The 203,859-nt window shown below is 59.0% G+C and carries 183 protein-coding genes, 1 tRNA gene and 2 pseudogenes (1 of these 186 only partly in view); 65 read left to right on the top strand and 121 right to left on the bottom strand.

Annotation, left to right across the window (positions count from 1 at the left end):
* Window positions 1-1,168, bottom strand: partial view of a DUF1302 domain-containing protein gene (locus FZE95_RS02065; protein ID WP_150299140.1) — the 5' portion only. Its footprint begins 695 nt before the window's first position; only the first 1,168 of its 1,863 coding nucleotides appear in the window; it begins with the start codon at window positions 1,166-1,168; the stop codon falls past the left edge of the window.
* A 471-nt stretch (window positions 1,169-1,639) separates the two neighbouring features.
* Here FZE95_RS02065 and FZE95_RS02070 point away from each other — a divergent pair, with 471 nt between their 5' ends.
* The gene (locus FZE95_RS02070) at window positions 1,640-2,650 is read left to right on the top strand and encodes an AraC family transcriptional regulator (RefSeq protein ID WP_190324460.1); all 1,011 of its coding nucleotides are present in this window, start codon (window positions 1,640-1,642) and stop codon (window positions 2,648-2,650) included.
* A gap of 889 nt (window positions 2,651-3,539) precedes the next feature.
* Here FZE95_RS02070 and FZE95_RS02075 read toward each other — a convergent pair.
* Window positions 3,540-4,394, bottom strand: a complete 855-nt coding sequence (locus FZE95_RS02075) for a class I SAM-dependent methyltransferase (RefSeq protein ID WP_223824929.1) — start codon at window positions 4,392-4,394, stop codon at window positions 3,540-3,542.
* Window positions 4,395-4,939: 545 nt separating this feature from the next.
* On the opposite strand from FZE95_RS02075, the gene FZE95_RS02080 reads away from it, so the two are divergent.
* From FZE95_RS02080 to alkB, 7 genes are all read left to right on the top strand, one after another.
* Window positions 4,940-6,136 (top strand): acyl-CoA dehydrogenase family protein, encoded by a 1,197-nt coding sequence (locus FZE95_RS02080; protein ID WP_150299142.1) that lies wholly within the window; start codon window positions 4,940-4,942, stop codon window positions 6,134-6,136.
* Window positions 6,137-6,213: 77 nt separating this feature from the next.
* On the top strand, window positions 6,214-6,981 hold the full coding sequence (locus FZE95_RS02085; RefSeq protein WP_150299143.1) for an SDR family NAD(P)-dependent oxidoreductase: 768 nt from the start codon (window positions 6,214-6,216) through the stop codon (window positions 6,979-6,981).
* 124 nt (window positions 6,982-7,105) lie between these two features.
* The gene (locus FZE95_RS02090; protein WP_150299144.1) at window positions 7,106-8,155 is read left to right on the top strand and encodes a phosphotransferase; all 1,050 of its coding nucleotides are present in this window, start codon (window positions 7,106-7,108) and stop codon (window positions 8,153-8,155) included.
* Between the two features lie 71 nt (window positions 8,156-8,226).
* Complete coding sequence (gene surE, locus FZE95_RS02095; protein WP_150299145.1) at window positions 8,227-9,057, top strand: 5'/3'-nucleotidase SurE; 831 nt, start codon at window positions 8,227-8,229, stop codon at window positions 9,055-9,057.
* A 47-nt stretch (window positions 9,058-9,104) separates the two neighbouring features.
* Window positions 9,105-9,893, top strand: a complete 789-nt coding sequence (locus tag FZE95_RS02100; RefSeq protein ID WP_150299146.1) for an SDR family NAD(P)-dependent oxidoreductase — start codon at window positions 9,105-9,107, stop codon at window positions 9,891-9,893.
* 411 nt (window positions 9,894-10,304) lie between these two features.
* The gene (locus tag FZE95_RS02105; protein WP_190324464.1) at window positions 10,305-10,838 is read left to right on the top strand and encodes a methylated-DNA--[protein]-cysteine S-methyltransferase; all 534 of its coding nucleotides are present in this window, start codon (window positions 10,305-10,307) and stop codon (window positions 10,836-10,838) included.
* 1 nt (window position 10,839) lies between these two features.
* A complete protein-coding gene (gene alkB / locus FZE95_RS02110; RefSeq protein WP_150299148.1) occupies window positions 10,840-11,493 on the top strand; it encodes a DNA oxidative demethylase AlkB in 654 nt (217 codons plus the stop codon).
* 100 nt (window positions 11,494-11,593) lie between these two features.
* Here the strand turns inward: alkB and FZE95_RS02115 are convergent, their stop codons facing one another.
* The 3 genes from FZE95_RS02115 to FZE95_RS02125 form a co-directional block, all read right to left on the bottom strand.
* Window positions 11,594-13,393: an acyl-CoA dehydrogenase gene (locus FZE95_RS02115; protein WP_150299149.1), complete on the bottom strand. Its 1,800-nt coding sequence runs from the start codon at window positions 13,391-13,393 to the stop codon at window positions 11,594-11,596.
* A gap of 100 nt (window positions 13,394-13,493) precedes the next feature.
* Entirely contained in the window at window positions 13,494-14,678 is a 1,185-nt protein-coding gene (locus FZE95_RS02120; protein WP_150299150.1) for an acetyl-CoA C-acyltransferase, read from the bottom strand.
* Between the two features lie 53 nt (window positions 14,679-14,731).
* Window positions 14,732-16,069 (bottom strand): spinster family MFS transporter, encoded by a 1,338-nt coding sequence (locus tag FZE95_RS02125; RefSeq protein ID WP_150299151.1) that lies wholly within the window; start codon window positions 16,067-16,069, stop codon window positions 14,732-14,734.
* Between the two features lie 272 nt (window positions 16,070-16,341).
* Between FZE95_RS02125 and FZE95_RS02130 the strand changes: the two genes are divergently transcribed.
* Window positions 16,342-16,587: a DUF465 domain-containing protein gene (locus FZE95_RS02130; protein ID WP_150299152.1), complete on the top strand. Its 246-nt coding sequence runs from the start codon at window positions 16,342-16,344 to the stop codon at window positions 16,585-16,587.
* Here the strand turns inward: FZE95_RS02130 and FZE95_RS02135 are convergent.
* The 4 genes from FZE95_RS02135 to smc form a co-directional block, all read right to left on the bottom strand.
* Entirely contained in the window at window positions 16,544-17,509 is a 966-nt protein-coding gene (locus FZE95_RS02135; protein ID WP_190324480.1) for a tRNA dihydrouridine synthase, read from the bottom strand. The two genes, FZE95_RS02130 and FZE95_RS02135, sit on opposite strands and share 44 nt — an antisense overlap.
* Before the next feature lie 5 nt (window positions 17,510-17,514).
* Entirely contained in the window at window positions 17,515-19,881 is a 2,367-nt protein-coding gene (gene ligA, locus FZE95_RS02140) for an NAD-dependent DNA ligase LigA (protein ID WP_150299153.1), read from the bottom strand.
* Between the two features lie 328 nt (window positions 19,882-20,209).
* The gene (zipA, locus tag FZE95_RS02145; protein WP_150299154.1) at window positions 20,210-21,139 is read right to left on the bottom strand and encodes a cell division protein ZipA; all 930 of its coding nucleotides are present in this window, start codon (window positions 21,137-21,139) and stop codon (window positions 20,210-20,212) included.
* A 328-nt stretch (window positions 21,140-21,467) separates the two neighbouring features.
* Window positions 21,468-24,971, bottom strand: a complete 3,504-nt coding sequence (smc, locus tag FZE95_RS02150; protein ID WP_150299155.1) for a chromosome segregation protein SMC — start codon at window positions 24,969-24,971, stop codon at window positions 21,468-21,470.
* Between the two features lie 248 nt (window positions 24,972-25,219).
* Between smc and FZE95_RS02155 the strand changes: the two genes are divergently transcribed.
* The 3 genes from FZE95_RS02155 to FZE95_RS02165 all read left to right on the top strand — a co-directional run bounded on the left by FZE95_RS02155 (window position 25,220) and on the right by FZE95_RS02165 (window position 28,822).
* The gene (locus tag FZE95_RS02155; protein WP_223824930.1) at window positions 25,220-26,539 is read left to right on the top strand and encodes an MFS transporter; all 1,320 of its coding nucleotides are present in this window, start codon (window positions 25,220-25,222) and stop codon (window positions 26,537-26,539) included.
* A gap of 24 nt (window positions 26,540-26,563) precedes the next feature.
* Window positions 26,564-28,027 (top strand): SLC13 family permease, encoded by a 1,464-nt coding sequence (locus FZE95_RS02160; RefSeq protein ID WP_150299156.1) that lies wholly within the window; start codon window positions 26,564-26,566, stop codon window positions 28,025-28,027.
* 351 nt (window positions 28,028-28,378) lie between these two features.
* Window positions 28,379-28,822 (top strand): REP-associated tyrosine transposase, encoded by a 444-nt coding sequence (locus FZE95_RS02165; protein ID WP_150299157.1) that lies wholly within the window; start codon window positions 28,379-28,381, stop codon window positions 28,820-28,822.
* Window positions 28,823-29,041: 219 nt separating this feature from the next.
* Here the strand turns inward: FZE95_RS02165 and ccmI are convergent, their stop codons facing one another.
* Genes ccmI through ccmA form a run of 9 tightly spaced genes read right to left on the bottom strand, consistent with a single transcriptional unit; the run spans window position 29,042 to window position 35,982 of the window.
* Complete coding sequence (ccmI, locus tag FZE95_RS02170) at window positions 29,042-30,256, bottom strand: c-type cytochrome biogenesis protein CcmI (RefSeq protein WP_150299158.1); 1,215 nt, start codon at window positions 30,254-30,256, stop codon at window positions 29,042-29,044.
* Window positions 30,249-30,728 carry a cytochrome c-type biogenesis protein gene (locus tag FZE95_RS02175; RefSeq protein WP_150299159.1) on the bottom strand — a complete coding sequence of 160 codons (480 nt, stop codon included), beginning with the start codon at window positions 30,726-30,728 and terminating at the stop codon, window positions 30,249-30,251. Before FZE95_RS02175 ends, ccmI begins: the two co-directional genes overlap by 8 nt.
* On the bottom strand, window positions 30,725-31,312 hold the full coding sequence (locus tag FZE95_RS02180) for a DsbE family thiol:disulfide interchange protein (protein WP_150299160.1): 588 nt from the start codon (window positions 31,310-31,312) through the stop codon (window positions 30,725-30,727). Before FZE95_RS02180 ends, FZE95_RS02175 begins: the two co-directional genes overlap by 4 nt.
* Window positions 31,312-33,285: a heme lyase CcmF/NrfE family subunit gene (locus FZE95_RS02185; RefSeq protein WP_150299161.1), complete on the bottom strand. Its 1,974-nt coding sequence runs from the start codon at window positions 33,283-33,285 to the stop codon at window positions 31,312-31,314. The genes FZE95_RS02180 and FZE95_RS02185 overlap by 1 nt, the downstream gene beginning before the upstream one ends.
* The gene (gene ccmE, locus FZE95_RS02190; protein WP_150299162.1) at window positions 33,282-33,752 is read right to left on the bottom strand and encodes a cytochrome c maturation protein CcmE; all 471 of its coding nucleotides are present in this window, start codon (window positions 33,750-33,752) and stop codon (window positions 33,282-33,284) included. The genes FZE95_RS02185 and ccmE overlap by 4 nt, the downstream gene beginning before the upstream one ends.
* The gene (gene ccmD / locus FZE95_RS02195; RefSeq protein WP_371923476.1) at window positions 33,752-33,919 is read right to left on the bottom strand and encodes a heme exporter protein CcmD; all 168 of its coding nucleotides are present in this window, start codon (window positions 33,917-33,919) and stop codon (window positions 33,752-33,754) included. The genes ccmE and ccmD overlap by 1 nt, the downstream gene beginning before the upstream one ends.
* Entirely contained in the window at window positions 33,916-34,659 is a 744-nt protein-coding gene (locus tag FZE95_RS02200) for a heme ABC transporter permease (RefSeq protein WP_150299163.1), read from the bottom strand. The genes ccmD and FZE95_RS02200 overlap by 4 nt, the downstream gene beginning before the upstream one ends.
* Before the next feature lie 16 nt (window positions 34,660-34,675).
* Window positions 34,676-35,347, bottom strand: coding sequence for a heme exporter protein CcmB (ccmB, locus tag FZE95_RS02205; RefSeq protein WP_150299164.1), 672 nt, complete (start codon window positions 35,345-35,347; stop codon window positions 34,676-34,678).
* Window positions 35,347-35,982 carry a cytochrome c biogenesis heme-transporting ATPase CcmA gene (ccmA, locus tag FZE95_RS02210; RefSeq protein WP_150299165.1) on the bottom strand — a complete coding sequence of 212 codons (636 nt, stop codon included), beginning with the start codon at window positions 35,980-35,982 and terminating at the stop codon, window positions 35,347-35,349. The genes ccmB and ccmA overlap by 1 nt, the downstream gene beginning before the upstream one ends.
* 173 nt (window positions 35,983-36,155) lie before the next feature.
* Between ccmA and fliK the strand changes: the two genes are divergently transcribed.
* Both fliK and FZE95_RS02220 read left to right on the top strand, forming a co-directional pair.
* The gene (gene fliK / locus FZE95_RS02215; RefSeq protein ID WP_150299166.1) at window positions 36,156-37,790 is read left to right on the top strand and encodes a flagellar hook-length control protein FliK; all 1,635 of its coding nucleotides are present in this window, start codon (window positions 36,156-36,158) and stop codon (window positions 37,788-37,790) included.
* Complete coding sequence (locus tag FZE95_RS02220; protein ID WP_150299167.1) at window positions 37,790-38,080, top strand: EscU/YscU/HrcU family type III secretion system export apparatus switch protein; 291 nt, start codon at window positions 37,790-37,792, stop codon at window positions 38,078-38,080. Before fliK ends, FZE95_RS02220 begins: the two co-directional genes overlap by 1 nt.
* A gap of 21 nt (window positions 38,081-38,101) precedes the next feature.
* On the opposite strand, the gene FZE95_RS02225 is transcribed toward FZE95_RS02220, so the two are convergent.
* The 14 genes from FZE95_RS02225 to flhA all read right to left on the bottom strand — a co-directional run bounded on the left by FZE95_RS02225 (window position 38,102) and on the right by flhA (window position 52,953).
* Entirely contained in the window at window positions 38,102-38,539 is a 438-nt protein-coding gene (locus FZE95_RS02225) for a DUF2802 domain-containing protein (RefSeq protein WP_223824931.1), read from the bottom strand.
* The gene (locus FZE95_RS02230) at window positions 38,515-38,994 is read right to left on the bottom strand and encodes a chemotaxis protein CheW (protein ID WP_150299169.1); all 480 of its coding nucleotides are present in this window, start codon (window positions 38,992-38,994) and stop codon (window positions 38,515-38,517) included. The genes FZE95_RS02225 and FZE95_RS02230 overlap by 25 nt, the downstream gene beginning before the upstream one ends.
* A 77-nt stretch (window positions 38,995-39,071) precedes the next feature.
* Complete coding sequence (locus FZE95_RS02235) at window positions 39,072-39,860, bottom strand: chemotaxis protein CheW (protein ID WP_190324465.1); 789 nt, start codon at window positions 39,858-39,860, stop codon at window positions 39,072-39,074.
* 260 nt (window positions 39,861-40,120) lie between these two features.
* Window positions 40,121-40,915: a ParA family protein gene (locus FZE95_RS02240; protein ID WP_150299171.1), complete on the bottom strand. Its 795-nt coding sequence runs from the start codon at window positions 40,913-40,915 to the stop codon at window positions 40,121-40,123.
* 92 nt (window positions 40,916-41,007) lie between these two features.
* Window positions 41,008-41,865 (bottom strand): flagellar motor protein MotD, encoded by an 858-nt coding sequence (motD, locus tag FZE95_RS02245; RefSeq protein ID WP_150299172.1) that lies wholly within the window; start codon window positions 41,863-41,865, stop codon window positions 41,008-41,010.
* Window position 41,866: 1 nt separating this feature from the next.
* A complete protein-coding gene (locus FZE95_RS02250; RefSeq protein ID WP_150299173.1) occupies window positions 41,867-42,607 on the bottom strand; it encodes a flagellar motor protein in 741 nt (246 codons plus the stop codon).
* The gene (locus FZE95_RS02255) at window positions 42,607-43,707 is read right to left on the bottom strand and encodes a protein-glutamate methylesterase/protein-glutamine glutaminase (protein ID WP_150299174.1); all 1,101 of its coding nucleotides are present in this window, start codon (window positions 43,705-43,707) and stop codon (window positions 42,607-42,609) included. The genes FZE95_RS02250 and FZE95_RS02255 overlap by 1 nt, the downstream gene beginning before the upstream one ends.
* A gap of 35 nt (window positions 43,708-43,742) precedes the next feature.
* Window positions 43,743-46,001: a chemotaxis protein CheA gene (locus tag FZE95_RS02260; RefSeq protein ID WP_150299175.1), complete on the bottom strand. Its 2,259-nt coding sequence runs from the start codon at window positions 45,999-46,001 to the stop codon at window positions 43,743-43,745.
* Between the two features lie 12 nt (window positions 46,002-46,013).
* Window positions 46,014-46,805 (bottom strand): protein phosphatase CheZ, encoded by a 792-nt coding sequence (locus FZE95_RS02265; RefSeq protein ID WP_150299176.1) that lies wholly within the window; start codon window positions 46,803-46,805, stop codon window positions 46,014-46,016.
* A gap of 19 nt (window positions 46,806-46,824) precedes the next feature.
* A complete protein-coding gene (locus FZE95_RS02270) occupies window positions 46,825-47,202 on the bottom strand; it encodes a chemotaxis response regulator CheY (protein ID WP_178101012.1) in 378 nt (125 codons plus the stop codon).
* A 179-nt stretch (window positions 47,203-47,381) separates the two neighbouring features.
* A complete protein-coding gene (locus tag FZE95_RS02275; protein WP_150299350.1) occupies window positions 47,382-48,119 on the bottom strand; it encodes an RNA polymerase sigma factor FliA in 738 nt (245 codons plus the stop codon).
* A complete protein-coding gene (fleN, locus tag FZE95_RS02280) occupies window positions 48,119-48,946 on the bottom strand; it encodes a flagellar synthesis regulator FleN (RefSeq protein ID WP_150299178.1) in 828 nt (275 codons plus the stop codon). The genes FZE95_RS02275 and fleN overlap by 1 nt, the downstream gene beginning before the upstream one ends.
* Before the next feature lie 511 nt (window positions 48,947-49,457).
* A complete protein-coding gene (flhF, locus tag FZE95_RS02285; RefSeq protein ID WP_150299179.1) occupies window positions 49,458-50,801 on the bottom strand; it encodes a flagellar biosynthesis protein FlhF in 1,344 nt (447 codons plus the stop codon).
* A 31-nt stretch (window positions 50,802-50,832) separates the two neighbouring features.
* On the bottom strand, window positions 50,833-52,953 hold the full coding sequence (gene flhA, locus FZE95_RS02290) for a flagellar biosynthesis protein FlhA (RefSeq protein ID WP_150299351.1): 2,121 nt from the start codon (window positions 52,951-52,953) through the stop codon (window positions 50,833-50,835).
* A gap of 227 nt (window positions 52,954-53,180) precedes the next feature.
* Here flhA and FZE95_RS02295 point away from each other — a divergent pair, with 227 nt between their 5' ends.
* The 10 genes from FZE95_RS02295 (at window position 53,181) to FZE95_RS02340 (ending at window position 67,634) form a co-directional block, all read left to right on the top strand.
* Window positions 53,181-54,812: a tetratricopeptide repeat protein gene (locus FZE95_RS02295; RefSeq protein WP_150299180.1), complete on the top strand. Its 1,632-nt coding sequence runs from the start codon at window positions 53,181-53,183 to the stop codon at window positions 54,810-54,812.
* A 35-nt stretch (window positions 54,813-54,847) separates the two neighbouring features.
* Window positions 54,848-57,151: an EAL domain-containing protein gene (locus tag FZE95_RS02300; protein WP_190324466.1), complete on the top strand. Its 2,304-nt coding sequence runs from the start codon at window positions 54,848-54,850 to the stop codon at window positions 57,149-57,151.
* An 82-nt stretch (window positions 57,152-57,233) separates the two neighbouring features.
* Window positions 57,234-58,232, top strand: a complete 999-nt coding sequence (locus tag FZE95_RS02305) for an LLM class flavin-dependent oxidoreductase (protein ID WP_150299182.1) — start codon at window positions 57,234-57,236, stop codon at window positions 58,230-58,232.
* Window positions 58,233-58,303: 71 nt separating this feature from the next.
* Window positions 58,304-59,554 (top strand): cytochrome P450, encoded by a 1,251-nt coding sequence (locus FZE95_RS02310; protein ID WP_150299183.1) that lies wholly within the window; start codon window positions 58,304-58,306, stop codon window positions 59,552-59,554.
* An 876-nt stretch (window positions 59,555-60,430) separates the two neighbouring features.
* Window positions 60,431-60,504, top strand: a tRNA-Gly gene (locus FZE95_RS02315).
* A 23-nt stretch (window positions 60,505-60,527) separates the two neighbouring features.
* Window positions 60,528-62,171 carry a group II intron reverse transcriptase/maturase gene (ltrA, locus tag FZE95_RS02320; protein ID WP_150299184.1) on the top strand — a complete coding sequence of 548 codons (1,644 nt, stop codon included), beginning with the start codon at window positions 60,528-60,530 and terminating at the stop codon, window positions 62,169-62,171.
* A 480-nt stretch (window positions 62,172-62,651) separates the two neighbouring features.
* Window positions 62,652-63,467, top strand: a complete 816-nt coding sequence (locus FZE95_RS02325) for an SAM-dependent methyltransferase (RefSeq protein ID WP_150299185.1) — start codon at window positions 62,652-62,654, stop codon at window positions 63,465-63,467.
* Complete coding sequence (locus FZE95_RS02330) at window positions 63,451-64,824, top strand: APC family permease (protein WP_150299186.1); 1,374 nt, start codon at window positions 63,451-63,453, stop codon at window positions 64,822-64,824. Before FZE95_RS02325 ends, FZE95_RS02330 begins: the two co-directional genes overlap by 17 nt.
* Window positions 64,825-64,970: 146 nt before the next feature.
* A complete protein-coding gene (locus FZE95_RS02335; RefSeq protein ID WP_150299187.1) occupies window positions 64,971-66,983 on the top strand; it encodes an acyltransferase family protein in 2,013 nt (670 codons plus the stop codon).
* Window positions 66,984-67,256: 273 nt separating this feature from the next.
* Complete coding sequence (locus FZE95_RS02340) at window positions 67,257-67,634, top strand: GreA/GreB family elongation factor (RefSeq protein WP_150299188.1); 378 nt, start codon at window positions 67,257-67,259, stop codon at window positions 67,632-67,634.
* A 79-nt stretch (window positions 67,635-67,713) separates the two neighbouring features.
* Here FZE95_RS02340 and hmpA read toward each other — a convergent pair whose 3' ends face one another.
* Entirely contained in the window at window positions 67,714-68,892 is a 1,179-nt protein-coding gene (gene hmpA / locus FZE95_RS02345; RefSeq protein ID WP_150299189.1) for an NO-inducible flavohemoprotein, read from the bottom strand.
* A gap of 233 nt (window positions 68,893-69,125) precedes the next feature.
* Between hmpA and norR the strand changes: the two genes are divergently transcribed.
* Complete coding sequence (gene norR / locus FZE95_RS02350) at window positions 69,126-70,676, top strand: nitric oxide reductase transcriptional regulator NorR (RefSeq protein ID WP_150299190.1); 1,551 nt, start codon at window positions 69,126-69,128, stop codon at window positions 70,674-70,676.
* Window positions 70,677-70,964: 288 nt separating this feature from the next.
* Here the strand turns inward: norR and FZE95_RS02355 are convergent, their stop codons facing one another.
* The 15 genes from FZE95_RS02355 to FZE95_RS02425 all read right to left on the bottom strand — a co-directional run bounded on the left by FZE95_RS02355 (window position 70,965) and on the right by FZE95_RS02425 (window position 86,862).
* Window positions 70,965-72,212, bottom strand: coding sequence for an OprD family porin (locus FZE95_RS02355; RefSeq protein ID WP_150299191.1), 1,248 nt, complete (start codon window positions 72,210-72,212; stop codon window positions 70,965-70,967).
* Between the two features lie 296 nt (window positions 72,213-72,508).
* The gene (locus FZE95_RS02360) at window positions 72,509-73,237 is read right to left on the bottom strand and encodes a nitroreductase (RefSeq protein ID WP_150299192.1); all 729 of its coding nucleotides are present in this window, start codon (window positions 73,235-73,237) and stop codon (window positions 72,509-72,511) included.
* A gap of 37 nt (window positions 73,238-73,274) precedes the next feature.
* Window positions 73,275-74,039 (bottom strand): FAS1-like dehydratase domain-containing protein, encoded by a 765-nt coding sequence (locus tag FZE95_RS02365; protein ID WP_150299193.1) that lies wholly within the window; start codon window positions 74,037-74,039, stop codon window positions 73,275-73,277.
* Window positions 74,040-74,041: 2 nt separating this feature from the next.
* The gene (locus FZE95_RS02370) at window positions 74,042-74,800 is read right to left on the bottom strand and encodes a 3-hydroxybutyrate dehydrogenase (RefSeq protein ID WP_150299194.1); all 759 of its coding nucleotides are present in this window, start codon (window positions 74,798-74,800) and stop codon (window positions 74,042-74,044) included.
* Window positions 74,801-74,811: 11 nt separating this feature from the next.
* Window positions 74,812-76,761, bottom strand: coding sequence for an AMP-binding protein (locus tag FZE95_RS02375; protein ID WP_150299195.1), 1,950 nt, complete (start codon window positions 76,759-76,761; stop codon window positions 74,812-74,814).
* Between the two features lie 32 nt (window positions 76,762-76,793).
* The gene (locus tag FZE95_RS02380; RefSeq protein ID WP_150299196.1) at window positions 76,794-77,780 is read right to left on the bottom strand and encodes a branched-chain amino acid ABC transporter permease; all 987 of its coding nucleotides are present in this window, start codon (window positions 77,778-77,780) and stop codon (window positions 76,794-76,796) included.
* Between the two features lie 3 nt (window positions 77,781-77,783).
* Window positions 77,784-78,671: a branched-chain amino acid ABC transporter permease gene (locus tag FZE95_RS02385; RefSeq protein ID WP_150299197.1), complete on the bottom strand. Its 888-nt coding sequence runs from the start codon at window positions 78,669-78,671 to the stop codon at window positions 77,784-77,786.
* A gap of 50 nt (window positions 78,672-78,721) precedes the next feature.
* Complete coding sequence (locus tag FZE95_RS02390) at window positions 78,722-79,957, bottom strand: ABC transporter substrate-binding protein (protein WP_150299198.1); 1,236 nt, start codon at window positions 79,955-79,957, stop codon at window positions 78,722-78,724.
* Between the two features lie 58 nt (window positions 79,958-80,015).
* Window positions 80,016-80,726, bottom strand: a complete 711-nt coding sequence (locus FZE95_RS02395; protein WP_150299199.1) for an ABC transporter ATP-binding protein — start codon at window positions 80,724-80,726, stop codon at window positions 80,016-80,018.
* The gene (locus FZE95_RS02400; protein WP_150299200.1) at window positions 80,723-81,487 is read right to left on the bottom strand and encodes an ABC transporter ATP-binding protein; all 765 of its coding nucleotides are present in this window, start codon (window positions 81,485-81,487) and stop codon (window positions 80,723-80,725) included. The genes FZE95_RS02395 and FZE95_RS02400 overlap by 4 nt, the downstream gene beginning before the upstream one ends.
* A 311-nt stretch (window positions 81,488-81,798) precedes the next feature.
* On the bottom strand, window positions 81,799-82,287 hold the full coding sequence (locus tag FZE95_RS02405; protein WP_150299201.1) for a MarR family winged helix-turn-helix transcriptional regulator: 489 nt from the start codon (window positions 82,285-82,287) through the stop codon (window positions 81,799-81,801).
* Window positions 82,288-82,349: 62 nt separating this feature from the next.
* On the bottom strand, window positions 82,350-83,489 hold the full coding sequence (aliB, locus tag FZE95_RS02410) for a cyclohexanecarboxyl-CoA dehydrogenase (protein WP_150299202.1): 1,140 nt from the start codon (window positions 83,487-83,489) through the stop codon (window positions 82,350-82,352).
* 111 nt (window positions 83,490-83,600) lie between these two features.
* The gene (locus FZE95_RS02415) at window positions 83,601-84,383 is read right to left on the bottom strand and encodes an enoyl-CoA hydratase-related protein (RefSeq protein ID WP_150299203.1); all 783 of its coding nucleotides are present in this window, start codon (window positions 84,381-84,383) and stop codon (window positions 83,601-83,603) included.
* A gap of 15 nt (window positions 84,384-84,398) precedes the next feature.
* Window positions 84,399-85,166: an SDR family NAD(P)-dependent oxidoreductase gene (locus FZE95_RS02420; protein ID WP_150299204.1), complete on the bottom strand. Its 768-nt coding sequence runs from the start codon at window positions 85,164-85,166 to the stop codon at window positions 84,399-84,401.
* 31 nt (window positions 85,167-85,197) lie between these two features.
* Window positions 85,198-86,862, bottom strand: a complete 1,665-nt coding sequence (locus FZE95_RS02425; protein ID WP_150299205.1) for an AMP-binding protein — start codon at window positions 86,860-86,862, stop codon at window positions 85,198-85,200.
* A gap of 204 nt (window positions 86,863-87,066) precedes the next feature.
* Here FZE95_RS02425 and FZE95_RS02430 point away from each other — a divergent pair, with 204 nt between their 5' ends.
* On the top strand, window positions 87,067-87,843 hold the full coding sequence (locus FZE95_RS02430) for an enoyl-CoA hydratase (RefSeq protein ID WP_150299206.1): 777 nt from the start codon (window positions 87,067-87,069) through the stop codon (window positions 87,841-87,843).
* Window positions 87,844-87,885: 42 nt separating this feature from the next.
* Here FZE95_RS02430 and hemN read toward each other — a convergent pair whose 3' ends face one another.
* Both hemN and FZE95_RS02440 read right to left on the bottom strand, forming a co-directional pair.
* On the bottom strand, window positions 87,886-89,268 hold the full coding sequence (gene hemN / locus FZE95_RS02435) for an oxygen-independent coproporphyrinogen III oxidase (protein WP_150299207.1): 1,383 nt from the start codon (window positions 89,266-89,268) through the stop codon (window positions 87,886-87,888).
* A gap of 103 nt (window positions 89,269-89,371) precedes the next feature.
* Window positions 89,372-89,806, bottom strand: a complete 435-nt coding sequence (locus FZE95_RS02440) for a hypothetical protein (protein ID WP_150299352.1) — start codon at window positions 89,804-89,806, stop codon at window positions 89,372-89,374.
* 247 nt (window positions 89,807-90,053) lie between these two features.
* Here FZE95_RS02440 and modA point away from each other — a divergent pair, with 247 nt between their 5' ends.
* The 4 genes from modA to FZE95_RS02460 all read left to right on the top strand — a co-directional run bounded on the left by modA (window position 90,054) and on the right by FZE95_RS02460 (window position 93,889).
* The gene (modA, locus tag FZE95_RS02445; protein ID WP_150299208.1) at window positions 90,054-90,845 is read left to right on the top strand and encodes a molybdate ABC transporter substrate-binding protein; all 792 of its coding nucleotides are present in this window, start codon (window positions 90,054-90,056) and stop codon (window positions 90,843-90,845) included.
* 50 nt (window positions 90,846-90,895) lie between these two features.
* Window positions 90,896-91,582, top strand: coding sequence for a molybdate ABC transporter permease subunit (gene modB / locus FZE95_RS02450; RefSeq protein ID WP_218573704.1), 687 nt, complete (start codon window positions 90,896-90,898; stop codon window positions 91,580-91,582).
* Window positions 91,579-92,643, top strand: coding sequence for a molybdenum ABC transporter ATP-binding protein (modC, locus tag FZE95_RS02455; protein WP_150299210.1), 1,065 nt, complete (start codon window positions 91,579-91,581; stop codon window positions 92,641-92,643). The genes modB and modC overlap by 4 nt, the downstream gene beginning before the upstream one ends.
* A 376-nt stretch (window positions 92,644-93,019) precedes the next feature.
* Window positions 93,020-93,889, top strand: a complete 870-nt coding sequence (locus tag FZE95_RS02460; protein WP_150299211.1) for a poly(ethylene terephthalate) hydrolase family protein — start codon at window positions 93,020-93,022, stop codon at window positions 93,887-93,889.
* A gap of 106 nt (window positions 93,890-93,995) precedes the next feature.
* Here FZE95_RS02460 and moaA read toward each other — a convergent pair whose 3' ends face one another.
* From moaA to moaC, 4 genes are all read right to left on the bottom strand, one after another.
* Window positions 93,996-94,988, bottom strand: coding sequence for a GTP 3',8-cyclase MoaA (gene moaA / locus FZE95_RS02465; RefSeq protein ID WP_223824932.1), 993 nt, complete (start codon window positions 94,986-94,988; stop codon window positions 93,996-93,998).
* A 105-nt stretch (window positions 94,989-95,093) separates the two neighbouring features.
* On the bottom strand, window positions 95,094-95,552 hold the full coding sequence (gene moaE, locus FZE95_RS02470; RefSeq protein ID WP_150299212.1) for a molybdopterin synthase catalytic subunit MoaE: 459 nt from the start codon (window positions 95,550-95,552) through the stop codon (window positions 95,094-95,096).
* Window position 95,553: 1 nt separating this feature from the next.
* A complete protein-coding gene (moaD, locus tag FZE95_RS02475) occupies window positions 95,554-95,802 on the bottom strand; it encodes a molybdopterin converting factor subunit 1 (protein WP_150299213.1) in 249 nt (82 codons plus the stop codon).
* 2 nt (window positions 95,803-95,804) lie between these two features.
* Entirely contained in the window at window positions 95,805-96,275 is a 471-nt protein-coding gene (gene moaC / locus FZE95_RS02480; RefSeq protein ID WP_150299214.1) for a cyclic pyranopterin monophosphate synthase MoaC, read from the bottom strand.
* 349 nt (window positions 96,276-96,624) lie between these two features.
* On the opposite strand from moaC, the gene ahpC reads away from it, so the two are divergent.
* Both ahpC and ahpF read left to right on the top strand, forming a co-directional pair.
* Window positions 96,625-97,188 (top strand): alkyl hydroperoxide reductase subunit C, encoded by a 564-nt coding sequence (gene ahpC, locus FZE95_RS02485; protein WP_150299215.1) that lies wholly within the window; start codon window positions 96,625-96,627, stop codon window positions 97,186-97,188.
* Between the two features lie 100 nt (window positions 97,189-97,288).
* Entirely contained in the window at window positions 97,289-98,884 is a 1,596-nt protein-coding gene (gene ahpF, locus FZE95_RS02490) for an alkyl hydroperoxide reductase subunit F (protein ID WP_150299216.1), read from the top strand.
* Window positions 98,885-98,945: 61 nt separating this feature from the next.
* On the opposite strand, the gene FZE95_RS02495 is transcribed toward ahpF, so the two are convergent.
* The 7 genes from FZE95_RS02495 to purU form a co-directional block, all read right to left on the bottom strand.
* Window positions 98,946-100,397, bottom strand: coding sequence for an efflux transporter outer membrane subunit (locus tag FZE95_RS02495; protein WP_150299217.1), 1,452 nt, complete (start codon window positions 100,395-100,397; stop codon window positions 98,946-98,948).
* Window positions 100,394-103,465, bottom strand: a complete 3,072-nt coding sequence (locus tag FZE95_RS02500) for an efflux RND transporter permease subunit (RefSeq protein WP_150299218.1) — start codon at window positions 103,463-103,465, stop codon at window positions 100,394-100,396. Before FZE95_RS02500 ends, FZE95_RS02495 begins: the two co-directional genes overlap by 4 nt.
* Window positions 103,466-103,469: 4 nt before the next feature.
* On the bottom strand, window positions 103,470-104,552 hold the full coding sequence (locus tag FZE95_RS02505) for an efflux RND transporter periplasmic adaptor subunit (protein ID WP_150299219.1): 1,083 nt from the start codon (window positions 104,550-104,552) through the stop codon (window positions 103,470-103,472).
* A gap of 140 nt (window positions 104,553-104,692) precedes the next feature.
* Window positions 104,693-106,318 carry a methyl-accepting chemotaxis protein gene (locus FZE95_RS02510; protein ID WP_150299220.1) on the bottom strand — a complete coding sequence of 542 codons (1,626 nt, stop codon included), beginning with the start codon at window positions 106,316-106,318 and terminating at the stop codon, window positions 104,693-104,695.
* 220 nt (window positions 106,319-106,538) lie between these two features.
* On the bottom strand, window positions 106,539-106,739 hold the full coding sequence (locus tag FZE95_RS02515) for a hypothetical protein (protein ID WP_150299221.1): 201 nt from the start codon (window positions 106,737-106,739) through the stop codon (window positions 106,539-106,541).
* A complete protein-coding gene (locus tag FZE95_RS02520) occupies window positions 106,736-107,161 on the bottom strand; it encodes a CBS domain-containing protein (protein ID WP_317845768.1) in 426 nt (141 codons plus the stop codon). The genes FZE95_RS02515 and FZE95_RS02520 overlap by 4 nt, the downstream gene beginning before the upstream one ends.
* A 32-nt stretch (window positions 107,162-107,193) precedes the next feature.
* Window positions 107,194-108,045 (bottom strand): formyltetrahydrofolate deformylase, encoded by an 852-nt coding sequence (gene purU, locus FZE95_RS02525; protein ID WP_150299222.1) that lies wholly within the window; start codon window positions 108,043-108,045, stop codon window positions 107,194-107,196.
* A 209-nt stretch (window positions 108,046-108,254) separates the two neighbouring features.
* Here purU and mvaT point away from each other — a divergent pair, with 209 nt between their 5' ends.
* The gene (gene mvaT / locus FZE95_RS02530; RefSeq protein ID WP_150299223.1) at window positions 108,255-108,632 is read left to right on the top strand and encodes a histone-like nucleoid-structuring protein MvaT; all 378 of its coding nucleotides are present in this window, start codon (window positions 108,255-108,257) and stop codon (window positions 108,630-108,632) included.
* Between the two features lie 81 nt (window positions 108,633-108,713).
* Here mvaT and sbcB read toward each other — a convergent pair whose 3' ends face one another.
* The 3 genes from sbcB to FZE95_RS02545 all read right to left on the bottom strand — a co-directional run bounded on the left by sbcB (window position 108,714) and on the right by FZE95_RS02545 (window position 111,036).
* Complete coding sequence (gene sbcB, locus FZE95_RS02535) at window positions 108,714-110,165, bottom strand: exodeoxyribonuclease I (RefSeq protein WP_150299224.1); 1,452 nt, start codon at window positions 110,163-110,165, stop codon at window positions 108,714-108,716.
* A 65-nt stretch (window positions 110,166-110,230) separates the two neighbouring features.
* Window positions 110,231-110,611, bottom strand: a complete 381-nt coding sequence (locus FZE95_RS02540; RefSeq protein WP_150299225.1) for a PilZ domain-containing protein — start codon at window positions 110,609-110,611, stop codon at window positions 110,231-110,233.
* On the bottom strand, window positions 110,611-111,036 hold the full coding sequence (locus FZE95_RS02545; protein ID WP_150299226.1) for a DUF4124 domain-containing protein: 426 nt from the start codon (window positions 111,034-111,036) through the stop codon (window positions 110,611-110,613). The genes FZE95_RS02540 and FZE95_RS02545 overlap by 1 nt, the downstream gene beginning before the upstream one ends.
* A gap of 208 nt (window positions 111,037-111,244) precedes the next feature.
* Here FZE95_RS02545 and FZE95_RS02550 point away from each other — a divergent pair, with 208 nt between their 5' ends.
* Complete coding sequence (locus FZE95_RS02550; protein ID WP_150299227.1) at window positions 111,245-112,183, top strand: universal stress protein; 939 nt, start codon at window positions 111,245-111,247, stop codon at window positions 112,181-112,183.
* 45 nt (window positions 112,184-112,228) lie between these two features.
* On the opposite strand, the gene FZE95_RS02555 is transcribed toward FZE95_RS02550, so the two are convergent.
* From FZE95_RS02555 to edd, 3 genes are read right to left on the bottom strand one after another with little or no spacing between them, the layout of a single operon-like run.
* Window positions 112,229-112,867 (bottom strand): bifunctional 4-hydroxy-2-oxoglutarate aldolase/2-dehydro-3-deoxy-phosphogluconate aldolase, encoded by a 639-nt coding sequence (locus FZE95_RS02555; protein WP_150299228.1) that lies wholly within the window; start codon window positions 112,865-112,867, stop codon window positions 112,229-112,231.
* A gap of 10 nt (window positions 112,868-112,877) precedes the next feature.
* Complete coding sequence (gene pgl / locus FZE95_RS02560; protein ID WP_150299229.1) at window positions 112,878-113,588, bottom strand: 6-phosphogluconolactonase; 711 nt, start codon at window positions 113,586-113,588, stop codon at window positions 112,878-112,880.
* Entirely contained in the window at window positions 113,585-115,420 is a 1,836-nt protein-coding gene (edd, locus tag FZE95_RS02565) for a phosphogluconate dehydratase (protein WP_150299230.1), read from the bottom strand. The genes pgl and edd overlap by 4 nt, the downstream gene beginning before the upstream one ends.
* Window positions 115,421-115,684: 264 nt before the next feature.
* Here edd and pyk point away from each other — a divergent pair, with 264 nt between their 5' ends.
* On the top strand, window positions 115,685-117,136 hold the full coding sequence (gene pyk / locus FZE95_RS02570) for a pyruvate kinase (protein WP_150299231.1): 1,452 nt from the start codon (window positions 115,685-115,687) through the stop codon (window positions 117,134-117,136).
* 909 nt (window positions 117,137-118,045) lie between these two features.
* On the opposite strand, the gene FZE95_RS02575 is transcribed toward pyk, so the two are convergent.
* Window positions 118,046-119,566 (bottom strand): fumarate hydratase, encoded by a 1,521-nt coding sequence (locus tag FZE95_RS02575; protein WP_150299232.1) that lies wholly within the window; start codon window positions 119,564-119,566, stop codon window positions 118,046-118,048.
* Window positions 119,567-119,825: 259 nt separating this feature from the next.
* On the opposite strand from FZE95_RS02575, the gene FZE95_RS02580 reads away from it, so the two are divergent.
* From FZE95_RS02580 to FZE95_RS02590, 3 genes are read left to right on the top strand one after another with little or no spacing between them, the layout of a single operon-like run.
* The gene (locus FZE95_RS02580; protein WP_150299233.1) at window positions 119,826-120,956 is read left to right on the top strand and encodes a GGDEF domain-containing protein; all 1,131 of its coding nucleotides are present in this window, start codon (window positions 119,826-119,828) and stop codon (window positions 120,954-120,956) included.
* On the top strand, window positions 120,949-121,875 hold the full coding sequence (locus FZE95_RS02585; protein ID WP_150299234.1) for a 2Fe-2S iron-sulfur cluster-binding protein: 927 nt from the start codon (window positions 120,949-120,951) through the stop codon (window positions 121,873-121,875). Before FZE95_RS02580 ends, FZE95_RS02585 begins: the two co-directional genes overlap by 8 nt.
* Window positions 121,876-121,892: 17 nt before the next feature.
* Entirely contained in the window at window positions 121,893-122,663 is a 771-nt protein-coding gene (locus tag FZE95_RS02590) for an enoyl-CoA hydratase (protein ID WP_150299235.1), read from the top strand.
* A gap of 40 nt (window positions 122,664-122,703) precedes the next feature.
* Here the strand turns inward: FZE95_RS02590 and FZE95_RS02595 are convergent, their stop codons facing one another.
* The 4 genes from FZE95_RS02595 to FZE95_RS02610 form a co-directional block, all read right to left on the bottom strand.
* Window positions 122,704-123,861: a phospholipase D-like domain-containing protein gene (locus tag FZE95_RS02595; RefSeq protein ID WP_150299236.1), complete on the bottom strand. Its 1,158-nt coding sequence runs from the start codon at window positions 123,859-123,861 to the stop codon at window positions 122,704-122,706.
* A gap of 16 nt (window positions 123,862-123,877) precedes the next feature.
* The gene (locus tag FZE95_RS02600; protein ID WP_150299237.1) at window positions 123,878-124,651 is read right to left on the bottom strand and encodes an oxygen-binding di-iron domain-containing protein; all 774 of its coding nucleotides are present in this window, start codon (window positions 124,649-124,651) and stop codon (window positions 123,878-123,880) included.
* A gap of 111 nt (window positions 124,652-124,762) precedes the next feature.
* A complete protein-coding gene (locus tag FZE95_RS02605) occupies window positions 124,763-125,362 on the bottom strand; it encodes an acyl carrier protein phosphodiesterase (RefSeq protein WP_150299238.1) in 600 nt (199 codons plus the stop codon).
* Window positions 125,362-126,255, bottom strand: a complete 894-nt coding sequence (locus tag FZE95_RS02610) for a hypothetical protein (protein ID WP_150299239.1) — start codon at window positions 126,253-126,255, stop codon at window positions 125,362-125,364. The genes FZE95_RS02605 and FZE95_RS02610 overlap by 1 nt, the downstream gene beginning before the upstream one ends.
* Before the next feature lie 235 nt (window positions 126,256-126,490).
* Between FZE95_RS02610 and FZE95_RS02615 the strand changes: the two genes are divergently transcribed.
* Entirely contained in the window at window positions 126,491-127,546 is a 1,056-nt protein-coding gene (locus FZE95_RS02615; protein WP_223824933.1) for a saccharopine dehydrogenase family protein, read from the top strand.
* Here the strand turns inward: FZE95_RS02615 and FZE95_RS02620 are convergent.
* The gene (locus FZE95_RS02620; RefSeq protein ID WP_150299240.1) at window positions 127,539-128,438 is read right to left on the bottom strand and encodes a LysR family transcriptional regulator ArgP; all 900 of its coding nucleotides are present in this window, start codon (window positions 128,436-128,438) and stop codon (window positions 127,539-127,541) included. The two genes, FZE95_RS02615 and FZE95_RS02620, sit on opposite strands and share 8 nt — an antisense overlap.
* A 94-nt stretch (window positions 128,439-128,532) precedes the next feature.
* Between FZE95_RS02620 and FZE95_RS02625 the strand changes: the two genes are divergently transcribed.
* The 4 genes from FZE95_RS02625 (at window position 128,533) to FZE95_RS02640 (ending at window position 133,908) form a co-directional block, all read left to right on the top strand.
* Window positions 128,533-129,141: a LysE/ArgO family amino acid transporter gene (locus tag FZE95_RS02625; protein ID WP_150299241.1), complete on the top strand. Its 609-nt coding sequence runs from the start codon at window positions 128,533-128,535 to the stop codon at window positions 129,139-129,141.
* A 191-nt stretch (window positions 129,142-129,332) separates the two neighbouring features.
* On the top strand, window positions 129,333-129,914 hold the full coding sequence (gene sodB, locus FZE95_RS02630; RefSeq protein WP_150299242.1) for a superoxide dismutase [Fe]: 582 nt from the start codon (window positions 129,333-129,335) through the stop codon (window positions 129,912-129,914).
* A 182-nt stretch (window positions 129,915-130,096) separates the two neighbouring features.
* Complete coding sequence (locus FZE95_RS02635) at window positions 130,097-132,163, top strand: putative bifunctional diguanylate cyclase/phosphodiesterase (protein WP_150299243.1); 2,067 nt, start codon at window positions 130,097-130,099, stop codon at window positions 132,161-132,163.
* A 266-nt stretch (window positions 132,164-132,429) separates the two neighbouring features.
* The gene (locus FZE95_RS02640; RefSeq protein WP_150299244.1) at window positions 132,430-133,908 is read left to right on the top strand and encodes an FAD-dependent oxidoreductase; all 1,479 of its coding nucleotides are present in this window, start codon (window positions 132,430-132,432) and stop codon (window positions 133,906-133,908) included.
* Between the two features lie 439 nt (window positions 133,909-134,347).
* Here the strand turns inward: FZE95_RS02640 and rpoS are convergent, their stop codons facing one another.
* The 12 genes from rpoS to FZE95_RS02700 all read right to left on the bottom strand — a co-directional run bounded on the left by rpoS (window position 134,348) and on the right by FZE95_RS02700 (window position 145,529).
* The gene (rpoS, locus tag FZE95_RS02645; protein WP_150299245.1) at window positions 134,348-135,361 is read right to left on the bottom strand and encodes an RNA polymerase sigma factor RpoS; all 1,014 of its coding nucleotides are present in this window, start codon (window positions 135,359-135,361) and stop codon (window positions 134,348-134,350) included.
* A gap of 174 nt (window positions 135,362-135,535) precedes the next feature.
* Window positions 135,536-136,354: a peptidoglycan DD-metalloendopeptidase family protein gene (locus FZE95_RS02650; RefSeq protein ID WP_449619076.1), complete on the bottom strand. Its 819-nt coding sequence runs from the start codon at window positions 136,352-136,354 to the stop codon at window positions 135,536-135,538.
* A gap of 146 nt (window positions 136,355-136,500) precedes the next feature.
* Window positions 136,501-137,385, bottom strand: a complete 885-nt coding sequence (locus FZE95_RS02655; RefSeq protein WP_150299356.1) for a DUF368 domain-containing protein — start codon at window positions 137,383-137,385, stop codon at window positions 136,501-136,503.
* Between the two features lie 50 nt (window positions 137,386-137,435).
* Window positions 137,436-138,071: a protein-L-isoaspartate(D-aspartate) O-methyltransferase gene (locus tag FZE95_RS02660; protein WP_371923482.1), complete on the bottom strand. Its 636-nt coding sequence runs from the start codon at window positions 138,069-138,071 to the stop codon at window positions 137,436-137,438.
* A 38-nt stretch (window positions 138,072-138,109) separates the two neighbouring features.
* On the bottom strand, window positions 138,110-138,859 hold the full coding sequence (surE, locus tag FZE95_RS02665; RefSeq protein WP_150299248.1) for a 5'/3'-nucleotidase SurE: 750 nt from the start codon (window positions 138,857-138,859) through the stop codon (window positions 138,110-138,112).
* Window positions 138,859-139,923 carry a tRNA pseudouridine(13) synthase TruD gene (gene truD, locus FZE95_RS02670; RefSeq protein ID WP_150299249.1) on the bottom strand — a complete coding sequence of 355 codons (1,065 nt, stop codon included), beginning with the start codon at window positions 139,921-139,923 and terminating at the stop codon, window positions 138,859-138,861. Before truD ends, surE (FZE95_RS02665) begins: the two co-directional genes overlap by 1 nt.
* Window positions 139,920-140,393 (bottom strand): 2-C-methyl-D-erythritol 2,4-cyclodiphosphate synthase, encoded by a 474-nt coding sequence (ispF, locus tag FZE95_RS02675; RefSeq protein WP_150299250.1) that lies wholly within the window; start codon window positions 140,391-140,393, stop codon window positions 139,920-139,922. Before ispF ends, truD begins: the two co-directional genes overlap by 4 nt.
* Window positions 140,394-140,488: 95 nt before the next feature.
* Entirely contained in the window at window positions 140,489-141,340 is an 852-nt protein-coding gene (fghA, locus tag FZE95_RS02680) for an S-formylglutathione hydrolase (RefSeq protein ID WP_150299251.1), read from the bottom strand.
* A 91-nt stretch (window positions 141,341-141,431) separates the two neighbouring features.
* Window positions 141,432-142,544 carry an S-(hydroxymethyl)glutathione dehydrogenase/class III alcohol dehydrogenase gene (locus tag FZE95_RS02685; protein WP_150299252.1) on the bottom strand — a complete coding sequence of 371 codons (1,113 nt, stop codon included), beginning with the start codon at window positions 142,542-142,544 and terminating at the stop codon, window positions 141,432-141,434.
* A gap of 203 nt (window positions 142,545-142,747) precedes the next feature.
* A complete protein-coding gene (locus FZE95_RS02690) occupies window positions 142,748-143,170 on the bottom strand; it encodes a DUF4168 domain-containing protein (protein ID WP_150299253.1) in 423 nt (140 codons plus the stop codon).
* A gap of 1,079 nt (window positions 143,171-144,249) precedes the next feature.
* A complete protein-coding gene (locus FZE95_RS02695) occupies window positions 144,250-144,786 on the bottom strand; it encodes a hypothetical protein (RefSeq protein ID WP_150299254.1) in 537 nt (178 codons plus the stop codon).
* Window positions 144,787-145,013: 227 nt separating this feature from the next.
* Complete coding sequence (locus tag FZE95_RS02700; RefSeq protein ID WP_150299255.1) at window positions 145,014-145,529, bottom strand: hypothetical protein; 516 nt, start codon at window positions 145,527-145,529, stop codon at window positions 145,014-145,016.
* 156 nt (window positions 145,530-145,685) lie between these two features.
* On the opposite strand from FZE95_RS02700, the gene FZE95_RS02705 reads away from it, so the two are divergent.
* The 10 genes and pseudogenes from FZE95_RS02705 to ligB all read left to right on the top strand — a co-directional run.
* Complete coding sequence (locus tag FZE95_RS02705) at window positions 145,686-147,212, top strand: sensor histidine kinase (RefSeq protein ID WP_150299256.1); 1,527 nt, start codon at window positions 145,686-145,688, stop codon at window positions 147,210-147,212.
* Window positions 147,202-148,581: a sigma-54-dependent transcriptional regulator gene (locus FZE95_RS02710; RefSeq protein WP_150299257.1), complete on the top strand. Its 1,380-nt coding sequence runs from the start codon at window positions 147,202-147,204 to the stop codon at window positions 148,579-148,581. The genes FZE95_RS02705 and FZE95_RS02710 overlap by 11 nt, the downstream gene beginning before the upstream one ends.
* A 105-nt stretch (window positions 148,582-148,686) precedes the next feature.
* Window positions 148,687-149,871 (top strand): efflux RND transporter periplasmic adaptor subunit, encoded by a 1,185-nt coding sequence (locus tag FZE95_RS02715; protein ID WP_150299258.1) that lies wholly within the window; start codon window positions 148,687-148,689, stop codon window positions 149,869-149,871.
* The gene (locus tag FZE95_RS02720; RefSeq protein ID WP_150299259.1) at window positions 149,871-151,835 is read left to right on the top strand and encodes a MacB family efflux pump subunit; all 1,965 of its coding nucleotides are present in this window, start codon (window positions 149,871-149,873) and stop codon (window positions 151,833-151,835) included. The genes FZE95_RS02715 and FZE95_RS02720 overlap by 1 nt, the downstream gene beginning before the upstream one ends.
* Complete coding sequence (locus FZE95_RS02725) at window positions 151,825-153,222, top strand: efflux transporter outer membrane subunit (RefSeq protein ID WP_190324468.1); 1,398 nt, start codon at window positions 151,825-151,827, stop codon at window positions 153,220-153,222. The genes FZE95_RS02720 and FZE95_RS02725 overlap by 11 nt, the downstream gene beginning before the upstream one ends.
* Window positions 153,223-153,239: 17 nt before the next feature.
* Window positions 153,240-153,680, top strand: a complete 441-nt coding sequence (locus FZE95_RS02730) for a hypothetical protein (protein WP_150299261.1) — start codon at window positions 153,240-153,242, stop codon at window positions 153,678-153,680.
* Window positions 153,681-153,781: 101 nt separating this feature from the next.
* Window positions 153,782-154,447 carry a BLUF domain-containing protein gene (locus tag FZE95_RS02735; RefSeq protein ID WP_150299262.1) on the top strand — a complete coding sequence of 222 codons (666 nt, stop codon included), beginning with the start codon at window positions 153,782-153,784 and terminating at the stop codon, window positions 154,445-154,447.
* Window positions 154,448-154,560: 113 nt separating this feature from the next.
* Window positions 154,561-155,535, top strand: a complete 975-nt coding sequence (locus tag FZE95_RS02740) for an alpha/beta fold hydrolase (RefSeq protein ID WP_150299263.1) — start codon at window positions 154,561-154,563, stop codon at window positions 155,533-155,535.
* 119 nt (window positions 155,536-155,654) lie between these two features.
* Window positions 155,655-156,308: a 7-cyano-7-deazaguanine/7-aminomethyl-7-deazaguanine transporter gene (locus FZE95_RS02745; RefSeq protein ID WP_150299264.1), complete on the top strand. Its 654-nt coding sequence runs from the start codon at window positions 155,655-155,657 to the stop codon at window positions 156,306-156,308.
* A gap of 78 nt (window positions 156,309-156,386) precedes the next feature.
* A pseudogene (ligB, locus tag FZE95_RS02750) lies at window positions 156,387-158,033 on the top strand (NAD-dependent DNA ligase LigB); the annotation flags it as partial.
* 7 nt (window positions 158,034-158,040) lie between these two features.
* Here the strand turns inward: ligB and speA are convergent.
* A complete protein-coding gene (gene speA, locus FZE95_RS02755; RefSeq protein WP_150299266.1) occupies window positions 158,041-159,960 on the bottom strand; it encodes an arginine decarboxylase in 1,920 nt (639 codons plus the stop codon).
* A 354-nt stretch (window positions 159,961-160,314) separates the two neighbouring features.
* On the opposite strand from speA, the gene ectA reads away from it, so the two are divergent.
* From ectA to FZE95_RS02780, 5 genes are all read left to right on the top strand, one after another.
* Entirely contained in the window at window positions 160,315-160,821 is a 507-nt protein-coding gene (gene ectA / locus FZE95_RS02760) for a diaminobutyrate acetyltransferase (protein WP_150299267.1), read from the top strand.
* Window positions 160,822-160,839: 18 nt separating this feature from the next.
* On the top strand, window positions 160,840-162,126 hold the full coding sequence (ectB, locus tag FZE95_RS02765) for a diaminobutyrate--2-oxoglutarate transaminase (RefSeq protein ID WP_150299268.1): 1,287 nt from the start codon (window positions 160,840-160,842) through the stop codon (window positions 162,124-162,126).
* Between the two features lie 11 nt (window positions 162,127-162,137).
* The gene (locus FZE95_RS02770; protein WP_150299269.1) at window positions 162,138-162,539 is read left to right on the top strand and encodes an ectoine synthase; all 402 of its coding nucleotides are present in this window, start codon (window positions 162,138-162,140) and stop codon (window positions 162,537-162,539) included.
* Window positions 162,540-162,558: 19 nt separating this feature from the next.
* Window positions 162,559-163,467, top strand: a complete 909-nt coding sequence (gene thpD / locus FZE95_RS02775) for an ectoine hydroxylase (protein ID WP_150299270.1) — start codon at window positions 162,559-162,561, stop codon at window positions 163,465-163,467.
* A 66-nt stretch (window positions 163,468-163,533) separates the two neighbouring features.
* Window positions 163,534-164,964, top strand: coding sequence for an aspartate kinase (locus tag FZE95_RS02780; RefSeq protein WP_150299271.1), 1,431 nt, complete (start codon window positions 163,534-163,536; stop codon window positions 164,962-164,964).
* Window positions 164,965-165,650: 686 nt separating this feature from the next.
* On the opposite strand, the gene FZE95_RS02785 is transcribed toward FZE95_RS02780, so the two are convergent.
* The 3 genes and pseudogenes from FZE95_RS02785 to FZE95_RS02795 all read right to left on the bottom strand — a co-directional run.
* The gene (locus FZE95_RS02785) at window positions 165,651-166,529 is read right to left on the bottom strand and encodes an alpha/beta fold hydrolase (protein ID WP_150299272.1); all 879 of its coding nucleotides are present in this window, start codon (window positions 166,527-166,529) and stop codon (window positions 165,651-165,653) included.
* Between the two features lie 53 nt (window positions 166,530-166,582).
* The gene (locus FZE95_RS02790) at window positions 166,583-167,299 is read right to left on the bottom strand and encodes an SIMPL domain-containing protein (RefSeq protein ID WP_150299273.1); all 717 of its coding nucleotides are present in this window, start codon (window positions 167,297-167,299) and stop codon (window positions 166,583-166,585) included.
* A gap of 84 nt (window positions 167,300-167,383) precedes the next feature.
* Window positions 167,384-168,394 (bottom strand): annotated as a pseudogene (locus FZE95_RS02795) (tryptophan--tRNA ligase); the annotation flags it as partial.
* Window positions 168,395-168,601: 207 nt separating this feature from the next.
* On the opposite strand from FZE95_RS02795, the gene FZE95_RS02800 reads away from it, so the two are divergent.
* Window positions 168,602-169,555 (top strand): NAD(P)H-dependent flavin oxidoreductase, encoded by a 954-nt coding sequence (locus FZE95_RS02800; protein ID WP_150299275.1) that lies wholly within the window; start codon window positions 168,602-168,604, stop codon window positions 169,553-169,555.
* 620 nt (window positions 169,556-170,175) lie between these two features.
* Here the strand turns inward: FZE95_RS02800 and flhB are convergent.
* The 18 genes from flhB to fliE form a co-directional block, all read right to left on the bottom strand.
* Window positions 170,176-171,315 carry a flagellar biosynthesis protein FlhB gene (gene flhB / locus FZE95_RS02805; protein WP_150299276.1) on the bottom strand — a complete coding sequence of 380 codons (1,140 nt, stop codon included), beginning with the start codon at window positions 171,313-171,315 and terminating at the stop codon, window positions 170,176-170,178.
* On the bottom strand, window positions 171,315-172,091 hold the full coding sequence (fliR, locus tag FZE95_RS02810) for a flagellar biosynthetic protein FliR (RefSeq protein WP_150299277.1): 777 nt from the start codon (window positions 172,089-172,091) through the stop codon (window positions 171,315-171,317). Before fliR ends, flhB begins: the two co-directional genes overlap by 1 nt.
* The gene (gene fliQ / locus FZE95_RS02815; RefSeq protein WP_150299278.1) at window positions 172,092-172,361 is read right to left on the bottom strand and encodes a flagellar biosynthesis protein FliQ; all 270 of its coding nucleotides are present in this window, start codon (window positions 172,359-172,361) and stop codon (window positions 172,092-172,094) included.
* Between the two features lie 374 nt (window positions 172,362-172,735).
* A complete protein-coding gene (gene fliP, locus FZE95_RS02825; protein WP_150299357.1) occupies window positions 172,736-173,485 on the bottom strand; it encodes a flagellar type III secretion system pore protein FliP in 750 nt (249 codons plus the stop codon).
* On the bottom strand, window positions 173,485-173,913 hold the full coding sequence (fliO, locus tag FZE95_RS02830) for a flagellar biosynthetic protein FliO (protein ID WP_150299280.1): 429 nt from the start codon (window positions 173,911-173,913) through the stop codon (window positions 173,485-173,487). Before fliO ends, fliP begins: the two co-directional genes overlap by 1 nt.
* A 1-nt stretch (window position 173,914) precedes the next feature.
* Window positions 173,915-174,382, bottom strand: a complete 468-nt coding sequence (gene fliN / locus FZE95_RS02835) for a flagellar motor switch protein FliN (RefSeq protein WP_150299281.1) — start codon at window positions 174,380-174,382, stop codon at window positions 173,915-173,917.
* A 39-nt stretch (window positions 174,383-174,421) separates the two neighbouring features.
* Window positions 174,422-175,393: a flagellar motor switch protein FliM gene (fliM, locus tag FZE95_RS02840; RefSeq protein WP_150299282.1), complete on the bottom strand. Its 972-nt coding sequence runs from the start codon at window positions 175,391-175,393 to the stop codon at window positions 174,422-174,424.
* Window positions 175,394-175,401: 8 nt separating this feature from the next.
* Window positions 175,402-175,914, bottom strand: a complete 513-nt coding sequence (locus FZE95_RS02845; protein ID WP_150299283.1) for a flagellar basal body-associated FliL family protein — start codon at window positions 175,912-175,914, stop codon at window positions 175,402-175,404.
* A gap of 498 nt (window positions 175,915-176,412) precedes the next feature.
* Window positions 176,413-177,585, bottom strand: coding sequence for a flagellar hook-length control protein FliK (locus FZE95_RS02850; protein WP_150299284.1), 1,173 nt, complete (start codon window positions 177,583-177,585; stop codon window positions 176,413-176,415).
* 81 nt (window positions 177,586-177,666) lie between these two features.
* Window positions 177,667-178,017, bottom strand: a complete 351-nt coding sequence (locus tag FZE95_RS02855) for an Hpt domain-containing protein (RefSeq protein WP_163983999.1) — start codon at window positions 178,015-178,017, stop codon at window positions 177,667-177,669.
* A gap of 43 nt (window positions 178,018-178,060) precedes the next feature.
* Window positions 178,061-179,770, bottom strand: a complete 1,710-nt coding sequence (locus tag FZE95_RS02860) for an ATP-binding SpoIIE family protein phosphatase (protein WP_223824934.1) — start codon at window positions 179,768-179,770, stop codon at window positions 178,061-178,063.
* Window positions 179,771-179,773: 3 nt separating this feature from the next.
* Entirely contained in the window at window positions 179,774-180,079 is a 306-nt protein-coding gene (locus FZE95_RS02865) for an STAS domain-containing protein (RefSeq protein ID WP_150299286.1), read from the bottom strand.
* 54 nt (window positions 180,080-180,133) lie between these two features.
* Window positions 180,134-180,589 carry a flagellar export protein FliJ gene (gene fliJ, locus FZE95_RS02870; protein WP_150299287.1) on the bottom strand — a complete coding sequence of 152 codons (456 nt, stop codon included), beginning with the start codon at window positions 180,587-180,589 and terminating at the stop codon, window positions 180,134-180,136.
* Window positions 180,582-181,928 carry a flagellar protein export ATPase FliI gene (fliI, locus tag FZE95_RS02875; RefSeq protein WP_150299288.1) on the bottom strand — a complete coding sequence of 449 codons (1,347 nt, stop codon included), beginning with the start codon at window positions 181,926-181,928 and terminating at the stop codon, window positions 180,582-180,584. The genes fliJ and fliI overlap by 8 nt, the downstream gene beginning before the upstream one ends.
* Window positions 181,921-182,712 (bottom strand): flagellar assembly protein FliH, encoded by a 792-nt coding sequence (gene fliH, locus FZE95_RS02880; protein ID WP_150299289.1) that lies wholly within the window; start codon window positions 182,710-182,712, stop codon window positions 181,921-181,923. Before fliH ends, fliI begins: the two co-directional genes overlap by 8 nt.
* A gap of 64 nt (window positions 182,713-182,776) precedes the next feature.
* Window positions 182,777-183,796: a flagellar motor switch protein FliG gene (fliG, locus tag FZE95_RS02885; RefSeq protein ID WP_150299290.1), complete on the bottom strand. Its 1,020-nt coding sequence runs from the start codon at window positions 183,794-183,796 to the stop codon at window positions 182,777-182,779.
* Window positions 183,789-185,516, bottom strand: a complete 1,728-nt coding sequence (fliF, locus tag FZE95_RS02890) for a flagellar basal-body MS-ring/collar protein FliF (RefSeq protein ID WP_150299291.1) — start codon at window positions 185,514-185,516, stop codon at window positions 183,789-183,791. Before fliF ends, fliG begins: the two co-directional genes overlap by 8 nt.
* Before the next feature lie 46 nt (window positions 185,517-185,562).
* Complete coding sequence (fliE, locus tag FZE95_RS02895; RefSeq protein ID WP_150299292.1) at window positions 185,563-185,895, bottom strand: flagellar hook-basal body complex protein FliE; 333 nt, start codon at window positions 185,893-185,895, stop codon at window positions 185,563-185,565.
* A 334-nt stretch (window positions 185,896-186,229) separates the two neighbouring features.
* Between fliE and FZE95_RS02900 the strand changes: the two genes are divergently transcribed.
* Window positions 186,230-186,670, top strand: a complete 441-nt coding sequence (locus tag FZE95_RS02900; protein ID WP_150299293.1) for an REP-associated tyrosine transposase — start codon at window positions 186,230-186,232, stop codon at window positions 186,668-186,670.
* A 244-nt stretch (window positions 186,671-186,914) separates the two neighbouring features.
* On the opposite strand, the gene FZE95_RS02905 is transcribed toward FZE95_RS02900, so the two are convergent.
* The 9 genes from FZE95_RS02905 to FZE95_RS02945 form a co-directional block, all read right to left on the bottom strand.
* Window positions 186,915-188,306, bottom strand: a complete 1,392-nt coding sequence (locus FZE95_RS02905; protein ID WP_150299294.1) for a sigma-54-dependent transcriptional regulator — start codon at window positions 188,304-188,306, stop codon at window positions 186,915-186,917.
* On the bottom strand, window positions 188,306-189,547 hold the full coding sequence (locus FZE95_RS02910; RefSeq protein WP_150299295.1) for a sensor histidine kinase: 1,242 nt from the start codon (window positions 189,545-189,547) through the stop codon (window positions 188,306-188,308). Before FZE95_RS02910 ends, FZE95_RS02905 begins: the two co-directional genes overlap by 1 nt.
* 122 nt (window positions 189,548-189,669) lie before the next feature.
* A complete protein-coding gene (locus FZE95_RS02915; RefSeq protein ID WP_150299296.1) occupies window positions 189,670-191,145 on the bottom strand; it encodes a sigma-54 dependent transcriptional regulator in 1,476 nt (491 codons plus the stop codon).
* Window positions 191,146-191,317: 172 nt separating this feature from the next.
* Window positions 191,318-191,614 carry a flagellar protein FliT gene (locus FZE95_RS02920; RefSeq protein ID WP_190324470.1) on the bottom strand — a complete coding sequence of 99 codons (297 nt, stop codon included), beginning with the start codon at window positions 191,612-191,614 and terminating at the stop codon, window positions 191,318-191,320.
* A gap of 10 nt (window positions 191,615-191,624) precedes the next feature.
* On the bottom strand, window positions 191,625-192,005 hold the full coding sequence (gene fliS / locus FZE95_RS02925; RefSeq protein WP_150299359.1) for a flagellar export chaperone FliS: 381 nt from the start codon (window positions 192,003-192,005) through the stop codon (window positions 191,625-191,627).
* Between the two features lie 447 nt (window positions 192,006-192,452).
* Complete coding sequence (gene fliS, locus FZE95_RS02930) at window positions 192,453-192,821, bottom strand: flagellar export chaperone FliS (protein WP_150299298.1); 369 nt, start codon at window positions 192,819-192,821, stop codon at window positions 192,453-192,455.
* Complete coding sequence (gene fliD, locus FZE95_RS02935; RefSeq protein ID WP_150299299.1) at window positions 192,822-194,270, bottom strand: flagellar filament capping protein FliD; 1,449 nt, start codon at window positions 194,268-194,270, stop codon at window positions 192,822-192,824.
* A 97-nt stretch (window positions 194,271-194,367) separates the two neighbouring features.
* Window positions 194,368-194,772, bottom strand: a complete 405-nt coding sequence (locus FZE95_RS02940; protein WP_150299300.1) for a flagellar protein FlaG — start codon at window positions 194,770-194,772, stop codon at window positions 194,368-194,370.
* A gap of 71 nt (window positions 194,773-194,843) precedes the next feature.
* The gene (locus tag FZE95_RS02945; RefSeq protein WP_150299301.1) at window positions 194,844-196,316 is read right to left on the bottom strand and encodes a flagellin; all 1,473 of its coding nucleotides are present in this window, start codon (window positions 196,314-196,316) and stop codon (window positions 194,844-194,846) included.
* 78 nt (window positions 196,317-196,394) lie between these two features.
* Here FZE95_RS02945 and FZE95_RS19575 point away from each other — a divergent pair, with 78 nt between their 5' ends.
* Window positions 196,395-196,562: a hypothetical protein gene (locus FZE95_RS19575; RefSeq protein WP_190324471.1), complete on the top strand. Its 168-nt coding sequence runs from the start codon at window positions 196,395-196,397 to the stop codon at window positions 196,560-196,562.
* A gap of 264 nt (window positions 196,563-196,826) precedes the next feature.
* Here the strand turns inward: FZE95_RS19575 and FZE95_RS02950 are convergent, their stop codons facing one another.
* From FZE95_RS02950 to FZE95_RS02965, 4 genes are all read right to left on the bottom strand, one after another.
* Entirely contained in the window at window positions 196,827-197,246 is a 420-nt protein-coding gene (locus tag FZE95_RS02950; protein ID WP_150299302.1) for a type II toxin-antitoxin system VapC family toxin, read from the bottom strand.
* Window positions 197,246-197,503: a type II toxin-antitoxin system Phd/YefM family antitoxin gene (locus tag FZE95_RS02955; RefSeq protein ID WP_150299303.1), complete on the bottom strand. Its 258-nt coding sequence runs from the start codon at window positions 197,501-197,503 to the stop codon at window positions 197,246-197,248. The genes FZE95_RS02950 and FZE95_RS02955 overlap by 1 nt, the downstream gene beginning before the upstream one ends.
* A gap of 209 nt (window positions 197,504-197,712) precedes the next feature.
* Window positions 197,713-198,018 carry a type II toxin-antitoxin system RelE/ParE family toxin gene (locus FZE95_RS02960; RefSeq protein WP_223824935.1) on the bottom strand — a complete coding sequence of 102 codons (306 nt, stop codon included), beginning with the start codon at window positions 198,016-198,018 and terminating at the stop codon, window positions 197,713-197,715.
* Window positions 197,996-198,217, bottom strand: a complete 222-nt coding sequence (locus FZE95_RS02965) for a TA system antitoxin ParD family protein (RefSeq protein WP_150299305.1) — start codon at window positions 198,215-198,217, stop codon at window positions 197,996-197,998. The genes FZE95_RS02960 and FZE95_RS02965 overlap by 23 nt, the downstream gene beginning before the upstream one ends.
* Window positions 198,218-199,299: 1,082 nt before the next feature.
* Here FZE95_RS02965 and FZE95_RS02970 point away from each other — a divergent pair.
* The 3 genes from FZE95_RS02970 to FZE95_RS02980 all read left to right on the top strand — a co-directional run bounded on the left by FZE95_RS02970 (window position 199,300) and on the right by FZE95_RS02980 (window position 202,107).
* On the top strand, window positions 199,300-200,382 hold the full coding sequence (locus FZE95_RS02970; RefSeq protein ID WP_150299306.1) for a catalase family protein: 1,083 nt from the start codon (window positions 199,300-199,302) through the stop codon (window positions 200,380-200,382).
* A gap of 168 nt (window positions 200,383-200,550) precedes the next feature.
* Window positions 200,551-200,973, top strand: a complete 423-nt coding sequence (locus FZE95_RS02975) for an Sbal_3080 family lipoprotein (RefSeq protein ID WP_150299307.1) — start codon at window positions 200,551-200,553, stop codon at window positions 200,971-200,973.
* Window positions 200,974-201,195: 222 nt separating this feature from the next.
* The gene (locus FZE95_RS02980; RefSeq protein ID WP_150299308.1) at window positions 201,196-202,107 is read left to right on the top strand and encodes an alpha/beta fold hydrolase; all 912 of its coding nucleotides are present in this window, start codon (window positions 201,196-201,198) and stop codon (window positions 202,105-202,107) included.
* Window positions 202,108-202,157: 50 nt separating this feature from the next.
* Here the strand turns inward: FZE95_RS02980 and FZE95_RS02985 are convergent, their stop codons facing one another.
* Entirely contained in the window at window positions 202,158-203,009 is an 852-nt protein-coding gene (locus tag FZE95_RS02985) for an SDR family NAD(P)-dependent oxidoreductase (protein ID WP_190324472.1), read from the bottom strand.
* Between the two features lie 232 nt (window positions 203,010-203,241).
* Between FZE95_RS02985 and FZE95_RS02990 the strand changes: the two genes are divergently transcribed.
* A complete protein-coding gene (locus FZE95_RS02990) occupies window positions 203,242-203,667 on the top strand; it encodes a PA0061/PA0062 family lipoprotein (RefSeq protein ID WP_150299310.1) in 426 nt (141 codons plus the stop codon).
* Window positions 203,668-203,859: the final 192 nt, after the last annotated feature.

Here is a 203,859-nt window from a genome sequence, read left to right on the forward strand (position 1 = left end):
TGTAGCTAAGCTCACCGGCTACAGACATTCCACCGATGCTAGTACCGAAACTTACTCCATACAACCGAATATCTTCAGGATACTCTAAGAAGTAACCAGCCTGACCGAGATCCCCTTGGTATCCTGGGATCGGGATACTCAATGCTGCTGCCTCCTCGGGCGTAACCGCGCCCGCGGCAGCTAACCCACCGGGACCAGCAACGCGACCCGCAATATTCGACACTACCGGAGCGCGGCTATGATAGTTCATAGCATAGAAACCAAATTCCGTGTCGTTCAGTGCGGGGGCAAACCAGCGGAACGCCACGCCAAACTGACCGCTATCGCTAGCGTCCTGGTCCTTCCTCGCCCGAGCTATGTAAGTCAGTTCGGGCTGCTCCCCTTGGGGCATATCAACCCCCGATACTACCAACCGGTCTGTACAACCTTTTGCCGCCACGTCACTTCCGAAAAATGTTCCGCAGTTATCGACAACGGTCGGAGCCCACTTAAGCTGATAGAACGCCTCCATACTCAGATTGTCGGTCAAACCCTGAGAGAAATAGAGCATTTCAACTGGCAAGAGGCCTTCTTTGAGCTCAGCCCCCGGGCGCCGGAAAGCGGACACATCCATTGGGTTAATCGAATTGATACCGTTCTGAATGAAGAGGCCTTCACCCCAGCTCACAACCTGCCGGCCCAAACGAACATTACCGGGGTTATTGCCTATGAAATAATTGTGGTAGACGAAGGCATCAAGAAGCTGCACACCCGAGCCTTTTTGAAGCGGGTCGCGGCCAGAATCGCTTATATCATAGAAACGCTGTCCACCATCCTTGGTTTCGAAGTCGTACCAATAGTTGCCACGGATAAACGCACCGGAATCGCCGTAACGCAGCTCTAAATCATGTGAACCTTTGAAAATCTTGGAGAAAAAGTCACCGCTCTTGTAGTTCAGGCGGCCATCATCTGAAGTACGTGCTGCAGCCTCGCCACCGCTGAGCGTGTGGACAAACCGCTTATCGGCGTCAGTAGTCGACACGCTCGCCCCAATCGACATCTGCGAGTCAAATTGTGCATCCACCGGACCGATATTGAAGCTGACTGCGTTGGCAGAACCTGCGAAACTGGCCAGACCGATCGCCAGTGGCAAGGCCGCAAGGGGCCATGCTTTGATTTTTTTTGTCATTGTGCTGCTCCGTTTGGGTGACATGAACCTGTGTATCCTTTGACACGTTCAGGACAGTGGCAGTCTGTCATGAGCCCGACGAAAAAGACTTGCCCGTAAAGGCCAATTTAGTTGACCGAAGCGGTCATTCATGCAATGAATTCGTCTCATCAGCGTGATATTGAGACTTGCGCCGCACCGTCGCTCTGGAGTAGATACAAGCGCGGCGTTAACGAAACGGTGAACTGAGCGCCGGATAGTACGGTCGCTAAAAGTACGCGTCATGAAGCTGCCTGGAACGGGCATTTCCTGACTGAGCAGTTCCGAGAGCCCAGGCTCTGTGGAGCCTTGCAGGTATACAGGAGCAGCATTAGTCGAGTAGCGCATCGCCTATATTTGACGGTAAACCGCGCCGGCTATAGGCTAAACCGATGATACAGAAATGAATTCTGTTATTTTGAACGACAAGGATGACAAATGCCGGAAGCGCTAATGAACTATAACGCTCGGGTGCGCGAACGCCCGTTGTGGGCGTCAGTTGTAGCTCAGGCCTTGCATCACTACGGCATATCGCTGCAGCAGCCCAGCCCAGCCTACACGCTCATGGAAGAAAACCGTGATGCGTCCAGACTCATGGAGCAGCATGCCTGCTCCCTTATATGGGACGAAGCGACCCGACTGACCGAGGATGATCTGTTCGGCATGCGTTTGTATCGCATGTTCTGCCCAACCTCGTTCAATGCTATCGCGCTGATTGCCCAGGCAAGCCCCACCGTCGGCACCGCCCTTAAGAATATCTCGCGCTTCCTACCTGTCGTGACTACCCAGGTAACGGTCGAATTGTGTCATAGCGAGGACGATACCGAGGTTGTGCTGCATCCTTTGGGCAAGCCCCATACCCAACATATGGAAAGCTTGATGGGTTTTCTGGCCCGGCTGTTCAGGATGCTGGATCTGAATAATGAAGAGCTGGTGCGATCAATCCAGCTTGGCCGCATGCCGGGAGAATTGTCCGGTTGCGCCAGGTTGCTGGGCTGCTCTGAATTGACCGTGGGCGACGATTATCGCTTCAGACTGGCCGGGCATTTGTTCACCAGTCCTCTGGCAAGCGCCGATGCATTCCTGCTGTCGAGGTTTACCGATGCCATGCAAGATCTGCTGGCAAGCCTGCCGAGCGACGACCTGGTCGAACAGGTCAAACGGCGAATTCAGCAGCTGCTCGGCTCGGGCGATGTATCGGCTGAACGCATCGCTGCGCCGATGAATATCAGTTCACGACATCTGCGGCGCAAACTGAGCCAGGCGGGGACATCCTACGAGCAACTGGTTGACGAAGTCAGGCGGGATGCAGCGGTACGGATGATTACTGGCGGTGAGTTATCCCTGACCAGCATCGCCTATGAGCTGGGCTTTCTCGACCCGAGCAGTTTTACCCGCGCGTTCCGCCGCTGGACCGACATGAGCCCAACCGCCTTCCGGCGCCAGGTTGTCGCGTCCGAATAGTGGGTTCATTGCTAACTGCGCGGCGCAGGAGCTCACGGGCGTAAACCTGGGGGTGTAGCGCGCCTGCGCTACGCCAATGTCGCGCAGGAACACCAACCTCTGTCGGCGCGTCCGATCGCGGCCCGAGACGCACGCCAACCCCAGGGAAAACCCCGCATGTCTGATCGTGGCGCGAGAACAGCAATCCGTGCCTGGCCCCTGGGGGTGTAGTGCGCCTGCGCTACGCCAATGTCGTGCAGGGACATCAACCTCTGTCGGCGCGTCCGATCGCGGCCCGAGACGCTCACCAACCCCAGGGAAAACCGCCGCGCATCCGATCGTGACCCGACGCGCGCATTCCGAGCCCGCCTCCGTGGGGGTGTAGCGCGCCTGCGCTACGCCAATGTCGTGCAGGAACACCAACCTCTGTCGGCGCGTCCGATCGCGGCCCGAGACGCTCACCAACCCCAGGGAAAACCGCCGCGCATCCGATCGTGACCCGACGCGCGCATTCCGAGCCCGCCTCCGTGGGGGTGTAGCGCGCCTGCGCTACGCCAATGTCGTGCAGGAACACCAACCTCTGTCGGCGCGTCCGATCGCGGCCCGAGACGCTCACCAACCCCAGGGAAAACCGCCGCGCATCCGATCGTGACCCGACGCGCGCATTCCGAGCCCGCCTCCGTGGGGGTGTAGCGCGCCTGCGCTACGCCAATGTCGTGCAGGAACACCAACCTCTGTCGGCGCGTCCGATCGCGGCCCGAGACGCACGCCAACCCCAGGGAAAACCCCGCATGTCTGATCGTGGCGCGAGAACAGCATTCCGAGCCCGCCCCTGGGGTGTAGCGCGCCTGCGCTACGCCAAAGCCGAGCAAGAACACCAAGCCTCGCGAGCGCTACGCCAAATCCGTTATCACTCGGCCCTTTTGATAAACAACAGCGTCATACGATCACTCTCACCGATCGCCATATAGTGCGCTCGGTCGTCATAGCCCAGGCGCAGCGTGGGTGGCAGGGTCCATACGCCCTTGGGGTGATCCTTGGTGTCTTGTGGATTCTGATTGACCGGGCTGCGCGAGGCCAACTCGAAGCCGGCCTCGGTCGCCAGCTCGATAACCAGCGCTTCGCTGACATAGCCGGTCTCGATCATCTGTTCCAGGGAGGTCCCAGGCCGCGCGCTGTGCTCCACCAGGCCAAGATAGCCACCTGGCTTCAGGACCTCATACATCTTGTTGAATACAACCTGAGTCTCCTCCTTACCCGCCGCTAACCAGTTGTGCACGTTGCGAAAGGTCAGTACCCGGTCGGCTATCCCCGGCTCGGCAATGGGGTTTTCCGGATCATAATCCAGCACCGCCAGTTCAACCTTGTCGAACTTGCCGCGGCCCTGCTCCAGTCTTTTCTCGAACTCTGCGCGGCTTTCCCGAAAATAGTCGACAGGACTCTCCGGATCGAAATGTGCAGCGATCAGCCGACCTTCTTCGTGCAACATGGGAGCGAGTATTTCGGTATACCAGCCCTCCCCCGGCCAGATCTCCACCACGGTGTGGTCTGGCATCACCGAAAAGAAGCCCAGCGTCGCCTCCGGGTTGCGGTAGGCGTCACGCATGACATTGGATATCCGCCGTGTCGGATTACCGACTGCCTGGCGGATGGCGTCGCGTTGCTCGAACGACAACTCCGGTGGTGGGGGCGCCATTGCCTTGTCCTGGGCAAAACCCAGGCTCGAGAAGAGTATGGCCGCAGCAGCGATTAACATTTTTGACATGGGTGCATTCCAGCTGGGTGCTTATCAGAAGATCCTAGCCTAACAGGTAGGCGGCGACGATTCCTATGCCAGCCACGGGTTTGGTGGGGTTGTCGAGCCTCGGCATGATTGAGCAGACAGGAAGCCGAGAACTTGGTTCGGACTGGTTTTCGTAGGGGGGGCGCCCTCGCCGCGACGGCGTCCGCAGGATGCCCAGGATTTTGGTGCACTCTGTAATGGCTGGCCTGGCGGCCAGCGTCGTGCCGAGGGCGACACTCCCACGGGTTTGTGCAGCGCGCCACTAAGGGGCATAACTAGAACTCGGTGCCACCGGTCGAAGCTGGCTCTCTGTAGGAGCGGCGCCCTCGCCGCGACGGCGTCCGCAGGATGCCCAGGTTTTTTGAAGCTGTACTCGCTCGAATAATAGAAGGCCTTCATCATCAAAGCTGCTTATGCAGCTCCATTCCATCCGTAGCACATAGTTCACGCCCGGTTTAACTGACTATAAGGTCACTCCACACGCCGTCTGGTACAGCGACCTCCCCTACTTCTAGCAAGGATCAACCATGTTCGAACTCAGCCCCCGCGTTAAGGATCTCAAGCAACAGCTCGAAGCCTTCATGGACGAGCACATCTACCCCAACGAAGCCCTTTTCTACAAGCAAGTCGAAGAAAACCGCTGGGGCGCGCCGGCCATTCAGGAAGAGCTCAAGGCCAAAGCCAAGAGCCAGGGCCTGTGGAACCTGTTCTTGCCTGAAAGCGAGCGCGGCGCGGGTCTAACCAACGAAGAGTATGGCCACCTGTGCGAAATCATGGGCCGCTCTTCCATCGCCCCGGAAGTCTTCAACTGTAACGCGCCGGACACCGGCAACATGGAAACCATCGAGCGTTACGGTAACGAAGAACAGAAAGAAAAGTGGCTCAAGCCGCTGCTGGCAGGCGAAATCCGCTCCTGCTTCTCCATGACCGAGCCTGATGTCGCCTCGTCCGACGCAACCAACATCGAGTGCGAAATCCGCCGCGAAGGCGACGAGTACGTCATCAATGGCACCAAGTGGTGGTCGTCCGGAGCCATGGCCGAGCACTGCAAGATTGCCATCGTCATGGGCAAGACTGACTTCAACGCGCCTAAGCACCTGCAACAGAGCATGATTCTGGTACCGCTTGACACCCCCGGCGTGACCATCGTGCGCGACCTGCACGTATTCGGCTATGACCACGCCCCGCACGGCCACGCGGAAATTCGTTACGAGAACGTACGCGTACCGGCTTCCAACATTTTGCTGGGTGAAGGTCGCGGCTTTGAAATCGCCCAGGGTCGCCTCGGGCCAGGCCGTATCCACCATTGCATGCGCAGCATCGGCGTTGCCGAGCGTGCGCTGGAAGCCATGTGCCGCCGCGCCAATGAGCGTGTTGCCTTCGGCAAGCCGCTGGCACAACACGGCAGCACCGCTGAAAACATCGCCCGCTCGCGTTGCGAAATTGACCAGGCCCGCCTGCTGACCTTGATGGCCGCACGCAGCATGGACCAGTTCGGCAACAAGGTTGCCCGTCAGCAGATTGCCATGATCAAGGCTGTCGCACCGACCATGGCCTGCAACGTCATCGACCGCGCCATTCAGGTATTCGGTGCCAAGGGCGTTTGTCAGGATACCTTCCTGGCGTCCGCTTACGCCAAGGCCCGCACGCTGCGCCTGGCTGACGGTCCGGACGAAGTTCACCTGGGCACTATCGCCAAGCTGGAACTGAAGCGTTACCAGTAAGTGCTACTGCGAGCAGCGCCGGTTGTTTCCATCCCGGCGCTGCCATCCTTACTGATGCACCGTTTTATCGAGGAAGAATCATGAGCAAATTATTTGACCTGACCGGCAAAGTCGCGGTCATCACCGGTTCAACCAAGGGCATCGGTCGCGCTATTGCCGAAGAATATGCCAAGGCCGGTGCCAAGGTGGTCATTTCCAGCCGCAAGGCAGACGCCTGTGACAAGGTGGCCAACGAACTTAAAGAGCAAGGCTTCGATGCGCTGCCGATTGCTTGCCACGTGGGCGACAAGGCCCAGCTGCAGAATCTGGTTGATACCACGATTGCTACCTGGGGCAAGATCGACATCCTGGTGTGTAACGCGGCGACCAACCCGGTGTACGGCCCAACCTCGCAAGTCAGCGACGAAGCCTTCGACAAGATCATGGGCACCAACGTCAAGGGCACGTTCTGGCTGTGCAACATGGTTATCCCGCAGATGGTCGAGCTGGGTGGCGGGTCCATCGTGCTGCTGTCGAGCATCGCCGGCATCCGTGCCAGCGCCAATATTGGCGTATACGGGATGTCCAAGGCAGCCGAAGCCGGCCTAGCGCGCAACCTGTCGCTGGAGTGGGGTCCGAAGAACATTCGCGTCAACTCCATCGCACCCGGCCTGATCCGCACCGATTTCGCCCAGGCTCTGCTGGACGATCCGGACCGCCTCAAGCGTGTGGAAGAAAAACTCCCGCTGCGCCGTGTTGGTGAGCCAGTCGATATCGCCGGTGTTGCACTATTCCTTGGCTCCGCAGCCGGCGCTTACGTAACCGGGCAAACCATTGTGGCGGACGGTGGCGACACTATTACCTGATCCTCCCCATATAGCACCTACATGCCAGGCCCCGACCTGGCATGTTACGTTTAGGCCTGTTCACTTCATTTTGCCTCGGCATGGAAAGTGACCTTATAACCGAAAATATTACAGGACCTGCTAGATGAGCGAAGCAACCCTGATCGACGTGTTACCGGCGCATCGCCTGGACGAAGCAAAACTCGCAGCCTATTTGCAAGGACGCCTGCCTGACGTAGAGCACGGCATCAAGCTTCAGCAATTTCAGGGTGGCCAGTCCAACCCGACCTATCTGATGGAAATCGGCGAGAAGCGCTACGTTCTGCGCAAGAAGCCGCCGGGCAAACTGCTGCCCTCGGCGCACATGGTCGAGCGTGAATTTCAGGTGATCAATGCCCTGGGCCAGACCGACGTTCCGGTCCCCGCTGCCCGTCTGCTTTGCGAAGATCCCGAGGTTATCGGCACCGCGTTCTACGTCATGGACCATGTGGACGGCCGGGTTTACTCGCAGCCGCTGCTGCAGGATGTCGCCATCGAGCAGCGCATGCCGATCCACAGGTCAATGATCCAGACCATGGCCCAGCTGCACAACGTGGATTGGAAAGCGGTGGGGCTGGAATCCTACGGCAAGGCCGAAGGGTATGTGCCGCGCCAGATCAAGCGCTGGAGTGGCCAGTTTGAAGCCAGCCGCACCGGCGATATGCCGTCCATGGACGCGCTGATGGCCTGGCTGCCGGAAAACGCGCCCAAGGATGACCACACCACCATCGCCCATGGCGATTTCCGCATGGGCAACCTGATTCTGCACCCGAGCGAGCCGAAGGTTGTGGCCATTCTGGACTGGGAGCTGGCGACGCTGGGTCATCCGCTGTCCGATCTCGCCTATTGCTGTCTGCCCTACCATCAGCCCGCCAGCGCCGAAGGTATGCGTGGCATGCAGGGGCTGGATCTGAAAGCGCGCAACATTCCCGAAGAGCAGCAGGTGCTGGACTGGTACTGCGAGTTCACTGGCCGCACTGAAGTGCCGGACTGGAACTTCTTCCTGGCATTCTCCCTGTTCCGTTTGGCTGCCATCGTCCAGGGCGTGTACCACCGCGCGCTGCAGGGTAATGCGAGTAACGCCGATGCGCTGGAAGTTGGCAAGCGCGCCGGGTTACTGGCTGACATTGGCTGGGAAATCGCCCAGCGCAAGTAAACCGTACTAATTAGGGCGTAGCGCACCTGCACTACGCCAGATGTCGATTAGAACAATGAGCGAACACAGCCATGAGCAAACCAATCAAGCGCGTCCTGCTGACCAACGATGACGGTTGGCGCGGACCCGGCATGTCCATCATGGAAGAAATCGCCAGAGAAATTGCCGAGGAAGTGTGGATCATCGCCCCGGACCTGGACCAGAGCGGCGTCTCCATGTCGATCACTCTGCATTCGCCGCTGCGCGTGCACCACATGGGCGACAATCGCCTGAGCATCAGCGGCACCCCCAGTGACTGCGTGCTGCTGGCAGTGGGCGAGCTTATGCCCGAGATGCCGGACCTGGTGCTTTCCGGCGTGAATGCCGGCGCCAATATCAGTGATTCGGTGGCCTATTCAGGCACCATTGGCGGCGCGATGACTGCGACACTGATGGGCATCCCGTCCATCGCCCTGTCGCAGGCTTACCACAAGGGCAGTGACATTCACTGGGATACGGCACGCAAGTTCGGCCCCGGCATCGTGCGTGCGCTTCTGGAGAAGGGCTGGCCGACCGATTGCGCCATGAATATCAACTTCCCTGCCTGCACGCCCGAACAGGTCACCGGTGTAGCCACCTGCCGTGCGCGCGCGGGCAGCATCGGCGGAATCAATATCGAATGTCGGCGCGACACCCGCGATGTGCCCTATTTCTGGCTCGGCTTTCAGCGCCAGACCGAGCGCATTATCGGCCTGGATACTGATGTCGGTGCGCTTCGCGCCGGTCGCATCGCCATTTCGCCGCTGCGTTTCGAGCGGGATATCGCCAGTTGGCAGATTGATAACGATGCCGTCGCCCGTGGCCTCGGGATCGAGCCGCAGGCGGAGCGCGACATCGGAAGCGATCCAAGCATCGACCACTGAAGCGTTATCCCCCTTCTGAAAGCTTGCCCTTACTACAGGAGTCAACAATGCAACGTTACAACAACAAGATTGCCCTGATCACCGGTGCCGGTAGCGGGATCGGCCGTGCAACTGCGGTGCGACTGGCAAGTGAAGGTGCCCGGATCATGCTCGTGGACCGCAATAACGAAGGCTTGCAACAGACCCTGTCCGAGCTGCCTGAAGGTGCCGAGGCCATATCGAAAGAAGTCGACGTCTCGGTCGAGGCTGAGGTTGAACAGTGCGTCGCCGACGCCCTCGCCCACTTCGGCAAAATCGACGTGCTGTGCAATAACGCCGGCATCGCTGGCGGGGATTACAGCACCGCACCCGATCAGAGCCTGGAAACCTGGCAAAAAATCATTGCTGTGAATCTGTACGGGGTCATGCTGTTCACCAAGTACGTCAGCCGTCACATGCTTGAGCAGGGCCAGGGCGCGATTGTTAATACCGCGTCAGTGGCCGGCATTCGTTCCGGCGCGGGTGGCAATGCCTACAGCGCCTCCAAGGCTGGCGTAATCAACTTCACCATGACGACTGCCTGCGATCTGGGTGGCTCGAATATTCGCGTCAATGCGGTGTGTCCGGGTCTGGTGGAAACCGGCATGACCAAACCAGTGTTCGATTACGCCCGCGCCAATGACAAAGAAGCCAAACTCGGCGCCCGCTGCGAACTGCGCCGCTACGGCCGCCCGGATGAAATCGCCTCGGTTATAGCCTTTCTGGCCAGCGATGATGCCAGCTACATGACCGGGCAGGCGTTGGCAGTGGATGGTGGGAATACCGCATCGCTGAATTTGCCGGGGATGAAGGTTTGAGTTTTTGCGAGTAGCGAGGAGTGCTTTCTCGGAGGCTGAGCTGGCCGGAGACCTGGCGTAGCGCAGGCGCACTACACCCCCAGGAAGGCGTCGGCTGAGCGCATTATTTCACCGAAGACCTCGGGAGTAGCTCGGTGCGGGCTTACCCCGCTGGCGGCATGCCTCGGGCCGCGTTCGGACGCGCCGACGAGGTTGGTGAGCGCTATGTGGCTGCGTTCAGGCTCCCCTACGAGTCCAGCGTGCGCTGCAAAACCTGGCGTAGCGCAGGCGCGCTACACCCCCAGGGAGGCGCACGGCAGGCGGGACCTGTGACGCAGGAACATGTCTGCCGCCGTATACCCGACCGGGTACCTTGAATTGACCGCCATTAAGGTCGAATATCAATTCAGCACTCCATTTCAGGATCTGGTCATGGTTACTCCCCCTTTATCCATCGAATACACAACCGGCCGCTGCAAATTCAGCGCTTTGCTTTATGGCATTTGCGAGAGCGGTATTTGCGCGATCCTGTTGGGCGATGAGCCGCAGACACTCGTTGAGGATCTCCAGCGACGCTTTCCAACAAGCGAGATACGACAGCAGGATGCCGCCCTCGAATCAGAACTGGCTGTGCTTCTCGCTTACATCGATACCCCCGGATCGACACTTACCGCTTTGCCGCGTCCGTTAGCGCCCTTCGGAACGCAGTTCCAGCAGCAGGTATGGCAGACGCTCAGCCAGGTCGGCACTGGCGAGACGATCACATACAGCGAGCTCGCGCGGCGTTGCGGTCGGCCGACGGCCATGCGCGCCGTGGCCGGCGCCTGCGCAGCTAACCCGCTGGCCATCGTTGTACCCTGCCACCGCGTGCTGCGTAGCGACGGCGGAATATCGGGTTATCGATGGGGCGTTGAGCGCAAGCGTAGTCTGATCGAACTCGAGAAACGCCTCGCCGCCGGGATCTGACATGGCCGGGACGCTTGATCTGTTCGAACATCAACCCGAACCGCCCCAACCACTGGCCGAGGGTGCCTGGCTCCTGCGCGGCTTCGTGCTTGACGATGCGGAACAGCTGTTAACCGACCTGCAACAGGTTGCCGCCAGGGCGCCCTTCCGCCACCAGGTAACGCCCGGCGGATATAGCATGTCGGCAGCCATGACCAGTTGTGGCGATCTGGGCTGGGTAACCGACCGGCACGGCTATCGCTACAGCCCGACTGACCCACTGGACGATCAACCCTGGCCGGCACTGCCTGATTCATTCAAGCAGTTAGCAGCGCGTGCAGCCGAGCGCGCAGGATATCCCGGTTTTGCTCCCCAGAGCTGCCTGATTAACCGCTATGAAACCGGCGCACGTATGGCGCTACATCAGGACAAGGACGAGCAGGATCTTTTCGCACCGATCGTCTCGGTGTCGCTAGGTGCGCCCATCAGCTTTATGTTTGGCGGCCCGACCCGCTCACATCAGCCGGTACGGTGGAAGATCGAACATGGTGACGTGCTGGTGTGGGGAGGCCCAAGTCGTTTGTTCTTCCACGGCGTTGCGCCGCTGGGCAAGCGTGCCGACCATCCACTCACGGGTTCGGTACGCTACAACCTGACGTTCAGAAAGGTGCGCTGAGGCAAACGCAGAACGCGTCTGGCTTGAGTAAAACGCGTATGAATCCGGGAACAGACCAGCGCTGCGAATGCTCTCGCAACGCCGGCAGTCCAGCCAACCGTTAGAAACACTCTCCCGGCATATCCAGCGTAGTGCGGTCTGCACTGCGCAATACTTCTGCCAGTGCCAGGGTCTTGGGCAGTTCATAGCGCAGGAAGTATTCGCAGGTGTTCAGCTTACCCTGATAGAACGCCTGTGGACGCTCGCCGCCCTGCTTGAGGCCGCGCAGTGCCGCCTGGGCCTGACGCAACCACATCCAGCCCACCACGACATGACCGAAAGCTTCCAGGTACAGGTACGCATTGGCCAGCGCGCGGTCGGGATCGTCCTTGCGCAGCGCCCGCAGTGCGGTGGTGATCTCTTCCAGCGTAGACAGCGCGTCACCAAGCAAGGCGCAAGAGGACTGCAACTCGACTTCTGCCTGACATTCACTGATGGTGGCGCGCATGCGCGAGACCAGTGCCAGATAGTACTCACCATCCTTCATGTTGACCTTACGGCCAAGCAGATCCTGTCCCTGAATGCCGTGAGCGCCCTCATGAATCGGGTTCAGACGGTTGTCACGGTAGAACTGCTCAACCGGATATTCGCGTGTATAGCCATAGCCACCGTGAACCTGAATCGCCAGGCTGTTAGCTTCCAGACAGAACTGCGATGGCCAGGATTTGACGATAGGCGTGAGCAGGTCCAGCAGGCCGGCGGCCTCTTCGCGCTTGGCTGCGTCTTCAGCATGTTTCTTCTCGTCGACCAGGGTCGAGGCGAACAGGCACAGCGACAGCCCGCCTTCAACAAAGGCTTTTTGCGCGAGCAGCATGCGACGCACATCGGCATGTTCGATCAGCGGAATCATCGGGCTTTCCGGATCGCGCTCCTTGAGCGGACGGCCCTGGCGGCGTTCGCGGGCGTATTCCAGTGCATGCAGGTAGCCGGTGTAGCCCAGCATGACCGAGCCCAGGCCCACGCCGATTCGCGCCTCGTTCATCATATGGAACATCTGCGCCAGGCCCTGGTGCGGCTCGCCCACCAGATACCCTACTGCCCCGCCCTGCTCGCCAAAGTTGAGCATGGTCGAGGTAGTGCCGCGATAACCCATCTTGTGGATCAGGCCCGCCAGCTGCACGTCGTTACGCTCACCCAGGCTGCCATCTTCATTGACTAGGATCTTGGGCACGATAAACAGGGAAATGCCTTTCACGCCGGGCGGCGCATCGGGCAGTTTGGCCAGTACCAGGTGCACGATGTTTTCGCTCAGCTCGTGGTCGCCAGCTGAAATGAAGATCTTGTTGCCGGTGATCCGGTAGCTGCCATCATCAGCGGGCACGGCGCGGGTCTTGATATCCGCCAGAGACGAGCCGGCCTGCGGCTCGGTCAGACACATGGTGCCAAAGAAGCGGCCCTCCATCATCGGCTCGGCAAAGCGTTTCTTATATTCCTCGCTGCCATGGGCCATGATCAGGTTGCCGGCTGCAATGGTCAGGCCGGCATAGGCCTGGGTGCTGACGTTCGCGCCCTTGATCAAACCGATACAGATCTGGGCGACCGCTGCCGGCAATTGCATACCGCCGCGCTCGTAATCCTGGGAGGCGGCCATCAGCCCGGTCTCACGCAGCACTGCCAGGGCTTCGGAAACCTCGGGGCGGATGACGACTTTACCGTTTTCAAAGCGCGGCTCATCGGCGTCACACAGGTGGTTGTGCGGGGCGAAGGTTTCAGCGCCAACTTTCAGGGCCAACTCAATAGCGGCCTCAAAGGTGTCACGGCTGTGGTCGGTATAACGGGGAAACTGGGTCAGACGTTCAATATCCAGCAGCTCGTAGAGCAGGAAGGATAGATCGTCAGTATTGATGATTTTCTGGGACATGAATGAATCCTCTATATTCACCGCAAGCGACGGGCTTCGCAGCCCTACAAAACAAAACCCGAGCACAGGCCCGGGTTTCGCTTGTAGCGTGCCGCTGCCTTTAGATAACTTCGAACAGGCCCGCTGCGCCCTGACCGCCACCGATACACATGGTGACTACCACAAACTTGGCGCCGCGACGCTTGCCTTCGATCAGTGCGTGGCCCGTCAGACGCGAACCGGTTACGCCGTAAGGGTGGCCGATGGCGATGGAGCCGCCGTTGACGTTCAGGTTTTCCATCGGGATGCCCAGCTTGTCGCGGCAGTAAACAACCTGCGAAGCAAAGGCTTCGTTCAGCTCCCACAGACCGATGTCGTCCATGGTCAGGCCATTGCGCTTGAGCAGCTGGGGAATGGCATAAACCGGACCAATGCCCATTTCGTCAGGCTCGCAACCGGCAACACTGAAGCCACGGAAGATACCCATCGGCTCGATGTTCTGCTGTTCAGCGACCGTACCGTTCATGACCACACACACGGACGCGCCATCAGACAGCTGGCTGGCGTTGCCGGCTGTTACAAAGTGCTCAGGACCGCGTACTGGCTGCAGGCCGGCAAGGCCTTCCAGCGTGGTGTTCGGACGGTTGCACTCGTCCTGGGTCAGGTTGACCTGCTTCTCGCTGACTTCACCGGTTTCCTTGTCCTTGACCAGCATGGTGGTCTGGTAAGGCACGATTTCGTCTGCGAACTTGCCACTTTCCTGGCCGGCTGCAGTGCGCTGCTGGCTGATCACCGAGTACTCGTCCTGGGATTCGCGGCTGACGTTGTAGCGGGCAGCAACGATGTCGGCGGTCTCGATCATGGACAGATACAGCTCAGGCTTGTTCTGCTTGATCCACTCGTTAACGCCTTTGTACATGTTCAGCTTGTCGTTCTGGCACAGGCTGATCGACTCCACACCACCGGCGACGATCGCCGGAATTTTCTCGCTGACGACACGCTGGGCGGCGATAGCGATGGACTGCAGACCGGAGCTGCAGAAACGGTTGATCGACATACCGGCAGTGGTCACCGGCAGGCCGCCGCGGATAGCCGCCAGACGCGCCATGTTCTTGCCCTGCGCGCCTTCGTGGAAGGTCGCACCGAGGATAACGTCTTCAACGATGGACGGATCGATACCGGCGCGCTTGACTGCGTGCTCGATGACGTAACCGGCCATGTCGACACTGTGGGTGTTGTTCAGGGCACCGCGGTAGGATTTGCCCAGCGCGGTACGGGCCGTGGATACGATAACTGCGTCAGTCATGATGTAGCTCCTGTTTAGATAATGTAAGCCGGGCGTACTGACCCCGGCAGGGATCAAGCCGACTGCCCCTGTCTCTCGCCCCAGCGGGCCAGTGTTTCCCGGGCTTCTCGGTAGGGTTTCAAACCCATCCAGAGCAGCGCCACCGAACCCAGGGTGATAACTGTTGCAACAATAAAGATTGAATAACGGACGGCCGCGTCGTCATTGAAAACGAAATCGGTAAACATGGCGACAGCGGTCGGACCAATGCCCAGGCCGATCAGGGTGATAGTGAACAGATAGATGGCAGACGCCTGGCCACGCATCGCGTTGGGCATGACTTCCTGAATCGCTGCAGGCGCGACACCAAAAGGCATAGCCACGGTGAAGACGTTGAAGAACATCAGGAACCAGACCAGATTCAGATCAGCGACCAGGTACACGACGTTAAATGGAATCGTCAGGATTGCCGCCAGCAGACCGACCCGCATGTTCGAGTCAGTGTAGCCCCGACGTGCCAGATAGTCAGCCAGCCGCCCACCGAAGACGATACCCAGAGAGCCGGCGACCATCACGATGGAGCCGTAATACATCCCCACTTCGCCAGCCGTCAGGCCGTGGTTGCGAATGAAGAAGGTCGGAATCCAGGCTGAAGCGCCATATGACGCGAAGGACAAGCAGGCAAAGCCAATGTTATGACACAGCACGGCTTTGCGGATGCTGACCAGGTAGGCGCCAACCTCTTTCAACGGCACAGCCACACCAGCGCCGATGCCTTTGCGGGTCGGCTCCTTGATTGCGAACAGCACCAGGCAGAAAGCGACGCCAACGCCACCGAGCATCAGGAATATAAGCTGCCAGGGTCGCACCAGGCCGATGATCGGCAGCACGACGTCGCCCTGAGCATTGGCAAAGGTGATCACCATGCCGCCAAGCAAGAACGCCATGCCGGCACCAAGATAGATACCCATCGAATAGACGCTGATGGCCGTAGCACGCTTTTCCGGCGGGAAGCTGTCAGCCATCAGCGAGTAGGCCGCAGGCGACAGGGCGGCTTCGCCAGCCCCCACGCCGATACGGCAGAGGATGAAATGCCAATACTGCTGAGCCAGGCCGCAGGCGGCTGTCATCAAACTCCAGACCAGTACACCCACGCCAATCAGACCCCGACGGCTTTTGCTGTCGGCAACGCGCCCCAGGGGAATACCGGCGATGGTATAAAAAATCGCAAAGGACAGGCCCATCAGCAGACTCATCTGCGTGTCACTGATCGCCAGATCACGGCGAATCGGCTCAACCAGCAAGTTCAGAATCTGCCGGTCGACAAAGGACAGAACGTATGCCATCAGCAGTATAGAGACGGTAAACCAGGCACGGCCACTTGAAGGATACAAGCTGTTGTTATGAGGCACGTCGCGCTCCCGCACAGGGGTAAAAAGACCAATCAGGAGACTATCAGGTTCGCAGTGCGGAAGTCGATTCCGAAATATTTGCATTAACAGAGGCGATGCGTACCCATTAGCGACGGCTATGGGAGCTGCCCGCCCGTCTCGATTAATAGAAGTATTGGAATTTTTTCTGCAGTGATGCCTCCAACGACAGAGAGCTCAATATGCGGCGAACGTGCGATCCGTATGGTCACTGCGCGTTCGTTGAATCCACCCGAGAGCGAACGGAGATATCCATGGTTGCGTCCCACGACCTCTATGAAGATTTGCAGATCAGCAGAGAAGACATTCAAAAACGGCGGGAACAGGATAGCAAGCTAGACAAGCTACTGGACGAATACAACGACCTTGATAACCAGGTACTTGCTGGGGAATCCATCTCCGCAGGCAACGCTGAGGATGATGCGGTACAGGAACTCAAGGAGAAGCGGCGCGCAGTCAAGGACCGTATTGCCCATCACCTGCAAGGCGGCCAAGGGTAGCCGAAACCACATCCGCGCTGGTCTCGCGACGCAATTGATCGAACAGCCCCCGAGCTTCCGGAAACTGTTGCGTCAACATGGCCAGCCATTGCTTAAAGCGTCCCGGCGCATGCCGTGGCGCCACGCGTTCCTGGGTCTGGCGGAAGAAATCCGCGAACCATGGCTGTAAAGAGTGCCAGCTCATGCGGGCGATGTCCTTTCCAGCTAATTGTTGGCGAATTTGGGCCGCCAGATCCGGGCACACCACCAGGCCGCGACCGATCATCACGGCATCACAGCCGCTGACGTCGCGGATCCGCTGGTAATCTTCATGGGTCCAGACATCACCGTTAGCGACCACCGGCACATTCACCGCTTCGCGTATACGCGCCAACCACTCCCAGTGCGCGGGTGGCTTGTAACCGTCGACCTTGGTGCGTGCATGCACAGCGATTTCCGCGGCGCCTGAATCGGCCAGAGCCTGAGCACAGTCCAGCGCCAGACTGGTGTCGCTGTAACCCAGGCGCATCTTGGCGGTGACAGGTATCCCTGCAGGCACAGCAGCACGTACCGCAGTCACGATTCTGGCAAGTACTTCGGGATCGCGCAGCAAGCCCGCCCCGCCACCGTGTCGATTGACGGTCTTGGCCGGGCAGCCAAAATTCAGATCCACCGCCGGCGCCCCCATCTCCGCCAACATCCCTGCATTGAATCCCAGCCACTGCGGATCGGACCCAAGCAGTTGCGGATGCACCGGTACGCCGGCCCGCGTGGTCCAACCGCTCAGGGCTTCTGGCACGATCCGCAGGATGGTGCCCTTGTTCAACGGCCCTTCCGTCACCCGAATAAATTCGCTGACGCACCGATCGATGCCGCCAATCCGCGTCAGAATATCGCGCATGGGTGCATCCACCAGCCCCTCCATGGGTGCCAGGATGATCATATCGTTCAAGCGTGAATGCCCCGCTCCGCCAGTACATCCAGCAGACCCTGTTCGTCCAGGACCTTGACGCCCAGCTGCTGGGCTTTGGCCAGCTTGCTACCCGCGCCCGGACCCGCCACGACGCAATGGGTCTTGGCTGAAACGCTGCCCGCCACCTTGGCACCGAGGCTTTCCAGATGATCCTTGGCCACATCACGGGAGAAGGTCTCCAGGGTTCCGGTCAATACCCAGGTCTGCCCGGCCAATGGCAAGTTATCGACGCTGGCCTTGGGGCTTTCCCAATGCATACCGAAATCGCGAAGTTGCTGTTCGATCTCGAGCACTCTTGCGCGATTAGATTCAACTTTGAAATAACCCATCAAACTATTGATTGCCTTGTCATTTAGCCGATCAACACGCTTTAGCTCAAGCCAATCAGCCCGGGCAATTTCCTCGATATTATTGAAGGTCGCCGCCAGCCGCTCGGATCCTGTGCGTGCTATATAGGGGATTTCCAGACGCGCGATAAACTCGGCGAGACTGACATGGGCCGCGTACTCAGGGGAAATATCCCCTTCATCCTGCAGCTCCACGCCGCGCTCGCGGAGCTGCTCAAGTACCTTGAGGTTATGCTCGTCGGTGAAGAACGCATGGATCTCGTGGGCGACTTCATTGCCGATATCCGGGAGATATACCAGCACCTCTGGCAGGGCACGACGAATCCGGTCGAGACTGCCCAGCGCGCGCGCCAGGAGTTTGGCAGTCTCTTCACCTACATCGGGAATGCCCAGTGCATAAACAAACCGAGCCAGACCCGGGCGCTTGCTGTCGTTGATCGCAGTCAGCAGGTTTTTGGTGGATATCTCAGCGAACCCCTCCAGCTCGATCACCTGCTCGTAGGTCAGTGCATAGAGGTCCGCCGGAGATGCCACATGACCGGCGTCCACCAGTTGCTCGATGATCTTCTCGCCCAGCCCGTCGATATCCATTGCCCGGCGCGACACAAAGTGGATGATTGCCTGCTTCAACTGCGCCTGACAGATCATGCGCCCCACGCAGCGATACACCGAGCCCTCGGTATAGGTCTCACGGCCGCGACTACGCTTGACCAGTTGGGTGCGCTCCACAGCCGAACCGCACACCGGGCAGCTTTCCGGCACGGCAATCGGTTGAGCGTCCGCGGGGCGGCGGTCACTGACCACCTGCATGACCTGCGGAATCACATCGCCCGCGCGGCGAATGATCACCGTATCGCCGATCATCACGCCCAGCCGGGCCACCTCGTCCATGTTATGCAGGGTGGCGTTGGACACGGTAACGCCTGCCACCTGCACCGGCTTGAGCCGCGCGACAGGTGTAATCGCGCCGGTACGGCCCACCTGAAATTCCACCGCCAGTACCTCGGTCAGCTCCTCACTGGCAGGAAATTTATGCGCTATCGCCCAGCGCGGCTGGCGTGCACGAAAGCCCAACTCGCGCTGATAGCCCAGATCATTGACCTTGAATACCACGCCGTCGATCTCGTAACTCAGGTCGTTTCGGCGAGCGCCGATGTCGTAGTAATAATCGAGGCAGGCCTGAATGCCGCTGGCCAGCTTCAGTTCCGGGCTGATCGCCAGCCCCCAGGATTTCACAGCTTCAAGAATGCCAGTCTGGGTGCGCGGCAGCTCGCCCTCAAACCGGCCAATGCCGTAACAGCAGAACTCCAGCGGCCGCCGAGCGGTAATACTCGAGTCGAGCTGGCGTAGCGAACCCGCGGCGGCATTGCGTGGGTTGGCGAAGGTCTTCGAGCCTTCGATGCGGGCGCGCTCATTCAAGGCTTCAAAACCCGCTTTGCTCATATAGACCTCCCCACGCACCTCCAGCACCCTGGGCCACTCATCGCCGCGAAGCTTGAGCGGAATATTGCGGATGGTCCGCACATTGGTCGTGATGTCCTCTCCCTTGCTACCGTCGCCCCGGGTGGCTCCACGGACCAGATAACCGTCCTCATACAACAGACTGACCGCCAGGCCATCGAGCTTGGGCTCGCAGCAGTACTCGATCTGCGCACCGAACAGATCGTCCGATGGCATATCCAGACCGCGCCGTACGCTGCGGTCGAAATCCAGCATATCGCCTTCCTCGAAGGCGTTACCCAGGCTGAGCATGGGGACTTCATGCTGGACGGTGCCAAACGCTGCAGACGGTGCCCCACCGACGCGCTGGGTGGGCGAGTCCGGCAGAATCAGCTCCGGATTCGCCTCTTCCAGCGCTCTTAGCTCGTTGAACAGGCGATCGTATTCCGCATCGGGGATGGCGGGCTCGTCGAGCACGTAATAACGGTGGTTGTGCTCATTGATCTGCTCACGCAGTTGCTGCGCGCGCAGCGCCGGATCAGGAGTAACGGTCATGGTCGGTCAAATCATCGGAGGCGGAACAAGCGGAGATTGTAGCAAGGAACCCGGTGGGGACGGCAGTGTTGGGGCGCGGGTCGGGGTGTTGGTAATCAGTCGCTATTCCCGGCGACGTCACCCTTCCACAAATAGAACGTCGACCGGAGGTGATACTCAGTTCAGCTATGCATCGAGTATCGCCGACAAAGAACCGTAGGAGTGTCGACCTCGGCACGACCTGGCTGCCAAGCCAGCCCTTACCGCACTGCCACAAACCCCGGGCGCCCTGCGGTCGCCATTCGCGGCGAGGGCGCCCCTCCTACGAAAACCGGAGCCAGCTAATGGATCAATACGACCGGCGCTGACTGAATCGCTTGCGCTCGTATTCAGCAATGCGCTGGCGGTAGTGTTCGATGGTTTGTGCGGTCAGTACGCTGCGCTGTTCGTCCTTGAGATCACCGCCCAGCTCGTGGGAAAGCTTGCGTGCCGCAGCGATCATCAGATCAAGCGCCTGCTTGGGATGACGAGGACCCGGCAGCCCCATGAAGAAGCTGACGGCACGCACATAGGTGCTATCCATCTCATCGAGATCAAAGACGCCAGGCTTCAGCGCATTGGCCATGGAAAACAGCACATCGCCGTTACCGCTCATGCTCTCGTGGCGGTGGAAGATATTCATTTCACCGTGGCGCAGACCACTTTCAAGAATATTCTGCAGCAGCGCCGAGCCAGGAAAGCCTAGTTCATCGCGTGCGACGACATTAATCACGAACACCTCTTCGACCGGAGGAAGCTCTTCCCTCGCAGTGGCGGGCTCGGCGCTGAGTTCCGGCTCTGTACGCGTAGGTTGCTCGTCTTTTTCAGCCATGCGCGGTTCACGCCGCGGCATATCCGGCGCGCGAGGCGTGACCTTGCGCGGACGTGAGGTGCCGCGCGTGTCCTGCACGCTGGGCGGCTCTGGTATGTCGTCGAGGTTCAAACCACCCAGGTCCAGCCCGGTCTGCTCTGGCGAGTGCACTGATGCATTGTCGCCAAGATCGTCCAGCTCCGACAGGTCGCGGCCAACAGAAGGCTCCGACCGATCTTTACGGCCGATGACGCGCGGCGGCCCGAGCAGGTCATCTGCCGGGGGAGCGTCTGCGTCGTCAGTCAGATTGCGTTCCAGCTTGATACGTATACGCGAGCGGCCGCCCATGCGCCGCCATCCGTCAAACAAGATACCGGCAATGACCAGCACGCCGATTATGATAAGCCACTCACGTAAACCGAAATCCATGAATTCCTGTTCCTGTTATGCCAATTCTTTCATGTAGGCCGACCAAAAAATGTCGTGCCGAATATAAGCGAAGCCCGGATGCCTGTTAAGCATTCATTGCAGGCCACATGGTTTAAGCCATCCTGCCGACCACACATCGAGGGAATCTGAGTAGATACCTGCGCTCAGCGCTCCGACGTGCTGGTGCCACAGCGTGGGATACGTATAAAAAAACTTCCCTGCGGGACCGACCGGCAACTCACCGACAATCGTCATGTGCCTGCAACGGAAGAGTCAAAATTCAGACTCACAAAATTATCGACAAACCCTAACATGAGCCCGCAAAACTTTACACCGCCGCGAGCGCAGCAGCCTCTTCGACATCCACTGTGACCAGCCTTGAGCAGCCAGGTTCATGCATCGTTACACCCAGCAACTGATCAGCCATTTCCATGGCAATCTTGTTGTGGGTGATATAGATGAACTGCACGCGCGCAGACATCTCTTTTACGATCCGGGCATAGCGGCCAACGTTGGCATCATCAAGCGGCGCGTCCACCTCATCCAGCATACAGAACGGCGCGGGATTGAGCTGGAAGATTGAGAATACCAGGGCAATCGCCGTCAGGGCTTTTTCGCCACCGGACAGCAAATGGATGGTGCTGTTCTTCTTGCCGGGCGGCCGCGCCATGATCGCCACCCCGGTATCGAGTAGATCATCACCGGTGAGCTCAAGGTAGGCGTTCCCGCCGCCGAAAACCTTGGGAAACAACGCCTGCAACCCGTTGTTCACCTTGTCGAAGGTTTCCTTGAAACGGCTGCGCGTTTCCCGGTCGATCTTGCGAATGACCTGCTCCAGCGTATCGAGCGCTTCTTCCAGATCAGCATTCTGCGCATCAAGATAGCGTTTACGCTCGGATTGTTGCTCATATTCGTCGATCGCCGCTAGGTTGATTGGACCCAGCCTCTGAATACGTGCATCGAGCTGAGCAAGCTGCTGCTCCCAGTCGGATTCAGTTGCATCCTCGGGTAAGGTCGCGATCACGCCATTGAGGTCATAGCCTGCCTCGAGCAACTGCTCCTGCAACCCTTGCCGGCGTGTCTGCAGATCGCGCGCAGCCAGACGTTGCTCATCCAGCTGACCGCGTATCACCTGGGCTTGCTGTTCGGCCTGACTACGACGGCGATCCTGATCGCGAATCTGCTGATCGACCTCCTCCAGTGCCTGACGCGCCGTGCCCAGGTCCTGTTCCGCCTGGAGGCGCTGCTCGAGCAGTGACTCCAGCTCGATGCGCTGATCATCCTCCGGCGCCTGGTTTTCCTCATAGGTCAGTCGCAGTTCTTCCCTGCGTTCAGCCAAACGTTCGACTTGAATACTCAGCCGCTCGAGCCCCTGCGAGGTGGACTCGCGCTGGGCACGCAATGATTGCACCCGCAGCTCCAGCTGGTGCGAGCGGTCCTTGTGCTGACGCGTTTGCTGACGCGCCTGGTCCAGCGCTTCGCGCACCTGATCACGGCGTTGTAACAGCGTTTCGCGCTGATCTGCGTCGTTGGCCATGCGCTCGAGCGCCGCTTCGAGGGTCATGCGTGCTTCGCCGATCTGCTCCAGCTCATCGCTGCGTTGCATGCGGATATCTTCCAGATCCTCATCGATACGCTGACGCCGCGCAGTCACCTGCTCAAGACGTACCTGCCGTGCGGAACATTGCGCCTTGATTTCGCCCTGCTCGCGGGAGGTGCGAGCCAGGCCCTGCTGCAGGTTTTCGCGCTGCTGCTCCAGTTGGCGAACATGCTCCTGGAGCGAGGCAATGCGTTCTTCGCCATCGATCAACAGCGCCTGCTGCTCTTCGACGGTAGCTTGCAGGTGTTCCAGTTCCTGTTGACGGGCAAGCACACCCGTTTCGCTGGCACTGCCTCGCTTGAGGCGCAGCCAGTTCGGTCCGACCCACTCCCCGCCGGGAGTGATCAAGGACTCGTGGCTGGCCAGTTTTGACCGCTGCCCCAGCGCCTGATCAAGTGAGTCACAGACTTTAACGCCAGCGAGCCAGGGCGCGAGATTCACTGACGAACTGACCTTCGCCAGCAATGAATCTGTCTCTGATGCGGACCGGCTATCGGAGCGACTGGCATCGAGCAAGCGCAAGCTACCCTGTTCAAATTCGGCGCATAGGTCAGCTACCATACCGAGGTCATCCAGGCTGAGAGCCTGTAAGTCCTCACCCAGCACGGTCTCGACGGCGCCCTCCCAGCCAGCCTCCACCTGCAGCTGCGCTGCCAGTTGCGGCAACTCCCCAAGGCCCTGCTGCTGCAGCCAATCGCGCACGCCGGAGCCATGCTCCAGTGCCGCTTGTTGTAACGCTTCGAGGGAGGCCATACGGCCATTCTGGCGCTGGATTTCGCCACGGCGGATGTCGGCTTCCTGGGTCAGCGCCGTCAGTGCATCGCGCTCCTGGCCCAGCTTCTCTCCAAGCTCTTCCAGTTGCTGCTGGTCGGTTTCGCTGCGCAGTTCCAGTTCGGCCAACTGCTCGTTCAGAGCGGACAACTCCTCGTCGAGCGGCCCCGCAATCAACGTGGATCGTTCCTCTTCAAGGCGTTGAATTCGTTCGGCAAGTCGCTCCGTAGCCTGTTCAAAATGACGAATACGCGACTGCTCTACCTCAGCTTGCTGGCGTGGCGAGGCTGACTGCTGATTGAATTGATCCCAGGCGGCCTGCCATTCCTGCATGGCATGCTCGGCACGTTGCAACTGCTCGGCCGTTTCCTCATCTGCCGCCGCGGACATTTCCAGCTCCGGCTCGATCTCGGCCAGCTCACTCTCGAGATCAGCCAGTAACGCCTGATCCTGCGTGAGGTGGCTCTGCGCTTCCTGCCAGGCCTGCTCGGTACGGTCGATATCCGCCTGCAACTGGCTCTGCCGGTCACGATTGAATTGCAGCGTCTGTTCAATGCGACTGATGTCCGCGCCCACGCTGTAGTAGCGCGCCTGGACACGGTTGAAGGATTCGGTAAGATCCAGATGCTGGTCGCGCTGTTTCTCCATCTGGCTATCGGCATTGCGCTGCTCGGCGATCAGCGCCTCCAGCGCGATTTCCAGCTCGCGTACGCGGTGCTCGCGCTCTGTAACCAGTCCGTCGAGCGTCTGCCAGCGCAAGGCCTGCAGTTGCGCCTTTAGCTGGCGCTCGCTGGCCTTGTACTCCTTGTATTTCACCGCCGACTGCGCCTGGCGCTGGAGGTGTCCCAGCTGGCGCTCCAGCTCTTCGCGCAGGTCGGTCAGGCGTGCAAGATTGTCATGCGTGCGGCGGATGCGGTTTTCGGTCTCGCGGCGGCGTTCCTTGTATTTGGAAATGCCGGCAGCCTCTTCGATGAACAGGCGCAGCTCATCGGGCTTGGCCTCGATCAACTTGGAGATCATCCCCTGTTCGATGATTGAATAACTGCGCGGGCCCAGCCCGGTGCCCAGAAAGATGTCGGTAATATCGCGGCGGCGGCACTTGGTGCCGTTCAGGTAGTACTGATTCTGTGCTTCGCGAGTGACCTTGCGGCGGATGGAGATCTCGTTGTACGCCGCGTATTCACCCTTGAGCGTGCCGGCACTGTTGTCGAATACCAGCTCGATGGACGCCTGACCCACCGGCTTGCGACTGTTGGAGCCGTTGAAGATGACATCGGTCATGGACTCGCCACGCAGGTTCTTGGCCGAACTTTCGCCCATTACCCAGCGCACCGCGTCGATGATGTTTGACTTGCCACAGCCGTTCGGACCGACGACAGCGCCCATGTTGGTCGGAAAGTAAACGGTGGTGGGATCGACAAAGGATTTGAAGCCCGCCAGCCTGATGCATTTCAATCGCATTGAGTTGCTTGTCCTTGCGCAGCAGTTGCGATGCGTTGTCGCCTGCATCGCCTCCAACAAAGGTGCATTTTCACCACTAAGCCCGCGAAAGAGAAGCCCCAGCGCCCAGCGCCCGCCAAAAACCGAACGCTACGGCGTCAAACAGGCGATATCCAGACTCAATAGATGAGCATCTTGCTAATTCGGCGTCGATCACCCTAGCCTTAAAATGCCCACTCCGGCACAATTCGCGGCCCTTGAATTGTGTTATGGACACTGACATGGCCGTTCAGCCGGATCTGGACAGTATCTACAGCAAGCTGATGAATGAGGACGATGTCCGGGTTTGCAAGGATATACCGGACAGCGCCTGCAACGGTGTGCCGCAGAATTTCTTCCTTCAGGTGGCAGCCAATACCCTGACCAGCCTGGGCGACACACTGATCAACCCGAAGACGACACTCGCCTGGCTGATGGGCGTGGTGGGCGCGCCGGTCGCCATGGTTGCCTGGCTGGTGCCCATCCGGGAATCCGGATCCATGCTGCCGCAGCTATTCATCGCTGCGCGTATCCGCCGCCACGCCATGCGTCGTGGCATCTGGATTCTGGGCAGCCTGCTGCAGGCGGGCATACTGCTGGCACTGGGTTCGGTGGCCTGGTTGTTTGAAGGAGCGCTGGCCGGCGCTCTGATCATCGTCTGCCTGGTGTTGTTCAGCCTGGCCCGTGGGCTCTGCTCCGTCGCCGGCAAGGACGTAATCGGCAAGACTGTTCCCAAAACCCGACGCGGTCAGCTCAATGGCCTGGCTGGCAGCCTGTCCGGCTGGGCAGCCCTGGCATTTGGCGTGTACTGCATGCTTTGGCCGCCAACCGAAGATGATGTGCTCTTTTATGCCGGCTTATTAAGTGCTTCCGCCTTGTTGTGGATCATCGCAGCGTGGGTCTATCGGTATATAGACGAACAGCCAGGCGCAACCGAAGGAGGCGAAAACGCCATCCGCGAAGCCTTCGTTCGCATGAGTCTGCTGCGCACCGATACAACTTTTCGGCGCTTCGTTGTCACACGTGCGTTGCTACTCTGCTCCGCCCTGTCTGCGCCCTACTACATTCTGCTCGGGCAGGACATCAAATCCGGAATCGGCATGCTCGGCGCCTTTCTGGTCGCCAACGGCCTGGCTAACAGCCTGAGCGCCATGGTCTGGGGCCGCATGGCTGACCGATCAAGCAGACGCGTGCTCATTCTTTCGGCCTGTATCGCAAGCTTGCTGGGGCCCGTGGTCCTGGCCGTGCATTTCTGGGCGGGGTTGTCCGCGACTTTGCACGCCTGGTTGTTCCCGGTGGCGTTCTTCGTGCTCGGCATAGCGCACAGCGGCGTACGCGTCGGGCGCAAGACCTATGTGCTGGACATGGCCGAAGGCAATCGCCGCACGGATTACGTCGCCGTAGGCAATACGGTCATCGGTGCCATATTGCTGGCAACCGGCGCGTTTGGCCTGCTCAGCGCGCTGGTCGGCGCGGCAGGTATGTTGCTGCTACTTTCAATGGTAGGTCTGGTCGGCGCGATGCTGGCCGGCTCGCTGCCTGAAGTCTGATTACTTACCCGATGGGATCGTTATATGTCTGAAATTCATCAAGGAACCCCAAGTCAGGGCCTTCCGCTGTCGCGCATCATCGGTCTGTTTCTCGGACCGCTGCTGCTGGTCATGACACTGGTGCTGCCAGCACCGGCCGGGATGAGTATTGAAGCCTGGCATGCGCTGGGGCTCATGTTGCTTCTGGCAACATGGTGGTCGACCGAGGCGATCGCGATCCCCGCTACGTCGTTACTGCCTATCTGTCTGATCCCCGCGCTCGGCCTGGGCAGCGTCAGCCAGGCGACAGCGCCCTACGCCAACCCGATCATCTTTCTATTCATGGGCGGCTTCGTGCTGGGGCTCGCCATGCAGCGCTGGAATTTGCACAAGCGCATCGCGCTGGTCACGCTTATCGCAGTGGGCAGCCAGCCCAAGCGCCAGGTAGCGGGTTTCATGATTGCCACCGCCTTCCTCAGCATGTGGGTGAGCAACACCGCCACGACCATCATGATGTTGCCGATCGGCCTGTCCGTGGTCAGCATGATGGGCGACGAAAGCTCCGAGCCAATTCGCCGGTACGCATCGAACCTGTTGCTGGCGATCGCCTACGCAGCAAGTGTCGGCGGGATCGCCACCTTGATCGGCACGCCGCCTAACGCGCTGCTCGCAGCGTATCTGGCGGAAACCCATGACATCCAGGTCGGGTTTGCGCAGTGGATGCTGATCGGTGTGCCGGTTTCGTTCAGCATGCTGCTGGTGGTGTGGTGGATGCTGACCCGCAAGGATTTCGGCCTGGATAGCGAGTCCGCCAACAGCTCGACGTTACTCAGGGAGCATCTGGCAGAGCTCGGGCCGATGAGCAAGGGAGAAAAGCTGGTTGCAGTGGTATTCCTGCTGACCGCCCTGTCATGGATATTCCAGCCAGTATTGTCAGAAACCCTGATCCCCTGGCTGAATGACACTGTTATCGCCATCGCTGCGGCCCTGGTAATGTTTCTGATTCCGGTCGATACCAAAAAACGCGTGTTTTTGATGGACTGGGACAGCGCCCAGAAAATGCCCTGGGGCGTATTACTGCTGTTTGGCGGCGGCCTTGCCCTGGCATCGGTCATCACCTCATCGGGCCTGGCAGTCTGGATTGCCGAAAGCATGTCGATCATGAGCGTATTGCCGATCATCGCCATGGTCATACTGATCACTGCGGTAATCATCTTCCTCACCGAAGTGACCAGCAATACCGCCACCGCAGCGGCCTTCCTGCCGCTGCTTGGCGCGCTTGCCGTCGGCCAGGGCGTGTCGCCGATCCTGTTCGCCGTTCCCGCCGCCATCGCCGCCAGCTGCGCCTTCATGATGCCGGTCGCCACCCCGCCCAACGCGATCGTGTTTGGTAGCGGCCACATCAAGATCGGCGAAATGATCCGTGCCGGGTTTTCCCTCAACCTGGCGGGCGTGGTAATTGTTACTGTGATTGGCTATTTGCTGATGGGCTGGGTGTTTGGGGTTTGATGGCTAATCTCTAGCACGCCCTGACCGCCGTCCTTGTGACGGCGGTTTTGGTTTTGGGGTGGGGCTGAACTCACTGGTCGGCTCCTACGGGAAAATGGCTGGCCTATCGGCCAGCGTCGTGCCGGGGTCGACACTCCTACGGGGGCGTGCCGCTGGCGGAACTGGTTGTAATGGCTGGCCGCCGGAGCTGGCCGCTTACCACAATCTAGCCGAGCCGGTGTTTGTAGGAGTGTCGACCTCGGCACGACGGCGTCCGCAGGACGCCCATCAACTTCACCGAATCGGACGCCGATCACAGGCTAATCGCGCTTCGAGATGTTTAATGTCCATTGTCAACACTCAGGACGAGACATGAACAACCTGAAACGCCATGCCAGTGATCTGCGCAAGGGCCGGACCTCAGAGCCCGGACGCTTTTATCTGGTTACCGCCGTCACTTTGAACAGAGAACCCGTCTTCGCAAACTTGGCGAGTGCGCGCACGTTGATCAATACATTGCGCTCAGAGCTCAGTCGCAATCAGATTCAAACCTGGGCCTATGTAGTCATGCCTGATCATTTTCACTGGCTCATGCAGCTGAATCATGAAGCCCTATCGGAGGTTGTGGGCAGGGTAAAGGGGCTCACAGCCAAACAGCTTGGCCGGAGTATCTGGCAAAGTGGCTTTCATGATCGAGCGGTGCGAAAGGAGGATGATCTGAAGGCCATGGCGCGATATATCATCGCCAACCCGCTACGAGCTGGCCTGGTTGAATCGGTGGCAGATTATTCGCATTGGGATGCGGTTTGGTTGTGAGGCGGCTGTGGGCGAGACGGTGCGCAATCCAACGGACACCGGGCGTTCTTCGAACGCCGTCGCGCCGGGGCGACGCTCCTACGGGCGCGAGCCGTTGGAAAGTCTTTTGTCGACGCAGCGACCGAAGGAGGACGGTTCACCTAAATCGCAAACGACCCTGGTTTTGGTAGGAGTGTCGACCCCGGCACGACGGCGTCCGCAGGACGCCTTATTGAAGACTTACTGAACGGCTGTATCCACCCGCAGTAACACCTGATCATCCGCTCCGACTTTCACGCCACCAAGGGTCTCCTGATGCGTACCCTGCATGGCGTCGCCTTCTGGTGAGACGCGGGCGATGAGCTCAAGGGTCTGACCTTCGCTCAGTGTGACGTCGGGCAACATGGCGTCAGACGAGCTCAGGATGACGTCGGCAGGCAACTCGTCGAGCGTGAAACGGCGTGCAACCAGGGGCATCGGCGGGCCTTCCGGGTCGCGGGCGAAGAGGAAGATCACGGCGCTTTCGTCCAGCTCGGCGGTTACTTCATCGCTGAGCTCGAGCCGCACGCGTATGACTGCGGACTCGTCCGCGACGGCTTGCTCGGGGTTCGCCTCGTTCGGCCCTAAACCCAGACGCTCACGTGCGCGATCAATTCCGCCCTGAATCGCTTGCGCGCCCGGCCCGCCGGCTGGCATCCCGGCCAGCAGTCGTTCCCAGTATTCGATGGCGCCGGTGTATTCGCCGGCTTCGAAGGCGGCGATTCCCAGCAAACCGAGTGCGGTTGGCTCGTCAGGGTTCAGCTCCAGCGCCTTGTCCAGCGCTGCTGCGGCTTCTGTATCCAACTGGTTGCCGGCGGCAAAAAACCGCGCCTGCGCCAGTTGTGCGAGCACTTCGGGCCGCTCGCCGATGCGCTTGAGACTCTTCTCGAATGCACCGATAGCCCGATCAGGCTGTTGGGCAGACATATAACCACGACCGAGCATGAACCAGGCCTCGCCGTTTTCCGGCTGAACCTCGGTGACACGCTCCATCCGGTCGATCATCTGCTCAAGACTTGACGGATCCGGGCTCTCCTGCAGTTCGCGGTAAAGCGCCAGACCAGCCGGGTTGCCCCAGCTCATGTACAGGCCGGTGACGATCAACGGCAACAAGCCGGCGGCGACAATCAGCAATACAGGACTGCCCCGCCGTTTCTCGCCCTGGCGACCATCGGCGCGTGCGGTGTCTTCCAGAAGCAGCCGACTGGCCTCCTCCGCCGTGGCTTCGCGCTGTTCAGGCGTTATCTCACCCGCAGCTACCTGAGCGTCCAGCTCAGCCAGACGTTCCTCATACAAGGCTACGTTCAGCGTGGTGCGATCAACTGTTGAGCTGCGGCGATGCCGCCAGACGGGCCAAAGTACCGATACAACGCCCAGAGCCAACAACAGAGCGCCGAAAATCCATAAATCAGTCATCAGAATTCTTTTTCTCCAGCAGGGCGTGCAGACGTTGCTGTTCTTCAGCAGTCAGGTGTCCCGTTTGCGATTCACGCATAGCGCGCTGTCGCCGGCGCAGCATGATTATCAGGGTGGCGAGACCGATCAGCAGAAACAGGGCTGGACCGAACCAGAGCACGATGGTTTGAGCAGTCAGGGCGGGCTTGTAGCGCACGAAATCGCCGTAACGGGCGACCATGAAACCGATGATCTCTTCGTTGCTCTGCCCTTCATCGAGCAGGCGATAGAGTTCCCGGCGCAGGTCCGTGGCTACCGGCGCGTCGGAATCAGCGATGTTCTGGTTCTGGCATTTCGGGCAACGCAGCTCACCGCTCAGCTCATAAAAACGCTGACGCTGCTCCTCGCTGTCGAACTCGAAGGTATCCACTGCCGCCTGGCTGACCCCCACCATCAATACCCACAACAACGTGACCCACAAACCGCGAATCATGGCTGGCCTCCATCAACCAGAGCCTGATAACGCGGTTGCAATTCCCGCTCCCAGACGCGCTCGTCAACCACGCCGATGAATTTGTAACGGATCACGCCGTCGGCATCGATAAGGAAGGTTTCCGGGGCGCCATACACGCCCAGATCAAGACCCAGGCGACCCTCCGTATCACTGATATTCAGCTGATAGGGATCGTGGAAGTCCTTCAGCCATTTCTGCGCGGAGGCAGTGTCGTCCTTGTAATTGATGCCGTGGATCACCACGCCCTGCGCAGACAGCTTGTTGAGTACCGGGTGCTCAACGCGACACGCCACGCACCAGGTAGCCCACACATTGACCAATGCCGGCTTGCCGATCAGATCCTCTGTTGAAAGGGTGTCAGCGGGATCTTCGACACTCGGCAGACTGAAGGCAGGGAACGGCTTGCCAATCAACGCTGACGGCAATTCCAGCGAATTCGAAGGCTGCAAGCCTGAGGCGGCCAGCTCTTCGTTCTCGCGTTGCTTGTCCATCAGCGTTTTCAGGAAGAAGCCAGCCAACCCGAGAAACAGCACTAACGGGATGATCAGATAGATTCTGCGCATCAGACTGTCTCCGGCGTGAGCGTTTGCGCGGCGGTTTCCCGGCGCTTGACGCGCAGTCGATAACGCTTGTCCGCTGCGGCGAGCAGACCACCAAAGCACATCATAAGCCCGCCGAGCCAGATCCAGCGCACAAAGGGCTTGATATGCACGCGCATGGCCCAGGCCCCTCCGTCAAGCGGCTCCCCCATGGCCACAAACAGATCGCGGGTAAAACCGGCGTGAATCGCCGCTTCGGTCATCATCTGATTCTGTACTGTGTACAGCCGCTTCTCGGGGTGCAGGACGGTTACCTGACGGTCTCCCCGGTACACCTCGATAGTGGCTCTGTCGGATTCCCAGTTGGGTCCCTGCAGATGCGATGCCCCCTGATAAACAAACTGATAGCCGCCCAGTTCGAGGGAGTCGCCCGTGGCCATGCGCAGGTCACGCTGGCTGTCGAACAGGCTTGCACCGACAATACCCACCGCACAAACAGCCATGCCGATGTGCGCTGCGGTCATACCCCAGAAGCTGCGCGGCAATGCCCGCATGCCCTTGACCAGGCCCTTGTTGCGGGTCTTGTGCAACACATCGCGGATACTCACACCCACCACCCAGAACACCAGAAACAGCATGCTGCCGACTGCCAGGTGATGGTCGCCGATCCATACCGCCAAACCGATCGCGCCCATCGCCGACAGCAGCAGCACCCACTTCAACTGTCCGAACAGCCACTTGACCGGCGTATCCTTCCAGCGGCTGAGCATGCCGACGCCCATCGCGAGCATCAGCAGCCCCATCAATGGCAGGAACAATGCGTTGAAATACGGAGGCCCCACCGATACCAGTGTGCCGGTCAAGCCATCCAGGACCAGTGGATACAGGGTGCCGAGTAGTACCATCAGCGCGGTGACCACAAGAATGACGTTATTGACCAGCAGGAAGGTTTCCCGCGACCAGAGCGCAAAACCGATCTGACTCTTGACCGACGGAGCGCGCAGTGCGTAAAGCCCCAGCGAGCCGCCAACCACCACCATCAGGAAGCCGAGGACAAAGACGCCGCGCTCGGGATCGTTGGCGAAGGCATGCACCGATGTCAGCACCCCGGAGCGAACCAGGAAGGTACCCAGCAGACTCAGCGAGAAGGCCGCGATTGCCAACAAGACAGTCCAGCTCTTGAACACGCCGCGCTTTTCCGTGACCGCCAGGGAATGAATCAGCGCCGTGCCGACCAGCCAGGGCATGAAGGAGGCGTTTTCGACCGGGTCCCAGAACCACCAGCCACCCCAGCCGAGTTCGTAATAGGCCCACCAGGAGCCGAGAATGATGCCGAGACCCAGGAAGGACCAGGCGACAATCGTCCAGGGGCGCGACCAGCGGGCCCAGGCCGCATCGAGCCGACCGCCAAGTAATGCGGCGATGGCGAAGGCAAAGGCCACGGAAAAGCCCACATAGCCCATATACAGCATGGGCGGATGCACGATCAGACCAAAATCCTGCAGCAGCGGGTTCAGGTCGTTGCCGTCCGCCGGATGGAACGGCAATTGCCGGTCGAAGGGGTTGGATGTCATCAGCATGAACAGCATGAAGCCGACGCTGATCATACCCATCACCGCCAGCACACGGCTGAGCATTTCTTCGGGCAGGTCGCGGGAGAAAATCGCTACAGCAAAGGTCCAGCCGGACAGTATCAGTGCCCATAACAATAACGAACCTTCATGTCCGCCCCAGACCGCGCTCACCTGGTAGTACCAGGGCAACGCCGAGTTGGAATTGAGCGCGACGTAGGACACGCTGAAGTCGTTGGCCAGGAACGATTGCACCAGGCACAGGAAGGCAAACAGCACAAACAACCCCTGCGCCATGGCCGCCGGCTGCGCAAAACTCATCGCCAGACTGTCGCCGCGCCAGGCACCGTATAGCGGCACCGTGGCCTGCAGCAACGACAGGAACAGCGCAATAATCAGCGCAATCTGACCAAGCTCGGGAATCATTTGGCCTCCGAAGTATCAGCGGAACTGGCGTCGAGTTTCATCTGGTTCACCTTGTCCATCGCCTGAGCCACCTCTGGCGGCATGTATTCCTCGTCATGCTTGGCCAGTACTTCATCGGCGACCAGCATGCGGTTCTCGTCGAGTTTACCCAGCGCGACGATACCCTGCCCCTCCCGGAACAGGTCCGGAAGGATGCCGCTATAGGCAACCAGCACTACTTCAGCACCATCGCCAACCTTGAAGCGTACGTCGAGACTGTCCCGCGAGCGTTCCAGGCTGCCGTCGACCACCATGCCACCGGCGCGAATCCGCGTATCGATCGGCGCGTGGCCAGAGGCAATTTCAGACGGGGTATAGAACAGGTTGATGTTCTGCTGCAGGGCGTTGAGCGCCAGGGCCGCTGCAATCCCGATGCCGACCAGGGCCAGCAGGATGAGGCTCAGACGTTTCTTGCGTTGCGGGTGCATCAGGTCATCTCCCGGCGCCGACGACGCGCCTCTTCATTTACCAAACGCCGACGCGCCAGCCAGGGCTGCAACACGTTCAGCGACAAGACCGCCAGGGTGATGGCATAGGAAGACCAGACATAGGCTCCATGCCCGCCCATGGCGAGAAATTCGGTTACGGCATTCACAACATCTTCTCCAGTGCTTCGCGGGCCCAGCGCGTACGGTTTTCGCGGCGCAGGATCTCGACGCGCATGCGCATCAGCAGGCTGACCGTAAACAGGGCATAAAAGCCCAGCACCATCAGCAGCAGCGGCAACCACATTTCCACCGGCATCGCCGGCTTCTCGGTGATCTTGAAGGTGGCTGGCTGGTGTAGTGTGTTCCACCAATCGACCGAATATTTGATGATCGGAATGTTCACCACGCCAACAATCGCCAGTACCGCAGTGGCCTTGGCCGAGGTCTCACGGTTACTGATGGCCTGCCCCAGTGCGATGATGCCGAAATACAGAAACAGCAGGATCAGCATGGACGTCAGACGCGCGTCCCAGACCCAATAGGTGCCCCAGGTCGGCTTGCCCCAGATAGCCCCGGTGACCAGCGCAACGAAAGTCATCCAGGCGCCAATCGGCGCAGCGCATTTGAGTGCTACATGCGCCAGCTTCATGCGCCAGACAAGTCCGACGATGCCGGCCACGGCGAGCATGATGTAACACGACTGCGCAACGAAAGCCGCCGGCACATGTATATAAATGATACGAAAGCTGTTGCCCTGCTGGTAATCCTGCGGAGCGAAGAACAATCCCCATACGCTCCCCGCCAGCAGCAGTAACACGCCTGCACCGGTAAACCAGGGCAACCAGCGTCCGCTGATATCGAAGAACCACTTGGGCGAACCCAGCTTATGGAAGAAACTCCAGTTCATGCTTGACCTATTTCAATCATTCGCTCACCCCGATGCGCAAACCGGCGGCAATCGCCACCGGTGCCAGACTCAGAGACAACACCGCCAGACAACCCAGCCACAACGCGTAACCCGCGACCGGCATTCCCTGTAGCGACGCCTCGATCGCCCCGGTACCCAGAATAAGCACCGGAATGTACAGCGGCAGGATCAAAAGCGCGAGCAATACCCCGCCGCCCTTCAGGCCGACCGTTAATGCGGCACCAACAGCACCGAGCAGGCTCAATACCGGCGTGCCCAGCAACAGGCTCAGGCATAGCACCGGCAATACCGACACCGGCAGCGCCAGCATCAAACCAAACAGCGGCGCCAGGATCACCATGGCCAGCCCGCAGACCAGCCAGTGATGCAATACCTTGACCAGCACCATCAGCGACAAGGGATGCGGCGAGAGCACCCACTGTTCAAGCGATCCGTCTTCATGATCGCTGCGAAACATTCCGTCCAGCGACAACAGAGTGGCCAGCAGAGCAGCGACCCAAATCACCCCCGGCGCCATGGTACGCAGCATGCCCGGTTCAGGTCCGACGGCCAGCGGGAACAGGCTGACGACAATCGCGAAAAACACCAGAGGATTGAGCAGATCACCGGGACGGCGCCAGGCCAGCCGCCATTCGCGGCAGAACAACAGCCAGACGATCTGGCGCATCAGGCCACCTGCCCGAGATCAAGACGACGCAGACCGTCAATATGGTCGAGGCTATGATGCGTGGTCAGGATCACCGTGCCGCCCTGCTCTGCATGATCCAGCACATGTTTCTCCAACGCCGCAACGCCGGCCTTGTCGACTGCCGTGAAGGGTTCGTCGAGTATCCACACCGGGTGCGCTTCGAGATACAACCTGGCAAGCGCCACCCGCCGCTGCTGACCGGCTGACAGGGTATGACAGGGAACGTCCTCGAAACCACGCAATCCGACCTGGCCCAGAGCATCGCTGATACGCTGCCGATCAACCGGCTCACTGAGCGCGCATAGCCAACTGAGATTTTCTTCGGCGGTGAGGTTCGCCTTCACCGCCGGCGCGTGACCGATAAAGAGCCGAGAATGCCGCCATTGCTCGCGTCCGCCTCCAGCGAAAACGGAGGCGTCGCCATAGCGCACATCGCCGCCGACAGCCGGCAGCAATCCTGCGAGAATGCGCAACAGGCTGGTTTTGCCTGAGCCATTAGGACCGGCCACCTGCAGCACCTGGCCACCTTGCAGCGAAAAGGAAAGGTCGGAAAACAACTCCCGCTGGTCGCGCTCACAGGTCAACTTGTGTATTTCAATAGGCAGTGATTTCACTGTCTCTCCAGGTTGGCGCAGCCGGGAATCGCAGCCAGATTCATGTTCGCAGGCGTTCAGCCGCTATACTGACAGGGCGCCTGAATGGCGCATTCTGGCCGGTTCTTTACGGGGGGCCATTATACATACAGCCTTTCGGTGAAGGGCCCTGATTTATATCAAGTTGTGGCGCCATGACATCCGATTTCCGCCTGCCTTCCATCGCCAGCCCGCCTGCTTCCGGGCCTGCCAGCCGCTCCAATACCAGCGCGAGCATTGCGCTGCAGTTACTGCGGCCTATTGACGCACAGATGCTCGATGCCCGCGGAACAGCCAAAGCCGAGGTTATCAGCAGTACAGCGCGCGCCGGTCAGTTCGAACTGCTACTGCGTATCGCCCGGTCCGATGGATTTCCACAAGCCGAGGTCAAAGTCACCAGCCGCGAACAGATCCCCAGCGGCACCCAGCTGCTGGTACAGGCTGTCAATCAGACGCGGATGCTGGCCTCGGTTCAGGCGGCGGCCGCATCCAGTGCGCCGCTGAATGCTCCCCTTACTCGCCTGGATCCGACCCAGTTCCCTGCGGACGCCAGTCTGCAGGCCCGGGTATTGACACAGCAGGTCATTGAGAACGGCGCTCAGCAGCGATTCGCTCTGCTCGCGCGCATCGTACAGGGCGCGGGGGTCGGGTCAACCCTGTCACTGGTGAGCAGCAAGCCGGTGGAACCCGGCACGCTGTTACAGGCTACGGTTGGCGCCTCGGGCGAGTTGCGCGTCGCCGCGCCCAGCGAGCAACTGCGCCAATTAGCTGTCTCGTTGGGCCTGCGCGATAGCCTGCAGCGCCAGGCTTCGGCAGAACCCCTGATGGCTCAGCTCGAACGCATCACAGGCGCTGCCCCGGAGAGAATACAGCCGGCGATGCGCCAGGTGCTCATGCATGTTTCGACCGTCGCCCAACTCAGTACCGAAGCGGGCGTGGCGCAGGCGGTGAAGCAGAGCGGCCTGTTTCTGGAGAACAATCTGGCCATGCTGGCCAACGCATTGAAGACCCGCCCGGGCGGCACCGAAATGCCTGCCGGGCAAGCGGCAGCCGTGCAACTGCCTCCATTGAACAAGGTACTTGCACTGCTGGCCGGACTGGCCACGCCACCGGGTGTCGAACCCTTGCCCGGTGCAGATCTCAAGGCTTCGCTGACTAATCTGTTACTGAATCTGCAACAACAATTGCCAGCCGAAAGCCGCGCGTTGCTCGCATTGCCCCCCGGCCCCTGGCAGAAAATCCCCGGCATCCGGCCCGGCGCCTTCCCGCTGCCTTCGCGCGTGTTGCAGAACATGAGCGAAACGCCGGATCTAGGTAGCTTGCTGCGCCTCACTGCGGCGCTGCTCTCGCGCATCCAGCACCATCAATTGCAGAGCCTTGGCCAGAGCCAGAGCTTTGCCGATGGCAGCAGCCAGACCGTATGGCAACTGGAGATTCCCCTACGGGACGGCCAGCAGTTCAATCACGTACAGGTGCGGGTACAACGCGACGACGCGGCCCCATCGAAAAAGACGCTTGAGCCAATACCCCGCTGGGAAGTCCGTCTGGCGTTTGATCTTGAACCGTTAGGCCCGATGCAGGCGATTGCCCGGCTCTACAAGGGCAAGGTCAGCAGTGAATTCTGGGCAGAGCGGCCGGCTACACTGAACCTGCTTGATAGCGAGCTGGGCCGGTTGCGTGATCGACTACTGGCCAAAGGACTCTCGGTCGGTGAGTTAAGCTGGCACCAGGGCACGCCGCCGCCACCGAGGCAGGCAGTACAGCAGAACTGGGTAGACGAGATAACCTGATGACCGACCCCAAACAGGCCATTGCGCTGGTGTACGACGGCGAGCAGGCCCCAACACTGACCGCTAAGGGAGAAGGCGATCTGGCCGAGCAGATTGTGCAGCTGGCCATGGAATATGAAGTGCCGATATATGAAAACGCCGACCTGGCAAAGATGCTCGCGCGCATGGAGCTTGGTGATGAAATTCCCGAGGAGCTCTACCGTACCATTGCGGAGATCATTGCCTTCGCCTGGTACCTGAAAGGCAAGGCGCCGGTGGGATTTGTCCCGCCAGAAGATGATTTTTCCTGAATTCAAACAGACAGAATGGCCTCAGGATTTGTCCTGGCGCGCCGCATGCAGCCGGGCCACCAGTTCGGCCTCAGCCTTTGACAGGCCACAGGACTGGGTAACATCCTCGATGCTTGCGCCCAAGCCCACCAGCCGCGCAGCCTGGTTATAAGGCATGGACTGCGGGTCCTGCTGCTCGAAGCGTTGCTGCTTGTCTTCGATGCGCTTGAGCTGATCGCGTAACGCAAACAGCTCTTCGCCCATGCCGATCGTACCCTGCTGATAACCGCTGATATCCTTGAGCAGCTGCTCAACTCGCTGCTGCTGCGCAGCGTCCTGCTCATCCAGGCGCCGGGCCAGGCGTCGATACGCAAGGGTCAGCGCAGCCAGGGCCGCAATAAGCAGCCCCAGCCCCAACCCCAGCAATAACACCCACCCTGACTCGGCCATGTAGATCAAAAGCCCTGCAGCTCGGCCCACTCATCCTCGGTCATCATCTTTTCCAGATCGACCAGGATCAGCAGCTCGTTATTCTTGTTGCATACGCCCTGAATGAACTTGGCAGACTCGTCGGTACCGACATTTGGCGCGGTCTCGATCTCGGACTGCTTCAGGTAAACCACTTCGGCGACGCTGTCGACCAGAATGCCGATAACCTGCTTGTCCGCCTCGATGATCACCACACGGGTGGCATCAGTGATCGGCGCCGGGCTCAGACCGAAGCGCTGGCGGGTATCGATCACCGTCACCACGTTACCGCGCAGGTTGATGATGCCCAGCACATATGAAGGTGCGCCTGGCACCGGAGCAATTTCGGTATAACGCAGCACTTCCTGTACCTGCATGACATTGATCCCATAGGTCTCGCTGTCCAGGTGGAAGGTCACCCACTGCAGGATCGGATCTTCGGCGCTTTGTGCGGTGTGGTTGTTCATCTGTCAATTCCCGATCTATAAAAGGGCCCTGCGCGTTGTCCCTGCGCAGGGCGAATGAATCATTCTAGGTTAACGCTTCATCGCAAGCTGCGTAACTGGCCCGTTTTGGCCTCAGCTTTGCTGGCCGGCGCATGACTGATCAACAGCGAGGCCAGCGCCGACAGATCCAGCAATGCACACATATGTTCGATGACTGTTCCCGCCAGCCAGGGTCGCTTGCCCTGTTGCGAGCGCCATTTGATCTGATCCGGACTCAACTTGATCGACCGGCTGACCCCATGCACCGCCATGCCCCAGTCATACCCCTGAACAGATATCACGAAACGCAGGTCGTTCTGCAGCGCCGGCGAGTATCGCTCCGGCATGACCCAGCGCGCCGTGTCCAGCACCTTCAGGTTGCCTGCTGGTGTGGGCAATATGCCGAGGAACCAGTCAGGCTGACCAAACAAGGGGGTGATTTCACTCTCCAGAGAATGGATGGTCCCAAGCGATACCAGAGGCACAGCAAGGGTAAGACCACCCACATCGAACAACAGGGCTTCGAAGGGACGTTCCCGCCACTCCGCTTGCTGGACCGGAGCAGACTCCTGCGGCGCAAGCTCCTGTTCGACTGTCTGCCATTCGGCCGACAGCCCGGTGTCGACGCTCTGGGAAGCGATGTACTGAACAGGCTCTGCGACCTGCGTCTGGACCGGAACGACTTCTGACTCGACCACAACCACCTGCACCTCGGCCTGCGCGGGTGTCCCAATCTCCGGCTGATCGGCCAGCGCCAACTCGACAGCCGCCTCCTGCAGCAAGGCATCCAGGTAACACTGGATGGTCTGCTGGGGGATATATTCCTGTAAGGGCGTACTTCTATTCATCGACATGACCAGTGTATCGGCGGCGTAACAACCAACATTAATAAACCTTGTAAAAATCGACTGACCTCAGGGCCAGCGAGCCCCTGCGGGTGTAGCGCGCCTGCGCTACGCCAATGCCTTGCAATGACACCAAACCCAGTCGGCGCGTCCGAACGCGGCCCGAGCCGCACGCCAACCCCAGGAAATCCCAACCCCGGCCGCTTGGCCAGTCCTGAGAATTAGCGCGCCTACGCTTGGCAGACGCTCTGTATTGACAGGCTTTAAGCCACCTGCTCACGGCGCGTCACCGACTGTGCCAACAGATACCGCAGCAAGGCGCGATAAGCCAGCACGCCCCGCGAATTGGCATCATGCCGCGACGGCACCACGCCTGCCACGCTCGCGTCGCGCAGTTTGGTATCGATCGGAATGAACGCTTGCCACATGTGATCCTGATAATCCCGGCGCAACAGACGCAGGGTACTCAACGAGGCCTGGGTACGCCGATCAAACAAGGTGGGCACGATGGTATAGGGCAACCCCTGCTTGCGCGATCGATTGACCATGTCCAGCGTATTGACCATGCGCTCCAGCCCCTTGAGAGCGAGGAACTCGGTCTGCACCGGGATGACCAACTGTTCGCAGGCAGCCAACGCATTGATCATCGAAACGCCAAGCAACGGCGGGCTATCGATCAATACGTACTCAAAGTCATTCCACAGTTGTGCCAGTGCCCGCGACAACACCAGTCCGAATCCACCCTGCGCTGCGGACTGACGCTCCAGCGTCGCCAATGCGGTACTGGATGGCAGCAGGCGGATGTTTTCATGCGTGGTATCCAGCAACAAGGCTTCGGCCAGCCCGTCGGGGACCTGTCCCTTGTGCTGGAACAGATTGAATACGCTGCTGGTAAGACGATCGGGATCATGGCCGAAATAGCTGGTCATCGAGCCATGGGGGTCGAGATCGACGACCAGCACGCGCTGCCCCTGATCCGCCAGCAAGCCAGCCAAGGCTACCGCGGTCGTGGTCTTGCCCACCCCGCCCTTCTGATTGGCTACGGCCCAGACTCTCATTCACCCTCCAGGTCCTGACCCGCTCGGGCCCGGCTACGACGACAAATTGACGTCTTTCATGACATCAACACAGAAATTTGTTCAATTACCGGTTAGTTAGCAGAACCCGTGCCAGAACCGCTTGCTGACGCGGAATCAGCCAGGGCGCGACTGCGCGCAGAGCGCATATCATCAACGCCGTGTCGATTCTGCGGCGACGCAGCGTCTGGCTGTTCGGTATACCGGGACACCAGCAAAACCACCCGGCGATTGGCACGTCGTCCCGCTACCGTAGTGTTATCGGCCACCGGGCGGAATTCTCCATAGCCCACTGCTGCCATTCGACCCGGATCTATCCCGCCGTGGGCAAGCATTCTGACCACACTCGCGGCGCGTGCCGCCGACAGCTCCCAGTTGGTCGGATACAGGCGTGAGTTGATCGGCACGTTGTCGGTAAAGCCCTCCACGTGCACCGGATTGTCATAGGGCGCCAGAATCCCGGCAATCTTCTCGGTCAGGTGGAAGGCGTCGTCCAGCGGCAAGGCATCACCACTGGGGAACAACAGACCCGAGCTCAGTTCGATCTCGATCCATAATTCATTACCACGCACCTCGATATCGCCGGCGCTGATCAGATCACCAAAGGCTGCCTGCATCGCCTTGGCGATATCTGCGAGGCTGTCATGCTGCGTGTCATTATCTGTTTCATTGCCGCCATCGTGCTCACCCTGACCATCGATAGGGCTCAGGCTCAGCGGTGTCGTCTCACCAATCTGGATCGGGTTGATGACCTTCTGCGGCTGATTGAAGGCACCGCCGAGCGTGCCAGAGAGCACCTTGTACTTCCCTTCGTTGACCGAAGAGATGGAATACATGACCACGAAGAACGCAAACAGCAGCGTAATGAAGTCCGAATAGGAGACCAGCCAACGCTCGTGGTTTTCGCTTTCATGTTTGTTGCGCCGACGCATATCAGTCCAGGAAGCCTTCGAGCTTCAATTCGATCGAACGTGGATTCTCGCCTTCGGCTATTGAAGAAAGCCCCTCCAGCAGCATCTCCCGGTAACTGGATTCCTGGAGCACGACGGATTTGAGCTTGTTGGCCACCGGCAACAGAAACAGATTGGCCAGCGCCACACCATAGATTGTCGCCACGAAGGCCACCGCTATGCCGCTGCCCAGCAGCGACGGATCGGCCAGATTGCCCATGACGTGGATCAGCCCCATCACTGCGCCAATGATGCCGATGGTGGGTGAATAACCGCCCATGCTTTCGAACACCTTGGCGGCGGCCATGTCGTGGTTTTCGCGGGTGAGCAGATCCACCTCGAGAATCGCGCGCAGCGTTTCCGGTTCACAACCATCGGCCAGCAATTGCAGTCCTTTGCGGGCGAACGCGTCGGGCTCGAGCTCGGCTATCGCTTCGAGCCCGAGCAGCCCTTCCTTGCGCGCCGTAGTGCTCCAGTTGATTACCTGCGCGATGCCCTCCCGATGGCGGCTGCGGGGCGGCACGAATATCCAGCGAAGAATGCCAAGGGAGCGCTTGAATACAGGCAGCGGCGTCTGGATGAATGCGGCAGCCAGGGTGCCGCCGATGACAATCATGGCAGCCGGCCCGTTGAGCAGAGCCTCGACATGGCCACCCTCAAGATGGTTGCCACCCAGAATGGCAACGAAGGCCAGAATAACCCCGATGATGCTGAGAATATCCATCAGCCGATCTCAGCGAGATAACGCCCGATGTCGTCCAGGCTATAAACGCCGTCGGCCAGACCGGCCCTGGCTATTGCCATCGGCATGCCATAGATGACACTGCTCGCTTCGTCCTGGGCCCAGATCGAACTGCCAGCCTGCTTGAGCATGCGGGCACCCTCCCGGCCGTCGGCGCCCATGCCGGTCAGTACGACTGCCAGTACCTTGTCCTGAAAGGCCTTGGCTGCCGAACCAAAGGTGATATCAACACAGGGTTTATAATTGAGGCGCTCGTCGCCGGGCAGGATGCGCACCATGCCCCGACTATCCACCATCATCTGTTTGCCGCCGGGCGCCAGCAGTGCCAGGCCGGGGCGCAGCGCGTCGCCGTCCTGCGCTTCCCTTACGCTGATACGACACAGCTTGTCGAGCCGCTCGGCGAAGGCCTTGGTGAACGCCGCCGGCATATGCTGGACCAGCAACAACGGCGCAGGGAAACTGGCTGGCAACTGAGTGAGCACTTTCTGCAGCGCAACCGGTCCGCCTGTCGAGGTACCGATGGTGACAAGCCGGTAGCTTTTACGGCGCGGTGCCGGGCTGGCAGCTGGCGCAGCCGTGTTACGTGCCGGCGCAACTGGCTGGCGGGGCTCAGCGCGAGGAACGGCGGGGGAATGAACCGGGGCCACGGCGGGCGATGGACTGCTCAGCCCAAGGGAACGGCGATTGGTACGCGCCAGAACATGTACCCGCTCGCAGAGTAGCTGGCGCACCTTGTCCGGATTACGGGAAATATCCTCGAAGTTTTTCGGCAGATAATCCGCGGCACCGGCATCCAGAGCGTCCAGGCTCACCCGCGCCCCTTCATAGGTCAGCGAGGAAAACATCAGGACAGCTGTCGGGCAACGCTGCATGATCTGCTTGACCGCAGTAATGCCGTCCATGACCGGCATTTCATAGTCCATGGTGATCACATCGGGATGCAGCGCGAGGGTCTGGTCGATTGCTTCCTGACCGTTGCAGGCGGTGCCGACTACCTGTATCTGCGGATCGCCGCCGAGAATTTCAGCTACCCGGCGACGGAAGAACCCCGAATCGTCGACCACCAGTACTTTCACCGCCATATTGACTCTCCCTGAGTACCTGCCCCGCGCAGCTATCAACCGCGACGGGCGTAACGCTTGAGCAGGCTGGGTATATCGAGAATGAGCGCAATGCGGCCATCACCGGTAATCGTTGCGCCGGACATGCCGGCGGTCCCCTGCAACATGCGACCAAGTGGCTTGATAACTACTTCTTCCTGGCCTACCAGCTGATCCACAACAAAACCGACACGCTGGGTTCCGACTGAAACAATCACTACGCTGGCAGCTGAGCGCTCGGTGGTGTCTTCAGCGCCAGGCATCAGCCAGCGCTTGAGGTAAAACAGAGGCAGCGCCTTGTCGCGGACGATGATGACTTCCTGACCATCCACCACGTTGGTGCGTGACAGATCCAGATTGAAGATTTCATTCACACTGACCAGCGGCAAAGCGAACGACTGGTTTGCCAACATGACCATCAGCGTCGGCATGATTGCCAGCGTCAACGGCACCTTGATTGCAATGCGGGTGCCCTGCCCCTTGGTCGACTGGATTGTAATGCTGCCGTTGAGCTGCGAAATCTTGGTCTTGACCACATCCATGCCAACGCCGCGCCCCGACACATCAGAGATCTCGGTCTTGGTCGAAAAGCCTGGCGCCAGGATGAGGTCGAAACATTCACTTTCGCTCAACCGCTCGGCGGCTTCGCGTTCCATCATGCCCTTCTCGACCGCCTTGCGCCGCAGTACTTCCGGATCCATACCCCGACCATCGTCAGTAATGGTCAGCAGAATATGATCGCCTTCCTGTTCGGCAGCGAGCACTACTTTGCCCACGCGCGATTTGCCAGCGGCTTCGCGCTCGTCGGGCATCTCTACCCCATGGTCCACCGAGTTGCGTACCAGGTGGACCAGCGGATCGGCCAGCGCCTCGACCAGGTTCTTGTCGAGATCGGTTTCTTCGCCGACCAGTTCGAGCGTAATTTCTTTCTTGAGGGTGCGCGCGAGATCGCGCACCACACGCGGGAAGCGGCCAAACACCTTCTTGATCGGCTGCATGCGGGTCTTCATCACGGATGACTGCAGATCGGCCGTCACCACATCGAGATTACCCACGGCCTTGCTCAGCTCTTCGCCGCCGGTGCTCGCACCCAGACGCACCAGGCGATTGCGCACCAGCACCAGCTCGCCGACCAGATTCATGATCTCGTCGAGTCGTGCGGTATCCACGCGCACGGTGGTTTCCGCAGGGTGCGCATCGGCAGTGGCCGGCGCTTTTGCCGGGGCGGGCTCGGCCTGCTTGCCTGGTGCAGGCGCAGGGGCGGGAGCGGGTGCGGCAGCTGGCCGGGAATCGGGCCTGGCAGCGACCGCAGGTGCGGCATCAGAAACTGTTTCGACTTCGTTCTTGCCCGGCGCCTTACCGGTGCCATGCAGTTGATCCAGCAGGGCTTCGAATTCGTCATCGGTAATATGCTCGGAACCCACCGGGTCCGCAGCGGGTTCGGCTTCGGAGCCAGCTTGCGCCGCGTCTGTCGCGCCCGGCCCTTTGCCGGTGCCGTGCAGTTGATCCAGCAAGGCTTCAAATTCGTCGTCGGTAATGGCGTCGTCAGACGCGCCGGTGTCCGGTGTCGATGCGCTTGCAGCGGCCGCTACGGCCGCAACGGGCGGTTTACCGGCGCCGTGCAGTTGATCAAGCAGCGCTTCAAACTCTTCGTCCGTTATCTCATCGCTATCGCTATCGCTACTGCCTGTATCCGCATTGCCGGCAGACACGGGCAAAGCGGATTCAACGGCCTCAGCAGAGGGCTCTGCCTGTAACGCATCCAGAAGTTTCTCGAACTCGTCGTCGGTGATGTCGCCTTCGCCGCCCGCCGCTTCCGGGACATTCACGGCAGTCGCTTCAACAGCCTGACTCGACGTAACAGGATCAAGGCTCGGGCTCGCCGCAGCGGGTTTCGCCAACAAGGCCAGCGCCTCAAGCAACGCCGGCTCGGCCGGCGTGGGCGCCTCGCCTTCACGCACCTCGGCAAACATGCTGTTGACTGAATCGAGCGCCTGCAGGACGACGTCCATCAATTCGGAGGTAACCGGACGTTCGCCCTTGCGCAGGATATCGAAAACGTTCTCTGCGATATGGCAGCAGCCAACCAGCGCGTCCAGCTGGAGGAAACCCGCCCCGCCTTTTACCGTGTGAAAGCCGCGAAAGATCGCGTTGAGCAAATCGGCGTCGTCCGGACGGTTTTCCAGTTCTACCAACTGCTCGGACAACTGCTCCAGGATCTCTCCGGCTTCCACCAGAAAGTCCTGAAGGATTTCCTCATCCGCGTCGAAACTCATGCATGTACTCCCTTAAAAACCAAGACTGGACAGAAGATCATCAACTTCGTCTTGTCCAGACACTACGTCTTCCCTTATATCGGCATGAATCTGCGGACCTTCACCTTTTTCTGGTGCTTTTTTCGGCTTCACGCCGTCGCCATGCTCGATGCCAGCAAGGCGATCGACCTGCCCTGCCATGCGCACCAGACTCACCAGACTTTCCTCGACATCGTGCACCAGCGTAGTCACACGCTTGATGACCTGGCCAGTCAGGTCCTGATAATCCTGAGCGATCATGATGTCGTTCAGATGCGTCGAAACAGTTGTCGCGGACTGCTCGGTCTTGGTCAGAAATTCTCCAATGCGTCGGGACAGGTCACGGAACTCATCGGCAGCCATTTCCCTGCGCTGCAGACGCGCCCATTCGAGGCGCAGCGCGGCAGCTTCTTCACCGATTTCGGCAACGAAGGGCGTACTGCTTTCCACCAGGTCCATGGTGCGATTGGCGGCCTTGTCGGTGAGCTGCACGACATAATCAAGACGGTCCGAGGCGTCGGAAATCTTCGAGGCTTCGCCGCCATCGCCGAGCGCGTGGGATGTATCGATCTGGAAATTCACGATAGCGTTGTGTAACGCTCGGGTAAGCTGCCCGACCTCATGGTAGAGCCCGCGGTCACGGGCCTGATTGATTGAGTGCACCACCAGTACTGCTTCGCTGAAGTTACCACTCTCAAGGTGATCAACGAGCTGCAGTGCATGCTCCTTGAGGGAATGTTCAAATTGCTGAGCAGTCGCCTGGCCGGGATCCTTGCTTAAAGCCATCTTCTGATACCCCGGTTGATTATTTCGGCTGGACGCGTTCGAAAATCTTTTCGATTTTTTCTTTGAGCGCCTGGGCGGTGAAAGGCTTCACCACGTAGCCACTCACGCCTGCTTGCGCGGCCTCGATAATCTGATCGCGCTTGGCTTCAGCAGTGACCATCAACACCGGAAGATGCTTCAGACGGTCGTCGGCCCGGACAGCTCTGAGCAAATCAATTCCACTCATACCCGGCATATTCCAGTCAGTGACCAGAAAGTCGAAATTACCGCTCTGCAACATCGGCAACGCGGTGTTGCCATCGTCGGCCTCCGCGGTATTGGTGAACCCGAGGTCACGCAGCAGGTTCTTGATGATGCGCCTCATCGTCGAGAAATCGTCGACGATCAGAATTTTCATATTCTTGTCCAAGTAGACCTCCGTACAAACCAGATAAAAGTGCAGGTTCGCACTCTGCTAAATTCATGTCTCCGAGCCAGAATGACTCAGCAAGTAAAACGCGCGCAGTGTACCGAAGCTGCTCAGCCAGCGGGCAACTCAGGCACCGTCGCTATATAGCCGGACCAGAGATCCGACTATCAATATTCGTTCTTCCAGGCAACCAGACGTGCCCGCAGCCGGGCTGCGCACTGCGTGTGCAGCTGGCTCACCCTCGACTCGCTCACACCCAGCACCGCGCCGATCTCCTTGAGATTCAGCTCTTCGTCGTAATACAGGGAAAGCACCAGTCGCTCACGCTCAGGAAGGCCTTCGATGGCCTCGACCAGCGCGCCACGAAACCGCTCATCCAGCAGCTCGCCCTGAGGTTCACCTTCAGCGTGGACATCCGCCGCCGCGCCGGACTCGAGCAGATCCTCGAAGCTGAACAGCTTGCTGCCTGCCGTGTCACCCAGAATCGCGTAGTAATCCTCAAGGCTCATCACTAGTTCGGCCGCAACCTCCTGATCTTTAGCGTCGCGTCCAAGCCTGGCTTCCACCGCGCGGATGGCATCACTGACCATACGCGTGTTGCGGTGGACCGACCGAGGCGCCCAGTCGCCCTTGCGAACTTCATCCAGCATGGCACCACGAATGCGGATACCGGCGTAGGTTTCAAAGCTGGCACCCTTGGAATGATCGAATTTGCGCGAGGCCTCGAGCAGACCGATCATGCCGGCCTGCATCAGATCTTCCACCTGGACGCTGGACGGCAAGCGCCCGAGCAGGTGATAGGCAATGCGCTTGACCAGGGGAGCAAACTGTTCGACCAACAGATCCTGCTGACCCGCTGCAAGTTGGGTACGGTTGTACATATAGGCTCCACTGGCGGACGCGATCATGACTCTGCCCCCGAATGCTGGACCAGGCGCTCAACAAAGAATTCGAGATGGCCCCGAGGATTGACCGGCAGCGGCCAGGAATCAATTTTCTGCGCAATGCCGCGAATGGCCAGCGAGGCCTTGCTACGCGGAAAGGCGTCAAAAACCGCGCGCTGTTTCTGCACCGCTTTGCGCACCGATTCGTCGTAGGGCACCGCGCCGACGTATTGCAGCGCCACATCCAGGAAACGGTCCGTGACCTTGGTCAGTTTGGCAAAAACGGTGCGGCCTTCCTGCGGCGTGTTGACCATGTTAGCCAGCACGCGGAAGCGGGTCATGCCGTGATCGCGATTGAGCAACTTGATCAAGGCGTAGGCGTCGGTGATCGAGGTCGGTTCGTCGCATACCACGACGAGAACTTCCTGGGCAGCACGCACGAAGCTCACGACCGAGTCGCCTATGCCGGCGGCGGTGTCGACTATCAACACATCGATATTGTCGCCAATGTCGCTGAACGCCTGGATAAGGCCGGCGTGCTGCCGCTGGTTCAGGTTGACCATACGCGCTGCACCCGAGGCAGCGGGGACAATGCGGATGCCACCGGGGCCGTCGATCAGCACGTCTCGCAGGTCGCACTTTCCATCAAGCACGTCAGCGAGCGTGGCCTTGGGTTTGATACCCAACAGCACGTCCACGTTGGCGAGACCAAGGTCGGCATCGAGCAGTACGACCCGACGTCCCAACGCCGCCAGCGCCATGCTGAGGTTGACGGATACGTTGGTTTTGCCGATCCCGCCCTTGCCGCCGGTGACCGCGATAACCTGAACCGGATGATTGCTGCCCATCTGTGTGGATTACCTTGTAATAAGAATTCGTTTTAGGGTCTGTTGCCGTTTCATCGCGAGCCGCGTTGCTTGTCAAATGGCGCAAGGCCGGGCGGCGATCCGCAAGGCGCGGGACGCAGGTAATGGTTGTTCCCTTGCCAAGTCCCGCAACGCCGCATGGCGTCATTTGACGCGCAACCCAGGCGGCCCCACCCGAAGGGACGGGACCCGTTTGCCGCAGCACTGCGTTACTCGTCACTCATTTGGAACAACCACAAAAACGCCTGGAGCGCTTTTGCGCGTAAGCCCCGAAGGGGTGAAACACATGGATGTGTTGAACAAACTTCATTCCTCGCGCCTTGTTCTGCACCAAACGGGCCTCCGTCGCGGCCGCGATGAAACGGCAACAGACCCTCGCAAATCTGTAAAAACCGCGCCGCGCCATGCTGCAGTGCATTCGCCGACAGCACGCTCTTGCGGTTCGCTTGCTGGATCCCACCTTTGAGGCGAAATGCAGCTGATCCCCGTCTCATCAACCTGCGTGCAGTATACCTGCAAAGACATTGCCCATTGCCTCATCGGCAGGCGCTTCGCCAGCATTACTGGCCATGCTCACCGCACGACTGACCAGCTTGTGGCCTACCGCCTGGCAAATATCATCCGGAATACGCTGGCCATCTGCCATATAGGCTACCGGCAAAGCTTGTTCCATAGCCAGACCCAGTGACTCGCCCAGCGTGGCTGCCTCGTCGATCTTGGTCAGAATACAACCGGACAGTCCGCAGGATTTGTAATGATGGTAGGCAGACTTCAACACCTGGTACTGACTTGTGGCGGCCAGCACCAACAATGTACGAACCCGTTGCCCCTGCGCCGCCAGCTCACTCAGCTGACTACGCAGCTGCGGATCCTGGCCCTGCATGCCGGCTGTATCGACCAATACCATGCGTTTGCCAGAAAACTCCTTGAGCACATCGCTCAGGCTGTTCTGTTCATCGACCACCCGCACCGGCACATTGAGGATACGTCCAAGCGTGCGCAACTGTTCGTGTGCGCCAATCCGGAAGGTGTCCATGGTGACCAGCGCAACATGCTGGCTACCATGCTTGAGCACGTAGCGTGCTGCCAGTTTGCCGAGGCTGGTGGTCTTGCCGGCTCCGGTTGGGCCAACCAGCGCGATTACGCCGTTCTGTTCGATAAGTTCGTCACGGATAACCGGAATACTGTGTGCCAGGTGCGCCAGCAGCATGCGCCAGGCCTGACGGATATCTGTCACGTCTGCCACCTTGGCCATCAATTGCTTGCTCAGCTCTGCCGGCAGACCCAACTGAGTCAGCCGGCGCCAAAGACTGGCCTGATGCGGTCGCTGTTGGTTGATCTGGCCCCAGGCCATGTTGCCCAGCTGGGTCTCGAGCATTTCACGCAGCCCTGCGAGTTCGGCGCGCATTGCACCGATACCGGTATCCGCAGTATCCGGTTGCGGAGCTGCGGCGCGGGTTTCAGGTCTGGTTTCTGTAGCGTGCTCGTTCTGTAGCCGTGCCAGCAATTGCTGAGCAACGGGCGAGCCCTGCTCGACGGCCTGGCGCATGGTTTCGCCGAACAACTGGCGGTTGACCTGCGGCCCGTCTGCCGGCTGCCCGCCTTCGCCCAGCTGAGCGCGCGCCTTGACGATGCGCTCCTGGGTTTTCTTCAGCTCCTGATCAAGCCCAGGTGTGGGTGGGGTCACGCGAGGCGCTTCATAGTCCAGCGCCGCTGTCAGCTCCACGCCCCCAGCGACCCGGCGGTTGGCGATAATGGAGGCGTCCGCGCCCATTTCGTCGCGGACCAACTTCATCGCCTGACGCATATCAGCGGCAAAGAAACGTTTGACTTTCATGGCTGACCTCACCTGTCCTGGTACTGACTATTCATTGTTGGCCCACCGTCGCAACGATGGTGACCTGCTTGCTGTCCGGTATTTCCTGGTAGGACAGTACATTGGCCGCGGGCGCCGCATAACGGACAAACTTGGCCATCATCCCGCGGATCGGTCCGGCTACCAGTACGATGGCTGGCTTACCCTGGACCTCCTGCCGCTGTACCGCATCTGCCAGTGACCGCTGCAGCTTCTCGGCCATGCCCGGCTCGAGCATGACGCCATCTTCTGCGCCTTGTCCGGCCTTCTGAACACTCTGTAGCAAGATCTGTTCCAACCTGGGCTCCAGCGTGATCACAGGCAGCTCCGAGTCAAGCCCTACAATGCTTTGCACGATGGAGCGGGACAATGCGACGCGCACCGCCCCAATCAAGGCGCCAGTATCTTGACTCCGGCCAGACTGGTTGGCGATGGCTTCGGCAATGGTGCGGATGTCGCGTACCGGCACCTGTTCTTCCAACAAACCCTGCAGCACCTTGAGCAGACCAGACAGCGAGATCATTCCGGGCACCAGCTCTTCCGCCAGCTTTGGTGAAGCCTTGGCCAGCACCTGCAACAGCTGCTGAACTTCTTCATGCCCGATCATCTCGTGGGCATGCTTGTGCAGGATCTGGTTAAGGTGCGTGGCAACCACGGTGCTGGCATCAACCACTGTGTAACCCAGCGACTGGGCCTGATCGCGTTGCATCACTTCGATCCAGACAGCCTCCAGACCAAACGCCGGATCCTTGCCCGCTATCCCTTTGATCTCGCCAAATACCTGACCGGGGTTGATCGCCAACTCCTTGTCCGGATACACCTCGGCTTCCGCCACGCCTACGCCCATCAGCGTCACGCGGTAGGCGTTCGGCGCGAGATCCAGGTTGTCGCGGATGTGTACCGATGGCATGAGAAAACCGAGGTCCTGGGAAAGCTTTTTGCGTACGCCCTTGATGCGTGCGAGCAGCTGTCCGCCCTGGTTACGGTCAACCAACGGGATAAGCCGGTAACCCACTTCCAGACCGACCATATCCACCGGTGTCACGTCTTCCCAGCCGAGTTCGCGGGTCTCTGGCCGCTGTACCGCCGGCACCTGGGATTCCTTGCGTTCTGTCTCGGCAGCCTCTTCAAGCTTGGCTTTCTGTTTCTGTGCAATCCAGTAGGCACCGGCGGCAGCCAGGGCGCCAAGGCCGAGAAAGGACACATGGGGCATGCCCGGGATCAGGCCCATCAGAACCAGGATCGCCGCAGCGATGCCGAGCGCCTTGGGCGAGGCGAACATTTGACGCTGCACCTGGGCGCCCATGTCTTCTGAAGTGGAGACCCGGGTCACCATGATCGCTGCAGCAGTGGACAGCAGCAGCGACGGAATCTGCGCCACCAGACCGTCACCGATAGTCAGCAGCACGTAGATGCGACCAGCGTCACCGAAGGAAAGACCGTGCTGAGCCATGCCGATCGCCAACCCGCCGATCACGTTGATGAACAGGATCATCAAGCCGGCGACCGCATCGCCTCGTACGAACTTGCTGGCACCGTCCATGGAGCCGTAAAAATCAGCCTCCTGGGCCACTTCACTGCGACGCAGCTTGGCCTGCTCCTGATCGATGATCCCGGCGTTCAGGTCGGCATCGATAGCCATCTGCTTGCCTGGCATGGCATCCAGGGTAAAGCGGGCACTTACTTCGGAGATACGCCCGGCGCCTTTGGTGACAACCACGAAGTTGATAATCATCAGGATGGCGAACACCACCAGACCGACTACGTAGTTGCCGCCGATCACTACTTCCCCGAACGCCTGGATTACCTTGCCCGCAGCGTCGCCGCCCTCATGTCCATAAAGCAGCACCACACGGGTGGACGCCACATTCAACGCCAGGCGCAACAGCGTCGACACCAGCAAAATCGTAGGAAACACCGCAAAATCCAGCGGCCGCAGCGCGTAGGCGCACACCAGCAGCACCACCAGGGACAGCGCGATGTTAAAGGTGAAGAACACGTCCAGAAGGAACGGCGGCACGGGCAGCATCATCATGCCGAGCATGACCAGCAACAGAATCGGCACGCCGAGGCTGCCGTGGCGCAGCCCAGCCAGACCGGTTCGCATGTTGCTCATCATTTGGGAACGATCCACTGCCATGCGTTGACGCTTCCTGAACAATTAATTGACGCTGAAAGAGTGTGTGGCAGACCCTTACGCAAGAAGCGTTCCAGTTGAGAACCGCGTCGACATTACGGAATATGAACCAACCGACTAAAACCGCGTCCTAGCAGTGATAATGTTGGCTCATGACATCAAAATCACATTCTCGGCAAGGTAGCGACCAAAACGGCATACGCCGACTGGAACAGAGAAAGTAGATGCGCTTAATACCAAAAACCCTATTGGCCTGCGTAGCGCTGAGCGTTGCAGGCTGTGCAACCACGCCCGGGCAACAGACGCCATTGTCCAAGCCGGCCGAAGTTATTGCAGAACAGAAACAGAACCTGACGGACTTCATTGACGGGATGAACGCCTCGGAAGAGGCTCGTACCCGGGAAGTAGACAAGCTGCTGGCTCAGCCAAGGATCGATCCGCTTACCGATTATCTGGCGGAACGTCCCATCGATCTTCGATACATTCCGCACCGTCAGCGCGTCGCCCGTGAGCGAGACAAGCGTTGTGACGCGGTCGGTGAACGCTATGCCGATATGGCTCCCACAGCCGAAAACCTGGCCCAGCTGAAAGACAACTACAGTCATTCCTGCTACGCCCAGGTCAATGATTTCGAACGGCGCGTCGACAAAGCCCTGGCCAGGTACAGCCCGGCGCAATCCTATAGCCCCTTCCCGCCGTTCATGGTCGGTCTCGTTTCGGCGATATCCAGTGTCACGGATCCACAGCCAGAAACGAAACAGCCTGACGCCAGGGCCGGTTCGGCCACTCGAGCGCCAGCGAAGCCGCCAGTCAAGGAGGCTGGCATTCAGGTCAGCAAAGCCACCCAGCAGGCCGCCGGAACATCCGACAATTCTGCCGCGGAGCCCGCGCCCATTGCCGAAACACGTACTGCCCCGGCAGCCACATCTGAAACCGTAGCGCGTGCCGAGGCGTCGCCACCCGCCACACCAGCAACGGAACGCAAGGCCACAGCTGAACCCACTGCATCCCGGTCACAGGTTGCGGCTGCCGCTCAGCCCAAGCCAGCACCAGCCAGCACCACGGCTTCCGCTTCAGACTCCGCGCCGACACCAGGCCCTGATACCAAAACAAAAACGCTCGACCAGGACAGCCGCAAGCACGCCAACAACTGCTACCTGCTGTTCGCCATCCGCAACTACCAGGAAGCCCACGGCGCTTGCCTGTCCGCAGCGCGTGCCGGCGATGCCAAGTCACAGCATCATATTGCCTCGCTGGCACGGGTCAGCAACGAAGCCGATGCCGCCATCCACTGGTCAAAACTGTCCGCCGAACAGGGCTATGGTCCTGGCCAGCTGCTCCTCGCCGATCTGTATACCAAGGGTGAAGGCACGGTGCGCGACGAGGCACGTGCACTTGAGCTGGTCGAACAGGCCGCCCAGCAGGGCCTGGCCGAGGCACGCTTCCGTGCCGGCCAGGCCTACCTGCAAGGCAAGGGAACGGAGCCTGATCCAGCCAGGGCACTGCAGCACTTGGAGCAGGCCGCGGCACAGGATCATCTGCCAGCCCAGTTGGCCCTGGCAGAACAGTACAGCTCTGGAGCACAACCCAATACCAGCAAATCGAGGGAGTGGCTCAAGCGAGCGGCTGCCCAACAATCTGCAGAGGCACAATACAATCTCGGCTTGAGTTACGCCCAGGGCACGCCTGATAGCCAGGAAGCGCTTGAGGCGTACGTCTGGCTCAGCAAGGCCCTGCTCAACGGCGAAACCCGCGCTCGCTCCCACCTTGAGCGGATCGCCAGCTCCCTGACACCGGAGCAACGCCAGCTAGGACAACAACGAGTCCAATCGGACATGCGAGGCAGACGTTCGTGAGAGTCGAAGGAATGACTCCGGTCAAGCGGTCGATCATGATAGTACTTTCACTACTGGTCGGACTTTTCATCATCGGCATGTGGCTCATGTCCAGTCTCAACCTGGATTTTGCCCAGAAGACCATGTCAGAGCTGCGCCAACGCCAGATCGCCGATACCTTCCATGCCAACCTGGATCGCATCAATGCTCATCATCGGCTGATGGAGCAGAACACCCGTGAGCTGGCACGCATGGGGCAGCTTTTCGAAAGACAGCAGTTACTGACTGGCCGGCATAACAAGCAGGAACTGGAGGAAGCGCTGGGGCAGACGCTGAGCGATGTAGAAGGGGTAAGCGGTGGTGGAATCTGGTTTGATCCTGACGCTTACCAACCGGGACCCTTCGCCGTTTACGGTTTTAAAATCGGAAATCAGCTTGAAGTGGTCAGCGACGACGTCAACTACGCCGAACGCGACTGGTATGCCCGGATTGCACCGCCCAGCGGGCGCATATGGGACTTGGGGACGCGTTTCTACTGGAGCCCTGCCTATTACCATTCCAGCACCGACAAGGTTGTCGTCAGCCTCAGCACGCCCATCCGCAACGAACAGCAACAGGTGATTGGCCTGGCGTCCACGGATTGGAGAGCAGATGAGATCATCCGCATGGTCAGCCGCGTCGAGGTAACCCCGGGCACTTTCTCCTTCCTGATCGACTCTGACAATCGCAACCTGTCCAGCCTGGCCCGCGCTGATGATGTGCGGCGCGCACAACGGTTGATGGATGCGATTTCACGCAGCGAACTGCACAAACAGACCAACAAGATCCAGCCGCCGGATATCCTTTCCAGCCCATTGATCGCCTCCCCTATGCAGCGTATGGCGCTGACGGTAAACGACGAACAGTACGCCCTGTTTTTCTCGGAAACCGTAGCCGGGATGGTGTTCGGTATTGGCGTGCCCAAAGCAGAGATCGATGCCGCCATGACGCCAATGCGCGAGCGCAACCTGCGTATAGCCGCGATCATCGGCATCATTTTCCTGATACTCGCTGGGCTGGTGCTCTATATCATCGCAGGCACGCTGCGCCAGTTGAGCAACCTCTATACCGATTCGCTGACCAGGATGCCGAATCGGGAAAAATTGCTGGAGGACCTGCGCAAGACCGATTCGGCTGCTCTGCTGCTACTCAACCTTGATGCCTTCAAGCAGGTCAACGACTTCTACGGGCATGAATGCGGCGACCATGTGATCATCAAGCTGGCTGAAGCCCTGCGGCGCTTCATGACCAGTCGGGCAGCATGGCGCAATTGCCATCTGTACAGCATGCCAGGCGATGAAATGGCAATCGTGATTCCAGGGCACCATGCCCCGGCCTCTCTGCCGCCACGCCTGGAAGAGGTCGCCAAGTTCATCACCCTGATGGATATTACCTGGCAGGGCCATGATATTCCGCTGAACGCCACTATTGGCGCCGCCAGTACGGTACAGCCTGACAACTCGCGACTGAACGGCGAACAATTGCTACCGTCCGCGAGCATGGCACTCAAACTGGCCCGACTGAGCCGCGTAAGCCACTTCGTTTATGATCCAGCTAACCGGGTACGCGAAGGATATGAACAGAATCTGGTCTGGGCCAACCGCCTCAAGAACGCTCTGGACGAGGGTCGCATCGTCCCGTTCTTCCAGCCGATCCTTGATGTTCGCACCGGGCGTATCGAGAAATTCGAGTGTCTGGCCCGCATGATCGACCTCAACGGGCACCCAGTCAGCCCTGAACAATTCCTGCCGATCGCCAAGAAGATTCGTCTGTACCGATTCATCACACGTGCAATGGTTGAACAATGCTTCCAGCGCTTTGCCAACAGCCGGTACGACTTCTCGGTCAATCTTTGCTGCGAAGATCTGCTCGATGCCGAACTCACCTCCTTCATCCTCGAGCAACTGGATGGCAACGAACTGGCTAACCGGGTCATCTTCGAGATTCTGGAATCCCAGGGCATCGAGAACTACAGCCAGGTACGCGAATTCATCGACAAGGTAAAAGCCATGGGTGCGCGCATCGCGATCGATGATTTTGGCACCGGTTACTCCAACTTCGAGCACCTGCTGCGGCTGAATATCGATCTGATCAAGATCGACGGCAGCCTGATCAGCCGTCTCGACGACAGCGAAGACGCCCTTACCCTCACTCGAGGGATCGTTCAATCGGCCAAGGAAATGGGGGTCCATACTGTGGCGGAATACGTACACAGCCCCGAGGTTCTGGAGCAGGTCCGGGCGCTGGGAATCGACTATGCACAGGGCGCCTATATCGGGATGCCCGCCGGCGTATTGATCACCGAGGTGGAGCTGGTCTAGCTTCGGCCGCACAAGGATCCAAGCATTGATAGCAGCGTCCGGCAGTCCTATGCTGGGCGCCACTGAGTTGCAGGAGTAACCTATGCCTTCCCCTGTCGTGCCGTTGTCGATCCTGGATCTGTGTCCTGTTCCTGAAGGTGCCAGCCCCAGACAGGCTCTTCAAAACAGCCTGGCACTGGCCAGACACGCAGAACAGCAAGGCTACAACCGTTTCTGGGTTGCCGAACACCACAACATGACCGGAATCGCCAGTGCTGCGACATCGGTAGTCATGGGCTATCTGGCAGCAGGCACCGAACGTATACGCATTGGATCCGGCGGCATCATGCTGCCCAATCACGCTCCGCTGCAGATTGCCGAACAGTTTGGCACCCTTGAGTCACTCTACCCCGGCAGGATCGATCTCGGACTGGGACGCGCGCCGGGCAGCGACCAGGTAGCAGCCCAGGCGCTGCGACGCGGTCGTGGTGACGGCAGCGACTTTCCCGAAATGCTGGACCAGCTACGCCATCTGTTCGCCGAACCCGAGCCCGGCCAACGCCTGCGCGCAGTGCCGGGCGCGGGCCTCAAGGTTCCGATCTGGCTACTGGGTTCCAGCACCTTCAGCGCGCAGCTGGCAGCACAGCTGGGATTACCCTTTGCCTTCGCCGGACAATTCTCACCGGATTACATGTACGCCGCGTTCCGCACCTACCGCGAGCACTTCGAGCCGTCAGAAACCCTGGACAAGCCGCACCTGATGCTGGGCATCAATGCCTATGTTGCGTCCAGCAAGGAACAGGCGCATAGACTCTCGACCTCTCATCAGAAGTCCTTTCTGAACCTGATTCGTGGCCGCCCCGGCCCGTTGCCGCCACCGGTAGAGGATATGGAAGCGCTCTGGCAACCGCATGAAAAACACAGCGTGCTCGCTACGCTGGCTGGCACCCTGGTCGGTGACGAAGCCACCGTAGGTCAGCAGCTTGACGAACTGCTGGAGCGCACACAGGCAGACGAGTTCATCGTTTCCAGCGCAATATATGACCAGACGCTGCGACGCGACAGCTACCAGCGCCTGATGAAAATAGCCTCAACCAGGTAAGGTATCGGTGCCGAACTTTCCGGTCGGCGCCCTCTCCATATCCCTATCGACAGCGCTGACAGGGGTATCTGATGCAATCCATTCCACGCGACGACACCTTTGACGTTTCTCTGGCGCTGCTGAAGGACGGTTACCGGTTTATCTCAAGGCGCTGCGCCCACCACAACACCGATGCCTTCCGCACGCGCATCATGCTCCGACCAGTCACCTGCGTCATGGGCGAAGACGCAGCCCGCATGTTCTACGAGCCTGGGCGCTTCACGCGCAAGATGTCCATGCCGCCTATGACGCTGATGTCGCTGCAGGACGTCGGCAGCGTGATGACCTTGGACGGCGCAGCCCATGAGCATCGCAAGAAAATGTTCATGTCATTGATGGGCCCGGATAGCCTCGGTGAAATTGTGTCGATTTTCGAACGGAACTGGCGCGATCGCTTGTCAGTATGGGAGCAGCAACCCGGCATCACGCTGCATCATGAGGTCGAAGAATTGCTCTGCCGGACGGTGTGTGAGTGGGCGGGCATAGCCCTGCAAGATGTTGAGGTTCGCGACCGAACGCGCGAACTCTCAGCAATGATTGCAGGAGCCGGGGCGGTTGGTCCACGCAACTGGAAGGGCCTGGCCCTACGCGCGCGCACCGAACACTGGGCGCGTGATCTGGTCGATCAGGTGCGCGCAGTGCCCTCCTCCACGGGGCCTGAGCGACCCATCGAAATCCTCGCCCGGCATCGGGAGCCCAATGGCGAGTTGCTGAGCACAAAGACTGCCGCCATCGAGTTGCTGAATCTGCTTCGTCCAACATTAGCGGTCGCACGCTTCGTGACGTTTATAGCGCTGGCTTTGCATCGCCATCCTGATTACCGCGATAAGCTGCTGCAGGATGAAGCTCGCTGGCTGGAGCCTTTTGTTCAGGAAGTGCGGCGGTTCTATCCGTTCTTTCCGTTGATCGCTGGCAACGCCACGGAGGCTTTCGACTGGCGCGGCGAGCACTTCAGCAAAGGTAGCTGGGTCGTTCTGGATATTTACGGCACCAATCATGATCCGCGCATCTGGGACCAACCCACCCGTTTCCAGCCTGAACGCTTCGAGCAGTGGGATCAGAGCCCCTACAACTTTCTACCCCAGGGGGGCGGCGAGTTTTTTTCCGGGCATCGCTGCGCCGGGGAATGGATGACAGTGGAACTCATGAAGTCCGCAACCAGACTTCTGACAAAGGGTATGAGCTATGAGGTCGTGCCTCAGGATCTGTCCATCGACATGTCCCGCATGCCTGCAGTTCCCCAGAGCCGATTCATCATCAGTCAGATCAAACGAACCGATTGAGAAACGGCAGCAGCTCGGGGCAAAAATAACTTCCGAAGGTGTTTGCCCACACCCGCACAACTGCTTAGAATGCGCAGCACGCGGGTGTAGCTCAATGGTAGAGCAGAAGCTTCCCAAGCGTGCGACCTGAGTGTCGCGGAGGTAGCTAGCCTCTTCATCACCTTAAGTATGAAGAAAATAGCAAACCAAAGTGTCTGGTTTTCGGGCCAGTCACCTTCCGCGGTGTAAGCCGTGTAAGTAATTGTCCAGCAGACCTCGGTCTGTAGAGGACCGGATGTCCAACCATCCGTAACCTAGGAGCGGTGCGTAGTCGGTAACGACTGGGTGCTGAGCGCTCTGACAATGTAATCACCCTCATGGGTCTACTTTGACCCGTGAGGGTCAATGTAGGATCTCGTTCCACAAACGAGTGAGATGCTAGGTTGAATCGAAGGGTTAGCGTAAGCGAACCATCGTCGAAGTGTCGTCAAGCTTACTGAGCTTACGTGGTAAGTGGCTCAGACCCCTCGGGGTAGTGGTCGGCTGGAGCATTGCTTGGTTGCTCCACGTTGGCAACGTGACCACCGGCATTAAGATGGAACTCTCCCGATTCGTGTTACTGACACGGAACAGGGTAAGACCGACGTCATGTCTCCTCGGAGACTAGTGAGCCGCAAGGCGAAGCGATGCGGCAGCGGTTAAAGGATGATGGAAAAAGCGAATGCCTCACTGTAACGGGGGGGATAGGGGATGCAACGATTGCCCCGAGACGAAAGTCTGCTGACTTCCATCAGGTAGTCTGTCGCTAGACAGGCTTGCAAATCGATACCGACCCAAAGGGCGAGCACTCTCAGCCCTTCGGGCTCGAATAGTGTTCTCCCCATGGGTTACTCATGGGCGGGCGTAGCTCAATGGTAGAGCTTTTGGTTCCCAACCAAATGACGCGGGTTCGATTCCCGTCGCCCGCTCCACTTTCTGGTAAGTGGAGGCAGATATGGACACGCTCAAACGTGATGTCGTCTCCCCCCTATGGCACCAATGGCACTCTATCGAGTGGTCAGTTGTGTCCGGACGGGTCAGGAGATTGCAAGCACGCATAGCGAAGGCAGCCAAGGAGTGCGATTGGCGCAAGGTCAGACAGCTGCAACGTCTGATCACAAAATCTACAAGTGCGAAGGCTCTGGCCATCAAACGAGTAGCTGCAAATCGAGGCCATAAAACCCCAGGAGTAGATGGGCAATTGTGGTCTACGCCAGAAGCGAAGTGGGCAGCGCTGAGAACCCTAGATAGCACGGGGTACAAGGCAAAACCTTTACGCAGAATACACATCCCGAAAGCCAATGGTGGCAAACGACCGCTGGGGATTCCTACGATGCGCGATAGAGCTATGCAGGCGTTATACCTGCTGGCCCTGGAACCTGTCTCGGAAACCACTGCGGATCTGAACTCCTACGGATTCAGACCCCACAGATCCACTCAGGATGCAATGATGCAGTGCTGTAATGCACTGGCTCGCCAGCATTCACCACAGTGGGTCTTGGAGGGGGACATTCGCGGATGTTTCGACAATATCAGCCATGAGTGGTTGCTGAAAAACGTTCCTTTAGACAGGAACGTGATGAAGCAGTGGCTTAAGGCAGGTTACGTCGATATGCGTAAGCTCTTCCCAACGGAGGCGGGCACACCACAGGGAGGCATTATTTCCCCGGTGCTGTCGAACATGGCGCTGGACGGCGTAGAGGGGATGCTGAAAGAGCATTTCCCCCGACGCTGTAAAGTGAATTTCGTACGGTACGCTGATGACTTTATTGTCACCGCAACGAAGGCCGAAGAGCTGGAGACGGCTAAAAGCCTGATCCGGCAGTTCCTCAAGGATCGAGGACTTGAATTATCCGACCAGAAAACACGGCTAACGCATATCAGCGAAGGCTTTGATTTTCTGGGCTGGACATTCAGAAAGTTCAACAGCAAGTGGAGCATGACGCCCTCCAAGGCGAGTCAGAAGCGGATCTATGCAAAGGTCAGAGATATCGTGAGAAAGCACCGCGCATCCTCACAAGGGGTGTTGATTGCGGCGCTGATCCCCGTCTTGCGGGGGTGGGGTTACTATCACAAACACGTGGCCTCCTCTCGGATATTCTCCAAACTGGATCACAAGATCTGGCAACTGCTCTGGCGCTGGGCAAAAAGAAGACACCCAAGCAAAGGCCGACGATGGATCAAGAATCGTTACTGGTCAAAAATCCGAGGTCGCGACTGGGTGTTCAACGATGGGCAGTTCCAACTGTTCCTGCTGTCACGTATCAGGCTCACAAGGCATCTGAAAATACGTGCTGAGGCTAATCCCTACGACCCCGAATCCGAGGAGTATTTCGAAGGACGGGTCAGACGATGGATGGCGGAACACGCCGTAGCCAAAACCAGCAGGCTGTGGATGGCCCAACTCGGTAAATGTCCGATTTGCACCGACAGGATTGATCTCCAAACCAAGTGGGATGTTCACCACAAAGTATGGAAGGTCAATGGCGGCGGTGATGAAGACGCCAATCTAGCCCTCGTTCATGTGAACTGCCACAAGCAGATACATGCGCGGGGTTGCACGAAATGGCCACCGGCCTGGCTTAAAACCCAGGCTTAATGGCTGCTTGAGCCGGATGCAGGGAAACTTGCACGTCCGGTTCTTAGGGGGGGACGCGACCGCGAGGTCGTGTCCCTACCCGACTTACGACGAGGGTTCGATTCCCTTCACCCGCTCCACTCCCTCCCCAGCAGTGTCCCGATACGTTCGCCAACCCATCCAGGCGGTACCTTTCAGGCTGTTTCGCTGTTCGAGCTTGCCCGCGTCAGGCTCAACCGAGAGCTTCTTGTATAGCCTCGTGTATAGCACTCCGCAAGGTAGTTTCACTATACAAAGCACCTGAAACCATCCGGGATATAACCTGGGGGAACTGAGCAAGGCGTGGGGTATCGAAAAGTCAGCGGGGATGCGTAGGCGCCTGTAGAGATGGGCGTGCTTTTCTGCGGCTCACTTCGGCTCATTTCGATACTGCAGCGCGCATGTTCTCGTGTTTGCGGTATCGAACGGATCCTGCCAGCCACCTGACTGTTGGAGATCTTCATGATTCCCTCTGCTCAAACCCCACGCGCCAAGCGCGGCCGTCTCGCCAGCATCACCTTGGTACTTTCCCTGTTGTTTCCTGCCAGTAGCCTGACTGCTGCACCGCGACTGGATGTGCCTTATGTTCCCACGCCGCCTGACGTCGTTCATCGCATGCTGGAAATGGCCGATGTTCAACCCGACGATCATCTGATTGATCTGGGCTCGGGCGATGGTCGTATCGTGATCGCAGCTGTCCGTGATTTTGGAGTGCAAAACGCCCGGGGTATCGATCTGGACCCCGAGAGGGTGGCCGAAGCACGCGCCCACGCTGAGCGAGAGGGCGTTGCCGACCGCACCACCTTTGAGCAAGGCGACCTGTTCGACAAGGATCTATCAGATGCGACGGTGCTGAGCATGTATCTGCTCAGTACCGTGAATGCCCGGCTACGGCCGGTTATCCTCGAGACCATGGCGCCGGGAACCCGGATCGTTTCCCATGCTTTTGACATGGGCCCCTGGGATCCTGATGAGTTCGAAACGGTGAATGGCGCCAGCGTCTACCTGTGGATTGTGCCGGCGCAGGTAGGTGGCCGCTGGCAGCTGACGACGGCTGGCGGTGAGCAGGCAACGCTTATGCTGCAACAGAACTATCAGCAACTGCATGCCAGTGTAGATCCGGACGGGAGTGATATCGCCATTACCGATGCGTCGCTCAAGGGTGATGAGATTCGCTTTTTCATAGATCGTCATGAGTACGTGGGCAAGGTGGAAGGAGACCGCATCGTGCCAGCAGATGGATCCGACGCAGAGACCTGGCATGCCGAGCGCCTCTGAGGACACATCGGATATAGCGTTGGGCGTACCCCGCAGCACCCTTTCCGTTCTGGATGGCGTGGCGGTTCTGGTCGGCGTGGTCATCGGCATCGGCATTTTTGGTTTCCCACCGCTGGTGGCGCAGCAGGCAGCCAGCCCTGCGCTTTACATGGGCATGTGGGTATTCGGTGGCCTGATCATGCTGGTGGGCGCGCTCTGTTATGCGGAACTCGGTTCGGCCTACCCACATGCCGGTGGCGAATACCATTATCTGCAGCGCGCCTGGGGCTCCGGGGTTGGGCTGATGTTCGCGTGGGCGCGTGGCACCGTGATTCAGACCGGTTCCATCGCTGCTGTGGCATTCATATTTGGCGAATATGCCCAGCAGCTCCTTCCACTCGGAAATTGGGGTGCCGCGTGGCATGCAGCCCTCGCAGTCGTAGCCCTCACTGCGCTGAATATGCACGGTACCCGTGAGTCCAAGCGTTTGCAGATCCTTTTCACCAGTCTGACCGTAGCGGTGTTGGCAGCTGTGATCGGTGCCGGACTGCTGATGGTCGAGCCAGCGCTTGGCGAGGCGGGGTTGGTTGAACCCGCTGAGACCGCGGCATCGGGACCCCTGGTTGGCAATCTCGCCGGCGCCTTGGGTATGGGCATGGTATTCGTGCTGCTGACCTACGGTGGTTGGAACGAAGCGGCTTATCTTTCCGGTGAACTGCGCGATCCGCAGCGCAATGTGCGTCGTGTGTTGTTGATCGGCGTGGCGGTGGTGAGCCTGGTCTATGTGTTGGCGAACCTGGCCTATCTGAACATTTTCGGGTTGGAGGAACTGCGTGGCGTCGAGGCGGTAGGCGCAGAACTGATGCGCATCATCGCCGGTCCCATGGCCGCTGCCTTGCTTAGCGTGATGGTCTGCCTGGCGGCCCTGAGTACCATCAACGCCAGTATCATGACGGGTGCGCGCGTCTACTATGCCCTGGGGGGAGACGTACCTGGCCTGTCGGTACTTGGGGCCTGGAATGACAAGGGCTCCACGCCCGTCCGGGCGCTTATGTTGCAGGGCTTGATCACCCTGGGTCTGATCGTTTTTGGCGCGCTGAGCAAGGATGGCATCAGCACCATGGTGGCTTATACCGCCCCGGTGTTCTGGCTGTTTATGCTCATGACGGCGCTGTCCGTGATTAGCCTGCGCCGACGTGATCCAGACCGGGTTCGACCCTTCAAGGTGCCGCTCTATCCGGTGCTGCCCTTGCTGTTTGCTGCGACCTGCCTGGGGCTACTGTGGTCCAGCACGCTGTATGCCGGTCCCGGTGCGCTGGTGGGGTTGCTGGTGTTGCTGGTGGGATTGCCGCTATTGATGCTGCGCCGGCGCTCTTAGGCAGCAAGGTGATATAGCCCAGCAAGCCGCCACGCATTGACGCCCTTCCCACGCGTCCCTTCCAGCGATTTTGCGGAACCAGTTCTCAGTTGCCGAGAAATCCCTCAGGTAGCATCCCTTCCTACATCAGGGAACCGGGGCTACACATGACGCCGACCAAAACATTCAGGGATGACATCAACGGTCTGCGCGCATGGGCGGTCGTCTCGGTCATCCTGTTCCACTTCCACGTACCGGGATTTGCGGGCGGCTTCGTGGGGGTTGATATCTTTTTCGTGATTTCGGGCTTTCTGATGACCGGAATCATCATCCGGGGACTGGAGAAACCGCGCTCAGAGGGCAGTTACGCCTTTTCATTGATCGGTTTTTATCTGGCCAGAGGCGTCAGGATCATCCCGGCTTTGCTGGTTCTCTGTCTGACCCTCCTCGCTATCGGCTGGTTTTTTCTGCCAGCCATTGAATATAGATCCCTCGGGGTCCATTCAACCTCCGCACTGGGGTTTCTATCCAACTTCAAATTCTGGGCAGAAGCGGGGTATTTCGATTCGGCCTCGCATGAAAAATGGCTGCTGCATACCTGGTCACTGTCGGTTGAATGGCAGTTCTACCTGGTATTGCCGCTCATCCTTATGCTGGTCTGGAAGCTTGCTCCGGGCAGGAAGGCAGGCACCCTCTCGGCATTCGCGGTCTTTGTCATTTCGTTGGCACTATCCGTCTTCATTTCGAGATCCAGTCCAGGCGCTGCCTTTTACCTGCTCCACACCCGTGCCTGGGAAATGCTGGCTGGAGGACTGGTATTTCTGCTGGCAGACCGGCTGACGCTCGCCGAACGATCCCGTCAATGGCTATACGGCGCGGGCTTCGCGCTCATCGCGCTGTCGATTGCGGCTTTCGATTCCAATACGGTCTGGCCAGGTTGGAAAGCACTGGTACCTGTACTCGGTACCGCGATGGTGTTGGTCGCAGCAAGACAGAAGGCGTTGTTATCCGGCCACGCATTGATTCAAAGGATAGGAGACTGGTCCTATTCACTGTATCTGTGGCATTGGCCCCTGGCTGTCGCGCTCGTTTATCTCGGCTTGCAGGGCGATACCACCGCTATCATCTGCAGCCTTATCCTCACGCTCCTGTGCGGCTGGCTGTCATTCAGGTTCGTGGAAGGTCCCACCCGGTCAAGGTTGAAGATGCCCATGCCGGTAACCATGAGCGTACTGGCATGCGTGACGGTGCTCGCAGCCGCGCCGGGCGTCGGTATTTATCTGCAGAACGGCGTACCCGGTCGTCTATCCGCCGAGGTCGAGGGCATATTCGCCGAAGCCCAGAACAGGAATCCGCGCATGGAAGAGTGTCATGCCGTAGACGGACGGAACGTCCCCGGCTGCACCTACGGAGGAGAGACGCTGGGAGCAATTGTCATCGGCGATAGCCATGCCGCTTCCGTCGTTCGCTCGGTCGAGAAGGCCCTGCCCTCCGAGCAATTGCACGTACTGGACTGGACGCTCAACACCTGCCAGACGATACGGGGAATAAAGAAGGCTAACGATCCCGACTTTCCCTGCGGGCCGTTTATCGAGCAGGCGCTATTGCTGAACGCCAATATTGAGCCGCACATCCCGCTGATCATCGTAAACAGGCTTTCGGGACTGCTACTGGGCCAGAACGAAGTGGCTGGCACCGCTATACAACCGCCGAATAAATACGTATCAGAACTTCGAGTCGCCCGGGATGAAACCTATAGAGACGAAATGAAAGAGAGCTTCGTCCAGACAGTATGTGAGTTCAGCAAGACCAGGAAGGTGTTTATTCTCGGTCCCACCCCGGAACTGATATTGGACGTGCCAAAAACAATGGGCAGAGCCGCTCAGCTAGGCAAGCCCATGCGAGTAAGCATCACGACACAGGATTATCTGCAAAGGCATCAGTATGCGTTGGATACTCTGGATCTGGCAGTCAAGGAATGTGGCGCCCATGTCCTTGATCCCACACCCTTTCTCTGCGATGAGCTCGCCTGTTATGGCGATGAAGACGGCTTGCCACTTTATTATGACGATGATCATCTGAATGAGCGGGGTGGGAGTCGTCTGATTCCCTTGTTTGAAAGCGTGTTTACAGAACCGGCTGACGGACCCGTACAAGCCAGCGTAGGGCAGGATCAATAGCAACGCACGGCTCGCTGGGTTCGAGAGCTGCAGCGCGCACTCTCCTTTTACACCGTCCGCCGGGCCGTGGTTGCTTTTATTCCGCAATGGCTTATGGTTGCGTCCTGCGCCATCTGCACCATGGAGTTCCAATGCGAAACGGTTATCACGCCATTTTCAAAGCACCCTTCACCTTCCTGGTCTAAGCCGGGGCGGTTCAGCCGTACCCGGCGCTAATCCTCATGTTTGAATGCGGCCTGTTCAGCCGCGATATTGTTGCGTCCAGGAGTCCATATGACGTTGCATAAGTACGCCTCCGAATCATCCCAGGCATCGTTTGACCACAACATTCGCTGGTCGATGATCGGCCCGAGAGAGCTGGCCATGGTCGTCGGCAAGCTCGACCAGCTGGACCATGACGGGCTACGCGGCCTGGCACGCAAAGCGCGGATCGGCAGTGAGCTGAAACTGCTGGATATGGAGAATGACAGCTTTCTGGAGATAAAGCTGACCGGGCATGGCGAAAGCGAGGCACGGGAGAACCGCATATCGATATTTTCGCCGATCGGCTCGGTTCTGCTCTGTGCCGAACCAGGTCAGGTGCTATCCATCCCCAGCTATTGCGGCGGGTATCGGTTGCTGGTGGTGGAAGTCAAGCAACCCACCGAATAATCCTTGAGGTATGTCTGGCCCGGTCATGACAACATGACCGAGTCAGATATCAACCGAGGCCTGCATACAGCCCCGGCCTTCAGGCGGGCAACTCTTCCAGCGGACCGAAGAACTCGTAACGCTGGTTCGCTTCAGGAACGCCCAGTTCGTTCAGCAGCTTGCGGCAGTTCTGCATAAAGGGCTTGGGACCGAGGAAATAAACGTCAACGTCCGGGCCGCCTGGCAACATTTTGCGAAGCTTGTCGCGATCGAAGAAGCCAGTGCCATGCGCCTCGTCCTCGGGCAACGGATCACTGTAGACGTAACGAATGCTGAGGTTATCGTGCTGCTCAGCTAGCGCGTTCACATGCTCGCGAAACGCGTGGTGGCGACTGTTCATCGCGCCATGCAGGAAATGCACGTCCCGACCACTTTCAAGCGCAGGCTGCAGCATGCTGATTGCCGGCGTGATGCCCACCCCACCCGTCAGCAACACCAATGGTCGCTTTTGCTGATTGAGTACAAAGTCGCCGCTCGGCGCAGTCAGCCTGATCTCGTCGCCGACCTGTACCTGCTCATGCAAATACTTCGATACGTGGCCGTCGGCCTCGCGCTTGACGCTGATCCGATAATGGCCGACACCGGGACGGTCTGACAGGGAGTAATTGCGGCGCCTGCTTCGTCCGTCGATGTCCACTACCACGCAGGTGAACTGACCGGGGATAAAGTCCATCAGCGCGCCGCCGTCGGCAGGCACCAGATAGAAGGAGGTGATCACGTCGCTCTCCTTTTCCCTGCGCTCGACTCTGAAGCTTCGCTCGCCACGCCATCCACCTGCTTTCTCTTCGTTCTGCTGGTAGCGCTGCTCTTCGGCACCGATGAAAATGTCCGCCAGTTGGCCATAGGCTTCACCCCATGCGCCCAGCACCTCGTCGGTGGCGGCGTCGCCCAGTACTTCCTTGATAGCCGCCAACAGGCATTCACCGACAATCGGGTAATGTTCCGGCTGGATGTTCAGCGAGACATGCTTTTGCACGATCAACGATACGGCGTCGCCCAGCGCTTCCAGCCGATCGAGGTTGGCTGCATAGGCAATCACGGCGTTGGCTAGAGCCTGGGCCTGAGTGCCCTGACGCTGGTGCGCTTCATTGAAATAATCCTTTACCGACGGGTAGCGCTCGAACATGAGCGGGTAGAAAACCGAGGTAATGGTCGTTGCGTGCTCCTGCACGGCGGGCAAGGTTGCGACGATAATATCTTTGCTTTGTTGTGACAGCATGGTTTCTCTCTTGGCTTGAATATAGGTAGGAACCTGAAGGCTCATGCGCGGGGCGAGATGACGCGGGATCTCGCACGCAAGGCGCCAAGCCGCTCAAGGCTCCCTTTATCAGAGAAAGGCAAGCTGCAGTTAGCGTGCCACACGATTGGGGTGCGGAATTGCACGCCTGGCGGGTGACGCTGTCCAAACGACAACTAAGGGTTGATGTTAAATAAACAACATGTCGAGTTTTTATGACCACAACAGTGTCTGATCCCCTGCTCCGGATTATCGTCGAGCTGGCCCAGGATCACCCGCCCGCGCAGCGGTTTCAGCGATTGCTTCAAGCGATTCGGCAGACGCTGCCCTGCAACGCCGCAGCGTTATTGCAGTTGCGAGGCACCGAGCTTATTCCTCTGGCGGTCGACGGCCTAAGCACAGACACCCTTGGCCGGCATTTTGTAGTGGACTCTCATCCGCGCCTGGCGAGGATCCTACTCAGCCATGAACCGGTCAGATTTCCCTCGGATTCGCCGCTACCCGATCCCTATGACGGATTGCTAAGCGAGGTGACGGGCGATCTTCACGTACACGATTGCCTGGGTGTCTCGCTGTGCTTGAACCATACGCCCTGGGGTGTGCTCACACTGGATGCATTGAGCCCTGACGCCTTTGATCAGGTAGAGCCCGACGAGCTGCGTTTCCTAGCGCGACTGGCCGAAGTCGTGATCCATGTTGCGGAGCTCACCGGTCAGTTGGAGAGTCGCGCCGAGCACCATCAACTGATGACCCAGGCACTGGTTTCCGAGCATGGTCCGCAGGAGCTGATTGGCCGCAGCAAGGCGATGCAGCAGCTGGAGCAGGAAATCGAGATGGTCGCCCAATCGGACCTGGCCGTGCTGATTACCGGCGAAACCGGCGTCGGCAAGGAGCTGGTCGCCCGGCGCTTGCATGCACGTTCTACACGCGCGAACGCGCCACTGATCTACGTAAACTGCGCTGCACTGCCGGATAACCTGGTCGAGAGCGAACTGTTTGGGCACACCAAGGGCGCGTTTTCGGGTGCTGTGCAGAGTCGGGTGGGCAAGTTCGAGCTCGCACATGGCGGCACGCTGTTCCTCGACGAGATCGGCGAATTGCCGCTTACGGTACAACCCAAGCTGCTGCGCGCCCTGCAGAGCGGAGAGATCCAGCGAGTTGGTAGCGACAGCCATTTGCAGGCAGATGTACGGATCATCGCCGCCACCAATCGGGATCTGCATAGAGAAGTTGCTGAGGGACGCTTTCGCGCCGATCTGTATCACCGGCTCAGCGTCTACCCGATCGAGGTGCCGAGCTTGCGCAGCCGACACAAGGACGTACTGCTGCTTGCCGGGCACTTTCTGGAACAGAACAGGCGACGCATCGGGCTGCGGGGTCTCAGGCTAGACCCGTCGGCGCGGGATGCGCTACTCGCCTACACCTGGCCAGGCAACGTACGCGAACTCGAGCATCTGATCAGCCGGGCTGTTCTCAAGGTCCAGGCTGGACAGGACGGCGCCCGGCGCTTGTTGAGCATTACTGCAGATTTGCTGGACCTGAGCGCCCCACGCACCTCTGCAGACGACCAATCACCGCCTGCAATGCCTGGCGCCGCCGCCATCGCAGAGCCAGGCATGACGCTGCGCCAGGCAACCGACCAGTTTCAGACCGAGCTGATCAGAGACGCATTGGAGCGTTACGATAACAATCAGGCGCGGGCTGCGCGGGAGCTGGGAATGGACCGGGGGAATTTCTCACGGTTGCGAAAAAGGCTGGGGATATGACGCCCACCAAGCGAACATTAGTGCCACGGTTATCCTGCTTCGCCGATACCACGGAGAACAGCGTACCGCACATTCCCGTAGGAGTGTCGACCTCGGCACGACGCTGGCCGATAGGCCAGCTGCTCTAGCCCTCATGAACCCTCGGGCGCCCTGCGGACGCCGTCGCGGTGACGGTTCGGCGTCCCGAGTCGCCACTCCTACAAAAACCCTGTACTGAGCCCGCACATACCCGTGGGAGTGTCGACCTCGGCACGACGCTGGCCGCCAGGCCAGCCCGCTAACCTCTACCTACCAGATATTGAAGGTATACCCGAGAATCACCCGGTTTTCGTCGATATCGGTCGTATGGCTGCCGCGATATGCCACATTGCGCCACAGCAGGCTGACACCCTTCAGGCTCCCGCTCTGTACGGTATAGCCAATATCCACGTCGCGTTCCCATTCCTTCGCATCGACCCCGCCGATTTCATAGTTGTCGCCCCGTACATAACGCGCCATGAGCTTGAGGCCGGGAATGCCCGCCTCGGCAAAATCATAGCTGTAGCGCACCTGCCAGGAATCTTCCTCCGCTCGAAGGAAGTGATGATAGGTCAGTGTATTGAGTGCCCAGGGATCGGTGCCGCCGGAAATGAACGGCATACCTGTATCGCCCTCCTGCTCCTGCCAGGCCAACCCGAGCGCGTGCCCACCCTGGATCAGGGTAAACATGCCCGCCAGGTTGCGGTTGTCGACATCGGTGTTGCCCTGGTCGCTGCTATCGAAATACCGGATATCCGAGCGCAACGTGAGCGAGTCGGTCAGTTTCCAGTCGTGCAGGACGTTGGCGTAGTGCTGGCTGTAATTATCCTCCATCCTGGCATAGAACCAGGTGCCGGTAAGCGTCGGGCTCGCTCGCCAGGTCGCCCCGGCATAATTGAAGCGATCGCTCGCAACACCACCGCTCGAGCCATCAGCGAACATCACCATATCGTCGCGGCTGGACGAATCACGCAGACGCGTGCTGCGGAACTGACCACCAAGCAGACTCAGATCATCGATCTCGTTGAACGCCAGCTGTGCACCTTCGAAGGTCTGCGGCAATAGGCGGGTGTCATTGCGGTAGGCAATCGGCAACAGCGGCTCATGGGTGCCCAGCGTAACCAGCGATTGAGAAACGCGTGCCTTGGCGGTCAGGCCCAGTGCGCTGAAATTGTCGGACGGTTGACCAACCGAGTTGCGCTGCAGCGCGCCGGTGCCACTGCTGCCATCGCCTGAATCCAGCTTGAAGCCGGCCAGACCAAGCGCATCGACACCAAAGCCTACCGTGCCGTCGGTAAAGCCGGAATTCAGGCGCAGCATGAATCCCTGCCCCCAATCTTCAGCCTTGCTCTGGCCGCTCGGGTTATCTCTGAAATCACGGTTCATATAAAAATTTCTGAGTTGCAATTTCAGAGTGCTGTCTTCGATGAATTCAGCATGGGCGCCAGTCGAAAGCAGCGCTGATGTAACGGGCACAACGACAAAAGCGGTGCGCTTAAAGCACGACAGTAATGACATGATGCTTACCTCTTATTATTGTAGAAACACATCAAGAAATGACAGAACGACCCAGATTAAGGCGCTGAAAATAAAGCCATAACCTATATTTTTTATCTCTCGCAAAACAGCTAAACGTTAGATCCAGCCCTATTTAATGTCAAGATCATTACATATATACTTAGCAGTTATTGTTGCTCGCTGAGCAGCTTGAGCGTTTGAACCGGCAATAGCCGGCCGACCGACCTCACGCAGCCATTGCACGGAGCGGTCCAGACAAACTCTTCAACGGCGCAGTCGCCCGCGCCTCAGGCAAACTAGCTGGACACAGAAGTTGTCCGGTTGGTGCTAACGTTCGTCGCCTGGCTCTGCGATTCAAAGCCATGAAACGAACTGAAGGATTCCACCGGTGCGCGAAGCGTTTGCAGGGAGTTCTCGGGGGCGGTCTCATCCTCGTAGCCGAGCGATATGCCACAAACGAGGATATGTTCATCAGCAAGCGGCAAATGCTGCCTTACTATTGGGTGATACCAGGCAAACGCAGCCTGCGGACAGGTATGCAGCCCCTCGCCGCGGGCAGCCAACATCAGGTTTTGCACAAACATACCCAGATCCATGTAGCTGCCCGTGTTCAATCGCCTGTCCAGGCTGACAAAGATGCCAACTGGCGCGTCGAAGAATGAATAGTTGCGAAGCTCCTGCTGCTTTCGTGCATCGAAGTCGTGACGATCAATCCCCAGCTTCTCGTACAAGCCGAAACCCGACTCACGCCTCCGGCCCAGATAAGGCTCAAACCATTGGTCCGGGTAATAAGCATACTCCGGGTCCATTCCTGCATCCGGATCCTGAGCGGCGGCCATGATGTCGTTGCTCAGTGCCATCTTTTCCGCCCCGGCAACCGCATGCACCTGCCATGGCTGGATATTGTTGCCGCTGGGTGCGCAGGCAGCCAGCTCCAGAATGCGCTCAACGGTCTCCCTGGCGACCGGCCGCTGGGTAAACCGGCGGACTGACTTGCGGGTTCGTATCGCTGTTTCAATATGCACTGACGACTCCTCACTCTTGTGGTATTTCAGAGACTTCTCAACCTATCTCGGCACGCGCCCTTATCCGGACTTGTCCCTGGCTGCCCAGCAGCCACCATTCGCCGGGACGGCCACGCTGCTCAATCCGCAGCCTGTCACCGAGGGGGATCGGCGACACGAATCGCGCGCTGAACTTTCTGAGCTCGCCAGCTGGTAACTGGCGGCCTATGAGGCCCATGCCCAACATGCCCTGAGCAAATACATCCACATGCCCCGCTCGCCTCGCAACCACCGGATCCAGATGCACTGCGTTATGGTCCCCCGAAGCATCGGCAAACGCCTGAATCTGCTGGCGGCTCACTGTCGTGACTATCGGCGGCAACTCGGCGGCGTCATCGGCAACCACAGCGGCACCCGGAGCAACGGGCTCTTCAATGGCGACATAAATACTGCGCATCTCGCACACCAGCGCACCGTCCGGCTCGTACAGAGCGGTGTACTTATGCAGCAAATCAAAGCGCGGTTTCTCGATTACCTCGCTGAGGGTCGATGTGCTGGTGTAAAGCACTCCCGGCTGGAGCGGTCGGTGATACATAAAATGCTGCTCACCGTGCAGCAGCTGATGGGCCTGCAGTCCTGTCAACGCAAATAGCTGATCAATCAGTCCATGATCCAACTCTGCACTGAAGGCCAGAGTTGGAGGCAAACGGTCACTGGGCGCAGATGCACCAAGGGCCTGCGCCAACTGTTCGGCTCGCTCCACAGAAAAGGACCAGCTCAGCTCAGGAAACCGGTGATCCCTCAGCCGCTTCAGACCCGCCATGACTACCAGCCACCGGAAACGCTGAGCGATTCGCCGGTGATCCCGGCTGCAGCGCTAGAGGCCAGAAACACGGCGCAGTCCGCTATTTCGCTGGGCTCAAGCAGACGCTTCAACGGCTGCCGCGCGAGAATATGCCTTTGCAGCGCGTCCTCTTCGGTGATGCCATCCTGGGCAGCCAGCTGCGGCAGCTGCCGCTCGACCAGAGTGGTACGCACTGCACCGGGCAGGATGGCGTTGACAGTAATACCCTGATTGGCGGTTTCCAGGGTCAGGGTTCGCGTCAGGCCGATCAGGCCATGCTTGGCAGCGATATAGGCGCTTTTATAAGGCGACGCCAACTTGCCATGGACCGAGGAGATATTGATGATGCGACCGCTCTGCTGGGCCAGCATGCTGGGCAGCGCATGCTTGCACATCAGGAACGGGCCGGTAAGCATCACACCCAGCAGCAAATTCCACTTCTCCAGCGGGAAGTCCTGCACGGGCGAGATGTGCTGCAGACCGGCATTGTTGACCAGCACATCCACCGCCGGACGCTCCACCAGCAGTTGCTGATAAAAGGCCGTGGTCTGCTCCTCGCTGGTCACGTCGACGGCAAAGGCTCCAGCGCTAGGCAGTTCGCTGGCGGCCCGCTGCGCCGCTTCGAGATTGATATCACAGAGCGCGACATAGTCGCCCTGCGCGGCAAACGCCCGTGCGATGGCGAGACCGATACCCTGCGCCGCGCCTGTCACCACTACCGTGCGATTAGTCTTGGTCATGGTCGAATTCCTCAGGCCGCCGACTTTTTGCAGGTGCGGATATCCGGCAGTGCGCTGGGATTATCCATCGATGACAGATCGCCGGCCTCAAGCCCCAGGTAAGCCGAACGAATGACCCGGCGCATAACCTTGCCGTTTTTGGTTTTCGGTAATTCACTGACGTAATGCAGACATTTGGGCCGCATGGCCTTGCCCAGCCGGCTGCCGAGCAGCTCGAAGAGCTCAGCTTCCAGATCCGGCGATTGCTGTGTGCCCGGATGCAGCACCACAAAACATACCGGCGCCTCACCTTTAATCTCATCCGGTACACCAATGGCACCGGCCTCCAGCACCTGCGGATGGCTGACCAGAATCGATTCCATTTCCGCCGGACCGATGCGCTTGCCCGCCACGTTGAGGGTATCGTCGGACCGGCCGGTAATGGTCCAGAAGCCCTCCTCATCCCGAATCGCCCAATCGCCGTGTACCCAGGTATCCGGGAAGCGGTCGAAATAGGAATTCTCGTACCGCTCGGGTTCCTGCCAGAAGCTGCGTGTCATGCCGATCCAGGGCTTAGCCAGAGCCAGCTCGCCGAGCACCTGCTCCACCGGCTTCCCTTCGGTGTCGCGGATTTCCGCGGCCATGCCCGGCATGCGACTGTTGAATGTGATCGGGGAGATAGGTTTGAGCAACACGTTGCTGAGGATACCGCCGCCGATTTCTGTGCCGCCGGCATAGTTGATGATCGGATAGCGACCTTGGCCTACCACATCGAACAACCACATCCAGGGCTCGGGGTTCCAGGGCTCGCCGGTCGAAGCGAATGCTTTCAGTGCGCTTAAATCATGATTTTGTGCAACCGCATCGCCGTGCTGCATCAGTGAGCGAACCAGTGTTGGCGACACGCCGATATGCGTGGCCTGATGGCGCGCTCCGATCTGCCAAACGCGGTCCGCCTGCGGGTAATCCGGCGAGCCTTCATACAGTACGGCGCAAGCGCCATTGATCAGGCTGCCGAACACCACCACCGGGCCGGTCAGCCAACCCATATCCGAGATCCAGAACAGCCGGTCGTTCTGTCCGACATCCATGCACAGGCCAACATCCAGCGCTGCCTTGAGCGGGAAACCGGCGTGCGTATGGACCGCGCCCTTGGGTTTGCCGGTGGTGCCGGAGGTGTAGATGATCATCATCGGCGACTGGCTATCGACCACCGCGGTCTGACACTGGCTACCGTCGCATGCCTGCACGCTGGCGAAATCGACATCCCGCGGGTTCCACTGCACCTCACGACCCAGTCGGCGTACCACCACCATTTGTTCCAGTCCCGGACACAGATCCGCCGCCCGGTCGGCTTCCTCCTTCATGCGAATAACCTTGCCACGGCGCAAGAAGCCATCAGCAGTGATAAGCGCCTTGGCGCCGCTGGCATTGATCCGCGCCGCCAGCGCTTCGGCGCCGTAACCGGAGAACGCCGGGGTAAAGATTGCACCCAGCTTGATGATCGCGAGCAGTGCAACGACTGTCTCCACCAGCATCGGCATATATACGGCTACACGGTCGCCGGTCTTCACGCCCAGCTCACTCAACCCCTGGGCAACATTGTTGACCTGTTGAGCCAGCTCGCCGTAGCTGATCTCGCGAACCTCACCGTCTTCGCCCTCCCAGATCAGCGCCTGGCAGCCAGCCTGTTGAGGGTCATCTGCCCAGCGCTCCAGTGCGCTACGCAGAATATTCAGTCGTCCGCCGGCATACCACTCAGGGTGTTTGATACCGCCGGCATCGTTCAACGCTGTGTCGTAGGGCTTATCCCATACGATGCCGAGACGTTGCTCCAGCGCCTGGGCAAACCATTCGGGATCATTGGTGGAGCGCTCGAGAAAGCGTTCGTAATCCGTCTCGCCCTCTGCCTGCATCCACTGGTGCAGCCGGGTTTTCTGGATCATGTCAGCAGTAGGCGTCCAGACAGCAGAAGTCTTCATCTCAATCTCCGGGAATCTTGTTTGAATATTCATTAGCGGAAGTTCCTTGTTACCAACAGCTTCAGCCAGCCCACGACACCTGCACGGAAACTCAGTACGCAGATCACGAAGATCAGTCCGAGAATCGGCCCACCCCAGGCACCCAGTGGCGATTGCGATAGCACGTGCTGCAGCGACACCACGATCCCGGCACCAACGAAGGGACCGAGCAGCGTGCCGACCCCGCCCAATAGGGTCATGAGCACGACCTCACCGGACATATGCCAGTGGGCGTCCGTCAGCGTCGCAAGCTGGAACACAATGGCCTTGGTAGAGCCGGCCAGACCTGCGATGGCTGAGGAGATAACAAAGGCCAACCACTTGTAGCGATTCACGTCGTAACCAAGTGAGGTGGCGCGCGGCTCGTTCTCACGTATCGCCTTGAGGATCTGCCCAAAAGGCGAATGCACGACTCTGAGTACCAGTGCGAAGCCCGCCACTGTGATCGCCAGCACGAAGTAGTACATGGCCAGGTTGTCAGACAGATCAATCACGCCCAACAGCTTGCCGCGGCTGATGCCATGTAAACCGTCCTCACCGCCGGTAAAGGGCGATTTGAGGAACAGGAAGTACAGCATCTGCGACAGCGCCAGGGTAATCATCGCGAAATAGATGCCCTGCCGCCGGATAGCGATAGCGCCGAAGACCGCACCCACTGCCGCCGCCGCCAGTGTTCCTGCCAAGATGGCCAGCTCTGGACCGATTCCTGAATGCTCACTCATTAGATAGCCCGTGCAATACCCGCCCATGGCTAGAAACGCGGCATGACCAAAAGAAAGCAGACCGGTATAGCCGAGCAGCAGGTTGAAGGAGCAAGCAAACAAGCCGAAGCACAGCAGCTTCATCAGAAACACCGGATAGGCGACCCAGGGCGCAACCAGCCCGATCGCGATCAGAGCCAGATAGAGATAGCCGACCCGGCGACGCTGACGCACCTGACGCTGTTCGGTAAGGTTGAGGTCGAGTGTCTTTGCGTTCATGGTTTATGCCTCTTTGCCGAACAAACCGTTGGGACGGACCAGCAGAACCAGAACCATCACGAAAAAGATCACCGTACTGGCAGACTCCGGCCAGAACACCTTGGTCAGCCCCTCAATCACCCCCATCGCCAGACCGGTGAGAATGGCGCCCATGATCGAGCCCATCCCGCCAATGACCACCACGGCAAACACCACGATCAGCAGATTCGAGCCCATGCCCGGAGAGACCGAATAGATAGGCGCCGCGAGCACTCCGGCAAAACCGGCCAGGGCTACGCCGAAGCCATAAGTAAGCGTTGTGAGCAGCGGCATGTTGACGCCGAATGCCTGCATCAACTGTGGCTTCTCCGTGCCGGCGCGCAGATAGGCGCCGAGACGCGTCTTCTCGATCATGAACCAGGTGAACAGACACATGCCCAGACCCGCCACCAACACCCAGGCGCGATAGGTCGGCAGGAACATGAAGTCCAGTTTGAACCCACCCTGCAGGGCAGCGGGAATTGGATAATTGGCGCCGGACACCCCGAAGAAGTTGACGAAGCTGCCCTCGATGATCATCGCCAGCCCGAAGGTCAGCAAGAGTCCGTAGAGGTGATCAAGGTGGGCGATACGGCGTAGCAGAAAGCGCTCGATGAGGATACCGATGGCACCAACCGTCAGCGGCACCAGGGCCAGCGCCACCCAGTAGTCGATGTTCAGGTATTGCAGAAACAGCAGGGCGCCGAACGCACCGAGCATGTACTGAGCGCCGTGCGCAAAATTGATGATGCGTAGCAGGCCAAAGATAACCGCCAGGCCCAGACTCAACAGCGCGTAAAAAGCGCCATTGATCAGGCCTAGCAGCAGCTGGCCAAACAACGCAACCAAAGGCACACCGAGTATTGTTGTCATTATCAGTCGTCTCCCCTCGGGAAGCCGGGCTCAAGGCCCGGCCCGGCAGTTCAGTTATTGACGAGCTTGCATTTGCTCTCGGAGAGCGGCAGGAAGGCTTCGTCGCCTGGAATCACGCTTTTGGTCTCGAACAAATCCCATTCGGACGTCGAATCGCCAGGCGCTTTTACCTGCATCAGATACATGTCGTGCACCATGCGGCCGTCTTCGCGCACACGCCCGTCCTTGGCAAACATGTCGTTGATGGGGGTCTTGATCATGTGCTCACGAACCGCCTTGGGATCATCCGATCCGGTGGCTTCCACTGCCTTGAGGTATTGCGTGGTACTGGAGTACATACCGGCCTGCACCATGGTCGGCATATTTCCGGTGCGTTCGTGGTAGCGCTTTGCCCAGGCACGCGAGTCATCGTTCATGTCCCAGTACCAGCCGGACACAAACTGCGTGCCCTGTGCGGTTTCCAGGCCGATCGACTTGATATCAGTGATGAACACCATAAGGCTGGCCATGGTCTGACCGGCGTCCATCAGACCGAACTGCTGAGCGGTAGAAATGGCATTAACCAGGTCGGAGCCGGCACTGGCCAGACCCACGATCTGCGCGCCCGAGGCCTGAGCCTGGAGTACGTAGGATGAGAAATCGCTGGTGGGGAATGGATGCCGTGCCTTACCCAGAACCTGCCCGCCATTCTCCGCGACGGCCTTGGACACCTGCTCTTCCATGGCATGGCCGAAGGCGTAGTCGGCACTCAACAGGTACCAGGTCTTGCCACCATTGGCGACAATCGCCTTGGCCGCACCGTTCGATACTGAGTAAGTGTCGTATACGTAGTGGATATGGTTGGGTGTGCAGTATTCGTTGGTCAGGCTGGCCGCCGCTGCAGTGGAGACGATGGCGAAACGGTTTTTCTCTTCAACCAACCGGCTTACCGCGATCGCGACGGGGGACGCATTCAGACCGGCAATCAAATCCACCCCGCGCCGATCGATCCATTCCCGGGCCGTGTTGGCACCCAGATCCGCGTTGTTCTTGTGATCGGCCTGAAACAACACGATCTTCTTGTCGCCTACCTTGTTGTCGAAGTCCTCGACCGCCATGCGAATCGCTTCATAGCCGCCCGGGCCGGCGAGATCGCTGTAGGGACCGCTCAGGTCGTCCAGATAACCAATGCGTACTTCGTTATCGCTGACATTGGCCTGGGCAGAGGTCGCAGCCAGTCCAGCAAACAGACCGATGGCGATCGCTTTGGCCAGACGGGAAGCCCGGAGGGATTGAGTTGCTGACATGTGATTCTCCATTGCTCCAACATGGGGAGCTATTGTTTTTATACATGGATGGTGCGGTTTAAACGCCGAGCATGGCGTTCAGTTGATCTCGTTTTCCTGCAAGCTCGGCTGCGCTGAAGTTATCGATTACCTGGCCGTGCTCTATCAGGTAATGTCGATCAGCCAGGGGCGCAGCAAAGCGGAAGTTCTGTTCAACCAGGACGATGGTCATGCCGCGGCGCTTGAGCTCCAGCAGTACCTCGCCTAGACGCTCGACAATCACTGGCGCCAGACCTTCGGTAATCTCGTCCAGCAACAGCAGCTTGGCGCCGGTTCGTAGAATGCGAGCCATGGCCAGCATCTGCTGCTCACCGCCGGACAGGCGCGTACCCTGGCTCTTGCGCCTTTCATACAGGTTGGGGAACATCTCGAAGAGCTCATCCAATGACATACCGCCGCTCGCCACAGTGGGCGGCAACAAGAGATTTTCCTCTACCGACAGACTGGCGAAGATGCCCCGCTCCTCTGGGCAAAATCCGACGCCCAGACGGGCAATCCGATGCGCTGCGACATTCAGGGTTTCGCGTCCATCGATCATGATCGAGCCGGTACGCCGATCGACCATATTCATAATGGCTTTCAGTGTCGTGCTGCGGCCTGATCCGTTGCGCCCGAGCAGTGTTACCAGTTCGCCGCGATTCACCTCCAGATTGATACCGTGCAGGATGTGCGACTCGCCGTAGAAGGCGTGCAGATTGTTGATCAGCAGTTGTGCTTCAGGACGACTCATGCGGGCTCCTCCTCGGTTTCTTTGCCCATATAGGCTTCGCGAACCAGCGGATTAGCCGAAACGGTGTCGTAATCGCCTTCGGCCAACACAGCGCCACGAGCCAGTACGGTCAGGCGGTCACACAGGCGGCTCACGACGCTGAGGTTATGCTCGACCATGAGGATGGTCCGGCCCACCGCCGCACGCCGTATCAGCTCAACCACTGCATCCACGTCCTCGGCGCCCATGCCCTGAGTCGGCTCATCGAGCAGCATCACCGTTGGCTCAAGCGCCAGGGTCGTGGCCAGCTCAAGGGCGCGTTTACGGCCATAGGGCAACTCAACGGCCAGCGTCGTGGCGTAGCTTTTCAACCCCACTTCTTCCAGTAAGGCCATGGCCCGATCGTTCAGCTTGTCCAGACGATTTTCCGGCACCCAGAAGTGAAAGGAATTGCCTTCGACCCGCTGCAACGCAACACGCACATTTTCCAGCACAGTCATATGGCCGAATACAGCCGAGATCTGGAAGGAACGCACCAGACCCTGACGCGCGATCTGATTGGACTTGAGCGAGGTGATCTCGCGACCCTCATACAGAATGGTGCCGGAGGTCGGGACCAGGAACTTGGTCAGCAAGTTGAAGAAGGTGGTCTTGCCGGCACCATTAGGGCCGATCAACGCATGGATGTGGCCCTTCTCCACCTGGAGGTCGACATGGTCCACGGCGGTGAAGCCACTGAATATTTTGGTGAGACCCTTGGTCTCGAGTATGAGGTCGCTCATTTCTGATTAACTCTCTGCTGGGTGATAGTTGTTTTTATTCAACCGAGCACTACGCCCAGGGGATATGGCCGTAGAAAGTCGACTCGCATGCACTGGCAACAAATCTGCCAACGTCATTACCCGAGCCCTGAAATCAGGAACCGAGCGCCGCGATACAAGCTGACCCGGAACGCAAATCCAGATTATGACGGGCATTGATTAATGTCAACATCATTACCTTAATTTAATTAAAGGCAAAAAAAGACCGGCAAGAAAGGCCGGTCAGAAGGGAATTCTTTCAATGCTTTAGTGCAATCACAGCCGCACAGTCACTATTCCTTTATCAGCTGTTCGACCTCTGGCCGGGCGCTTTCAAGGGAGACTTCCGACAGGTCTGTCTGAACCCGATTCAGGTAATGCAAAAGACTCACGGAATCGTCGAAAGGCAGGCTTTTCAGGCCCTGCGCATAAAACTCGTAGATTCGTTCCTGTAGCTGTTCCCAGTACAGACGCCCGTGCTCGGTCATTACTACCAGCCGGGCCCGCCCATCATCCGGATGCGGTATGCGCAATACGTGCTTGTCGCGCTCCATGCGCTTGAGCACCCCGTCCAGGCTCTGCCGGCTGACGACGAGATATTCTGTCAACTTGTTGAATGAAATACCTTCTTCGTATCCCTGCCGTGAGAGCGCTCCGAGCACCGCCCATTGCACGGTACTGATGCCCATTTCATTCTGAACCTGACGCTGCAGCGTGTTCCCCGTCTGGAACAGGCGGAAAAACAGCCTATTCGCTATTCCGTCTCGTTCATCGTGTTGCATAGGTTCCGTTGCTCCGGTATCCGGTCAATTCGGCCAGCTCCGCATACCGCAATAGCGGAGCTTCATTTTTTCAATGTTTCGCGGGCGATGATGTTCTTCATGATCTGTGCCGTGCCATCGCCGATCTGCAAGCCCTGTACGTCGCGCAGTCGCTGACCGAAGGGCAGGTCTTCACCGTAACCGGTATGACCGTGCGCCAGCAGGCACTGATTGATCACGTCAAAGGATAACTTTGGCCCCCACCACTTGTTCATTGCCGCTTCGGTGCTGTGCGGCAGCCCGCTGTCTTTCAGCCACAACGCATTAAAACACTGCAATCGGGCAGCATGCACGAACGTCTGGTATTCGGCCAGCGGATGAGTCAATCCCTGGAAACCTGCCAATGGCTGACCAAAGGCCTGACGCTGGGTCAGCCATTGCCAGGTTTCGTCCAGCGATACCTGGGCCAGGGCCAGACACTGCAGGCCGATCAGGGCGCGGCTGTAATCGAAGCCCTGCATCACCTGCTTGAAGCCTTTGCCTTCATCGCCGAGCATATTCGCCGCCGGCACTTCGACATTATCAAAGAAGATCGAACCGCGGCCAATAGCGCGCTGCCCGGCGTCCTCGAACCGCGTCGTGGTAATACCCGGCAGATTCATCGGCACCAGGAAGGCGCTGATACCATTGGCGCGCTGCTCGACGGTGCCGGTACGGGCAAAGACAACCGCTACGTCAGCCTGATCAGCCATGGAAATGGAGGTCTTTTCACCGTTGAGTACAAAGGCATCACCGCGCCGTTCGGCCTTGAGCCGAAGGTTGGCAGCGTCAGATCCGCCGTGTGGCTCGGTCAGCGCAATGCAGACCACCTTGCGGCCTGCGGTAATCTCAGCCAACCACTCACGCGCCAGCTCCGGCGCAGCGTGGCTGGCGATGATCTGGCCATTAAGTGACGCTAGCAGCGGGATGTAGCCGACGTTGAAATCACCCTTGGAAATCTCTTCGATGATGACACCGCTGGTCATGCAGTCCAGATCGCTGCCGCCGAATTCCGATGACAACTCACCACCCAGAAAACCCATCTCGCCCATCTGCTGGATGGTTTCGCGCTCGATCCGGCCTTCCTTGTCCCGCCGGCGATACCCTGGGGCGAGCACGTCGGCGCTGAAGCGCGCAACACTTTCGCGGATGGCGTTCTGTTCGTCACTGAATGCAAAGTTCATATCGTATCTCCAAACCCGGCTGCCAGACTCTGTTGACCTTTCACAGCGAAACGCGGAGAAAGGTCAACAGACTCTAATGTTTGCCGGCGGCGAACCACCGGCATCACGCTGTTATTTATAGAATTTGCGGAAGTCAGGCTTGCGCTTTTCGAGGAACGCTTTGCCGCCTTCCTTCGACTCGTCAGTGTCGTAGTACAGACTCAGCGCCTGCATACCCAGGGCACCTATACCGGCGATGTTCTCGCTATCGGCATTGAACGAGCGCTTGGCGATGGATAGTGCTGTTGGGCTCTTCTCGAGAATCTCGTCGCACCACTTCTGCACTTCGGCATCGAGCTCGGACTGGGGCACAACCGCGTTGACCAGGCCCCATTCCATTGCCTGCTGCGCGGTGTACTTGCGGCACAGGTACCAGATCTCCCGGGCGCGTTTTTCGCCAATCACGCGGGACAGATAGGCGGTACCGAAGCCCGGATCCACCGAACCGACCTTGGGACCCGCCTGACCGAAGATGGCGTTATCCGAGGCGATGGTCAGATCGCATACCACGTGCAGCACATGGCCGCCGCCGATCGCGAAGCCGTTAACGCGGGCGATGACCGGCTTGGGCACCTGGCGGATCAGTGTCTGCAGCTCTTCCACCGGTAAACCGATGATGCCACGACCGTCGTACTGACCGTCGTGCGCGCCCTGATCACCACCGGTACAGAAAGCCTTGTCACCGGCACCGGTGAGCACGATGACACCGATGCTCTTGTCCCAGCCAGCGCGATTGAAAGCATCCAGCAGCTCCATGCAGGTCTGGCCGCGGAAAGCGTTGTAGCGCTCCGGGCGGTTGAGCGTGATGGTCGCGACGCCGTCTTTTTCTTCGTAGAGGATATCTTCGTAGTTCATGTTGTTTTTCTCCTGTTAGCCGGCCATGGTCAGGCCGCCGGACACACTGATCACCTGGCCTGTAATGAAATTCGCATCGTCGCTGGACAGCAAAGCAATGATGCCGGGGAAGTCTTCTGGCTGACCGAGGCGACGCATCGGCACAGCGTTCTTGAATGCTTCGAGCAGCTTCTCGGGGTTGTTCGCAGTGTCCGCGACGCCCTTGAGTAACGCGGTGTCCGTCGGGCCGGGGCACACCACGTTCACGGTGACGTTCTTGGTGGCCAGCTCGCGCGCCAGGGTCTTGCTCAGACCCACCAGACCCGCCTTGCATGCGGCGTAAACTGCTTCACCGGAGGAGCCGACGCGCGCTGCGTCGGACGCAATATTGACGACCTTGCCGCCGCCCGCCTCGAGCATTTTCGGCAGCACCACGTGGTGCATATTCAGCGCACCGGTCAGGTTGATGGCGATGAGCTGCTCCCACATCTGCGGCTCGGTCTTGAGGAACGGCATGAAGCGATCAAAACCAGCGTTATTGACCAGCACTGTCGGCACGCCGAAGTCCGCTTCGATTGCCGCGACGGTGGTTTCGATCGCTGCGTAATCGGTGATATCCGCTGCGTAGGCCTTGGCCTTGCCACCGTTCTCAATAATCAGATCTACAGTGGCCTGGGCCGCTGCCTGGTCGCGATCAAGCACTGCGACATTGCACCCTTCCTCGCCAAAGCGAGCACAGACTGCGCGACCGATTCCGCCACCGCCGCCGGTGATGATGACCGTTTTCCCATTAAGACCTTTCATAGCAAACCTCTCTGCAGCTTGGATTGAGCGCTCAGGCCCGTTTGGCCGGTGCGATTTGAACGTTCTGCGCCAGCTCGCGCAGCTTGAATTTCTGGATTTTTCCCGATGGCGTGCGGGGCAATTCCTGCAGCACCTCCAGATACTCCGGCAGGTAATTGCGTGATACGCCCTGCTTGGAAAGGAAGGCAGCCACTTCGTCGAGCGTGAGGTCGGTATATCCGTTATGCAGGGTCACGTAGGCGCACATCCGCTCGCCAAGGCGCGAATCCGGACAGCCCACCAGGGCGACCGCGGAAATGCCGGGGTGCTTGTAAAGCAGGTTCTCGATCTCGACCACCGGAATGTTCTCGCCACCGCGGATGATCACGTCCTTGGTGCGGCCGGTGATACGGATGTATCCATCCGCATCGATGGTCGCCAGATCCCCGGTGGCGAACCAACCCTCGTCGTCCACGCTGTACAGCTCTGGCCGCTTGAGGTAACCCACAAACAGGCTTGCGCCGCGGACCAGGAGATTGCCTTCCTGCCCTGCGCCCATCTGCTCGTGCTGGTCGTTTTCAATCTTGACCTCCGTGAAAGGCAACGCCACGCCATCGGTAGTGCTCCAACGCGAGGCGTCATCCTCCGGACGGGTCATAGTCACGGCACCGTTCTCGGTCATGCCCCAGGCGGAAATGATCCTGGCAGGCAGCACGCCAGCGGCACGCTCGACCAGTGCGCCGGGAATGGGCGCTCCGGCGGAAACGAAGATGCGCAGGGAATCGAGATTGCCGGTAGCCGTCGGAGCGGTGTCGATCAGGTCGGCCAGGAACGGCGTGGAGGCCATGGTAAAGGTGGGCTTCTCGGCCGATGCGATGCGGCCAAAAGCTTTCGCATCCCAGATATCCTGCAGCACCACGCGCGCTTTCAAATAGACAGGCATCAGCACGCCATACAGAAAGCCTGTCTGGTGCGCCATTGGCGAGGACATCATGACCACATCATCAGCATTCAGATGCAGGCGCTCGGCATAGGGCCGCACATTGCTGAACAGGGTATTGGAGGTATGCAGAACGCCCTTGGGCTCACCGGTAGTGCCGGAGGTAAACAGAAGCTGGATGACATCGTCTGCCGACGGCTTGCGCTCGGCGAAGAGCGCCGCGGTGTCGGCCTCCTCTTCCCAGGCGCGCTCCAGCAGCACCTTCTCGAAACTGTCTTCACCCTGGCCGTCAATCACCAGAACCTGTTTGAGGTTTGGCAGGTCGGCACGAATATTGGCGGCCATTTCCGCATAGTTAAAGTTACGGAAAGATTGCGGCACGACCAGTACGCGCGTTTCGGCGTGGGCCAGCATGAAGCGCAGCTCGCGTTCGCGGAAAATCGGCATTAGAGGATTGAGCACCGCACCGATGCGCACACAGGCCAGGTTCAAAGCAATCATTTCCCACCAGTTAGGCAACTGACAGGACACCACTTCACCCTTCCCTACACCGAGCGCCGCCAGGCCTGCGGCCATGCGGGTGACAATGCTATCAAGCTGACCGTAGGTGAGCTCCCTGCGCTCATCGCTGGCGACTCGATAGCCGACCACGGCCACTGCGCCAGGTGTCTGGGCGACGATTTCGTCAAGATAGTCAGTAATGATCATGTCATTCCACGCACCACTACGGATCATTCCGGCACGACGTTCAGTAAAGCCATCTGTTGTTATTTTCATCACTATCTCCCGAGAGAGTGGCGGTTCTTTTATGTGCAGGTCCTGGCACTCAATACGTGCTGCCTGTTGTTCAAAACATTAAGACTGGTCGCGCTATATGTCAACATGTTGTCTTTATATTTTTTCGCGCCTAAACTCTGAGCTGTCAAGCCCGTCACCGCTCGGTTAGGGCGTGCCTGTTCACTCAAACAAGAAGGAAAACAGATGAGTTACAGCAACATTCTGGTGGAAACCCACGATGCGATCGGCCTGATTCGGCTGCATCGCCCCGCCGTATACAACGCGCTGAATAACGCCTTGATGGATGAGCTGGGAGACGCTTTACGTGCCTTCGAGCAGAATGCGGACATCCGCGCAATGGTCATCACCGGGAGTGAAAAAGCCTTCGCCGCGGGTGCGGACATATCGGAAATCCGCAGCATGTCGTTTTCCGATGCCTACCTGAGCAACTTCGTAACCGCCAATTGGGAACAGGCTGCCCATTGCCGCAAACCGGTCATCGCTGCCGTTGCAGGGCTGGCACTGGGTGGAGGATGTGAACTGGCGATGATGTGCGATTTCATTATCGCTGCCGACAATGCCCGTTTCGGACAACCTGAGGTCAAGGTCGGCACACTGCCGGGCGCCGGCGGGACGCAGCGACTGGCCCGGGCAGTGGGCAAGGCAAAGGCCATGGACATGTGCCTGACCGGGCGCACCATGGACGCCCAGGAAGCCGAGCGCAGTGGACTGGTCAGCCGCATCGTGCCGACCGACAAGCTACTTGAGGAAGCGTTAAGCGCCGCGTCTGCAATCAGCGCCAGTTCCGGGATGGCGGCCATGCTCAACAAGGAGGCGGTGAATCGGGCCTTCGAGACCACACTGGCCGAAGGCATTCAGTTCGAACGCCGGTTGATCCATGCCAGCTTCGCCAGTGAAGACCAGAAGGAAGGCATGCAGGCGTTCGTCGAAAAGCGGAAACCGAGCTGGCGCCATCGGTAATAACTTACCTTTGCCGTCAGGAACGATCGTTGTGTCTGAGGCTTAAATAACCCGCGAATATCTGGTCGTCTCACCCGACGCCTGATAAGCGTCAAAGACCATGCAGATCGAGCGTACCAGCAGTCTTCCTGCAGGCATCACGGTCAGACTGCCCTCCTCCAGACTCAGCAGTCGATCCCGGTGCATCTGCTCAAGCACCGGCCAGCAATCGGCGAAGTACTCACGAAACACGATCTCGAAACGCTGCTCGATATCGGCGAATTCGAGTTCAAAATGGCAGATAAGCTGGGAAATCACGGCGCGGCGCAGCCGGTCATCTGCATTGCAGACCAGCCCACGATGCGTAGCAAGCTGGCCGTTTTCAAGGCTGTCCTGATAGCCCCGGACGTCGTTGTCGTTCTGGCTATACAGGTCACCGATCTGGCTGATTGCCGACGCGCCCATGCCAATCAGATCACAACGGCCGTGGGTGGTATATCCCTGGAAGTTTCGCTGCAGCAGCCCGGTTTCCTGCGCGTTGGTGAGACTGTCATCCGGCAGGGCGAAGTGATCCATGCCAATGTACCGATAGCCGGCGCTGGTGAGCTGATGCACGCAGCCCTCGAGCATCGCCAGCCGGGCTTCGGCTGACGGCAGGTCTGCTTCATTGATGTGCCGCTGGGGAGCAAAACGATCAGGCAGATGGGCGTAACTGAAAACCGACAACCGATCCGGCCTGAGTTCGATAATGGTCTCGAGGGTTCTGGCGAAGCTGTCCGGGGTCTGTTTTGGCAAGCCGTAGATCAAGTCAATATTGATCGACCGGTAGGCCAGGGTTCGCCCCGCATCCATCACAGCCTGGGTTTGCTCAATACTTTGCAGCCTGTTGACGGCACGCTGTACCTGCGGGTCGAGATCCTGAACGCCCAGGCTGAGCCGGTTGAAACCCAACTCACGCAGCATGCCGATAGTCGACCAGTCCGCTTCACGCGGATCGATTTCGATGCTGTAGTCGCCGATATCGTCTTCATGCAGGGAAAAGTGCGCGCGGAGCTTGGCCATCAGTCCGCGCATTTCAGCATGGCTGAAAAAGGTTGGCGTTCCCCCGCCGAGATGTAGCTGCTCGACCATCTGATGCCGGCCGATAGACTGGCTGACCAATTCAATTTCACGATAGAGCGCCCGCAAGTAGGGCTGGGAACGACTGCGATCCTTGGTGATGACCTTGTTGCAGGCGCAGTAGTAACAGCTGTTCGCACAGAACGGCACGTGCAGGTACAGAGAAAGGTCCCGGCCGGCTGCCTTGCTCGCAGCCAGAGCATACTCCAGCACCAGTGGTGACATGTCTTGGTGAAATTGCAGCGCTGTGGGGTATGAGGTATAGCGCGGGCCTGCCTTGTCATAACGGCGAATGAGCTCCGCGTCCCAGCGAATGGGGTTGAACATGGCGTTCTCCGGCTACGAATACTGATGTCGCGCAGGTTAAACGCTGGCTCGGGGCGTCATGTTGACGCATATCAACACAGCCCAACTTTCCCCGTACCGCTGGTCAGAGCATGAACATCGCCTTGGCACATACGACTATCAGCGCGGCGTGCAACAGCAGGCTGATATTGATCCAGCGCATGCCCACCGGGCCGACCGGCGCACGGCGGCGGGTCGCTGCCAACGCCAGGTAATGCACAATGATCGAGGTGGCGAGAATCAGCTTCAGACTGAGCAGCATCGAGAAATTGCTGGAGAACGGTGTTTGCAAATGCTTCCAGTAATTAGTCAACAGCCCGAACCCTGCCCCGTACAGCACCAGTGCTACCAGATGGATCACCAGCATGAACCGCCGACGCACAGACTGGTCCAGTTCACTGAGGCTTTGCGCAGGAAGTTGTCTACTGGCGGGCCATAGAACGAATATCTGGAAGAACAGGCTACCGATGAATGTGGCGGCAGCGAGCAGATGCAACGTCTTGATCGCGAGGTAGGTCATGGCAGGTCCGTCAACGGGCAAAGCGTCAGGATACCGCAAACCGGTATCGAATTTGAGGTTCAATCGCGCGTTCCGGGGAATGGTCCGGGGCATCGCGCAGGGCCCGGTTCGTCCCGGCCCCCAGGCTCTGGCATTATTTCAGTACACTGCCTTGCCAGAAGGGCTACCGGAAAAGGAATCTGATGCGTTTGAAGCTGGTTTACCTTGCAGAATTATTGTCAGCCCTTCTTGTGCTCGGGCAGGCTGAATGAGGCTCTCACGCTTGCTTGCCTGCATTGCGCTGATCTGGAGCCTGAGCTGCCCACTTGTCGTGACCGCCGGAGGCCCCCTTACCCTCGCAGCCGCTTCGGACCTGCGTTTCGCTCTGGAAGAGATCATCCACGAATGGGACGCGCAGCATCCGCAGGAAAACGTGCGGGTGATTTACGGCTCCTCGGGTCGCTTCGCCACCCAGATCCGCCAGGGCGCCCCTTTTGATCTGTACATGTCAGCCGATGCCGAGTATGCCGTGGCATTGCACCAGGACGGCTTCACTGCAGAGCCGCCGCAACCCTATGCCATTGGCCGGATCGTGTTGTGGAGCCGCGATCGCCAACTGGCCGAAGCAGGCCTTGGGGAGCTGGCAGTTACACGCCCCAAACGTTTGGCGATTGCACGACCCTCGCATGCCCCGTATGGGGCGAGAGCCCAGGAAGCCCTGCTGGCAAGCGGAGTGTGGGCCACGGTGGAACCGACCCTGGTTTACGGTGAGAACATTTCCGGTACCGCGCAAATGGCAGAATCCGGCGCTGCGGACGCAGCGATCATCGCCCTCTCCCTCGCCTTGCATCCGGACATGCAGCGTCAAGGGCATTACCGGCTGATCGACGACAGCCTGCATTCCCTATTGCTACAAGCGATGGTGGTGACGCGTCGCGCGCGCGACAACCGCAGTGCGCATCGGCTGGCACAGTTCATCCTCGCCCCTGAAGCGCAGCTGATCCTGCAGAAATACGGCTTTGCCGCTCCGCCTGAAAGTCTTGATCTACCCGCGCCCTAAGCCGAGCGGCTATCATGAGTCGATGAATATTCCTCACGCTGGCTACCATGCTGACACTCAGCCCTGAAGACTGGACCGCCATAGGCGTGACCCTGCGGCTTTGCCTGTTTACTACGCTGATCCTGCTGGGTATTGGCACGCCGATCGCGTTATGGCTGGCGGCGGGGAACAGCCGCCTACGTTCTGTGGTTCAGGCCCTGGTGGCTTTACCGCTGGTGCTGCCTCCCACGGTGCTGGGCTTCTACCTGCTATTGACGCTTGGGCCGCAGGGATGGGTTGGCGGCACGCTGCAACAACTGGGTTTCGACCATCTGGCATTTACCTTTAGCGGCATACTGATCGGCTCGGTTATCTATTCTCTGCCGTTCACTGTTCAACCATTGCAGCAGGCATTTCGTCAGGCCGGTCGGCGCCCTCTGGAGGTGGCAGCCTCACTGGGGGCAGGTCCAATGGATCGCTTTTTCAGCATAACGCTACCGCTCGCTCGAAGCGGTTTTGTGATCGCCGCGACACTGACATTTGCCCACACCCTGGGTGAGTTCGGCGTCATCCTCATGATTGGCGGCAGTATTCCGGGGGAAACTCACGTGCTGTCGACGACGATTTTCGCCCACGCCGAAGCCATGAATTACGCCGCCGCGCACCGACTATCCCTGTTGCTGATTGGCGCCGCTTTTGCCGTGCTTTTTGTGGTGTATCTGGCGAATGGCCGGCGCTCCCCGGTGGTGCAACCATGACGTTGAAGGTGAGTGCCCGATTGCAGCATCCAGGTTTCGCCCTGGACATAGACACGGCTCTGCCGACCCAGGGGGTAACGGCTGTATTCGGTCGCTCAGGCTGCGGCAAGACCAGCCTGCTGCGGATTATCGCCGGGATTGAGCGCAGTGCCGATGCACAGGTTCGCTTTGGAGATGACGTCTGGCAAAGCGGTCGGAAGTTCGTTCCGCTGGAGCGCCGGCGCATCGGCTTGGTATTTCAGGAAGCGTCATTACTGCCGCATCTCGGCGTACGCGATAATCTGCTTTACGGCTATCAGCGCACGCCACAACACCTGCGCCGGCTGGAACCGGATAAAGCCATTGCGCAACTGGGGCTGGAGCCGCTACTGCAGCGCAACATAGACCAGTTGTCCGGCGGCGAGCGCCAGCGCATTGCGCTTGGACGGGCCTTGCTGAGCAGTCCGCAACTACTGCTGCTGGACGAGCCCTTATCCGCACTCGACGCGCCCAGCAAACGTGACATCCTGCCTTATATCGAGCAATTGGCGGGCAACTTCGATGTACCGGTTGTGTATGTAAGCCATGCGGCCGGTGAGATCGAGCGCCTGGCCGATCATGTGGCGTTCATGCGGGACGGAAAGATCGACGCCGTCGAAACCCTCGAACAGGCGCTCGCCCGGCCTGACTCACCCCTGTTTAATGACGAGGGCCCGGCTACCGTCCTGCATGGTGAACTCCGTTCAACCGACAGTACCGGTTTGGCGTGTTTCCAGAGCGGATCGCTAACGCTGCGATTGCCTGCCACCGGGGGCCCAGCGCCCCTTGCCAGACTGCGCATTCGCGCCCGCGATGTCAGCCTGGCGCTGGACCCACCAACACGCATTAGCATTCTCAACCACCTGCCTATGCGCATTCAGACCATCCGCCCTCCCTGTGACGGCCGGGTTGTTGTCGAAGGTCGTCTCCCTGACGGGCAACTGCTGCTGTCCGAGATAAGCGGCTGGTCCTGTCAGGAGCTCGGGCTGACGCCAGGAACCCTGATCTACGCACTGATAAAGGCTGTTTCGCTACTGGACTGAGCTGCTGCGGCGGCGGCTGGATCGCCTATTTCCGGGGGCCATATCACTTGATCGCGGCACCTCGGTACAGGCGTGCGCCGTGCGACATTGGCGATCGCGCAAGTTCACTCGCAAACGCCCTATTGTGACGCAATCTGCCTCAGTAACGAGCAATATATTGACTCGTTCCACAAATATACAAAATCCACCAATATCCCACTCTGATACACCTATAGTTGCAAAGTCACCTTCTCAGGCTACTGCCAGAAACATTGGTGATATTGGTTCTTCGAGCCGCCGAGAACCCCGCGGATGCCAGGTGACACAGTTCAGGCTACCGCTGCAGCCTTGGAGGCGAGGCCATCCCGATTGCTTTTATCTAATAAGGAGGACATCAATGTCCGTACGAATCACAATGAAGAGAGCCCTGATGATGGGCCTGTGCATTGGTTTGTTGCCTTTGCATGCCGCTGCTTTCAACCCGCCGACCAACCCACCAACTGATCCAACGGATCCGACTGACCCACCACCATCGACCGGCACCCCGCTACCGCCTGTGTCCAGCGTAGAGACTGACGGCCCGTATCGCGTCACCATCGACAAGAATACCGGTCCTTCACGTCAGGGCTGGGTAGCGCGTCCGGCTACGCTTGGCGAGAACGGCGTGCAGCATCCGATCTTCATCTGGGGACCCGGAGCCGGCTCCACGCCAAGCAGCTATGAGGACCACCTGCGCCGTATCGCATCCCACGGTTTTGTTGTGTATTCCGAGGTCTCCAGCAGTTCGGGCGACGAGATGACCGATGCGATGGACTGGTTGATCGAACAGAACGAAAGCTCACGCAGTGATTATTATGAAATGCTCGATACTGGCCGGATTGCTGCCGGTGGCCACTCGCGCGGTTCGGTGGGCACGTTCGCCATCGGTGACGATCCACGTCTGACAACCACCATTCACGTTGCGGGTGGCTCGTTCGACGGCCGTGGTTCAAGCAACCTGCGCAAGCCTGCGGCGTATATCTGTGGTGAGGATGACACGCTTGCTACGCCAAACTGTGAAAGAGATTACCAGGCCACCCGGGTTCCTGTGTGGTTCACCGTAATCGACGATTCCAGCCACACCAGTGCAGCGCGGGACGGCTTGCCGCTGATTGTGGCCTGGCTGCGCTGGCACCTGGCCGGCGAGACCGAGCGCCGCAGCATGTTTGTCGATCCAAGCTGTGAATTCTGTGGCCCAGGCTACGAGACCGAGTACAAGAACTGGTAAGCAAAGAGGATGGCGTAATACAACAACGGGCCGAGGGACCGGCCCACTGTTAACGCGCTATCAAGTCACATGCAGTGCCTGCGCTACTGCCGTACTCGCCGGATTTCTAGCCCCCCGTCGCGTTCATGAAACGCACCAACTGGACTTCATTCACATCAAACTCATGCTTCTCAGGCTTGTGTTTGAGGGCATTGCTGACAGCTCGCAGTACCGGTTCGTCCGCTTCGGGGTAACGACGCACCAGTGCCCGCAGATCAATCGAGTCCTCATGCCCGAGACATAGCAATAACCGGCCTTCAGCGGTCATGCGCACGCGGTTGCAGGTGGCGCAGAAGTTGTTCGAATGCGGCGATATGAAACCTATGCGACTGTCAGGGAAACCTTCGACTCGCGCATAACGCGCCGGTCCGCCGCTGGTTTCCGCACTGTCAATCAAACGGTGACGCTGTTCGATCATTCCCCGAACTTCATCACTGGCGCAAAAGGCTTCGCCACGTGACCGCCCCACATCGCCCAGCGGCATCTCCTCGATGAAGGTGATATCCATACCGCGATCCAATGCGTATTCCACCAGAGCCGGAACCTCGTCGGCGTTGCGGCCCTTCATCACCACCGTGTTCAGCTTCAGACGCTCGAAACCGGCTGCGCGCGCCGCCTCGATGCCGTCCAGCACCCGGTGCAAATGGCCGGTACGGGTGATGGCGTGAAACTTCTCTTCATCCAGGCTATCGAGGCTGATATTCAGCCGCTTGACGCCGGCTCTGGCTAGCGGCTCGGCCATGCTGACCAACTGCGAGCCATTGGTGGTCATCACCAGCTCTTTGAGCCCTGGTAGCGCTGCGATCTCTTCACACAACCAGAGCACACCCTTGCGCACCAGCGGCTCACCGCCAGTAAGACGAATCTTGCGTACGCCCTGACTTACAAACAGACGCGCCAGTCGAAGCTGTTCTTCGAGGGTCAGTATCTGCTGGCGGGGCAGGAAGGTCATGTCTTCGGCCATGCAGTACACACAGCGGAAATCGCAGCGATCAGTGACCGACATCCGTAGGTATTCAATATGCCGGCCCAACCCGTCCTGCATCTGTGTATCAGCCATAGATTGATTCCCCGCTCAAGCAGTCAGCCACTCCCGGACTGCCCGGCTCGTTAAGTGTGATCGGATAACTCTTGGATGCCCCGGCTTCGGGCTTGTTCCACAGCCTCACTGTGCTGCGCTCCACTTGTCCAGAGCCGCGTTGTCACTGTCGCGGGCTTCGACCCAGCGCGGGCCTGCACCGGTGTCCTCTTTCTTCCAGAACGGGGCCCGGGTCTTGAGGTAGTCGATGACATAGTGGCTTGCCTCGAAAGCCGCGTCACGGTGCGCCGAGGTAACCCCGACGAACACGATTGGCTCGCCGGGCTCAAGGCGGCCAACGCGGTGCAAAATATCCAGACGAATCAGGGGCCAGCGACGGGAGGCCTCGTCGGCTATTTTCTGCAGCGCTTTTTCGGTCATGCCGGGATAATGCTCGAGCAGCATACCCGCCACCTCCTCGCCGTCATTGAAATCCCTCACGTAGCCAACGAAAGCGACACTTGCACCTACGCCTGCGTGCCGACCGTGAAGCGCGTTGAGCATCTGGCCCGGGTCGAACGTCCCGGTCTGGACCTGAATCGTCACATCAACCTCCGGTCACGGGAGGAAAAAACGCCACCTCGTCGCCATCACGGAGCGGCTCCTGCAGGTCGCACATGTCCTGATTACGCGCGCACATAAGCCGCCGCTCGGCCAGCACACTCCAGCCCTCCCCGCGCGCCACCAATCGGGTACGCAGTGCTTCAAGGCTATCCAACCCGTCGTCCCAGGGTAGCTGCTCCTGATCAGTGCCCAGCGTTTCTCGATAACGCGCAAAAAACTGTACGGTGATCACTATTAATCTCCAACCTGATAGTGCCCGCTCTTGCCACCAAGCTTTTCCAGCAAGCGGGTGGATTCGATGACCATTCCACGGTCAACCGCCTTGCACATGTCATACAGAGTCAGGGCCGCAATGCTGGCGGCGGTCAGCGCTTCCATTTCCACACCGGTTTGCCCGGCCAGTTTGCAACGGGCGCGGATACGCACTGCATCCGGCTCCTCGGCAATGAGCTCGACCTTGATGCCCGTCAATAACAAGGGGTGACACAAGGGGATAAGCTCGTGGGTACGCTTTGCCGCCTGAATGCCGGCAATCCGCGCTACGGCGAAGACATCGCCCTTCGGGTGTCCCCCCGACTGAATCAACTGCAACGTTTCGGCACGCATGCGAACCAGACTTTCGGCTACCGCCTCCCGGGCGGTAATACTCTTGGCAGTGACGTCAACCATATTGGCCTGCCCTTGGGCATCAAGGTGGGAAAGCATCTGTTGTCCTTTAGCGCAAACGGGAGTCATCACTTTAACCAAATGAGCCCGGGCACACACCCTCCTTGTCCGGATTATCGCGTGGCAACTGGCGGAGCAGGAACCTCCGGCTGCGTCACGCATCTGACACCCATATGCCCTATGCTTCGACCAGGCTCAGCGGGCGCTTTACCGGAAGGGATTGATTTCCTGGCGGCAAAGCGGCCATCATTAGCCGGTTTATCAACATGGCGTTTCACATAGGCAAAAGCTATCCGCTGGTTAGGCGAAATCAATTTCAAGCAACCGGGACTAGCCCCTAAGATTAGCCATGTCTTCTAACCAACCCGACTCATCAAGGAGTTACACGATGTCCGTTATCAATACGCAAATCAAACCGTTCAAGGCCCAGGCATTCAAGCAGGGCGAATTCATCGAAGTAACCGAAGAGAACCTGAAGGGCAAGTGGGCTGTATTCTTCTTCTATCCCGCTGACTTCACCTTCGTTTGCCCGACCGAGCTGGGCGACGTTGCCGACTATTACGACGAGTTCCAGAAGATGGGCGTTGAGATCTACTCTGTTTCGACAGACACCCACTTCACTCACAAGGCATGGCACGACAGCTCCGAAACCATCGGCAAGATCCAGTACACCATGATCGGTGACCCGACCGGCACCATCACCCGTAACTTCGACAACATGCGCGAAGACATGGGTCTGGCTGACCGCGGTACCTTCATCGTCGATCCTGAAGGCATCATTCAGGCCGTTGAAGTCACTGCAGAAGGCATCGGCCGTAACGCTGCTGACCTGCTGCGCAAGGTCAAGGCTGCCCAGTACGTTGCTGCCCACCCGGGCGAAGTCTGCCCTGCCAAGTGGGAAGAAGGCGGCGCTACTCTGGCTCCTTCGCTGGACCTGGTAGGTAAGATCTAAGTACTGCCAAGCACCCGGCCCGCCGCGATGCACCACGCATCCGGTTGGCGGGCCGGGTTTTTTACGCCCCGAATTCCCCAATTTGACAAAGGACACGCATATGTTGGACGCGAATCTGAAGCAGCAATTGGACACGTATCTGCAGAATATCGTTAACCCGATAGAAGTCAGCGTGTCCGTCAATGACAGCCCCAAGGCTAAAGAATTGAAGGAGCTCGCGACTGAAATCGCCGCGCTCTCCAGCAAGATCAGCATGGCTGAAGTCAGCGACAAGCGTTCCCCGAGCATGGCCATTGCCCCGGCTGGACAAGAGCCTCGCGTACGCTTCGCAGGCATCCCGATGGGCCACGAATTCACCTCGCTGGTTCTCGCGCTGCTGCAGGCCGGCGGCCATCCCTCCAAGGCCGATCCTGCTCTGCTTGAGCAGGTACGCAACCTTGAAGGCGAGTTCCACTTCGAGACCTACATCTCGCTGTCATGCCAGAACTGCCCTGACGTGGTACAGGCACTGAACCTGATGGCGACGCTGAACCCGAACATCACCCACGTGATGATCGACGGCGCGTTGTTCCAGGACGAAGTCGAGGAACGTCAGGTCATGGCTGTTCCTTCGGTCTACCTGAACGGTCAACACTTTGGCCAGGGCCGCATGACCCTCGCGGAAATCGTCAACAAGGTTGATAGCGGCGCTGCGCATCGCAAGGCCGCCGAGCTGAATGAAAAAGCGCCCTACGACGTATTGATCGTCGGCGGTGGCCCGGCTGGTGCTGCTGCAGCCATTTATGCAGCACGTAAAGGCATCCGCACCGGTCTGGTGGCAGAACGTTTCGGCGGTCAGGTGATGGACACCGTCGGGATCGAGAACTTTATTTCGGTTCCCTACACCGAAGGTCCCAAGCTGGTTGCCAGCCTTGAGCAGCACGTCAAGGACTATGAGGTCGATGTAATGACCGAGCAGAAAGCTGCCAAACTGAGCAGTGGCGAGCTGGTAGAGCTGACCCTGGAAAGCGGCGCGACACTGTCCAGCCGTTCAGTCATCCTGGCAACGGGTGCACGCTGGAGAGAAATGAACGTACCTGGCGAGCAGGAATACCGTGGCAAGGGCGTAGCGTACTGCCCGCACTGTGACGGCCCGCTGTTCAAAGGCAAGCGCGTCGCGGTCATTGGTGGCGGTAACTCTGGCATCGAGGCAGCCATCGATCTGGCGGGCATCGTCGAGCACGTCACCGTGCTGGAATTCGGCGACACTCTGCGTGCAGACGAGGTATTGCAGCGCAAGGCACGCTCGATGAACAACGTCGACATCATCATGAACGCCCAGACCACGCAAGTACGTGGCGACGACAAGAAAGTGGTCGGCCTGAACTATACCGATCGTGCCACTGGCGAAAGCAAGCAGGTCGATGTAGCCGGCATCTTCGTACAGATCGGTCTGGTACCGAACACTGAATGGCTCAAGGGCAGCGACCTGAAGCTGAGCAAGCACGGCGAGATCGAGATCGATGCCCGCGGCGCTACCTCCATGCCGGGTGTGTTTGCTGCAGGGGACGTCACTACTGTCCCCTTCAAGCAGATCATCATCGCCATGGGTGCAGGCTCCACCGCCGCACTGGGTGCATTCGACCACCTGATCCGCACCCCGGCTCCGGCTGCGGTCCAGGCAGCCAAGGCCCATGCCGAGGCAGAAACTGCCTGATAGAAACAGCTCGTGCAGTAAAAGCCGCGCCCTTCCAGGCGCGGTTTTTTTTGGTTGATGCTCAGTGCTGAGCTATGTCCTCCTCTCCAGACTCCCAGCCGCCACCCAGCGCGACAAACAATGCAACCTGCGCGGTCGCCAGTGCGGTACGCCCGTGCAGATACTGTTGCCTGGCTTGCAGCGCGCCCCGCTGGGCCTCCAGCACCTCAAAGAGATTGGCCTCACCAAGGCGATAGCTGGTGCGTGCCAGCTGATAGGCACGCTCAGAATGATCACGGGCACGTTCCAGCGCGGCGTGCCGGCGCTCTTGGCCCTCAATCGCCGCCAGACTACGTTCTACATCTTCCAGGGCTTGCGTCAGTGCCTGTTCAAAGCCGACATAGGCTGTCTCGCCCTCGATGTCCGCCAGGTCAATAGCCGCGCCACGGCGACCAAAATCCAACAGCGGCAGGCCGAACATTGCGCCGAGGCGGGCAAAATTCGACGCCGATGAAAAATCATTATTCAGCGCCAGACCGGAACGGCCCATCGCGGCCTGCAACGTCAGGGTGGGAAACAGATCACGGCGGGCGGCCAGCGACTGCAGCGCAGCGCTATCCAGTTGCGCCGCGGCAGCCACGATGTCAGGCCGGCGGCGTAACAGGTCCACCGGCTGGCCCGGCGCAATGGCATCGCCGGCCAGCGGAACGGCCGTGACGGCTACGGTATCCAGCTCACGCCCGGTGGAACCGGGCGGCTCAGCCAGCAACGTATCCAGCGCCAGCAATGCTTCGGCCAGGTTGATGTCCAGCTCACCCAGGTCGGCCTGCAAGGCGGCACGTTCGGCGGCGGCGCTTTCCACGTCCAGGCGGTTGACCTCCCCTGCCTCGAACAGCAGTCCAGCGATGCGTTCAAGTTCCTGTGCCACTTCTATACCTTCACGCAGCAGCCCTTGCTGCGCTTGCAGTGCGCGGATCTGGACATAACCCTGCGCAGCGTTCGATGCGACGGCAATGCGCGCTGCGATGGCCTCGGCCTGCGCCGAACGCACCATCTGCCGCGCGCCCTCGGTGCGGGCGCGGGTGGCACCGAACAGATCAACCTCCCAACTGGCCTCCACCGCCAGCTCCCACATATCGAAGCGAATGGTGTCGTCCAGGCCGTACTCCGCCAGCGGGCTGTCCGACTCCTGTTCGTTACCAACCCATTGACGGCTGGCCGATCCAGGCAGATCAATACTGGGGAACAGCTCCGCCCGGGACAACCTCAATTGGCTGCGCGCGCCGTTGACGCGCAACATGGCGAGGCGCACGTCATGGCTCTGCTGCATCGCCCGGTGCACCAGGTCCGTCAACATCGGATCATCGAATGCCTGCCACCACAGCGCCAGTGTCTGGGCATCGGCCGGCTGCGCCTGGGACGTACCGAACCAGCTGTCAGGCACCTGCGGCGCGGGGTGCTCCGGCACGCTGGAACAGCCGCCGAGCATTACCGCGAACAGGGCAAGGGAGCACTTGAACGGAGCGCCGGTCATTGCACCTCCTCCTGCCTGACTCGCATGAACAGCAAGTACAGACACGGCACGGCCAACAGGATAAGCAGGGTCGCAAAGGCGAGCCCACCCATGATGGTCACTGCCATGTTGGTGAAGAAGGGATCGAACAGCAGCGGCACCATGCCCGCGACGGTGGTACCCGCCGCCATGGTGACCGGGCGCAGACGCGAAGCCGATGCCTCGATAATCGCCGTGAGGCGTGGTATCTCTTGCCGCACCTGGCGGTCGATCTCATCGACCAGCACCACAGCATTCTTGATCAGCATACCGGTCAAGCTGAGCAGCCCGAGCAAGGCCATGAAATCGAAGGGTCGGCCAGTAATCAGCAAGCCGAAGGTCACGCCACAGATCGCCATCGGCACCACCAGCCAGATCATCAGCGGCTGACGCACCCTGGCGAACAACACCACCGTTACCAGCATCATTGCCAGGTAGGGCAAGGCCAGTGTACTGGCCAGGGCCTCCTGGGAATCGGAGGACTGTTCATAATCGCCGCCCCACTCCATGGAATAATTCAGCGGCAGCTCCATGGACTCGATGAGCGGTCGGATGCGGCTATGGGCTGCGTTGGTGTTTTCCCCATCGCGGGGCTCGGCACGTATGGCGATGGTGCGCTCTCTGTCGAAGCGGCGGATCACGGTATCCAGACTGTTCACCGTGACGCCGTCGGCAACCTGCGCCAGCGGCACGTAGGTGTTGATCGCCGGACTCCAGATCAAGCGCTGCAACAGGTCGTCAGCACTGACCTGGTCCTCTTCGGTAGCACGCAGCAGGATCGGAATCAGCTCATCCCTTTCGCGGAAAACACCGACCTGAGCACCTTCACTGGCAGCGGCCAGGGACCGCGCAACGGCCTGCTGAGTGAGCCCCGCATCGGCCAGGCGATCCAGCGCCAGTTGCGGCTGCAACACCACCACTGGCGCGCGCCAGTCATCCCGAATATTGAATACATGTCCCTCTTGCTGCAGGCGCCGTTGCCCCTCGGCAGACAATGCTCGCAACACGCTGATGTCCGGGCCGCTGATGCGCGCCTCGAGCTTGGCCTCGGCATTGGGGCCAAACAGAAAGCGCGCCGCATGCACGTCAGCATCCGGATAGCGGGTCGGCAATTCCTGGTTTATCTCCCGAACCAGGCCATCGATCAGCTCCGCATCTTCGGTGCGCACCAGAAAATGCATGAATGACGGATTGGGCTGCTCTGGCATGTAGGTCAGCATGAAGCGCGAGGCGCCAGCGCCGACATAGGTCGACACGTCCGTAACCCCGTCACGCTGCGCAAGATAACCGGAAACATCCTCAGCGTGGCGGCTGGTATCCTGAATATGCGTGCCCTGCGGCAGGAAGATATTGACGTAGAATAACGGTGTACTGGATGCCGGAAAGAAACTCTGCTCCACCCGGCTGAAGCCCAGCACACTGGCCACCGTGAGCACTACCAGCACGCTTACGGTGATCCAGGGGTGCAACAGCACGCGGCCAACAATCTTGCGAAAGCGCTCATAGACCGGGCCCGAATAGGGTTCGTCAGTGTTCTGTTCGCCCTGCTGCTCGTCCTTGCCCGCCCGGGCCGCCTTGCTCTCAAGCAGATAATGACCAAACAGCGGTACCGCCAGCAATGCCAGCAGCCAGCTCAACAGCAACGACACGGCGATGACAAAGAACAGCGAGAACAGAAACTCACCGGTCACGTCCTGCGACAGACCGATGCCGGCAAAGGCCAGAATTCCGATAATGGTGGCCCCGAGCAGCGACCACTGAGTTTGCCGCAGCGTTTTCTGCGCCGCTTCGAGAATGCTCAAGCCACGGCGCTGCTGGATCAGCATTCCGTCACAGACCACCACGGCGTTGTCGACCAGCATACCCATGGCGATGATCAGCGCGCCCAGGGAGATCCGCTCCAGCTCGATACCCGCCAGCCACATCAGCAGCAGCGTACCCAGCACTGTCAAAAACAACACAATGCCGATGATCGCCCCGGCGCGCAGTCCCATCGCGATACACAACACCGCCACGACGATGGCAACGGACATGAACACGTTCAGCGCGAAGCTATTGACCGACTCATTGACTATCTGGTGCTGCTCGTAGAGTGGATGAAGCTCGGCGCCCAGCGGCATCAAATGCCTCACATCCGCTAGTGCGCTTTCGACGGATTCGCCTACCTCGACGATATTGCTCCCCGAAACCCCGCTGACGCCCAGCGTCAGCGCAGGCTGCCCATTGTGACGAATGATCTGTGTGGGGCGATCCTGGTAATCGCGGCGAACCTCGGCGACCGATCCCAGGGGCAGGCTCTGCGTGCCCTGCCCGACCGGTATCGCGCGCAATGTCTCGACGGAATCGAAGGCGCCGGTCGGGCGAATACGCACAAACAGCTCGCCGCTGTGCACGCCACCCGCGTCGACCACCGCATCGGCATCGCTCAGGGCCGCCATGATCTCCTCCGGCGACAGCCGCAGGGCAGCCAGACGCGCCTGATCGACCTCGACCAGTATCCGTTCCTCCTGAACGCCTGATATCTCGACCTTGCCGACACCCTCTGCGCTAACCAACTTTCGCCGCAGCTCCTTGGCCAGCTCGTGAAGCTCCTTCAGCGTCATGCCTTCGCCGGTCAGCGCATAGAAGATTCCATACACATCACCGAAATCATCATTTACCACTGGCGGCTGGGCGTCCGGTGGCAGGTCGCCCTGGGCATCGTTGATCTTGTTGCGCAACTCGTTCCAGACCTGCTGCAGGGCATCACCGGTAAAGCGGTCCTCAATATCGACGCGAATCTCTGCCTGGTTCGCCATCGAGCGCGAGCGAATTTCCTTTATCTGGGTCATCTGCTGGATCGCGCTTTCCAGCGGTTCGGTGACTTCCTGCTCGACTTCCAGCGCCGTGGCGCCGGGATACTGCACATTGACGATGGCCTGCTTGATGGTGAATTCAGGATCTTCCAGGCGACCGATTTCGAAGAAAGCGATGGTCCCACCGACCAGCAAAATCAGTAGCAGCAACCAGGTATTCACAGGTTTGAAAATGGCGTAACGGGCAAAATCCATCAGTTCAATCCCGCTGCTGCGCTTTGATCGTCTGACCTTCGAACAGCTTGCTGCCCCCGGCGACTATTATCTGGCTACCCGCTTCGAAGTCACCGGCCACCAGCGCATGACTGCCATCGATACGCTGCAAGGTCAGATCTTTGCGCACCGTCTGGCCGTCGACCGCCAGCCACACGAAATGCTCGTTTTCAGGCGTCGTCTGCAAGGCGGACAAGGGTATGCGGAAGCCGCTGGAAGTGACATCGGCAATGGGCGCCGGTAACTCTATGGCCACGCGCATGGCCATGCCAGGCAGCAAGTTGAAATCTTCGGGGGGCGCCCCGCGCAGGGTCAGCCGGTAGGTACGGGCCCCCTCGCGTGGCTGGGTGCTGTGTTCCTTGTATTTCAGGGGCAGACTCACGTCAGCGATCACCAGCTGGCCCTGCGCCTGCAGATCAGGCCCCAGGGGAAGGCTGAGCGCCGCCCGCTCGGGCAGATCGACACCCACCTCCACATACTGATTATCCTGAATCTGCAGGATCGGCGTGCCATTACTCACGACCATATCCGGCTCCGCCATGCGTTCGGCGACCACACCGTCAAAGGGCGCGTTGAGTGTGCTGTGGGCGATATTTCGCAGCGCGCTGTCACGTGCAACCTGGGCCGAGATCAGTTCGGCCTCCAGCGGCTCGATCGCCGCAGGGGACAAAATACCTTCGGCGAGCAGGCTGCGCTTGCGCGTCAGGTCCGCCTGTAGTTGCCGGTGTTGCGCTTCGGCCTCGCGCAATTGCAGCTCGTAATCCGTAGCATCCAGCTTCGCCAACGGCTGACCCCGGGTTACCCGGGCGCCCTCGTCAACCAGTATCTGTTCAATTCGGCCAGGCACCTGAAACGCGATCTGAGTCGTGGTAACGCTCTCCACCACACCGGGAAAACGCAGGGCTTCCGGCAAGGGCTCCGCCGCTTGCAGGCGCTCCACCAGTGCAATGCGCGGCGGCTCCGGAGCGGGCTCTTCTTCCCCCGCACAGCCAGAAACGGCTCCAAGTAAAGGTACTGACAGGGTCAGCCAGAACAGACAGGAAAAACATGATCCAGTCGGTGGGGGCATTCGTGCTCCGCTCGAGTTACGGTGAATAAAACGCTCGTTTGAGTACTGAGTGCAATAGAGGGGTAAATAGCTGCGCGAGTTCAAAAAAAAAGCCGTTGCGATCAAAGAAGGCAACGGCTGGGTACGAAACGAGCCCGAAGCTAGATGGTAAAACGCGTTACCAGATCATTCAGCTCCACGGCCAGGCGGGAAAGCTCCCGACTGGAACAGCTGGTCTGTTCGGCACCCGCGGCTGATTGTGTTGAAAGGTCGCGGATATTCTCCAGGTTACGATCCACCTCACGCGCCACTTGCGCCTGCTCCTCCGCTGCGCTGGCAATCACCAGGTTGCGCTCGTTGATTTCGTTGATGGCGGCGGTGATTCGATTAAGCGCCTCGCCAGCTGATTCTGCCTGGCCCAAGGTATTGGTAGCCATGGTATTGCTGATCTGCATCGCTTCAACCGCACGTTCAGTGCCCTGCTGAATAGTGCCTATCATATCTTCGATCTCCGCCGTGGACTGTTGCGTGCGGTGCGCCAGAGCCCGCACCTCATCAGCCACCACGGCAAACCCACGCCCATGTTCACCTGCGCGCGCGGCCTCGATGGCAGCATTCAACGCCAGAAGGTTGGTCTGTTCCGCCACGGCGCGAATCACCTCCAGCACACGGCTGATGTTCTGCGCCTTTTCGGCCAGCTCCTGCACTTCCTTGGAGGTGGTCCGAATGGAACCGGAGAGTTTGTCGATGCTGGTGACAGTGTATATCACCTGCTGCTGCCCTTCCGAGGCGACGGTCGCGGTTGCCTGGGACTGCTCCGAAGTCGAAACAGCATTACCTGCGACCTCATCCACGGCGGCGCTCATCTCATTGACAGCGGTAGCTGCCTGCTGGATCTCATCGTTTTGCCGCTGCAGACCGCGAGTGGAGTCCTCGGTTACGGCATTCAGCTCTTCAGCCGCAGAAGCCAACTGGGTCGACGAGTTGGCAATACCCCGGATGGTATCGCGCAGCTGCGACTGCATCGCAGATAGTGCCATCAGCAATCGTGCCGGCTCGTCCTTGCCTTCAACCTTGAAATTATGGGTCAGGTTACCGGTGGCGATGACTTCGCTGATTTGCACCGCCTGACGAATAGGCGAGACGATACTGCGCGCGGTCAACCATGCCAGCAACAGGGTCAACGCAGCAGCAGCGGCTATGAAGATCATGACCTGACGGAAGCTTTGTTCGTAGGTTTCCAGGGATGCCTCGGCCGCCTTCCCTGCACCCTGGAGAAGCAGTTGCTCCAGATCAATCAGCTCCTTCGTTGCCAAGCTAGCCAGATCGTTGAGGCTGTCGCGAACCATTTGGATTGCCTGATCTTTCTGCCCCTGCGCTATGAGTTTCATCGTCTGTTCGTGCTGGCGCATGTAGACTCGGCGCTGCGCCAGATAATCGTCGAATGCCTGCTGTAACGCTGGCTCGGTGATCAACGCTGCATAGGCCTGCTCAGACTCCCTGAGGCTCGTTCCAAGCTGATCCATCTCGCTGTGCAGCTGCTGAAGCTCCGCCCGGTCCTCAGCCAGCAGTATCCGCAGAGTAAATACCCGGAAGCGCAGAAAATCCTGGCTGAAAGCGCCGAGCTGCTGCAGACCCGGCATCCAGACATGCTCCACCTCCGATGCCTCTTTACGCATATCGTCCATGCTTTTCATGCCGAGCAATCCGAGCAGCAGGACAATCACCGCAATGGCCCCAAACGCGCCGGCGAGCCTGGCAGCGATGGGCAAGTTTCTCAAATTCATGTATGGGTACGCCTGAGTAGTGAACAATTCAACTGCGCTTTGGCAGAAGGCGGGACTGCGCACTATGGGTGGTGCCAGATACTTGGGCTATCGGCAACGAGGAGGAAACATTTGGCGTTCACTGACGAACGGTTGGCGTCAAGAAAGGAGATACGACCGGCTAACCAGGCAAGGGAGACCCTGCCTGCTGAGCTTTTGCCAATAACGCCCGGTTATCGGGTCAGACAGGATCCAGCGGCTCGATTGGTTCGCAGCGCAATGAAACGGCTGCGGAGAAGTCAGTTCCTGACTCCTCGTTCAGACTCTCCGGATCGAAACGCGCCAGACAGCCTTCCCCGATCACGGGCGGCAAGGACGCTGCGCCGCGCGCAAGGGGGCCAGGATCGTCCTCGTTGTCATGCTGCGCTACAGGTTCGCTCATTTTGGCGAGCCGTGGTCATTGAAGTGCTGGACTGCCCGCAAAATATCGCGCCGGCTGATCTGCCCTACCAGAACGCCATCTTCCAATACCGGTAGCCGACGCCTGCCCTGCCTGATGAAGTATTCGGCAGCCTTGACGATGTCTTCGTCGGCGTCGATGGTGTCGGCCTGCGACATCACCGATTCCACAGTCCCGCTCTCTTCTTCAAAATAACTGCCGGTGAAAATTCCTTTCAGGCAATCCGCCTCCGACAACATACCGACCAGGCGCCTTGATCCATCAACTACCGGTGCACCTGAAATCCTGTTCGACAGCAATATATTGATTGCCTTGGCCAGATCTGTATGAGGCGAAAGACAGATCAGGTCGGTGGACATATAGTCGCGGACTTTGACTATTTTGAGCACGGCATCTTCCTTCACTGACGGTGGGCTGGACCATACAAAGACACACCTTAGTTGAAAACGACGGTCTTATTATCATGGACCAGAACCCGGTCCTCCAAGTGATAGCGCAAACCTCGCGAAAGTACCATCTTTTCGACGTCTTTCCCGAGACGAACCATGTCTTCGGCATTCAAGCGATGACTGATTCGCACCACATCCTGCTCGATGATCGGACCCGCATCGAGCTCCTCGGTAACATAATGACATGTCGCCCCGATCAGCTTGACGCCCCGCTGGGCAGCCTGGTGATAGGGCCGGGCACCGACAAATGAAGGCAGAAAACTGTGGTGTATGTTGATGACCTTGTTGGCGTACCGGCTACATAGCTCAGGCGGCAATATCTGCATGTAGCGCGCCAACACAATACAATCAGCCTGCTGCTCGTCGATCAAACGCGTCACTTCGGCAAACGCTTCGGCTTTATGATCCGGTTTTACCGGAACATGATGAAAGGGTATGCCATGCCATTCGACCATACTGCGCAGATCATCGTGATTGGAAATAACGCTGGTTATATCGCAATCGAGTTCGCCACTGTGCCAGCGGTGCAACAGATCGAACAGGCAGTGCGATTGCCTGCTCGCCATCAGCACGACCTTTTTGCGCTGCGCAGAGTCACTCACCCGCCAGTCCATTGAATACTCGGCAGCAATTGGCGCAAACACGGTACGCAGGCCATCGACATCAAAAGGTAGCGAATCGGCCCGTATTTCGTGACGCATGAAGAACCAATTGGAGAGATTATCCGAATGGTGGTTGGCTTCTGTTATCCAGCCATTATAAGTCGCCAGGACATTACTGACTTTGGCGACTATACCCACACGATCAGGACAGGCTATAACCAGACGAAAAGTACGCATTCATTGATCTCCAATACTGCTGGCAGAAGCAGCGGCTAAAGTGGGGCATTCTACCCGCTGCGTTCTCCGATTGCAGCCGGATCAGAGACAGACGGCAAAAAGAAACGTGATTATTTACATATTGCGATCATCAAGTTGTTGTATGGCCAGAGTTCTTAACTTACTATTTCGGGGTCGAATACATCTTCTACCGTTATAAGGTACAACTTATGTCCATGCTTCAAGAATATCGCCAGCTCGAAGAGACCATCCGTGAACTTTCCGAGCGCCTGCAGTCACTGTCCAACGACGACAAACTGAAGAAAGAACTCGAATTCGAAGAAAAACTTCGTGCATTGATGGATCAGCACGGCAAGACGCCCAAGCAAGTAGTCGCCCTTCTCGATCCTGATAACAAGGGCTCAGCTCAAACCAAAAACGCAAGGTCCTCGGCGCCCGTCAAGCGCGCTCGCAAAGTTAAGCAGTACAAAAACCCGCACAACGGTGAAACCATCGAGACAAAGGGCGGCAATCACAAGACGTTGAAAGCCTGGAAAGAACAGTACGGCTCAGACACTGTTGAATCCTGGATGACTATCCTCGGCTAATAGCCAGGCGTCCGCAAAACCCGCCACTCCCGGCGGGTTTTTTATTTCCGCTTGATACTGAACATCGACGTCGAATCGATATTACACCGTACTGACCCGCAGCCGCGCGCCCAAGGCTTTAGCGTACTCTTGCCAGGCCAGTAGCAGAGCCTTTTGTGTTCCCGTCTGGGTAGGGAGCAGCTCATCGATGGTACGCAAAAACTCGGGCAGTGTTATTGAGGCCCCGGGGATAATGCCTTCAAGCCGACCCTTACAGAATCCAGACCAGTCCTTGTGAGCAGCCTCGCTCAGACTTTGCGGAAAATTCCGCGCACGGTAACGCGGCAGCATATCTACCAGCCGTTGATCCCCCAACGGCCATAGCGCAGCGTCAAGTTGTTCTCCACCCGCCTGGCGGATCATGTCCAGCTGAGCCCGGTCGGCGTCACTCATAAAGCCGCCGTATAACTGCAATTCGCAGTCATCATGGCCAGCATTATCGATCCTTCCTTGATCGTTAAACAGGCTGTGTAACTTCTTCTGACCGTCTGCCCGCCACGCTGCCAAAGTCTCTGCGCGATAACGAAACTCTGTCATATTCAGTGACAGGCGTTGGATATCTTCTTCGCGAAGTACTTTGATATCAGCCAATACCGGGCATTTATTGATATGCACCAACTTCAGGCCTGGTCGCTGCTGGCCTTCAGTCAGATCGGCTGTGCGGGTATACATCAATTCACGGAGCGTTTCTGCGTCCAGATCAATCAGCAGATCGGGGTCAGCCGCCAGGTCATACACAATCAACGCATTGCGATTGACCGGGTGCCAGGCAAGGGGCAGGACGACTGCCAACCCGCTACGCTCCCGACCGAAGCGTCCCGATACATGCACGAGCGGGCGCACACGTTGCAAGTCGATTAATTCGCAAACTTTATGTTTGCTACGCAAATCATAGAGGTACTGGTATAAACGTGGCTGGGCTTGCCGGAGCAAGCGCGCCATGGCGATAGTAGCGCGCACGTCCGCCAGTGCATCATGCGCCTGGCCGTGGTCAATGCCGTTGGCTCGGGTCAGCAGTTCGAGTCGCAGACTGGGAAGGCCATCCTGCTCGGGCCATACAATTCCCTCGGGCCGTAGCGCCTGAGCTGTGCGCAGTGCATCAAGCAGGTCCCAGCGACTGTTACCGCCCTGCCATTCCCGCGCATAGGGATCGTAGAAATTGCGATACAGCGTAAAGCGCGTCATCTCGTCATCGAACCGCAGACTGTTGTAACCAGCGGTACAAGTACCCGGCTCGGCCATCTGGCGATGCAATTGCTCGATGAATTCAGCTTCCGCGAGCCCGGCTGTAGCGCGCGCGGGGCCGATACCGGTTACCAGGCAGGCCATCGGATGGGGGAGCGTATCGTCTGACAGCCGACAATCGATACAGAGGGGTTCGCCAATTTCCTCAAGGTTCTCGTCGGTGCGAATACCCGCAACTTGCAATGGCCGATCCCTGCGTGGATCAATACCTGTCGATTCGAAATCGTACCAGAAGATGCTCTTGCCCATGTCACTTCCCGCCGCTCAAATAATGCAGGTTAACCGAAGCGGAGTGGGCAGGCATCAGCGCACTATCAAAAGGTGAAGAATCGCTCCAGAAGATGGGCAAGTTCGCTGATGGAATGCGAGCTCGATACAATACTGAAACCCGTATCGAAATAGCCAGGAGACACATCCGATCGACACCAATGGCTCAACGCCTTGAAGTCGATGATGTCCAGACCACCCTCACCGGCTGGAAGCTTCAAACGCATCTCGTATATCTCGTCGACCATCACCGGCAATACGCTGATCAGCATCAGTCCATTACCTGAAACGTTGCCGATCTGCCCCATCGGCTTGTCCGTGCGGGCGTTGTAGACGCAAAGATACGCTGCCAGCTGATGGCGGGCGATGTGACGCTGCTCAATAAATCCGGGCGTACCCATGCTGCCGGACAGAGGCAGAGACGGCATTAACAGCGCTCCTGTAACAGGGTTTCGAGTTCGTGTTTGCGTGCCTTGATGCGACTCGGGTGGACCTCCACCTTTTTGCCATCAGCATCTTCTTCATACCAGAGTCTTCGACCTTCAAACTTGGCCAGATGGCGACGCATGCCATCACATTGTGCCTTAGCTTGTTTACGCCGCGCCACGGAACGGGCCGTTTCAACTTCACGTTCCTCGGCGCGTACATCGATGATTTTCTGGATATTTTTTTCTCTCTGCAGGACCTGCTCATCTCGCTCGATTACCTGCGGTCGAATATCCAGGAGCTCGGCATTCGCCGCTGGCCGCTCGCCGAACTGTACACGCCCTTCGGCATCAACCCATCGGTATATCTCGGCCATCCCTGGCAGTGGCAGCCAAGCCAGTAAAACCATTATTACCCATCTAAGCATGTGGTCCGTCCTGGTCCGCTAACATCCTGAATGTTCGAGAATAATGCAGCAGTTCGCGCTGGCCAAGCATTAAGGAAGCGATGGTCGGGTGCATTCTATTATTTTTAGTAGCTCAACGACCGACCGCCCATCTTGATGCAGGTCACTTCCAAAAGCCCCATCTTGTCTTACACTCAATCACACTTCCCCGAATCAGGAGGCAATATTGATGGAATTCCGTAATGTGCTGGTGGTGATTGATCCGACCAGCGAATCAGACCAGCCTTCTCTGCGCCGCGCCGAACAGCTGGCGGGTTTTTATCCCGACGCCACCTTTACGCTGTTCCTCTGTGACTACAACTCGGCACTGGACGGCGGCCTGCTGTTTGCCACGCCAGGGCTGGAAAAGGCGCGCGCCTCGTTACTCAAGCAACACGAGGTGTTTCTCGACAAGCTCGCCAAGCCGCTACGTGAAAAAACGTCCCGCGTGGACACCCGCGCAGTATGGGGCAAGCGGCTTGATCGCAACATCCTGCAGGCGGTCCAGCAATCCGATGCGGATCTGGTCATCAAGACCACCCACCACCACAACCCGATCAAGAAGCTCCTGCTGACCAATACCGACTGGCAACTGATCCGCCACTGCGAGGCGCCCTTGTGGCTGGTCAAACAGGCCGACACGTTGATCGGCTCGATTTGCGCCAGCGTCGATCCATTGCATGAAGCAGATAAGCCCGCCGCCCTGGACTACAAGTTGATCGCCAATTCGGACAGTCTGGCCAAAGCGATGCGCGCGCAGATGTATATCGCCCACTGCTTCAATCCTCTGCCCCGCACTCTGGTATTCGATGCGAGCATCATCGGCGACTATGACGCCTATGCCGGCGAGGTCCGGGAACGGCATCAGGCTGCGTTCAGCAAGCTCGCGGATACAGCCAGCATCCCGGCGACACATAGGCAATTGCTGCAAGGGTATCCGGAGGAAGCGATTCCCGAGTTCATCGAAAAGCAGACAATCAATCTGCTGGTGATGGGCGCGGTATCACGCTCGCGTCTGGATGCTGCCTTGATCGGACACACCGCCGAACGCCTGCTCGATGAGGTGCCCTGTGATGTGCTGGTAGTTAAACCTGACGAGTTTGTCGATCCCAGCAAACCTGCGTCCTGATCACCTGCTGATTGTATCGCTGCCGCAAAAAGGCGGCAGGCACGCTTAACCCACGAGCGACTGGCGGCTGAGCTCGCTGATAGTCGACCAGTCGCCCGCCTCGACGGCTTCACGAGGCGCCATCCAGCTGCCGCCCACCGCCATGACATTATCCAGATCGATATAGTCGGCAACTTTTGCCTGAGTGATGCCACCTGTGGGGCAAAACCGCACGCCGGGGAATGGGCCGGAAAACGACCGCAAGGCAGCGCCCCCCCCACACACCTCAGCCGGAAACAGCTTGAAGCGCCGATAGCCAAGCCGATAACCCATCATCAACTCTGACGCAGTGGCTATGCCTGGCAGCAGAGGAACCGGACTGTCGAGCCCCAGTGTCAGTAACTCATCAGTACAGCCCGGTGTAACGATGAACCTCGCGCCAGCATCCAGAGCGGACTGAAACTGCCGGCCATCCAGCACTGTCCCTGCCCCTACACACAATTCAGGCCGCTCACGTTGCAGAATCGCAATGGCAGCTAACCCATGCGCAGTACGCAGGGTGATTTCCAGCGTGGTGATCCCCCCCGCCAGCAAGGCGTCAGCGAGCGGGAGAATGTCAACTTCCCTGCGGATGCTCAATACAGGCAACACTCGCACGGAGGCAAATAGGCGATCCACTTCGCGAGTATTCTCGGCAAGGCTCATAAATGTCCTGTCAGCCCTCGGGGCTGTAATAAATGTCCATAGGCGGTTCTAGAAACGCCGCAATCGGTCGCTCCGCGGGGGATGCGGAAAAGGCTTCGGTCAGTGCTTGACGCTTCTGCGGTCCGTTGATTTGAAGCAGGCGAATCGTTGCCTGGTTCAACGCCTTGCCCGTCATGGTAATCCGCGGCAGACGCTCCTCGTTGCCCGGTATGGCGCGACAGAATACCGGAGCCTCCTCGGACACGCTCGTCTCCAGGCCATCGATGCCGGGAAACAGCGAGGCGGTATGTCCGTCAGTGCCCATACCCAGAACCAATACATCAAGCGGCAACAGTGACTGCAGGAGCGTGTCGAACTCAGCGGCGTCCTGTTCCGGACTTTGCCCGCGATACATCGGCTCCCAGCGCGCCAACTGCATTGCGTCTTTCAGACAGCGGCAAACCATCCCGCCATTGCTGTCCGGGTGGTCTTGCGGAACCCAGCGCTCATCGGCGAGCGTTATGATGACTTTTTGCCAGTCCAGTTCCATCCGGTTGAGGCAAGCCAGCACCGGTTCAGGGCTTCGCCCGCCGGATAATGCCAGCACCGCCCGCCCGTTGCGCTCGATTGCCTCGCTTAAAGCTGTGGCGATACGCGTCGCCAAGCGCTCTGCATGCTCGTCGATCGACTGCGCTTCATCCAGACCCAGGCCACGTTGCGGTGCCAATTGTTGCAGTGTCATAGACTCCTCTCCTCGTCCGCTTCACGCAGGCTTGCGGTGAAACTGCTGCCGCCCTCCTCCGCCGAACTGACAGCATGGCGCATGAATGCAAACATTTCCCGCCCCCAGCCGCGGCGAATCGGCTCGGCCTGACTAACGGGTTGGCGGCCGGCCCAGACAGCCTCATCTACTACAACGTCCAGCGTGCCCGCGCCTGCGTCAAGGGTGACCTGATCTCCGTCGCGCAATAGAGCCAATGGGCCACCGTCGCGCGCTTCGGGACACACATGAATAACCGCGGGGACCTTGCCCGACGCACCAGACATGCGGCCGTCAGTCACCAACGCCACCTTGAAGCCCCGATCCTGCAATACGCCCAGATAGGGCGTGAGCTTGTGCAGCTCGGGCATACCATTCGCCGCCGGACCCTGAAAACGCAACACAGCGACAAGGTCGTGCTCGAGCTCATTGGCCTGAAAAGCGGCGACAAAAGCTTCCTGGCTTTCGAAGATGCGACAGGGCGCACTCACATACCAATGCTCCTCGGCGACCGCAGAGACCTTGATAACACCGCGACCAAGCCTCCCTTGTACCAACCGCAGGCCTCCATCCCTGGAAAACGGCTCGCGCCAGCCACGCAGAATACTCTGGTCCAGACTATCGGCTGGTCCGGCCCGCCAGGTCAGTTTGCCGTCGAGCAGCGCAGGCTCCTGGGTATAACGTTCGAGTCCCGGTCCCGCCACGGTCTGCACATCGGTGTGCAATAGTCCCGCGCCGATCAGCTGGCTGAACAGGAAAGCCGTGCCACCGGCAGCCTGGAAATGGTTGATATCAGCCTGGCCATTCGGGTAGATCTTTGCCAGCCCGGGCACCACTTCGGACAAGCTGGCCATATCGTCCCAATTAAGCTTGAGCCCCGCCGCCTGACCGATCGCAACCAGATGCAAGGTCAGGTTGGTTGATCCGCCTGTGGCCAGCAGCATCACCACAGCATTGATCAACGCACGTTCGTCAACAATGGAAGCCAGCGCCCCTTCCCCGCTGCGCGCCAGGCGCGCGGCCTGTTCTGCTGCATACACAGTGAGCGCGTCGCGCAAAGGCGTGCCCGGATTAACAAAGGAGGCGCCAGGCAATTGCAGCCCCATCGCTTCCAGCAACATCTGATTGGTATTGGCAGTGCCGTAAAAGGTACAGGTGCCCGGCGAATGGTAAGACTGCGTTTCGGCTTCCAGCAGCTCTTCCCGGCCGATCAGCCCTTCGGCGTAGCGCTGACGCACCGCGGCCTTTTCCTTGTTGGGCAGCCCGGAGGGCATAGGGCCGGCCGGAACGAACAGAATCGGCAAATGCCCAAAGCGCAGCGCCCCCATCAATAGACCAGGAACGATCTTGTCGCAGATGCCCAGACACAAGCCGCCGTCGAACATGTTGTGTGACAGCGCGACGGTCGTCGCCATGGCAATCACATCCCGGCTGTGCAGCGACAGCTCCATCCCGGGCTCGCCCTGGGTAACGCCATCACACATCGCCGGCACACCGCCGGCAACCTGACCGGTCGCACCAAAGGCGCGCAATGCCTCACGCAACAATGACGGATAGGTCTCATAGGGCTGGTGCGCCGACAGCATGTCGTTATAGGCGGTAACGATGCCAACATTGACCTCGTCCATCATCCGCAACCGGTCCTTGTCGGAAGAGGAACAGGCAGCCATACCATGGGCCAGATTGCCACACGACAGGTGCCGCCGGCCGCGCGGCAATGCGGCTGCATCAGCCATCTGCTGCAGATAGCCCTGGCGCGATTGCCGGCTGCGTTCGCGCAGGCGCTCGGTCACTTCGATAACACGTGGGTGCATCTGCCCTCCCCTTCGCAGTGCGCTTCTTTAGTATCATAGCGCTCTATAACGCTCTGGACCGCGCACACTGACTAGACTATAGCTTCGATTAGTTCGCCAATTTACCGCCATTGTAAGCCTCCGGGCAGCGGGCCAGTGATAATTCATCCGGGGTGAAACGCATGAATGCCACATCATGATGCTTTACTCCTCAAATCCGATTACAACACTGCCTGTCGGGTAACGGCCCATAAAGCGCCTCCATATCTTCATAGGAAACCAAACATGAGTATTCGCCGTACCAAGATCGTCGCAACCCTGGGTCCTGCCAGTAGCACAGCTGAGTGCATCGCTGCGTTAATTGACGCGGGAATGAATGTCGCACGCATGAACTTCTCCCACGGCACTGCAGATGAGCATCGCCAGCGAGCGCGTCTGGTACGGGAGATGGCTGCCCAGAAAGGCCTGCACGTTGCGCTGATGGGCGACCTGCAGGGCCCGAAAATCCGCATCGCGCGCTTCGTCGATGGCAAGATCCACCTCGCCATAGGCGATAAATTCCGCCTGAGCACCTCGCATCCACTGGACGATGGTACGTCCGAGGTCGTCGGCATTGACTACCCACAGCTGGTTGAAGACTGTCGCACAGGCGATGAGCTACTGCTGGATGATGGTCGCGTGGTATTGCATGTGGACCAGGTAACGACAGACGAGGTCCGCTGTACAGTCACCGCTGGCGGCCCGCTCTCCAACCACAAGGGTATCAATCGACGCGGGGGCGGTTTATCGGCTGCAGCCCTGACCGACAAGGACCGCAACGACATCCTCATCGCGTCCGAACTGGAAATGGAATACGTGGCGGTATCCTTCCCACGCGACGCCGCCGATATGCATCTGGCGCGCCGCCTGCTGAAGGAGGCAGGCTCTTCTGCCTGGCTGATCGCCAAGATCGAGCGCGCCGAAGCGGTAGCCGATGAAGCAGCATTGGATGGCTTGATCGAAGCCAGTGACGGCGTGATGGTTGCACGCGGCGATCTGGGTGTAGAAATCGGCGATGCCGAACTGGTCGGCATTCAGAAAACCATCATCAGTCGCGCCCGCCGCCAGAACAAGGTGGTGATCACTGCGACCCAGATGATGGAATCGATGATCAGCAGCCCGCTGCCGACACGTGCAGAGGTGTCCGACGTAGCCAACGCTGCCCTCGACTACACCGACGCCGTGATGCTCTCCGCCGAGTCCGCTGCCGGCAGCTTTCCGATCGAAGCCGTTCAGGCTATGGCAAGGGTATGCGTCGGCGCCGAAAAGCACCCCACCAGCCAGTCATCCAGTCACCGCCTGCACCAGAGCTTCGAACGCTGTGACGAGACCATTGCGCTGGCTGCGATGTATGCGGGCAACCACTTCCCTGGCGTCACCGCCATCATCAGCCTGACCGAGAGTGGCCACACACCACTGATCATGTCGCGTATCCGCTCGCATCTGCCGATCTTCGCGCTGTCGCCTAACGCCCAAACGCTGGGCAAGGTCGCCATGTTCCGCGGCGTGCAGAGCATCGAATTCAACCCGCTATCCATGGATTCACGCGAAGTGAACCAGGCCGCCGTCGACAAATTACTGTCCCTCGGACACGTCCAACAGGGCGACTGGGTGATTCTCACCAAAGGCGACGTTTATAACTCGGAGGGCGGGACCAATTCGTTGAAGTTGCTGCATGTTGGGGAATCATTGGTGTAACGCAGCGGGTCTGAATTCGCGAGCCAATCCAGCCTGGGAGCGTAGCGCGACTGCGCTACGCGACGATTTGACTGGCTGACCAGCGTTCATTGGGATGCGATTGGGATCAGCTACCGCGAGGCGACAGCGGTTTTAAATCTCTATCTCACGCCGATGCTCATCGAGTCCGCCGACTGTCAGGTTGGCGCAAGTGTCGAAAACAGGGATGTTTTCGTCAAGCCCCCAGGGACGGGTTCACGGCGTCTTGCGCAAGCCTGGCAGCCGGCGGGCGACCGGCTCCGGTCATGTCGACCGTAGCAACCACTCGCTCGCAAAACCATCTCAAGCAGTTCGTTGGGCTGGCTTCCGGAGTCAGCTGTCGCGAGGCGGCAGCGCTGCGCCGACACGCTGCAAATACGTCCCTGTAAGCTCGTCGATGACATCCCTGTCATCGGACGGTCGGCTCAGCCCTGTCGCCTCGCTTCGCATAAATATTGGAGTTGCCTGATAGGATACGCCGGCCCCGGTTTTAATCTCTCCATCACACCGATGCGCGACCAAGCCCGCTGGCTGTCAGGGTGGCGCAAGTGTCGAAAACAGGGATGTTTTCGTCAAGCCCCCAGGGACGGGTTCACGGCGTCTTGCGCAAGCCTGATAGCTGGTGGGCGACCTGCACCGGCAAATCGCCGCCGGGGGAATCATTCCTTGATCCGCTAGTTGGAAACGAAAAACAAATCCCCCCTAGCCCCCCTTTTTCAAAGAGGGGGATGGACTTGTGCTGCGTCTGATCTGTGCGTATTTGAGTACATGGCTGCTGCGAGCCGCGCGCTTCTGATAACCCGGCCGCTAATGCCCTGACAAGCAAGCCAAACAAAAAGCCCCGAGACGCTGGCGCGCTCGGGGCTTTCAGTACAGCAAACAAACCGGAACTTAGATCTCTACCGCCAAGCTATCAGCGATCTTCTTCTGCCAGATCGCCGGACCGGTGATGTGTACTGACTCACCGTTGGTATCGACTGCTACTGTCACCGGCATGTCCTTGACTTCGAACTCGTAGATCGCCTCCATGCCCATTTCCGGAAAGGCCAAGACTTCGGCTTTCTTGATCGCCTGGGCAACCAGATAAGCCGCGCCGCCGACTGCCATCAGATACACCGCCTTGTGATCCTTGATAGCCTCGATCGCAATCGGACCACGCTCGGATTTACCGATCATGCCCAGCAAGCCAGTCTGCTCCAGGATCTGACGGGTGAACTTGTCCATGCGTGTAGCGGTAGTCGGGCCGGCCGGTCCGACGACTTCTTCACGCACAGGGTCCACCGGTCCGACGTAATAGATGAAGCGCCCTTTCAGATCGACCGGCAGCTGTTCACCGTTATTGAGCATCTCGACCATACGCTTGTGAGCAGCGTCGCGGCCGGTAAGCATCTTGCCGGACAGCAGAACAGTCTCGCCGGTTTTCCAGGTCAGCACGTCTTCCGGCGTCAGGGTATCCAGATTGACCCGGCGCACGCCGGTGCCGACTTCCCAGGTGATGTCCGGATACGCATCCATCGGAGGCGGCGTCAGCTCGGCCGCACCGCTGCCATCCAACACAAAGTGTGCGTGACGGGTCGCTGCACAGTTCGGAATCATGCATACCGGCAGACTGGCTGCGTGGGTCGGATAATCCATGATCTTGATATCGAGAACCGTGGTCAGACCACCGAGACCCTGGGCACCAATGCCCAGTGCGTTGACCTTGTCCATGATCTCCAGGCGCAGCTCTTCGACCCGGTTCTGCGGACCGCGGGCACGCAACTCATGGATATCGATGGGATCCATCAGGGATTCCTTGGCCATTACCGCAGCCTTTTCTGCGGTACCGCCAATACCGATCCCGAGCATGCCCGGCGGACACCAGCCTGCGCCCATGGTCGGTACGGTTTTAACTACCCAGTCGACGATCGAATCGGACGGGTTGAGCATGACCATCTTCGACTTGTTTTCCGAGCCGCCGCCCTTGGCCGCAACGTGGAACTCAACTGTGTCGCCGGGCACCATCTGGTAATGAATCACCGCAGGTGTGTTATCCCGGGTGTTGGTGCGCTTGCCGGCGGGATCAGCCAGAATCGATGCACGCAGCACGTTCTCGGGCAGATTGTAGGCCTGACGCACGCCCTCGTTGATCATGTCATCGAGGCTCATGGTGGCACCGTCCCAACGTACATTCATGCCGATCTTGACGAAGACCGTGACGATGCCGGTGTCCTGACAGATCGGACGATGGCCTGTAGCGCACATACGGGAGTTGATCAGGATCTGGGCCATGGCATCACGCGCGGCCGGGGACTCCTCCCGCAAGTAGGCCTCATGCACGGCCTGGATGAAATCCACGGGGTGGTAGTAGGAGATATATTGCAGCGCGTCAGCCACGCTTTGAATCAGATCATCTTGCTTGATTACGGCCATGCTCGGACAGGCTCCTCTATTGGCTGCTGGCTCGGCGCTGACCTACGGAGAGGGCAGGACTGCCAGATTCTCGGACAAAGCGGCGGCGGGGGCGAAAGGCCCTTGCCTGAAAAGAGGCACGCAGTATACCTGAGCAGCGCACCCGCGGCAGAGGTCTTGTAATGGTTGCCCCGGGAATGAGACAAAAGGCTATGCAAAGCCAACCTGGAGCGCTAAATTGGCGCCAATAGGCCATCACATAAAAAAGGACAGGCTTGCCGTGACCGGAACGGATTCCGCAGACAGAGAAGCCAAAGCCCAAGCGCTGCGTCTACAGCGCTTCTATCTGGCGCAGACCAACTATCTCATCGCTTACGTACTGGTTGTCGTCGCCTGGCTTTCCGGTGAGTACACCGGTAACAGCGTGACATTCGTCAGCCATTTCGTGGTCGCCATTGCTATTCAGGCCTGCTTTTTGTTCCTTCTAAGAAGCGGTTTCAACAAGCACTTTAAGGACCCGAGCCTGGCGGGTATCCAGATAGTCACTGGCACGGTGCTGGTGACTTACTTGATGATCTTTCTCGGCGACTTGCGCGGCAGCATGCTCATGCTATACCCGATGGGCCTGATATTCGGCATCTTCCAACTGAGCCCACGCGCCTATCTTCTGCATTCCATTTTCGCCCTCTGTTGCTACGCTGCAGTGATTGGAGTGGAATTCCATTTCCATCTATCCGAACGCGATCTGACACTCCAGTTGATCGAGTGGGCGGCGCTCGCATGCTTCCTTGGCTGGCTTTGTGTATTCGCAGGATACGTTCGTAAGCTCAAAGAGCAGTTGCAACATCGCCACAGTACACTAAGGCTCCATCAGGAAACTCTGAAGGGGATGATGGGTCAACTTCAGGACCTGGCCGCCACTGACAGCCTGACCGGCCTGGCCAATCGGCGACACTTCATCGACGAGTCCCGGCGACGCATCCAGTTGCTGGGACCGGGCAAAACCCTGGGGATTGCTCTGGTGGACCTGGATCATTTCAAGCGCATCAATGACAACTATGGCCATGCTGCGGGCGATGAAGTGCTCCTGGGATTTGCCCGGGTAGCTGCGGAGAACCTGCGTGGCGGTGATCTGGTTGCCCGATTCGGTGGCGAGGAGTTCGTTCTGCTTCTGAATAACAGCGACATGGTCAGTTTGCAGCACTGTCTGGACCGCATCCGTAATGCCTTTTCCCGAACCGAGTTCCCCTGCTTGCCTGAAGGTACCTTCTGCACGCTATCGGCCGGTTTGACCCTGATACACCCCGGCGATGAGCTGGATGCCTGTATAAGCGAGGCGGACCAGGCGCTGTACCACGCCAAAAATACCGGCCGCAACCGGTGCGAAGTCTTCGACCCGGCTCATGCCTGAACTAAGGCTGGGCAACCTGACCCTGCATGCCGGGCATGGCGAAAACCTGCTCGACAAGCTGCTTGCCGAAGGCCAGACCGTACCCTGGTCATGTCGCGGCGGGTATTGCCATACCTGTCTGATTCAGGCCCAACCAGGTCAGGCGCCGGCTGAAGCGTGCCATACGCTCACAGCAGAACAACGCGAGGCTGGCTGGCTGCTTAGCTGCCAGTGTCCGGTTGTGCACGATATGGACCTGCGGTTGCACGACCCGACGTGCGATGACCTTGGCGCCGACGTCGTCTCCGTCGTGCAGGTTGATGACGTCCTGATACTCCGCATCGCACCTGAACGACCTTTGCGGTTTCTGCCGGGGCAACATCTTACCCTGTGGCTCAATTCTCAGCTCGGCCGGCCCTATTCGATTGCCAGCCTGCCGGGCGAACCCTGGCTGGAGTTTCATATCCGCCTGCATGCTTCGGGTACATTCAGCCGCGCCGCAGCAGACCTCAAGGTTGACGACAGGCTGTTCCTCGGCGCCGCGACGGGCACATTGCAATACGATGCAGACTGGCAGGATCGACCGCTTCTGTTGTTGGCTGCAGGCACCGGGCTGGCACCGCTTCAGGCGATTCTGCGGCATGCTCTGGAGCGGGGACATGCAGCGCCAATCGAATTATGGCACTGGTCAACAGGCGACTGCTATATCGCCAAACGCCTTGAAGAACTTGCCGACCGGCACCCCTTATTGACCATCAGACTCCAGCGTCGAGCCAGCGTAGCCGACGACATCAGGCAGCTGCGTATTGCCTCGCGCAGGACCATGGCGCTAATCTGCGGCGACCCAGGTTTTGTCGAGCAGCTACGTAAACCGCTGTTTTTTGCCGGTTTGCCCGGCCGCCAAGTGCTCGATGAAGCCTTTCACAGTCGCCCTCAATAACACGCCAAGGAGCCAACGTGACTGACCAGCTGCTCATCGACCATAGTGATGCGGTACTGACCATCACCATGAACCGCCCCGAGAAAAAGAACGCACTCAGTCGTGAAATGTACGCCGGTATGGCCGAGGCCATTCGCGAGGCACAGGATGACAGCAGCTTGCGCGCCGTGATCATTCAGGGCAGCGAAGAATGCTTCACCAGTGGCAATGACATCAGCGACTTTGTGAACGTAGCACCGGGAGGCAAAGGCAGCCCGGTATATGACTTTCTCAAGACCATCTGCAATGCGGATAAACCCCTGATCGCTGCGGTGAACGGCCCCGCCGTCGGCATTGGCACGACCATGCTGCTGCATTGCGATATGGTATACGTTGCTGACGACGCGATGCTGACGATGCCCTTCGTTAATCTGGGGCTCTGTCCTGAAGCGGCCTCGAGCTTTCTCCTTCCCCGCCTGATCGGGCACCTGCGCGCTGCGGAAATGCTATTGCTCGGGCAGGCGATCACTGGCCAGCGTGCTGCTGATATGGGATTGGCTAACTATGCGTTTGGCACCGGTGCTGATGTACTGGACGCAGCCCGCACCGCCGCACTGCGCATCGCCGATTTGCCGCCAGGATCAGTGCGCCTGACCAAACAGCTGCTCAAGCAGGGTATCAGGGAAACTGCCTGTGAAATCATGGACAAGGAAGGCGAGCATTTCGCCAGCCTGCTCCAGGGGCCCGAAGCCCGGGAAGCCTTGTCGGCCTTTCTCGAGAAGCGCAAGCCGACCTACCCGGTCGCCTAGTCTGGCATCCCCTGCAGCCCGCTACGACGGGCTGCCTTGCTCAACCTTTGATGCTGAACCAGAGCATGATCGCGCGGTTGATCGATCCCCAGAGAAAGATCTTCATCCTGTGCAACCGCGGCAAATCGCGCCATTGCTCCCGCGTCCATTCCCGGCTCATGGCAAAATCCGTCTCGAAGCTTTGAGTGATCGCGCGGTTCAGCCCTGAATCGACCAGATTCAGGTTAGCCTCCAGATTCCAGTGCAGCGTCCAGTGATCAAAATTACATGAGCCGAGGCTGGCCCAGTCATCCACCAGCACGGTTTTAAGATGCAGAAAACGCGGTTGATATTCGTAGATGCGAATGCCGGATTTGAGTAGCTTCTGGTAAAACCGCTGCCCTGCATAACGGATCGCAGGATGGTCGTGCATACCACCACCCAATAACAAGCGTACGTCAACTCCCCGCCGCGCTGCTCGCATCAGCGCCCGACGGACTCGCCAACTCGGAAGAAAATAAGGCGTTGCCAGCCAGACAAGCCTGCGCGAACGGGAAATGGTCGCGAATAACGCCTGAACCGTCTCGCGATGTTCCTGCGAATCGGTGTAGGACAGTCTGGCATAGCCATCACCCGATGCTGGCGCTGGGGGCACCGATACCCGCTGACGGCGTGGCGGCAACAGTCTTAACCGCTTGGCTGACGCGGTCCATTGACGCTCGAACAGATCGAGGCAATCGGCAACCACCGGGCCTCGCACTATCAACATCTGCTCATGCCATTGGGAGTAGCCCTTTTCGCCAGGCTGACAGAATTCATCGGTAAATCCCGTGCCCCCGATGAATAGCTGCTGCTCATCGATAATCAGCAGCTTGCGATGATCGCGGTGAAAGTTGCCCTTGCCGCCGAACAGACTGATCGGGTTATAGAAGCGCAGCGCAACACCACCGGCCAACAACCGTTCACGGTCCTCGTCATGCATGCCATGGCTGCCCAGGCCATCGAGCAGACAACGCACTTTAACGCCCCGCGCTACTGCATCGATCAGAGTCTCGGTAACGCGGCTGCTACTTTCACCGGAACTGACCAGATACAGCTCGATATCAATGGCGTGGCGAGCGAGCTGCATAGCTTCAATGATGCGTGGAAAAAACACCTCGCCATCTATCAGCAACTCGAACTGGTTATTTTGCCTCCAGGGGTAAATCGGTGCGGGCATGGTGCTCCCTTGGCCGTTACGGAATGCGATAGTCCTCCTGATCGAGCAGATCCAGACCGCATTGCAGCTGGCTGATCCAATCGAGAAACGCCTTGATCATAGCAGGTCCGACAAAGGGTCGGCCGTGCTGCGGAACGATCATTTCAGGCTGTAGCGAGCGGATCATGTTGGCCCACAAACGGCACGCCTTGTTGCCAGCCATATAACGTCGATGGAAGCCTTCCATACTCGACACATGCGCGAGGAAGTCGCTCACCGGCTCGGCGTCATCCAGCATAGAAGCGCCCATGTCGCCAGAGAAGAGTATCCTGCTGACCGGATCAAAGAACTGCAGGTTGCCCACCGAGTGCAGGAAGTGCGCCGGCAATGCCTTGATCCCGGTTTTGCCGAGCGGGATGGTCTGCCCCCGATCAGGCACCGCAATCATCCGTTCGGTAGTGCTCATTCCCTGGCTCTTGCTCAGATAGGCAGCAGAGAGATGTGGCAGAAAACGCGCCCACAGTTTTGAGCAGACAACCTTGCAACCGGTATGCAGGAACCACTTGTCCAACGAGGCGATGATGTCTGGGTCCTGATGGGAGGCGAAGACATAGGTCAGATCGGCAATGGCGATGTGCTCGCTCACGGCCAGGGCCAGCGGCATATAGGTCAGATCGCCACCGGGGTCGAGCAGCGCATGCTGGTCGTGATCAATAATCAGAAACTGGTTGGACTGCAGGCCATCCCCTGTCACCAATTGATCGAAGCACAAAACCTTATGGGGTCCATTGTCGAACAACACTCTGGCCATAGCATTCCCTTTCTCCAGTTGAATACGCGCTGCACACGGAGAATCCTCAGTTGTCACCGTGGCGGCGGCATTCGTTATAGAGCAAAGCGGGAAAGAGCGTGCTGATCTGAATCAACGGGAGCTACCAAGAAATGTCGCCTTCGCGCGGGCAAATTCGATGACTTCTGGCATGAACGAGAGGAAATCTTCCTCGAAAGCGCTGTATTCGGCTTCCAGCTCGGCTACGCCGCCGGGCAAGGTTGTTGCTCGGGTGAATCGCCGGGAGATGTTGTTCACCGCCTGATGCAGGCTGGCCAGCTCGGCATAGCTGGTCAGCCAATCCTGCTGCGCCATGCGCTGGATGATTGGCCAGGCCGACTGAGGAATCGCCGCGCGCTGAGCGAGCCGCACGGCATACATGTCCTGGGTGAAATGTTCTATGGAGCGATCGCTGTAGCGATGCCAGTGCGCAGCGAGCAGATGATCATAGAACATGTCGACCATGATCCCGGCAAAGCGCCGCCGCGTTGCGCTGACACGTTGTTTGCTCCGGATCACCATCGGGTGCGCATCGGTGAAACTATCGATACGCCGATGCAACCAGACGCCCTGTTTTACCTGTTCAGGCAGCTGCATCGAAACCAGTGGGCCTTTGACGAAGTCGCCAAGCAGACTGCCCAGCGCCAGCTGTGGCTGTTGCGGGCCGAGGAACAGGTGCGCCAGAAAATTCATCAGGGCTGTCCGGCACTCTCGTTCATCGCTCGCAGCTGAGTCTGCAGACGGGTCAGCGCGCGATTGGTCTGCAATCGGAAGCTATCGATCGACTGGATCTCTTCGGCCACCAACGACATGCGCTCTTCCAGCTGCCTGCGCAATGCCGCGATTTCAGCATCCACATCCAGCGTCGATACCTGCTCGTTCAATGTGGCCAGCGTCCGTTGCTGCGTGGCAAGCTGCTGCGCCTGCTGATCAAGTTGCGCTTCAAGCGGAGCGAGCTGTTCCAATCCTTCGCTCAGTGCCATGACCTGAGCATTGAGCAAGCTCAACTGACCGGCCAGCGCGCTGGCATTCTCATCGTAGGCATCCAGACGGCCAGTCAAGGCTGCGGTCTGATTGATTACCTCGTCAAGGCGTTGCTGCTGCTTTGAGCCGTGCTCCTTGAGCGTGGTCCCGCCCTGCTCTACCTGCTCCAGCAATTGGCCCTGGCTTCCCACCACTTCGGATAATTGATCGATTCGTCGATCCAGCGCGTCCAGCTCACTCAGGCTGGACTCGGTCGCGGTGACCTTGCCGGTAATGTCCTCGATCTGTCCGGCTGCATCTTCGCTGATACGCGCAAAGCTGTTCTGCGTGGCCACCAGTTGTTGCTGCAAACGCGTCTGTTGCTGATGGCTCCAGTATCCGAAACCGATAAGCGACAACGCCAACGCGGCGCACAGAGCCCATAGCCCACCGGTCCCACGCTGGGCTGGCTCAGGGCGTACCGGCGCCCGTACGCCTGCCTCGGGCATATCGTCATGCCGGGATGGGGAAATGTATGCACGCTCATCCTCGGTCGCGCGAATACCTGATAGCTCATCGGACTGATCGTCCGTGAAATCATCAGGCATATCTTGTTTTCTCATCTCGATCCTCGTAACCGAAGCGCATCGTCATGCCCATGCAATAGATCCTGCGTATTGTGCGTGCTCCGCCAGTGCATGACTAGGGTCTGTTGCCGTTTCATCAAGGCCGCGACGGAAGTCCGTCTGGTGCGGGACAAGGCGCCCCAGGGTCTGACTTCTTTGCGATCTCGTCCTGGCGCTGGTGGCCCGGCCGGCCAGGCAGTACTCTGACGCAAATACTTCAAGAGGGTCAGCGATGCATCAGTGGATGATTTATGGTGCCAATGGCTATGCCGGACGCCTGCTAGCCAGGGAGGCTGTACAACAGGGCCTGCAACCGATACTCGCCGGACGCAAACGCCGAGAGATTGAAACGCTTGCCACTGAGCTGGGGCTCAAGCATCGCATATTCAGACTGGACGATAGTGCAGCTGCTCAGGAAGCGCTCAGAGATATAGCCGTAGTCGCCCACTGCGCAGGCCCGTTTTCTGCAACCAGTCGCCCCATGATCGAGGCCTGTCTGGCCAGCCAGACACACTACCTGGACATCACTGGCGAGATCGATGTTTTCGTCGCGGCGCATGCACGCAATGCCGAAGCCCAGGCTGCCGGCATCGTATTGTGCCCTGGTGTCGGGTTTGATGTGATTCCCACCGATTGCCTTGCTGCCTGCCTCAAGGAAGCGCTGCCTGATGCCGATCGCCTGGCATTGGGGTTTGACTCACGCAGCGGATTCTCCCCCGGCACCGCCAAAACGTCAGTCGAAGGGCTCAAGCATGGCGGCAAGGTACGGATTGATGATGAGATACGAACGGTCCCGCTGGTTTACCAGAGCCGGGAAATAGATTTCGGTAACGGCACCAAGTATGCGGTAACCATTCCCTGGGGCGACGTGGCAACGGCCTGGTTCACCACTGGCATCGATAACATTGAAATCTTCGTCCCCATGGCTCCTAGTGCCGCCCTGCGTCTTCGCCGGCTCGACTGGCTACGGCCGCTGCTGGCGCTGCCTCCGGTACAAGCCTTGCTCAAGTATCTGGCCGGCAGGCGAATAAGTGGGCCGGACTCTGACCAGCGCCGTGATGCGCCGACATACGTCTGGGGCGAGGCGCAAAACCCTGCGGGGAAAAAGGTGGTGGCGCGCGTCCGGACTGCCAACGGCTATGAGGTGACAGTATATGGAACATTGCTCGCAGTGCGTCATATGCTCGCTGGCAAAGACATTATCCCCGGCTACTACACGCCTGCGCGGCTGCTGGGCGAGCGCTGTGTAGAACAGCTGCCGGGCTCTGGCACGATCGAAATCAGCTAGGGTCAACTGCCGCCAGCCAGCGGGGGGCCTCGCGCACCAGCTGGTTGGTCAGTGATTCCAGCAGGCGCCCACCGTGGCGCCAATGATGCCAGTACAAGGGCACATCTACTGCCTCTCCTGGCGCCAGCTCCCGCAACACACCATCGTCCAGCTCCTGGCTGATCTGCAGTGCGGGCACCATGCCCCAGCCAAGGCCCGAAACGAGCATTCTTACAAAGCCCTCCGAAGAGGGGCATAGGTGATAAGGAAACTCGCCCGCCAACCCTTGCTCGCTGACAAACCGGTGCTGCAACTGGTCATCCTGACCGAACACAATCGCCGGCGCTGTCGCTACTGATTCAGCATCCAGCCCCCGAGGAAAATGCCGGCTGATAAAGCCAGGACAGGCTACCGCCAGATAGCGCATATGCCCCAACAATACCGAGCGAGCCCCTGCTACGGGTTCAGCCGATGCGCACAGGCAACCTGCCACCTCACCGGCACGCATGCGCCGCAATCCAACATCCTGATCGTCGACTAACAGATCGAGCAGTAACCTTTCGCTTGCGCACAGTTCGGCAACCGCCGCTGACCACCATGTGGCCAGACTATCGGCGTTCAGCGCAATGCGTAACCGCGCGGGCGAATCGTCTGATCCGGCGATAGGAAGATCCTCCTGCAGATCCCGTTCAAGCAAGCGTACCTGCTGCACATGGTTGAGCAGGCGCTGGCCCGCTGACGTCGGTCGGGGCGGCGTCGCCCGCTGCAACACCGGCGCGCCAGCCCGCGCTTCCAGCAATTTGATCCGCTGTGACACCGCCGACTGCGATAGCCCGAGTGCGTGCGCTGCACGTTCAAAGCCCCCGCATTCGACAACCGCGGCCAGCGCGATGAGCAGCTTGTAGTCGAGCATCAGTTTTCCTTATGGGCTATGAGGAATATCTGTTTCACTTATACCCTGCGATTACGCACGCTGTCAGCTTCACATCCGTGCAGACTGATATCCGATGTTTTATCTGAGCAATTTCATCAATGGGCTCTTCACTGCCGCAGGCCTGATCATGGCGATTGGCGCGCAAAACGCGTTCGTACTGGGCCAGGCGCTGCGCCGCGAGCACCATCTCGGCGCTGCACTGGTATGCATGCTGTGTGATGCGCTACTGATCACGGCAGGAACCTTCGGCCTCGCCTCGCTGCTGGATCGCCACGTTCTACTGCTGGAGCTCACCCGCTGGGGCGGGGTTCTGTTCCTGGTCTGTTATGCGCTGCTCGCCCTCAAACGTGCCTGCAGCGTGCAGACGCTGGATGCGGCCGAGCGGGCACCGCGCTCGCGCCGCGCCGTCGTGGTGGCAACGTTGGCGGTAACTTTGCTCAATCCGCATGTCTATATCGATACGCTGGTGTTGATCGGCTCTATTGGTGCTCAGCAACGCATACCCGAACTGTTTGTACTGGGCGCGGTCAGTGCCTCTGTGCTGTGGTTCAGTGGCCTGGCTCTCGGTGCGGCACGGTTGGCACCGGTACTATCCCGCCCAGCGACCTGGCGCTTTATCGACGCAGGCGTGGCCGCCATGATGTTGGCCGTCGCCTGGTCACTTGCCAGCTCAGCGCCATAGGCGTGCTATAACCACACGCTTGTTACGTAGATAGGCCAGGCCCCAACTGCTATGATCTTGCCTTGCCGATTGACATGACGGGCAGCGCCCAGTTTAAAAAGAGGTGCTCGAAGCAGACTGCAGACCTGTCCAGCAGCCTGCTGTATCGAAAGATTCCGTTCCGAACCTGAACCTGAAGATGGAGAGAAACCATGGCTTTTGAATTACCACCGCTACCCTACGAAAAGAACGCTCTCGAGCCGCACATGTCGGCCGAGACCCTGGAATTTCACCACGACAAGCACCACAACACCTACGTAACCAACCTGAACAACCTGGTTCCGGGCACAGAGTTTGAAGGCAAGGACCTGGAAACCATCATCAAGACGTCCAGCGGCGGCATCTTCAACAACGCTGCCCAGGTCTGGAACCACACCTTCTTCTGGAACTGCTTGAGCCCGAACGGCGGCGGCGAGCCTACCGGCGAACTGGCCGAAGCCATCAACAAGGCGTTCGGTTCCTTCGACAAGTTCAAGGAAGAATTCAGCAAGGCATCGGTCACCACTTTCGGTTCCGGCTGGGGCTGGCTGGTGAAGAAAGCCGATGGTTCGCTGGCGATCGTAAGCACCAGTAACGCCAACAACCCCATGACAGAAGGCGCTACGCCGTTGCTGACATGCGACGTCTGGGAACACGCCTACTACATCGATTACCGTAACGCCCGTCCGAAATTTGTCGAAGCGTTCTGGAACATCGTGAACTGGGATTTTGTCGCGAAGAACTTCGCTGGCTGATTTCGGTTTAGCACTGAACGAACCCCGCTTCTGGCGGGGTTCGTCGGTTTTATGACATCGTAATATGACTTTACTTTGACACCAGCCATTCGATTGCCAATACTTGTGTCCTGACCAGCCCAGCCAGTCGCGACTGTCTCAGGCTGATACGCTTCGCCCGTAGTCAATCATGGATGAAAACAGTGAAACTGGAGCGACGAAACAGCCTCTCCGTCAAGCTATTTCAGCAAGTCCTGTTGTGGGCGCTTATCGTAGGGATCCTTCTGAGCGGCGCTCAGATTGTTCATGACCTGCGACTCGAACGCCGCTTCATCGACCATACCGCTGAACAGATTCTCGCCATGTCGCGTGACCCCGCGACGCAGGCGGTGTACAGCTTCGATCGTGCTATGGCGTCCCAGGTCGTCGAAGGTCTCTTCGAGCATAAGGCCGTGCGCTTTGTATCGATTGGCGATCCCAGAGAAGATTTTCTGGCCACTCGCGAAGAACCCCTCGCCGACCTGCCCTACCGGGGACTTACAGACCGGCTGCTGGGCGCCGACCGGCAATATGCGATCGAACTCCGGGGACGCCAGCCTGCGCAGGAATATTACGGCGAACTGCGGTTGACCCTGGACACCGCCCCGTATGGACAGGACTTCCTGCAACGTTCGCTGATTGTCTTTATCTCGGGAATACTGCGCGCGCTGACCATGGCGTTAGTCCTGTATCTGCTGTATCACATTTTGCTGACCCGCCCCCTGTCACGCATTCTCCGCAATATTTCCCATATCAATCCCGATCAGCCCGGGCGGATGCTGATCCCTGTGCTCCCCGGCCATGAAAAGAATGAACTTGGACTCTGGATAAACAAAGCCAATCAATTGCTTGAGTCCATAGAGCGCAACAGCAACCAACGGCAGGAAGCAGAAGCCAACCTGCTACACATGGCCAATCACGACAACCTGACCGGCCTGCCCAACCGCAGCATGCTGCAGGATCAGCTCACCAGAATGCTGGCCGATGCCGGACGCCTGCAAAAAGGTGTTGCGGTCCTGTGCTGCGGGCTGGATGACTTCAAGGAAATCAACGAGCAATTTACCTATCAATCCGGGGATACGCTTCTGGTGACGGTAGCCGACCGGCTTCGTGCCAACAGTAGCCGGCTGGGTAGCCTGGCCAGACTCGGCGGTGACCAGTTTGCAATGGTGCAGACCGGTATCAGCGAACCCTATGAAGCAGCCGAGCTGGCGCAAACTATCCTCGACGATCTCAGCCGACCCTTCGTGCTCGGTATCCATACTGTCCGCCTCCGGGCAACGATCGGCATTTCCCTCTTCCCGGATGACGGTGCCGATGCCGAGACGATATTGCAAAAGGCCGAGCAGACCATGATGCTCGCCAAGGCCCGCTCACGTAGCCGTTACCAGTTCTATATCGCCAGCCTCGACGCCGAAATGCGCGTGCGCCGTGAGCTGGAGAAGGATCTGCGCGGCGCGCTTGAACGGCAGGAATTTCATCTTGTCTATCAACCCCAGGTCAGTTTCGACCACCGTCGAGCGGTGGGTGTTGAGGCCTTGCTGCGCTGGCAGCATCCCGATCGGGGCCTTGTGCCGCCAGACCTGTTCATACCTCTGGCTGAGCAAAACGGTTCGATCAACGCTATTGGCGAATGGGTGCTCGAGCAGGCCTGCCAGCAGCTGCACGAATGGCATCTTGCAGGCTTCACTGAGCTGCGAATGGCGGTAAACCTTTCGACCGTTCAACTGCATCATAGCGAGCTGGCCGGCAAGGTTGCCGATCTGATGCAACGCTATGAGCTGCCGCCGCTGAGTCTGGAACTGGAAGTTACTGAAACGGGCCTGATGGACGATATTGCCGCTGCGGCAGGCCATCTGAATAATCTGAAGAAAGCCGGCGTGCTGATCGCTATCGATGACTTCGGCACCGGGTATTCATCACTCAGCTATCTACGCGGGCTGCCGCTGGACAAGATCAAGATCGACAAAAGCTTCGTGCAGGACGTATTGCTTAACGAAGACGACGCCACTATCGTCCGCGCCATCATTCAGCTGGGTCGCAGCCTTAATATGCAAGTCATTGCCGAAGGCGTCGAAACGCTGGAACAACAGATATATGTGGTCAACCAGGGCTGCAATGAGGGCCAGGGATACTTTTACAGCCGTCCACTACCGGCCTGTGCCGTGGCGGATTGGCTACACCGCTACAATACCAGGCCACTGACTTCCCCAGCGGGCTTGCATAGCTGAGCGCGGCGCGCGCATCGCCAACCGGCGACCGTCGATGCCGGCTCTCCGGCGTCTTCCTGGTTGTAACAGGCAACGCGGGCATTAACTCCCAGCGGCTTTGGCTAATCCGACGAGTGAGACGAACGGACAGACCCATCGATTTGGCTCATCGTTTAACGACCGCTGCCGACCGTCTTGCCTTCTGATGCGGCTGGAACCCACCCGGAAAAGCCCACTCTACAACTAGAACCACAAACAGAACGCATGACACATCTGAGGAGACGTCCATGGCCAAGCTCTCTGGAGCAGCCGGTTGCTGCTGGATCGCTGATGCCCCTACCGGGGACTTCCCACAACTTACCGCTAGCACCGATTGTGATGTAGTGATTGTCGGCGCCGGCATTGTTGGCCTGACCGCAGCAATGACGCTGTGCGAAGCGGGAAAGTCCGTCGTGGTAATGGAGGCGCGGCAAGTTGGCCATCAGGTGACCGGACGCTCCACGGCCAAGATCACTGCGCAGCACGCCCTGATCTACCGCCACCTGATCGACACTTTTGGCGAGGATCTGGCTCAGGCCTATGCAGATGCCAATCGCGAGGCGATGGAGCGCATCGGAACCTGGATCACCGATCTGGGTATCGATTGCGATTACGAAACACGTTCAGCCTACGCCTACAGCTGCGACGAGGCAGGCCGGCCCGCCATTGAACGAGAGGCCGATGCCGCGCGCAGCCTGGGCTTTGATGCACGGGTGATAGATGAAGCACCCCTGCCCTTCGCGACCAGCGCAGCGCTGGAGTTTCCTGGGCAGGCGCAGTTCAATCCGGCCCGTTATCTCATTGGCCTGGCTGCTGCGGTACAGGAGCGCGGCGGACGTATTCACGAACATACCCGCGCCACCAGTTTCGATCACGACGGGCGCTGGCAGATCGGCTTCGAGGGCTGTTCAGTGACTGCGGATCAGGTGATTATCGCCACCCACATGCCCGTGGAGACGCCTGTCGATCTGGTGTCACCGACCCAGCCCCGCTGCCACGTCGCCATGGCTTTTCGACCAAAAGACGGTACCTCCCCGATTGAGGGTATGTTCATTGCCACTGAAGAACCTACTCATTCGATTCGCATGGGCCAGGACGCCGAAGGGCCGCTTGTCGTGGTGCTCGGACCGCGTTTCAACACTGGGCAGGATAGCGACGTGGCGCAGCGCTTTTCCGAGCTTGAAGACTGGGCTCGTAATCAGCTGCCCGTGGGTGAGGCGGTATGGCGCTGGTGCAATGAAGACTACGACACCCCGGATCGCCTGGCCTATGTCGGCGAAGCAGACCCGGAGAAAGCCCCCGGCTTGTATATCGCAACCGGTTTCAACGCCTGGGGTATCAGCAATGGCACCGCCGCAGGATTAGGTATTGCCCGGCAGATCACCACCGGTAGCTGGCCCTGGGGCACGCTCTTCGACCCGGCCCGTCCCAAGCCCGATGACTACAACCAGAGCACGGATAGCCAGTCACAGGTCGAGGAGCTCGACTCGATTGGGCCTGGCCAAGGCGGCGTGATTACCCGGGGCGAGGAAAAAATTGCTGTGTGGCGTGACGACAGCGGCACCCTGCATGGCCTGTCTGCTACCTGCACCCACATGGGCTGTACAGTGACCTGGAATAACGCTGACCGAACCTGGGATTGTCCTTGTCACGGCTCGGTTTTCGGCAAGAATGGCGAAGTAATTCATGGCCCCGCCATGCAGAAGTTGGCGCCCAAATCGGTCTGACGCCGGGCTACCACAGAACAACACCGGTGGCGGACTTGATAGATTTACTGGCCGGCGGCGGTGTTGGTCGAGATGGAACTCGACCCTACATAAACCGCGGCTTTATTCGGACAATGTGCCTGTCGGTGAGCGCTTATGGTCGAGCTGGTGATCGACCTTCCCGGGAAATCGGAGTTATCACAAAATATCGGAGCGGCCTGCGGAAGCCATCGCGGCGACAGTTCGCCGTCCCGATCGCCGCTCCCACAAAAGCCCGGCCAGCAGCACCAACCGGTAGGAGTGTCGCCCTCGGCACGACGCTGACCGCCAGGCCAGCCAATACAGAAAACACAAATCCGTGAGTGGCCTTCGGAGACCGTCGCGGAAATAACCCCAGAGCCAACACTAAAAAGCCCCGCACGGAACCAACCGGGCGGGGCTTGGACTTCTCAAACAGAAGCTACTGAAACAGCGATTCGCCGGTCAGACCGTGCTGCTCAAGAATATCCCGTAGCCGCTTGAGCGCTTCGACCTGGATCTGGCGCACCCGCTCGCGGGTAAGGCCAATTTCACGACCGACCTCCTCCAGCGTGCTGCTCTCGTGACCACGCAAACCGAAGCGCCGGGCCACGACCTCGCGCTGCTTCTCGCTCAGCTCGCCAAGCCAATGGTCGATACTGGCGTTCAGATCGTCCCCTTGCAGGAGTTCGCAGGGGTCGGTCGCCTGTTCATCGGTCAGTGTATCGAGCAGTGTTTTGTCCGAATCCGGCCCGAGTGACATATCCACCGAGGCGACCCGCTCATTCAACCCGAGCATGCGCTTTACATCAGCAACCGGCTTGTCGAGCAGATTGGCGATTTCTTCAGGGGAGGGCTCGTGATCAAGCTTCTGCGTCAGCTCACGCGCGGCGCGCAGATAGATGTTGAGCTCCTTGACCACATGAATCGGCAAGCGGATGGTCCGCGTCTGGTTCATGATGGCGCGCTCAATCGTCTGGCGGATCCACCAGGTCGCGTAGGTCGAAAAACGGAAGCCGCGCTCCGGATCAAACTTCTCGACAGCCCGTATCAGCCCCAGATTGCCCTCTTCAATCAGATCCAGCAGGCTCAGGCCGCGATTGACGTAGCGACGGGCAATCTTCACCACCAGACGCAGATTGCTTTCGATCATGCGTTTCCGGCCCGCTGCGTCGCCTTTCTGCGCCAGGCGCGCAAAATGGACTTCTTCTTCAGGAGTCAGGAGGGGCGAGAAGCCAATCTCGTTGAGATACAGCTGGGTGGCATCAAGCTGTTTGGTGAATTCAAAGGAGTTTTCGCGACGGTGCGTGCGCGGAGAGGAAGCTCTGTTCAGTTCTGCCGGGTTCAACTCGGCTGGTGTGTCCATGTTGAGCTCCTCCACGTCCTTCGGTTCCCGCTCAAGCAGAGCGAGTTCGTCAGTCAGGGTTTGTACGGGCTCATTATTATTCACTGCCATTTTCTCTGCCCCATATCAATCAAAGTACGTCCGGATAGATGGAAAATGGCTTCAAGGCCGCCCGTCCCATCTCTCACTGTAATTGACCGGCCAAGCCCCCGCTTGTTCCGGTCACGCACCATTGTTTTGCAGAATGCTCACCCTCCATGACAAACACATTACAGCCGGACCTCCCTAACGCTTGGGCAAATAGCTCAAAGGGTCCACCGGCTTGCCTTGACGTCGTATCTCGAAATGCAGCTTGACCCTGTCGGTACCGCTGTTGCCCATTTCTGCGATAGTCTGCCCGGCCTTGACCTGATCGCCTTCTTTCACCAGCAACCGACTGTTGTGGGCATAAGCGCTCAGGTAGGTCTGATCATGCTTGATGATAATCATGTCGCCGTACCCGATCAGTCCACGCCCGGCATACACCACAGCCCCATGAGCGGCTGCTTTGACAGGCTGTCCCATTTCACCGGCGATATCAATTCCTTTATTCAAACTCCCGTTTGACTGGAATCGTGAGATCAACGGTCCCTCAGAGGGCCAATTCCAGCCATCGACATTGGCCGGCACCTTGGCTACCGGAGCCGGGGTAGCGGGCTTGGCGCTGGGGGTCGGTTTTGCCGCCGGGGTACTGGGTCTGGAGGTGACAGCCGGCGGCGCCGTGCGAGGAATGGCGCGCGGCGCTGTTGCAGGCGGAGTCGGGCTTGGCTTGGAGGCTACGGTGCCAGCCGGTCGCACGGTGGTGCGCAAACCAATGGTTTCGGTGGTGCGAGGCTTGGTGGGTGATGCTGCGTATGACTGAGAAGGCCCGACGCGCAGACGCTGACCCGGATAGATAGTGAAGGGCTGGCGCAGACCATTGGCAGCAGCGACTGACTTCCAGTCCTTGCCGTACCGGAAGGCAATCTGATAGAGAGTTTCACCACGGCTGACGGTATGCAGCCCGGACGCCGGCGCTGGCTCGGCACGCTGACCGCCGCGACTACGATCGTCGATAGGCACCATACCGGCAGGCCCTGCGCAGGCGGTGAGCAGGCTGACAGCCAGTATCAGGAAAGCCCGCTTGAAATTGGTTAGTACCAGATGCCTGTCGAACACACTTCGCCCCATGCTCAGAAGTCGTGAAAATAATAACGGGTGAAGCGACTGGCTCAGGTTCGCCCTCCCCACCACTCGAGTGCCGACACTAATAGCATGCCAAGGAGCATTAACGCCAACGCTACCAGCCAGTATGAAGGCTCCCCGGTCAGCGCCTGATAATGCGCCGGAGTGATATTGCTCTGCAGTAAAGGCTCCAACTCGCCGCCGCTGTTTTCACGCCAGCTGAGTGTTTCCTTCCATGGCCAGACCTTGTTCAGCGAGCCAACCATCAACCCGGTCAGGAACGCCAGCGTAACATGACGCAGGTTATTCAGAAGCCACTGCAACAGCCTGGAAAAACTGAGCAAACCGGCGAGACAGCCACATCCGAACACGGCGATGAAGACCAGATCCATCGACCGCACCGCATCCAGCACCGGAGCATACAGGCCCAGCAGCAACAGAATGAAACTTCCGGATATGCCTGGCAGTATCATCGCGCAGATCGCAATGGAAGCTGCGATAAACACCATGGGCAAGGTCACCGGCAATTGCAGTGGTACAGCGACGGTTATCAGGTAAGCAAATGCGGCACCGACCAGCGCAGCGGACAACGTGGCAGTATTCCAGCGAGGGATCTGGCGACCGATGACGAGCACCGAGATAAGTATCAAGCCGAAGAAGAACGACCACAGATGAACAGGATAGGCTTCAAGCAAAAAGCTGATCAGCTTTGCCAGGCTGAGGATACTGGTGAGTACTCCCGCAAGCAGCGTTACCAGAAAGCCACCATCCACCGATTGCCAGGTCTCTCTTACCCGCCCTTTCAGCAGCCAGCCAAGCTTAGTCGGACTGCACGCAGCAATCGCGCCGACGAGTCGATCGTAGATGCCGGTAATAAAGGCGATGGTTCCGCCGGAAACGCCTGGCACCACATCCGCGGCACCCATTGCCATGCCCTTGAAAAAAACCGATAGGTACTGCACAAGCCCCAGGGGTAATGCCTTCAAGAAGTGATAGCTCCTGCCAATAGCGGTACAAAACGTACCGGTTCGACCTGATGTCTGATGAACTGTTCCCCTTCACGGATAACCAGGGTCAGATGCTGTTCCTTTTCGCCGACCGGAATGACCATGCGGCCTCCGTCAGCCAGCTGACTGAGCAACTCGGTGGGGACTTCCGCCGGTGCTGCGGTCACCAGAATCGCATCATAGGGGCCGTACTGGGGCCAGCCCCAATTGCCGTCGGCATGGCGAAACACAACATTCCGGATGTTGATTTCGCGCAGTACCGCCTTGGCGCGTTCCTGCAGCGGCATGATGCGTTCGACACTGAAAATCCGTTCCACAACCTGAGCCAGAATGGCGGTCTGGTAACCCGAGCCGGTACCCACTTCCAGCACCTTGTCCAGCGGTCCGCCACCCAGCAACAGCTCAGTCATGCGCGCGACTATGTAGGGCTGCGACAATGTCTGGTTGTGCCCAATGGGCAGCGCAGTATCTTCATAAGCACGGTGCGACAGAGCTTCATCAACGAACAGGTGCCGGGGCGTGCGACGTATCGCCTCGAGCACCTGCAGGTTCTGGATCCCTTCCTCGAATAACCGTTCCAGCAGACGTTCCCGGGTGCGTTGGGAGGTCATGCCAATTCCATGTTTGTAGATGTCTTCGCGCGCTGCCATTAACCAAGATTCTCCAGCCACTGCCCAAGGTGATCAAACACCTCGTAGTGGGTTTTATCGACGCGCAGGGGTGTAACCGATACATACCCCTGCATGACTGCGTGGAAATCGGTGCCCTCGCCACCATCCTCGGCATCGCCGGCGACCGATATCCAGTAACCTTCCTTGCCTCGCGGATCGACCCATCTGACCGGTGTAGCGGCCCGCGAACGATGACCCAGCCGGGTCAGGCGAATGCCTTTGATCTGCTCAAGCGGCAAATTCGGAATGTTCACGCTGAGTACCGTTCGCGGCGGCAACTCCAGCTTGTCGTGGGCCTCGACCATGCGCCTGGCGATGGTCGCGGCTGCCGGAAGGTTATCCGGCTGGCGGCCCACCAACGAAAACGCCATGGCTGTATGCGGCAGGAAGCGCCCTTCCAGCGCCGCAGCCACGGTGCCCGAATAGAGGACATCATCGCCCAGATTGGCCCCCAGATTGATACCCGCGACGACCATATCGACCGTCCCCTGATATAGCGCATTGATCCCCAGATGCACACAATCAGTAGGCGTTCCGTTGAGACCAACAAAGCCATTATCGAGGGTGAAGGGGCGCAACGGTTTGTCCAGGCTCAGCGAACTGCTGGCCCCGCTGCGGTCTTCGTGGGGTGCCACCACCACGCAATCGGCATAATCATTCAACGCTTCGTACAAGGCTGTCAGACCCGGTGCCAGCACGCCATCGTCATTGGCAATCAGAATACGCATCAGGTTTCGCTTTCCAGTCCGCCGCCCGGCTCTTCGGCCAGTCGTACCAGCTCGCGGATTACCGCTGTCGCGAAACAGCCGGTCGGCAGGGTGAATTCAAGTTCCAGACAATCCGGTGACGGATAATGCCACGTCAACGCCTTCAAAGGGAGACGCAGAATACGCCTGGATTGCTCAAGATCGGCAGAAATCAACCAGGTTGCCAACTGCGGCTCACCCTCGACCTCCGCTTTTTCCATATCCAATATCGCGCCTTCAACCGCTGGCTCACCCTTACCCCATAACGGACCAGTGGGATGCACATCCAGCGCAGCAAGACGCGGGTCATTATCTTCCAGTCTGCTTGCCGGGAACTGACTACGGCTATCGGTGAATGCCAGACAATCGCCCGGCAAAACACGATCCCAGGTTTCGTCAGTGACACGGCGTGCAAGCACGCGATTGAATAGCAGGCTGCGCGCAGTGGATAGCAGGCGCGAGCGCGTTCCGCGTGCCGGCGGTAATCCGCCGCGCTCGGCCCAGCGACGCGCATCGAACAGATTACTGCCATCGCGCCCGAATCGCTGAGGCCCGAAATAATTGGGCACACCGCGCTCGGCAATTTTCCGCAGGCAATCATCCAGCAAACGGCTGTCGGCCTGTAGCCCTGTCAGACGAATAGCAAAATGATTGGCCCGGTGTGCTCCGCGTTGCAGCTTGCGGCGATGGCGACGGCTTTCGATACAGATAAGGTCGTCATTCCACAGCGCTGAGAAATCAGGATCGGCCTGCCCCGGCAACTGCATACTGAACCACTGCCGGGTGATGGCCTTGCGGTCCTTTAGTCCCGCGTAGCTTACGTCCTTAAGCTTCAACCCCGCAGCCCGGGCCAATAGCCGTGCGACCTCCTCGGTATTCAGGTTGCGTTTCTCGATCAACAACCAGAGATGCTCGCCGGCCCCTTCCAGCTCCAGGTCCAGTATTTCGGTAACGCGGAAATCTTCTGGCGTGGCTTTCAATACCGCACTACCGAACGGCCCACCCCAGGTTAGCGGCCCGAGCAGCTCGCCTTCAGACGCACTCACAAGGTGACCAGCAGCGCGACCGCATGCACCGCTATACCTTCCTCGCGCCCGACAAAACCGAGTCGTTCGGTTGTAGTGGCCTTGATATTGACCTGGTCAGGATCGATCGCCAGGTCAGAGGCAATCGCTTGACGCATGGCCTCGATATGCGGCGACATCTTTGGTGCCTGGGCGATGATGGTGGCGTCGATATTGCCCACCTTCCAGCCTTTTATACCGATCAGATCCAGGGTATGACGCAGCAGCTTACGACTGTCCGCACCCTTGTATTGCGGGTCAGTATCGGGAAAATGCCGACCGATATCGCCGAGCGCCGCAGCGCCGAGCAGCGCATCCATCAACGCATGCAACACCACATCCCCGTCGGAATGCGCCAGAAGTCCCTGCGAGTGAGGGATTCGCACGCCTCCGAGCGTGATGAAGTTGCCCTCAACGAAACGGTGAACGTCGTAACCATGACCAATGCGCATGCCAGACCTCTCGGCTGAATAATCGAGGTGCTGATCTTACAGCCTGAGGGCTTAGCCTAGAAGGCACGACCCGACGCAGGGTCACCTGTCAGAACTCAGCTTTGCAGTGCAACCGCGTGATGACGCAGGTGATCATCAATAAAGCTGGCGATGAAGTAATAGCTATGGTCATAGCCTGGCTGACGGCGCAGCGTCAGGGGATGGCCAGCTGCAGCAGCCGCTGCTTCCAAGGCCTGGGGCTTTAATTGCTCGTCCAGAAAGTTGTCTGCTTCGCCCTGATCAATCAGTAGTGGCAGTCGCTCCTGTGCACCAGCAATCAGCTCGCAGGTGTCCCACTGCTCCCACTGCGCACGATCACTGCCCAAATAGCCACCGAAGGCTTTCTGCCCCCACGGACAATCAACCGGATTGACGATCGGCGCAAAGGCCGAGACCGACTGATAACGCCCCGGGTTCTTTAACGCACATATCAATGCACCATGCCCGCCCATGGAATGACCGCTGATGCTGCGCCGCTCTGAAACCGGCAGACTGGCCTCGACCAACGCAGGCAGTTCGGCGGTTACATAGTCGTACATCCGATAATGGGCCGCCCAGGGCTGCTGGGTGGCGTTGATATAAAAGCCAGCGCCGAGCCCGAAATCGTAGGCGCCGTCGGGATCGTCCGCAACGCCCTCGCCACGCGGACTGGTATCCGGAGCGACGATCACCAGCCCCAGCTCGGCGGCGAGCTTCAATGCTCCCGCTTTCTGCATGAAATTCTCATCGGTACAGGTCAATCCGGAGAGCCAGTACAGCACCGGCAACGATGCGTCCTGCTCGGCCTGCGGCGGCAGGAAGACCGCGAAAACCATATCGCAATCAAGCACCCTGGACCGGTGCCGGTAGCGTTTGTGCCAGCCGCCAAAGCATTTGGTGGCCGAAATCTGCTCAAGTGAAGTGTGCATAATCATCCAATCCGGTTGAGGGGAGCTGTGCCTGGAAAAATAGCGGCCCGGTTGAAACGAGCCGCAGCAGAAAGCCATAAACCTTACGGTGTCAGAAATTGATGACCGTGCGGATGCTCTTGCCCTCGTGCATCAGGTCGAATGCCTTGTTTATATCTTCGAGTGGCATGGTGTGGGTGATAAAGGTATCCAGCGGAATCTCGCCCTTTTGCGCCTTCTCTACGTAGGACGGTAGCTCGGTCCGCCCCTTTACGCCGCCAAAGGCACTGCCACGCCAGACCCGCCCGGTGACCAACTGGAAGGGACGCGTGCTGATCTCCTGCCCCGCACCGGCTACACCGATGATTACCGATTCGCCCCAGCCTTTATGCGCACATTCCAGTGCCGCGCGCATCAGCTGCACATTACCCACACATTCGAAGGAGTAATCCACGCCGCCATCGGTCATATCGACGATGACTTCCTGGATGGGCTTGTCATGATCCTTCGGATTGACGAAATCAGTCGCACCCAGTTCACGGGCGATATCAAACTTTGACGGGTTGATATCGATAGCGATGATACGGCTCGCCTTGGCCATCGCGGCGCCAATAATGGCAGCCAGACCGATGCCGCCCAGACCGAAGATGGCCACCGTGGCGCCCTCTTCTACCTTGGCCGTATTCAATACCGCACCAATGCCGGTCGTGACACCGCAACCCAGCAAACAGACCTTTTCCAGCGGTGCTTCCTTGGGGATCTTGGCCAGGGAGATTTCCGGCAATACCGTGTACTCGGAAAAGGTCGAGGTGCCCATGTAGTGATAGATCGGCTCGCCCTTGTAGGAGAAGCGCGATGTACCGTCTGGCATCAAGCCCTTGCCCTGGGTCGTACGGACGGCGGAACAGAGGTTGGTCTTGCCCGAGCGGCAGAACTTGCACTCGCGACACTCGGCCGTATACAGCGGAATCACATGGTCGCCGACCTCCAGCGAAGTCACCCCTTCGCCCACCGCTTCAACGATACCGCCGCCTTCATGGCCAAGAATCGCCGGAAACACGCCCTCCGGGTCATCACCCGACAAGGTAAACGCATCCGTGTGGCACACTCCGCTGGCAACAATACGGACCAATACTTCGCCTGCCTTTGGCGGTGCGACGTCGACTTCAACAATTTCCAGAGGCTTGCCTGCGGCGAACGCCACGGCTGCGCGTGATTTGATCATGGTGTTACTCCAGTTCAGCGGTGAATCGAACAAAACATCGATGCAGACAAGGATACCCCATCAACAGCCAGGATTGCCCGCCGGACCTTTACCAGACTCGCCCGGGTATCGACCGCAGCGGTCCTGTTCATCTCGACGCCACCCCAATTCCAGACACAAAAAAGGGGCCGCGAGGGCCCCTTTTTGATACTACCGTGCAACGATCAGTTCATGCTCTGAACGCGCTGCTGCAGCTCGGGATCGCTCTGCATGCGAGTGGCGATCTCGTTGTACTTCGGAATTTCCAATCCTTCGCTCTGGACAGCTTCAACCATCTTTTCCTGAGCTTCCATTTGCAGCGACTGGGCTTCTTCCTGGTTTTCTGCCTGGCTCAAGCGCTGGGAGAAATCATCACGGATTTCGCCAACAGCGGAATCAGCTTCTGCAAACTTCTGCAGATCTTCCTCGGAAATCTCTGTTTGTGCACCGCCCATCTGGCCTGCAGGCGCGCCTTGCTGAGCGCCTTGCTGAGCACCCTGGGTGGCGCCCTGAGGCGTGCCGCCAGTGGCTTGGGCAAATGCTGCCGGAGCAGTAGCGCCGAGAGCGGCAAGAGCGACAGCTGCGGTAAGTGTTTTCAATGTATTCATATATGAATCTCCTGGTTGGTTAGTTATCTGTGTTGTTACAACTAACGTGCCAGGACAGACAATATAAACTTAACCATATGTTTTATATAGATATTTATATAAACCAGGTGCCGAACGACGCGGCCCGGAAAGCCCATGAAACCAACTATAAACGTATATTTATTACACATGGGTAATATAGATCCGTTCAGAATGAATACAACGGCGTAGATGACCAGACTGACAATTGCCGCCGGGTGCAATCGTACCAAGGGGCCCTTTTGGCTCGTATCCGAGGTCAGCTGCCGAGAGGCGGCAGGGCTGCGTATGAACATGAGAGCTGCGTGATAGCAAAACCCAAACACCTTTTTCAATCTCCGCCTCACCTGGACACCCGTTCAAGCCCGCCGACTGTCGGGGTGGAGCAAGTGTTGAAAACAGGGATGTTTTCACCAAGCCCCCATGGATGGGTTCACGGCGTCTTGCGTAATCCTGACAGACGACGGGCGATCTGCTCCGACCATATCGGCAGCGACATTCACGTGATCCAACGACAGATCAAACAATACACACTTACTCTGGTGGTGCTCCGCAGTCAGCTGCCGCGAGCCGGCAGGGCCGCGCCGACACGCTGCAAGTACATCCCTGTAAGCTCGTCGATGACATCCCTGTCATCGCACGGTCGGCTCAACCCTGTCGTCTCGCTGCGTATAAGGGCCGAGTTGCCGGAAAGCTAAAGCCGGAGCGGCTTAATCTCCTTGCCACACCGATGCCCGATCAAGCCCGCTGGCTGTCAGGGTGGAGCAAGTGTTGAAAACAGGGATGTTTTCACCAACCCCCCATGGATGGGTTCACGGCGTCTTGCGGAGTCCTGATAGCCAGCGGGCGATAGGCTTCAGTCCGGCCGAGCGGATTGAAACGAGCAATCCCCCTTCGCCTCCCTTCCAAGGGGATCGATTTGCGTTTTCGAATGGTCTTGGTGCTTCAGGCGTATATAGACGCGCGACCAAGGCTCCAGCTTCATTAGACACCGCGCAACCAAAAAAGGGGCCTTACGGCCCCTTTGTCTTGTGACCGGCTTTTCCGGTCCGCAAGCCAGATCAGTTACTGTCGTCGATGTCCCGCTGGCTGCGTTCGATCTCGTTTGGCGTACCGGTAACACCGGGGCGATCAGCAGTGCGTGCAGGATCGGACATGCCGCCCTGGTCCTTCGCGCTATGGCCAGGCGCGCTCAGGGTATCCGAGTCGCGATTGCTGTTATTGGCGTTGCTACCAGTGCTACCAGTGCTGCCCTGACCAGCGGAGCTGCTGTTATCGCGTGACTTGTCATTGCCACTACTACCTGAGCTTTTTTCTTCGCCCTCAACGCGCTTTTCTGTTCTCTCGTAATCCATGCCATGGCCACCTTCGGCCTCACGGCCGGTTGCACCGTGCTGCATGGTATTGCCTTGTCCGGTCGCCTGACCGGTATCGCCGGTCGCGCCCTTACCGGTCATGCTATGTCCTTCGGTGCCGAGGTTGGTGTCAGGACCCGGATCGGTGCCCTGTGCAGCCGGGCTCTGGGCCAACGCTGCGGTGCCAACAAAGCTTAGTGACGCGAAAGCGACTGCCGTGGTGAGTTGTTTGAGTGCATTCATTCTTGTCTCTCCTGGGTTGTCAGCCTTGCTGGCCTCACTTGCGACTCGACTATATGAGTCCGTGCAGTCCGTGATCTGCAGCCTGAATAACGACCAGGCGCTGGACCAGTACGGCTGAAAATATGTTCCAAGTCCCGTGGGTTCATTAATCGCACCGCAATCAAGCGGAACGAAAGGCCAGGGACAGGTTAAAGCTTTCAGGTGCATGGCCGGTCTAGGGGAGCGACCTACTGAGCAGTACCACCCGTGCCGCTACCTGTGCCGCCACCGGTGCCTGTGCCGGAGCCCGTCGCTCCGCCGGTGGTCCCGCCGCCTGTAGTACCGTCGGTCGAACCCCCTGTGCTGCCTTCAGCGGTACCGCTTGCGCCGCCCATATTGGTTCTACCCTCGCCGGGATTCGTGCTGGGAGAGCCGTTCAGGCCACGGTGAGGGGTGCTTTCCTGAGCGCCATTGACGCCGCGATGCGGAGTGGTCTCGTCCCCCGGGGTGGCAGGAGTAGCGGGCGTGGCAGGCATATTCGATGTGCCCGTGCCAGTCGTCCCGGTTCCTGTTGTGCCCGTCCCCGTTGTACCTGAACCTGTCGTGCCCGTTGCACTGCCCGCAGCCGACCCCGACGAGGTGCCTTGTGTAGTGGGCGCACCGTGCTGGTTATATGAGGCATCGTCATCAGCCAGAACGGTCGGAGCGGCAAAGCCCAAAGTGGCAAACGCGACCGCAGTGGTGAGGCTTTTTATCGTGTTCATGCATTGATCTCCTTCATTGTGTGATGGAAAGCATGAAGCGCGTCTCACGACGCGCCTTAACAATGTGATACCGATAACGCTTAGAAGTGCCATCGAATTGCCGACTCACCTGAGTTTCCAGCTTCCCAGGGCGCGCTTTGTGTATAGAATATATACATGAGCAATGATTACCCAACTCGTACAAGTCGGGCGCGCCTGAAGCGCGCCTGGACCCGCATCAGCGGTCTGCAGCAGACCTTGCTGCTGTTCGTGGTGCTACCGTTGATGCTTCTCACAGCGCTGGGCATTCGGATCGGGCTGGAACAGGCCAACCAGTTCCAGGAACGGCGACTGAAGAATGATCTGGAGCTGATCGGTCGCGCAATCAGTATTCCGGTGGGCGGTGCGCTCAGCGAGGGCGACCAACAGGCAATCGAGCTGGCGCTGGGTTCGGTATTCGTTCTCGGAGAGGTATATGGCGCCTCGGTGTTCGACGTTAACGGCGTACGGCTTGCCTCGGCTGGCATCACCGAGAGCGATCTCAGCGGCACCACCATTCCGACCGAGATCGTGGCGACGGGCGAAGGCCAGGAAGGCTATAGCCGGGTCGCCGGTCGCAATCTTTTTTCACACTTTTTGCCACTGTTCGACAGCGCCGGCCAGATCCAGGGGCTGATTCAGATCACCCGTCTGGCCAGTGATTTCCATCGGGCGTTGCAACAGATCACCGTGATTGCCTGGGCCATATGGGGATTGCTCAGCCTGACCATTCTGATGGCCGTCCTGCTCGGTCACTATGGCGGCGTAGGCCGCTACGTGGATAAATTGCTGGAACATATGCAACGTGTGGCCGGCGGTGACCATTCCCATCGGGTCGCGCTTGAGGGCCCCAAGGAAGTGGCGGCGCTGGCCGAAGGTCTCAACCAGATGCTTGACAGTATCGAGCAGGCCAACCGCGAGGTGGAAAGCCATCGTCAGGCAGAAACCGCACTGCTTGCGCGACTGAAGGACAACGAGAAAATGGCCGCCATCGGCAGTATGGCGCGTGGTATCGCCCATGAACTCGGCGCGCCGCTCAGTGTGATTGATGGCCGCGCGCGTCGACTGGAACGCTCCGCAGCACTGGACGACCAGCAGCGACGGCAACTGTCGGCCATCCGCACCCAGGTTGCCCGCCTCACGCGCACGGTAAAACAGTTGCTGGATTATTGCCGTCCCACCGCCCCGCAACCCCGCCCGCTTTCACCACAGATCCTGCTGCAGACGGTCATTGAAGCCATCGCGCCGGAGATCGAAGCGGCCGGCAAGCGGCTCAGGATTGATATGCCGTCCATGCTGCCGGAGCTCACCGGGGATGCGGGTCGGCTGGAGTTAGCACTGCTTAATCTGTTACGTAATGCGCTACAGGCAGCCCGGAACAATATCGACATAGCGCTGGTAACCGATGGCGCCCGGCTCGACATCCGCATCGCGGACGATGGTGCAGGCCTTCCGGATCATCCCACCGACAAACTGCTGGAGCCCTTCTTCACCACCAAGTCGCCAGGCGAAGGGACCGGACTCGGACTGGCAATTGTGCAGTCCGTCGCAGACGAACACGACGGCGCGCTATCGCTTGAGCCGGGCCAGAACGGAGGCTGCGTAGCCATTCTGCAGCTGCCGCTCACTCAGCGCTCCGCAGAGGACATAATCCATGACGCATAACGAACACATTCTGCTGGTTGAAGACGACGGCGGGCTGCGCGAGCTGTTGCAGGAAGAACTGGAAGCCGAGGGTTACGCCGTCACTGCCTGCGCCGACGCGGAAAGTGGCCTGCTCGTCCTGCGCGAACAAGTCCCCGACATGCTGATCAGCGACCTCCGGTTACCCGGTGCCGATGGTCTGAGCCTTTTACCCGCGATCAGCGAACTGACCCCCAGGCCCACGGTGCTGATCATCACCGCCTTCGGCTCGGTCCAGCAGGCGGTTGAGTCACTGAAGGCCGGGGCGGATGACTTCCTCACCAAACCACTGGAGATGGACCACTTTCTGCTCAGTGTTTCACGGTTGCTGGAGAACCGCCGCCTGCGCAGCGAGCTGCACCGCTATCGCTCGCTCATGGCCGTGGAGCAGCTCAACGGCATCATCGGCCAGAGCCCGGCCATGCAGCAGCTGTTCCACCAGATTCGCCAGATCGCCAGCGCCGATGGCCCGGTGCTGATTCAGGGTGAGAGCGGCACCGGCAAGGAGCTGGTCGCGCGTGCCTTGCATGAGCTCAGCCCGCGCAAGGGCAAGCCGTATATGGTGGTCAACTGTGGTGGCATTCCCGCCGAACTGATGGAAAGCGAATTCTTCGGCCACGCTGCCGGTGCCTTTACTGGTGCCAAAAGCCAGCGCGCCGGGCTGTTCCAGCAGGCCGAGGGCGGCACCCTGCTGCTCGACGAGCTGGGCGAAATGCCGTTGGCATTACAGGCCAAACTGCTTCGTGCATTGCAGGACGGCCGCGTCCGACCGGTTGGCAGCGACCATGAGATTCAGCTGGATGTGCGGGTGATCGGCGCGACGAATCGCAATCTCACTGATCTGGTCGCTGACGGCAGCTTTCGTGAGGACCTGTTTTACCGGCTGGAAACCTTCGGCATACAGATTCCTCCGTTGCGCGCGCGGGGCGATGACATCCAGCAACTGGCCGAGTACTTCCTGGCGCGCTTCAATGCGCGCCAACAGCGCAGCATTCAGGGATTCAGCGATGAATCCCTGGCGATACTCACGCGCTACAGCTTTCCCGGCAATGTTCGGGAACTGCAGAACGCCGTCGAGCGCGCCGCGACCTTCTGTGACAGCCCGCTGATCGAACCCCGGCATCTGCCGCAGCGCATCCGTGAGCAACCACAGTCGCCACAAAGCACCGCCAGCGCCGAGCTCGCCGCCGCACCGATGCCTTCATCAGACAATGCAGAAGGCTTACCAGACCTGGAGACCGTGCAGCGCCAATATATTCATCAGGTGCTCAACGCCACCCAGGGCAATAAACGCAAGGCTGCCGACATACTCGGCATCACGCGGCGTACCCTCTACCGCTGGCTGGAGTGACCAGAGCCTGTTGCCGGCTTTACAAAGTCTTTACCTTGCCGGCGTTCTGCTTGACGAACGCCTCTGTACACTCTGCAGCATCTGCCCAACCCCGGAACCCTTCGCATGAAAGCTGGCCCCACTCGCCGTTCGAGCCGCCAACCATGGATGATCATCGTCGCCCTGTTGATAGCCGCCGCCCTCGCCTGGTTTTTCTGGTTCGCACCGGATAACCGTACCCCTGAGTTCACCAGCACAACAGTTGGCCGCGGAAATATCGAAGACAGCATCACTGCCTTGGGCACCCTCGAGCCGCTCAATTATGTTGATGTCGGCACCCAGGTGTCCGGCCAGCTACTGGAATTGCACGTGGAGCTTGGCGACCAGGTCGAGGAAGGCCAGTTACTCGCCGAAATCGACCCGACGGTATATCTCGCCCGAGTGGAAGCCAGCGAAGCGCAGCTGGCCAACCTGCGCGCACAACTGGCGGACCGGGAATCGCAGCAAACCCTCGCCCGACTGCAGGCCGAGCGCCAGCGCAACTTGATGAAAGTTGACGCCACCAGCAAGGAATCACTGGAAGTCGCCGAAGCCGAGTTGCGATCGGCAAGCGCTCAAATTGAGGCGATCAAGGCGCAGATACGCCAGACCGAGTCCGCACTCAAGGGTGATCAGGCCGACCTCAATTACACGCGCATCTATGCACCTATGGCAGGCACCGTGGTTCAGCAGCTGGCCAATCAGGGGCAAACGCTCAACGCCAACCAGACCGCCCCGATCGTGGTCCAGATTGCCGACCTGGATACCATGACCGTGCGTACCCAGGTATCCGAAGCGGACATCAGCAAGCTTGAAGTCGGTATGCATGCGTATTTTTCAACACTGGGCCAGCCAGACCGGCGCTGGGAAGGCACGCTACGGCAAATCCTGCCAACCCCTGAAGTAATCAATAACGTGGTGCTGTTCAACGCCCTGTTCGACGTACCCAACCCCGACCGCGAGTTGCTGCCGCAGATGAGTGCGCAGGTGTATTTCGTACGCGCCTCGGCCGAGGATGTGTTGACCCTGCCGGTCTCTGCGCTGCGGCAAACCAGCTCCGACACGGGCAACCCAGGCGCACCCGGGCGACCCTATGAGGTGAAGGTGGTTGACGCACAGGGCCGACCGCAGCCGCGCAATATCCGTGTGGGCATTCGCAACCGCGTCATGGCGCAGGTGCTGGATGGGCTGGCAGTAGGCGATGAGGTCGTTACCGGCGGCCTGCAGCCCGTGCCTGAAACCAGTCAGCCACGTGGCGGACGGTTCCGCTGATGGCCGACCCCTTGATTCGCCTGGAACAGCTGACCAGAACCTACCGCAACGGCGAGTTGGCGACCACCGTGTTGCACGGCGTTTCGCTGGATATCGAAGAAGGCGAGTTTGTCGCCATCATGGGCGCGTCGGGTTCCGGCAAGTCCACGCTGATGCACTTGCTCGGTTGCCTCGATAAACCCACCAGCGGACGCTACCTGTTCGCCGGTGAAGACATCGCGCAGCTCGACCGAGACGCCCTGGCCAGCCTGCGGCGCAAGACCTTCGGTTTCATATTTCAGAGCTATCACCTGATTGCCTCGGCCACGGCGACCGAGAACGTGGAGGTGCCAGCGATCTATGCCGGCATGCCGCGCGACGTGCGCCATGCCCGCGCCGAACAGCTGCTGGCCGAACTGGGTTTGGGCGAGCGCCTCGGCAACCGACCCAATCAGCTTTCAGGCGGGCAGCAACAACGGGTGTCGATTGCCCGCGCCCTGATGAACGACGCTCGGGTCATCCTGGCTGACGAGCCCACCGGCGCACTGGATAGTCAAAGTGGCAAGGACGTACTGGCGCTGCTCAAACAGCTGCATGAACGCGGCAAGACGGTGATCGTGATCACCCACGATCGCGAAGTAGCCAGCCATGCCGACCGACTCATAGAGATTCGCGACGGCCATATCCTGAGCGACAGCGGTAAGGCTGATACCGGGCAATCACCGAGCGGGACAGCCGAGTCTGTTGCAACTGACGATGACGTCGATACCACCCGCCGCGCTGCGCTGGCCGATACTGGCGAGGCGGTGCGCATGGCGTTGCGTGCATTGCAGGCCAACCTGTTTCGTACTGTGCTGACCTTGCTGGGGATCGTCATTGGCGTAGCTTCGGTCGTGGTGATGCTGGCCGTCGGTAACGGCGCGCGCCAGGAAGTGCTCGATCGCATCAGCTCAATGGGAACCAATCTGCTGCTGGTGCGCCCCGGCGCGCCCAACACTCGCCGCTCGGCGGACGGTCAGACCAGCACGCTGATGCCCGCCGATGCCGAACTGACAGCGCAGCTGGATAACGTTGTGGTCGCGGTGCCTGAGATGAATGGCCGCGCCACGGCGCGCGCGGGCAACAATGACTATCAGACGCAGATAACCGCCACCAGTCCGGATCTGCCCATGGCGCGGGATTGGGGCGTGAGCAGCGGCGTGTTCATCAACGAAGAAGATAACCAGCGTTACGCCGCCGTCGCCGTGCTCGGCAAGACCGTCGTAACCAACCTGTTCGGCGCCGACGGCGATCCCATCGGAGAGTACATCCTGATCAACAACGTGCCGTTCCAGGTCATTGGTGTAATGGCAGAACGCGGCGCGGCGCCGTGGGGCGCGGATCAGGATGATGTGGTTTTCGTACCGCTGAATACCGGCAGCCTGAGGCTGATCGGCCAGCGCCACCTCAATTCGATCACCATCATGATGGATGATCTGGCCCAGGCCGAACTGACCCAGGAAGCGGCCCGCCAGGTCATTTTGCAGGCCCACGGCGAAGTAGAGGATTTCCAGATCCGCAACATGGCCTCGTTGCTGGAGAACGTCGCCGAAACGCAGAATACCTTCACCATCCTGCTCGGCTCTATTGCTGCGGTATCGCTGTTGGTGGGCGGTATCGGGGTGATGAATATCATGCTGGTGAACGTTACCGAGCGCACCCGGGAGATCGGCATCCGCATGGCCACCGGTGCGCGCACGCGGCACATCCTGCAGCAGTTTATCGTCGAGGCGCTGGTGGTATCGGCTATCGGTGGCGCGCTGGGTGTGATCGGCGGGCTGGCTTTCGCCGCAGGGCTGCAGGCGCTGGGAACGGCCATACAGTTCACCACCGGCCCGGTGGTACTGGCCTTCGCCTGCGCCTTCGCCACCGGCCTGATTTTCGGTTACATGCCCGCGCACAAAGCCGCGCATCTCGATCCAGTGGTGGCCCTCAGTGCAGACTAGATTTTTCGCTCCGATTATTCTGTCGGCGGCGCTCGCCGGCTGCAGTCTCAACACGCCGATCCCGGAAGCCGGGGTCTCGGTTCCGTCGGGATGGAACAGCGCCCCCTCCCACAGCACCTGGCCGGCTGATGACTGGTGGCAGCGTTACGAGTCCGCGCCACTTGAACAACTGATGCAACGTGCCCGTGCCGGCAATCTGGATCTTGCCAGCGCTGCCAGCCGCTTGTTACAGGCCGATGCACAACTGCGCCAGAGCGGCGCCGCCCTGCTTCCACAGCTGGGCGCCGGGCTCTCAGCCAACCGCAGCGACACCCTGCGCAGCGACGAGAATGGCGACACCGGCCGCGACTTGTATAGCGCCACGCTGAATGCCAGCTATGAAATCGACTTTTGGGGACGCAACCGCGCCCTGGTCGACTCCGCCCAGGCCAGTCTGCAGGCCAGCCGTTTTGACAGGGACACCCTCGCGTTGAGTATTGATGCCAGCGTAGCCAGCACCTGGTTTCAGTTGCTGGAAAATCAACGTCGTCTGATGCTGGCGCGCGACAGCCTGGACATCGCAGAACGTGTATTGGAACTGGTCGAGGCACGCTATCGCTATGGCGCAGCGGACAGCCTGGAAGTCAGCCAGCAGCGTACGCTGGTCGCCCAGCTTCAGGCCTCACTACCGGATCTGGAACAGTCCGGCCTGCAACTGAGTAACAGCCTCGCTCTGCTGCTCGGAGCCAGCCCGAACGCAGCATTGCCGACGCCCGGCTCTCTGGAACAGATTGAACCGCCAGAAATTGGCGCAGGTTTGCCCATTGAATTGTTGACCAGACGTCCCGACATCCGCGCCAGCGAAGCGCGTCTGGTCGCTGCCAACGCGGATCTGACCGCCGCGCGGGCCGCCCTGCTGCCGGGCATCCAGTTAACCGGCCAGTTTGGCGCGCAGAGCCTGGCGCTATCCGGCCTGCTGAGCAACCCGGCAAGCGCCTGGAGCCTGGCCGCCGGACTTACCCAGCCGATTTTTCAGGGCGGACGTTTGCGCGCGCAGATCGATCTGAGCGAAGCGCGGCAGGAAGAACTGCTGATCGATTACCGGCGCACCCTGCTCTCCGCGCTGGGCGACGTGGATACCGCTCTGGGCGCAGTTCAGCAAGCACGCATCCGCCACAGCTACCTGCAACAGGCAAACGATGAGGCCGAGCTGGCGTTCAATCTGGCCGAAACGCGCTACCGCGCCGGGGCCATCACGCTGCAAACCTTGCTGGACACACAGCGCACCTGGTACCAGAGCCAGGACAATCTGGTCCAACAGCGCTCTAGCTGGCTGCAGGCGACCGTAGATCTGTACCGCGCGCTGGGTGGCGGTTGGTCGGAGGGAGCGGTAAGCTACGCGCCTTGATTTCCGGAGGAGCAATAGTGGCAACGACCCTGCGCCTGGCGACGCTGAATGATAGCCAGTTCCAGCTGCACGAGCAGGAACTGACGCAGGTCTGTGCCCAACTGACGCGTCTGGATGCTCTGTGCAAAAGCCTCGGGGTGATCCCGCTCAGCCAGTTCGTCGACGTCACCGCGCTGGAATTCCGCGAGGCGGCTGAGCTGCTCGGTGGCCAGGCCCCGGCACGCGTCGAGCCTGATCCGCTCACCGGACTCCCCTACGGTCTCGAAGACATGAGCTGGAGCCCCATCACAGCGGGCATGACCAGCATCGAAGCTCTGACTGGACACCTGCAACGCAATCGACCGCGTGAATTGCCCGGTGCCGACATCCCCGCACTTTCGGCTGAGCTTCGCTATTGCGAGCAGGTACTGGCACCACTGGAACCCGAGGGTGGTCAGTTTCATCTGGCCGCAGATTGAAGAGCGCGCAGCGCCGCTGACGTCTCTTGAAATACATGCGAGGTCCAATTCTCCCCGCTAACGGCCTAAGCTACTGGTTCTGAAATCGCACCAGGTTAGCTATGAACGACCTCGCCCGCATCGTCTATGTCAGCCGTGCCACCTTCACGGCCAGCTCTGACGCGGTCAGGCCTGAAAAAGACGGGTCTGGCAGCGTCGCCGCAGACGCGATCGCGCTCGACAGCCATGTTGCGGAGATTCTGCGAACGTCACGCGCCGCCAACCTGCGCGACGGCCTGGTGGGAATGCTGTATTACCGTGACGGGTGTTTCATGCAGTGCATCGAAGGCGAGCGGCGCAAGGTTCACAAGCTGTACCGCAGATTACTGAAAGACCGTCGCCATCGGGATCTCAAGCTTCTGGTCAGCGAGCCCGTTGACCGTCTGGCTTTTCCCGAATGGCCGATGAAATTCGTACCCGATGATAATTACATGCAAGCGCTGCTGACCGAGCATGGATTCGAGCAATTCGATCCCTATCGCTTTGATCACTTTCTTGTCGAGCGCGTATTGGAGCTGATGCAGGGACTGGCAGACCCCACGATGAACGAGCCTGCTGCCGCACCCTCCCTGCCCGCCCGCGACACTGATTCACCCCGCCAGCATCCAACGCCCGCGACAGCCGACGATGCCGCCAGGCTTCGCCGTGATCGCATGGCAATGGGCATCAGCCTGCTCGCACTGGGCGTCAGCCTGGCCAATCTCGCCTACGTCATTGCCAAGGTCTGAGCCATTCAGCGTAGCTGATGCGCCGATCATCATCTGATGAATATCAGCAGCACCCAATCCCAGGCTTTGCCATAGTACTTGCCCCACACTGGTGGTTACCGAACGGAGCAGGCATGGCCAACATCGAACAACGTATCCTCGAGGTTAACGGCATTGAGCTCAGTGTCCATATCGCCGGGCCGGCGGACGGCCAGCCGGTGTGGCTGCTGCATGGTTTCCCTGAGTGCTGGTATTCCTGGCGGCATCAGATCGACATGTTGGCTGCAGAAGGTTACCGCGTTCATGCGCCGGAGATGCGCGGCTATGGTCGCAGCAGCGCCCCCGACGCACCGGAGCAATACGACATTATCACCCTGTGCGGTGACATCCAGGCTGCGATGGATCTACTTGGGCTGGATAAGGTAGCCATGGTCGGGCACGACTGGGGCGCCCTGGTGGCCTGGCATCTCGCGCTGCTTGAACCCACACGGATCCAGGCGCTGTGCTGTATGTCGGTGCCCTTCGCTGGCCGACCCAGAATGCCAGCCATTCACAAGATGCGTGAACTTTTCGCGGACCGCTTCCATTACATCGTCTACTTTCAGGAAATCGGGCCGGCTGAACGGGAGCTGGAGGCGGATATTGCCCGCACGCTGCGCCTGGTCATGCACGGTCTGTCCAGCAACACCACAGCACCTGGTGAAGGGCTGATACAGAACAAGCCGGCCGGCTCCGGCTGGCTCGAAGGCCTGCAGGATCCGGGTGAGCCGCCAGCCTGGTGCCCGCCGGACGCTTTCGCGGTCTATCTGGACAGTTACCAGCGCAGCGGATTCCACGGCCCACTCAACTGGTATCGCAACTTCGAACGCAGCTGGGAACGCACCGAACATCTGGCAGGCAAGACGGTGGATCAACCCACGCTGTTCCTCATCGGCGACCGCGATCAGGTCGGACAGCTCGAAGCGCACACCATCAAGCGAATGCCGTCCGTTGTGCCGAAGGTGGAGCAACATGTCATTCCCGACTGCGGTCACTGGATCCAGGCGGAGAAACCCGAACCGGTAAACCAACTGTTGCTCAGCTTCCTGCAGAAGTATTTTTCCGCCTGACGGCAGCTGCAGTGCCGCTGCGCGGGCTGGCCAGCGGCGCGTCCAGGCTGTAAAGTACGCGCCGCTGCCAATCCCGGCAGCATGGGTTCCCTAACCCCATCAACTAAAAAGGTCTCTGCATGCACAACCTGTCGTTGCCGCGTCGTCGCGGCGTTCTCGCCATTCTTATCGCGTTCCACATTCTCATCATCATCGCCAGTAACTATCTGGTGCAGTTGCCGATGAGTATTTTCGGCTGGCAAACCACCTGGGGTGCATTCAGCTTCCCGTTCATTTTCCTGGCGACTGATTTGACCGTTCGCTTACTCGGCAAGACGCCGGCGCGTCAGGTCATCTCCCGCGTCATGCTTCCAGCGCTGGTGGCTTCCTACGTGGTATCGGTGCTGTTCCAGGAGGGTGCTTTCCGCGGCCTGGGATCTCTGACCGAGTTCAATGAATTCGTGCTGCGCATCTCGCTCGCCAGCTTCGTTGCCTACGTCCTGGGCCAGTTCCTGGATATCCAGGTCTTCGACAGGCTGCGTCGCTTGCCGCAATGGTGGGTCGCGCCGAGCCTGTCTACAGTATTCGGCAACTTGCTGGACACCTATGCGTTCTTCTCGGTCGCTTTCTGGCAGAGCAGCAACGCCTTCATGGCTGAACACTGGCTGGAAATCGCCACCGTGGACTATGTGATCAAGCTGCTCGTCAGTCTGGTGCTGTTCGTGCCGCTCTACGGTTTGCTGCTCAAAGGCATCATGCGCATGATCGCAGGAAACAAGCCCGCCACGGCGTGAACGCAATGCCAGCCAGGCCACAAACAGGCTATTGGCGCATTGCTAGACTATGGCGATCAACAGCAAGGATGCTGCGTCATGTCCCGATTTCTGTTCACGCTGTGCGCCTGCGCACTCGTCGTCCGTTCCGCTATCGCCGCAGATTGCCCTGACTGGGCTGCACCCCGCGCTGCCGCGGAAATCCAGCAACTGGGCCGCCAGATTAACGTCTGGGACCAGGCCTATCGTGAGCGCGGGGTCTCGCTGATTGCCGATGAGCTCTACGATCAGGCACTCGATCGACTGGCGCGCTGGCAAAACTGCTTTCCTCACACTCCAACGACCCAGACCTATCGCCTGCGCGCCGGCAAGGTCGCACATCCGGTAGCCCAGACGGGGCTGGCCAAACTCGCCGATGAGGAACAACTGAAGCTGTGGGTCGCGCCGCGCAGCGGCCTGTGGGTCCAACCCAAAGTCGATGGTGTAGCCGTTACACTGGTATATCGGGACGGCCAACTGAGTCAGGCAATCAGCCGCGGCGACGGTTGGCAGGGACAGGACTGGACAGACGCCGTGCGCTCGCTGCCGGCCGTTCCAGCGCACTGGCCGCAACGACAGCATCTGGTGCTGCAGGGCGAACTCTACTGGCGACTCGAAGACCATGTTCAATCGCGCAACGGCGGTGTGAACGCCCGCAGTACGGTAGCCGGATTACTCCAGCGCAAGCAGCTCGACGAGGCTCAGCGTGCCGGCATCGGTCTGTTTGTCTGGGACTGGCCGGACGGGCCTGAAGCCATGTCCGAGCGGCTGCGGATAATGACCTCCGCAGGACTGGATACCGCCGAATATAGTCATCCGATTGAGTCAGCCGCACAGGCCATCGAATGGCGGCAGCGTTGGTTCAATCAGCCCCTGCCCTTCGCAACCGACGGCGTAGTGCTGCGCCAGAATGCACGGCCCGAACCATCCAGCTGGCAAGCCGAACCACCCGGCTGGGCTGCTGCGTGGAAGTATCCGCCGCAGCGTGCCCTGGCGCAGGTTATCGATGTCGAGTTTCGAATTGGCCGCACAGGGCGCATCACGCCGGTGCTGGAGCTGGAGCCCACATCGCTAGACGACCGCATTATTCGCCGGGTCAGTGCCGGCTCGCTGCAACGCTGGCGAGAACTGGACATTGGCCCCGGCGACCTGATCTCCATACGCCTGGCCGGCCAGACGATTCCGCAGGTAGAGCATCTGATAACCAAAGCCTCCCAACCTACCGCACTTGCCGCGCCACCTCAGGCCGACTACCACGCACTGAGTTGCTGGCAGGCCAGTGAAGGCTGCCGCGGCCAGTTTCTGGCCCGGCTGAGCTGGCTTGGGGGTGAAAACGGGCTGGATTTGCAAGGAGTCGGACCCGGCACCTGGGAATGTCTGATCGACACAGGTGCCGTATCCGGATTGCTTGACTGGCTGGCACTGCCTGAGGCGACGGCACAGGCGTGTGACGCAAAGATAGCAGCCAAGCTTGCGCCAGCCCGACAGCGTCGCTTCAGCACATGGCTCAGGGCGTTATCGCTACCTGCCAGTGGCAGCGCCCAGCTTCCTGACAATTGGAACGCCCTGCAGCGCATGAGCTCGACCGAGTGGCAAGCGCAGCGCGGAATCGGTCCGACCCGCGCCCGCCAACTCATCGAATTCACAGCTCATCTACACATCACAGGCCTCGCCGAGCGTCTGGCAGATGCCGGCATTGACGGGTTTCAGCCGGTTATTCAGCAGTCAGGTACGACGAGCGGGTCAGCCCCAGGCGCAGCGCATCGATAAAGCGGGCGCGCTCGACAGCGCTCAGGCGTGCTCCTGACACCTTGTCCCGGTATTTCGTGACCAGCTCGTCAGGCTCGAAATGCACATACTTGAGCATGTCCTCGATAGTGTCATGGGTCTCGATGCCGCCATGCACCACCTTGCCGTCAGGGCGCAGATAGACGTTCACCGAATCGGTATCCCCGAACAGGTTGTGCATGTCGCCGAGGATTTCCTGGTACGCACCGACCATGAAAATGCCCAGCAGGTAATCCTCGCCCTCACGCAGGTCATGCACCGGCAGGCTGTTTTCGATGCTCTGCTCATCCACGTAGTGGCGGATCTTGCCGTCGGAGTCACAGGTGAGATCCTGCAGCACCGCCCGCCGCAGGGGCTCTTCCTCCAGCCGGTTGAGTGGCATGATCGGCAGTACCTGATCGATTGCCCAGGTGTCCGGCAGGCTCTGGAATACCGAGAAATTGCAGATGTATTTATCTGACATCTTGTCGTTGAGTTCGTCCAGCACCTGGCGATGCGAACGCTGGCGCGCCTTGAGCAGGGTATGCAGGCGCGTGCACAGCGCGTAATAACACTGTTCGGCGAGCGCTTTCTGGGCCAGCCCGATGCGGCCTTCGGCATATTGCGCCGCCACATCAGCGATGTAATGGGTGGCGCGCCAGTAGGTTTCGGTGACCATTTCAATGTCATTCTGCCCGAGCAAGCCGACCAGGTTGCGGATCACCTGGGGCAGCTCCTCCGGGTTCTCGATTGGCGGGACGGTATCGTTGTGCCGCTCCACATCGGTGACCTGCACCACCAGGACCGCATGGTGCGCGCTCATAGCGCGTCCGCTTTCGGAAAAGATATGCGGATGCGGCAGGCCCTGCTCATCGCAGAAATCCTTGAGCATCGATACCACGGTATGCGCGTACTCGCCGACGTCATAGTTGATCGAGCTGGCGTTGCGTGAATGGGTACCGTCGTAATCCACGCCCAGACCGCCGCCCACATCGATATGGTCGACCGGCAGACCCAGTGCGCGCAGCTCGCCAAAGTAGCGAATCGCTTCGCGGAAACCATGCTGGTAATCAGCAAGGTTGGCGATTTGCGAGCCCATATGGAAATGCAGCAAGCGCACGCCATCCTGCAGGCCGGCCTCACGGAACCGATCCACCACGCGTAACAGCTGCGCCGCAGACAAGCCGAACTTCGACTTTTCGCCACCGGTATCGGCCCACTTGCTGGATGCCAGGGACGACAAACGCACCCGCAGACCCACCTGCGGGATCACGCCCAGCGCCTCGGCCTCTTCTATGACCAGACGCACCTCGGACTCTTTCTCGATCACGATGAACACATTGTGTCCGAGCTTCTGGCCGATCAGTGCCAGATTGATGAACTCACGATCCTTGTAGCCATTACAGACGATGGTGCCGCCCTTGGGTGCCAGGGCCAGGACTGCCATCAGCTCAGGCTTGGATCCGGCTTCCAGACCAATGGACACATTTTCAGTGGCGATAATGTTTTCAACTACCGCCTCCTGCTGATTCACCTTGATCGGATACAACGCGGTATAGCTGCTGCTGTACTCCAACTCGGCGATGTGCCGATCAAATGCGCCGGTCAGCTGGCGCACACGGTCTTGCAGGATATCCGGGAAACGGATCAACAAGGGCAGATCCAGCCCGCTGTCGCGCAGCTGCGCTACCAGTTCATGCAGATCAATCGAATGGCCCTCGGGCCCGCGCGGCATGACTTCAACATGCCCCTGCTCGTTGGCGTTGAAGTAGCCCGCACCCCAGTGACGTATTCCGTAGACGCTCCGGCTATCGCCCACCGTCCAGGCCGATGCATCTTCTTTACGTGAACGCCGCTGTGAAACCATCGAGCATACCTCTACAAGTTGGGAAATCTGCGCATAGGATAAAGCAAATGCGTCATAGCTGCGCCGCTAGAACAGCCCCCAGATCTCCTGACCAATCTTTTTTCCACCTCCACATCCCGCGCTTGGGCCAACGGTCTGAACCCGGGGAACCGGCTCACCCCTTATCGCTCTAAACACCGCTAATTTACTCGGACGCAGCCGTTTCAAGCACAGTCGGATGACATAAATATTTAACAGCTATAAATATTCAAATTCGATGTATCAGGCCTGTAAGTGGCGCGAATGTTGGGTTGAGATAAATTTTTCGATGTGTTTTTATAGAAAAAGAATTCAATCGTAAATAAAGGCAAGCCTTTGACCCCGACACCCTTTACGCTTCGCCGCCCGGACGATACGGACGGTTTTGCAGTTAACAGCCTAGTAGAACGTTGCAAGCCACTGGACACTAACTCTGTCTATTGCAACCTCCTCCAGTGCAGCGATTTCGCCGACACGTCCATCGCCGCCGAGAATGCACAGGGAGAGCTGGTCGGTTTCATCTCCGGTTATCGCCCCCCGTCCCGCCCCGACACCCTGTTTATCTGGCAGGTCGCTGTAGACAGCAGCACACGGGGACAGGGCCTTGCACTGAAAATGCTGATGGGCTTGATCGAACGCGTCGCCCCCGAAGGCGTGCACTGGCTGGAAACCACCATCTCGCCTGGCAACGACGCCTCGGAAGCACTCTTCAAGAAGGCGTTCAGACAGCTCGGCGTCGAATACAGCACCCGCGTGGTCTTCAGCCGCGCCACCCATTTCAATGGCCTGCATGATGACGAAGTGCTTTATCGCGCCGGCCCGTTCAACTTTCAAATTGCCTAAAAAGCTCCAGGAGCCAACATGAAAAACTTCGAACAGTTCGAAAAACATGAGTCCGGAATCCGCAGCTACTGCCGTTCATTCCCCGTCGTATTCAATCAGGCACGGGGCGCAGAGCTCTTCACCCGTGACGGCAAGGCCTACATCGACTTCCTCGCCGGCGCAGGTACCCTCAATTACGGGCACAACAACCCCGTATTGAAGAAAGCACTCATCGAATATCTGGAAGCTGACGGCCTGACCCACGGTCTGGATATGTATACCGAAGCCAAGGAACGTTTCCTCGAAACCTTCCACCGCGTCATCCTTGAGCCGCGCGGCATGGGCGATTTCGTTGTGCAGTTCAGCGGCCCTACCGGTTCCAACTCGGTTGAAGCCGCCCTGAAACTGGCGCGCAAGGTCACTGGCCGCAAAAACGTCATCAGCTTCACCAATGGTTTCCATGGCTGCACCATCGGTGCCCTGGCTGCCACTGGTAATGGTCACCACCGGGGCGCCGCCGGCGTACCGCTGACCGATGTCAGCCGCATGCCGTATGCCAACTATTTTGGCGACAAGGTCAACACCGTTTCCATGATGGACAAGCTGTTGAGCGACCCGAGCAGCGGCGTCGACAAGCCTGCTGCAGTGATCGTCGAAGTCGTCCAGGGCGAAGGCGGTCTGAACGCTGCTTCCGCCGAGTGGATGCGCAAACTCGAGAAGCTGTGCCGCAAACATGAAATGCTGCTGATCGTTGATGACATCCAGGCGGGTTGCGGCCGCACCGGTACCTTCTTCAGCTTTGAAGAGATGGGTATCAAGCCGGACATTATTACGCTGTCCAAGTCACTCAGCGGTTACGGCCTCCCCTTCGCAGTAGTCGTCATGCGTCGTGAGCTGGACCAGTGGGAGCCGGGCGAGCACAACGGCACGTTCCGCGGCAACAACCACGCCTTCGTCACTGCTGCCGCTGCCTTCGAGCATTTCTGGACCACCGATGAATTTGCCAAGAGCGTTCAGGCCAAGGGCAAGATCATCAAGGAGCGCATGCAGAAGATCGTGCGCAAGCATGGCCCCGACTCACTGTTCGTCAAGGGTCGCGGCATGATGCTCGGCATCAGCTGCCCCGACGGTGAAACCGCTGCAGCGGTATGCCGTGAAGCCTTTGAGCACGGTCTGGTGATCGAAACCAGTGGTAATCATAGCCAGGTCGTCAAGTGCCTGTGCCCGCTGGTCATCACCGAAGAGCAGATCGACAAGGCCATGACTATTCTGGATGCGGCATTCGCTACCGTATTCAGCGAACAAGTTGAAACTCAAGCATCCTGAGGAAACACCGAATGATCGTACGTCAGCTGAAAGATTGTGAGAATTCCGAGCGCAAGGTCGTCACCGAGACCTGGGACAGCACCCGGATGATTCTCAAGGAAGACAAGATGGGTTTCTCTTTCAACATCACCACCATCTATGCCAACACCGAGACTCATATCTGGTATCAGAACCATCTTGAGTCGGTGTACTGCATGAGCGGAAACGGCGAAATTGAAACTTTGTCCGATGGCAAGGTCTACCCCATCGAGCCAGGTACGCTTTACATCCTGGACCAGCACGATGAGCACATGCTACGAGGCGGCACCGAGGACATGAAAATGGCCTGCGTGTTCAACCCGCCGCTAAGTGGCAAGGAAGTACATGACGAGAACGGCGTTTACCCGGCCGACATAGAGGAAAACGCCCCTTAAAAATCGAATAGGAGGACCAATGTTCGCTGATTTGTATCCATCACGTGAGCACGATCAACCCAGCTGGCACGAACGGCTAGACCCGGTACTCTACCGGCGCGACCTGCACAATGCGCCGATCAGTGCCGAACAGATGGCCAGCTTTGAGCGCGATGGTTATTTGGTATTACCGGAAGTATTCAGCGCCCGTGAAGTTGAAGTATTCAAGCGGGAGCTGTACCGGATCAGTCAGACACAGGAAGTCCTTGATTCGCCTGCAGCCATACAGGAACCGGACAGCGGCGCACTGCGCTCGCTGTTCGCGATCCACCGGAGCAATCCGTTGTTTTCCCGGGTAGCGCAGGACGAGCGGATTGCTGGTATTGCCCGCTTCATACTCGGCGGTGACATCTATGTTCACCAGTCGCGACTGAATCTCAAACCGGGATTCAAGGGCAAGGAGTTTTTCTGGCACTCCGATTTTGAAACATGGCACGTCGAAGACGGCTTGCCGCGGATGCGTACAGTCAGCTTCTCGATCCTGCTGACCGATAACCATCCGTTCAACGGACCGTTGATGCTGATTCCCGGCTCGCACAAGCAATACATCAGTTGTGTAGGCAAGACGCCGGAAAATCACTATCAGAGATCACTGCGCAAACAGGAACTGGGCGTACCGGACGAAGGCAGCCTCCAGGAACTGTTTCAGAGCAAGGGCGTAGATATGGCCACCGGGCCGGCCGGCTCGGTTGTACTGTTCGACTGCAACACCTTGCATGGGTCCAATAGCAACATCACGCCCAGCCCGCGCAGCAACCTGTTCTTTGTTTACAACCATGTAGACAACTTGCCGGTTGAACCTTTTGGCAAGGTGCCACCGCGACCGGACTTTGTAGCTGAACGCGGACAAGTCGAGCCGCTGCAGATAGCTCCGCAGCAGTATGACTGAGGGCAGGAGCCCTCGCCTCTCCCCGATGGGTAGAGACGACATTCACCAAGAAAAGAAACCAGGATTATGCATACAGTAGAAAAAATCGGCGGCACTTCAATGAGCCGCTTTGATGAAGTACTGAACACCATTTTCATTGGCGACCGTGAAAAAGCCGAGCTTTACCACCGGGTATTTGTCGTCTCTGCCTATTCAGGCATGACAAACATGCTGCTTGAGCACAAGAAAACCGGTGAGCCCGGCGTCTACGAGCGTTTTGCCGATGCGCAGAATGAGGATGCCTGGCTGGACGCGCTGGACGCTGTGCTGAGCAACATGAAGCAGAAAAATGCCGACCTGTTCTCCAGCGAGTATGAGCGTCAGGCCGCTGACCGCTTTATCGAAGGCCGCATCAGCGACGTTCGGGATTGCATGGTCAGCCTGCAGCAGCTGTGCACCTATGGTCACTTCCAGCTGACCGAGCATCTGATGAAGGTGCGCGAAATGCTCGCCGCATTGGGCGAAGCACACAGCGCGTTCAATACCGTGCTTGCGCTGAAAAAGCGCGGTGTGAACGCCCGTCTGGTCGACCTTACCGGCTGGAACCAGAGCGAGCCGAAGCAGTTCCAGCAGATGATCAAGGACAGCTTCGCCGGCATCGACCTGAACAAGGAACTGGTTGTCGCGACCGGTTATACCCATTGCTCCGAAGGGTTGATGAACACCTTTGACCGTGGCTACAGCGAAATCACTTTCGCTCAGATCGCCGCGACCACGGGTGCGCACGAGGCCATCATCCACAAGGAATATCACCTTTCCAGCGCTGATCCGAATCTGGTTGGCGTCGACAAGGTAGTGACCATTGGCCGCACCAATTACGACGTGGCCGATCAGTTGTCCAACCTGGGTATGGAAGCCATCCATCCCAAGGCAGCACGCACGCTGCGTCGTGCCGGCATTCAGCTGCGTATCAAGAATGCCTTTGAGCCGGATCACGGCGGCACACTGATCAGCCAGGACTATTGCAGTGAGAAGCCCTGCGTCGAGATCATCGCCGGCCGCAAGGATGTATTCGGTCTCGAGGTCTTCGACCAGGAGATGCTCGGCGATGTGGCCTACGATATCGAGATTACCAAGCTGCTCAAGCAGCTGAAGCTCTATGTCGTCAACAAGGATTCTGACGCCAACAGCATCACCTACTACGCATCGGGCTCGCGCAAGCTCATCAACCGTGCCTCACGGCTGATCGAGGAGCGTTATCCCATGGCTGAAGTACGGGTGCACAATATCGCCATCGTCTCGGCGATTGGCTCGGATCTCAAGGTCAAGGGCATACTCGCCAAGACCGTCGCCGCATTGGCTAGTGCCGGCATCAGCATCCAGGCGATTCACCAGTCGATTCGCCAGGTCGAGATGCAGTGCGTCATCAATGAAGATGATTACGACGCTGCAGTCGACGCGCTGCACAAGGCGCTGATCGAGCCGGAGAATCACGGGGACGTCATAGTCGCTGCCTGATACGATCCGCAAAAAGCCCGGCATTCGCCGGGCTTTTCTATGTCTGCCATTCAAGCTGAAATTGTAACGCCCTGCGCTATGCCAGAGGCCGCAGCACCAAACCCCGTCGGCGCGCAGGCGCACGCCAACCCCAGAAAAACCCCAGCGGCGCCTGCATCCTGGGGGTGTAGCGCGCCTGCGCTACGCCAAAGCCGTGCGACAACACCGCCCTCCGAAACCAACCCCGCCGGCGAGTCCGTACGCGGTCAACCCTGTCGGCGAGCAGGCGCTCACCATCCCCAGGAATCCCCCCGCTGCGCCATCCCGAGGGTGTAGCACGCCTGCGCTACGCCAAAGCCGTGCAATAACACCGCCCTCCGAAACCAACCCCGCCGGCGAGTCCGTACGCGGTCCACCCTGTCGGCGAGCAGGCGCTCACCAACCCCAGGATCCCCCTGCTGCGTCATCCCGGGGGTGTAGCGCGCCTGCGCTACGCCAAAGCCGTGCGATAACATCGCTCTCCGAAACCAACCCCGCCGGCGAGTCCGAACGCGGTCCACCCCGTCGGCGCGCAGGCGCTCACCACCCCCAGGATCCCCCCGCTGCGCCATCCCGGGGGTGTAGCGCGCCTGCGCTACGCCAATTCCTGCAGCGACATCAAAGCCCGTGATCGAGCCCGGCCCCATCCCGATATGCAACAACCGCCATCAAACAGCTGCAGTGAGAAACCTCACCACCTCTCCCGCCGCCCGCCTGGAATCCTCCAACATAAAACAATGCCCACCCGGCAACTCGCGCTCAGTAACGCAGGGACTGGTCCGCGCCAGACGCTGAGCTGACTGTTTCACAAAGGGATAGGTCACATCACCGTGCATCAACAACGTGGGCGTTTGTATTTTGCGTAGCCCGGACCACAGCCGGCTTGGCCAGCTCTCGAACACCTCCGCTTCACGGCTGGGCTGACACTTCAGCGTTACGCTGCCGTTTTCAGCTTGTTGCAGCCCGTGCTCGATATGCGCAGCGAAGGCGCTCTCCTCCCACCCACGAAACATGCCGCGATTGTGCAGGGCTTTGTATGCAGTTTCGCGGTCAGGCCAGTGATCACGGCGGGTGCGGGTCTTTTTCGATAACGCATTGCCGCGCTGGCCGATCAAGCCCAGCGCCGTACGCATCAGCAATTGCGCCTGAGGAAACAATACGGGATCGAGCAGCACGGCTTTCTCAAACAAACCCGGGTGGCGAGCCAGCATCAGACTGGTAAGCACCCCGCCGAAGCTATGGCCGCTGGCGTATAACGGCACCTCGCCGAATTGTCCTTTGCCTGCGTTGAAGGCTTCGAGAGCCAGCTCCGCATTGCGATTCCAGCCGAGGAAAGCGCCACCGTGATCGCTGTCGCCCTGCCCTTGCAGGTCGCACAACCACAGATCGAAATGCGCGGAAAGATGTTCCAGAAAAGGCTCGTAAGTGCGGCCGCAAAAGCCGTTACCATGAAGGAACTGCAGCAAGGGTTTGTCACTGGGCGCGGTATGCCAGCCGCGCAGTGTGAACCCGGCACTTGTTTGGTGTGCCCAGGGCAACAACGTCATAAAGGTTCCCCGAAAAGTAAATCCGGCAGGTCCAGCACCTGCACGGCGGTCTGTCAGCGCAGGCTGTAATCGATGCTTGTCACGACCCTGACGCGCTTGACCTGCGGCGTGTAAGGATCGACATCCTCAATCGAAAAATAGCCCTGCGACGCGCGGCGTATGCTGCCGACTTCAGCCTCGGCATCGCGGGCGAACTGGTCGGCGGCTGCACGGGCGTCACGGGTGGCATCAGCAATCATGTCAGCTTTGATGAGTTCCAGCCGGGTAAACAGAAAGCGCGGCTGGCTATCATAATTCTGCGTCAGCGCAACGCCGGATTTGACCAGCTCGCCGACCGTCTGCATACCGCTCTGCACGCTTTCGATATCCCGGGTGCGCACCAGCACCGTCACCTCGGCGCGATAGCGTTCCGGCGGCAGCGTGTTGCCATAGGTGTTCGCGTGCTGATCGGTAATCTTCGGCATGGACAGCTGGATATCGTCCTCTACGAACCCGCGCAGCAGCAGGAACGAGCGCACCAGATTCTGCTGCTCCTCGATCTTGCCCTGCAGGCTGTCAAGGCTGTCATCCGCCACCGAAAAACTGACTGGCCACAGCGCCAGGTCAGCCTCGACGTTACGTTCAGCCAGGCCTTTGACGCTTACCACACGGTCCGCGCCACCAAACTGCAACAGACCACTCTTCAGACTCATGGCCATCAGCACCAGCGCTGCCGCAACGATCAACGCTGCCAGAAGGCCTGTAATGGCGGTGACTATCGGCTTGCTCATGCTTACTGTCTCCAGAGTTTTTTCTTATTGAATTTCTGGCTCTGCATTCACTGTTATCCCGTACCGGACAGCGCGCGATGCTTATATGAAGGAACCCAGCCCTGACGCCTGTCGCACCCTGGCCATCAACGAACCCGCTTCGTCGCGCGCGCGCTCGGCCCCTTTCTGCAGGACGCTCTCAATATACGCCGGGTCTTCAAGCAGCGCCTGATAACGCTCGCGTGGCTCGCGCAGATACTGATTCAGGTATTCGAACAGAGCGTCCTTCGCCTCGCCCCAGCCGATCCCCTCGAGGTAACGCGCGCGCATGGCCTGGGTCTCTTCGGCTGTAGCGAAGGCAGAATAGATCTGGAACAAGGTACAGGTGTCCGGATCCTTCGGCTCGCCCGGCTCCAGCGAATTGGTCTTGATCTTGCGCACCAGCTTGAGCAGCTTCTTTTCCGGAGTGAACAGCGGGATGGTGTTGTCATAGCTCTTGGACATCTTGCGACCATCCAGACCTCGCAGCACTTCCACATCCTGGTCTACAACCGCTTCGGGCATGGTGAAATACTGGCCCTTGAACAGATGATTGAAGCGTCCGCCAATATCGCGGGCCATCTCAATGTGCTGGATCTGGTCCCGACCGACCGGCACCTTGTTGGCGTTGAACATGAGAATGTCCGCCGCCATCAGCACCGGGTAGCTGAACAACCCCATGGTCACGCCTTTATCAGGGTCGGCCTGACCGGCAGCCTCGTTGTCGGCGACCGACGCCTTGTACGCGTGTGCGCGATTCATCAGCCCCTTGGCGCATACGCACGACAACATCCAGGTCAGCTCGGTGATCTCCGGAATATCCGACTGCCGATAGAACACCGCGTTGTCTGTATCCAGCCCCAGCGCCAGCCAGGTCGCGGCGATTTCCAATCGTGATTCTTGAATTCGCCTGGGATCCTGGCATTTGATCAACGCATGCAGGTCGGCGAGAAAGTAATAGGACTGAACGCTGGGGTCCTGGCTGGCTGCAATAGCTGGCTTGATGGCGCCGACATAGTTGCCGAGGTGCGGTGTGCCGGTCGTGGTAATGCCGGTAAGTACGCGAGTCTTTTGCATTGGAGGTGGTTCTACTTGTAAGCGATGACTTGAATGGGCGTAAGTGTACAACGCCGAGACTTTTCAAAGCGACCGCGCGCCGCGTTGCAGTGCCCTGACCGCTGATGGCCGAACATTGCACAGCCTGATACCCGCCCCCGTCGCTGGTCGCACCGAGTCTGTTGCGATTAGACTGAATGCCCTGTTGATCAAACCGAGGAAGGCACGATGTCGTTCGCTGAGGAACTCAAGGCACAGCTCGAGATACCCGTCATTGCATCCCCCATGTTCATCATCTCTAACCCGCGCCTGGTGGCCGAGCAGTGCAAGAACGGCATTGTCGGCTCTTTTCCCGCGCTGAATGCGCGCCCGGCCGAGGTACTGGAACAATGGCTTGAGCAGCTGACCACGGAACTCGCCGAATACAAGGCGGCCAACCCTGACAAGAAGGTCGCGCCCTTCGCGGTAAACCAGATCGTGCATCATTCCAACGACCGGCTTGAACACGACCTGGAGGTATGTGCCCGATTTGAAGTTCCCATCATGATCACCAGCCTGCGCGCCCCGCATGATGCAGTAAAAGTGGCGCACAGTTATGGCGGCAAGGTATTCCATGATGTCATCAGCGTACGCCACGCCGAGAAGGCGATCGAAGCCGGCGTCGACGGACTGATCCTGGTCTGCGCCGGTGCTGGCGGCCACGCAGGCACGCTCAGCCCCTTCGCGCTGGTTTCCGAGATTCGAAAGTTCTACGACGGCCCGATTGCGCTGTCTGGTTCCATCACCCAGGGCAAGCAGATCCTGGCTGCCGAAGCCATGGGAGCAGATTTCGCCTACATGGGCACCCGCTTCATCGCCACCCATGAAGCCAACGCCGACGAAGCCTATAAAGAGATGATCGTCGACAGCTCCGCCACCGACGTCATCTATTCCAGCCTGTTTACCGGTGTGCACGGCAACTATCTGCGCGGCAGCATCGCCCGGGCCGGGCTGGATCCCGACAATCTGCCGGAAGCCGACAAGAGCGCGATGTCATTCGGTAGTGACAAGAGCAAGGCGTGGCGGGATATCTGGGGCGCCGGTCAGGGCGTTGGCGGGATTGGCGAGGTGACCTCTACGGCGGAGGTGATTGCCGGGCTCAGGCGTGATTATCTTGAGGCCAGGCAGCGGTTGCTGGGATGAGTCCGGCACGAGTTACATCGCTGCCCTGCAAGCAGCGATAGACGGAGGCTGATGTCCCGGAGTTAGCCATCGCGAACCGACATGGCCGCGCTGACACGCTGCAAGTACGTCCCTGTAAACTCGTCGATGACATCCATGTCATCGCACGGTCAGCACGGCCCTGTCGGCTCGCTTCGTTATGTAGATTTGAGTTGGCGGAGGGAAAATTCAATATTTGATCTGCGGGTCAGCAATCTCGAAATCGAATCCCCCTAGCCCCCGTTGCCAAAGGGGAATGGTTCCGTGCCATTCCGCCAGCTTGGTGGCTGGACTCGGCCTGGTGCGGTTGCTTGGCTGAGCTATGCCGGAGTGAGCTGTCGCCATAGAGCTTCGAGTTGGCGGCGGAAAAATCGGTATCTGATCTGCGGGTCAGCAATCTCGAAATCAAATCCCCCTACCCCCCTTTGTCAGAGGGGGGATCGTCCGAGCCACTGCTCGTGTAAGCGTCTGACGTGTGCTCTTGAGTTGCGGCGCAGTCATGGTCACCAGACTCGCACCGACACAACCAACAGCGCAGAACCAGTTCCCCCTGTGACAAAGGGGGCTAGGGGGGTTTGCTTTTCGCGTTTCGCTATCCGCTTTTACTCATCCCGCCGCAATTCATCCGGAATGGGCACATCCGGCACAGGCCCAGGGCGCTTGCCCTCTCCGGCACGATACTGACGCAGCTGGAACACGTAGGCCAATACCTGTGCCACGGCCAGGTAAAGACCGGCCGGAATCTGCTGATTGAGTTCGGTGCTGTAGTACACGGCGCGCGCCAGCGGCGGCGCCTCGAGAATGACCACGTCGTGCTCGCCGGCTATTTCCCGGATCTTTTGCGCCATCAGGTCGCCACCCTTGGCGACCACGACAGGCGCGCCGGAATTGACCGGGTCGTACTTCAGTGCAACGGCGTAATGCGTCGGGTTGGTGATGACCACGTCGGCATTGGGCACCTCTTCCATCATCCGACGCTGGGCCATTTCGCGTTGCAGCTGGCGAATCCGCGATTTTACTTCAGGCTTGCCTTCGGAATCCTTGTACTCATCGCGGACTTCCTGCTTGGTCATCTTCAACTTTTTCTTGTTGTCCCATAGCTGAAAAGGCACATCCACAGTAGCGATCAGGATCAGCGAGCAGGCAAGAATCAGCAATGAGCTCCCCAGTACCCAAGCGCTGCGGGCAATCGCGTCTGGTAAAGGCTCACCGGAAAGGGAAAGCAGGTCGTCCTGACGCATGTGGAGCACCAGTAGCGCCACGGCGAGAACCACCAGGAATTTGGCCAGCGCCTTGAGCAGTTCAACCAGCGCCTTGGCTGAAAACATCCGCTTCAGGCCGGCAAGCGGGTTCATTCGTTCGAATTTGGGCGCGAGGGACTTGGCACTGAACAGCCAGCCGCCCAGCAGCAGCGGCCCTACCAGCGCGGCAATCAGCACCATGAAAAACAACGGGCCGAGCACACTGAACCCCTGCTCCACCGACGCCAGCAGGTGCAGCGCCATGGTATCGGTTGAGTACAGCACTTCGCGGTCCAGGCTGAAGTTGAATACCATCAGGTTCATCAGCTTGCCGACCATCGCCGGGCCGACCATGAGCAGCCCGACTGCCGAGACCATTACGACAGCAAGCGTATTCAGCTCCTTTGAGCGAGCGATCTGGCCTTTATCACGGGACTCCTTGAGGCGTTTCTCCGTGGGCTCTTCAGTTTTTTCCTGACCGCTGTCCGGTTGCTCTGCCATCAGCGCACCCGCACCATTTCACGCAACCACTCCAGGGTTTCGGTCGCCAGGGAATGGTATTGGGCACCGACATCGCCCAGCACCACCCAGAGAATGAACAGGCCAAACACGAGGGTCAGTGGAAAACCGATGGAGAAGATATTCAGCTGGGGTGCGGCGCGCATCATTACGCCGAACGACAGGTTGACGATCAGCAGCGCGGTAATCGCAGGCAGCCCGATCAACAGCGCAGCGGCCATCACCCAGCTAAACCGCAAGACCAGGGTATGGAAATCTGTGGCCAGCAAGCCCTCGCCAATTGGCAAGGTGGTAAAGCTTTCTGCCAATACCTCGATCACCACCAGATGCCCGTCCATCGACAGGAACAACAAGGTCACCAGCATGGTGAAGACCTGCGCCACCACCGCCACGGAAATGCCCATGGTCGGATCGTTCATCGAGGCGAAGCCCAGACCCATCTGCATCGCGACGATCTGGCCCGCCAGCACGTGAATCTGGAACAGCAGCTGCAGCATGAAGCCCATCGCCGCGCCAATCAGGATCTGCTCGCCGATGATCACCCAGGTCGCCAATGAGAACGCGTCGATCGCCGGCACTGGCGGAATCTGGGGCGTAATCAGCATGGCAATCATCAACGCGAGGTAAAGGCGGATGCGTACCGGCAGCATCTGCGTGCCGAACACCGGCATGGTCATCAGCACACTGGCCACCCGAAAGAGCACCCACATGTAGCTGGCAACCCAGCGGCTCACCTCGGCTGCTGCGAACTCGAACATTCAGCCGATCAGTCCGGGAATCGCCCGGTAGAGGTTGTCGGTAAAGTCGATCACCTGCGTGACCAGCCAGGGGCCGAGCACGATCAGGGTGATGAAGGTAAACAGCAGACGCGGCAGGAAGCTCAGTGTCTGCTCGTTGATCTGGGTTGCCGCCTGAAACATCGCTACAACAAGACCGACCATAAGGCTCGGCAATACGATGACCGCGACCATGACAGTGGTCAGCCACAGGGCCTGGCGAAACAGATCTACCGCTACTTCTGGTGTCATGTTTTTTCCTGGGTTAGGGTCTGTTGCCGTTTCATCGCGAGCCGCGTTGCTGTGTCAAATGACGCCAGGCCGGGCGGCGTTCCGCAAGGCGCGGGAGGCAGGTAATGGTTGTTCCCTTGCCAAGTCCTGCAACGCCGCATGGCGTCATTTGACGCGCAACCTAGGCGGCCCCACCCGAAGGGACAGGGCCCGTTTAGCGCAGCACTGCGTTACTCGTCGCTCATTTGTAACAACCACAAAAACGCCTGGAGCGTTTTTGCGCGCAAGCCCCGCAGGGGTGAAGCACATGGATGTGTTGAACAAATTACACTCCTCGCGCCTTGTTCTGCACTAAACGGGCCTCCGTCGCGGCCGCGATGAAACGGCAACAGACCCTAAGTTACGGCGAAACTGGCGGCGAGGGTACCGATAATCAGCGCCCAACCGTCCACCAGCACGAACAGCATGATCTTGAACGGCAACGAAATGATCAGCGGTGACAGCATCATCATACCCATCGCCATCAGCACGCTGGCGACCACCAGATCAATGATCAGGAAGGGAATGAAGATCATGAAACCGATCTGGAATGCGGTCTTCAGTTCGGAGGTCACAAAGGCCGGCACCATGATGTGGAACGGGACGTCCTCCGGTGTCGCGATATCGGTACGCCGCGCCAACCGCACGAACAGCTCGAGGTCGGTTTCCCGGGTTTGCGCCAGCATGAACTCGCGCAGCGGAATGCTTGCCTGTTCCAGCGCCTGCTGGGGCGCCAGCTCTTCGGCCAGATAGGGTTGCAGCGCGGTTTCGTTGATCCGCTCGAATATCGGCGCCATGATGAAAATGGTTAGAAACAGCGCCAGGCCGATAAGAATCTGGCTCGACGGCGTCTGCTGCAAACCCAGTGCCTGGCGCAAAATCGAGAACACGATGATGATGCGGGTGAAGCTGGTCATCATCATGACGAACGCCGGAATGAACGTCAGCGCGCTCATCAGCAGCAGGATCTGCAGACTCACCGAGTAGGTCTGCTCTCCATCGGCATCGGTGCTCAGGGTGACCGCCGGCAGGCTCAGCGGATCACCGGCGGTCTGTGCCAGCGCAGCCGGGGCAAGCAACACCAGAACCAGCAACAACCAGCGCATCACGGGCGATTCTCCCGCTTGAGCAGGGCTTGCAGCTTGCGCGCAAAATCGCCGTCGTCGCCTTCCGCCGGAATCTCCGCAACGGGCTCTTCGAATACATGCAGCGTGCTGATGCGCCCGGGGGATGCGCCCAGCAGCATCTGTTTGCCGCCGACATCGACCAGAATCAGACGATCACGGGGTCCCAGCGGCAGATTGCTGACGATCCGGATATGTTGGCCGCCCTGGGCCGCTAGCGGACCAACGCGGCGCATCAGATAGCCCATCAGGAAAATCAGCGCCACCACCAGCACCAGACCCAGCCCGAGCTGGGCAAGCTGCCCGGTCAGCGAGGTCTGCGCGGCACTGGTGGTTGCGGCTGCAACGGGCTCCGCGGCAAACACGCCCGCCGGCAGAGCAGCCAGTAATATGACCAGGATCGCTCGCATATCAGCGCAGCTTCTTGATGCGTTCGGATGGGCTGATCACGTCGGTCAGGCGGATACCGAACTTCTCGTTCACCACCACCACTTCACCGTGGGCGATCAGTGTGCCGTTGACCTTCACGTCCAGCGGCTCGCCAGCCAGGCGGTCAAGCTCGACCACCGAGCCCTGATTGAGCTGCAGCAGATTGCGAATGGTGATCTCGGTATTACCGACCTCCATGGAGATGGTTACCGGGATATCCAGAATGACATCCAGGTTCGGGCCATCGGTACCCTGGAAAAAATCATCAGACATTTTGGCCGGCTTGGGAAACTCTTCCATGGCCATGGCTTTGGAGCCGCTATTGTCAGCAAGCATGGCATCGATATCAGCCTGACTGGAATCGCCGGCCTCCTCCATCGCGGCAGCCCACTCATCCGCCAGCGCCTGCTCTTCAGGACTGATTTCGCTGGAGTTTCTGTCATCAGACATCTTGCCGTTCCTCTAGATTAGCGTTACGTATTCGTTCGATTATCGTGGCCGGGCGATCGGACCAAGAATCTGCAAGCCCAGGTTGCCCTTCACGGAACCCAGCTTGGCTTTGAAGGTGGGAACCCCGTTGGCGCACAGCACCATGTAATCCGGCAATTCCACTGGGATCACGTCGCCGGCCTGCATGCTCAACAGATCCTTCAGCTTGAGCTCACGCCGAACCACCGTCGCGCTCAGCGGCACCTTGGCGCAGGTAATCTCTTCACGCAGCGCACGCACCCAGCGCTCGTCATGTTCGTCCACATCGGACTGCACGCCGGAGTCCAGCACTTCGCGCAACGGCTCGATCATCGAATACGGGAAGGTAACGTGCAGATCGCCGCCACCGCCATCCAGCTCGATATGGAAGGTCGAAACAACGACCACCTCGCTGGGACTGACGATATTGGCCAGCGCCGGATTGACCTCGGAATTGACATACTCGAAGGTGACGTCCTGAACCGCTTGCCAGGCTTCCTTCATGTCGGCGAAGGCCTGATCCAGCACCATGCGCACCACGCGCAGTTCAGTCGGGGTGAACTCGCGGCCTTCGATCTTGGCGTGACGACCGTCACCGCCGAAGAAGTTGTCCACCAACTTGAATACCAGGCGCGCGTCGAGAATAAAGAGCGCGGTGCCACGCAGCGGCTTCATCTTTACCAGGTTCAGACTGGTCGGCACATAGAGTGAATGCACGTACTCGCCGAACTTCATTACCTGCACGCCGCCCACCGCCACATCCGCCGAACGGCGCAGCAAATTGAACATGCTGATGCGGGTATAGCGTGCAAAACGCTCGTTGATCATTTCCAGCGTCGGCATGCGACCGCGCACAATGCGGTCCTGGCTGGTCAGATCGTAGCTTTTGACCGAGCCGGGCTCGGCATCCTCCTCCATATCAATCGCGCCGTCATCGACGCCGTGTAACAGCGCGTCGATTTCGTCTTGTGACAGCAGATCCTGGACGGCCATGGTGTTTCCTATTGCAGAACGATATTGGTGAACAACGCGGACTCGATGACCGGGTTGCCGAGTTCTTTTTCCATCAGCGACTTGACCGCAAGCGAGGCCCGCTCGCGAAGGGCTTCTTTGCCCTCAGGGCTGAATAACGCGTCAAATTCTTCACTGCTGAACAGCATGACCAGCTCGTTGCGGATCAACGGCAGATGGGAGCCCAATTGAGTCATCAGCTGAGGATCGCGCCCCATCAGCACCACATTGACCTGCATATAGCGCTGCCGGCCCTTGTGCGCATAGTTGACGACGAACGCAGGATCCAGGGACTGGTAGATGGCCATGGGCTTACCGGCCTCTACCACGGGCGTCTCGACCACCGCTTCGTCTTCCCCGGCAAACAGGAAGAAGGCTGCCGCGCCGATAGATAACAACAAGGCGAACAGGCCTGCGCCAACGAGGAGGAAAAGTTTTTTACGGCTTGCCGATGGGCTGTCGGGCGCCACCGGCTGGGCGGGTTCGGGCTGTTGTCGGGCCATGCCAATATTCCGTCACTAATGCGTGAAATCAACTGTTTCGGATACTGCTTGCATTGAGCATGCCAATCAGGAGCGACGCCGGGGCGATTCAGTCCCGCAAAGGCTGGCGATGGGGCGCGGATACGATTGATTGTCGATGGGGCATAGGATATAGCCAAGCGGAACAAATGTCTTTGGAGGGTTCGGTGTGGCGCAGCCTGCTGCGCAAACCCCAGGCATCTTACGGATGCCATCGCGGCGACGGTTCGGCGTCCCGATCGTCCCTCCCCCAAAAACCATATAGCTACGGCAACACCGAGTAGAGCTGAGCACCGAGTATCGCCCCGCACAAAACCGGTGGGAGTGTCGCCCTCGGCACGACGCTGGCCGATAGGCCAGCCAATGTAGATGACATCAAACCCAGGCGTCCTGCGGACGCCATCGCGGCGAGTCGCCCCTCCCACAAAATCCACCACACCAATAGATGACACCAAACCCAGACACCCTACAGATGCCAGATCAGGCGTAATAATCCACCAACCGTTCGGCCGACACCCTTGCCGCCTCAGCGGTAGTCAGCAGCGAATCAGACTGGCCGGTCAGTTCTGCGCTACCGCCCTGCCCTTGCCGGGATCCCTGACCTGACGCGCCGGCCTGGGCTTCGCGACCGGATTGCTGGCCCGCCGAGCCGTCCGACACCGAGACGTTGACCTGGTCCATTCCCTGTTGACTGAACATTTCCCGCAACCGGAACATCTGCGCTTCGAGGGCCTCACGCACCGACGGGTTCTGACTGACAAACTGAACCTGGTGCTCCTGCCCGCGGTTCTGGATATGAATCTCCAGCGGGCCCAGTTCGGCCGGGTCCAGCATGATCTCGACGCTGCGCAGATTCTGGCTGGACATCCACATGACTTTTTCCACGGCAGCCTCGCTCCAGGTCTGCTGACCGAAGGGCGCGCCGAGCGCCTGTGCTGCTGCGTTTACTGGTCGAGCGGTAAGCGCAGCCTGGGACGCGCTCGACTGCGCCGCGACCGCCGACGGACTGAGCCCGTCCTCGCTCTCAGAGTCGGCAGTCAAGGTGTCGTTACCCAGTGCCTTGGCATCAATCTGCTCCGCGAGCTTCCCGGCGAAGGCCACCTGTTCGGCAGATGGCGACATCAGAGCGTTGCGCTGCATGGGCATCGACGCCTCGGTGGGCTGACGCAGTGCTTCCATCTGCGTCGCAGTCATCGGGGTCTCGGATTTTGTTGCAAGAGAAGCCAGGGACGCCTTGCTGTCGACCAGCTGCTTTGATTCGGAAGGCGTCAAGGCTCCGCGGGATTCGTTCAGCCACTTCATCCAGCGCTCGGATATTTCCGTCAAGGATTCGTCAGATATTTCCGCCGGTCCCGCCGATGACAAATCCTCCTGCGTCTCGCCAAGATCAGCCAACTGACCGAGCCACTCCTGAACGGAGTCCGGCAACGATTTGCCATCCCCGGCAAGCGCAAGGTCTTCGATTGCCGTCAGCCCGCTCTGCTCGAGGCGTTTCAGCATGGCATTCAGACGTTCTGGCTGCTGCTCGGCCAGCAGGTTGGCGAAATCCACTTGCTCTGTGTCGCCCGTGCCGGATGACGAAGCTCCGCGGCTGTTGCCGGCAGTGCGGACTTCGGGTGTGGATAACGCCAGCTGGGCTTGGCTAACTGACATTGATGATCTCCATGGCGTGCGAGCAATTGCTCTGTTGCCTGTTACAAGCAAACAACGGGCCAGATGGAGATAACAGGAAGTTTATTTGGGGATAATCAGCAAAAGTTGCGGCTTGACCCGCTCAAACAAATACACGAGACGCTCGAAGGCAGCGATTGCGGCCTGCCGGTCCTGTGCAGCGCCTGCGTGCTCCGCCTCTTCCGCCGCCTCATGCAAAGCGGGGGCGCCGATATTTCCGCAGCTGCCGCGTAAACTGTGCGCAGTCTGGCGGTAGGCCTGCCAGTTTTCCGTCAGCAGATGACTACGCAAAAGCCCGAGGCGCATCTCGGTGTCGCTGATGAAGGTTTCCAGCAGTACGTCATACTCATCCAGCATCAACTCTCTGAGTGATGCCTGAACGGATGGGTCCAGATCCAGCGGACTCTCCAGCATGGATGGTCGATCCTTGATAATGGTTGTAAAAATGCAGACGGTCCTAGGGCTCGACAGCCCAGCTAAAAACAGCTCTGGCCCGGTTGCCCTGCGCATTGTATTTGATCTCGTCGGCCAGCGCGGCAACCAATGCGAGCCCTCTTCCGGCATACTCATTATTGGGGAATGTCATCACCGGCGCGAAACCTTCGCCACTATCACTTACTTCGATGCGCAGTACACCGCCTCGCTCGGTGGGTGAGTGATCAAGCACCACCTGAATCCAGCCATCCCGCAGGGCCGAGAGCTGCTGGCTGCGCTGGGCATAGTATTGGGCAAACCCTTCAGAGTCGCGCTTCAGCTTTGAATCAAGGCTCAACAGTCCGTGCTCCAGCGCATTGCTGTACAGCTCGCTGAGGATGACAAAAATGCTGCCGATATGCGGGCGCAGTCCCGGGATGTCCATCAGCGCCTCAAGCAAGAAAGGCAACGGATTATAATGCCGTACCGAGGCGGCGCGGAAGGTATAGGCCAGCTGCCAATCCTGGGCGGACTGCGCCTGGCCAGCGGTGCCCGTGCGCGTTGGGCGCTGCTGAGCGGCCTCTTGCATTACCAGCTCCAGCAGGCTGATGTCGTCCTGCGGGGCGCCGTGAAAGGCTTCGATTGCTTGCAGCAACCCGTCGAAGAACAGCTGCGGCCTGCCCGGATAATTCCCAAGCAAACGCAGCACGCGTTGCTCGCCGAAAGGCTCGCCCTGCTGGTTGCGGCTCTCTATCACGCCGTCAGTCCAGCACAGCAAACGATCGCCCGGCTGCATGGCCAGCACGACCGGATTGGGGTTGAAACGCTCGGCTTTGGCGACACCCAGCGGCAGATGCGTAGAGGGGATCCGATGCAGCAGCTCGGCCTGATGACCAATAATGAGGACCTCCGGCAGGCCGCCGTTCCAGATCTCCACCAGTCCTTTGGCAGGATTGACCTCGATCAGCACCGCGCAACAGAAAATGCCCACCGGTAGAATCTGCGCCAGCTTGCCGTTCAGCTCGACGATAATGTCACGCAGGTTGAACCCCCGTGCACTCATCGCATAGAACACTTCAGCAAGCGGCATCGCGCCGATGGCCGCCGACAGACCATGGCCGGTAAAATCCCCCAGCAGAATATGCATGCCGCCAGAGGGCTTATAGGCCGCCAGCAGAATGTCACCGTTGAACATGGCAAAGGCCGATTGCAGATAGCGCAGATTGCTCGCTGAAAGACAGCCTGCATGTGCAACGCGGTCAAACACCGTTTTCGCCAGTTCCTGGTCCCGGATCAGCCGCTGGTGCTGGCTGGTGATCAGGTCGCGCTGCGCGCGCAAGGTATTGTGCATTTCATGCATGCGGCCGAAGGCATCGATCTTGGCCTGCAGTACCACCGGGTTATAGGGTTTGGAGAGGAAATCATCGCCGCCGGCCTGGAGGCATTTCACCAGCGCATCGGATTCACTCAGGCTGGTCAGGAAGATAATCGGCACCAGATCTTCGCCGGCCAGTTCCTTGATACGCCGCGCTGCGTCAAAACCATCCATGACCGGCATCAACGCATCGAGCAAGACCAGATCAGGGTGCTGCGCCGAGAATTGCTCGACCGCCAGCAGACCGTTTTCCACGCTGATCACCTTGTGTCCCAGCCGGCTCACCAGACGACCCAGAATCATGCGGTCAGCGGGATTGTCGTCGGCCACCAGTACCGTCAGTTCGGCGGACTGCCGGGGCTGGAGAGATAGCGACACGGGTTACTCGATGCTGAAGAGTTGTTCGAAGTTGGAAATACTGAAGACTTTCCGCACGTCGGGGTTGCAATGGACAATCTGGATGAGCGCCTCGTCCCCGCCGGCATGATCACGCAGCAACAACAGCATGCCCAACGCGGAGCTATCAATGTAATCGGTGTCCTGCAGATCAACCACGTACCGCTGAGGCGTGAGCCCGCTACGCTCGTAGGCCTCGCGAAATTGCTGATGGACGCTGAAATCGAAGCGCCCGCTGACACGAATCGTTAACACCTGACCATCGGTGGAATGGCTCGCCTGAATCGCCATGCTGAGCTCCTCGCTATTTGCAGGTAACAACAAGCTTAGCAACAGAGCCTGGTATCAGCTAACGTCGCGGCGCATGCCGATTGCTCGCTGGGACAGTTCATCCAGCAGCTTTTGCTCTTGCTTGTCGGCCTTGGCGCGGGCTTCCAGCTGATAGCGTTCGATCAATTTACGCATGGCTTCCAGTCGTTGGTAACGCTGTCGCCACTGCTCCCGGGATTTATCCAGCGCCCTGGCGTGCCAGCTCACAGTGTTCTTTTGCTGGTCAATAGCCGTCTGCATCTGGGCCATGAAGCGCTGATAATTCAACAGCCAGTCGCGGCCTACACCCTGTTCGCCGCGCTGCGTCCAGCCTTTTTCGTATTCGCTGCAGTAAAACTCCAGATCCTGCAGGCGCGTGCTGGCGGCATCGAGCTGTTTCTGGGCATCGCCCAGCTGTTTCGCTGCCTTGCGTTCATCTTCCAGCGCCATATCCAACACCGGTGCCAACCGACGTACCCGGCTATCACTCATGACTCACCAGTTTCTCGAGTCCGGCCTGGCTATCCGGGAGGCTGACGCTTTCATGCAGCGCCTGGCGCAGAAACCCCTGCATCTGCGGCATCCTGGCGATGGCCGTATCAGTCAGGGGATCGGAACCGGCGGAATAGGCGCCCACGCTGATCAGATCGCGACTTTGTTGATAGCGTGCGTATATCTGCTTGAACAGCTGAGCGCGCTGCAGGTAATCGCGGCTGACGATCTGCGGCATTGCCCGGCTGATCGAAGCCTCTATATCAATCGCCGGATAATGCCCTTCTTCGGCGAGACGGCGCGACAACACAATATGCCCGTCGAGGATCGCGCGCGAGGCATCGGCAATCGGATCCTGCTGGTCATCGCCTTCGGATAACACCGTGTAGAACGCGGTAATCGACCCGCCACCTTCTTCGGCATTACCGGCGCGCTCCACCAGCTGCGGCAGCTTGGCGAAAACGGACGGCGGATACCCCTTGGTGGCGGGCGGCTCGCCGATGGCCAGGGCAATCTCACGCTGGGCCTGGGCAAAGCGGGTCAGAGAGTCCATCAGCAGCAATACGTTCTTGCCCTGATCGCGAAAATATTCGGCAATGCGCGTGCAGTACATCGCGGCGCGCAGGCGCATCAGGGGCGCGTCATCCGCCGGCGAGGCAACCACCACCGAACGCGCCATGCCCTCCTCCCCGAGGATCTGTTCGATGAATTCCTTGACCTCCCGACCCCGCTCGCCGACCAGCCCGACAATGGTGATATCGGCGTCAGTGAAGCGCGTCATCATGCCCAGCAACATACTCTTGCCCACGCCGCTACCGGCGAACAGACCAAGGCGCTGGCCACGGCCGACCGTCAATAAACTGTTGATCGAACGGATACCCACGTCGAGGGTGTTTTCGATGGGGTGCCGCTTCAGCGGATTGATGACCGGACCATTCAGATCAACCCAATCGTCCGCCTTGAACATGCCCTTGCCATCCAGCGGCCGACCTATGCCGTCCACTACGCGACCGAGCATGCCAAAGCCCATTGGCAGTTTGCCGCCACCAGCGGACGGCACCACGCGTGCGCCCGGTTGCAGGCCCTGCATGTTATCGACCGGCATCAGATAGATTTTGCTGCCCGAAAAGCCCATCACCTCGGCCTCGATCTGCGAACTGCCCTGGGGCGTTTCGCTGATCACCATGCAGCGCCCTCCGACCGGCGCCTTGCAGCCTTCGGCTTCCAGCGTCAGGCCGACCATGCGAATAAGACGGCCCTCAACAACGGGCTCCGACGACAGTTTCAGCAGCGGTTGATAACGACCCAGACGGCGGGCAAAACTAATGCGTTCAGACATCCAGCTTGCTTCCGTCCAGCGCAACAGGGATCTGCAGATCAGCTTCGGGCGGATGCGCGCGCTGTTCCAGTCGCGCATCGAAGAGCTGTTCCACGATGAGCTTCAGGCGGGTTTCCAGCGAGGCGTCGACCTGGCTGTGCTCCGTTTCGATCCGGCAGCCACCGGGCAGCAACACGTCATCTTCCAGCAGGCGCCAGCTTTCCTCGTGACGCTCGCGCAGCGTCTTGACCGCGTCGAAATCGGCGGGATTGAGGTAGATGCGGATATTGCCCGCGCCCATCGGCAGTGCCTTGAGCGCACCGCGCAGTACCTGAAGAATCTGGCTGGAATCGGTCTTGAGCTCACGCTGGATCACCTGCCGAACCATGGTTTCCACCAGGCTCAGCAGCATGTCTTCGACCTGCTCGTCCTGATCCTTCATCGGCTCCATCAGTTGAGCCATCAGCGCTTCCAGCTCGAGCAATCTCGCATCAGTTTTGCTGCGCGCTTCCTGCTGCGCCTTGAGCTGGCCGGAATGAAAGCCATCTTTCTCGCCGGTCGAAAAACCCTCGTTGTAGGCCTCTTCGCGGATCTGCTCGAGCTCTTCAACGGTAAAAGGCTTAGCGTGTTCAACCTCTTCCTCGGGCTCAGCCGTCAACGCCGGCTCATCCAGCTCGGGCTCCTCCGGTTCCTCAGGCTCCAGCGACACCTGGTCCGGCTCTTCATCAAAGCTCGGCAAGTTCCACAGGCTGAACGCCTCCGGCTTGCTGCCCCGAATCAGATCGCTGTCTTGTTTGCTTTTCATTCCAAGCCTCTGCACAAGTAACTGTCGCCAACCCGGAGCACAGTCAGGCCGCCACGCGCCGGCGTCAAATCATTTCCTCGCCGCCCTTGGTGCCCAGCACGATCTCGCCGGCATCGGCCATGCGCCGGGCGATGGTCAGTATTTCCTTCTGCGCCGCTTCAACCTCGCTGATGCGGACCGGCCCTTTGGCTTCCAGATCGTCCATCAGCAGCTCCGAAGCACGCTTGGACATGTTGCGCAGGATCTTGTCCTTGATCGCTTCGTCGGCGCCCTTGAGTGCCACGATGAGAATTTCCGACGAGACTTCGCGAAGCAAGGTCTGGATACCGCGGTCGTCGACATCCGCGAGGTTGTCGAAGACAAACATCAGGTCTTCGATCTTGGTCGAGAGGTCCTGGTCGATATCGCGGATCGCATCGATCAACTGCGATTCAGTGGTGGTTTCGAGGAAGTTCATAATATCTGCCGTGCGCTTCACGCCACCCATGTTGGCGCGGATGGTGTTCGAGTTGCCGGCAAATTGCTTTTCCAGAATCTCGTTCAGCTCTTTCAGGGCTGAAGGCTGCACGGTGTTCAATGAGGCGACCCGCAGCAACACATCCAGGCGGACCTTGTGGTCGAAGTAGCCAATCACTTCAGCCGCCATATCGGGATCAAGATAGGCCACCACAATGGCCTGGATCTGCGGATGCTCGTAGCGGATGACATCCGCCACGGCACGCGGCTCCATCCATTTCAAACTATCCAGGCCCGAAGTGCTGCCGCCAAGCAGGATCCGGTCGACCAGATTATTGGCTTTATCTTCGCCCAACGCCTGGGTGAGCATGGTACGAATGTAATTATCCGCGCCGACGCCAAGCCCGGTCTGCTCGCCGACCACGCTAATGAAGTCGCCCATCACCTGCTGAACCTGCTCGCGCTGTACCGTGCGCAGGCCTGCCATGGCGGTGCCGACGCGCTGCACCTCCTTGGGCCCCATATGCTTGAGTATCGCCGCCGCGTCGGATTCGCCCAGACTCAGCAGGAATATGGCCGCCTTGTCGAGCTTGGTCAGTTTTTGTGGGCGCTTGGCATCATCACTCATCGTCGTTAATCCACTCTTTGACTACCTGAGCCACGCGGCCGGGGTCTTCCGCCAGCAGGCCCTTGATTGCATTCAGCTGCTGTTCATAACCGGCACCCGGCGGGGGCAACAAGGCCGGTGCCGGTGAGCTTGAACCCGTCAGGCTGACCCGGTCATCGCGCAGATCATCATCCATGCCGCCCAGGTCGTCGAGCGTCGCGGGGTAATTATCGTCGGTAGCCGGGTTGCGGTTGTTGGCAGTCAGGTTCTTGAGCACCGGTCGCAACACACCGAACACCAGAATCAGTACAAACAGAATGCCGAGGAACTGTTTGGCCATGTCCCACACCCAGGGCTCGGTCCAGAATGGCGGCTCGGCGATGGCCTCCGGCGCACCCAGCGGCACGAACCGGCTGTTGATCACGCTGACACTGTCGCCACGCGCCTCATCAAAGCCCACGGCATCCTTGACCAGACGGGTCAGCTGCTGGATTTCTGCCTCGGCAAGCGGAACACGCACAGACTCGCCCGTCTGTGGATCCACCTGCAGGGTGTCATCCACCACCACCGCGACGGAAAGCCGGCGCAACCTGCCCTGCTGCTGACGGGTGTAGCTGATCTGGCGGTCGAGTTCATAGTTGCGCGTCGATTGCTCGCGAATATCCTTTGGCGGCGCGGCAATGATCGGCTCACCGGTTTCCGGATCAAATACCTGCTCGGGCACAGATACCGCGCCGGGCGGCTGGTTACTCAGTGCACCGGGAATACCCTGGGGGCCGGAAGCGCCGCTGGCGCGCTGCTCGTTGAGAATCTGTTCGCTGCGTATGGACGCTTCCGGATTGAAGCTTTCAGAGGTGGATTCCACCGCGCTGAAGTCGACGTCCGCTGACACCTCGGCCTTGTAGCGACCATCGCCCAGCACCGGCTGCAGAATGTTGTGTACGCGGCGGGTGTAGGTATCTTCCAGCCGCCGGGCGTGATCGAACTGGCGGCCGGCCATGGTCAACTCGTTAAGCTCGGCCTGGTCGGACAGCAGATTACCGTTCTGGTCGACGACCGTGACCTGGTCCTTGCTCAGCTCGGGGATACTGGTCGCGACCAGATTGACGATGGCCATGACCTGGGCCGGCTCGAGACTGCGGCCTGAATACATTTCAAGCAGTACTGACGCGCTGGGCTTGCGATCGTCACGCACAAATACCGTGGAGCGCGGCATGGCGATATGCACCCGCGCCGCCTTGACGTTGTACAGACTGGAAATGGTCCGCGCCATCTCGCCCTCAAGACCACGGCGATAGCGGGTGGTCTCCATGAACTGGCTGGAGCCCAGGCCCTGCTCGCGGTCCATGATTTCGAAGCCGAGATTACGGTCGACCGGTGTCACACCGGAGCTGGCCAGACGCATACGCGCGTCGGCATGATCCTCACTGCGTACCAGCAAGGCGCCGCTGTTGGGCTCGACCTTGTAATCGATGCGGCTTTGCTGCAGCACCTCAAGCACCTGGGCCGAATCATAGTTGTCCATGCTGCCGTACAGCGGACGATAATCCGGCTCCTGGGACCACAACACCACCGCGAAACCGACCGCCACACTCGCCGCCAGACCGACCAGCAGGCCAAACTGCCGGAGCATCGGGAGCTGCGCCAGACTGTCCAGAAAAGCCATACCCAACAGTGGCTTACGTTCGGGAGCAGGCTCCGGAGCGTTGCGCGTGGCAGGTGTATTAGGCGTTGCGTCCATGAAAACTTTCCTCGGTCAATCAAGGCAGGCGGTGACAGGAATGGAGTTAGATCGGCATCTTCATGATGTCTTCGTAGGCGCTGATCATCTTGTTGCGCACCTGCGTCATCGCCTGAAACGCGACGCTGGATTTCTGCGAAGCGATCATCACCTCGGTCAGATCAATACCCGGCACACCGCGCTCATAGCCGCTCTGCAAATCGCCGGTGGTCTTCTGGAGCTCGCTAACCTTGTTAAATGCCATCTTCAGCATGTCGTCAAAGGCCGGGGTGTCGACATTCTTCTCGACCTGCTGCGGCGCCTGGGGCTTGCCCATCGCTTCCAGCTGCATGCTGCGCATCTGCAACATCAGACGATTCATCTCGACACCCTGGGTCATCTCAATCTCCATGCCGTAAGAATTTTGACGGCGCTTTCGGCTTTGAGACTAATGAAGCAATATTGGTGCCAGATGGTGACGGGTGTCGCCAGCGTCGCGTTGTCGCGTGCGAGAAGCATGTCTGTATACAGAGGCAGCAGGCGCGCCAAGGCTGATTTGTAGGAGGCGCGACCCGCGGCGATCAAATCTGCAGCCCTAAAAGCCGAACCTCTTCACGACTTTCACAACCACAGCAACACGGCTCAATATCACATCACAAGTCCGAGCCAAAACACCCTGCTATCAAAGCCATCCCCTGCTTCAATTAAGACCCCACCCTTGCCCCGCTACGACCATGAAACCCATCCCCCACTCCCAATCCCTACGCAAATGCCGACGATCCGAGCCCGGCCAGTTCTACCTCATCACCGCAGTCACCCTTGATCGCCAACCTCTGTTCAAGGACCTCCAGTCCGCCAGGGTGCTTATCAACATCCTCCGTGAGGCCTCTCTAAGGAATCAGGCGCAAACCTGGGCATATGTAGTCATGCCAGACCATTTCCACTGGCTTATGCAGCTGGAAAATGAAAGCCTTTCAAAGGCAGTGCAACGAATCAAACGCCTGACCTCCGCTCAGCTTGGCAGGCGTGTCTGGCAGGATGGGTTTCATGATCGGGCTGTCAGGAGTGAAGAAAACCTCAAGGCCATGGCCAGATACATCATTGCCAATCCGCTTCGGGCTGGACTGGCGGAATCTGTGGGGGATTACTCGCATTGGGATGCTGTATGGCTTTGAGCAAGGTATAAACTTTGTCATGGCTGCACGTCCCGATCGCCGCGAGTCGCGCCTCCTACGGGAAGATCGATGCACCGGTTGAGGAGTGCGGCTGCGAATGAGTACATTGTGAATCCAAGGCACTTACCCGCAATCGGCACGCAGCCATTCTGTGGGAGGCGCGACTCGCGGCGATTGTGACCCACCGCACCAGATACGCCTAAAACAGAGCACGGTCCAGCCAGCACGACCAACACCAACCCACCTAAACCCCACCCCCCTCAACCACAAACCCCGCCTCACGCATCCTCGCCAGCTTATACCGCAAGGTCCGCGGGCTGATACCAAGGCGTTCGGCGGCTTCCTTCCGGCGGCCCCGTTCAGCACGCAGCACGTCCAGAATCATCTGATACTCATGTTCCTTCACACCCGACTCAAGATCACCCGCGACAGGGGGCGCAGCAGTTGTCGGGCAGGCCGGCACAACCGGAGTCTGCACAGGCGCTTGAGCGGGAATAACCCTACCCGGCACCATGCCCAGGCAAAGATCCTGCGCCCGAATCACGCCGCCCTGCTGCAGGATCATTGCACGCTGCACGGCGTTATCCAGCTCGCGCACGTTCCCCGGCCAGGGATGTTGTCGCAATGCCTGGCGCGCATCATCGGCAAACTGCACGCGGGCCTGGTTCATCTTGCGCATGTGCTTGTTAAGTAAGCGCTCGGCTATCGGCAAGATATCGCCGGGGCGGTTGCGTAGCGGCTCCCACTGCAGTGGGAACACCCCTAACCGGTAATACAGATCCTCCCGGAAACGCCCGGCCGCCACCTCTGCAAGCATGTCGCGGTTGGTCGTAGCGATGACGCGGATATCCAGTTTGATCAGTTTGCGCCCGCCGACCCGCTCGACTTCACGCTCCTGCAATACCCGCAACAGCTTGGCCTGCAGAGCCAGGGGCATTTCCGAGATTTCGTCGAGCAACAGGCTGCCGCCATTGGCCTGCTCGAACTTGCCCGGCGCAGCGGCAATGGCGCCTGTGAAGGCCCCCTTCTCGTGACCAAACAGCGTCGCCTCAAGCATATTCTCGGGAATAGCAGCGCAGTTGATCGCAATGAAAGGTTGGTCCGCACGGGGTGAATGCTGGTGGATATAGCGGGCGAGCACTTCCTTGCCGGTACCGGACTCCCCGGAAATCAACACAGTGGAATCGCTGGCGGCTACCCGCGCTGCCAGCTGCAGCAATTGTTGACTGGCAGGCTCAACCGCCACCGGCCCGTTGTCATCCAGCGGCTGCAAACGGCCCTGGCTATGCTGGGCAATCAGATCCAGCAGCGCCTTGGGTTCAAAGGGTTTGACCAGATAATCCACGGCGCCGTCGCGCATGGCGGTTACCGCCTGCTGCACGGTGCCGTAAGCGGTCATGAGCAGGACCGGCAATTGCGGATACCGCTGATTCAGAGCACGCAGCAGATCGTGTCCATCCATGCCCGGCATGTTTACATCACTGACCACCATCGAAACGGCTTCGCGCTCCAGCAGCTTCAATGCAGCTTCGGCATTCTCCGCTTCAAAATATTCATAGCCGCCCAGCAGCAGCGTATCGGCCAGCGCCTCACGCAGGCCACGGTCGTCTTCGACGAGCAATATCCGCGTCGGCATCAGATGTGCTCCTCAAGCAGCGCAACGCCCTGCACTTCCCGGGCAAAGGGCAGCAGTATCTCGGCGCAGGTACCCCAACCGGCCTTGCTGCGCATATAGAACGCACCGCCATGCGCTTTAGCCACCGACTTGACCACCGAAACACCGAGTCCGGTGCCCTGCTCGCGCGTGGTATGAAAGGGCTCTCCGATGCGAGCGAGCTGGGCTTCAGTCATCCCTGCGCCGGTGTCCACCACGCTGAGACTCAGCTGATTTTCGATCAGACGCGCGCACACCTTCAGCCGCACGGCGGGCGAACCGGCCTGTATGGCGTTTTCGATGAGATTGATTACCGCACCGACCAGCGTTTCGCGGTTACAGCGCAGCTGCAGGTAGTCGGGGCAACGGTTATCCCACCGGCACACCGCACCGCCCTGCTCAACAAGCGGCTCGGCCTGCTGGCGTAACGCTGCGAACAATTCATTCACACTGAGCCGGTCATCCAGCGGCAGGTCACCCTTGGCGAACAACAGCATGTCGCGCACCTGGTGCTCAATGCTTTCCAGCCGGCCCTTCAGGCGCTCGCTGAAGCGCAGACGATTGCTGTCTACCAGCGCAGGGTCGGTGAGGTGACTGGCATACAGGAGCGCAGCGGAAAGCGGCGTACGAATCTGATGGGCCAGCGAGGCGACCATGCGGCCCAATGCCGACAGCCGCTCATGCCGCGCCAACTGGGTTTGCAATGCCCGGGTTTCGGTGAGATCCGTAATCAGGATCAGTTGGCCCGGCTCACCGACCAATGAACGTGTAGCCATGGACACGCGGCGCCCGCTGCGCAGCGAAACTTCATGGTAGTCATCCTCACGCGGGGCGAAACGCTCGCGGATAAGATCGCGCCAGAGCATGCCTTCGATGGGTTCGCCCAACAGTTCGCGGGCAGCGGGGTTCACCTCGCGTACCACGCCGCGGCCATCAAGCACCACTACCCCGCCAGGCAACAGATCGAGCAGGTTCTGCAGCCGACCGGCCAGGCGCGCCTTTTCCGCCAGCTCGCGGGTGCGCTGTTGGCTGACTTCGGCTAGCTGGGATTTGAGCGTTGCGACCTGCTGTTCGAGCAGTGCATAGGATTCAGAAAGCTGACCAGAGAGGTTACTGAACTGCCGGTAGGCCTGTTCAAGACCGGCACCGTCCCGGGCTTCAGCTTCAGCGCTGCCGGCGGGCAATCCATTGTCTTGAGGCAAATGCTGAGCAGGTACGGCCATGTAAATCCCCTGATGAAGAAATATCGCTTCAACAGGGGCTATAGCAAGGCCTGTGCCATAAACGTGAAACGTTATAAATCATAGACTTACACGGAAAGACGCCAAGCAGCGTCATTCTTCTGTCAGTCTTCCACGACCTCTGTGCCGCGGTTGAGCCCGTACTTGCGCATCTTCTCAACCAGCGTAGTACGCCGGATACGCAAACGCTCGGCGGCCCGAGCCACCACACCAGAGCATTCATCCAGTGCCTGCTGGATCAAGGTCTGCTCCAGACCACCAAGGTATTCCTTCAGGTCCAGCCCTTCAGGGGGCAAAAACGCCGGGCTGTTGAGACCGATCAATCCGTTGAAAGCTTCACCGCGCTCATCGTCTTCAGTGTCTACCTGCTGGCTGCGCAGATCGCCATGATCGTCCTCTACATAGCGAAACTTGCGCGGCAGCTCGTTCACGCCGATGACGCCATGGGGATGCATGATTGCCATGCGCTCGACCAGGTTGGCCAGCTCACGCACGTTACCCGGCCAGTCGTGCTGACAGAGCGACAGGATCGCCGAGGTGCTGAAACGGATCGAGCCGCGTTTCTCGCGTTCCAGGCGGGTGATCAGCTCGTTAAGCAGCAGCGGCAGATCCTCCACCCGCTCGCGCATCGCCGGCATCTCGATCGGGAACACGTTCAGCCGATAGAACAGGTCCTCGCGGAAGGTGCCCTGCTCGATCATGTCTTCGAGATTCTTGTGCGTAGCCGCAATGACGCGTACATCGGCAGTTTGCACCTTGTTGCTACCGACGCGCTCGAAGGTACGCTCCTGCAGCACGCGCAACAGTTTGACCTGCATCGGTAGCGGCATGTCGCCGATTTCATCGAGAAACAGCGTGCCGCCCTGCGCCAGTTCGAACCGACCGGCGCGCGTCGTAATCGCACCGGTAAACGCGCCCTTCTCATGTCCGAACAGCTCGCTTTCCAGCAGCTCAGCCGGAATCGCGCCGCAGTTAACCGGAACAAAAGGCGCTTCTCTGCGGGAGGAGTGGTAGTGGAGGTTGCGGGCAACCACCTCCTTGCCAGTGCCCGACTCACCCAGGATCAGCACCGTCGCCTCAGTGTTGGCCACTTGCTGCATCATCAGCCGCACTGACTGAATACTGCGGCTGGTGCCGACCAGACTACGGAACAGGTTGGGTTCGCGCTGGCTGCCGCGTTTGTTGCGGGTGTCCACCACTTCGCGATACACCTGAGCGCGGTGCAGCGAATCCAGCAACTGGTTGTAACTCAGCGGTGGCGTCAACACCGCCAGCAAGCGTTGGCGCAGGTATTCAGGCCAGGGCGAGAGCTCATGCCCGTCGAACAGAATGACCGGGAGGTTCGCGTCCCATTTGTCGAGCTGGGTCAGCAATCCCTGCGCGCCCTGAGGATGATCGCAGCGACCAAGAATGACGCAGCGGGCCGCAGCGGGGCTATCAAGTACCGCCTCGACATCCGCCTGCCAGGTTTCGGAACAGGTAATAACCGCGTCTTCGCCGAGAAATTCGAGGATGACCTGCAGGTCACGCCGGCTCTCCGGGCAGTCTTCAATCAATAGAATATGGTTGTTAGGCAGCATAAGGGAGTGCACGAGTCCTGTTCACAGGCAGCCGATCGCTGGCTTGATGGCGCAATGCCATGCCTTTTGAAAGATGCGTCAAAGATAGCAGATTTGTGATGCGAGTCAAATAGTTGGCGCGACGAGACTGACATAAAGGCAAAATGCCTGCATACCGTCTGGCGCGGCCATTTCAGCTGAACATCTGATAAACCCTGGCGCTCTGCTTGCTGCGTTGCAGCCCATGCAGTTCGTCGGCCAGTTTGCCTTGCACTGCCTGGCACAGCGCAATGACCTCTTTATAGGTTTCTGATAGCGAAGATAACGTCTCGGCAAGGGCTTGCTCGTTGCGGTCCGGCTGCTCCATCGCCTGACTGACCAGCAGCCGGCACAGCGCGTCCAGCTCGCCGACCTGCTCCCAGTCGCCACCCTGCACGGCGGCGATCAACGCCTCGTGCGCCTCTTCCAACTGCTTGACTGCAACAGCCATGTCCGTCTCCTCAGGCCTGGATTGCATCCCAGCCTTCTTTGATTTCGCGCAACAGATTAGCCACTTCATCGAGCACGGCCGGATCATTCTTCAGATTGGCGTGGCTCAGGCGCTGAATCATGAAAGCATAAAGATTATCCAGGTTAGCCGCCATCTCGCCACCCTTCTTGATATCAAGCGACTCACGCAGCCCGCTAACAATACCGATCGACTTACCGATCAGCTCACCCTTCAATGCAACGTTGCCATACTGCATGGCACCCTTCGCCTGAGCAATTCGTTGCAGCCCGCCCTCGAACAGCATCTGGATCAAACGATGCGGATCAGCCTCAGTCACCTGGGCGTTCACGTTAACGGTCTGGTACTGCTTCATCGCGGCGTAGGCGTTCATTACGAAATATCCTGGAGTGTATTGCACATGCTTGATATATCGGCAGAACGGGGAAAACTTGAAGGCTCTTTTATATGTTTGATGGGCATAGAGGCGCTCGCTTCATCAACATTTGCCGTGCCGGAGCATCTACTCGCAGGAGCCCATACTGGTTGGTGGACAACCTCCACACCCTGTCGTAGAGCAGGCGCTCTACAACCCCAGGGAAAGCCTGCGGTCTATCGGATCATCGACATCAACGTGCCAAGTTCAGCGGCCAGGCCACCAATATAAATCGCCGAAAGAAGCCACCCCGGGGATGTAGCGCGCCTGCGCTACGCCGAGCTCACCAAACCGATCAGCCCATTCGAACGCAGCCCGAAGCACCACACCGCAAAAACCGCCTTTCAGAAACAATAACCCCGGCCTATAAACCGGGGCATGCCATTAAACTGGTTTCACAACGCTCTACTTTGGCTCAATCCAGTCCCAACCTTCCTTGATCTCCTCCAGCAACCCCTGCACTTCATCCAGCGATCGGGGCGTATCATCCAGCGCCACGCCCGCCAGCTTGCGAGTCATGTAGTCGTATAGCGCATCCAGGTTCTCCGCAATCTCACCCCCGAGATCCTTATCCAAGGCGCCCTGCAATGCGCCAATAATACTGATGGTGCTGCTCACAGCCGTGCCACGGCGTTCCGGATTACCCGTAGCCTGCGCGTGGCGCGCGAGTTTAAGCCGTTCGATGGCGCCGTTGAGCAACAGCTGCACGGCGCGATATTGAGAAACTTCCTGAGCGATGTTGACTTGCTTGTAGGTATCGATGGGGCTGGTCACTTAGTTATCCTTTTTTACGACGCCGGGCAGGTTGGAGAGCGCTCCCACCAGGAAATTGCTGGTCTGGTTCATCTGCCCGAGCAGCGAATCCATCTGATTGAACTGGCTGAGCAGACGCGTTTCGAGCTTGCTGACTCGACGCGTAAGAGTCTCACGCTGGTCGTCCACACTGCTGAGTGTGTTTTGTAGTCCCTTTGTGCGGCTTTCGAGAATCCCGCCAGTCTGGGTATAGGGTTTGACGGTGCTCTCAAGCCGTGACATCAGCCCGCTTTCGCCAGTGAGGAAGCCACTTAGCTGACCGAAATTTTCATCAAGCGCTTTGTCCAGCCGGGCGTCATCAATCTTCAGGGTCCCGTCGCGCTGGGTGGATATGCCCAGGTCCGCGAGAATCTTCATCTCGCTGGTGCCGGCCGGATTACCCAGATCGCCCCTGATGCCCGACATGAATGAGCGGACCGATGCATCACCAACCAGCGCACCAGTAAGCGGCGTGCCATCATCTCCCCCGACCGCAGTCACTTTGGTCAGGGAGCCGACCGTGCTCATAAGCTTGTTATAGCCATCGACAAACTTCTTCAGCGATGACTTCACCGCCGCGCGGTCTTCTCCGACGGCCAGACTGACGGTGTTGGCGTTCTCGATCTCTTCCTTCGATTGGGCTGACTGCAGCGTCAGGGTTACGCCGTCGATCGCATCAGAAACCGTATTGCTCTGGCTACTTATCGCTATGCCGTCCACGGCCAGATTGGCATCGCGGGCGTAACTGATGACCTTGGGTGCTCGCGGATCGGTAACGTCAGGCGGCGTAAAAGTTGCGTCCGGCGCCGGCGGGGTAAAATCAAGGTCGTTGAGCGTACCGCTGTAGTCGCTTGCGACCACCGAAATATCGTTACCTGTACCCGACTTGGTCGAACTCAGCACCAGCCGGGAGCCACCGGTTCCACCCGGATCGGTCACGATGGTCGCGCTGAGCCCCTGCTCCTTACCCGCAGCATTGATTGCGTCGCGGATGTCGGTCAGGCTGCTGCTGCCCTCGGCGATATCGACGGCCAGACTCTCTTCACCCACGTTGATGGTGAGCTTGCCTGAGCCCAGCGACGCAGCCGGGTCATCCAGGCCCTTCAGCGCCACCTTGCTGGTCTGCGCCAGATTGAACACCTGAACACTGTAGTTTCCAGCTACCGCCTTGCTGTCAGCTTTCACGCTGAACACATCGGTTTTGCCGGAGGTAGCAGTACGCTTCTCGAACAGCGAAGCGCTATTCAGGTCCTTCACGACGGATTGGAAATCAGAAATGGCGCTACGGAATTGCCCGAGCCCGGAGAATTTGGCGGTGGTCGCCTTTTCCAGACGATTGAGCTGGGCGGTCTTCGGCGCAGCCTCGGCATTGACCAGAGCATTGACCATGCCCTGAATGTCCATGCCCGAACCGATTCCTGTAATAGCCATGTTGATATCCTTCCGACCAAAATTTTGACGGATATTGAATCCGAACAGCGTTACCGGTCATAAGGCAAGTTACGTGCCAGCTGAACCGGCTTGAAAATCAGGCTTCCGCTTTGAACAACAGGCTGCGGATTTCGGAAATATTCTCAGCCAGGCGCAACGCTTCCTCAGAGGGGATCTGGCGAATCACATTTCCGCTTGAACGCTCGGTCACATTGATAACAACCTGCCCCGTGGAATCATCCAGCTGGAAATCGATATCACGACTAACCGACTGCGTGAAATCCTGAATATCGATCACGGCTGAATCCAACGCATTGCGATCAACTTCAGTGGATTGCTCAACGGCAGTTGGAGATTGCGTCCCTACCGGCAACATCGCCGACTTGAGCTGCGCCGTTTCCATCTGGGAGTTGTGCGTACGGCTGGTGAGGCCCGCCTCGACCGGCGCAGCACTGATGCTGCTACGGTTGATTTCCAACGGTTTGAAAGTGCCCATATCCATGGTACTGACCTCGCATAGGAAAAAGCGGAGAGAAGGTCACCCCTCTCCCCGCATCGTTACCGCCAGATGCCTTAGCCCAGCAGGCTAAGAACAGCCTGGGGCAGCTGGTTCGCCTGGGACAGCATCGCAGTACCGGCCTGCTGCATGATCTGGTTCTTGGTCATGTTGGCAGATTCGGCTGCGTAGTCGGTGTCCATGATGCGGCTGCGGGCACCGGCTGCGTTTTCAGAAATGTTCTGAAGGTTACTGATGGTCGATTCGAAGCGGTTCTGCACAGCACCAAGGCTGGCTCGTTGCTCATCGATTCCACCAATCGCGGCATCGATTATTGAAATCGCGTCTTGAGCGCCAGCTGCGGTACTAATATCAACGCCAGCAACCGACTTGAATGTAGTGCCGGCAGCAATGGCCATCGATGTTCCTCCGACACTCACAGCATCGATGCCCACATCAAGCTTCGCGTTGGTCAGATCGACCGTGAAATCCGCTGCAATGGCGGCGGTACCGTCTACGGTTTCAGTACCTGTCTCTGTGCCGCCCACGGCGTAAGCAGTACCTTCAATAGTGAGTCCACCCGCTGTAGTGGTCCCATCGCTGAGGTCAACTGCCATGCTGATTTGGCTACCATCTGCAGGACCGGTAATTGAAATGGTGCCAGCGGCCTCTGTTGCGGTATAGCCATCAATACCATCGATAGCAGTTGCCAGATCGCCGGCATTAGCAATCGAAGTCAAATCCAGCGACTGCCCGCCAATTTGCAAGGTAGCAGCGCCGTTCACAGCTTGAGTATAGCCGGAAATGGTTGCAGTGGCTGCCACAGCAGGAGTAGCGGCCCCCTGAGTCACCGCTACGTCACTGATGCCGGCCAGGTTGTTAATCTTGTTTTGCACATCTTCAGCTGTCATGTCAGCATTCAGCGAGATGCTATGAGATTCGTCACCGATAGTAAGCGACAAGGAACCAGCTGCTGCCTCAGTGCCCGCCCCGACAGTAGCCGTCAGCGTGGTAGCACCATCAAAGCTCTTATAGGTACGACCGATCGCATCAGCGGAGGTATTGGACATGCTGACACTGATAGTCTCGTTTGCCTGAGAACCGACCTGGAAATTGGCGGAACCGAAGGACCCATCTAGAAGCTTGCGCCCACCGAATGAAGTGGTATTTGAAATCCTGCTGAGTTCCGACTGGAGTGAGTCGACCTCTTTCTGCAGAGCGCCACGGTCTTCTGAACTGTTGGAACCGTTAGCTGACTGCAGAGCCAAATCTCGCATGCGCTGCAGAATATTTGTAGACTCCTGCATCGCGCCTTCAGCTGTTTGGGCAATAGAGACACCGTCGTTGGCGTTCTTGACCGCAACGCCCAAGCCGTTGATCTGACTGGTCAGACGGTTGGAGATCTGCAGACCAGCTGCGTCGTCCTTGGCGCTGTTGATTTTGGAACCGGAGGACAGGCGCTCCAGCGAGGTTGCGAGGTTGCTGGAAGAAGTACCCAGGTTACGCTGGGCGTTAAGCGAAGCTACGTTAGTGTTTACTGTAAGGGCCATGGGTAAGTCTCCGTTTGACCAAATCAATGTTTGTCTGAGCTAGCGACTCATGGGTCAGGACTCGCCCAGACATCCATAATGTTCGCGTTCAATCCCTTTATCGGCGTACTGGCCAGGAGCTTTAATCTTTTTAGAAAATCGTTCTTGGCCGGGTTGACACGCCAGAAAGCAGCTGCCGCCAACATGAAGGTTATCGGGCAGAACGGGCAAAGCTTTAGGGAAGCGGCGGGGAAACTGACTGGATAGGCTGTTGGACCCGACAGGGAATAAATTGGGGTCAGGGAATAAATTGGGGTCAGATGAACGTTTCGGAGAAAACCGTACGAGCTGGTGCTCGAACCTCCCAGGAAACCCAGCGGCGTTGATCTACATCCACCTGCGGTTCGGGGACCACAACTGTGGAGCTGGGGTCAGATGAACATTTCCGCGCCGATAGGTTGCCGGCTGTCTAGTCCTGAAAACTATCCCGCCGATCTGCAACTGGTCTCGAGAAAAAGAAGTCAGGTACATTTATGGCTCCCAAGGATTGAGCAGCGCCACGCCAGATGACTGAAAGTCCGCAACGTTTCGCGTTACCAGCGTCATACCATGCACCAAAGCGGTAGCCGCGATAAGGCTATCCATCGCCGGCTGCGGATCGGGGACATGAAGCGCAGCGCAACGTTGCGCCACCGCTGTGTCCACCGGCAGGATGCGCCCCGCAAAAGCAGGCAAAACGTGGCTGTCGAACCAGGTTCGAAAAATAGCGCCTTGCGGAGGATCACGGCGCTCGGCCAACAGGATACCCATCTCCAGTTCCTGTACCGTGATTGCAGATACATACAAATCCACGGCATCCACACTGTCGGCCCACTGTGCCACGTTAGTATCGGCTCGACCTGATCTCACTTTTCTCAGCTCCGAGATGACATTGGTATCGAGCAGAAACATCAGGAAAAGTCCGCAGGTCGTGCCGATTCACGCGAACGCGAAATTTCCAGCTCCGCGTCATCAATCCCAGGCATCGCCAGCAAATCGGCTATTTTTGTGTGGCTTGCGGTCAAACGCTGCCACAGCTCAATACTTAACAGTACATGCGCCGGTCGGCCACGATCAGTGATAAAGACCGGGCCATTATTTGCGGCCCGTTTTATTTCGCTGGCCGCCTGGTTGAACTCCCGGCTTGATACCGTGGTAATAGTAGTCATGCCCTAACCTCGCTCGCCCTAGTATATGTAGATACGTTACTACTTCCTTGCCAGTACAGCAATCCCGCAAAACTAAGGCAGATGAACGTTTCTCCGTGGAAAAATTGTGGGAGAAATTGGGGTCAGATGAACGTTTCGGAGTGGTTCATCAGGAATAAATGCGGACCTCTGAGCCAGATGAGAATAAACCAGATGAACACGAGCATCCGTTAACCACCTCTTCTCACGTCGCGGTAGAAATTCTCATGCGCCCCGAGGACGAGGAGATACAGAACCACCGCGTCCTCTTCATAGCTATAGCCGAGTAAAGTCAGCTGATTGACCATCTTGAATTTATAGACTCGCAGAAAAGCAAGCTCGCCTTTCTTCTGCTCGCCTAGATCTGGGTTGGCCACTAACTCACGAATGGCGGCGTCCAGGTCCCGTTTCTGGTTAGCATGAAGACGCTTGAGCGCGTTGCCGAAGACCCGCGTTTGAACCACCTCCGTTATCTCAGCCAAAGGAATAGCTCTCAAGCTTGCCTGCTTCCTTCTCGGACTTGGCGATGATGGCCTCCCGCACCAACTCATAGGTCAGATCGGGATTATCTTCCATCATCTCGCCGATTTTGGCCCAGTGTTCTATCTGTTTGGGTGTACTCCGGCTCAATGCTCGGCCGATGATGATTGCTTTCTCGATGAGCTCGTCATCAAGGCGTACGCTGGTTGTGCTCATAGTTACCTCGCTAGGTGGTATGAGGCATTTTGTATCAATTGAGGCGAATTGCTACAGCCTGAGCGCAAGCGCAAATTGAGGAGAAATTGCAAATAAGGGGAAAGGTTTATTTCTTGTGTGATCGAGACGATGCCGCCGCCAGGCGCGCTCCCTGGCTCCCTGGGAGTGGCCGAGCCCCATCTCGGCCTGCGTGCTTGCTGCTACCGTTGCGGTCGAGGTGGAACTCGACCATTCCCAGGGACGGCGTTTTGGAGATTAATCGTAGGCGCCAGTCGGTTGCCGCTGGCTGGGTAGCGACTGGCCTCCATAGCGCTAGCGGATAAGCTAACCGCCACGATAACAACCCTTGAGCGATCCATGGCTGATCCGGCTATTCGCTGGCTGCAACGACTCGCCTATTAGAACCGGGGTTTAAAACCGGGGTCAGATGAACGTTTCGCTGCGTTGTTGGCGCTAGTCGACGGATACTCGAAGAGCTATTCCAATCGGCCAATACAGCACCGGTGGACAGAGAAGGGATTTTTCCAAACTGCAGAAAGCTCAAAGGGGAGCTTTCGCTCCCCCTTGGTTGTTCTTGTTGTTCTCGAGCTGTTTCTTGTTTTTTTGAGCTGGGCGGCATTGCCACCCCGTGAAACCCATCCCGGGTTGCCTAAAGCAAGCGGATTGCTTTGGACGCGCAGGAAGAGACCTTCCCATTCTCCAAAAAAATCAGTTTGCTGCACTCGCACGTTTTATTCTTTTTATGTGTGGAGCTGAATCTTGTTTTTATTAGTATGTTTGCAATTTTTATTTTTGTTGTACTGATAACAAAGCAGATCGCGTGCCAGGTTTAAATAATACTTATAAATCAAATAGTTATATTCTTTACGCGTTTGCCAGTCGAGCTCACAACCCAACCGGTGTTACCTTTCACCCCCTTGGGTGTTACCTCTTCCCACAAAAGCTCCCACACAATAAGTGTTACCCCACAAAGGCATTCGGGTCAGTTGAACCGACAGGTCAGCCGAATGACGCAAACGAACAAGCCTCGATCCAGCCTGTCCATTCAATGAGCGCCTGCCTTTACTCATTGGAGACAGCACATGGCACACCTTTCGATACGCCCTCTGCCCTTCGAGCCACATTTTGAGCAAGTTGACGACAACGAAGCGGCGGTTCAACAGGAGATCATCGACTCGCTACGGCACATCCTGGAGACCACCTACGCCGACGGTGGTCACGCGATCCGCAGCGTCCACGCCAAGAGTCATGGCTTGCTGGAAGGCGAGCTGACCGTCCTTGATGATTTGCCTGAGGAACTGGCTCAGGGCGCCTTCGCCCGGCCGGGCAGGTTCCCGCTCATCATGCGTCTGTCGACCAATCCGGGCGACATCCTCGACGACAAGGTTTCCACACCGCGTGGGATGGCGCTGAAGATTACGCGCATTGCGGGCGAGCGGTTACTGGGCTCAGAAGATGCCACTACGCAGGATTTCGTACTGGTCAACGCGCCGGTGTTCATGGCTCCGGACATCAAGGCCTTCTCGCGTTCGTTGAAACTGCTGGCGAAAACCACGGACCGGGCGCCACAGGCCAAACAGGTATTGTCTGCGGCGCTGCGTGGCGCCGAATCGCTGATCGAGAAAGCCGGTGGTGAGAGCGCAACGCTCAAGGGACTGGGCGGGCATCCGGCGACCAACATGCTCGGCGAAACTTACTATAGCGTCGTACCAATGCTCTGGGGTCCGTATTTCGCCAAGCTGAGCGTGGCGCCGATTTCGCCCGATCTGCAGCGGCTCAAAGGTAAGCCGCTGGACCTGAAGGACGGTTCAAACGCTCTGCGCGACGCAATCACCGAACACTTCGCCAACCACGGCGGCACCTGGGAAGTGCGCGTACAACTGGCCACCGACCTGGAGGCAATGCCCATCGAAGACGCCACCGTGGAATGGCCGGAAGAACAGAGCCCGTACGTTCCGGTAGGCCGTATCGAGCTGAAACCGCAAAAAGGCTGGTCCGACGAACTGGCCAGACGCATCGATGACGGGATGTCGTTCAGCCCCTGGCACGGGCTGGCCGCGCATCGCCCGCTCGGTGGAATTATGCGAGCACGTAAACCTGCCTACGAAATGTCTGCAGGATTTCGCGCGACACATAACGGCTGTCCAATCCACGAGCCGGAATGACAGGCGATGCCGCAGCCAATGAGCTGCGCAAACCAGATCGGAAGGCCGCTTGCTAAGCACAATAGAGGGTTGGTGTGGGAAGCATACGAACCCTCCGGGCAATTCACGCTTGGCAAATCGATCCCGCATCGGCATCATGCCCGCCGCTATGATTGATACGGATCCACAATGCACGGAAAGCTGTTTGTTGTATTCGCGCTTGCCCTCCCTCTCTTCGGCTGTTCCATTCAGCAGCAGATCGAACACGTCAATAAACGACCGAACGCGCCACTATGCGTGGTGAATAATCCCGGCGTGCGCAGCGGGGTGCTGGATAGCGTCCTGCTGACGTTGTCGTCCAGAGAAGTGAATTACCGTCTGGTGCATAACCGGTCGGCGGCACAGGCCTGTGAGTGGGCGTTGACCTACGATGCGCGGTGGTCGGTGGATCTCGGCAGTTATATGTCCTATGCGGCTATACAGGTATACCGCGGCGGCAGGCCGGCGGGGCATGCGATCTACGATGCCAGCAACGGGCGTGGGCACCCGGATAAATACGTGCAGGTGCAGCCGAAGATTGTTGAGCTGGTGGATGAGCTGTTTCGGCCGTAAATGCTGTGCGGTCAAGCCGGCGCACCGATCGATAACGGCTTCCGGTGCTGGACGTATGGCGTAGCGCAGGCGCGCTACACCCCAGGCACGACAACCCTTTATGACAGCCTGATGAAGTTCGACCAGCGGGAGCGCTCTGCAACCGCATTGTCATCCCGATACGATTAGCTAGGAGCATCTCAATTGGCGCGGCAGCGGGTCGCGCCCGGACGGAGGTGCTTCATGAATGCTAACAAGGCGGTCGTTCGCGTGCACCGCGACCTCAAGGTGCACACCAGCTATTACGCCTGCCCCGGCGCGACCAGCACGATCATTCTGGTGAACGGTTCGCTGGCGACCAGTGCGTCCTTTGGTCAGACGCTGCGTTACCTGCAGCCGCTGTTCAACGTGGTGCTGTTCGACATGCCTTACGCCGGGCAGTCCCGCCCGTACAACCCCTGCCCGCCTTTGATCGGCAAGGAGGACGAGGCGATTATTCTCCTTGAGCTGATCGAGCATTTTGAAGCGGACCGGGTCATGTCCTTTTCCTGGGGCGGTGTGGCGACCTTGCTGGCGCTGGCCCAACGGCCGGAGCGGATCAAACAGGCGGTGATCGAATCTTTCTCACCGGTACTCAACGCGCCGATGCATGATTACCTGGCCTCGGCTGAGGATTGCCTGGCTGCGCTGGATCGCGAGGAAGTCGGCGATCTGATCAACCGCACCATTGGCGAGTATCTGCCGCCCTTCTTCAAGCGTTGCAACTTCCGCCACGTCAGCACGCTGGAGGACCACGAGTATGAGCAAATGCTCTACCACGTGCGTCAGATGAAGAGTCTGGTGGCCGATAACTACATGCGCTGTGTGAGCAACATCGACGTGCCGCTGCTGTTTATCAACGGTGAGTGGGACCAGCACACCAGCCCGGAGGATGCGCGGAAATTCAGCGGCTTAGCGCCACAGGCCGAGTTTGTGACCGTACGGCATTGCGGTCACTTCCTGGAGATGGAACACCGCACCGCCTGGTGGGAAGTACGTCGTGCGGTTGAGGGGTTCCTGTTGGCGCGACCCAAACCAAAACCTGCCGAGGCCAAGCAGCCTGTAGCGGAGCAGCCCAACGTGCTGCCGTTCAGAAAGGTGGCTTCGGTTGGTTGAGGGTGTTGCTCCCGGCACGCTCGTATCAGAGCTTGCCGGGATATTGCTGCCTAGGGATTCATCGAATCAAATACGGTTTTTTCAGCGCCCGCCGCTTCAGCGCGCAGCCTGATGAGATCCTTGATCTTGCGATGCGGGAAGACGTAGAACTGATCCTCCTCAACTGCTTTCAGCGTCATCTCGGCAATGTCCTCTGCCTTGATGCGGCCCTTGGCGACGGCGGATTGAATCGCAGCGGTACGCTCAGCAGCGACTTCAGTACGCACAATGGTGTCAGCCTTATCAGCCGGACGGTTACGCGCGGATTCGTGGATGGCGGTGGGGAAAAACGCCGGGCAAAGTACCGTGACGCCGACCTGTTCAGCACCCACATCGCGCAGATCCAGCGCCAGCGTTTCGGACAGCGCAACGACCGAATGCTTGCTCGCGTTGTACACCGCCATGCTCGGGCCGTTCAGCCAGCCTGCGGCGGAGGCGACGTTGACGATATGGCCTTCGCCCTGCTCTATCATCATCGGGGTGAAGGCCTTGATGCCCCACACCACGCCGTAGAGATTTACTCCCATCACCCATTCCCAATCCGCCTGGGTGTTCATCCAGACCGGGCCGCCCACGCTGACACCGGCGTTGTTGAACAGGATGTGGGCACCGCCGAAGCGGCTCTTGGCCAGATCGGCAAACGCCTGTACCTGCTCGAGTTTGGAAACGTCCAGCCGCATGGTGGCCGACTCGGTGCCGGGTGCTTTTTCTTCCACCAGGCGCAGGGTTTCCTGCATGCCCTTTTCATCGACATCGCCCAGTACCAGATTCATGCCACGCGCAGCGCAGCACAGCGCCAGCTCACGCCCCAGGCCGCTGCCGCCGCCGGTAATTACCGCTACCTTGCCCTTGAAATCCTGCATGTGAAGTCTCCTGTCACGGGGCTCTGAACGATTCAAAGCGCAGTTGATCGAATTCGGTGTGTGAGAATGCCCTGCCGCTCCGGTGGCGGCTACTGCTATGCGCCTGGTTGATTGAGCTTTAGCAGCATGGCTTATTGCTGGTTGTAGCTTGTGTGCTCAGCGACGCTGGCCGGCTGCGTTCAACATACTTTCCACCAAACCAGCCCGCCCCTTTTTCAAAACGGAGACTGCGATGCGTGCCTTTCTTTTGTTAACACTGCTGCTCACCGGCTGCGTCTCTCACCCGCATGAGCCAGTGCCGGCGGACGTGGTGCGCATCAACCTCGACACCATGCGCCCGGGCGACCATCTCAGTGCCTATCGGCTTGATGGGGAGCTGGTCCAGGGACTCCGGTTTGATGACATCCCGCCTGGTGAGCATGAGCTACAGGTGCGCTATCGGTATGAGAGCTCGGCCCGTGCGTCTGCGAGCGGCATGCTGGGTGATATCCAACGGCGTAGTTGTATTTTGGCTGTGTATTACGATGGGTTTGAAGCGGGTTATGAGTATCGGCTGGTGGCCAATCAGCTGGGCTGGTCGACTGTCGGGTGGCTGGAAGGGCCCGGAGGGGAGTCGTTGGTCAGTGCCAGGGTGTTGCGGTGTGGACCTGGGGTTTGAAGGTGTGGGGCAAAAGCAATCGCCGCGGGTCGCGCCTCCCACTGATTGGGAGGCAAATTTTTAGGATAGCTGCGGTATGCACGTGATCCGCTATACCCCCCCGACGGCCTCGTGGAAATGACAAAGTCAGCGAGTTCACTCAAGTTAAACCCGTGGGAGATTCTATGGTTCACCACAACCCCTTTCAGGCTG

This window comes from Pseudomonas profundi, assembly GCF_008638305.1.
Classification (GTDB): Bacteria; Pseudomonadota; Gammaproteobacteria; order Pseudomonadales; family Pseudomonadaceae; genus Halopseudomonas; species Halopseudomonas profundi.

What these genes read in the sequence shown, in the direction of transcription:
- FZE95_RS02070 (WP_190324460.1), top strand. Translation starts at nt 1,640, where the DNA reads ATGAACTATAACGCTCGGGTGCGCGAACGCCCGTTGTGGGCGTCAGTT.
- FZE95_RS02075 (WP_223824929.1), bottom strand. Translation starts at nt 4,394, where the DNA reads ATGTCAAAAATGTTAATCGCTGCTGCGGCCATACTCTTCTCGAGCCTG.
- FZE95_RS02080 (WP_150299142.1), top strand. Translation starts at nt 4,940, where the DNA reads ATGTTCGAACTCAGCCCCCGCGTTAAGGATCTCAAGCAACAGCTCGAA.
- FZE95_RS02090 (WP_150299144.1), top strand. Translation starts at nt 7,106, where the DNA reads ATGAGCGAAGCAACCCTGATCGACGTGTTACCGGCGCATCGCCTGGAC.
- surE (WP_150299145.1), top strand. Translation starts at nt 8,227, where the DNA reads ATGAGCAAACCAATCAAGCGCGTCCTGCTGACCAACGATGACGGTTGG.
- FZE95_RS02100 (WP_150299146.1), top strand. Translation starts at nt 9,105, where the DNA reads ATGCAACGTTACAACAACAAGATTGCCCTGATCACCGGTGCCGGTAGC.
- FZE95_RS02105 (WP_190324464.1), top strand. Translation starts at nt 10,305, where the DNA reads ATGGTTACTCCCCCTTTATCCATCGAATACACAACCGGCCGCTGCAAA.
- alkB (WP_150299148.1), top strand. Translation starts at nt 10,840, where the DNA reads ATGGCCGGGACGCTTGATCTGTTCGAACATCAACCCGAACCGCCCCAA.
- FZE95_RS02115 (WP_150299149.1), bottom strand. Translation starts at nt 13,393, where the DNA reads ATGTCCCAGAAAATCATCAATACTGACGATCTATCCTTCCTGCTCTAC.
- FZE95_RS02120 (WP_150299150.1), bottom strand. Translation starts at nt 14,678, where the DNA reads ATGACTGACGCAGTTATCGTATCCACGGCCCGTACCGCGCTGGGCAAA.
- FZE95_RS02130 (WP_150299152.1), top strand. Translation starts at nt 16,342, where the DNA reads ATGGTTGCGTCCCACGACCTCTATGAAGATTTGCAGATCAGCAGAGAA.
- FZE95_RS02135 (WP_190324480.1), bottom strand. Translation starts at nt 17,509, where the DNA reads ATGATCATCCTGGCACCCATGGAGGGGCTGGTGGATGCACCCATGCGC.
- ligA (WP_150299153.1), bottom strand. Translation starts at nt 19,881, where the DNA reads ATGACCGTTACTCCTGATCCGGCGCTGCGCGCGCAGCAACTGCGTGAG.
- zipA (WP_150299154.1), bottom strand. Translation starts at nt 21,139, where the DNA reads ATGGATTTCGGTTTACGTGAGTGGCTTATCATAATCGGCGTGCTGGTC.
- smc (WP_150299155.1), bottom strand. Translation starts at nt 24,971, where the DNA reads ATGCGATTGAAATGCATCAGGCTGGCGGGCTTCAAATCCTTTGTCGAT.
- FZE95_RS02155 (WP_223824930.1), top strand. Translation starts at nt 25,220, where the DNA reads ATGGACACTGACATGGCCGTTCAGCCGGATCTGGACAGTATCTACAGC.
- FZE95_RS02160 (WP_150299156.1), top strand. Translation starts at nt 26,564, where the DNA reads ATGTCTGAAATTCATCAAGGAACCCCAAGTCAGGGCCTTCCGCTGTCG.
- FZE95_RS02165 (WP_150299157.1), top strand. Translation starts at nt 28,379, where the DNA reads ATGAACAACCTGAAACGCCATGCCAGTGATCTGCGCAAGGGCCGGACC.
- ccmI (WP_150299158.1), bottom strand. Translation starts at nt 30,256, where the DNA reads ATGACTGATTTATGGATTTTCGGCGCTCTGTTGTTGGCTCTGGGCGTT.
- FZE95_RS02175 (WP_150299159.1), bottom strand. Translation starts at nt 30,728, where the DNA reads ATGATTCGCGGTTTGTGGGTCACGTTGTTGTGGGTATTGATGGTGGGG.
- FZE95_RS02180 (WP_150299160.1), bottom strand. Translation starts at nt 31,312, where the DNA reads ATGCGCAGAATCTATCTGATCATCCCGTTAGTGCTGTTTCTCGGGTTG.
- FZE95_RS02185 (WP_150299161.1), bottom strand. Translation starts at nt 33,285, where the DNA reads ATGATTCCCGAGCTTGGTCAGATTGCGCTGATTATTGCGCTGTTCCTG.
- ccmE (WP_150299162.1), bottom strand. Translation starts at nt 33,752, where the DNA reads ATGCACCCGCAACGCAAGAAACGTCTGAGCCTCATCCTGCTGGCCCTG.
- FZE95_RS02200 (WP_150299163.1), bottom strand. Translation starts at nt 34,659, where the DNA reads ATGAACTGGAGTTTCTTCCATAAGCTGGGTTCGCCCAAGTGGTTCTTC.
- ccmB (WP_150299164.1), bottom strand. Translation starts at nt 35,347, where the DNA reads ATGCGCCAGATCGTCTGGCTGTTGTTCTGCCGCGAATGGCGGCTGGCC.
- fliK (WP_150299166.1), top strand. Translation starts at nt 36,156, where the DNA reads ATGACATCCGATTTCCGCCTGCCTTCCATCGCCAGCCCGCCTGCTTCC.
- FZE95_RS02220 (WP_150299167.1), top strand. Translation starts at nt 37,790, where the DNA reads ATGACCGACCCCAAACAGGCCATTGCGCTGGTGTACGACGGCGAGCAG.
- FZE95_RS02230 (WP_150299169.1), bottom strand. Translation starts at nt 38,994, where the DNA reads ATGAACAACCACACCGCACAAAGCGCCGAAGATCCGATCCTGCAGTGG.
- FZE95_RS02235 (WP_190324465.1), bottom strand. Translation starts at nt 39,860, where the DNA reads ATGAATAGAAGTACGCCCTTACAGGAATATATCCCCCAGCAGACCATC.
- FZE95_RS02240 (WP_150299171.1), bottom strand. Translation starts at nt 40,915, where the DNA reads ATGAGAGTCTGGGCCGTAGCCAATCAGAAGGGCGGGGTGGGCAAGACC.
- motD (WP_150299172.1), bottom strand. Translation starts at nt 41,865, where the DNA reads ATGCGTCGGCGCAACAAACATGAAAGCGAAAACCACGAGCGTTGGCTG.
- FZE95_RS02250 (WP_150299173.1), bottom strand. Translation starts at nt 42,607, where the DNA reads ATGGATATTCTCAGCATCATCGGGGTTATTCTGGCCTTCGTTGCCATT.
- FZE95_RS02255 (WP_150299174.1), bottom strand. Translation starts at nt 43,707, where the DNA reads ATGGCGGTGAAAGTACTGGTGGTCGACGATTCGGGGTTCTTCCGTCGC.
- FZE95_RS02260 (WP_150299175.1), bottom strand. Translation starts at nt 46,001, where the DNA reads ATGAGTTTCGACGCGGATGAGGAAATCCTTCAGGACTTTCTGGTGGAA.
- FZE95_RS02265 (WP_150299176.1), bottom strand. Translation starts at nt 46,805, where the DNA reads ATGGCTTTAAGCAAGGATCCCGGCCAGGCGACTGCTCAGCAATTTGAA.
- FZE95_RS02270 (WP_178101012.1), bottom strand. Translation starts at nt 47,202, where the DNA reads ATGAAAATTCTGATCGTCGACGATTTCTCGACGATGAGGCGCATCATC.
- fleN (WP_150299178.1), bottom strand. Translation starts at nt 48,946, where the DNA reads ATGGGCAGCAATCATCCGGTTCAGGTTATCGCGGTCACCGGCGGCAAG.
- flhF (WP_150299179.1), bottom strand. Translation starts at nt 50,801, where the DNA reads ATGAAAGTCAAACGTTTCTTTGCCGCTGATATGCGTCAGGCGATGAAG.
- FZE95_RS02295 (WP_150299180.1), top strand. Translation starts at nt 53,181, where the DNA reads ATGCGCTTAATACCAAAAACCCTATTGGCCTGCGTAGCGCTGAGCGTT.
- FZE95_RS02300 (WP_190324466.1), top strand. Translation starts at nt 54,848, where the DNA reads ATGATAGTACTTTCACTACTGGTCGGACTTTTCATCATCGGCATGTGG.
- FZE95_RS02305 (WP_150299182.1), top strand. Translation starts at nt 57,234, where the DNA reads ATGCCTTCCCCTGTCGTGCCGTTGTCGATCCTGGATCTGTGTCCTGTT.
- FZE95_RS02310 (WP_150299183.1), top strand. Translation starts at nt 58,304, where the DNA reads ATGCAATCCATTCCACGCGACGACACCTTTGACGTTTCTCTGGCGCTG.
- ltrA (WP_150299184.1), top strand. Translation starts at nt 60,528, where the DNA reads ATGGACACGCTCAAACGTGATGTCGTCTCCCCCCTATGGCACCAATGG.
- FZE95_RS02325 (WP_150299185.1), top strand. Translation starts at nt 62,652, where the DNA reads ATGATTCCCTCTGCTCAAACCCCACGCGCCAAGCGCGGCCGTCTCGCC.
- FZE95_RS02330 (WP_150299186.1), top strand. Translation starts at nt 63,451, where the DNA reads ATGCCGAGCGCCTCTGAGGACACATCGGATATAGCGTTGGGCGTACCC.
- FZE95_RS02335 (WP_150299187.1), top strand. Translation starts at nt 64,971, where the DNA reads ATGACGCCGACCAAAACATTCAGGGATGACATCAACGGTCTGCGCGCA.
- FZE95_RS02340 (WP_150299188.1), top strand. Translation starts at nt 67,257, where the DNA reads ATGACGTTGCATAAGTACGCCTCCGAATCATCCCAGGCATCGTTTGAC.
- hmpA (WP_150299189.1), bottom strand. Translation starts at nt 68,892, where the DNA reads ATGCTGTCACAACAAAGCAAAGATATTATCGTCGCAACCTTGCCCGCC.
- norR (WP_150299190.1), top strand. Translation starts at nt 69,126, where the DNA reads ATGACCACAACAGTGTCTGATCCCCTGCTCCGGATTATCGTCGAGCTG.
- FZE95_RS02355 (WP_150299191.1), bottom strand. Translation starts at nt 72,212, where the DNA reads ATGTCATTACTGTCGTGCTTTAAGCGCACCGCTTTTGTCGTTGTGCCC.
- FZE95_RS02365 (WP_150299193.1), bottom strand. Translation starts at nt 74,039, where the DNA reads ATGGCGGGTCTGAAGCGGCTGAGGGATCACCGGTTTCCTGAGCTGAGC.
- FZE95_RS02370 (WP_150299194.1), bottom strand. Translation starts at nt 74,800, where the DNA reads ATGACCAAGACTAATCGCACGGTAGTGGTGACAGGCGCGGCGCAGGGT.
- FZE95_RS02375 (WP_150299195.1), bottom strand. Translation starts at nt 76,761, where the DNA reads ATGAAGACTTCTGCTGTCTGGACGCCTACTGCTGACATGATCCAGAAA.
- FZE95_RS02380 (WP_150299196.1), bottom strand. Translation starts at nt 77,780, where the DNA reads ATGAACGCAAAGACACTCGACCTCAACCTTACCGAACAGCGTCAGGTG.
- FZE95_RS02385 (WP_150299197.1), bottom strand. Translation starts at nt 78,671, where the DNA reads ATGACAACAATACTCGGTGTGCCTTTGGTTGCGTTGTTTGGCCAGCTG.
- FZE95_RS02390 (WP_150299198.1), bottom strand. Translation starts at nt 79,957, where the DNA reads ATGTCAGCAACTCAATCCCTCCGGGCTTCCCGTCTGGCCAAAGCGATC.
- FZE95_RS02395 (WP_150299199.1), bottom strand. Translation starts at nt 80,726, where the DNA reads ATGAGTCGTCCTGAAGCACAACTGCTGATCAACAATCTGCACGCCTTC.
- FZE95_RS02400 (WP_150299200.1), bottom strand. Translation starts at nt 81,487, where the DNA reads ATGAGCGACCTCATACTCGAGACCAAGGGTCTCACCAAAATATTCAGT.
- FZE95_RS02405 (WP_150299201.1), bottom strand. Translation starts at nt 82,287, where the DNA reads ATGCAACACGATGAACGAGACGGAATAGCGAATAGGCTGTTTTTCCGC.
- aliB (WP_150299202.1), bottom strand. Translation starts at nt 83,489, where the DNA reads ATGAACTTTGCATTCAGTGACGAACAGAACGCCATCCGCGAAAGTGTT.
- FZE95_RS02415 (WP_150299203.1), bottom strand. Translation starts at nt 84,383, where the DNA reads ATGAACTACGAAGATATCCTCTACGAAGAAAAAGACGGCGTCGCGACC.
- FZE95_RS02420 (WP_150299204.1), bottom strand. Translation starts at nt 85,166, where the DNA reads ATGAAAGGTCTTAATGGGAAAACGGTCATCATCACCGGCGGCGGTGGC.
- FZE95_RS02425 (WP_150299205.1), bottom strand. Translation starts at nt 86,862, where the DNA reads ATGAAAATAACAACAGATGGCTTTACTGAACGTCGTGCCGGAATGATC.
- FZE95_RS02430 (WP_150299206.1), top strand. Translation starts at nt 87,067, where the DNA reads ATGAGTTACAGCAACATTCTGGTGGAAACCCACGATGCGATCGGCCTG.
- hemN (WP_150299207.1), bottom strand. Translation starts at nt 89,268, where the DNA reads ATGTTCAACCCCATTCGCTGGGACGCGGAGCTCATTCGCCGTTATGAC.
- FZE95_RS02440 (WP_150299352.1), bottom strand. Translation starts at nt 89,806, where the DNA reads ATGACCTACCTCGCGATCAAGACGTTGCATCTGCTCGCTGCCGCCACA.
- modA (WP_150299208.1), top strand. Translation starts at nt 90,054, where the DNA reads ATGAGGCTCTCACGCTTGCTTGCCTGCATTGCGCTGATCTGGAGCCTG.
- modC (WP_150299210.1), top strand. Translation starts at nt 91,579, where the DNA reads ATGACGTTGAAGGTGAGTGCCCGATTGCAGCATCCAGGTTTCGCCCTG.
- FZE95_RS02460 (WP_150299211.1), top strand. Translation starts at nt 93,020, where the DNA reads ATGTCCGTACGAATCACAATGAAGAGAGCCCTGATGATGGGCCTGTGC.
- moaA (WP_223824932.1), bottom strand. Translation starts at nt 94,988, where the DNA reads ATGGCTGATACACAGATGCAGGACGGGTTGGGCCGGCATATTGAATAC.
- moaC (WP_150299214.1), bottom strand. Translation starts at nt 96,275, where the DNA reads ATGCTTTCCCACCTTGATGCCCAAGGGCAGGCCAATATGGTTGACGTC.
- ahpC (WP_150299215.1), top strand. Translation starts at nt 96,625, where the DNA reads ATGTCCGTTATCAATACGCAAATCAAACCGTTCAAGGCCCAGGCATTC.
- ahpF (WP_150299216.1), top strand. Translation starts at nt 97,289, where the DNA reads ATGTTGGACGCGAATCTGAAGCAGCAATTGGACACGTATCTGCAGAAT.
- FZE95_RS02495 (WP_150299217.1), bottom strand. Translation starts at nt 100,397, where the DNA reads ATGACCGGCGCTCCGTTCAAGTGCTCCCTTGCCCTGTTCGCGGTAATG.
- FZE95_RS02500 (WP_150299218.1), bottom strand. Translation starts at nt 103,465, where the DNA reads ATGGATTTTGCCCGTTACGCCATTTTCAAACCTGTGAATACCTGGTTG.
- FZE95_RS02505 (WP_150299219.1), bottom strand. Translation starts at nt 104,552, where the DNA reads ATGCCCCCACCGACTGGATCATGTTTTTCCTGTCTGTTCTGGCTGACC.
- FZE95_RS02510 (WP_150299220.1), bottom strand. Translation starts at nt 106,318, where the DNA reads ATGAATTTGAGAAACTTGCCCATCGCTGCCAGGCTCGCCGGCGCGTTT.
- FZE95_RS02515 (WP_150299221.1), bottom strand. Translation starts at nt 106,739, where the DNA reads ATGAGCGAACCTGTAGCGCAGCATGACAACGAGGACGATCCTGGCCCC.
- purU (WP_150299222.1), bottom strand. Translation starts at nt 108,045, where the DNA reads ATGCGTACTTTTCGTCTGGTTATAGCCTGTCCTGATCGTGTGGGTATA.
- mvaT (WP_150299223.1), top strand. Translation starts at nt 108,255, where the DNA reads ATGTCCATGCTTCAAGAATATCGCCAGCTCGAAGAGACCATCCGTGAA.
- sbcB (WP_150299224.1), bottom strand. Translation starts at nt 110,165, where the DNA reads ATGGGCAAGAGCATCTTCTGGTACGATTTCGAATCGACAGGTATTGAT.
- FZE95_RS02540 (WP_150299225.1), bottom strand. Translation starts at nt 110,611, where the DNA reads ATGCCGTCTCTGCCTCTGTCCGGCAGCATGGGTACGCCCGGATTTATT.
- FZE95_RS02545 (WP_150299226.1), bottom strand. Translation starts at nt 111,036, where the DNA reads ATGCTTAGATGGGTAATAATGGTTTTACTGGCTTGGCTGCCACTGCCA.
- FZE95_RS02550 (WP_150299227.1), top strand. Translation starts at nt 111,245, where the DNA reads ATGGAATTCCGTAATGTGCTGGTGGTGATTGATCCGACCAGCGAATCA.
- FZE95_RS02555 (WP_150299228.1), bottom strand. Translation starts at nt 112,867, where the DNA reads ATGAGCCTTGCCGAGAATACTCGCGAAGTGGATCGCCTATTTGCCTCC.
- pgl (WP_150299229.1), bottom strand. Translation starts at nt 113,588, where the DNA reads ATGACACTGCAACAATTGGCACCGCAACGTGGCCTGGGTCTGGATGAA.
- edd (WP_150299230.1), bottom strand. Translation starts at nt 115,420, where the DNA reads ATGCACCCACGTGTTATCGAAGTGACCGAGCGCCTGCGCGAACGCAGC.
- pyk (WP_150299231.1), top strand. Translation starts at nt 115,685, where the DNA reads ATGAGTATTCGCCGTACCAAGATCGTCGCAACCCTGGGTCCTGCCAGT.
- FZE95_RS02575 (WP_150299232.1), bottom strand. Translation starts at nt 119,566, where the DNA reads ATGGCCGTAATCAAGCAAGATGATCTGATTCAAAGCGTGGCTGACGCG.
- FZE95_RS02585 (WP_150299234.1), top strand. Translation starts at nt 120,949, where the DNA reads ATGCCTGAACTAAGGCTGGGCAACCTGACCCTGCATGCCGGGCATGGC.
- FZE95_RS02595 (WP_150299236.1), bottom strand. Translation starts at nt 123,861, where the DNA reads ATGCCCGCACCGATTTACCCCTGGAGGCAAAATAACCAGTTCGAGTTG.
- FZE95_RS02600 (WP_150299237.1), bottom strand. Translation starts at nt 124,651, where the DNA reads ATGGCCAGAGTGTTGTTCGACAATGGACCCCATAAGGTTTTGTGCTTC.
- FZE95_RS02605 (WP_150299238.1), bottom strand. Translation starts at nt 125,362, where the DNA reads ATGAATTTTCTGGCGCACCTGTTCCTCGGCCCGCAACAGCCACAGCTG.
- FZE95_RS02610 (WP_150299239.1), bottom strand. Translation starts at nt 126,255, where the DNA reads ATGAGAAAACAAGATATGCCTGATGATTTCACGGACGATCAGTCCGAT.
- FZE95_RS02615 (WP_223824933.1), top strand. Translation starts at nt 126,491, where the DNA reads ATGCATCAGTGGATGATTTATGGTGCCAATGGCTATGCCGGACGCCTG.
- FZE95_RS02620 (WP_150299240.1), bottom strand. Translation starts at nt 128,438, where the DNA reads ATGCTCGACTACAAGCTGCTCATCGCGCTGGCCGCGGTTGTCGAATGC.
- FZE95_RS02625 (WP_150299241.1), top strand. Translation starts at nt 128,533, where the DNA reads ATGTTTTATCTGAGCAATTTCATCAATGGGCTCTTCACTGCCGCAGGC.
- sodB (WP_150299242.1), top strand. Translation starts at nt 129,333, where the DNA reads ATGGCTTTTGAATTACCACCGCTACCCTACGAAAAGAACGCTCTCGAG.
- FZE95_RS02640 (WP_150299244.1), top strand. Translation starts at nt 132,430, where the DNA reads ATGGCCAAGCTCTCTGGAGCAGCCGGTTGCTGCTGGATCGCTGATGCC.
- rpoS (WP_150299245.1), bottom strand. Translation starts at nt 135,361, where the DNA reads ATGGCAGTGAATAATAATGAGCCCGTACAAACCCTGACTGACGAACTC.
- FZE95_RS02650 (WP_449619076.1), bottom strand. Translation starts at nt 136,354, where the DNA reads ATGGTGCCTATCGACGATCGTAGTCGCGGCGGTCAGCGTGCCGAGCCA.
- FZE95_RS02655 (WP_150299356.1), bottom strand. Translation starts at nt 137,385, where the DNA reads ATGGCAATGGGTGCCGCGGATGTGGTGCCAGGCGTTTCCGGCGGAACC.
- FZE95_RS02660 (WP_371923482.1), bottom strand. Translation starts at nt 138,071, where the DNA reads ATGACCTCCCAACGCACCCGGGAACGTCTGCTGGAACGGTTATTCGAG.
- surE (WP_150299248.1), bottom strand. Translation starts at nt 138,859, where the DNA reads ATGCGTATTCTGATTGCCAATGACGATGGCGTGCTGGCACCGGGTCTG.
- ispF (WP_150299250.1), bottom strand. Translation starts at nt 140,393, where the DNA reads ATGCGCATTGGTCATGGTTACGACGTTCACCGTTTCGTTGAGGGCAAC.
- fghA (WP_150299251.1), bottom strand. Translation starts at nt 141,340, where the DNA reads ATGCACACTTCACTTGAGCAGATTTCGGCCACCAAATGCTTTGGCGGC.
- FZE95_RS02685 (WP_150299252.1), bottom strand. Translation starts at nt 142,544, where the DNA reads ATGATCAAATCACGCGCAGCCGTGGCGTTCGCCGCAGGCAAGCCTCTG.
- FZE95_RS02690 (WP_150299253.1), bottom strand. Translation starts at nt 143,170, where the DNA reads ATGAATACATTGAAAACACTTACCGCAGCTGTCGCTCTTGCCGCTCTC.
- FZE95_RS02695 (WP_150299254.1), bottom strand. Translation starts at nt 144,786, where the DNA reads ATGAATGCACTCAAACAACTCACCACGGCAGTCGCTTTCGCGTCACTA.
- FZE95_RS02700 (WP_150299255.1), bottom strand. Translation starts at nt 145,529, where the DNA reads ATGAACACGATAAAAAGCCTCACCACTGCGGTCGCGTTTGCCACTTTG.
- FZE95_RS02705 (WP_150299256.1), top strand. Translation starts at nt 145,686, where the DNA reads ATGAGCAATGATTACCCAACTCGTACAAGTCGGGCGCGCCTGAAGCGC.
- FZE95_RS02710 (WP_150299257.1), top strand. Translation starts at nt 147,202, where the DNA reads ATGACGCATAACGAACACATTCTGCTGGTTGAAGACGACGGCGGGCTG.
- FZE95_RS02715 (WP_150299258.1), top strand. Translation starts at nt 148,687, where the DNA reads ATGAAAGCTGGCCCCACTCGCCGTTCGAGCCGCCAACCATGGATGATC.
- FZE95_RS02720 (WP_150299259.1), top strand. Translation starts at nt 149,871, where the DNA reads ATGGCCGACCCCTTGATTCGCCTGGAACAGCTGACCAGAACCTACCGC.
- FZE95_RS02735 (WP_150299262.1), top strand. Translation starts at nt 153,782, where the DNA reads ATGAACGACCTCGCCCGCATCGTCTATGTCAGCCGTGCCACCTTCACG.
- FZE95_RS02740 (WP_150299263.1), top strand. Translation starts at nt 154,561, where the DNA reads ATGGCCAACATCGAACAACGTATCCTCGAGGTTAACGGCATTGAGCTC.
- FZE95_RS02745 (WP_150299264.1), top strand. Translation starts at nt 155,655, where the DNA reads ATGCACAACCTGTCGTTGCCGCGTCGTCGCGGCGTTCTCGCCATTCTT.
- speA (WP_150299266.1), bottom strand. Translation starts at nt 159,960, where the DNA reads ATGGTTTCACAGCGGCGTTCACGTAAAGAAGATGCATCGGCCTGGACG.
- ectB (WP_150299268.1), top strand. Translation starts at nt 160,840, where the DNA reads ATGAAAAACTTCGAACAGTTCGAAAAACATGAGTCCGGAATCCGCAGC.
- FZE95_RS02770 (WP_150299269.1), top strand. Translation starts at nt 162,138, where the DNA reads ATGATCGTACGTCAGCTGAAAGATTGTGAGAATTCCGAGCGCAAGGTC.
- thpD (WP_150299270.1), top strand. Translation starts at nt 162,559, where the DNA reads ATGTTCGCTGATTTGTATCCATCACGTGAGCACGATCAACCCAGCTGG.
- FZE95_RS02780 (WP_150299271.1), top strand. Translation starts at nt 163,534, where the DNA reads ATGCATACAGTAGAAAAAATCGGCGGCACTTCAATGAGCCGCTTTGAT.
- FZE95_RS02785 (WP_150299272.1), bottom strand. Translation starts at nt 166,529, where the DNA reads ATGACGTTGTTGCCCTGGGCACACCAAACAAGTGCCGGGTTCACACTG.
- FZE95_RS02790 (WP_150299273.1), bottom strand. Translation starts at nt 167,299, where the DNA reads ATGAGCAAGCCGATAGTCACCGCCATTACAGGCCTTCTGGCAGCGTTG.
- FZE95_RS02800 (WP_150299275.1), top strand. Translation starts at nt 168,602, where the DNA reads ATGTCGTTCGCTGAGGAACTCAAGGCACAGCTCGAGATACCCGTCATT.
- flhB (WP_150299276.1), bottom strand. Translation starts at nt 171,315, where the DNA reads ATGGCAGAGCAACCGGACAGCGGTCAGGAAAAAACTGAAGAGCCCACG.
- fliR (WP_150299277.1), bottom strand. Translation starts at nt 172,091, where the DNA reads ATGTTCGAGTTCGCAGCAGCCGAGGTGAGCCGCTGGGTTGCCAGCTAC.
- fliQ (WP_150299278.1), bottom strand. Translation starts at nt 172,361, where the DNA reads ATGACACCAGAAGTAGCGGTAGATCTGTTTCGCCAGGCCCTGTGGCTG.
- fliP (WP_150299357.1), bottom strand. Translation starts at nt 173,485, where the DNA reads ATGCGCTGGTTGTTGCTGGTTCTGGTGTTGCTTGCCCCGGCTGCGCTG.
- fliO (WP_150299280.1), bottom strand. Translation starts at nt 173,913, where the DNA reads ATGCGAGCGATCCTGGTCATATTACTGGCTGCTCTGCCGGCGGGCGTG.
- fliN (WP_150299281.1), bottom strand. Translation starts at nt 174,382, where the DNA reads ATGTCTGATGACAGAAACTCCAGCGAAATCAGTCCTGAAGAGCAGGCG.
- fliM (WP_150299282.1), bottom strand. Translation starts at nt 175,393, where the DNA reads ATGGCCGTCCAGGATCTGCTGTCACAAGACGAAATCGACGCGCTGTTA.
- FZE95_RS02845 (WP_150299283.1), bottom strand. Translation starts at nt 175,914, where the DNA reads ATGGCCCGACAACAGCCCGAACCCGCCCAGCCGGTGGCGCCCGACAGC.
- FZE95_RS02850 (WP_150299284.1), bottom strand. Translation starts at nt 177,585, where the DNA reads ATGTCAGTTAGCCAAGCCCAGCTGGCGTTATCCACACCCGAAGTCCGC.
- FZE95_RS02855 (WP_163983999.1), bottom strand. Translation starts at nt 178,017, where the DNA reads ATGCTGGAGAGTCCGCTGGATCTGGACCCATCCGTTCAGGCATCACTC.
- FZE95_RS02865 (WP_150299286.1), bottom strand. Translation starts at nt 180,079, where the DNA reads ATGGCGATTCAGGCGAGCCATTCCACCGATGGTCAGGTGTTAACGATT.
- fliJ (WP_150299287.1), bottom strand. Translation starts at nt 180,589, where the DNA reads ATGAGTGATAGCCGGGTACGTCGGTTGGCACCGGTGTTGGATATGGCG.
- fliI (WP_150299288.1), bottom strand. Translation starts at nt 181,928, where the DNA reads ATGTCTGAACGCATTAGTTTTGCCCGCCGTCTGGGTCGTTATCAACCG.
- fliH (WP_150299289.1), bottom strand. Translation starts at nt 182,712, where the DNA reads ATGAAAAGCAAACAAGACAGCGATCTGATTCGGGGCAGCAAGCCGGAG.
- fliG (WP_150299290.1), bottom strand. Translation starts at nt 183,796, where the DNA reads ATGAGTGATGATGCCAAGCGCCCACAAAAACTGACCAAGCTCGACAAG.
- fliF (WP_150299291.1), bottom strand. Translation starts at nt 185,516, where the DNA reads ATGGACGCAACGCCTAATACACCTGCCACGCGCAACGCTCCGGAGCCT.
- fliE (WP_150299292.1), bottom strand. Translation starts at nt 185,895, where the DNA reads ATGACCCAGGGTGTCGAGATGAATCGTCTGATGTTGCAGATGCGCAGC.
- FZE95_RS02900 (WP_150299293.1), top strand. Translation starts at nt 186,230, where the DNA reads ATGAAACCCATCCCCCACTCCCAATCCCTACGCAAATGCCGACGATCC.
- FZE95_RS02905 (WP_150299294.1), bottom strand. Translation starts at nt 188,306, where the DNA reads ATGCCGACGCGGATATTGCTCGTCGAAGACGACCGTGGCCTGCGTGAG.
- FZE95_RS02910 (WP_150299295.1), bottom strand. Translation starts at nt 189,547, where the DNA reads ATGGCCGTACCTGCTCAGCATTTGCCTCAAGACAATGGATTGCCCGCC.
- FZE95_RS02915 (WP_150299296.1), bottom strand. Translation starts at nt 191,145, where the DNA reads ATGCTGCCTAACAACCATATTCTATTGATTGAAGACTGCCCGGAGAGC.
- FZE95_RS02920 (WP_190324470.1), bottom strand. Translation starts at nt 191,614, where the DNA reads ATGGCTGTTGCAGTCAAGCAGTTGGAAGAGGCGCACGAGGCGTTGATC.
- fliS (WP_150299359.1), bottom strand. Translation starts at nt 192,005, where the DNA reads ATGAACGCCTACGCCGCGATGAAGCAGTACCAGACCGTTAACGTGAAC.
- fliD (WP_150299299.1), bottom strand. Translation starts at nt 194,270, where the DNA reads ATGGCTATTACAGGAATCGGTTCGGGCATGGACATTCAGGGCATGGTC.
- FZE95_RS02940 (WP_150299300.1), bottom strand. Translation starts at nt 194,772, where the DNA reads ATGGATATGGGCACTTTCAAACCGTTGGAAATCAACCGTAGCAGCATC.
- FZE95_RS02945 (WP_150299301.1), bottom strand. Translation starts at nt 196,316, where the DNA reads ATGGCCCTTACAGTAAACACTAACGTAGCTTCGCTTAACGCCCAGCGT.
- FZE95_RS19575 (WP_190324471.1), top strand. Translation starts at nt 196,395, where the DNA reads ATGTTCGCGTTCAATCCCTTTATCGGCGTACTGGCCAGGAGCTTTAAT.
- FZE95_RS02950 (WP_150299302.1), bottom strand. Translation starts at nt 197,246, where the DNA reads ATGTTTCTGCTCGATACCAATGTCATCTCGGAGCTGAGAAAAGTGAGA.
- FZE95_RS02955 (WP_150299303.1), bottom strand. Translation starts at nt 197,503, where the DNA reads ATGACTACTATTACCACGGTATCAAGCCGGGAGTTCAACCAGGCGGCC.
- FZE95_RS02965 (WP_150299305.1), bottom strand. Translation starts at nt 198,217, where the DNA reads ATGAGCACAACCAGCGTACGCCTTGATGACGAGCTCATCGAGAAAGCA.
- FZE95_RS02970 (WP_150299306.1), top strand. Translation starts at nt 199,300, where the DNA reads ATGGCACACCTTTCGATACGCCCTCTGCCCTTCGAGCCACATTTTGAG.
- FZE95_RS02975 (WP_150299307.1), top strand. Translation starts at nt 200,551, where the DNA reads ATGCACGGAAAGCTGTTTGTTGTATTCGCGCTTGCCCTCCCTCTCTTC.
- FZE95_RS02980 (WP_150299308.1), top strand. Translation starts at nt 201,196, where the DNA reads ATGAATGCTAACAAGGCGGTCGTTCGCGTGCACCGCGACCTCAAGGTG.
- FZE95_RS02985 (WP_190324472.1), bottom strand. Translation starts at nt 203,009, where the DNA reads ATGCAGGATTTCAAGGGCAAGGTAGCGGTAATTACCGGCGGCGGCAGC.
- FZE95_RS02990 (WP_150299310.1), top strand. Translation starts at nt 203,242, where the DNA reads ATGCGTGCCTTTCTTTTGTTAACACTGCTGCTCACCGGCTGCGTCTCT.